Annotated in this window: 217 protein-coding genes and 2 tRNA genes (2 of these 219 only partly in view); 118 read left to right on the top strand and 101 right to left on the bottom strand. The window is 64.6% G+C overall.

Going from position 1 to position 226,217, the window contains the following annotated elements; genetic code table 11:
- The 5 genes from KVT37_RS10355 to KVT37_RS10335 form a co-directional block, all read right to left on the bottom strand.
- Positions 1-823: the 5' portion of a DUF3445 domain-containing protein gene (locus KVT37_RS10355; protein WP_217572362.1), read on the bottom strand. The gene continues 107 nt to the left of window position 1, outside the view; the window shows 823 of its 930 coding nt (coding positions 1-823); it begins with the start codon at positions 821-823; the stop codon falls past the left edge of the window.
- A gap of 39 nt (positions 824-862) precedes the next feature.
- Positions 863-1,525 carry an aminotransferase class IV family protein gene (locus KVT37_RS10350; protein WP_217572360.1) on the bottom strand — a complete coding sequence of 221 codons (663 nt, stop codon included), beginning with the start codon at positions 1,523-1,525 and terminating at the stop codon, positions 863-865.
- A complete protein-coding gene (locus tag KVT37_RS10345) occupies positions 1,474-2,619 on the bottom strand; it encodes an aminodeoxychorismate synthase component I (protein ID WP_217572358.1) in 1,146 nt (381 codons plus the stop codon). Before KVT37_RS10345 ends, KVT37_RS10350 begins: the two co-directional genes overlap by 52 nt.
- A gap of 392 nt (positions 2,620-3,011) precedes the next feature.
- A complete protein-coding gene (locus KVT37_RS10340; RefSeq protein WP_217572356.1) occupies positions 3,012-3,710 on the bottom strand; it encodes a proton-conducting membrane transporter in 699 nt (232 codons plus the stop codon).
- A gap of 355 nt (positions 3,711-4,065) precedes the next feature.
- Positions 4,066-5,898, bottom strand: coding sequence for a M3 family oligoendopeptidase (locus tag KVT37_RS10335; RefSeq protein ID WP_217572588.1), 1,833 nt, complete (start codon positions 5,896-5,898; stop codon positions 4,066-4,068).
- On the opposite strand from KVT37_RS10335, the gene KVT37_RS10330 reads away from it, so the two are divergent.
- From KVT37_RS10330 to KVT37_RS10315, 4 genes are all read left to right on the top strand, one after another.
- Positions 5,897-6,067 carry a hypothetical protein gene (locus KVT37_RS10330; RefSeq protein ID WP_217572354.1) on the top strand — a complete coding sequence of 57 codons (171 nt, stop codon included), beginning with the start codon at positions 5,897-5,899 and terminating at the stop codon, positions 6,065-6,067. The genes KVT37_RS10335 and KVT37_RS10330 overlap by 2 nt on opposite strands.
- Positions 6,064-7,611 (top strand): sigma-54 dependent transcriptional regulator, encoded by a 1,548-nt coding sequence (locus KVT37_RS10325; RefSeq protein ID WP_217572352.1) that lies wholly within the window; start codon positions 6,064-6,066, stop codon positions 7,609-7,611. The genes KVT37_RS10330 and KVT37_RS10325 overlap by 4 nt, the downstream gene beginning before the upstream one ends.
- Positions 7,612-7,990: 379 nt before the next feature.
- Positions 7,991-9,844 carry a DUF882 domain-containing protein gene (locus KVT37_RS10320; RefSeq protein ID WP_217572350.1) on the top strand — a complete coding sequence of 618 codons (1,854 nt, stop codon included), beginning with the start codon at positions 7,991-7,993 and terminating at the stop codon, positions 9,842-9,844.
- Between the two features lie 87 nt (positions 9,845-9,931).
- Positions 9,932-10,005: transfer RNA gene (locus KVT37_RS10315), tRNA-Gln, on the top strand.
- Between the two features lie 91 nt (positions 10,006-10,096).
- On the opposite strand, the gene KVT37_RS10310 is transcribed toward KVT37_RS10315, so the two are convergent.
- Positions 10,097-10,990, bottom strand: a complete 894-nt coding sequence (locus KVT37_RS10310) for an AraC family transcriptional regulator (RefSeq protein WP_217572348.1) — start codon at positions 10,988-10,990, stop codon at positions 10,097-10,099.
- A gap of 153 nt (positions 10,991-11,143) precedes the next feature.
- Between KVT37_RS10310 and KVT37_RS10305 the strand changes: the two genes are divergently transcribed.
- Positions 11,144-11,893 (top strand): SDR family NAD(P)-dependent oxidoreductase, encoded by a 750-nt coding sequence (locus tag KVT37_RS10305; protein ID WP_217572346.1) that lies wholly within the window; start codon positions 11,144-11,146, stop codon positions 11,891-11,893.
- Between the two features lie 7 nt (positions 11,894-11,900).
- Here the strand turns inward: KVT37_RS10305 and KVT37_RS10300 are convergent, their stop codons facing one another.
- Positions 11,901-12,539: a 2-dehydro-3-deoxy-phosphogluconate aldolase gene (locus KVT37_RS10300; protein ID WP_217572344.1), complete on the bottom strand. Its 639-nt coding sequence runs from the start codon at positions 12,537-12,539 to the stop codon at positions 11,901-11,903.
- Between the two features lie 146 nt (positions 12,540-12,685).
- Here KVT37_RS10300 and KVT37_RS10295 point away from each other — a divergent pair, with 146 nt between their 5' ends.
- Positions 12,686-13,615, top strand: coding sequence for a rhodanese-related sulfurtransferase (locus KVT37_RS10295; protein WP_217572586.1), 930 nt, complete (start codon positions 12,686-12,688; stop codon positions 13,613-13,615).
- A gap of 80 nt (positions 13,616-13,695) precedes the next feature.
- On the opposite strand, the gene KVT37_RS10290 is transcribed toward KVT37_RS10295, so the two are convergent.
- A complete protein-coding gene (locus KVT37_RS10290) occupies positions 13,696-14,058 on the bottom strand; it encodes a nuclear transport factor 2 family protein (RefSeq protein WP_217572342.1) in 363 nt (120 codons plus the stop codon).
- A 197-nt stretch (positions 14,059-14,255) separates the two neighbouring features.
- Between KVT37_RS10290 and KVT37_RS10285 the strand changes: the two genes are divergently transcribed.
- Both KVT37_RS10285 and KVT37_RS10280 read left to right on the top strand, forming a co-directional pair.
- Positions 14,256-14,987 (top strand): tellurite resistance TerB family protein, encoded by a 732-nt coding sequence (locus KVT37_RS10285; protein ID WP_217572340.1) that lies wholly within the window; start codon positions 14,256-14,258, stop codon positions 14,985-14,987.
- A gap of 241 nt (positions 14,988-15,228) precedes the next feature.
- Positions 15,229-15,990: an SDR family oxidoreductase gene (locus tag KVT37_RS10280; protein ID WP_217572338.1), complete on the top strand. Its 762-nt coding sequence runs from the start codon at positions 15,229-15,231 to the stop codon at positions 15,988-15,990.
- 3 nt (positions 15,991-15,993) lie between these two features.
- Here the strand turns inward: KVT37_RS10280 and KVT37_RS10275 are convergent, their stop codons facing one another.
- Entirely contained in the window at positions 15,994-17,178 is a 1,185-nt protein-coding gene (locus KVT37_RS10275; RefSeq protein WP_217572336.1) for a pyridoxal phosphate-dependent aminotransferase, read from the bottom strand.
- 101 nt (positions 17,179-17,279) lie between these two features.
- On the opposite strand from KVT37_RS10275, the gene KVT37_RS10270 reads away from it, so the two are divergent.
- The 4 genes from KVT37_RS10270 (at position 17,280) to denD (ending at position 20,261) form a co-directional block, all read left to right on the top strand.
- Positions 17,280-17,966 (top strand): GNAT family N-acetyltransferase, encoded by a 687-nt coding sequence (locus KVT37_RS10270; protein ID WP_217572584.1) that lies wholly within the window; start codon positions 17,280-17,282, stop codon positions 17,964-17,966.
- Positions 17,967-18,030: 64 nt separating this feature from the next.
- Positions 18,031-19,026: a cation diffusion facilitator family transporter gene (locus KVT37_RS10265; RefSeq protein ID WP_217572334.1), complete on the top strand. Its 996-nt coding sequence runs from the start codon at positions 18,031-18,033 to the stop codon at positions 19,024-19,026.
- Positions 19,027-19,077: 51 nt separating this feature from the next.
- Positions 19,078-19,284, top strand: coding sequence for a hypothetical protein (locus KVT37_RS10260; RefSeq protein ID WP_112096401.1), 207 nt, complete (start codon positions 19,078-19,080; stop codon positions 19,282-19,284).
- 2 nt (positions 19,285-19,286) lie between these two features.
- A complete protein-coding gene (gene denD, locus KVT37_RS10255; RefSeq protein ID WP_217572326.1) occupies positions 19,287-20,261 on the top strand; it encodes a D-erythronate dehydrogenase in 975 nt (324 codons plus the stop codon).
- 1 nt (position 20,262) lies between these two features.
- On the opposite strand, the gene KVT37_RS10250 is transcribed toward denD, so the two are convergent.
- From KVT37_RS10250 to KVT37_RS10235, 4 genes are all read right to left on the bottom strand, one after another.
- Positions 20,263-21,426: a nickel/cobalt transporter gene (locus KVT37_RS10250; RefSeq protein ID WP_217572324.1), complete on the bottom strand. Its 1,164-nt coding sequence runs from the start codon at positions 21,424-21,426 to the stop codon at positions 20,263-20,265.
- Between the two features lie 7 nt (positions 21,427-21,433).
- Positions 21,434-22,102, bottom strand: coding sequence for a DUF1007 family protein (locus KVT37_RS10245; RefSeq protein WP_217572322.1), 669 nt, complete (start codon positions 22,100-22,102; stop codon positions 21,434-21,436).
- Positions 22,103-22,239: 137 nt separating this feature from the next.
- Positions 22,240-23,139: a LysR family transcriptional regulator gene (locus KVT37_RS10240; protein ID WP_217572320.1), complete on the bottom strand. Its 900-nt coding sequence runs from the start codon at positions 23,137-23,139 to the stop codon at positions 22,240-22,242.
- Positions 23,140-23,141: 2 nt separating this feature from the next.
- Positions 23,142-24,338 carry an amidase gene (locus tag KVT37_RS10235; RefSeq protein WP_217572318.1) on the bottom strand — a complete coding sequence of 399 codons (1,197 nt, stop codon included), beginning with the start codon at positions 24,336-24,338 and terminating at the stop codon, positions 23,142-23,144.
- Between the two features lie 540 nt (positions 24,339-24,878).
- Between KVT37_RS10235 and odc2 the strand changes: the two genes are divergently transcribed.
- On the top strand, positions 24,879-26,012 hold the full coding sequence (gene odc2 / locus KVT37_RS10230; protein ID WP_217572316.1) for an ornithine/lysine decarboxylase: 1,134 nt from the start codon (positions 24,879-24,881) through the stop codon (positions 26,010-26,012).
- Between the two features lie 98 nt (positions 26,013-26,110).
- Positions 26,111-26,821, top strand: coding sequence for a GNAT family N-acetyltransferase (locus KVT37_RS10225; RefSeq protein ID WP_217572313.1), 711 nt, complete (start codon positions 26,111-26,113; stop codon positions 26,819-26,821).
- Positions 26,822-26,881: 60 nt separating this feature from the next.
- Here the strand turns inward: KVT37_RS10225 and KVT37_RS10220 are convergent, their stop codons facing one another.
- From KVT37_RS10220 to KVT37_RS10195, 6 genes are all read right to left on the bottom strand, one after another.
- Positions 26,882-27,166 (bottom strand): SCP2 sterol-binding domain-containing protein, encoded by a 285-nt coding sequence (locus KVT37_RS10220; protein ID WP_112096391.1) that lies wholly within the window; start codon positions 27,164-27,166, stop codon positions 26,882-26,884.
- A 196-nt stretch (positions 27,167-27,362) separates the two neighbouring features.
- Entirely contained in the window at positions 27,363-27,893 is a 531-nt protein-coding gene (locus KVT37_RS10215; RefSeq protein ID WP_217572311.1) for a hypothetical protein, read from the bottom strand.
- A gap of 31 nt (positions 27,894-27,924) precedes the next feature.
- Positions 27,925-28,344: a hypothetical protein gene (locus KVT37_RS10210; protein ID WP_217572309.1), complete on the bottom strand. Its 420-nt coding sequence runs from the start codon at positions 28,342-28,344 to the stop codon at positions 27,925-27,927.
- Between the two features lie 8 nt (positions 28,345-28,352).
- On the bottom strand, positions 28,353-28,922 hold the full coding sequence (locus KVT37_RS10205) for a rod-binding protein (protein WP_254633917.1): 570 nt from the start codon (positions 28,920-28,922) through the stop codon (positions 28,353-28,355).
- Between the two features lie 211 nt (positions 28,923-29,133).
- Entirely contained in the window at positions 29,134-30,006 is an 873-nt protein-coding gene (locus KVT37_RS10200; protein WP_217572305.1) for an NmrA family NAD(P)-binding protein, read from the bottom strand.
- A gap of 46 nt (positions 30,007-30,052) precedes the next feature.
- Entirely contained in the window at positions 30,053-30,475 is a 423-nt protein-coding gene (locus KVT37_RS10195) for a DoxX family protein (RefSeq protein WP_217572303.1), read from the bottom strand.
- A gap of 120 nt (positions 30,476-30,595) precedes the next feature.
- On the opposite strand from KVT37_RS10195, the gene KVT37_RS10190 reads away from it, so the two are divergent.
- Entirely contained in the window at positions 30,596-31,501 is a 906-nt protein-coding gene (locus KVT37_RS10190) for a LysR family transcriptional regulator (protein WP_217572301.1), read from the top strand.
- Positions 31,502-31,606: 105 nt separating this feature from the next.
- Here the strand turns inward: KVT37_RS10190 and KVT37_RS10185 are convergent, their stop codons facing one another.
- Genes KVT37_RS10185 through flhA form a run of 3 tightly spaced genes read right to left on the bottom strand, consistent with a single transcriptional unit; the run spans position 31,607 to position 34,833 of the window.
- Positions 31,607-31,990: a hypothetical protein gene (locus tag KVT37_RS10185; RefSeq protein WP_217572299.1), complete on the bottom strand. Its 384-nt coding sequence runs from the start codon at positions 31,988-31,990 to the stop codon at positions 31,607-31,609.
- 6 nt (positions 31,991-31,996) lie between these two features.
- On the bottom strand, positions 31,997-32,749 hold the full coding sequence (fliR, locus tag KVT37_RS10180) for a flagellar biosynthetic protein FliR (RefSeq protein ID WP_217572297.1): 753 nt from the start codon (positions 32,747-32,749) through the stop codon (positions 31,997-31,999).
- Positions 32,746-34,833, bottom strand: coding sequence for a flagellar biosynthesis protein FlhA (gene flhA / locus KVT37_RS10175; protein ID WP_217572295.1), 2,088 nt, complete (start codon positions 34,831-34,833; stop codon positions 32,746-32,748). Before flhA ends, fliR begins: the two co-directional genes overlap by 4 nt.
- 122 nt (positions 34,834-34,955) lie before the next feature.
- On the opposite strand from flhA, the gene KVT37_RS10170 reads away from it, so the two are divergent.
- A complete protein-coding gene (locus tag KVT37_RS10170; protein WP_217572293.1) occupies positions 34,956-35,255 on the top strand; it encodes a putative quinol monooxygenase in 300 nt (99 codons plus the stop codon).
- Between the two features lie 12 nt (positions 35,256-35,267).
- On the opposite strand, the gene KVT37_RS10165 is transcribed toward KVT37_RS10170, so the two are convergent.
- Positions 35,268-35,747 (bottom strand): MarR family winged helix-turn-helix transcriptional regulator, encoded by a 480-nt coding sequence (locus KVT37_RS10165; protein ID WP_217572291.1) that lies wholly within the window; start codon positions 35,745-35,747, stop codon positions 35,268-35,270.
- 62 nt (positions 35,748-35,809) lie between these two features.
- On the opposite strand from KVT37_RS10165, the gene KVT37_RS10160 reads away from it, so the two are divergent.
- The 10 genes from KVT37_RS10160 to KVT37_RS10115 all read left to right on the top strand — a co-directional run bounded on the left by KVT37_RS10160 (position 35,810) and on the right by KVT37_RS10115 (position 45,562).
- Positions 35,810-36,538, top strand: coding sequence for an NAD(P)-dependent oxidoreductase (locus KVT37_RS10160; RefSeq protein ID WP_217572289.1), 729 nt, complete (start codon positions 35,810-35,812; stop codon positions 36,536-36,538).
- 17 nt (positions 36,539-36,555) lie between these two features.
- Positions 36,556-37,062: a cupin domain-containing protein gene (locus KVT37_RS10155; protein ID WP_217572287.1), complete on the top strand. Its 507-nt coding sequence runs from the start codon at positions 36,556-36,558 to the stop codon at positions 37,060-37,062.
- A 158-nt stretch (positions 37,063-37,220) separates the two neighbouring features.
- Positions 37,221-39,002, top strand: coding sequence for a chloride channel protein (locus tag KVT37_RS10150; protein WP_217572285.1), 1,782 nt, complete (start codon positions 37,221-37,223; stop codon positions 39,000-39,002).
- Between the two features lie 144 nt (positions 39,003-39,146).
- On the top strand, positions 39,147-39,815 hold the full coding sequence (locus KVT37_RS10145; RefSeq protein ID WP_217572283.1) for a helix-turn-helix domain-containing protein: 669 nt from the start codon (positions 39,147-39,149) through the stop codon (positions 39,813-39,815).
- Positions 39,816-39,853: 38 nt separating this feature from the next.
- Entirely contained in the window at positions 39,854-40,927 is a 1,074-nt protein-coding gene (locus KVT37_RS10140; RefSeq protein ID WP_217572281.1) for an extracellular solute-binding protein, read from the top strand.
- Between the two features lie 22 nt (positions 40,928-40,949).
- Positions 40,950-41,819, top strand: a complete 870-nt coding sequence (locus tag KVT37_RS10135) for an ABC transporter permease (RefSeq protein ID WP_217572279.1) — start codon at positions 40,950-40,952, stop codon at positions 41,817-41,819.
- A complete protein-coding gene (locus KVT37_RS10130) occupies positions 41,819-42,616 on the top strand; it encodes an ABC transporter permease (protein ID WP_217572277.1) in 798 nt (265 codons plus the stop codon). The genes KVT37_RS10135 and KVT37_RS10130 overlap by 1 nt, the downstream gene beginning before the upstream one ends.
- Positions 42,613-43,725 (top strand): ABC transporter ATP-binding protein, encoded by a 1,113-nt coding sequence (locus tag KVT37_RS10125; RefSeq protein WP_217572275.1) that lies wholly within the window; start codon positions 42,613-42,615, stop codon positions 43,723-43,725. The genes KVT37_RS10130 and KVT37_RS10125 overlap by 4 nt, the downstream gene beginning before the upstream one ends.
- 80 nt (positions 43,726-43,805) lie before the next feature.
- Positions 43,806-45,191, top strand: coding sequence for an FAD-binding oxidoreductase (locus KVT37_RS10120; RefSeq protein WP_217572273.1), 1,386 nt, complete (start codon positions 43,806-43,808; stop codon positions 45,189-45,191).
- A gap of 14 nt (positions 45,192-45,205) precedes the next feature.
- A complete protein-coding gene (locus tag KVT37_RS10115; RefSeq protein WP_254633916.1) occupies positions 45,206-45,562 on the top strand; it encodes a cupin domain-containing protein in 357 nt (118 codons plus the stop codon).
- Positions 45,563-45,620: 58 nt separating this feature from the next.
- On the opposite strand, the gene KVT37_RS10110 is transcribed toward KVT37_RS10115, so the two are convergent.
- From KVT37_RS10110 to KVT37_RS09955, 32 genes are all read right to left on the bottom strand, one after another.
- Positions 45,621-47,264, bottom strand: coding sequence for an MFS transporter (locus KVT37_RS10110; RefSeq protein WP_217572269.1), 1,644 nt, complete (start codon positions 47,262-47,264; stop codon positions 45,621-45,623).
- Positions 47,265-47,514: 250 nt separating this feature from the next.
- On the bottom strand, positions 47,515-49,380 hold the full coding sequence (gene asnB / locus KVT37_RS10105; RefSeq protein ID WP_217572267.1) for an asparagine synthase (glutamine-hydrolyzing): 1,866 nt from the start codon (positions 49,378-49,380) through the stop codon (positions 47,515-47,517).
- A 161-nt stretch (positions 49,381-49,541) separates the two neighbouring features.
- The gene (fliQ, locus tag KVT37_RS10100; protein ID WP_040989996.1) at positions 49,542-49,808 is read right to left on the bottom strand and encodes a flagellar biosynthesis protein FliQ; all 267 of its coding nucleotides are present in this window, start codon (positions 49,806-49,808) and stop codon (positions 49,542-49,544) included.
- 17 nt (positions 49,809-49,825) lie between these two features.
- Complete coding sequence (flgD, locus tag KVT37_RS10095) at positions 49,826-50,233, bottom strand: flagellar hook assembly protein FlgD (RefSeq protein WP_217572265.1); 408 nt, start codon at positions 50,231-50,233, stop codon at positions 49,826-49,828.
- A 1-nt stretch (position 50,234) separates the two neighbouring features.
- The gene (gene flbT, locus KVT37_RS10090; RefSeq protein ID WP_217572263.1) at positions 50,235-50,672 is read right to left on the bottom strand and encodes a flagellar biosynthesis repressor FlbT; all 438 of its coding nucleotides are present in this window, start codon (positions 50,670-50,672) and stop codon (positions 50,235-50,237) included.
- Positions 50,669-51,016, bottom strand: a complete 348-nt coding sequence (flaF, locus tag KVT37_RS10085) for a flagellar biosynthesis regulator FlaF (RefSeq protein ID WP_217572261.1) — start codon at positions 51,014-51,016, stop codon at positions 50,669-50,671. The genes flbT and flaF overlap by 4 nt, the downstream gene beginning before the upstream one ends.
- A gap of 31 nt (positions 51,017-51,047) precedes the next feature.
- Entirely contained in the window at positions 51,048-52,097 is a 1,050-nt protein-coding gene (locus KVT37_RS10080) for a flagellar hook-associated family protein (RefSeq protein ID WP_217572259.1), read from the bottom strand.
- A gap of 3 nt (positions 52,098-52,100) precedes the next feature.
- Positions 52,101-53,552, bottom strand: a complete 1,452-nt coding sequence (gene flgK / locus KVT37_RS10075) for a flagellar hook-associated protein FlgK (RefSeq protein WP_217572257.1) — start codon at positions 53,550-53,552, stop codon at positions 52,101-52,103.
- Positions 53,553-53,581: 29 nt separating this feature from the next.
- Positions 53,582-54,835 (bottom strand): flagellar hook protein FlgE, encoded by a 1,254-nt coding sequence (locus KVT37_RS10070; RefSeq protein ID WP_217572255.1) that lies wholly within the window; start codon positions 54,833-54,835, stop codon positions 53,582-53,584.
- A 91-nt stretch (positions 54,836-54,926) separates the two neighbouring features.
- Positions 54,927-55,595 (bottom strand): response regulator transcription factor, encoded by a 669-nt coding sequence (locus tag KVT37_RS10065; RefSeq protein WP_217572253.1) that lies wholly within the window; start codon positions 55,593-55,595, stop codon positions 54,927-54,929.
- A gap of 221 nt (positions 55,596-55,816) precedes the next feature.
- On the bottom strand, positions 55,817-56,407 hold the full coding sequence (locus KVT37_RS10060; protein ID WP_254633915.1) for a lytic transglycosylase domain-containing protein: 591 nt from the start codon (positions 56,405-56,407) through the stop codon (positions 55,817-55,819).
- Entirely contained in the window at positions 56,337-57,707 is a 1,371-nt protein-coding gene (locus KVT37_RS10055) for a flagellar hook-length control protein FliK (protein WP_217572251.1), read from the bottom strand. The genes KVT37_RS10060 and KVT37_RS10055 overlap by 71 nt, the downstream gene beginning before the upstream one ends.
- Positions 57,704-59,167, bottom strand: a complete 1,464-nt coding sequence (locus KVT37_RS10050; protein ID WP_217572249.1) for a chemotaxis protein MotC — start codon at positions 59,165-59,167, stop codon at positions 57,704-57,706. Before KVT37_RS10050 ends, KVT37_RS10055 begins: the two co-directional genes overlap by 4 nt.
- Positions 59,164-60,582: a MotB family protein gene (locus tag KVT37_RS10045; RefSeq protein WP_217572247.1), complete on the bottom strand. Its 1,419-nt coding sequence runs from the start codon at positions 60,580-60,582 to the stop codon at positions 59,164-59,166. Before KVT37_RS10045 ends, KVT37_RS10050 begins: the two co-directional genes overlap by 4 nt.
- The gene (locus KVT37_RS10040) at positions 60,579-61,202 is read right to left on the bottom strand and encodes a hypothetical protein (RefSeq protein ID WP_217572246.1); all 624 of its coding nucleotides are present in this window, start codon (positions 61,200-61,202) and stop codon (positions 60,579-60,581) included. The genes KVT37_RS10045 and KVT37_RS10040 overlap by 4 nt, the downstream gene beginning before the upstream one ends.
- A gap of 3 nt (positions 61,203-61,205) precedes the next feature.
- Positions 61,206-62,864: a flagellar basal-body MS-ring/collar protein FliF gene (gene fliF, locus KVT37_RS10035; RefSeq protein ID WP_217572245.1), complete on the bottom strand. Its 1,659-nt coding sequence runs from the start codon at positions 62,862-62,864 to the stop codon at positions 61,206-61,208.
- A gap of 168 nt (positions 62,865-63,032) precedes the next feature.
- Positions 63,033-64,103, bottom strand: a complete 1,071-nt coding sequence (locus KVT37_RS10030; protein WP_217572244.1) for a flagellin — start codon at positions 64,101-64,103, stop codon at positions 63,033-63,035.
- 269 nt (positions 64,104-64,372) lie between these two features.
- Positions 64,373-65,359, bottom strand: coding sequence for a flagellin (locus KVT37_RS10025; RefSeq protein ID WP_217572243.1), 987 nt, complete (start codon positions 65,357-65,359; stop codon positions 64,373-64,375).
- 221 nt (positions 65,360-65,580) lie between these two features.
- Positions 65,581-66,312, bottom strand: a complete 732-nt coding sequence (fliP, locus tag KVT37_RS10020; RefSeq protein ID WP_217572242.1) for a flagellar type III secretion system pore protein FliP — start codon at positions 66,310-66,312, stop codon at positions 65,581-65,583.
- Positions 66,309-66,803, bottom strand: coding sequence for a flagellar basal body-associated protein FliL (gene fliL, locus KVT37_RS10015; RefSeq protein WP_217572241.1), 495 nt, complete (start codon positions 66,801-66,803; stop codon positions 66,309-66,311). The genes fliP and fliL overlap by 4 nt, the downstream gene beginning before the upstream one ends.
- 18 nt (positions 66,804-66,821) lie before the next feature.
- Positions 66,822-67,520: a flagellar basal body L-ring protein FlgH gene (flgH, locus tag KVT37_RS10010; RefSeq protein WP_217572239.1), complete on the bottom strand. Its 699-nt coding sequence runs from the start codon at positions 67,518-67,520 to the stop codon at positions 66,822-66,824.
- Complete coding sequence (locus tag KVT37_RS10005) at positions 67,517-68,125, bottom strand: MotE family protein (RefSeq protein ID WP_217572237.1); 609 nt, start codon at positions 68,123-68,125, stop codon at positions 67,517-67,519. The genes flgH and KVT37_RS10005 overlap by 4 nt, the downstream gene beginning before the upstream one ends.
- Before the next feature lie 8 nt (positions 68,126-68,133).
- Positions 68,134-69,222 (bottom strand): flagellar basal body P-ring protein FlgI, encoded by a 1,089-nt coding sequence (locus KVT37_RS10000; protein ID WP_254633936.1) that lies wholly within the window; start codon positions 69,220-69,222, stop codon positions 68,134-68,136.
- Between the two features lie 149 nt (positions 69,223-69,371).
- A complete protein-coding gene (flgA, locus tag KVT37_RS09995; RefSeq protein WP_217572233.1) occupies positions 69,372-69,893 on the bottom strand; it encodes a flagellar basal body P-ring formation chaperone FlgA in 522 nt (173 codons plus the stop codon).
- Between the two features lie 6 nt (positions 69,894-69,899).
- Complete coding sequence (gene flgG, locus KVT37_RS09990; protein WP_112126591.1) at positions 69,900-70,688, bottom strand: flagellar basal-body rod protein FlgG; 789 nt, start codon at positions 70,686-70,688, stop codon at positions 69,900-69,902.
- Between the two features lie 4 nt (positions 70,689-70,692).
- Positions 70,693-71,022: a flagellar hook-basal body complex protein FliE gene (locus KVT37_RS09985; RefSeq protein WP_217572231.1), complete on the bottom strand. Its 330-nt coding sequence runs from the start codon at positions 71,020-71,022 to the stop codon at positions 70,693-70,695.
- Positions 71,022-71,438: a flagellar basal body rod protein FlgC gene (gene flgC / locus KVT37_RS09980; protein ID WP_042640471.1), complete on the bottom strand. Its 417-nt coding sequence runs from the start codon at positions 71,436-71,438 to the stop codon at positions 71,022-71,024. Before flgC ends, KVT37_RS09985 begins: the two co-directional genes overlap by 1 nt.
- 2 nt (positions 71,439-71,440) lie before the next feature.
- Positions 71,441-71,821, bottom strand: coding sequence for a flagellar basal body rod protein FlgB (gene flgB / locus KVT37_RS09975; protein WP_217572229.1), 381 nt, complete (start codon positions 71,819-71,821; stop codon positions 71,441-71,443).
- An 86-nt stretch (positions 71,822-71,907) separates the two neighbouring features.
- Positions 71,908-72,705: a hypothetical protein gene (locus tag KVT37_RS09970; protein WP_217572226.1), complete on the bottom strand. Its 798-nt coding sequence runs from the start codon at positions 72,703-72,705 to the stop codon at positions 71,908-71,910.
- On the bottom strand, positions 72,686-74,092 hold the full coding sequence (gene fliI, locus KVT37_RS09965; RefSeq protein WP_217572224.1) for a flagellar protein export ATPase FliI: 1,407 nt from the start codon (positions 74,090-74,092) through the stop codon (positions 72,686-72,688). The genes KVT37_RS09970 and fliI overlap by 20 nt, the downstream gene beginning before the upstream one ends.
- Positions 74,093-74,096: 4 nt before the next feature.
- Positions 74,097-74,819 (bottom strand): flagellar basal-body rod protein FlgF, encoded by a 723-nt coding sequence (gene flgF / locus KVT37_RS09960; protein WP_217572221.1) that lies wholly within the window; start codon positions 74,817-74,819, stop codon positions 74,097-74,099.
- A gap of 7 nt (positions 74,820-74,826) precedes the next feature.
- The gene (locus tag KVT37_RS09955) at positions 74,827-76,644 is read right to left on the bottom strand and encodes a DUF1217 domain-containing protein (protein ID WP_308642598.1); all 1,818 of its coding nucleotides are present in this window, start codon (positions 76,642-76,644) and stop codon (positions 74,827-74,829) included.
- Between the two features lie 141 nt (positions 76,645-76,785).
- Here KVT37_RS09955 and motA point away from each other — a divergent pair, with 141 nt between their 5' ends.
- The 6 genes from motA (at position 76,786) to KVT37_RS09925 (ending at position 81,732) form a co-directional block, all read left to right on the top strand.
- Positions 76,786-77,661: a flagellar motor stator protein MotA gene (gene motA / locus KVT37_RS09950; protein WP_112096303.1), complete on the top strand. Its 876-nt coding sequence runs from the start codon at positions 76,786-76,788 to the stop codon at positions 77,659-77,661.
- Between the two features lie 70 nt (positions 77,662-77,731).
- Positions 77,732-78,634, top strand: a complete 903-nt coding sequence (locus KVT37_RS09945; protein WP_254633914.1) for a FliM/FliN family flagellar motor switch protein — start codon at positions 77,732-77,734, stop codon at positions 78,632-78,634.
- Between the two features lie 30 nt (positions 78,635-78,664).
- Positions 78,665-79,045 (top strand): flagellar motor switch protein FliN, encoded by a 381-nt coding sequence (fliN, locus tag KVT37_RS09940; RefSeq protein WP_217572206.1) that lies wholly within the window; start codon positions 78,665-78,667, stop codon positions 79,043-79,045.
- A gap of 43 nt (positions 79,046-79,088) precedes the next feature.
- Complete coding sequence (locus KVT37_RS09935) at positions 79,089-80,114, top strand: flagellar motor switch protein FliG (RefSeq protein WP_217572204.1); 1,026 nt, start codon at positions 79,089-79,091, stop codon at positions 80,112-80,114.
- An 80-nt stretch (positions 80,115-80,194) separates the two neighbouring features.
- Positions 80,195-81,277 carry a flagellar biosynthesis protein FlhB gene (gene flhB / locus KVT37_RS09930; protein ID WP_217572202.1) on the top strand — a complete coding sequence of 361 codons (1,083 nt, stop codon included), beginning with the start codon at positions 80,195-80,197 and terminating at the stop codon, positions 81,275-81,277.
- Positions 81,278-81,294: 17 nt separating this feature from the next.
- Complete coding sequence (locus KVT37_RS09925; RefSeq protein WP_217572201.1) at positions 81,295-81,732, top strand: hypothetical protein; 438 nt, start codon at positions 81,295-81,297, stop codon at positions 81,730-81,732.
- Positions 81,733-81,857: 125 nt separating this feature from the next.
- Here KVT37_RS09925 and KVT37_RS09920 read toward each other — a convergent pair whose 3' ends face one another.
- The 4 genes from KVT37_RS09920 to KVT37_RS09905 form a co-directional block, all read right to left on the bottom strand.
- Positions 81,858-82,628 (bottom strand): helix-turn-helix transcriptional regulator, encoded by a 771-nt coding sequence (locus tag KVT37_RS09920; RefSeq protein ID WP_217572199.1) that lies wholly within the window; start codon positions 82,626-82,628, stop codon positions 81,858-81,860.
- Positions 82,625-83,335: a helix-turn-helix transcriptional regulator gene (locus tag KVT37_RS09915; protein ID WP_217572197.1), complete on the bottom strand. Its 711-nt coding sequence runs from the start codon at positions 83,333-83,335 to the stop codon at positions 82,625-82,627. The genes KVT37_RS09920 and KVT37_RS09915 overlap by 4 nt, the downstream gene beginning before the upstream one ends.
- Before the next feature lie 431 nt (positions 83,336-83,766).
- Complete coding sequence (locus KVT37_RS09910) at positions 83,767-84,798, bottom strand: histone deacetylase family protein (protein ID WP_217572195.1); 1,032 nt, start codon at positions 84,796-84,798, stop codon at positions 83,767-83,769.
- A gap of 42 nt (positions 84,799-84,840) precedes the next feature.
- Positions 84,841-85,494 (bottom strand): TetR/AcrR family transcriptional regulator, encoded by a 654-nt coding sequence (locus tag KVT37_RS09905; protein ID WP_217572193.1) that lies wholly within the window; start codon positions 85,492-85,494, stop codon positions 84,841-84,843.
- A 253-nt stretch (positions 85,495-85,747) separates the two neighbouring features.
- Here KVT37_RS09905 and KVT37_RS09900 point away from each other — a divergent pair, with 253 nt between their 5' ends.
- The 10 genes from KVT37_RS09900 to KVT37_RS09855 all read left to right on the top strand — a co-directional run bounded on the left by KVT37_RS09900 (position 85,748) and on the right by KVT37_RS09855 (position 97,069).
- The gene (locus KVT37_RS09900) at positions 85,748-87,415 is read left to right on the top strand and encodes an amidohydrolase (protein WP_217572191.1); all 1,668 of its coding nucleotides are present in this window, start codon (positions 85,748-85,750) and stop codon (positions 87,413-87,415) included.
- Between the two features lie 140 nt (positions 87,416-87,555).
- Positions 87,556-88,659, top strand: a complete 1,104-nt coding sequence (locus tag KVT37_RS09895; protein ID WP_217572189.1) for an ABC transporter ATP-binding protein — start codon at positions 87,556-87,558, stop codon at positions 88,657-88,659.
- Positions 88,659-89,606, top strand: coding sequence for an ABC transporter permease (locus KVT37_RS09890; protein WP_254633913.1), 948 nt, complete (start codon positions 88,659-88,661; stop codon positions 89,604-89,606). Before KVT37_RS09895 ends, KVT37_RS09890 begins: the two co-directional genes overlap by 1 nt.
- Positions 89,599-90,411 (top strand): ABC transporter permease, encoded by an 813-nt coding sequence (locus KVT37_RS09885; protein WP_217572187.1) that lies wholly within the window; start codon positions 89,599-89,601, stop codon positions 90,409-90,411. Before KVT37_RS09890 ends, KVT37_RS09885 begins: the two co-directional genes overlap by 8 nt.
- A gap of 41 nt (positions 90,412-90,452) precedes the next feature.
- The gene (locus KVT37_RS09880; protein WP_217572185.1) at positions 90,453-91,481 is read left to right on the top strand and encodes an extracellular solute-binding protein; all 1,029 of its coding nucleotides are present in this window, start codon (positions 90,453-90,455) and stop codon (positions 91,479-91,481) included.
- Positions 91,482-91,603: 122 nt separating this feature from the next.
- The gene (locus KVT37_RS09875) at positions 91,604-92,800 is read left to right on the top strand and encodes a serine hydrolase (RefSeq protein ID WP_217572182.1); all 1,197 of its coding nucleotides are present in this window, start codon (positions 91,604-91,606) and stop codon (positions 92,798-92,800) included.
- Between the two features lie 26 nt (positions 92,801-92,826).
- Positions 92,827-94,005 (top strand): serine hydrolase, encoded by a 1,179-nt coding sequence (locus KVT37_RS09870; protein ID WP_217572181.1) that lies wholly within the window; start codon positions 92,827-92,829, stop codon positions 94,003-94,005.
- Between the two features lie 122 nt (positions 94,006-94,127).
- The gene (locus tag KVT37_RS09865; RefSeq protein ID WP_217572180.1) at positions 94,128-96,446 is read left to right on the top strand and encodes a Tex family protein; all 2,319 of its coding nucleotides are present in this window, start codon (positions 94,128-94,130) and stop codon (positions 96,444-96,446) included.
- A 59-nt stretch (positions 96,447-96,505) separates the two neighbouring features.
- Positions 96,506-96,784, top strand: a complete 279-nt coding sequence (locus tag KVT37_RS09860) for a type II toxin-antitoxin system ParD family antitoxin (RefSeq protein ID WP_217572179.1) — start codon at positions 96,506-96,508, stop codon at positions 96,782-96,784.
- Positions 96,785-97,069, top strand: a complete 285-nt coding sequence (locus KVT37_RS09855) for a type II toxin-antitoxin system RelE/ParE family toxin (protein ID WP_217572178.1) — start codon at positions 96,785-96,787, stop codon at positions 97,067-97,069.
- Between the two features lie 88 nt (positions 97,070-97,157).
- Here KVT37_RS09855 and KVT37_RS09850 read toward each other — a convergent pair whose 3' ends face one another.
- Positions 97,158-98,069, bottom strand: a complete 912-nt coding sequence (locus KVT37_RS09850) for a LysR family transcriptional regulator (RefSeq protein ID WP_217572176.1) — start codon at positions 98,067-98,069, stop codon at positions 97,158-97,160.
- Positions 98,070-98,173: 104 nt separating this feature from the next.
- Between KVT37_RS09850 and KVT37_RS09845 the strand changes: the two genes are divergently transcribed.
- From KVT37_RS09845 to KVT37_RS09800, 10 genes are all read left to right on the top strand, one after another.
- Positions 98,174-99,370 carry an acyl-CoA dehydrogenase gene (locus KVT37_RS09845; protein ID WP_217572175.1) on the top strand — a complete coding sequence of 399 codons (1,197 nt, stop codon included), beginning with the start codon at positions 98,174-98,176 and terminating at the stop codon, positions 99,368-99,370.
- Positions 99,371-99,476: 106 nt separating this feature from the next.
- A complete protein-coding gene (locus KVT37_RS09840; protein WP_217572173.1) occupies positions 99,477-102,836 on the top strand; it encodes a DUF2126 domain-containing protein in 3,360 nt (1,119 codons plus the stop codon).
- Between the two features lie 6 nt (positions 102,837-102,842).
- Complete coding sequence (locus KVT37_RS09835; protein WP_217572171.1) at positions 102,843-105,254, top strand: circularly permuted type 2 ATP-grasp protein; 2,412 nt, start codon at positions 102,843-102,845, stop codon at positions 105,252-105,254.
- Between the two features lies 1 nt (position 105,255).
- The gene (locus tag KVT37_RS09830) at positions 105,256-106,140 is read left to right on the top strand and encodes a transglutaminase family protein (protein WP_217572169.1); all 885 of its coding nucleotides are present in this window, start codon (positions 105,256-105,258) and stop codon (positions 106,138-106,140) included.
- A gap of 95 nt (positions 106,141-106,235) precedes the next feature.
- Positions 106,236-107,198: a glycosyltransferase family 2 protein gene (locus tag KVT37_RS09825; protein ID WP_254633912.1), complete on the top strand. Its 963-nt coding sequence runs from the start codon at positions 106,236-106,238 to the stop codon at positions 107,196-107,198.
- Entirely contained in the window at positions 107,198-108,070 is an 873-nt protein-coding gene (locus KVT37_RS09820; protein WP_217572167.1) for a glycosyltransferase family 2 protein, read from the top strand. The genes KVT37_RS09825 and KVT37_RS09820 overlap by 1 nt, the downstream gene beginning before the upstream one ends.
- Positions 108,067-108,810, top strand: coding sequence for a hypothetical protein (locus KVT37_RS09815; protein ID WP_217572165.1), 744 nt, complete (start codon positions 108,067-108,069; stop codon positions 108,808-108,810). The genes KVT37_RS09820 and KVT37_RS09815 overlap by 4 nt, the downstream gene beginning before the upstream one ends.
- 141 nt (positions 108,811-108,951) lie before the next feature.
- Complete coding sequence (locus KVT37_RS09810) at positions 108,952-109,326, top strand: YciI family protein (RefSeq protein WP_217572164.1); 375 nt, start codon at positions 108,952-108,954, stop codon at positions 109,324-109,326.
- Positions 109,323-110,597 carry an RNA polymerase sigma factor gene (locus tag KVT37_RS09805; RefSeq protein ID WP_217572163.1) on the top strand — a complete coding sequence of 425 codons (1,275 nt, stop codon included), beginning with the start codon at positions 109,323-109,325 and terminating at the stop codon, positions 110,595-110,597. The genes KVT37_RS09810 and KVT37_RS09805 overlap by 4 nt, the downstream gene beginning before the upstream one ends.
- Before the next feature lie 187 nt (positions 110,598-110,784).
- Entirely contained in the window at positions 110,785-112,299 is a 1,515-nt protein-coding gene (locus tag KVT37_RS09800) for an aldehyde dehydrogenase family protein (protein WP_217572162.1), read from the top strand.
- Between the two features lie 41 nt (positions 112,300-112,340).
- On the opposite strand, the gene KVT37_RS09795 is transcribed toward KVT37_RS09800, so the two are convergent.
- The 6 genes from KVT37_RS09795 to KVT37_RS09770 form a co-directional block, all read right to left on the bottom strand.
- A complete protein-coding gene (locus KVT37_RS09795; RefSeq protein ID WP_217572161.1) occupies positions 112,341-113,420 on the bottom strand; it encodes an ABC transporter ATP-binding protein in 1,080 nt (359 codons plus the stop codon).
- Positions 113,407-114,345 (bottom strand): PfkB family carbohydrate kinase, encoded by a 939-nt coding sequence (locus KVT37_RS09790; protein WP_217572575.1) that lies wholly within the window; start codon positions 114,343-114,345, stop codon positions 113,407-113,409. The genes KVT37_RS09795 and KVT37_RS09790 overlap by 14 nt, the downstream gene beginning before the upstream one ends.
- The gene (locus KVT37_RS09785; RefSeq protein WP_217572566.1) at positions 114,345-115,361 is read right to left on the bottom strand and encodes an SIS domain-containing protein; all 1,017 of its coding nucleotides are present in this window, start codon (positions 115,359-115,361) and stop codon (positions 114,345-114,347) included. Before KVT37_RS09785 ends, KVT37_RS09790 begins: the two co-directional genes overlap by 1 nt.
- 2 nt (positions 115,362-115,363) lie before the next feature.
- The gene (locus tag KVT37_RS09780) at positions 115,364-116,209 is read right to left on the bottom strand and encodes a carbohydrate ABC transporter permease (RefSeq protein ID WP_217572160.1); all 846 of its coding nucleotides are present in this window, start codon (positions 116,207-116,209) and stop codon (positions 115,364-115,366) included.
- Entirely contained in the window at positions 116,209-117,093 is an 885-nt protein-coding gene (locus KVT37_RS09775) for a carbohydrate ABC transporter permease (protein ID WP_217572158.1), read from the bottom strand. The genes KVT37_RS09780 and KVT37_RS09775 overlap by 1 nt, the downstream gene beginning before the upstream one ends.
- A 79-nt stretch (positions 117,094-117,172) precedes the next feature.
- Positions 117,173-118,411, bottom strand: coding sequence for an extracellular solute-binding protein (locus KVT37_RS09770; protein ID WP_217572155.1), 1,239 nt, complete (start codon positions 118,409-118,411; stop codon positions 117,173-117,175).
- A 179-nt stretch (positions 118,412-118,590) separates the two neighbouring features.
- On the opposite strand from KVT37_RS09770, the gene KVT37_RS09765 reads away from it, so the two are divergent.
- Positions 118,591-119,793, top strand: coding sequence for an ROK family transcriptional regulator (locus tag KVT37_RS09765; protein ID WP_217572153.1), 1,203 nt, complete (start codon positions 118,591-118,593; stop codon positions 119,791-119,793).
- Between the two features lie 15 nt (positions 119,794-119,808).
- Here KVT37_RS09765 and KVT37_RS09760 read toward each other — a convergent pair whose 3' ends face one another.
- On the bottom strand, positions 119,809-120,660 hold the full coding sequence (locus KVT37_RS09760; protein ID WP_254633910.1) for a hypothetical protein: 852 nt from the start codon (positions 120,658-120,660) through the stop codon (positions 119,809-119,811).
- Positions 120,661-120,781: 121 nt separating this feature from the next.
- Positions 120,782-121,648 carry a hypothetical protein gene (locus KVT37_RS09755; protein WP_217572149.1) on the bottom strand — a complete coding sequence of 289 codons (867 nt, stop codon included), beginning with the start codon at positions 121,646-121,648 and terminating at the stop codon, positions 120,782-120,784.
- 361 nt (positions 121,649-122,009) lie between these two features.
- Between KVT37_RS09755 and KVT37_RS09750 the strand changes: the two genes are divergently transcribed.
- The 5 genes from KVT37_RS09750 (at position 122,010) to KVT37_RS09730 (ending at position 133,049) form a co-directional block, all read left to right on the top strand.
- Complete coding sequence (locus KVT37_RS09750) at positions 122,010-123,812, top strand: ShlB/FhaC/HecB family hemolysin secretion/activation protein (RefSeq protein ID WP_254633932.1); 1,803 nt, start codon at positions 122,010-122,012, stop codon at positions 123,810-123,812.
- A gap of 8 nt (positions 123,813-123,820) precedes the next feature.
- Positions 123,821-130,456 (top strand): MBG domain-containing protein, encoded by a 6,636-nt coding sequence (locus tag KVT37_RS09745; RefSeq protein ID WP_217572145.1) that lies wholly within the window; start codon positions 123,821-123,823, stop codon positions 130,454-130,456.
- Positions 130,457-130,552: 96 nt separating this feature from the next.
- On the top strand, positions 130,553-131,386 hold the full coding sequence (locus tag KVT37_RS09740; RefSeq protein ID WP_217572143.1) for a GNAT family N-acetyltransferase: 834 nt from the start codon (positions 130,553-130,555) through the stop codon (positions 131,384-131,386).
- A gap of 114 nt (positions 131,387-131,500) precedes the next feature.
- Entirely contained in the window at positions 131,501-132,271 is a 771-nt protein-coding gene (locus tag KVT37_RS09735) for an SDR family NAD(P)-dependent oxidoreductase (RefSeq protein WP_217572141.1), read from the top strand.
- Between the two features lie 22 nt (positions 132,272-132,293).
- Positions 132,294-133,049 (top strand): SDR family NAD(P)-dependent oxidoreductase, encoded by a 756-nt coding sequence (locus tag KVT37_RS09730; protein WP_308642596.1) that lies wholly within the window; start codon positions 132,294-132,296, stop codon positions 133,047-133,049.
- A gap of 75 nt (positions 133,050-133,124) precedes the next feature.
- Here KVT37_RS09730 and KVT37_RS09725 read toward each other — a convergent pair whose 3' ends face one another.
- The 5 genes from KVT37_RS09725 to KVT37_RS09705 are packed head-to-tail and all read right to left on the bottom strand — an operon-like array spanning position 133,125 to position 135,401.
- Positions 133,125-133,832 carry a cytochrome c biogenesis CcdA family protein gene (locus KVT37_RS09725; protein WP_217572137.1) on the bottom strand — a complete coding sequence of 236 codons (708 nt, stop codon included), beginning with the start codon at positions 133,830-133,832 and terminating at the stop codon, positions 133,125-133,127.
- Position 133,833: 1 nt separating this feature from the next.
- Positions 133,834-134,223: a thioredoxin family protein gene (locus tag KVT37_RS09720; protein WP_217572135.1), complete on the bottom strand. Its 390-nt coding sequence runs from the start codon at positions 134,221-134,223 to the stop codon at positions 133,834-133,836.
- Position 134,224: 1 nt separating this feature from the next.
- Positions 134,225-134,611 (bottom strand): hypothetical protein, encoded by a 387-nt coding sequence (locus KVT37_RS09715; protein ID WP_254633909.1) that lies wholly within the window; start codon positions 134,609-134,611, stop codon positions 134,225-134,227.
- The gene (locus KVT37_RS09710) at positions 134,611-134,835 is read right to left on the bottom strand and encodes a hypothetical protein (protein ID WP_217572133.1); all 225 of its coding nucleotides are present in this window, start codon (positions 134,833-134,835) and stop codon (positions 134,611-134,613) included. The genes KVT37_RS09715 and KVT37_RS09710 overlap by 1 nt, the downstream gene beginning before the upstream one ends.
- Positions 134,832-135,401, bottom strand: coding sequence for a hypothetical protein (locus tag KVT37_RS09705; RefSeq protein WP_217572131.1), 570 nt, complete (start codon positions 135,399-135,401; stop codon positions 134,832-134,834). Before KVT37_RS09705 ends, KVT37_RS09710 begins: the two co-directional genes overlap by 4 nt.
- A 74-nt stretch (positions 135,402-135,475) precedes the next feature.
- On the opposite strand from KVT37_RS09705, the gene KVT37_RS09700 reads away from it, so the two are divergent.
- A complete protein-coding gene (locus KVT37_RS09700; protein WP_217572129.1) occupies positions 135,476-135,919 on the top strand; it encodes a helix-turn-helix domain-containing protein in 444 nt (147 codons plus the stop codon).
- A gap of 170 nt (positions 135,920-136,089) precedes the next feature.
- On the opposite strand, the gene KVT37_RS09695 is transcribed toward KVT37_RS09700, so the two are convergent.
- Positions 136,090-136,671, bottom strand: coding sequence for a cation transporter (locus KVT37_RS09695; protein ID WP_217572127.1), 582 nt, complete (start codon positions 136,669-136,671; stop codon positions 136,090-136,092).
- Between the two features lie 284 nt (positions 136,672-136,955).
- Between KVT37_RS09695 and KVT37_RS09690 the strand changes: the two genes are divergently transcribed.
- Positions 136,956-138,254 (top strand): RsmB/NOP family class I SAM-dependent RNA methyltransferase, encoded by a 1,299-nt coding sequence (locus KVT37_RS09690; protein ID WP_217572125.1) that lies wholly within the window; start codon positions 136,956-136,958, stop codon positions 138,252-138,254.
- A gap of 13 nt (positions 138,255-138,267) precedes the next feature.
- Here the strand turns inward: KVT37_RS09690 and KVT37_RS09685 are convergent, their stop codons facing one another.
- The 4 genes from KVT37_RS09685 to KVT37_RS09670 all read right to left on the bottom strand — a co-directional run bounded on the left by KVT37_RS09685 (position 138,268) and on the right by KVT37_RS09670 (position 143,906).
- A complete protein-coding gene (locus KVT37_RS09685) occupies positions 138,268-140,301 on the bottom strand; it encodes a YgiQ family radical SAM protein (RefSeq protein WP_217572123.1) in 2,034 nt (677 codons plus the stop codon).
- A 51-nt stretch (positions 140,302-140,352) separates the two neighbouring features.
- Positions 140,353-141,063, bottom strand: a complete 711-nt coding sequence (locus KVT37_RS09680) for an alpha/beta hydrolase (protein WP_306796759.1) — start codon at positions 141,061-141,063, stop codon at positions 140,353-140,355.
- Positions 141,064-141,173: 110 nt separating this feature from the next.
- Positions 141,174-142,661, bottom strand: coding sequence for an NAD-dependent succinate-semialdehyde dehydrogenase (locus tag KVT37_RS09675; protein WP_217572118.1), 1,488 nt, complete (start codon positions 142,659-142,661; stop codon positions 141,174-141,176).
- Between the two features lie 18 nt (positions 142,662-142,679).
- A complete protein-coding gene (locus tag KVT37_RS09670) occupies positions 142,680-143,906 on the bottom strand; it encodes an iron-containing alcohol dehydrogenase (RefSeq protein ID WP_217572116.1) in 1,227 nt (408 codons plus the stop codon).
- Between the two features lie 94 nt (positions 143,907-144,000).
- On the opposite strand from KVT37_RS09670, the gene KVT37_RS09665 reads away from it, so the two are divergent.
- Together KVT37_RS09665 and KVT37_RS09660 are read left to right on the top strand one after the other, a co-directional pair.
- A complete protein-coding gene (locus KVT37_RS09665; protein ID WP_217572114.1) occupies positions 144,001-144,699 on the top strand; it encodes a GntR family transcriptional regulator in 699 nt (232 codons plus the stop codon).
- A 163-nt stretch (positions 144,700-144,862) separates the two neighbouring features.
- Positions 144,863-145,456, top strand: coding sequence for a DJ-1/PfpI family protein (locus KVT37_RS09660; RefSeq protein ID WP_217572112.1), 594 nt, complete (start codon positions 144,863-144,865; stop codon positions 145,454-145,456).
- Positions 145,457-145,544: 88 nt separating this feature from the next.
- On the opposite strand, the gene KVT37_RS09655 is transcribed toward KVT37_RS09660, so the two are convergent.
- From KVT37_RS09655 to KVT37_RS09630, 6 genes are all read right to left on the bottom strand, one after another.
- Positions 145,545-146,279 carry a ribonuclease activity regulator RraA gene (locus KVT37_RS09655; protein ID WP_217572110.1) on the bottom strand — a complete coding sequence of 245 codons (735 nt, stop codon included), beginning with the start codon at positions 146,277-146,279 and terminating at the stop codon, positions 145,545-145,547.
- Between the two features lie 24 nt (positions 146,280-146,303).
- Complete coding sequence (locus KVT37_RS09650) at positions 146,304-147,467, bottom strand: mandelate racemase/muconate lactonizing enzyme family protein (protein ID WP_217572108.1); 1,164 nt, start codon at positions 147,465-147,467, stop codon at positions 146,304-146,306.
- A 27-nt stretch (positions 147,468-147,494) separates the two neighbouring features.
- On the bottom strand, positions 147,495-148,592 hold the full coding sequence (locus KVT37_RS09645) for an ABC transporter ATP-binding protein (protein WP_217572106.1): 1,098 nt from the start codon (positions 148,590-148,592) through the stop codon (positions 147,495-147,497).
- A 12-nt stretch (positions 148,593-148,604) separates the two neighbouring features.
- The gene (locus KVT37_RS09640; RefSeq protein ID WP_217572104.1) at positions 148,605-149,495 is read right to left on the bottom strand and encodes a carbohydrate ABC transporter permease; all 891 of its coding nucleotides are present in this window, start codon (positions 149,493-149,495) and stop codon (positions 148,605-148,607) included.
- Positions 149,492-150,451: a carbohydrate ABC transporter permease gene (locus tag KVT37_RS09635; protein ID WP_217572102.1), complete on the bottom strand. Its 960-nt coding sequence runs from the start codon at positions 150,449-150,451 to the stop codon at positions 149,492-149,494. The genes KVT37_RS09640 and KVT37_RS09635 overlap by 4 nt, the downstream gene beginning before the upstream one ends.
- A 79-nt stretch (positions 150,452-150,530) precedes the next feature.
- Positions 150,531-152,012, bottom strand: a complete 1,482-nt coding sequence (locus KVT37_RS09630; protein ID WP_217572100.1) for a sugar ABC transporter substrate-binding protein — start codon at positions 152,010-152,012, stop codon at positions 150,531-150,533.
- A gap of 211 nt (positions 152,013-152,223) precedes the next feature.
- On the opposite strand from KVT37_RS09630, the gene KVT37_RS09625 reads away from it, so the two are divergent.
- The 5 genes from KVT37_RS09625 (at position 152,224) to KVT37_RS09605 (ending at position 157,204) form a co-directional block, all read left to right on the top strand.
- Positions 152,224-152,934, top strand: a complete 711-nt coding sequence (locus KVT37_RS09625; RefSeq protein WP_217572098.1) for a GntR family transcriptional regulator — start codon at positions 152,224-152,226, stop codon at positions 152,932-152,934.
- Positions 152,935-152,982: 48 nt separating this feature from the next.
- Entirely contained in the window at positions 152,983-154,149 is a 1,167-nt protein-coding gene (locus KVT37_RS09620; protein WP_217572096.1) for a mandelate racemase/muconate lactonizing enzyme family protein, read from the top strand.
- A 57-nt stretch (positions 154,150-154,206) separates the two neighbouring features.
- Positions 154,207-155,565, top strand: coding sequence for a mandelate racemase/muconate lactonizing enzyme family protein (locus KVT37_RS09615; RefSeq protein WP_217572094.1), 1,359 nt, complete (start codon positions 154,207-154,209; stop codon positions 155,563-155,565).
- A 103-nt stretch (positions 155,566-155,668) separates the two neighbouring features.
- Entirely contained in the window at positions 155,669-155,995 is a 327-nt protein-coding gene (locus KVT37_RS09610) for an NIPSNAP family protein (RefSeq protein ID WP_217572092.1), read from the top strand.
- A 9-nt stretch (positions 155,996-156,004) separates the two neighbouring features.
- Entirely contained in the window at positions 156,005-157,204 is a 1,200-nt protein-coding gene (locus KVT37_RS09605) for a mandelate racemase/muconate lactonizing enzyme family protein (protein WP_217572090.1), read from the top strand.
- 45 nt (positions 157,205-157,249) lie between these two features.
- Here the strand turns inward: KVT37_RS09605 and KVT37_RS09600 are convergent, their stop codons facing one another.
- Complete coding sequence (locus KVT37_RS09600) at positions 157,250-158,857, bottom strand: GMC family oxidoreductase (RefSeq protein WP_217572088.1); 1,608 nt, start codon at positions 158,855-158,857, stop codon at positions 157,250-157,252.
- A 210-nt stretch (positions 158,858-159,067) separates the two neighbouring features.
- On the opposite strand from KVT37_RS09600, the gene KVT37_RS09595 reads away from it, so the two are divergent.
- The 4 genes from KVT37_RS09595 (at position 159,068) to KVT37_RS09580 (ending at position 163,781) form a co-directional block, all read left to right on the top strand.
- A complete protein-coding gene (locus KVT37_RS09595; RefSeq protein WP_217572086.1) occupies positions 159,068-160,150 on the top strand; it encodes a sugar ABC transporter substrate-binding protein in 1,083 nt (360 codons plus the stop codon).
- A 166-nt stretch (positions 160,151-160,316) separates the two neighbouring features.
- A complete protein-coding gene (locus tag KVT37_RS09590; RefSeq protein WP_217572084.1) occupies positions 160,317-161,300 on the top strand; it encodes an ABC transporter permease in 984 nt (327 codons plus the stop codon).
- 5 nt (positions 161,301-161,305) lie between these two features.
- Positions 161,306-162,808 carry a sugar ABC transporter ATP-binding protein gene (locus tag KVT37_RS09585; RefSeq protein WP_217572562.1) on the top strand — a complete coding sequence of 501 codons (1,503 nt, stop codon included), beginning with the start codon at positions 161,306-161,308 and terminating at the stop codon, positions 162,806-162,808.
- A 4-nt stretch (positions 162,809-162,812) separates the two neighbouring features.
- On the top strand, positions 162,813-163,781 hold the full coding sequence (locus KVT37_RS09580) for an ABC transporter permease (protein ID WP_217572082.1): 969 nt from the start codon (positions 162,813-162,815) through the stop codon (positions 163,779-163,781).
- An 83-nt stretch (positions 163,782-163,864) separates the two neighbouring features.
- Here KVT37_RS09580 and gloA read toward each other — a convergent pair whose 3' ends face one another.
- Positions 163,865-164,278 (bottom strand): lactoylglutathione lyase, encoded by a 414-nt coding sequence (gene gloA, locus KVT37_RS09575; protein WP_041004220.1) that lies wholly within the window; start codon positions 164,276-164,278, stop codon positions 163,865-163,867.
- 162 nt (positions 164,279-164,440) lie between these two features.
- On the opposite strand from gloA, the gene KVT37_RS09570 reads away from it, so the two are divergent.
- Together KVT37_RS09570 and KVT37_RS09565 are read left to right on the top strand one after the other, a co-directional pair.
- The gene (locus KVT37_RS09570; protein ID WP_217572080.1) at positions 164,441-165,883 is read left to right on the top strand and encodes an FAD-binding oxidoreductase; all 1,443 of its coding nucleotides are present in this window, start codon (positions 164,441-164,443) and stop codon (positions 165,881-165,883) included.
- A gap of 3 nt (positions 165,884-165,886) precedes the next feature.
- Positions 165,887-166,672: a FadR/GntR family transcriptional regulator gene (locus KVT37_RS09565; protein ID WP_217572078.1), complete on the top strand. Its 786-nt coding sequence runs from the start codon at positions 165,887-165,889 to the stop codon at positions 166,670-166,672.
- Between the two features lie 227 nt (positions 166,673-166,899).
- Here the strand turns inward: KVT37_RS09565 and KVT37_RS09560 are convergent, their stop codons facing one another.
- Entirely contained in the window at positions 166,900-167,826 is a 927-nt protein-coding gene (locus KVT37_RS09560) for an NAD(P)-dependent oxidoreductase (RefSeq protein ID WP_217572076.1), read from the bottom strand.
- 139 nt (positions 167,827-167,965) lie between these two features.
- Between KVT37_RS09560 and KVT37_RS09555 the strand changes: the two genes are divergently transcribed.
- The 14 genes from KVT37_RS09555 (at position 167,966) to KVT37_RS09490 (ending at position 183,272) form a co-directional block, all read left to right on the top strand.
- The gene (locus tag KVT37_RS09555; RefSeq protein WP_217572074.1) at positions 167,966-168,715 is read left to right on the top strand and encodes a FadR/GntR family transcriptional regulator; all 750 of its coding nucleotides are present in this window, start codon (positions 167,966-167,968) and stop codon (positions 168,713-168,715) included.
- 260 nt (positions 168,716-168,975) lie between these two features.
- Positions 168,976-169,962, top strand: coding sequence for an aldo/keto reductase (locus KVT37_RS09550; protein ID WP_217572072.1), 987 nt, complete (start codon positions 168,976-168,978; stop codon positions 169,960-169,962).
- 5 nt (positions 169,963-169,967) lie between these two features.
- The gene (locus KVT37_RS09545; protein ID WP_217572070.1) at positions 169,968-170,831 is read left to right on the top strand and encodes an amidohydrolase; all 864 of its coding nucleotides are present in this window, start codon (positions 169,968-169,970) and stop codon (positions 170,829-170,831) included.
- A 281-nt stretch (positions 170,832-171,112) separates the two neighbouring features.
- Complete coding sequence (locus tag KVT37_RS09540) at positions 171,113-172,345, top strand: ABC transporter substrate-binding protein (protein ID WP_217572068.1); 1,233 nt, start codon at positions 171,113-171,115, stop codon at positions 172,343-172,345.
- Positions 172,346-172,433: 88 nt separating this feature from the next.
- Complete coding sequence (locus tag KVT37_RS09535; RefSeq protein WP_217572066.1) at positions 172,434-173,303, top strand: branched-chain amino acid ABC transporter permease; 870 nt, start codon at positions 172,434-172,436, stop codon at positions 173,301-173,303.
- 13 nt (positions 173,304-173,316) lie between these two features.
- Positions 173,317-174,396: a branched-chain amino acid ABC transporter permease gene (locus tag KVT37_RS09530; protein ID WP_217572064.1), complete on the top strand. Its 1,080-nt coding sequence runs from the start codon at positions 173,317-173,319 to the stop codon at positions 174,394-174,396.
- Positions 174,383-175,111: an ABC transporter ATP-binding protein gene (locus KVT37_RS09525; RefSeq protein WP_217572062.1), complete on the top strand. Its 729-nt coding sequence runs from the start codon at positions 174,383-174,385 to the stop codon at positions 175,109-175,111. The genes KVT37_RS09530 and KVT37_RS09525 overlap by 14 nt, the downstream gene beginning before the upstream one ends.
- On the top strand, positions 175,108-175,860 hold the full coding sequence (locus KVT37_RS09520) for an ABC transporter ATP-binding protein (protein ID WP_217572060.1): 753 nt from the start codon (positions 175,108-175,110) through the stop codon (positions 175,858-175,860). Before KVT37_RS09525 ends, KVT37_RS09520 begins: the two co-directional genes overlap by 4 nt.
- Positions 175,861-176,218: 358 nt before the next feature.
- The gene (locus KVT37_RS09515) at positions 176,219-177,088 is read left to right on the top strand and encodes a LysR substrate-binding domain-containing protein (protein ID WP_217572058.1); all 870 of its coding nucleotides are present in this window, start codon (positions 176,219-176,221) and stop codon (positions 177,086-177,088) included.
- 326 nt (positions 177,089-177,414) lie between these two features.
- Entirely contained in the window at positions 177,415-178,401 is a 987-nt protein-coding gene (locus KVT37_RS09510; RefSeq protein ID WP_217572056.1) for a glycine betaine ABC transporter substrate-binding protein, read from the top strand.
- Positions 178,402-178,546: 145 nt separating this feature from the next.
- The gene (locus KVT37_RS09505) at positions 178,547-179,434 is read left to right on the top strand and encodes a proline/glycine betaine ABC transporter permease (protein WP_217572054.1); all 888 of its coding nucleotides are present in this window, start codon (positions 178,547-178,549) and stop codon (positions 179,432-179,434) included.
- Positions 179,427-180,497 (top strand): glycine betaine/L-proline ABC transporter ATP-binding protein, encoded by a 1,071-nt coding sequence (locus KVT37_RS09500; protein WP_217572052.1) that lies wholly within the window; start codon positions 179,427-179,429, stop codon positions 180,495-180,497. The genes KVT37_RS09505 and KVT37_RS09500 overlap by 8 nt, the downstream gene beginning before the upstream one ends.
- A 329-nt stretch (positions 180,498-180,826) precedes the next feature.
- Positions 180,827-182,863: an NADH:flavin oxidoreductase gene (locus KVT37_RS09495; RefSeq protein ID WP_217572050.1), complete on the top strand. Its 2,037-nt coding sequence runs from the start codon at positions 180,827-180,829 to the stop codon at positions 182,861-182,863.
- A gap of 70 nt (positions 182,864-182,933) precedes the next feature.
- Complete coding sequence (locus tag KVT37_RS09490) at positions 182,934-183,272, top strand: cupin domain-containing protein (RefSeq protein ID WP_217572048.1); 339 nt, start codon at positions 182,934-182,936, stop codon at positions 183,270-183,272.
- Between the two features lie 135 nt (positions 183,273-183,407).
- On the opposite strand, the gene KVT37_RS09485 is transcribed toward KVT37_RS09490, so the two are convergent.
- Entirely contained in the window at positions 183,408-183,989 is a 582-nt protein-coding gene (locus KVT37_RS09485; RefSeq protein WP_217572047.1) for an amino acid synthesis family protein, read from the bottom strand.
- A gap of 161 nt (positions 183,990-184,150) precedes the next feature.
- Between KVT37_RS09485 and KVT37_RS09480 the strand changes: the two genes are divergently transcribed.
- The 8 genes from KVT37_RS09480 to KVT37_RS09445 all read left to right on the top strand — a co-directional run bounded on the left by KVT37_RS09480 (position 184,151) and on the right by KVT37_RS09445 (position 193,383).
- Positions 184,151-185,950 carry a helix-turn-helix domain-containing protein gene (locus tag KVT37_RS09480; protein ID WP_217572045.1) on the top strand — a complete coding sequence of 600 codons (1,800 nt, stop codon included), beginning with the start codon at positions 184,151-184,153 and terminating at the stop codon, positions 185,948-185,950.
- Positions 185,951-186,126: 176 nt separating this feature from the next.
- Positions 186,127-187,104 carry a flavin reductase family protein gene (locus tag KVT37_RS09475; RefSeq protein WP_217572043.1) on the top strand — a complete coding sequence of 326 codons (978 nt, stop codon included), beginning with the start codon at positions 186,127-186,129 and terminating at the stop codon, positions 187,102-187,104.
- 22 nt (positions 187,105-187,126) lie between these two features.
- Positions 187,127-188,638, top strand: a complete 1,512-nt coding sequence (locus KVT37_RS09470) for an aldehyde dehydrogenase (protein ID WP_217572041.1) — start codon at positions 187,127-187,129, stop codon at positions 188,636-188,638.
- Positions 188,639-188,670: 32 nt separating this feature from the next.
- A complete protein-coding gene (locus tag KVT37_RS09465) occupies positions 188,671-189,747 on the top strand; it encodes an LLM class flavin-dependent oxidoreductase (RefSeq protein WP_217572039.1) in 1,077 nt (358 codons plus the stop codon).
- A gap of 2 nt (positions 189,748-189,749) precedes the next feature.
- The gene (locus KVT37_RS09460) at positions 189,750-190,577 is read left to right on the top strand and encodes an alpha/beta fold hydrolase (protein WP_217572560.1); all 828 of its coding nucleotides are present in this window, start codon (positions 189,750-189,752) and stop codon (positions 190,575-190,577) included.
- A gap of 203 nt (positions 190,578-190,780) precedes the next feature.
- Positions 190,781-191,614: a transporter substrate-binding domain-containing protein gene (locus KVT37_RS09455; RefSeq protein WP_217572037.1), complete on the top strand. Its 834-nt coding sequence runs from the start codon at positions 190,781-190,783 to the stop codon at positions 191,612-191,614.
- Between the two features lie 54 nt (positions 191,615-191,668).
- Positions 191,669-192,643, top strand: coding sequence for an amino acid ABC transporter permease (locus KVT37_RS09450; protein WP_217572035.1), 975 nt, complete (start codon positions 191,669-191,671; stop codon positions 192,641-192,643).
- A complete protein-coding gene (locus tag KVT37_RS09445; RefSeq protein WP_254633908.1) occupies positions 192,640-193,383 on the top strand; it encodes an amino acid ABC transporter ATP-binding protein in 744 nt (247 codons plus the stop codon). Before KVT37_RS09450 ends, KVT37_RS09445 begins: the two co-directional genes overlap by 4 nt.
- An 88-nt stretch (positions 193,384-193,471) precedes the next feature.
- Here the strand turns inward: KVT37_RS09445 and KVT37_RS09440 are convergent, their stop codons facing one another.
- Complete coding sequence (locus KVT37_RS09440) at positions 193,472-195,055, bottom strand: GMC family oxidoreductase (protein WP_217572033.1); 1,584 nt, start codon at positions 195,053-195,055, stop codon at positions 193,472-193,474.
- Between the two features lie 249 nt (positions 195,056-195,304).
- The gene (locus KVT37_RS09435) at positions 195,305-196,165 is read right to left on the bottom strand and encodes a GntR family transcriptional regulator (protein WP_254633907.1); all 861 of its coding nucleotides are present in this window, start codon (positions 196,163-196,165) and stop codon (positions 195,305-195,307) included.
- Between KVT37_RS09435 and KVT37_RS09430 the strand changes: the two genes are divergently transcribed.
- The 10 genes from KVT37_RS09430 (at position 196,158) to KVT37_RS09385 (ending at position 205,498) form a co-directional block, all read left to right on the top strand.
- The gene (locus tag KVT37_RS09430; protein ID WP_217572031.1) at positions 196,158-196,994 is read left to right on the top strand and encodes an alpha/beta fold hydrolase; all 837 of its coding nucleotides are present in this window, start codon (positions 196,158-196,160) and stop codon (positions 196,992-196,994) included. The two genes, KVT37_RS09435 and KVT37_RS09430, sit on opposite strands and share 8 nt — an antisense overlap.
- Positions 196,995-197,036: 42 nt before the next feature.
- Positions 197,037-198,176, top strand: coding sequence for an NAD(P)/FAD-dependent oxidoreductase (locus KVT37_RS09425; RefSeq protein ID WP_217572029.1), 1,140 nt, complete (start codon positions 197,037-197,039; stop codon positions 198,174-198,176).
- A gap of 66 nt (positions 198,177-198,242) precedes the next feature.
- A complete protein-coding gene (locus KVT37_RS09420) occupies positions 198,243-198,833 on the top strand; it encodes an amino acid synthesis family protein (RefSeq protein WP_217572027.1) in 591 nt (196 codons plus the stop codon).
- Positions 198,834-198,862: 29 nt separating this feature from the next.
- Positions 198,863-199,321, top strand: coding sequence for a YbhB/YbcL family Raf kinase inhibitor-like protein (locus KVT37_RS09415; protein WP_217572025.1), 459 nt, complete (start codon positions 198,863-198,865; stop codon positions 199,319-199,321).
- 71 nt (positions 199,322-199,392) lie between these two features.
- Positions 199,393-200,115: a class II aldolase/adducin family protein gene (locus KVT37_RS09410; protein WP_217572023.1), complete on the top strand. Its 723-nt coding sequence runs from the start codon at positions 199,393-199,395 to the stop codon at positions 200,113-200,115.
- A 113-nt stretch (positions 200,116-200,228) separates the two neighbouring features.
- Positions 200,229-201,866 carry a GMC family oxidoreductase gene (locus tag KVT37_RS09405; protein ID WP_217572554.1) on the top strand — a complete coding sequence of 546 codons (1,638 nt, stop codon included), beginning with the start codon at positions 200,229-200,231 and terminating at the stop codon, positions 201,864-201,866.
- On the top strand, positions 201,866-202,795 hold the full coding sequence (gene fhmpcd1, locus KVT37_RS09400) for a 5-formyl-3-hydroxy-2-methylpyridine 4-carboxylate 5-dehydrogenase (protein WP_217572021.1): 930 nt from the start codon (positions 201,866-201,868) through the stop codon (positions 202,793-202,795). The genes KVT37_RS09405 and fhmpcd1 overlap by 1 nt, the downstream gene beginning before the upstream one ends.
- A gap of 2 nt (positions 202,796-202,797) precedes the next feature.
- On the top strand, positions 202,798-203,631 hold the full coding sequence (locus tag KVT37_RS09395) for an ABC transporter ATP-binding protein (RefSeq protein WP_217572019.1): 834 nt from the start codon (positions 202,798-202,800) through the stop codon (positions 203,629-203,631).
- Complete coding sequence (locus KVT37_RS09390; RefSeq protein WP_217572017.1) at positions 203,628-204,455, top strand: ABC transporter permease; 828 nt, start codon at positions 203,628-203,630, stop codon at positions 204,453-204,455. Before KVT37_RS09395 ends, KVT37_RS09390 begins: the two co-directional genes overlap by 4 nt.
- Positions 204,456-204,487: 32 nt before the next feature.
- A complete protein-coding gene (locus tag KVT37_RS09385) occupies positions 204,488-205,498 on the top strand; it encodes an ABC transporter substrate-binding protein (protein WP_217572015.1) in 1,011 nt (336 codons plus the stop codon).
- A gap of 39 nt (positions 205,499-205,537) precedes the next feature.
- Here KVT37_RS09385 and KVT37_RS09380 read toward each other — a convergent pair whose 3' ends face one another.
- The gene (locus tag KVT37_RS09380) at positions 205,538-205,963 is read right to left on the bottom strand and encodes a hypothetical protein (protein WP_217572013.1); all 426 of its coding nucleotides are present in this window, start codon (positions 205,961-205,963) and stop codon (positions 205,538-205,540) included.
- A 101-nt stretch (positions 205,964-206,064) separates the two neighbouring features.
- On the opposite strand from KVT37_RS09380, the gene KVT37_RS09375 reads away from it, so the two are divergent.
- The 7 genes from KVT37_RS09375 (at position 206,065) to KVT37_RS09345 (ending at position 213,614) form a co-directional block, all read left to right on the top strand.
- Positions 206,065-207,093 (top strand): BMP family protein, encoded by a 1,029-nt coding sequence (locus tag KVT37_RS09375; protein ID WP_217572011.1) that lies wholly within the window; start codon positions 206,065-206,067, stop codon positions 207,091-207,093.
- Positions 207,094-207,170: 77 nt separating this feature from the next.
- Positions 207,171-208,739, top strand: coding sequence for an ABC transporter ATP-binding protein (locus tag KVT37_RS09370; RefSeq protein WP_217572009.1), 1,569 nt, complete (start codon positions 207,171-207,173; stop codon positions 208,737-208,739).
- Positions 208,736-209,833, top strand: coding sequence for an ABC transporter permease (locus tag KVT37_RS09365; protein WP_217572007.1), 1,098 nt, complete (start codon positions 208,736-208,738; stop codon positions 209,831-209,833). Before KVT37_RS09370 ends, KVT37_RS09365 begins: the two co-directional genes overlap by 4 nt.
- A gap of 3 nt (positions 209,834-209,836) precedes the next feature.
- Positions 209,837-210,772: an ABC transporter permease gene (locus tag KVT37_RS09360; RefSeq protein ID WP_217572005.1), complete on the top strand. Its 936-nt coding sequence runs from the start codon at positions 209,837-209,839 to the stop codon at positions 210,770-210,772.
- A gap of 46 nt (positions 210,773-210,818) precedes the next feature.
- A complete protein-coding gene (locus tag KVT37_RS09355) occupies positions 210,819-211,625 on the top strand; it encodes a 4-pyridoxolactonase (protein ID WP_217572003.1) in 807 nt (268 codons plus the stop codon).
- A gap of 25 nt (positions 211,626-211,650) precedes the next feature.
- Positions 211,651-212,829 (top strand): pyridoxamine--pyruvate transaminase, encoded by a 1,179-nt coding sequence (gene ppaT, locus KVT37_RS09350; RefSeq protein ID WP_217572551.1) that lies wholly within the window; start codon positions 211,651-211,653, stop codon positions 212,827-212,829.
- A gap of 38 nt (positions 212,830-212,867) precedes the next feature.
- Entirely contained in the window at positions 212,868-213,614 is a 747-nt protein-coding gene (locus tag KVT37_RS09345; RefSeq protein ID WP_217572001.1) for an SDR family NAD(P)-dependent oxidoreductase, read from the top strand.
- A gap of 487 nt (positions 213,615-214,101) precedes the next feature.
- Here the strand turns inward: KVT37_RS09345 and KVT37_RS09340 are convergent.
- Positions 214,102-214,178, bottom strand: a tRNA-Met gene (locus KVT37_RS09340).
- Between the two features lie 253 nt (positions 214,179-214,431).
- Here KVT37_RS09340 and KVT37_RS09335 point away from each other — a divergent pair.
- Positions 214,432-215,397: a Gfo/Idh/MocA family protein gene (locus tag KVT37_RS09335; protein ID WP_217571999.1), complete on the top strand. Its 966-nt coding sequence runs from the start codon at positions 214,432-214,434 to the stop codon at positions 215,395-215,397.
- Between the two features lie 33 nt (positions 215,398-215,430).
- Here the strand turns inward: KVT37_RS09335 and mnmA are convergent, their stop codons facing one another.
- Positions 215,431-216,621 carry a tRNA 2-thiouridine(34) synthase MnmA gene (mnmA, locus tag KVT37_RS09330; protein WP_217571997.1) on the bottom strand — a complete coding sequence of 397 codons (1,191 nt, stop codon included), beginning with the start codon at positions 216,619-216,621 and terminating at the stop codon, positions 215,431-215,433.
- Positions 216,622-216,875: 254 nt separating this feature from the next.
- On the opposite strand from mnmA, the gene KVT37_RS09325 reads away from it, so the two are divergent.
- On the top strand, positions 216,876-217,151 hold the full coding sequence (locus KVT37_RS09325) for a DUF1153 domain-containing protein (protein ID WP_006203587.1): 276 nt from the start codon (positions 216,876-216,878) through the stop codon (positions 217,149-217,151).
- Between the two features lie 61 nt (positions 217,152-217,212).
- On the opposite strand, the gene KVT37_RS09320 is transcribed toward KVT37_RS09325, so the two are convergent.
- Positions 217,213-218,139: an NADP-dependent oxidoreductase gene (locus KVT37_RS09320; protein ID WP_217571995.1), complete on the bottom strand. Its 927-nt coding sequence runs from the start codon at positions 218,137-218,139 to the stop codon at positions 217,213-217,215.
- An 88-nt stretch (positions 218,140-218,227) separates the two neighbouring features.
- Between KVT37_RS09320 and KVT37_RS09315 the strand changes: the two genes are divergently transcribed.
- Complete coding sequence (locus tag KVT37_RS09315) at positions 218,228-218,629, top strand: helix-turn-helix domain-containing protein (protein ID WP_217571993.1); 402 nt, start codon at positions 218,228-218,230, stop codon at positions 218,627-218,629.
- 85 nt (positions 218,630-218,714) lie between these two features.
- On the opposite strand, the gene KVT37_RS09310 is transcribed toward KVT37_RS09315, so the two are convergent.
- Positions 218,715-219,092, bottom strand: coding sequence for a flagellar export protein FliJ (locus KVT37_RS09310; protein WP_217571991.1), 378 nt, complete (start codon positions 219,090-219,092; stop codon positions 218,715-218,717).
- Positions 219,093-219,541: 449 nt separating this feature from the next.
- Here KVT37_RS09310 and ctrA point away from each other — a divergent pair, with 449 nt between their 5' ends.
- Positions 219,542-220,237: a response regulator transcription factor CtrA gene (gene ctrA, locus KVT37_RS09305; RefSeq protein WP_006203583.1), complete on the top strand. Its 696-nt coding sequence runs from the start codon at positions 219,542-219,544 to the stop codon at positions 220,235-220,237.
- Positions 220,238-220,306: 69 nt separating this feature from the next.
- Here the strand turns inward: ctrA and KVT37_RS09300 are convergent, their stop codons facing one another.
- Both KVT37_RS09300 and chpT read right to left on the bottom strand, forming a co-directional pair.
- Positions 220,307-220,675: a response regulator gene (locus KVT37_RS09300; RefSeq protein ID WP_217571989.1), complete on the bottom strand. Its 369-nt coding sequence runs from the start codon at positions 220,673-220,675 to the stop codon at positions 220,307-220,309.
- Positions 220,676-221,000: 325 nt separating this feature from the next.
- Positions 221,001-221,630, bottom strand: coding sequence for a histidine phosphotransferase ChpT (chpT, locus tag KVT37_RS09295; RefSeq protein WP_217571987.1), 630 nt, complete (start codon positions 221,628-221,630; stop codon positions 221,001-221,003).
- A 383-nt stretch (positions 221,631-222,013) separates the two neighbouring features.
- Between chpT and KVT37_RS09290 the strand changes: the two genes are divergently transcribed.
- Positions 222,014-222,550, top strand: coding sequence for a DUF1134 domain-containing protein (locus tag KVT37_RS09290; RefSeq protein WP_245442297.1), 537 nt, complete (start codon positions 222,014-222,016; stop codon positions 222,548-222,550).
- A 134-nt stretch (positions 222,551-222,684) separates the two neighbouring features.
- Positions 222,685-223,821: a hypothetical protein gene (locus tag KVT37_RS09285; protein WP_217571985.1), complete on the top strand. Its 1,137-nt coding sequence runs from the start codon at positions 222,685-222,687 to the stop codon at positions 223,819-223,821.
- Positions 223,822-223,845: 24 nt separating this feature from the next.
- On the opposite strand, the gene KVT37_RS09280 is transcribed toward KVT37_RS09285, so the two are convergent.
- From KVT37_RS09280 to KVT37_RS09265, 4 genes are all read right to left on the bottom strand, one after another.
- Positions 223,846-224,652, bottom strand: a complete 807-nt coding sequence (locus KVT37_RS09280; RefSeq protein ID WP_217571983.1) for an RNA methyltransferase — start codon at positions 224,650-224,652, stop codon at positions 223,846-223,848.
- Between the two features lie 53 nt (positions 224,653-224,705).
- Positions 224,706-225,044 (bottom strand): helix-turn-helix transcriptional regulator, encoded by a 339-nt coding sequence (locus tag KVT37_RS09275; RefSeq protein ID WP_217571981.1) that lies wholly within the window; start codon positions 225,042-225,044, stop codon positions 224,706-224,708.
- Positions 225,045-225,202: 158 nt separating this feature from the next.
- Positions 225,203-225,973 (bottom strand): HugZ family protein, encoded by a 771-nt coding sequence (locus tag KVT37_RS09270; RefSeq protein ID WP_217571979.1) that lies wholly within the window; start codon positions 225,971-225,973, stop codon positions 225,203-225,205.
- A 36-nt stretch (positions 225,974-226,009) separates the two neighbouring features.
- A protein-coding gene (locus KVT37_RS09265) for a CaiB/BaiF CoA-transferase family protein (RefSeq protein ID WP_217571977.1) crosses the window boundary here: on the bottom strand, positions 226,010-226,217 show its final stretch. 971 nt of this gene lie beyond the right edge of the window; 208 of the gene's 1,179 nt are visible here — the last part of the coding sequence; the start codon falls outside the window, past its right edge — the gene reads right to left on this strand; it ends in the stop codon at positions 226,010-226,012.

Below are 226,217 nucleotides of genomic sequence, written 5' to 3'. Positions count from 1 at the left end.
CAAAAGAAACCGCCAGCGTTGCCCGGTCCGGATGGCGCATGAGCACCTTGAGCGGGTCGAGATGGATGCGGATGGTGAAGAGGATGTCGCGCGATGCAGGCAGCTTGCGCAGCGTCTGGCGTTCGACGCGGATGAAGGCATGGGCGTTGATGTCGCCGTCGGGAAAGCGGCTTGGGCGGTTCGTGGCGCGGTCGATGCGCTCGACGTTGGAGAGCGGATGATAAAGCCTGTCATCCGCCTGGATCGACCAGTTGAAGCGCTCGACCGCCTGACCCTGCAGGCCGTCGAACATGCGGTTGATGAGCTCGGCCGGCCGCGTGCCGGGTCCGAAGCCGGGCACGGGTTGGTGGATCTGCTGCAGCGGCTTGCCGAATTTCTCCTGGAGCGACCAGGATGACGGAAAGCAGAGCGAGCCGGCGGCGAGACGCCAGCCGCGCTCGTCGCGGCGCATCAGGATCAGGTCTTCCTGGACGAGCAGCGAAGCCCTCGCGAGCGGCGCCTCGCGCAGGGCGGGGGGCAGCCCGTCGATTGCCCCCTCGAACCCGACCGGCTCGGCGCCGTCGCGGCGATGCGTGCCGGGATGCGCGGCTTCGAGATGCGCGACGATCAGGTCCAGCACCTCGCGTTGAGCGTCGCGGGTGCCGTCTTCCTCGACGAAGACCTTGTCAGGTATGTCCGCATAGAGCCGTTGCTTCTCCGCCAAATGCGGCAGCAGGAATTCATCGACCTCGATCCAGCGGCCGAATTCAAGCGGCTTCAGCCCGATGGTGAAGAGTTTCGAGGACCCGTCATAGGGTGTGTGGGTCGGCTGGCGAACGGTCATGCCTGTTTGGGTGTTATCCAGTTAATGTCTCCAGCCCGATCAGCCCAGCCTCGCCGGGATCAGCCCGCGCAGCGAGTTGCCGACGAAGATCGCCTTCGCCGCCTTCAGATCGTCGAAGCTGTAGATCGCTTCCACGGCGCGGCCTTCGTCCAGAAGTGCGCCGCGCAATATTCCAGGCAGCAGGCCGCAGTCGAGCCGGGGCGTGGCGAGCGGGCCGTCGCCGAAGTCGGCGAAGAGGTTGGTGATGGTGCCCTCGCAGAGCTCGCCGCGCTCGTTGGCCAAAAGCACTTCGTCGGCACGGGTCGCCAGATATTCCGCGCGGGCATGCTGATAGGTTTCGCGGCGGCTCGTCTTGTGGCGCAGCAGCATGTTGCCGGACTCGAGACGGATGCGCGCCAGCTGCAGCCGCCAGACCTTGTCCGCGGGCAATGGTTCATAGGCTTGAGTGGCGACCGTCGCTTCGCCGTTGCGCTGCAAGGCAAGGCGCACGCGCAAGGCAGTCCCGTGGCCGGCTACGGTGCCGGATAGCACTTCGCCGATCCGCCCGGGATCGCAGGCGAAGCTGAGTTCGGCGGCGGATGCGTAAAGCCTGGCAAGGTGGCGCTCGAAGCGCAGGAAGCCGGAGCTTGGCTCCCAGCGCATGGTTTCGATCAGCTCGAAGCCGGCACCGTCCGCGTGGCGAAGCGTGCTTTCAGCAGACACTCCTTATACTCCTCCTCGGCGGTCGAATCGAAGACGACGCCGCCGCCGACATTGTAGACGGCCTCGCCGTCGGCAAAGAGCGAGATGGTGCGGATCGCCACCGAAAAACGCATCCTGCCGCCGGGCGCGATCCAGCCGATGGCGCCGCAATAGACGTCACGCGGCGCGTCTTCCAGCTCGTGTAGGATCTCCATGGCGCGGATTTTCGGCGCGCCGGTGATCGAGCCGCAGGGGAAGAGCGCGGCGAAGACCTGGCGGATGCCGATATCGGGCAGGAGCTTCGCCCGCACACGGCTGACCATCTGGTGCACGGTCGGATAGGTTTCGATGCGGAACAGTTCCGGGACCTCCAGCGTGCCGACCTCGCTGATCAGCGAGATGTCGTTGCGCAACAGGTCGACGATCATCCGGTTCTCGGCCTGGTTCTTCTCGTCGTTGCGCAGGAAGGCCTTCAGCCGCGCGTCCTCGGCCCTGGTCGCGCCGCGCGGCGCGGTACCCTTCATCGGGTGCGTCTCGATCATGCCGCCGGCATCGATCTCGAAGAACAATTCGGGCGAGCGCGACAACACGATCGGATCGCCGAGCGAGACCAGCGCGCCATATTTCACCGGCTGGCGCTCGGTCAGCGCGTCAAAAGCCGCGAGCGGGTCGCCGGACCATTGCGCATGAACCGGGAAGGTGAGGTTGCCCTGGTAGCAATCGCCCTTGCGGATGTGGTCGTGAAGGCGCGCGAAACGGCCGGCATAGTCCTCGGCGGTCCATGTCGCCCTGGCGTCGAAGATCGGGCCGTTGCTTGCGGGTCCTGCATTTTGCGGCACCGCCTGGTCGACCGGCGCGTCGAAGACGCCGAGGCAGATCAGCGGCGCGCGGCGGCCTTCGGGCAGCAGCGGCACCAGCTTCGGCTCGAGCAGGTAACCGGCCTCGTAGGAGAAATAGCCGGCCAGCCATTTGCCGGAGTCCGAGGCAGCTTGGGCTCGTTCAAGCGCGAGCATGAATTCGTCCGCGTCATGCGCCACGATGATCTCGTGCGGCCGGTCGAAGACCAACTGCCTGGCGGTCGCGTCGTTGCGGAAAATGGCTGCGGGCAGGGACATGACCTCGGGATGCGGACAAAAAGCGCCGTCGACCGCTCTATATGGGGGCTGGGCGAGGCGCAATCGAGGGAGCGGCGTCGCGCGGCGCAAAGGCGTCCGGTTGGCGAGGAAGTTGTTCGCTTACTGATTTTGCGTGGATTGGCGCAAAAGCCCGAACTTCGTCATCCACGGGCGAAGCGGACGCGCAGACCCGAGGATCCATTCCGTGACCTCGCGCGAAGGGCAAAGACGGTGCAGAAGGAGGAGAGCTTTCTGCATCGCTGCAGCGCTGTAGGTAACGGAATGGATCCTATGGTCTGCGTTGCGTCGCTTCGCTCCTCGCAACGCCATAGGATGACGAAGTCACGGGTGTCTCAGGCCAACCTCCGTCGTTTGCGACGCCGGCGAGATGTTCAGGTGTTGCTCGCGGTTCCCGCGGTCGGGAATTGGCGGGCGAATTCCGCCTCGTCGCCGGCGGCCAGCAATTTCGCCTGCTCGATCCATTTCTCGCGCGCGATGCGGCCGTCGAAATTGAGCACCTCCTCGACACGCTTGATGTCGGCTTCGGTCCAGGCGGCGATCTGGGCGTAGGTGGTGACGCCCTGGCCCTTGAGCAGCCTTTCATTGACCGGACCGATGCCGATGAGGCGGCGCAGATTGTCGGCCTTGCCGGTCGCGGCCTTCGGCGCTGAAGCTTTCTTGGCCGCAGGCGCAGCCGCCTTCTTGAGCGCGGCGGCTTTGGCCGCCGGCTTCGCCGCCGTCGCGGTCTTTGCTGCCGCCGGCTTCTTCGCGGCGGCCGACTTCGTCGTGGCCGATGTCGCGGCTGCCGGGGTCGACATCAGTGCCGCGGGGGCAGGCGTGGCCGCCTTGTCGGCGCCGGCCTTGGCGGTCGGCGCGTTGCGCAGGCGGCTTTCGAGATCGGCGCGGGCGCGGCCGCAGGCATCGAGCTCGCCCTTCAACTGATCGGTATCGGCGCGCAGCCGGTCGCGCTCGCTTCGCGTGCGGTCGAGGTCGCCACGCAGACTGTCGAGCTCGCCGCGCAGGCGGCCCCAGATGAACCAGCCAACCAGGATACCCACAACGAACGCCAGGAGCATGTAGAAGAAAGTCATTTCTCTCTCCAGTCCGATCTGTCGGCCGAGGCCCGGAAAGGCGAACTCACGCCAAGGATCGTCAAAGGTTCCGTGGTCGGCGGAACCGCCGGCTTCAGTCGAGCCATCGGCGTTCGGCCTTGTCCGGACCGACGGCCATCATCGCATTCGCCGTAATGCTGCGACCGGCCATCTCTGACCCGCGCGATGCGTCCGGCTGAGCTTGAGGCCGGACGCTATCATATGGCTTGTCGAAAGCTAGTTGGAAAATGCGCCGGAGAGTTATTCAAGAACAGCTATTTAGGGCAAGAATAAATGCCTGCTAATATGCATTCCGGCTAAACTATTGAAGCCGATGCTCGCGCCGTTGTTGCCGTCACTTGTCGAGGGCCTCCAATTCGTCGATCAGCGAACCGATCACGCCGAGGCCGATCTGCCAGAAAGCGGGATCGGTGGCGTCGAGGCCGAAGGGCGCCAGAAGTTCGGAGTGGTGCTTCGTGCCGCCGGCGCGCAACATCTCGAAATACTTCTCCTGGAAGCCGCGCTCGGCATTCTGGTAGACGGCGTAGAGCGAGTTCACCAGGCAGTCGCCGAAGGCATAGGCATAGACGTAGAAGGGCGAGTGGATGAAGTGCGGGATATAGGTCCAGAAGACCTCGTAGCCCTCGCGCAGCTTGATCGCCGGGCCAAGGCTTTCGGCCTGCACCTCCAGCCAGAATTCGCCGAGCCTGTCCGAGGTCAGCTCGCCATTCCTGCGCTCGGCATGCACCTTGCGCTCGAATTCGTAGAAGGCGATCTGGCGCACGACCGTGTTGATCATGTCCTCGACCTTCTGGGCAAGCATGGCCTTGCGCTCGCGTTTGTCGCCGGTCTGCTCGAGCAGCGAGCGGAAGGTCAGCATCTCGCCGAAGACCGACGCTGTTTCGGCCAAGGTCAGCGGCGTCGAGGCCATCAGCGCGCCCTGGCCGGCGGCCAGCACCTGGTGCACGCCATGGCCGAGCTCATGCGCCAGCGTCATCACATCGCGCGGCTTGCCCATGTAGTTGAGCAAGACGTAAGGATGCGCCGACGGCACGGTCGGATGGGCGAAGGCGCCGGGCGATTTGCCCGGCCGCACCGGCGCATCGATCCATCTGCGATCGAAAAAGCCGCGCGCGATCTCGGCCATGTCCGGCGAGAAGCGCTGATAGGCGGAGAGCACCGTGTCCCTGGCGTCGTCCCAGCGGATCACCGCCTGCGGCGTCTCCGGCAACGGCGCGTTGCGGTCCCAGTGGTTCATCACCTCCATGCCCAGCCAGCGCGCCTTCATCGCGTAGTAGCGGTGCGACAGCCGTGGATAGGCCTCGCGCACGGCCGCCGCCAGCGCGTCGACCACGTCGCGCTCGACGCGGTTGGCCAGGTGGCGCGAGTCGGCGATATCCTGGAAGCCGCGCCAGCGGTCGGAGATCTCCTTGTCCTTGGCGAGCGTGTTGGTGATGAGCGTGAAGGTGCGCAGGTTCTTGCGGAAGGTCGAAGCCAGCGCCTCGGAGGCATGGCGGCGCACCTCGCCATTGGCGTCCTGCAGGCGGTTCAGCGCCGGCTCCAGCGTCAGTTCCTCGCCGTCGATATCAAAGCGCAGGTCAGTCATTGTCTCGTCGAACAGGCGGTTCCAGGCGCCGCGCCCGGTGACCGACTTTTCGTGGAACAATTGCTCGACGCGGTCCTCCAGCTGGTAGGGCTTGTCCTTCCTGAGGTCGAGCACCCAGGGCCGGTAGTGGCCGAAGGCCTTGTCGGCGGCTAAAGCGCTCTCGATCGCCGCGTCGTCGATCAGATTGAGCTCGAGCGCGAAGAACAAAAGATGGGCGCTGGCGTCCGTCATCTTTTCCTGGACGTCGCCATAGAGCTTGGCGCGCTGCGGATCGGCGGTGTTGCCGGCATAGACGAGGCCGGCGTAGGAGACGATGCGGCCGATCAGTTCCTCGAGCTCCTCATAGGCTTGCAGCGCTTCGCCCAGCCGGCCGGCGGCGCCGCGCCCGGCTTCCGCGGCAAGCGTGCCTTTCCAGCGGGTTTCGAAGGCGATGGCGTCGCTGGCGGCCTTGGCGATGTCGCGCTTCAGCTCCGGCGCTTCCATGCCGGAATAGAGGTCGGCGAGATTCCACTCCGGCAGGTCGCCAAGCTCCGCCGCGCCCTGTCCGGACGACGCCGCCGCAAGCCGCTGAGCAAACATCATGCGCATCAACGATACCTTCTTTGAACCAGGAGCCAGAATCAAAGGGAAAGGAGAAGCCGGTCAAATCCTAAGGAATTCGTTCACCGGGTTTTTTGAAACCTTATTTAGAACCCTGTGCCAAGATGATCCACGGGGATTTCTCGGGCAGGGCAACTTCGAACAGTCATGACAGGTTCCATACTCATAGTCGATGACGATCCGGTGCAGCGCCGGCTGGTCGAGGCCGCCTTGACCAAGTTCGGCCACACCGCGATCGTCACCGACAGCGGCAATGCAGGCCTCGACGTGCTCGACGGACCGAACGCCCGCGAGGTCTCCGTCGTCATTCTCGATCTTGTCATGCCCGGCCTCGACGGGATCGGCGTACTGAAGGCGATGCGCGAGCGCGCCATCAACATCCCGGTCATCGTGCAGACGGCTCAAGGCGGCATCGAAACCGTCGTCTCGGCGATGCGGCACGGCGCCTTCGACTTCGTCGTCAAGCCGGCGTCGCCCGACAGGCTGCAGACCGCGATCTCCAACGCGCTCAAGGTCGAGGCCGTCGAGGATGAGATGAAGCGCGCGTCGCGGCGGCGCGGCGGCGGCCATCTCACCTTCAAGGACATGATCACGCGCAGCCCGGCAATGGACCGGGTGATACGCCTCGGCCAGAAAGCGGCGGTCTCCAACATACCGATCCTGATCGAGGGCGAGTCCGGCGTCGGCAAGGAACTGGTGGCGCGCGCAATCCAGGGCAGCGGCGACCGCCGCTCAAAACCCTTCGTCACCGTCAATTGCGGCGCTATCCCGGACAATCTGGTCGAATCGATCCTGTTCGGCCACGAGAAAGGCTCCTTCACCGGCGCCACCGAGAAGCACACCGGCAAATTCGTCGAGGCGAATTCCGGCACGCTGTTCCTCGACGAGATCGGCGACCTGCCGCTCGACGTTCAGGTCAAGCTGCTGCGCGCCGTGCAGGAAGGCGAGGTCGACCCGGTCGGCGGCCGCTCGACCGTCAAGGTCGACATAAGGCTGATCTCGGCCACGCACCGCAACCTTTTGCAGCAGGTCAAGGACGGCAAGTTCCGCGAGGACCTGTTCTACCGGCTGAACGTCTATCCGATCTTCGTGCCGCCGCTGCGCGACCGGCGCGACGACATTCCCTACCTGGTCCGCCACTTCATGGAAAAGGTCGCGCCGGCCGATCCGCGCCGCCGTCTTGCAGGCATATCGGCGCCGGCGCTTGCCATGCTGCAGGCCTATGACTGGCCGGGCAATATCCGGCAGCTGGAAAATGCGGTGTTCAGGGCCTCGGTGCTGGCCGAGGGCGATGTGCTCACCGAAGAGGAATTCCCGCAGATCCGGGCGCAGGTGGAAGGAACGGTAAAGCTCGAAGTGGAACCGGCATCCGCCGCCGCCGAAACGATTGCGGACGTGTTTTCGCAAGCGGACGAGACCGTTGCCAATGCAACGGTGCCTGCCTCGTCCGACAATGAGGCGCCAGCCAGGCTGCAGCCGCGTTTCGGCACGCTTCGGGCACTCGACGAGCGCGGCAACGTGCGGGCGCTGGCCGACGTCGAGCTCGAGATGATCAAGCTCGCGATCGACCATTACAACGGCCAGATGAGCGAGGTCGCCCGCCGGTTGGGCATCGGCCGCTCTACGCTCTACCGCAAGTTGAAGGAATATGGCATTGATCCTGAAGCGGGCCGCGTCGACCGGCTCGCCTCCTGACCGGCAAGCCTCGAACCAGCTTGTGCGCCTAAAATCCGAGTCAAATTGTCGCTTTTGACGTGAAAATCCAAGGTTTTCAGCGGTTGGCGTTGTCGCGGATCACGCATTAACGCTAACGGTAACAGATCGTGTTCTGGCCGGGGCCGAATTCTTGATCTAAACCAGCGGTTTACCACGAAATGCTGTGCATTATTTTTGACGGGATATCGCCACGGTGTTACCGCATTTCGACTTCAATAAACGATGATTAACCATTAGGATCGATATTCGGATGTGAAAGCGACACATCCGTTTGGTCAAATCCGGGGACAAACGGCAGCCTGCAAGGCCATTTGGTTTGAACAAAGTCGAACGACACAAAGACGGGCGGCATTTTCACATGAGCGTCTGGCCGAGGTGGCTGACGTTCGTGATTTTGGCTGTCGGGTTCCTGTCCGCGGCGGCATCGGGCGCCAGGGCGGAAGTTCGTACGCTCAAGCTCTATCACCTGCACACGCATGAAAAGGCCGAGATCGTCTACAAGCGCAATGGTCGCTACGATCCGGAAGGCCTGCGCAAGATCAACATCATCCTGCGCGACTGGCGCCGCAACGAGCCGACGAAGATGGACCCGCGGCTGCTCGATCTGGTTTGGGAAGCCTATCGTGAAGCCGGCGCGACGGATTACATCCAGGTCGTCTGCGGCTATCGTTCGCCGTCGACCAACGCGATGCTGCGTTCGCGCAGCCGCGGCGTCGCCGAGAAAAGCCAGCATATGCTCGGCAAGGCGATGGACTTCTACATTCCCGGCGTGCCGCTGAAGAAGCTGCGCAACATCGGCCTCAAGATGCAGGGCGGTGGTGTCGGCTATTACCCGACCTCCGGCTCGCCCTTCGTGCATATGGATGTCGGCAATGTGCGCCACTGGCCGGGCATCAGCCGTCAGGAACTGGTCAGCCTGTTCCCCAATGGCAAGACGCTGCATGTGCCGAGCGACGGCCGCCCGCTGCCTGGCTATGAGCAGGCGATGGCCGCTTATCAGGCGCGCAAGGGCTCCGGCACGCCCAATATCGAACTGGCCAGCGCCGGCGGCTCGACCAAACGGTCCGGCGGCCTGTTCTCCTGGTTCGGCGGCGGCGCCGACGAGGCCGACGACGACGCCGACACCGGTGGCGGCTCTGCGCCTCAGGCGAAGCCTGTAAAGCAGGTCCAGGTGGCTAGCGCCGCCACGGCCCGCAGCAGCCAGCCGAGCATCGCGATCGTTTCGCCGAAGGACGCCAAGCGCGCAAACATCCCGCAGGTGGCGGATGACAGCGCCGACGATTCGGAGCCGCAGCAGGATACGCCGGAGACGATCATCGCCGCGCTGCCGCCCAAGGAGGTCCCGCTGCCCGATTTCGCGCCGCGGCCGAAGGTCGATGTCGGCCAGCAGACGCCGCAGAACGTGCCGTTCGCCATGGCCGATGCCTCGGCGACGACGGAGCAGGCGGTTTCGACCGGACAGGCGCCCGCGCCGGACAAGGTTCCGTTCGGCACGGCCAGCGCGGCGGATGCCGTGAACACCGATCCGGCGCAGGTGGCTGTCAACAACATTCCGCTGCCGACCTGGCGTCCTGACCGTACGACGCCGGCCGAACTGGCATCGAAGGACAAGAACGTGCTTCTGGCGCTGGCCGAGACCGCTTCGCAGGACAAGAGCGCCACCGACGCGTTCGCCGCGCTGCCGACGGCAAGACCGCAGCCCGATAAGCAGGACGAGGTCAAGGCCGTTCTCGAACAGGCCAATGCGACCGTCGAGGCCGGTGGCGCCGGTGCCGAATACCAGCTTGCGTCGTTGACGCAACCGGAGCCGCGCTCGGCTTTCAACGATCCGGCGGGCGTCGACGCGGCCTCGCCGCGGCAGGCCATCGCCGCGCTCCCGGCAGGCGCCGATCCGGCGCAGGCGATCGGCGGCAGCGTGAAGACGACGCCCAAGGAGTCCAGAGCGTCAGCTCACGATCTGAAGCCGGGACCGAAGGCCATGGTTGTGGCGGCGCCGCCGCAGGCCGCGCGCTGGGCGCTGGGCAGCGGCGTGAACATTGCCTCGGTTTCCGACCCGACGACGGCGCCGCGCTATGCCTACAACATCGTGCATACGCCGCCGAGCGAGGTGTACACGGCCGGCTTCCAGACGGATGGCGAGATGCAAGATGCCAGCCGCTTCAGCGGCAATGCGGTCAAGTTCCTGTCGGTCGCCCGTTTCCAGACGAAATAGTGATCGTGCCAGACACCAAAAGCCGCGTTGGACGACAACACGGCTTTTTGTTTTTCGTCCCCGAAGGCCTAATTGAACCGTCGTTCTTCCCGCTTCGTCTAATGGTAGGACAGCGCCCTTTGAAGGCGTGAATCGTGGTTCGAATCCATGAGCGGGAACCAGTCCTCGGTTGGCGTTGTTTGGCATTGCGCGAGCTGGATCGGCTCGAACTTCCCGTGAGGAGGTCGGCGCCAGCCGGCCGGCTTTTAATGTTCAGTCGACTTCCAGCGCAGCCGCTTCGCCCTTGGCGAGCAGCCGCGCAGCGTCCCGCGCCGGCGGCAATCCAAACTGGCGCGCATATTCCCGACTGAACTGGGAGGCGCTTTCGTAGCCGACGGTGAAGGCGACCTGCGCGGCGTTGCCCGGTTGCGCGATCAGCAGATGGCGCGCCTCCAGGAGACGAAGCTGCTTCTGATACTGGATCGGGCTCATCGCCGTCGCCGCCTTGAAGTGGCGATGAAAGGCGGCATTGCTCATATGCGACAGCGCGGCCAGTTCGCTCACATCGATCGGCTCGTTGTAATGCGCGCGGATCCAGGCCGTGGCGCGGCGGATCCGCGACAGGCGCCCGTCGGCGCGCGCCAGCTGGCGCAGCTTCCCGCCTTGTGGGCCTTGCAACAGGCGGAACGCGATCTCGCGTTCGAGCAGGGGCGCCAGAACCGGAATCTCGGCCGGCTTGTCGAGCAGCCGCAGCATCCGGCGCCAGGCGTCGAGCAACTCGTCATCGACCCGGCTGGTCACGAAGCTGTCGCCATCGAATGCCGGCTTGTGGTCGATGAGCAGGCCGGCGATCAGCTCGGTATCGAGCGAGAAGGCGATGGCCATGTAAGGTTGCGCGGCGCTCGCCTCGATGAGCTGGCTGGTGGCGGGTGTCTCGACCGCATAGACGAAATAGCTGCCGGCGCCGTAGGCAAGCGTGCGGTCGCCGATCAGCACCGTCTTGGTTCCCTGCAGGACGAACAGCGTGGTCGGCTGGCAAAGCTCGGGCAGCGGCGGCGTCGGAACCTCGCTGCGGCCGATCGTAACGCGCGCAATGGCCGTCTTCGTGCGCCGTCCGCGCGCATGGCGGCCGGCGATTGCGATCAATTCCCGCAGGGTTTCATTCATCGCTTCAGCATGGGCGATCGATGCAAGCCGCGCAACCAACAGACGCCGCTGCGCGGACCCATCTGCGAGGATTAGGCAAGAGCCTGAGAGCTTTCGGCGCGCCAAGCAGGCCGGCCCAAGCCATCTCTAGGTGACCAAACAGGAGACCTGCAAATGACGACGCAAAAGAATGCGCTGGTGACCGGCGCCAACAAGGGTATCGGGCTCGAGACCGCCCGGCGGCTGGCGGCATTGGGTTTCAAAGTCTGGCTCGGCGCCCGCGATGCCGAGCGCGGCGAGACCGCGGCGCAGGCCCTGCGCGGTGGAGGACTCGACGTTGAGTGGCTCGCGCTCGACGTCGCCAGCGACGACAGCGTGGTGGCCGCGGCCAAAACAGTCGCGGCGCGGGCGCCCGGCCTGGATGTGCTGGTCAACAATGCCGGCATCGCGCCCGGCTATGTCGAGGCGCTCGGCCCGGACGGCCGCTACGAGCGGCCGCCGAGCCGGGAGGACATCGCGGATATGAAAGCCACCTATGACGTCAACGTCTTCGGGCCGGTGCGGGTCACCCAGGCGTTCCTGCCGCTGCTCCTGGCCGCGCCCGCTGCCCGCATCGTCATGGTGAGCAGCTATCTCGGATCGCTGGCGCGCGCGTCCGGCAACAGCCAATCGCCCAACGTCATGGGCTATGGCAGCTCGAAGACGGCGCTCAATGCGATCACGGTGGCCTTCGCCCGGGAACTCGCGCCGCGCGGCATCATGGTCAACGCGGCCGCTCCCGGCTACACCGCGACGGACCTCAATGCCCACAGAGGCGGCCGCACGGTGCAGCAGGCGGCCGAAATCATCGTGCGGCTGGCAACGCTCAGCACCGGCGGGCCGACGGGCAGCTACTTCGACGAGAACGGTCCGCTGCCCTGGTGAGTGTTGATTACTTCTTGAGCTTGCTCGCTTCGCGCGCGAGCGCTTCGATCTCGTCCCACTTGCCAGCCTTGATGAGATCGTCGGGCGCCACCCAGGAGCCGCCGACGCAGATGACGTTGGGCAGGCTCAGATAGTCGGCGGCGTTCTTGGCGGTAATGCCGCCGGTCGGGCAAAACTTCACGTCGGCGAGCGGCGAGGCAAAAGCCTTCAGCGACGCAATGCCGCCGGACTGCTCGGCCGGGAAGAATTTCAGGAAGCGCAGGCCGGCCTCGCGCGCGGCCATGATCTCGCCGGGCGTGATGGCGCCGGGCAGAAGTGGCACCGGGCTGTCCTTGGCCGCGTCGAGAAGCTGGCTGGTGACGCCGGGGCTGACGATGAACCTCGAGCCGGCGCTTGCCGCTTCGTCGAACTGCCTGGCATCGAGGATGGTGCCGGCGCCGACGATCGCCTCCTCGACCTCGGCAGCCACGCGGCGGATCGCTTCCAGCGCATCGGCGGTGCGCAGCGTGATCTCGATGGCCCGCAAGCCGCCACGCGACAAAGCGCGGGCAAGCGGCACGGCATCCGAAACATTGGCGATCTTGAGCACCGGGATAACCGGCTGACCGTTGAGGAGCGACAGGAGCTTTTCGGTCTTGCTGGTCATGTTCTGGTCTCCATTCCGATCATTTTAAACCGATTAGCAGAAGGGGTATGCCAAGTCCACGAACGCAGGCGTGTCGTGATGCCGCGCAGCCTGCTATACGTCGGTTCGCCTTGAAACCGCTTTGACCACGGTCTAGTGGCATGGCCATGACAGCAACCAAGGAAATTCAGCCCATCCGGGTCGCCGCGCTCTACAAGTTCGCGCGGCTCCACGCATACGAGGCCCTGCGCGCGCCGCTCGCCGCCTTCTGTTGCGGGCGCGGCATCAAGGGCACGCTGCTTCTGGCGCATGAAGGCATCAACGGCACCGTTGCGGGCAGCGAGGAGGCGATCGCTGCCTTGATCGATCATCTCCAGGCCATCGAAGGCCTTGCCGGGCTGGAAGTCAAATACAGCGGCGCCGCCGAGATGCCGTTCCACCGCATGAAGGTGCGGTTGAAGCGCGAGATCGTCACGATGGGTGTCGAGGATATCGATCCGGCAACCAGCGCCGGCACCTATGTCGCGCCGACCGACTGGAACGCGCTGATCTCGGATGCAGACACCGTCGTCATCGACACGCGCAACGCATACGAAGTCTCGCTCGGCACTTTCAAGGGCGCGGTCGATCCCAGGACCTCCAGCTTCCGCGAGTTCCCAGCCTGGGTGGAAGAACACCGCGAGGAGCTCGAAGGCCGCAAGGTGGCGATGTTCTGCACCGGCGGCATTCGTTGCGAGAAGGCGACGGCCTATGTGAAGTCGCTCGGCCTCAACAACGTCTTCCATCTCAAGGGCGGCATCCTGAAATATCTGGAGGACGTGCCGGCCGAGGAGAGCCTGTGGCAAGGTGAATGTTTCGTGTTCGACGAGCGCGTGTCCGTCTCGCATGGGCTGGCGGAGGGCGAGGCGGAACTCTGCCGCGCCTGCCGGCACCCGCTGACCGTCGAGGACCGGCTGTCGCCGAAATTCACTGCCGGCGTCTCATGTCCGCACTGTTTCGAAACGCGCTCCGACGAGGATCGAGAGCGCTATGCCGAGCGTCATCGCCAGGTGGAACTGGCGCAAGCACGAGGCGGCAAGCGCCATATCGGCAGCTAGAGCAATTCCAGGAAAAGTGTGAAGCGGTAAGGCGCGGCGACTCGCCGTCGCCCTCCGTCCGGAATTGCGTCAAAACAACTCTAAGACGCGACTGAATAGCGGTCGATCGCCCAGAGCCATGTCCCGTCGCTCTGACGGCGGGCGACCTCGCTGGTTATGCCGCCGTCAGGCAGCCTCGTCGATGTCAGCGCCAGGTTGCCGTTGATCAGGGCAGGGCGCTGCTCGCCGCGCTGGAACTTTCGCCCGGCGGCGATGCCCTGCTCGAACAGCGCGCGGATCGCCTGCCGGCCGCGAACCGGCTCGTCGCCGCCGCTGTCGACGACGGCGTCGGGCTCGAACAGCGCCAGCATGCCTTCGATGTCGCCGGCCCATTGCCGGTCGATCAGCAGACGTTCGAGATCCTGCGGATCGCGCGCCGGCTCGCGGTTTTCTGCATTCGTCATTCAATCGCTCCTTTCTGAAATCGACACGATCCTACTCGAAGCATTCCAGCGTTTCGACACATGAGGAGCCCGACCGACAGCGAGACCGCGCGGGCGAATTGTCCACCGTCATTGTAATGTCAGGGCGCGGGGCCTACCTCTTGCCCGTCCGAAACCCTGCCCGGGCGCGTTCGGCCGGGCCAATTCTGGAGGCATTGATGCTCGACCCCAAGAAGTTGCTCGACGATCTTCTCGGCTCGCAAATCCCTGGGACCGGCTCGACTGTCCGCGACAAGGCGGGGCAGGCGGTGCAGATGGCGAAGGACAATCCGCTCGCCGCCGGCGCGCTGGCGGCCGTGCTGCTCGGAACCGGCACTGGACGGCAGGTCACGGGCGCGGCTGTCAAGCTCGGCGGTCTCGCGGCAATCGGCGGTCTCGCTTACAAGGCCTATCAGAACTACAAGGCCGGCAAGGAACCGGCGCAGGCGCCGGCTGCCAGCGAGCCGGAATTGCTGCCGCCGCCGGCGGACACCGCCTTCCATCCAGCGCAGGCGCCGCAGGGCGAGGCCGAATTCACCCTGACCCTGGTCAGGGCAATGATTTCCGCGGCGAAGGCCGACGGCCACGTCGACGATGACGAGCGCAAGAAGATCGCCGACAAGCTCAAGCTCGCCGGCATCGGTGCTGAAGCCGAGAAATTCCTCATGGCCGAACTCGAAAGCCCGCTCGATCTCGACACGCTGGTCGCCGGCGCCAAGACCGACGCGCAGAAGCTCGAGCTGTACACCGCCTCGCGGCTGACCATCGATCCCGACACGCGCGCCGAGCGCGGTTATCTCGACCTGCTTGCCGGCCGGCTCGGCCTGCCGGACGCGCTCGTCGACCATGTCGAGGCGACGGTTTCGGCAGCCAAGGTGCCGGCCGGGAGCGCGCCCAGTTCGCAGTGGTGAATCAGGGTTGGTAAACGCCGTTGGGCGACGCCTTGCCGGTCGTTAATCTCTCGTTAACTCAGCAAGCGCATCATTCTAATCAGTCGGACCGGCTTATCCTCCTCCCAAGCGCGGTTCAGATCGGGGCGGTCGCCAATGGCCGCCCTTTTTGTTGGCCCCGTCTTTCTCGCCAACAGTTGCTTGCCATGATCCCCGGCATTTGCGATGCCACGTCTTTCCATTCATGACCGGGAGGACGGCGATGACAGCCCTAGCAGAGAAGACCGCCATCGTTACCGGCGCCGGCACCGGCATCGGCAAGAGCGTCGCCACGGCCCTGCTCAAGGCCGGCTGGAACACGGTGTTCTGCGGCCGCCGCAAGACAGTGCTGGATGAGGCGATCGCCGAGGCGGGGAAGACGCAAGCCAAGGCGCTGGCCGTCGCCTGCGACATCAGCAAGGCCGCCGCGGTCGACGACATGTTCGAGACGGTGCTCGAGGCGTTCGGCCGCGTCGATCTGCTCTTCAACAATGCCGGCATGGGCTACAAGTCGACGCTGATCGACGAGATCCCGGTCGAAGTCTGGAACGATGTCGTCGGCGTCAATCTCACCGGCTCGTTCCTGTGCGCCCGCGCCGCCTTCGGCGCCATGCGCCGGCAAAAGCCGATGGGCGGGCGCATCATCAACAACGGCTCGGTGTCGGCCTATGCGCCGCGCCCCGGCTCTGTGCCCTACACGGCGACCAAGCACGCGATCACCGGGCTCACCAAGACGCTGGCGCTCGACGGCCGGCCCTTCGACATCGCCTGCGGCCAGATCGACATCGGCAACGCGCTGACCGAGATGGCGCAGCCGATGACGGTGGGCGTGCCGCAGGCCAATGGCTCGATCGCCGCCGAAGCGGTGATGGATGTGCAGCGCGTCGCCGACGCGGTGCTGCATATGGCCAGCCTGCCGCTCGACGCCAACGTGCTGTTCATGACGGTGATGGCGACGAAGATGCCATTCGTCGGCAGAGGCTAAAATTTACTTCTTCAAGAACGCCTCGATGCGCTCCAGCGCGCGCAGGATGTTTTCCTCGGAATTGGCGTAGGAGAGGCGGATATAGCCTTCGCCGAGCACGCCGAAATCCGGACCGCCGATCAGCGCGACGCCGGCATCCTCCAGCAGGGCCGAGGCAAGCTTCTTCGCCTTCCAGCCGGTCTTCGAGACATTGGGGAAGGCGTAGAAGGCGCCCTTCGGCGTGATGCAGGAAATGCCGGGCAGCGCGTTAAGCCCTTCGACCACGATCTTGCGGCGATTGTCGAAGGCGCGCATCATCTTGTCGACATCGTCCTGCGGGCCGTCGATCGCAGCGATGCCGGCGAACTGGCTCGGCGCGTTGACGCACGACCAGCAGTTGACGGCGAGCTTGCGCACCTTGTCGTAGAGATGGCCCCCCTTGTCGCCGTTCGGCCAGATCGACCAGCCCATGCGCCAGCCGGTCATCGCCCAGGTCTTCGACCAGCCATTGAGTACGATCAGCCGGTCTCGGATCTCTGGGAAGTTCAGCAGCGAATGGTGAGTCTCGCCGTCATAGGTCATGACGTCGTAGATCTCGTCGGACATGATGGCGACCTCAGGGTGCCTCTCCAGCCCCTTGACCAGCTTTTCGATCTCGGCGCGGGGCGTGACGCCACCGGTCGGATTGGCGGGCGAGTTCAGGATCAGCAGCCTGGTCTTCGGCGTGATCAGCGCCAGCGTCTCTTCTGCCGAGAAGGCAAAGCCGTTCTCCTCGCGGATCGGCACCGGCACCGGCGTCGCCCCGGTGAATTCGATCATCGAGCGATAGATCGGAAAGCCGGGATCCGGATAGAGGATCTCCGTGCCTGCCTCGCCGAACATTAGGATCGCGGCGAACATAGTCGGCTTGCCGCCGGGCAGGATCATCACATTTTCGGGCGAGACCTCGACGCCGGTGGTGGTCAGCGTGCGGCGCACCACCGCTTCGCGGGTGGCAAGCAAGCCGTTGGCGGGCGTATAGCCATGGTGGCCGTCGCGCAGTGCCTTGATCGCCGCCTCGACGATGTGCTGCGGCGTCTTGAAGTCGGGCTGGCCGATGCCGAGATTGACGATGTCGCGGCCCTGATGGGCAAGCGCGGTCGCCCTGGCGAGCACCGCGAACGCATTTTCCTCGCCGAGCCGGTCGAAGGCCGCGATCGTGTGGAGCATTTTTCCCGTCCCTGTGGTTCTTTCTGTGAGCGAGCGTTTTTGTGAGCGTCCGCCAGGAAATGTCAAACGGATTGGAGTTCCCCGTGTCGGAAAATGTAGGGGTGTCGGAAAATCTCAAGGAATGGAAGCCGCGCCCGCGTCCGGAGCGCAAGCTGTTCGAAGGCCGTTATGTGCGCCTCGAGCCGTTCAGCGCGGCAAAGCATGGCGATGGCCTCTATGAAACCTCGTCCGTCGCCGATATCGATGAGCGCTTCGCGTGGCTGCCGGACCATCCGCCGAAAAGCCGCGACGCTTTCCAGCCATGGCTCGACAAGGCCGAGGCGCTCGAGGATCCGCTGTTCTTCACCGTCATCGACAAGGCAAGCGGCAAGGTCGCCGGGCGACAGACGCTGATGCGCATCGATGCCAATAACGGCGTCATCGAGATCGGCAATATCTATTGGGGACCGTTGATCTCGCGCAAGCCGGGGGCGACCGAAGCGCAGTTCCTGTTCATGCAATATGTCTTCGACGAGCTCGGCTATCGCCGCTACGAATGGAAGTGCAACAACCGCAACGAGCCGTCGAAGCGCGCCGCCCAGCGGTTCGGTTTCAAGTTCGAGGGCATCTTCCGCCAGCATTTCGTGGTCAAGGGTGAAAACCGCGATACGGCGTGGTATTCGGTCATCGACAAGGAGTGGCCGGCGCTCCGGAAAGCCTATGAGGCCTGGCTCGATCCGGCGAATTTCGACGGCGAAGGCAGCCAGAAGCGGCGGCTTGAGGATTTCCGCGCCGAGTTCGGCGCGTAGACCATGATCCTGAATACCGGAAAACCGGCTTTCGGGACCATGGTCGGCAGACAGGAGTTTAGCGATGGCGCATGACCACGCTTCGCACGATCACGGGTCGGCCGGTCATAGCCATGGTCCCGGCCATGTGCACGGCTCGACCGACAAGAAGCGGGTGCTGATCGCGACCTGCCTTACCGCCGGCTTTATGGTCGCCGAGGCCCTGGGCGGCTGGCTGACCGGATCGCTGGCGCTGGTCGCGGATGCCGGGCACATGCTGGCCGACGCCATCGCGCTCGGCCTTGCCTGGTATGCATTCCATCTCGCCGGGCGCCCGGCCACCGGGCGGCTTACCTATGGCTTTGCCCGGGTGAAGACGCTTGTCGCCTACACCAACGGCATCGCCATCTTCGTCATCGCGCTGTGGATCGTCTACGAGGCCTGGGGGCGGCTGATGGCGCCCGCGCCCGTGCTCGGAGGCCCGATGCTGGTGGTGGCGGTGGCGGGCCTGCTGGTCAACATCGCTTCCTTCTTCGTGCTGCATGGCGGCGACCGCGAAAGCCTCAACATGCGCGGCGCCATCCTGCATGTGCTGGGCGACCTGCTGGGCTCCGCCGCGGCGATCGTCGCCGCCGTCATCATCATCGCCACGGGCTGGACGCCGATCGATCCGATCCTGTCGGTGCTGGTGTCGCTGCTCATCCTGTCGACGGCATGGTCGCTGATGCGCGAGGCCGCGCATGTCCTGCTCGAAGGCGTGCCGGCAAGCCTCGACCGCGACCTGATCGCCAAGGATCTGGAAGGCTCGGTCAAGGGCGTGCGCGAGGTGCATCATATGCATGTCTGGTCGCTCGACGGCACCTCCAACATGGCGACGCTGCATGCCTGCCTGAATGACGGGGTCGACGCCCATGCGGCTGTCAGCGCCATCAAGAAGCGGCTCGCCGCCAAGCACGGCATCGATCATGCCACGGTCGAGCCCGAATTCGGCCAATGCGCCGACAGCCATGACGAGCACGACCATCCTCATGATCACGACCATGCGCATGGCGCGCCCGCCGACCGCCGGCACTATCACTGACCGCGCCGTGATGACGAAGCCGAACAGCCTCGGAGCGAGGTACGCCCGCTGATGGATCGTGACACCCGCAACGCGGCGATCGCCGCGGCCGTGATACTGCTCGTGTTCGGTCTCGCCGCCTATTTCCTGCCGGCCATCATGCTGGCCGTTGGCAAGGTCTCGACGGTCCTGGCGGCCATCATCGCCGTGATCTTCGTGCTCGGGCTGTTCGTCGTCCTGTGGCTGCGCGGACGCAGCCAACGCAAGAAAGGCCTCTGAAAATGAGAATACTCATCACGGGCGCGGCCGGCATGGTCGGCCGCAAGCTCATCGCGCGGCTGGCCAGGGATGGCGCCCTGCGCGGGCGCAAGATAACGGCGCTCGACCTGCATGACATCGTGCCACCGCAGGCGCCGGCGCTCGCCGGTGTCGATGTCGCGATCCACACCGGCGATCTTTCCGAGCCCGGCGCGACGGCAAAGCTCGTCGCCTCGCGCCCGGATGTGATTTTCCACCTCGCCGGCATCGTGTCGGGCGAGGCGGAGGCCAATTTCGATCTCGGCTACCGCGTCAATCTGGATGGCACGCGCGCTTTGTTCGATGCGGTGCGGCTGGCGGCATTTTCGCCGCGTCTTGTCTTCACCTCGTCGATCGCGGTGTTCGGCGCGCCGTTTCCGGACGTCATCCCGGACGAGTTCCACCCGACGCCGCTGACCTCTTACGGCACGCAAAAGCAGATGAGCGAGGCGCTGCTTGCCGACTATACGCGGCGCGGCTTCTTCGACGGCATCGGCATCCGGCTGCCGACGATCTGCGTGCGCCCCGGCAAGCCGAACAAGGCGGCGTCGGGCTTCTTCTCCGGCATCATCCGCGAGCCGCTCAGCGGCCAGGAGGCGATCCTGCCGGTGCCGCGCTCGGTGCTGCACACGCATGCCAGCCCGCGCTCGGCGGTGGGCTTCCTGATCCATGCGGCCGAAATCGACGGCGATAAGGTCGGGCCACGCCGCAACCTGACAATGCCCGGCGTCGCCGTCACCGTCGGTGAGCAGATCGAGGCGCTGGAGCGCATAGCCGGCGCCGCGGTCGCGAAGCGGATCCGCGAACAGCCCGACGAGACCATCTGGGCGATCGTCAAGGGCTGGCCGACGCGCTTCGAGGCCAGGCGGGCCAGGGAGCTAGGCTTCAAAGCTGAGACTAGCTTCGACGAGATCATCCGCGCGCATATCGAGGATGAACTCGGCGGGAAGATCGCTTAGCTCAGACGCCGCCGGACAGGCTGGCCGACAGAAGCAGCAAGCCGACCAGGAAGATGAAGGCGGCGCCGCCGATCTCGACGATCGAATGGATACGGTTGCCGATACCGCCGTCGCCGGCAAAATAGACGGCCCAGTTCTTGGCGAGCACCGCGATCGTCGCCAGCGCCGAGACGGTGATGGCGGTGCCGATCGACATGGCAAGCACCGACAGCAGCCCGCCAAGCCACAGCCCGTTGAGCAACGCGAAGCTCAGCACGATCAGCGCGCCGGAGCAGGGGCGGATGCCGACCGCGGCGACCGCCGACCAGGCCGTGCGCCAGTCGAAGCGATCGCCCGACAGCATCGCCGGGTCCGGCGCGTGCGAATGGCCGCAGGTTTCGCAGACTTCGCCCGGGCCATGGTCGTGGTGAGCGTGACCATGGTCATGCGCATGCGAGTGGTCATGATGATCGTGGTCGTCATGCACGTGCAGGGCATGGGAATGCGCGGCGTGCGCATGCGCATGGGAATGGCCGGCATGCGAATGGGCGTGCGCATGGGCATGTGAATGCCCGCCATGCGAATGGCCGGCATGGGCGGCCGACAGGCTGTAGGCCGGCGCTTTGCCGAACAGGCGTAGCACCGATGGACCGAGCTTGCGCCAAAGTAGCCAGGCACCGAACAAGGTGACCAGGACAAAGCTGGATATTTCGAGGAACCAGGCCGCGTCGGTCATCGAGATCGCGGTGCCGCGCAGCACGAAATAGGCAAGCATCATGACGATGACCGCCGTCAGGCCCTGCAGCAGCGCCGAGACGAAGGAGAGCATGATGCCGCGCTTCAGCGCGACCTCGTTGGCGACCATGTAGGAGGAAATCACCGCCTTGCCGTGGCCGGGGCCGGCGGCATGGAAGATGCCATAGGCGAAGGACAGGCCGATCAACAGCCAGAGCTTGCTGCCGTCCTGGCGCATCGCCTTCATGGCGGCCGCCAGCGAATGGTAGAATTCCTGCTGCCTGAGATTGATCCAAATCAGGATATGGGCGAACGGACCCGTGGTGGTCGGCGCCATGCCATCATTGGTGCCGATGCCGAGCGAGCTTTGCGCATGCGCGGCGACGGGCAGATGCGTCATCACCAGGGTGGCGGCCACCAGGCCGAGTGCCAAACGCAACGACGGTTTCATCACCAAATCATCCTTCCGGCGAGCAGTTCAACTCGAGCTTGGTGGCGAAGATCTTGCTCATGTCGGTGCCTGTCGGATCATTGAAGAACGCGTCCGTCAGGGTCTTCTGGTTTTCCTTGATCGCCTCGTCCGGATCGGGACGGATGACCTTCTTGGTGCAGGTCGCGGGCAGGCCTTCGACGGTCAGGTTTGCGTCGTCGGTGAAGTCGATCGCGGTATAGAAGGTCGGATCGTAGACGCCGATGTCGATCTTGCCGCTCAGCTTCATCGGCGTCTTGGGCTGCGACTCGAACAGGATGATCAGCTGGTCGTTGTCGAAATTCGCCATCAGATGCGGCGGCGGGACCATGGGCACGTCCTTGCCGTCCTGGGTGACGAGCTGGAAATAGTTGAACTCGGCCAGCGAGGAATGGACGGTGTCGGCCACTTCCTTGAGCTCTTTGTCGTCCAGTTTCAGATCGGAGTTCTTGTCGAACTCCATCATCACTGTACTCGAAAACAGGTCGTCGAAGCGCCAAAGGTGGCGCAGCGCCGTCACACTTTGGTGATCCTGGCTGAGGATGACGTCGAGGCGGGCCTCGGCGAAGACATGCGGGTGCACTTCGGCCTGCTCGACCGAGGCCAACGTGGCCGCAAGGGCCGAAGCCAGCATGGTTGCTTGCCGTTTCAGATGCATTCCTGGCCGCGATTCCATCGACTTGGGGGGGTAAACCCGAGAGTTATCAGAAAGGGGGCGAAATTGGGACGCCTGCTAATGTTGGTTTCGATGCATGTCGTTGTCCCAGAACCGCGAACACTTCTGGGCGACATGCATCACGCGGTGTCGCGCGTCCTGAACCACTGCACCAGGAAGTCGACGAAGACGCGTACCTTGGCCGGCAGATAGCGTCGGTGCGGGTAGACGGCGAAGATGCCGGTGCCCGACAGGAGGCGATCGTCGAGCGCTGTGACCAGCTTGCCGGACGCGACGTCGGGGGCGGCGATGAAATCGGGCAGCATGGCGAATCCGAGGCCCGACAGCGCGGCGGCCCTTGCCACGATCGGGCTGTTGACTTCGATCGGACCTGACACGGCAACGCTCATGGAGTCCTCGCCCTCACCCTTGAAGCGCCAGTTGGCCAGCGAGCGGCCGTTGGTGTCGACGATGCAGGGCATGTTGGCGAGATCCTGCGGACGCGTCGGCGCGCCATGCTTGGCGATCAGCTCCGGCGATGCGCAGAGCCTGACCGAGAATGGCGCCAGGCGCCTGGCGATGAGCGAGGAGTTCTCCAGCCGCGAGATGCGCACGGCAAGGTCGAAACCTTCCTCGACCAGGTCGACGAAACGGTCGTCGAGATGGATGTCGAGCACGATATCGGGGTGCTGCCTGGTGAAGTCGATCAGCGACTGGCCGATCGGCGCGTCGGCGAAGGTGCGGGCGGCCGACAGCTTGATCCTGCCGCGAACGTCGCCGGAAGACTGGCGCACCGTCTCGGCGAGGCTGTCGACCTCGCGCACGATTTCCGACGCCCGCTGATAATAGGTGTGGCCGGCTTCGGTCAGCGAGAACTGGCGCGTTGTGCGGTTCAAAAGCAGCGCGCCGAGCTCGTCCTCCAGTTCGCGCACATATTTCGACAGCAGCGCCTTGGAGCGGCCGATCTTGCGCGCCGCGGCCGAAAAGCCTTCCGCCTCGACCACGTCGATGAAGGCGCGCATGCGGGTCAATGTGTCCATGGTCAGACCTTTCGTGCCGCGTCGAGAATCTTGCGGCCGAGCCGTATCAGGGCAACGTCGCTGCCGGAAGGCCCCAGCAGCGACAGACCGAAGGGGGCGCCATCGACGGAGCCGATCGGCAAGGTGATCTGCGGAAAGCCCGAAAGGCCGGAGAGACATAAGAGATGCAGCGCCCGTTCGCGATAGGCCTGGAACTGCTCGGGCGTGCCCGCAGCGAGTGGTGCCGCGCCGGGAACGGTGGGCAGGACCAGGAAGCCGTTGTTGCCGAGCAGCGACCCGAGCTCGTGCCGGAACGTCAGGCGGCGCGCCGCTTCGGTGGCGGCGGTTTTGGCATCGATGCTGCGGCCGAAGCCGAAGCGTTCCTCGACGCCTGGGCTGAGGCTGCCGCCGGCGGAGATCCAGGGGCCATGTTCGCGCCAGGCCTCGTAGGCCTGCAGCCGGCGAAAGCACCAGTAGAGCTCGTCGGGGAAGGAGGCGAAGGCGTATTCGGTCTCCACCGGCTGGCCTATGGCCGAAGCGGCCAGCGCCTTCATGCGCGCATATTGCTCGGCTTCCGCCGGACCCATGACGAAGGCGTCCAGCCAGCGGATCGACAGCGGCCGGGTGAGCGGGTGCTGGTGCGGATCGCGGCCGAGCAAAAGCTTGCCAACCGCCTCATAGGTCTCGATATCGTCGGCGAACCAGCCGAACGTGTCGAAGCTCGATGCCAGCGTCATGGCGCCTTCGAGCGGGATGCGGCCATGCGTGGTGCGCAGTCCGATCAGGCCGCAGAAGCTTGCCGGGGCGCGGATCGAGCCGCCGGTGTCGGAACCGGTGGCGATGTTGGCCAGCCCGCCGGCGACGGCAGCCGCCGAGCCGGAGGAGGAGCCGCCGGTGACGCGGTCGGGCGCGGCGGGATTGACCGGATACGGGTAGTGCGCGTTCTGGCCGAACAGCGAGAAGGCCAGCTCGTCGGTCTGGGTCTTGCCGACGAATCGCGCGCCGGCGTCGAGGATCGTCTGCACCGCTTCCGCCGTGCGCGAGGCGGCATGCGCCTCCTCGAACCTTTGCGGGTTGCCGCAGCCGGTGCGGTAGCCGGCGACGTCATAGATGTCCTTGACGGCCAGGCGCAGGCCGGCAAGCGGGCCTAATTCCGCATTCGCCACAGGCATTTGGCGCAGATCGAGGAAGGCGTTAAGCGGTCCTTGGGTTCCTGGCATCGTTCGATTTCCGGATACGGTTGGACAAACATTGTTCGATGCCGGAAATTTTACAACCGGCGCTTACGATTTTTATTGATTGTGAAACCCTTCGCTCCTATATCGCGCTTGCCCAAAGTCGCACGTGCCTGTGGGTGTCCGCCGATCCTCGAATGGTGAGGGCAATCGGTAAGGTAACTGGAGCCAACCCCTCCAGTCGGTCAGTGGCCAACCACAAGACCGAGGACACCTTGAAGCAACGACGGTGCGGGCCTTTCTGGTTCTCTTCCGGTTGTCCAAAGACCGGGGTTACTAAAGAGGCACACCTTCATTGCCGGCAGTGCGGACGGGTCTCCCATCCAAGCCAAGGCAGACAAAGCGAACCGAGGCCGGGCAAGGCCAAGGTTCACCGCCGCGAGACGGCATTTCATGGTTCCGGGGTCTCCACCGGCTGGTTCCATGGATTTTCCGTCCCGCCTTTGTCCACCGCGTGTTCGCGAGGCTGAGCGCCCGCGTCCCGCAGCCTTATTGCGCGCCGAAAGGCGTTATGGAGAGACCCCGATGGCCACCCAGCGCATCCTTGACTTCCTCGCCACCCGACGTCCGAACGGCCCCTGCCTCGTCGTCGACCTCGATGTCGTGCGCGACAATTTCCGCGCCTTCGAGAAGGCGTTGCCCGATTCCAAGATCTACTATGCGGTGAAAGCAAACCCGGCGCCGGAAATCCTGCGCCTGCTTGCTGCGATGGGCTCGTCCTTCGACACCGCATCGGTTGCCGAGGTCGAGATGGCGATGGATGCCGGCGCGCCGGCCGATCGCATTTCCTTCGGCAACACCATCAAGAAGGAGCGTGACATCGCACGCGCCTATCAGCTCGGCATTCGCCTGTTCGCAGTGGACTGCGTCGAAGAGGTCGAGAAGATCGCCCGCGTCGCCCCCGGCGCGCGCGTGTTCTGCCGCGTGCTCACCGACGGCGAAGGCGCCGAGTGGCCGCTGTCGCGCAAGTTCGGCTGCGTGCCGGCGATGGCCGTCGACGTGCTGCGCCATGCCCGGGGTCTTGGCCTCGACGCCTATGGCGTGTCGTTCCATGTCGGCTCGCAGCAGACCGATCTCACGGCCTGGGACCGCGCGCTGGGCGATGCCAAGAAGGTTTTCGCGACGCTCGCCGACGAAGGCATCGTCTTGAAGATGGTCAATATGGGCGGTGGTTTCCCGACCCGTTACCTGAAGGACGTGCCGGTGGCGCAGGCCTATGGCCAGGCGATCTTCTCGGCGCTGCGCAAGCATTTCGGCAACGCGCTGCCCGAGACGATCATCGAGCCGGGCCGCGGCATGGTCGGCAATGCCGGCGTCATCAAGTCGGAAGTCGTGCTGATCTCGAAGAAGGCCGACAACGACAATGTGCGCTGGGTGTTCCTCGACATCGGCAAGTTCGGCGGCCTCGCCGAGACCATGGACGAGGCGATCCGCTATCCGATCGTCACGCGCCATGATGGCTCGGAAACCGCGCCTTGCGTGCTCGCCGGCCCGACCTGCGATTCGGCCGACGTGATGTACGAGAAGACGCCTTATCCGCTGCCTTTGTCGCTGACCATCGGCGACGAGGTGCTGATCGAAGGCACCGGAGCCTACACGACCACCTACTCGGCGGTCGCGTTCAACGGCTTCGAGCCTCTCCGATCCTACGTGATCTGAGCAGTTCGCAAGAGACCGCTCAGATCAACCCGGGTGGGTGCTGTCATCCGCCCGGGCTCGCTTGTGGAACAGATCTCCGCTCGTGAAGGATCGCGGATATGGAATACCTGATCAAATCGGCCATTGCGGCCACCGAAATTGCCCCCTCGTCCGGACCGTCGGCTGAGCTTTTCTCCGCGGGGGAGAAGAGCCCGATCGCGGCGCTGGCGCCCTCCCTGGCCCACCGGGCACAGGCTGGCTCGCGCGGCGCGCCGGACGGGGGGGCCGCCCAGGCGCCGGCCTTCGTCATCGTTGGCGAAGGCGCGGGCGACGCCGTGGCGCGCGAAGCGCTGCTCGACCGGGCCATGGGACCGAACCGCAAGAAGAAGTCGTCCGAGAAGCTGCGGCGCGGCCGCCGGCCGTCGGAAGGCCTGGCCTTCGTTGCCCGCGACGCGTCGGGCGCGGTCGTCGGCACGGTGCGGCTTTGGGATGTGAGGCTGGGCGAGGGCGGTCCGGCGCTCCTGCTCGGCCCGCTCGCGGTCGAGCCGGGATTGAAGAGCGGCGGCATCGGCTCGGCGCTGATGCGGCACGCGGTCGCCGAAGCCGCGCGGCTCGGCCATGGCGCGGTCCTGCTCGTCGGCGACGCGCCCTATTACGGCCGGTTCGGCTTCTCGGCCGACCGCACCGGAACGCTTGCCATGCCTGGCCCCTATGAGCGGCACCGGCTTCTGGCTGTGGAGCTGAAGGACGGCGCGCTGGATCGAGCCAGGGGCACGATCAAGGCCGCCGGCCGTAAGATCAAGGGACAGGCCCTGGGCTTCGTCGCCTGAAGGCTTCGGGCTCGACAAAAAACGCAACGCCGCCCATCGGGCGGCGTTTTTTGTGAAAGATCAGCCGAGCAGCTGGCTGAGCGCCATGGCGACCGTCATGTCGCCTTCGACCTTGAGCTTGCCGGCCATGAAGGCCATGGTCGGGTTGAGGTCGCCGGCAATCAGCGAATCCAGATCGTCGAGCGAGAGCTTGATCGTGCAGTCGGCCGGCGCGTCGGTGGTCGAGACGGTCGCGCCGTCGATGACGATGACGCCGTCGCTGCCGGTGTCGAACTTGACCGAATGCTCGAAGCCGGCGCTTGCCACGCGCGACTTGATCTTGTCGGCAATCTCCTGAACGCCCATGGCGGTTCTCCTCATTGGTTGCGTTGACGCGCACCGGCTCGCGGCCGCTGGGCGACGCACCACGCCTGCGCGCGGTCGCGTGTCACCGGCGCATATAGCTTCGAGTTGACGTTAACGTCAACGCGGTCACCATGCGTCAAGTCGCATCACGGGTAAGCTGGCTCAGGCACATCCATGCCGAACCTTGGCCGGACAATCAATGCTCCGGCGCGGCCTTGAACGCCTTGGTCATCGCCGCCGCGGTTTCGCCGGCACCCCTGCGGCGACGGAGCGCGTTGTCGCGGATATCGTCCTTGGAGAGGAAGTTGACCTGGTCGATCAGCACCTCGTGCACCAGCTCGACGCCGATACGGGTGTTGATGGTATCGCGGATCGACTTGCGGAAGGCGTCGAGATCAATCGACTCCTTCTTGGTGAAATCGATCTGCGGATTGGAATAGAGATAGGAATAGACCTGGTCGGTCATCAGCGCCTGCGCCGGGATCGACAGCTTCTTAATCTCCGCCGGCTCAACCGTGTAGACGAGCTTGGTGAGGAAATAGCCATCGATCCTGCCGTCGCGCAGCAGCGGCACCGAGATCATGTCGGTCTTGACGTAGTCGAGGCCGCCCAGCATCGGCTTCGGCGGCTCGGCCGCGCCGCGCTGGCTGGCCGCCTGGAACGAATAGAAGACCGCGCCAAGCGTCACGGCGCAGATCCACAGCGCGGCGGCGATGAACTTTATCACCGGATCTGTCCTCGCGCCGTGATCATCTTCATCAGGCCCTGGCCATTCCGAACTCGCCAGCCGAATAGGTTCCGTCGGCATCGGCGCGCTGGATGGCGTTCCTCAGAAGCGTGGCGACCTCGTTGACCGCATTGAGATGGGCCAGGATCGCCGCCTCGTTCTTCGCCAGCTTCTGGCGCAACCTGAGCAGACCTTCGCGATGCTGCTCGAGGAATTCGATCTCGTTGGCGCCCTTGAGCGCCCGGTTCAACTCGTAGAGATAGCGGCTCTTGCGCGCGTTCGAGGACTTGAGGTCGTAGGCCGCCCCGCTGCGGATACCGGCGGTCTCCTCCTCCACGACTTCCTCGATGCGGCCGATGATGGCGGCGAGGTTGCCGGGTCGTGCGGCGGCGGGCGCTTCCACTGCGTTGGTCCGTGCGGGAAGGTTGGAAAGGTCCGTGTCGTCGGCCATGTAGGTCCCTAGATCTTGATGTCCGTTTTTATGGTTGTGTCGTCGCCGGTCATCGACTGTGCCGCCTTGCGCTCAAGCTCTTCGAGCATCGAGGTTGAGAGCCTGGTCTGCTGGTCGATCTCGGTCTTCTGAGGCCCGCCGGCAACGGGGCCGACCGGCACCTTGTGCTCGCCGTCGAGATAGTGGTCGGCAAGCATCGATCTGGCGATGCCGATGCCGCCATGCGCGGCCATGACATCGGCCACCTTTTCGGCAAGCTGCGATTTCCACATGTCGCCGGCCAGGCCCTTGCCGTAAACGCCCTCGGTGTCCTTGGGCATCATGTTCTGGATGAAGGTCGTCAGCACCATCGCCTCGAAGCGCTGGAACTTCTTCGCCGGATTGGCGGCTTCCGCCTTGTCGGCCGTGGCGCGCGAGAGCACGGAGCCGGCATCGACCGTGGCGGATGGATCGACCGAGAAGGTGCCAGGCGCACCACCCGCCCGCCTGAGGAGCGCCGCGCGGGCGGCCTCGACATCGGCCGGCTCCGCTGCGCGGGCAACGTCCATGACGATGTCGCTGGGTGGGGAAATGGCCAAGAAAGTCCGCCCTTTGCCGGTTTTGTTATCCGCACAATGACTGAACAAGCTTGTGGCAGGCTTGCGGGAAAAGGGAGGTGGAATGCGGATGTATGGATCGGTTGTCTGCTTCGCGCCACGGGGTTTTTCGCGAGTTGTTGTTGAGAGCTTGCCCGCACGCGTCCGACGCAGAAGCGGGCAGTCTCCGTGACATGCCTGATCCGTCCCGGACTTAGGCCATGGCGGCGTTCTGTGCAGCCTCAAATACATGGCGTGCGGACGTCGTACCCGCTACATGCTCCGTACCTGCGACGCCGAGGTCCATCCATCCCGCATTCACGGCCTCAAACATTTCTTCGGCAGGTCCGGTGTGGCCCTTCGGGATGCCGAACTGCTCGAACGCTTCCGCCCACCCTGCACGCGGAATTGCAAAGGCTTTCACGTCAAGATTCAGGACTTCACCCAGTTGCTCCGCGACTTCATCCGCGGTGACCATCGAACCAAGCTCGACGACGCGCTGCCCTGACCATGCTGGCCCGGTCAAAAGGGTTGCGACTTCCGCGCCGATGTCGTTCGTCGCGACCATGGCCGATTTCCGGTTTGTCGGATTGTAGTAGACCGGCAGCGTTCCGCCATGCGCGACCTGCAAGCCGTAAAGAAAATTTTCGAAGAACCCGCCTGCACGCACAAATGCAATTGGCGACATCAGGTCGCGAAAACCTTGCTCCAGAAGCGACAAGGCCGTGATCACCCCGTGCCCGCTCGTTCTGTTCGCACCCATCGACGAAAGCGCAACCACTCGCGGCGGCGCTGCCTTGGTGAGCGCCTCGACGTAGTTTGCGATCACGCCCTTTGCTTCTTTGTAATCGGGCGAGGGCGCCCAGACAGGAGGCAACATGACGAACGCGCCTTCGACGCCTTTGAGCGCTTGCTCGATGGCCGCTGAATCATTCCAATCACCGTCTACCAGTTCCACGCCCTGGTTCGCCCAGTTAGCCGCCTTCTCGCGATTGCGGACGAGCGCGCGTACCTCCTTGCCGTGCGCCAACAGATGTTTGGCCGTTGCGCCGCCAACTTTTCCCGTGATTCCCATTACTAAAAACATGTGTTTTCTCCTGATGTTGAGGGAACAGAGCACTGCCCCGGTTGGTTCAATGGATGAGCGGCAAAATGGCCCGGATTCGGGGATCACGCAGGTAGAGGCCGCCCCATGTCATCGCGCCCAGAAGCATGGAAACGATTTCCGGCGGCGACCCCAATTCACCAATGCGGACATGGGCGCAGATGGCACCTCCCAAAAAGCCCGTTACTAGGACGGCGCCGAGGACGGCGGTGGCCGGGATGGCGTAAAGGATGGCACAGGCGAGTATGACCGGACCCACGACACGGGTCAGGTCCATCGCGAATCCGGTTTCCTGCAACATGCTCGCGATCTGTGCCGGCGCGATAAGCTGAATAGTGCCGTCTGCCACCAGAGCGATAACGACAAACGCGGTCATTATCCGGCCGGCCCACAGGGCGCGATGCGGGGTCATGGTTTCAGGTATCTGATGCAGATTCATAGTTTCGGACACTTGTCATTCTCCGATGGGCGGATCCCCATATTCGAAGCTTACTGTGTCCCCTAGGTGTGATAAACACCGGGGAAGCGAACCAACTGTTCTCTTTTTGGGAAACAATACCGAGGCGCGAAAATGCAGAATCTCGAACCCATCCTCATTTTCATAACGGTAGCGGAAATGGGGAGCTTCACCCGCGCGGCGGATAGCCTGGGTATCCAAAAAGGGAGGGCCTCAACGGCGGTCCGGAAGTTGGAGGAGGATGTAGGTGTCAGGCTCCTGCACCGGACGACGCGCAGCGTGCGGTTGACGGAGGACGGACGCGCATTTCATGTCCGTGCCCGCGATCTGCTTGCTGAAGTCGATGACCTACACTCGATGTTCGCAGGCGATCGCGTGGCACTTCGCGGGCGTTTACGGGTCGATCTTCCGACCGAGGTGGCGCGCACATCGATCGTGCCGGCCTTGCCGGATTTCATGGCCGCTCACCCCGAGTTGGAGCTGGAGGTGTCGAGTACGGATCGGCAAGTCGATCTGGTTCAAGAGGGATTTGACTGCGTGTTGCGACTTGGTCCCATCGGGGACGAGACGCTGATTGCCCGCCCACTGGGCCTGTTGCGCATGGTCAACGCTGCCAGTCCCGCCTATCTGGCGCGCCATGGCGTGCCTCGATCGCTAGAAGATCTCCAGCGTCAGGAGCATCGGACAATTCATTTTTCGACAATGCTGGGCGCAAGACCCTACGGATGGGAATATCCGGACGGCGACAGCTACGCGACGCTTCAGTTGCCAGGTGCGCTACACGTCAACAGCGCACAGACCTACGAAGCCGCTGCCCTCGCCGGCCTTGGCCTGATTCAGGCGCCACTCTTGGGGATTGGCCGATACTTGGAGAGTGGGGCGCTTGTCGAGATCATACCTGATTTTCGTCGCCGGGCGCTCGCCGTGTCCCTCGTCGTAGCACATCGGAGCAATCTGTCGCGCCGAGTCCGCGCATTCATGAAGTGGATCGAAGATGTGCTGACGCCGTATCTGGAATAGCGAGACGAACATCTTCTGAACCCGACCGCGTGAAAGTCGGCTCTGAGGCGCAAAGCGGTCGTTCACGTGGTGTCGTCCGTGAGTCACCCTCGGATTATTGCTGAACTACTCGTCGGCCCGCTTCTGTGTGATCAGGTCGAGCCGCTCGCGGTCGGAGCGTTCGCGCTCGTCGCGGCGGCGCACGTCCTTGTAGGCACGCTCGACCATATTGGTGCGCGCTGTCGCGGTGGCGATCAGCGAGGCTTCCTGGCGGGCATTTTCGAGGTTCTGTTGCTGCCGGCCGAGCGCGTCGGTGATGCGCTTGTGGTAGAGCGCGGGAAAGAGGCCGGCGAGCGAATTGTCGGTGTCGAAACGCTCGATCAGGTCCTTGGCCTCGGCTTCCGCCTTGACGGCGGCGGCGAGGAAGCCGGCATGGCGGGTCTCGTGCAGCGCCTTCAGTTGCTCCTGCACCTTGACCAGTTTCTTCAGGCGGTCCTTTCGCGTGGTCATGGCGCCTTATCTCGCCAGCGTGAGGTCGACGAAGCCGTCGACGAAGAGCGACAGCAAGGTGCCGACGGCGAAATAGAAGATGATCATGCCGCCGGCGATGACGAAGGGCAGCGAGATGAAATAGACCGGGATCTGCGGTGTCAGCTTGTTGACGAAGCCGATCGTCAGATTGACCAGGATCGCGTAGGCCACGAACGGGCTGCCGAGGCGGATGACCAGGAAGAAGGCATCCGACACCGTGTCGGTGACGTCGACGAGGGCTGCCTGCGGGTTGAAGAACACGTTGACCGGGGCAACCTGGTAGGAGGCGACGAGCGCCTTGATGATCTCGTGGTCGAAGTCGAAGACGAAGAGCAGAAGCAACGCCGAGAACGAGATGATGGCGGCAAGTGCTGCCTGCGGTTCCGGCTCCTCGATCGCCGGTCCGCCGGAGCCGCCATAGCCGATCAGCATGGCGATGGCCGAGCCCATGAAGCGCAGCGCTTCCATGTAGAGCCTGGTCATGGCGCCGATCAGCCCGCCGACCAGGATCTCCGAGACGATCATCGGCGCCAGGATCTGCGGGCGCGGATCGACGAACGGGTAGATGCGGTCCCACAGGAAGGCGAGCAGGCCGCCGGTGGCGGCGATCGACACGAACAGCCTGATCTGCAGCGGCACCCGGGCGCTGGACAGGCCAGGCATCAGCATGAAGCAGGCGCCGATGCGGCAGAAGGCGAGGAAGGCGGCGATGACGACGCCTTGCGAGAGCGCGTTCACGAGATCGTTCCGAGCACCTTGATCTCGACGCCCTTGGCGATCTCGACATGGCTGAGCACCGGCAGGGTGGTGAACAGCCGCTCGATGATCATGCGCACATAGGGACGCGCGTCCGGCGCGGTGACGAGGACGAAGCGCTCGCCGGCCTCGAGATGCTTGCGGATCGCCTTGGTGGCGTCCTGGCCGAATTCCTCGAGCTGGCGCGGATCGATGTCGAATTCGCGCACCTCGCCCTTGGCGTCGCGCTTGAGGCTCTGATGGAAGGCGAGGTCCCAGCGGTTGCCGAGGCGCAGCACCTTGAGCATGCCGCCTTCGGAAAGGTCACCGCAGATCTGCTGCGCCATGCGGATGCGCACATGCTCGACGATCTGCTCGGTGCGGCGCACATGCGGCGCGATCTCGGCGATCGCCTCGATGATCAGATGCAGGTTGCGGATCGAGACGCGCTCGGCGAGCAGCAGCTTCAGCACGGCCTGCAAGCCCGGATAGGAGATGTGCGAGGTGCAGATCTCGTCGGCGAGCTTGCGGTATTCCGGGTCGAGCCGCTCCAAGAGCGCCTTCATGTCCTTGTAGGACAGAAGCTGCGGCAGGTTGTTGCGGATCACCTCGGAAAGATGCGTGAGCAGCACCGACATGTTGTCGGCGAAGGTGAAGTTCTCACGTTTCAGATCCTCGGCGAAGGTTTCGAGCACAGAATAGGCGCGCATGCCGAAGGCCGGCTCGCGGATCTCCTCGCCGGGGATTTCGGGCACGCCGCGCGTGCCGAGCAGCACCATGATCTCGCCGACGCGCATCTGGTATTCGGCGACCACCGTGCCGTGTACCTTGATCTGGTAGCTCTTCGGCGGAATGCCGAAGTCGTCGGCGACGCGCACTTCCGGCACCACGAAGCCGTATTGCTGGGCGAATTTCTTGCGCATCTTCGACATGCGGAACACCAGTTCCTGATGCGCCACCATCAGCCTGGTCGAAAGCTGCTTGCCGATCAGAAGCTCGATCTCGGCGGTGACCAGCGAAGCCTTGACCGAGTTCTTCTCCTCCTCGACCTTGTTCGCCTTCTCCTGCGTCTTCAGGGCTTCGGCGGCGGCAAGCGCGCGGTTCTGGCGCAGCGGGATGATGTAGCCGAGGCCGGCCATGCCGCCGGCGAGCGCGAAGAAGGGGAACAGCGGCAGCCCAGGCATCAGGCCGAGGATGACCAGCAGCGAAGCCGCGACATAGAGCGCGCGCGGGTGGGCGCCGAGCTGGCCGAACACCGCCTGGTTGGCCGAGCCGCGCGTGCCGCCCTTGGAGACGAGCATGCCGGCGGCGAGCGAAACGATGAGCGCCGGGATCTGGGTGACCAGGCCGTCGCCGACCGACAGCTTGATGAAGACGTCGGCCGCCTGGCCGAGGCCCATGCCGTGGCGCAGATAGCCGATGGCGATGCCGCCGACGATGTTGATGGCGGTGATGATCAGGCCGGCGATGGCGTCGCCGCGCACGAATTTCGAGGCGCCGTCCATCGAGCCGAAGAAGGAGGATTCTTCCTCCAACTCGCGGCGGCGCAACTGCGCCGTCTTGTCGTCGATCATGCCGGCGGAGAGGTCGGCGTCGATCGACATCTGCTTGCCGGGGATGGCGTCGAGGGTGAAGCGCGCTCCGACCTCGGCGATACGGGTGGCGCCCTTGGTGATGACGATGAAGTTCACCACGATCAGGATCATGAAGACGATGAGGCCGATGACGAAGTCGCTCGACATCACCAGCTTCGAGAAGCCGGAGATGACATAGCCGGCGGCATGCGTGCCCTCATTGCCGTGCGACAGGATCATGCGCGTCGTGGCGATGTTGAGCGACAGCCTGAGCATCGTGGCGATCAGCAGTACGGTCGGGAAGGACGAGAAATCGAGCGGTCGCTGGATCCACAGCGCCACCATCAGGATCAACACCGAAAGCGCGATCGAGAAGGCAAGGCCGATATCGATGAGGAAGGCCGGGATCGGCAGGAACAGCACCGCCAGGATGACGACGATGCCGAGCGCGAAGAACACGTCGCGGCCGTTTTTCGCCACCGGGCCGGACGGGAGTGTTTCGCTGATCGCCATGTCGTCCCCAAATCAAGACCCGCCACGCACAGGGCAGGGCCTCGACCGTAACCCTCCAAGCTTGCGCGAAGGTGGGAGAGCGGCTACGGGACCTCCTCCAAGCCCAATGCGAGGAAAACGGCATGCTCCTGATCATCGGCACGGTCCGGCTGCCCCCCGATAGGCTCGAACAGGCAAGGCTGGCGATGAAACGGATGATATCGGCGAGCCGCGCCGAGCCGGGTTGCCTTCACTATTCCTACGCGCAGGACGTGCTGGATGGCGGGCTGATCCATGTTTCGGAGGGCTGGAGCGACCGCGCCGCGCTCGAGGCGCATTTCAAGTCGGCGCATATCGCCGAATGGCGCGCGAGCTGGGCGGAGCTCGGCATCGGCGATCGCAAGCTCGCGCTTTACGAGACGGACGGCGGCGCGCCGACCTGAAAGCGCCTAACCTCAGGCCCGTGCCGCGTCGGCGGTCGCGACGGCGACCAGCCAGCGGCGCACCGCACGCTCCGCCTCGGCGGAGAGGCCGGCGGTGAGTGCGCCTTCAAGCCTGTAGACGCGTTCCCGGCACTTCTTCAGCAAGGCGCGGCCGCTGTCCGAGAGGTCAAGATGCTGGATGCGGCCGTGGACGGCGTGAGGCCGGCGCACGAGGGAGCCCGCCTTTTCCAGATTGCCGACGATCACGCTCACCGTCTGCGGCGTCAGCACCGCCAGCCGGGCAAGGTCGGCATTGGACAGGCCGGGATAGGCCGAAATCATGGTCAGCGCCGCGAACTGCGCCTGCGTCACGCCGAATTCGTCAAGCGCCCGCTCCACCTTCAGGCGATAGGCGCCGGCCGCCTGGCGCAGCAGATAGCCGAGATAGCCTTGCTCGCCGCGCTTGCCTTCGCCCGGGGCTGGAATGGCTGGTGGAGGATTCTGCTTGCGCATGATATCAGTGCTCTTATATGTTATTCGTACTCTGACATTATCGCAACGTGGAGCGAAAGACGATGGGCTGTCGTATCTTTCTCGCCGGTGGCTCGGGCGCCATCGGCCGCCGCCTGATCCCGCAGCTTCTGGCGGCCGGCCATCAGGTAACGGCCTCGACCAGGCAGGCGGCGAAGGCGGAAGAACTGCGCAGGCTCGGCGCCGATCCGGTGGTGGTCGACGTGTTCGATAGGGCAGGGCTACACGATGCGGTCGCGGCGGCGAGGCCGGAGATCGTCATCCATCAACTGACCGACCTGCCGGCCGGACTTGACCCATCGCGAATGGGCGAGGCGATCGCCCGGAACGCGCGCATCCGCGATGAGGGCACACGCAACCTGGTCGATGCCGCCAAGGCTGCAGGCGTCCGGCGCCTGATCGCGCAGAGCATCGCCTGGGCCTATGCGCCGGGAGCGGAGCCGCATGCCGAAGCGGATCCGCTCGATAGTGGCGCGGAAGGCGGCCGGGCTGTCAGTGTCGGCGGCGTCCTTGCGCTGGAACGGCATGTGCTCGGTGCCTCGCCGATGACCGGCATCGTGCTGCGCTACGGCCATCTCTACGGGCCAGGCACCGGCGCGGAGGCCGCCGCCGATCCGGCCGTGCATGTCGATGCCGCCGCCTATGCGGCGCTGCTTGCGGTCGAGCGCGGATCGCAAGGCGCCTTCAACGTCGCCGAGCCGAACGGCCACATCACGACCGACAAGGCCGTCAGCGAGCTCGGCTGGCGCGCCGGCTTCCGGCCGGCTGCGTAAGCAAAGGAGTTGCCGTCGTGACTGAAGACGGTTCTTCGCGAAGCCTTGCGTTGGTCGGCGTCGCCGCGATCTCGGCCGGGCTGCTTGGCATGGCCATGGTCCATAACAGGGTGATCACTCCCCCCGGTGGAATGGACGCGCATATTCACATGATGGGGGCAGATGCCGGGGAAGGGGCGGCGGCCCGCCCGACCACCACCGTCAAGCCGCTCGCCTGCGAAAAACTGCCGAACGTTCCCGGGCATTCGATCACCACGGCGCTGGTCGAATTCCCGCCCAATGCCTACACGCCGCGGCACCGTCATCCCGGCTCGGTCACCGCTTTCGTCATCAAGGGAGCGCTGCGCTCGCAGATGGAAGGCGGGCCGGCCGTTACCTACGCCCAGGGCCAGACCTGGTTCGAAGCGCCGGGCGCCATCCACGCCTTCGCCGAGAACGCCAGCGCCACCGAGTCCGCCGAGCTTTTGGCGATCTTCGTCGCCGAGGACGATTGCGGCCCGCTGACCATACCTGTACCCGACTAAGTCTATCTCCTTGATAAGCGGTGGAGCGCTGCGCGACGCTAATTCGAGCACCGCCAAAATGGCGCCACATGCGGTCGGCATTGCGATTGCCACGCAAAGCCGCCGCGCGTATCCAGGCACGGCAGTTGTTCTCTTTCGCATACCGGCGAGCCGCTCCGTTGCCTGCCAGAAACGACCCACAAGTCTATGCCCGCCGGCTTCGCGCGGTGCTGATCAGCTCGATCCCCGTGCTCGAGGCGCGCGGCATCGTGATCGTGCTGATGGCCGGGGCGGTCGGTGTCATCGCGGGCGCGCTGGTCACCGGCATGAGCGCGCTGGTGCAAGGCATGCACTATCTGCTGTTCGACGTGCAGCCGGGCGGCCGGCTTTCGGCAATGTTCTCGCTCGCCGATCCGGTGCAGGCGATGTACCCGGCCATCGGCGGCCTGCTGCTCGGGCTTTCCGTCATCTGGCTCAGAAAGCGCAAGTTCCGCACGCCGGTCGACCCGATCGAGGCCAACGCTCTATACGGCGGGCGCATGTCGCTCACCGACACTTTCATCATCGTGGCCCAGACGATGATTTCGAGCGGCTTCGGCGCCTCGGTCGGATTGGAAGCCGGCTATACGCAGATCGGCTCCGGCATCGCTTCCCGACTTGCCCGCGCGTTCCGGCTGCGCCGCAACGACGTCCGCATCCTGGTGGGCTGCGGCGCTGCCGGCGCCATCGCGGCAGCCTTCGACGCGCCGCTGACCGGCGCCTTCTACGGCTTCGAGCTGGTCATCGGCATCTACTCCGTCGCCAATGTGGCGCCGGTGATGGCGGCTGCGATCGCCGCCTCCCTGACCGCGGAAGTGTTCGGCGGCGTGCCGTTTCCGCTGGAACTCTCAGGGTTGCCGAATTTGACCGCCAGCGAATACGTGCCGTTCCTGCTGCTGGGATTGCTTGGCGGAGCGGCCTCGATCGCGATCATGCATCTGGTGAGCATCGTCGAGCGGCTTTTCGTGCGGCTGTCGATCGATGCGTCGGTCAGGCCCTTCATCGGCGGGATCTTCGTCGGTCTGCTCGGGCTGGTCACGCCGCAGGTGCTGTCCAGCGGGCACGGCGCGCTGCACCGCGAATTCGCCATGAACTATACGCTTCCGGTGGTGGCGAGCGTCTTCGTGATGAAGCTGGCGGCCTCCGCCATATCGCTCGGCTCCGGCTTCCGTGGCGGCCTGTTCTTTGCCTCGCTGTTCCTGGGCGCGCTGCTCGGCAAGGTGTTTGCCGGTGTCATGGCTATCACCGCGCCGTCGGCGGGCATCGACCCGGCGGTCGCCGCCGTCGTCGGCATGACGTCGCTGGCGGTCGGCGTCGTCGGCGGCCCGCTGACCATGACGTTCCTGGCGCTGGAGTCCACGCGTGACCTGACGCTCACCGGCGTGGTGCTGGCGGCTTCGATCATGTCGGCGATCCTGGTGCGCGAGACCTTCGGCTACTCCTTCTCGACCTGGCGCTTCCATCTGCGCGGCGAAACGATCCGCAGCGCCCATGACGTCGGCTGGATGCGCAGCCTCACCGTCGGCTCGATGATGCGCAAGGATGTCCGCACCATTCCCGCCTCGACGACGCTCGCAGAATTCCGCAAGGAGGTTCCGCTCGGATCCGGACAGCGCGTCATCGCCGTCGAGCAGGCCGACCAATATGTCGGCATGCTGCTGGTGCCGGAACTGCACAGCGATCTTTCCGACGGCGCCACGCCGGTCAGCGCGCTCGCCCAGTTCAAGGACGCGGTGCTGGTGCCGTCGATGAACGTCCAGACCGCAGCCGAGACTTTCCAGCGCACCGGGGCCGAAGAACTGGCGGTGGTCGAGGATTTCGACGAGCGCATCGTTCTGGGGCTGCTCACCGAGAGCCATCTGATGCGCCGCTACGCCGAAGAGCTCGACAAGGCGCGGCGCGACCTGTCCGGCGAGGGCTGACCCGAGCTTTTTATCCCCCGGACGACGAACCATTGCCTCATCGGTGCGGCTGGCTGGCCTACCCGAAGGTCTGAACTGGCCGGATTCGCCGCTTGCAGCTTGTACAGTGTCACTGTACAAAGTGTTCAGTGGAGAACAAACGAGATGCCCAAGGCTTCCGATAAGGGCCAGGCTTCAACCGGGAACAGGAACGGTTCGGTCGCGACAGCCGCCCAGGAAGTGCTGGGCATGCGGCTCAAGAGCCTTCGCCTTGCCCGCCGGCTTTCCTTGCGCGATCTCGCCGAGGCGACCGGAACGAGCGCAAGCTTCATCAGCCAGCTCGAGCGCGGCCTGACCGGCGCCAGCACGGCATCGCTCAATCAGATCGCTTCGGCGCTCGGGGTCAGCGTCGCGCTGCTCTTCGCGGAGAGCACGGCTCAAAACCATCACGGCGTGCTCAGGCGCAGCGAGCGGCCAAGCCTGCCGCCCAGCGACGGCTGCCGCAAGATGCTCTTGTCGCGGCCGCCGCTCAGCGACATGGAAGTCTATGTCGGCGAGTTCGAGATCGGCGGCTCGACCGGTCCCGACCAATACACGCATGGCGACGCGCATGAGATGCTGATCGTGCTGCGCGGCGTCGTCGAGGTTTTCCTCGGCGAGGCGCGCCATGTCCTCGAAGAGGGCGACAGCGTCGAATACAGGACGTCTACACCGCATCGCACCGAGAACATCGGCAGTGGCCGGGCCGAGGTGATGTGGGTCATCGCGCCGCCGACCTCGCCGCGCGCCGAGCTCGATCAATACACGACCTGGAAACCGCCCGCCGCCAGGTAATCGACCAAAACGCGGGCATGAATGGGAGAGTTATCGTTATGCTGAAATTGCGATATGGCATCGGCGCCGTCCTGGCGCTTGGCGTTCTGACCGGCGCGGCTTTCGCGCAGGACAAGCCAGTGGCGGGCGAGGTCAAGGAAGGCTCGCTCAAGGGCAAGACCCTCACTTTCGTTTCCTATGGCGGCATCTACCAGGACGGCCAGGCGGCGGCGCTGAAGGACTTCGTCGACAAGTCCGGCGTCAAGCTGCTCAATGACGGGCCGACCGAGATCGCCAAGCTGCAGGCGCAGGTCGAATCCGGCAATGTCACCTGGGACGTCGTCGATACCGACGACCTGCCGCCATATGTCTATTGCGGCAAGCTGTTCCAGAAGCTGGACCTGACCAAGCTCGATGTCTCGAAGATCCCGGAAGGCCAGGTCGGCGAATGCTCGGTGCCGGCGATGAATTACGGCGTCGTGCTGATGTACAACAAGGAGAAGTACAAGGATAATCCGCCCAAGAGCTGGGCCGACTTCTTCGACACGCAGAAATTCCCCGGCGTGCGCGGCATCGACGGCTCCGGCAGCCCGACCGGCGGCCTGCTCGAACAGGCCTTCAAGGTTGCCGGCGGCGACCCGAAGGCGATGACGGTGGCCGATATCGACAAGGCCATCGACGTGGTCCGCAAGCTCGGTCCCGACACCATCTTCTGGAAGACCGGCGCTGAATCGCAGCAGCTCGCCGAATCCGGCGAAGCCGACATGCTGATGATGTGGACCGGCCGCGCCATGACCGCGGTCAAGAACGGCGCCAAATATGCGCCGGCCTGGCAGGATTGGCTCGTCGTGATGGACCAGATGACGATCCCGGTCGGCGTCAAGGACACGGATGCCGCCTACGCGCTGCTCAATGCCTATCTCGGCAAGAACGCGCAGGAGGTGTTGGCGGAGAAGACCTCCTACACGCCGATCAACAGCGACGCGCAGCCCAAGGTCGACGATTCCGTTGCCGCCTTCCTGACCAACACACCCGATCGCCAGAAGCAGGGCTACAAGCAGAACTTCAAGTTCTGGGTGCCGAACTTCGCGGTGGCGCAGGAGAAGTGGTCGGCGCTAATGGCTGGTAACTGACCGGCTGACAGGGAGATAGCTCGTGAGCGCGCTCGAACCGACGACGCCTTCCGCCCCGCAACGGGCGGGCTGGGTATGGCGGCCGTTCGCGCTCACACTGCCCGCGCTCCTCCTGCTGGTGGCTGTGATCGGCTATCCGCTCCTCACCATCGTGCTGCGCAGCCTGTCGGAACCGCAATGGGGCATGCAGAACTACGCCTGGTTCTTCGGCGCGCCGGTCAATCTGACGGTGCTGCAGCGCACCTTCACCATTTCGGCCTGGGTGACATTGGTCTGCGTGGTCTGTGCTTACCCCTACGCCTATCTGATGACCGCCGTCGGGCCGCGCGTGCGGCTCGTCCTGGTGCTCTGTGTGCTGATCCCGTTCTGGGTGAGCGGCGTGGTGCGCACGCTCTCCTGGGTGATCCTGCTGCAGGATTCCGGCGTCATCAATTCGCTGCTCAGATCGGCCGGTTTCGACGGCATCCGGCTGATCCGCACCCAGACCGGCGTGGTGATCGGCATGGCTCAGGTGCTGCTGCCCTTCATGATCCTGCCGCTCTATTCGGTGATGAAGGGCATTGATCTGCGGCTGATGCGGGCGGCGCAAAGCCTGGGCGCGCGACCTTCGCGCGCGTTCTTCACCGTCTACCTGCCGCTGTCGCTGCCGGGCGTCTATGCCGGCGCGATCATCGTCTTCATCCTGGCGCTGGGCTTCTACATCACGCCGGCGCTGCTCGGCGGGCCGCGCTCGACCATGCTGTCGACACTGGTGCAGACGCAGGTGCTCAGCCTGCTGCAATGGGGACGCGGCGGCGCCATGGGCGTCGTGCTGCTCGTCACGACCTTCGTGCTGCTCGCCTTGGCAGCACCCGTGATGCGGTCCAGGCATCGGGACGTGGGGCGACGCTGATGGAGATGAAGCCGCTCACGCGCGTCATCCTCGGCCTCGTCTGCCTGCTGGTGGCGATATGGCTGGTGGCGCCGACACTGGTCGTCGTGCCGATGTCGTTCAACGAGAACAAGTCGCTCGCTTTCCCGCCGCAGGGCTTTTCCTGGCAGTGGTACCAGAACTTCGCCACCAACCCCGACTGGTCTTCCAGTTTCCTCAATTCGCTCAAGGTCGCCTCGCTGGTGGCGGTGCTGGCGACGGTGCTGGGCACGCTCGCCGCTTTCGGCCTCGACCGCATGAAGGCGCGGCCGGCCAATCTCTTGCGCATGCTGATGCTGACGCCGATGGTGGTGCCGGGTGTGGTTCTCGCAATCGGCATCTATGCTGTCTATCTCGATGCGCAGCTCGTCGGCACGCTGACCGGCTTCGTGCTGGCGCACACCATCCTGGCTTTGCCCTTCGTGCTGATCGCGGTCTCGGCCAATCTCGAAGTGTTCGACAGGCGGCTGGAGACGGCGGCGGCAAGCCTTGGCGCCGGCGCGCTGACCACGTTCCGTACGGTGACGCTGCCGCTGATCCTACCCGGTATCCTGTCCGGCCTGCTGTTCGCCTTCGCCACGTCCTTCGACGAGATCGTGGTGTCGCTGTTCATCACCAACCCCTATCTCAAGACATTGCCGGTGCAGATCTTTTCCTCGATCACCCGCGACGCCGACCCGACGGTCGCGGCCGTCGGCACCATCCTTTTGTTCGCCACCACGCTCCTGATCGGCGGCGGCATGCTTCTCCTTGGCCGCGAGCGGAAGGGACGCCTATGAATCCGAGAGCGCAAAATCGCGGCGCCGCGATCGACCTCGATACGGTCAGCAAGGCCTATGGGTCCTTCAAGGCGCTGGACGGTGTCTCGCTCAGGATCGAGCCCGGCGAGTTTATGACGCTGCTCGGGCCGAGCGGCTCGGGCAAGACGACGACGCTCAACGTGATCGCCGGCTTCACCGACGTGACCAGCGGCAAGCTTCTGGTCGGCGGCAACAGCGTCGTCGGCGTGCCGGCGCACAAGCGCAATATCGGCGTGGTGTTCCAGCACTACGCGCTGTTCCCGCATATGACGGTCGGCCGCAACGTCGCCTATCCGCTGACGCTGCGCGGCATCAAGCCGGACGAGCGCAAGGCGCGCGTCGCCAGGGCGCTCGACATGGTCAAGATGGGCGACTTCGCGCATCGCTATCCGAGCGAATTGTCGGGCGGCCAGCAGCAGCGCGTGGCACTCGCCCGCGCCATCGTCTTCGACCCGCCGCTGCTGCTGATGGACGAGCCGCTCGGCGCGCTCGACAAGAAGCTGCGCGAATGGCTGCAACTCGAGATCAAGCGCATCCACCGCGAGCTCGGCACCACCTTCGTCTATGTCACGCACGACCAGGAAGAGGCGCTGGTGCTGTCGGATCGCATCGCGGTGTTCAACCGCGGGCGCATCGAGCAGGTCGGTACCGGCCGCCAGCTCTATGACGAGCCGGCGACGCTGTTCGTCGGCCGCTTCATCGGCGATTCCACCGTGCTGCGCGGCAAGGCGAGAAGCGATGGCACCAGCACCGCGCTGACCGTCGCCGGCGAGACGGTAAGCGCGCCGCGCCGCCTCAATGGCGAGACCAGCCCGGTGATGCTGCTGCGGCCGGAGAAACTTGCCATCCGCCGGCCTGGACAGGATGCCACCGGCACGAACCGGCTGTCGGGAACGATCGCCGAGGCGATCTATCTCGGCTCGGGGTCGAAATACGAAGTGAAGCTCGCCGACGCCTCGACCGCGATCGTGCGCTGGCCGCTTGCCGGCGAGAGCTTTGGCCTCGGCGACAAGGTCGAGCTCTGCTTCGACGGCGCCGATGCAAAACTCCTGCCCGACGACAGCACGGCCGACACCACGCTCACCTGATCATTTCTTTGTTTCAACGCAATTCCGGACTGAAAACCGCTTCACACCTTTCCTGGAATTGCTCTACCGGAAGCCATCCCATGCAAGTCAAGCGCAACGGCGATATCTCGTTCTGGTATGCGGATTTGGGCGCTATGCCCGCGCCGCGTCCGCCTCTGCCCGGCGACATCGAGGCGGATGTCGCGATCGTCGGCGCCGGCTACACCGGACTGTGGACCGCCTATTACCTGAAGAAGGCGAAGCCCTCGCTGCGCATCGTGCTCATCGAACGCGAGTTCGCCGGCTTCGGCGCGTCGGGGCGCAATGGCGGCTGGCTGTCGGGGGGCTTCGGCTGGTCGCGCGAGAAGTATTTGAAGACGTCGACCCGCCAAGGTGTCACCGCGATGCAGAAGGCGATGGCCGGCTGCGTCGACGAGGTGATCCGGGTCGCGACCGACGAAGGCATCGATGCCGACATCCGCCGCGTCGACAATCTGACGGTCGCCACCAATCCGGCGCAGCTGGAACGCGTGCGTGAGGAATGCGAGACGATCCGCTCATGGGATGCCGACCCCGAGCGCATCGAGCTGCTCGACCAGGCAGCGACACGGGCCCGTATCAACATCCGGAATGTCATGGGCGGCTTCGTGATCCACGGCCAGGCGCGCGTGCAGCCGGCCAAGCTGGTGCAGGGGCTGGCTGCGGCGGTCGAGCGTCTCGGTGTTTCGATCTACGAGAAGACGACGGTGACGGCGATTGCCAAGGGCGCTGTGACCACCGATCGCGGTACGGTGCGGGCCGAAACCATCATCCGCGCGACGGAAGGTTTTACCGCCGGCATTCCGGGCGAGGAGCGGACCTGGCTGGCGCTGAACAGCGCGCAGATCGTCACCGAACCGCTGTCGGAGGAACTCTGGCGCAAGATCGGCTGGGAGGGCCATGAGCTGCTCGGCAATGCCGCGCATGCCTATTGCTATGCGCAGCGCACGCGCGAGGGGCGCATCACCATGGGCGGGCGCGGCGTGCCCTACCGCTACGGCTCGCGCACCGACGTCAACGGCCAGACGCAGCAGGCGACGATCGACCAGCTGCACTCGATCCTGACGACGCTTCTGCCACAGACAGCGGAGTGCCGCATCGATCATGCCTGGTGTGGCGTGCTCGGCGTGCCGCGCGACTGGTGCACGACGGTCGGCCTCGACCCTGCGACGCGCATCGGCTGGGCCGGCGGCTATGTCGGGCTCGGCGTGTCGAGCTCCAACCTGTCGGGACGCACGCTGGCGGATCTGGTGCTCGGCCAGAATACCGAACTGACGCGGCTGCCCTGGGTCAACCGCAAGGTGCGGCCGTGGGAGCCGGAGCCGTTCCGCTGGCTGGGCGTCCACTCGATGTACCAGCTCTACCGCATTGCCGATACCCGCGAGGCCGCGGGACTCGCGCACACCTCGAAGCTTGCCGCCCTGGCCGACAGCATCACCGGTCATTGATCTTGGAGCCTATCTTGATCGATCTCTCGACTTTCCACGACCTCGCCAAGGCCGATATCGGCGCCTTTTCACCTAAGCCGACCTCTTTCGAAGGGGACCAAGTGGAGGCCGCGCGGTCGTTCTTCCAATCGCCGGACGGCACCGTTGACATCGGGATCTGGGAATGCACGCCCGGCCGCTTCACCGCCGACCGCTCAGGCTCCTCGGAGATATGCCACATCATTTCCGGCCGCGCCGCAGTGAGCCGCGCCGATGGCGAGATGCGGGAACTCGGGCCAGGCGATCTTCTCGTCCTGCCGCAGGGGTGGAAGGGCGAGTGGCGCATCCACGAGACCACCCGCAAGCTCTACATGATCCAGAGCGCCGACTGATCGTTGATCGCCTGGCGTATGCCGTATGCCTGAAGCGTTCGCTCCTGGCGGCGCTTCGTCAATGATCGATCGGGCCTTTGGGTGAGACGAGCGTCGTGCCCGCGGTGGTCGGGCGCTCGATCATGCGGCGCACGCGCGGCGGATTCTCGCCGCTGTGCAGCGCGCGGATGCGTTCGCCGACCACGGCGTCGGCATGGGTGGCGCGGCGGTTGTGGCGGATATACTCGACCCAGGTCGGCGTGTGGTAGTGCTCGATCCAGATGCCGGGATTTTCGAGGTCGCGGGCTAAAGTCCAGTTGCGGGCGCCGTCACGGCGGCGGATGCGGCCGCGCTCGGCCATGGTGGCGAGGAACTCCGGCACGTCGTCCTCGCGGATGACGTACTCGATCATGATGGCGATCGGGCCACTGCGCGGCTTCAGATTGAGCGCCAGCATCGGCTCCTTGAAGCGGTTGAGCGGATCGAGGTTGAGCACCGTCTGCCGCGGCAGCGGCAGGACGAAGCCGATGGCGCCGCCGGCCAGCATCGCGATGGCCGCGGCGATCAGCGCGGTTTCCGCGCCATGCGCGTCGGCGACCACACCCCAGATCCAGCTGCCCAGCGCGATGCCGCCGAAGGTGGCGGTCTGGTAGATCGACAGCACGCGGCCGACCACCCAGCGCGGCGTCGACATCTGCACCGTGACGTTGAAATGCGAGAGCGCGATGACCCAGCAGGCGCCGCCGATCAACAGGCCCGCCGATGTCTGCCAGGCATTGTGGCTGACGGCGGCATTGAAGGCGCAGAGCGCGAAGCCGCAAAAGGCCATGCGCACCATCACCTCGCTGGACAGCAACTGCCGCAGACGCACGCTGATCAGCGCGCCGCCGACCGCGCCGATGCCGAAGGCGCCGAGCATGATGCCGTAGGTCAGCGCGTCGCCCTTGACGACGTCGCGCGCCACCAGCGGCAGCAGCGCCAGCACCGCACCCGCGCTGAAGCCGAAGGCCGAGCCGCGCACCAGCACTTTCGCGATGTTGGGCGACATGGCGACATAGCGCAGGCCGGCGCCCATCGCCGCGCCCAGCGACTCGCGCGGCAGGGTTTGCTCCGGCAGCGCCGGCTTCCAGCGGAACAGCACGACGATCAGGCCGATATAGCTGATGGCGTTGGCGGCGAAGGCCGCGGCAGCACCCGCGGCGGCGACGATGATGCCGCCGATCGCCGGGCCGACGCTGCGGGTGATGTTGAAGCCCAGCGAGTTGAGCGCCACCGCCGCCGGCACCTTGGCGCGCGGCACCATGTCGCCGACCGACGCCTGCCATGACGGGCTGTTCAGCGCCGTGCCGCTGTCGATCAGGAAGGTGAAGGCAAGCAGCGTCCACGGCGTCATCCAGCCGAACCAGGTGAACAAGGTCAGCAGCGCCGAGACCACCAGCATGAAGGTCTGCGCCACCAGCATCACCTTGCGGCGGTTGAAGCTGTCGGCGATGGCGCCGGCAACCAGCGCGAACAGCATGATCGGCAAGGTGGTCGAGGCCTGGACCAGCGCCACCTGGTAGGACGAGGTGGCGATCGTGGTCATCATCCAGGCGGCACCGACGCCCTGGATCAGGCCGCCGAAATTCGACACCAGGCTGGCCGCCCAGACGGCGCGGAAGATGCCGTGCCGGAACGGCGCCAGCGCGGAGACGCGTTCGCTTTCCGGCTCGTCGTCGATCATGGTAGCGCCTTCGTCCGCTACATACGCGCGCCGCGCCCTGATGGGCGGGCGACTCGCCAAAGAGTGCGACCCAACAATAGGAAGGCAAAGGCGAAAATGCGTCGGCGAAGCTTTAAACCAAGCATCTCGCCGCTCTGGACCAACTTTACGATGGAGCGCTTCGCCGTTTCGCGGAAACGGCGAAGCGCTCCATCTCTTTGCCTCGACGCAATTCCGAACGGAAAACCGCTCACACTTTTCCTGGAATTGCTTATTTCGCGCTTGTCACTTGTGCGTGCAGGGCCTCGGTCAGGCCGCCCGTCGTGTCGCCGCCCATGTAGAGCCTGAGCAGCATTTCCATGCCGACCAGACGCAGCCGCGTGGGTTCGTGGCTTCTTGCCATGTCGATAAGGTCGTCCAACTCGGAAGAAGACCATTTCATCGCCTCGCGCAGCAGGCCGCCGCGCAGCAGGCCCTGCGTGCCGGCCGAAAAAGCGTCCGACATCTCGAAGCCGATCTTTGTGGCACGGATGTTTTCATGCGGCAGATGGTGTTCGGCGACCCTTTTCAGCAGCCACTTGCCGGTGCCGTCGCGGTATTTCTGCCTGCGCGACAGATGAAGGGCGAAGTCGATGAGCCGGTTCTCGAGGAACGGCACCCTGAGCTCGACCGACGCCGCCATGCTCAAACGGTCGTGCCGGTGCAGCAGATCCTGCAGGTGCGAGTAGAGGTCGTAAAAGCAGTTCGCGAGGTAAGCGCGGTCGCCGGTCGGCACGACGCCTTCCAATCTGTCGAACAGCTTTGTCTGCAGGAAGTTCAGCTCGGGCGACAGGGCCCTCAGCGCGATGTTGCGGTCCGAGGGTGAGCCGCGACCGATCGAGTTGCGGAACGGCGTGCGGCGCAGTTCGGCGAATTTGCGGTCGCGCCTGGCCTTCGAACGGAACAGCCGCTGCAGCCAGGACTGGCGCCAGAGCCGCATCGTCGATGCCTGCCATTTGTAGCCGCCGAACAACTCGTCGGAACCCTCGCCGGTGAGCAGTACCTTGACGCCGTCGGCGCGGCATTGTTCGGCAAGCGCCAGCAGCGCGGCGTGGCTGGCATGCCAGCCGTCGGTTTCGAGATGCCAGACCGCGCGCGGCCAGAGCTCGAAGAACCGATCCCGGTCGAGGGACACCCGGCGCAGGCTGACGCCGACATGGCGGCCTGTACGCTCGGCGTCCGGCGCCTCGCTGCGGCCGAGCTTCGGGTCGACGACATAGCCGTGCAGCTCGGACCTGAAGCGTTTGGCAAGCGCGGTGATCAGACCGGAATCGACGCCGCCGCTGCAGGCGGTGGCAAGGCTGGTATCGGCGATGCAATGCAATTCGACGCTTTCCTCGAGCAGCGTCTGGAGTGTCGCCGCGTGTTCGGCGTCGGGCGTGTTGTCGCCGGCGATGCGCGCGCTCTCCACGACGTCGAGGACATGCCAGAAGCAGCGCTTCTCGATACCGTCGCCGGTGATCTTCCACAGGCCAGCCGGCGGCAGCCGTTCGATGCCGTCGAAGACGCTGTAGCTGGAATCGCGGCTCTGCCAGGCCAGCCGCAGCGTCAGCTCGCGGGTGTCGATCCGGCGCGCAAAATCATGGCAGGCGAGGATCGCCTTGTCCTCGGAGGCGAACAGCAAGCGCTCGCTGGTTTCGGCGACCGACATCGGCTTGATGCCCAGCCTGTCCCTGGCAAGCCATAGCGCGCCGTCGCGGGCATCGAAATAGGCGAAGGAGAACATGCCGTCGAACAGCGGCACCGCCTTTTGCGGCCCCCAGTGATGCAAGGCCTGCAGCACCACTTCGGTGTCGGACACCGTGCGGAAGGTCAGGCCTTCCGCCTCAAGCGTCCTGCGCAGCGCGCGAAAATTATAGACCTCGCCATTATAGCAGAGCACGCCGTCGCCGGACGCGGTCAGCATCGGCTCGCCAGCGGCGGGCGAAGGGTCGATGATGGTCAGCCGGCGGTGGCCGAGCGCCAGGCGGGCGTCGTTCCAGTTGCCGTGATCGTCGGGACCGCGATGCGCCAATGCCTGCATCATGCGCACGACATCGGAAAGATCGCTGCTGCCGATCGGACCGCGCTTTCGCCAGACGCCGGCTATTCCGCACATGGCCTGCCGGCCGTTTTTGCCTGATGCATTGCTTCCAGAAAACCGCCTGAGACAACGACGCCAGCCGATGCCGGCGCTTACAATCTAACCGCAGCAAACGTCGCCGCAAGCGGTCGTACGGCTTGCGGCAGGCCGCCCCGACGATTGCTCGAGGCTTCTCGTCAGAAACCGTGCTCGATGCGTTCGAAGATGACGTTGGTGAAGGCAGAGATCTGGCTGCCGATGAACGGGCCGGTCAGCGCCACCACGAGCATGATGGCGACGATCTTCGGCACGAAGGTCAGCGTGATTTCCTGGATCTGGGTCAGCGCCTGGATGAGCGCGATGCCGATGCCGACGACCATCGCCACCAGCACCACGGGCGCGGAAGCGGTAAGAACCGTCCACACGGCGTACTGGACGATATCGAGGGCGTCGGCCTCGTTCATGGACTGTCCCTGTGCCGCTAGGCGGCCGGCTTGATCGACACGCCCGAGCCGACCGGGACCTTGGTGCCGTCCTGCAGCACGGCGATCAACCCGTTGCTGGAGAGCGTCACCGACGCCACGGTGCCGGTGGTCTTGCCGTCGGCCGAGGTGATCGAGCGGCCGATCAGCGCGTCGGCCTGCGACAAGGCCGACGACTGCATGATCTGGTCGAGCTTGGTGTTGGTCTGCACCGACTGCTCGACCTGGGAGAAGGTGGCGAGCTGTGCGACGTACTGCGTCGAATCCATCGGTTTGGTCGGATCCTGGTTCTTCATCTCGGCGATCAGGAGTTTCAGGAACGACTGGTAATCCACCGCCGTCTTCGAGGTCTGCTGGCTGGCCTGGTTGGCGCCAACCGGAATCGTTGTCGTCATGTCGACGGCCATCTTATTCTCCTACAGCCAATGCGCGGGGCGCTTCAGGAATGTCGTCACTGCCCTCGAGCGCCTTGCGCTCGAGCGGATAGAGCGCGCGGATCGCCTTCAGCGCCTCGTAGATATCGTCCTCGCCGACCATGCGGTCGATCTGCTTCAGGCCCTTGCAGATGTCCTGGTTGTCGAAGCTTGCGATCAGCATCGGCAGCGAGCGGCGGAACATGTCGCGTGCTTCCGCTGCGCCCAACGGGTTGATCAGCATGATCTGGACGATGAAGTAAAGCTGCCTGAGCGGCGTCGAGGCCTGGTCGGCCTGGAGGACATGGCTTTCGAGCAGGAACTGCACGTCGTTCATCAGCTCGATGGTGACCTTGCGGTCGACGCGGATGACGGCGCCGTTGATGTAGATCTTCTCGTTGGGCTTCAGCGAGATCTTCAGCGTGTTGGTCATTGGAGGCCGTCTCGGATGATCTGGGATACCTCGATCAATCCTTCGAAATTGTTGGTGCGGCCCTGGCGGATGTCTTCAGTCTCGCGCAGCAGCCAAAGGCCGATGGAGATCAGGTTGGCGCGCAGCTCCTTGGGGAGCGCGTTGTCGGTGGAGCCGAGGTCCTCGACGAAGGTGGTCCAGATGCGGTTGGTGAAGTGCAGCGCCTCGACCGCTTCCATCGAGTCGGTGCCGACCGCGGCCGCCGCCGCCAGCATGTCGATCGAGCGGGTAAGCAACTGCCGCTCCCGGTCCTTGGCGTCGGCGACGGAGTCGGTCTGGATGTCGGCGTAGGAGAATTGATACATCGTCGGCGCTCTGGCGTTTCGGTGTGAGAGTTCAGGTCAGATAGTTCAGCAGGCTGAGCTGCTGCAGACGCGCAGTCAAGGCAAAGGACGTTTCGATATGCTGCGTCAGGTCGGCGACGCGGGTCGCCGCTTCCGTGGGATCGACGCCTTCGAGATCGACGATATGCTTCTCGAAGAGGTCGACCTGCGTCTTCATGCGGTCGCTGGCATCGGACACGCGCTGCTGCGCGATGCCCGTCTCGGCCCGCGCCTGGGTAATGCCGCCGATGGCTTCGCCGACCAGCGCCTGCGCCCGGCTGACGATCGCGTTTTGCGCCGCCTCGCTGACGGTGCCGTTGACCAGGCTGCTGACCATGGCGGCCGCCATTGCAAGTTTGCGGATGCCCTGCTCGTTGGCGCTGACCGAGGTCTGGGTGGTCTCGTTGAGCGAGATACGGCTGGTGATCTGCTCGTCGGTGGCGCTCGACCAGTTGGCCTGCCAGCCGGAACCCAGAAATTGCGGCTCGACTTGGGTGGTGATGAAATTGTCCATCTGCGCGGCGGTGATATTGGCTGCCGCCGGGTCGGTCTGCGTGAAGCCGAAATAGCTTGAAAAGGCGGCATCGAACGCCGCCTTGGCCGGCGAGCCGGCGGCGCTGAAATCGTCGATCGGCTTGACGTCGGTGTTGGTGCCGGCAAACAGATATTCGCCGTTGACACTGGTGTTGAGGATGCCGGTCATCTGCTGCAGCGCCGAGGCTCCGGCGGTCCGCAGGATGCTGGCCGAGGAGTCGCCCGATACGCCGCTGGTCAGCGCCGACAGGAAGCTCTGCGCGGTGTCGGCGACCTGGCCGAGGGAATCCTGGGTCGATTTCAGGCGCGCGGTGACGAGCGCGTTGGAATCGACGATGCCGTTCAGACGGTCGAGATCGCGCTGGAAGGTGACGGCCTGCGTCGTGCGGCTGCCAAGCGCCAGACCGACGTCGGCGACCGTGCCGGTCTGTGACTCCTTCGTCGCCTTGACGAGATCGGCCTGCATCTTTGCCTGCTGATACCGCAGCGCGTTGGAAATGGCAGCTGAGGAAACGCCTGTCGCTCTCATGAATTATCCCACCGCAGCCAACAGGGAGTCCAGCATGTCACCGACCGTTTTCATCATATGCGCCGAAGCCTGGTAGGTGTGCTCGAGGTCGAGGAGCAGGGACATCTCCTGGTCGACATTGACCCCGGTGTCGTTCGACAGCGCCTCGGCGGTGCGTGCCGCCAGCGCCTGCTTGTTGTCGGCATTGGTCGAGGCCTGCTGGCGCACGCCTTCGAACCAGCCGATGGCATTGGCCGCGTAGTCGGAGACGCCGGAGCTGACGGTGATGCCGGCCGAACTGTCGAAGGCCATCGGCTGATCAAGCTTGTTGCCGTAGCTGATCAAAAGGTCTGCATAGGATGCGCCGCCGGTGTTGACGACATAAGCCGCGCCATTGGCGCCGCCGTCGCGCAATAGCGCCGGGTTGCCGCCGGCGCTCGGATCGAAGGCGGCGTTGATGCTGATCGAACCGGCGAGGCCATCGACCAGGGTGCCGGCCGCCGGAATTGCCGGCGCGCCGGACCATGTGAACAGGCCGGTCGCATTGGGCTGCGACGGCGCGGTTTCGGCAAATGCCGTGACGAGGCCGCGCGCGATTTCGTCGAGCTGGCTCTGCATGGTCGAGGCAACGCCGTCGCGCAGCTTCAACAGGCCCGCCAACTTGCCGTCGGCGGTGGTGTTGTCGCTGGCGCCCGCCGAGACAGGCACGTTGTCGATGTAGATCGTATTGCCGGACGTGCCGGCCGAATAGCCGGAGGACGGCGTGAAGGTCACTGAACGCGGCACGGTCTCGAACAGCGTCGTGCCGTCCTTGGTGGTGATGACCATGTCGTTGTCGCCGCGCGTGAAGGTCGAGATCGGGACATATTCCGAAATCTTCTTCAAGAGCGCGTCGCGCTGATCGAGCGCGTCGGACACGTCGGTGCCGGAACGGGTGCCCGAGATGACGGCCTTGTTGGCGTCCTGGAACTGGCTGAGCAGCGAGTTCAGATCGTCGACGGCGGTGGCGATCTGGCTGTCCGCCTGGGTGCGGAAATCCTGGATCGCCTTGGTGCCGCTGTTCAGCGAATTCACCACCTGCTTGGCGGCGTCGACGACACTGGTGCCGAGGTTCTGGTTCGACGGCGTGGTGGCGTAGAGTTGCAGGGCCTTCTGCAGATTGGCGATGGCCGTCGAAGGGGACGACGCATTGTCGACGCCGTTGACCGAAAGATCGAGCTGATCCATGCCGTTGTAAAGCGTGCTCTGGCCGCTCGATGCCGACAGAGCCGAAAGGTTCTGGCGGAACAGAAGCTCATTCGCGGTACGTTGGATTTCCACCATTCTGGCGCCGGGCGCCGTGCTGGTGACCACGGCGATGCGGCGGGTATAGTCCGGGTTCGACGCATCGGCGACATTGCGCGATACGACGCTGGTTTGCTTGGACGTGGCCAGAAGCGCCGACTGGGCAATGCTTAGTGCGGAGGAAAGCGACATGCGGATCTTTCACGGGCGGCGCCCGTCGGTTATCTCTTCAGGTTGACGAGGACGTCCATCAGGTCCGAGCCGGTCTGGAAGACCTTGGAATTGGCGGTGTAGCTGCGCTGCGCCGCAATCATGTTGGTCAGTTCCTCGGCGATATCGACGTTGGAATTTTCGAGCGCTCCGGAGACGATGGAGCCGAGCTTGCCCTCATTGGCAAAGCCGATATGGACCGCGCCGGAATCGGTGCTCTGCACATAGACGTTGCCGGGCATGGCGGTGAGGTTGTCGGGGCTCTGAACGTCGGCCAGCGGGATCTTGTAGAGCGCCTTGGTCGAGCCGTCCGCGAACTGCGCGTAGATGACGCCGTCCTGGCCGATCTGGACCTTCTGGATGGAGCTCGGCGCGTTGCCGTTGACCTTGGCGTCGGCGACGGTGAAGCCGGTGCCGAGCTGTGTCAGCTTGGAGAGATCGAGGTTGAGGGTCTGGCCGCCCGGAACGGTGAAGGAGACGCCCGTGGTCGCGCCGGTGAGCTTGCCGGTGGTGGTGTCGAAGGTGAGGTTGGCCGATCCCAACGCGCCGCCCGTATAGGGGAAGGAGGTGCCCGGCGTGGCCTTCGACTGATCGAAGACCGCGACCTGCCAGGTGCCGGCGCCGGTGTTGGTGAAGTAGACGTCCAGCAGCTTCTTGTTGCCGAGATTGTCATAGGCGACTAGCGAGGTTTTCGACGTGTATTCGGCGGTCGCGCTGTTGGTGGACGGCAGCGGGCCGGCGGGCGGCGTGGCGCCGGCGGGCAGATTGCCGCTGAATATTCCGTCCGTGCTCGGCGTCGCCGTCATCTGCTGGTCGGAAATCTGCACCGGCACGAGGCCTTCGAAGCCGTTGGCGGTCGCCGCCGGGTCGCCGTTGGCGTAGTCGTAGGCCATGAGCTGGTAGCCGGCGGCATTGACCAGCCGGCCTTGTGCGTCGGGAACGAAGGAGCCGGCGCGGGTGAGATAGGGCGTGCCGCTGGCGTCCTGCACCACGAAGAAGCCGTCGCCGTTGACGGCGAGGTCGGACACCGAGGTGGTGTAGGTCATGACGCCCTGCGTGCTGACGGCGGAGCGGATCGTCGTGGTCACGCCACCGGAATTATAGGCGCCTCCGGTGCCGGGCATGATCAGCGACGAGAACTCGGCCGAAGAGCGCTTGTAGCCGGTGGTGTCCGAGTTGGCGATGTTGTCGGCCACCGCGGAGAGGCGGTTGGCCTGCGCGTTCATACCGGAAACGCCGGTCCGCATCATTCCGTAGAGGCTCATCGATTGATCTCCGCAGTGCCTGGGTAGGAGGCCATAAAACTATGCCTCGTGTCTTGCGCGAGGCTGGCGCGGGATGAGCCTTGGGCGGCCATCAAAACACCAGCCGGTAGCCGAGAAACCGCTTGGAATCGATCGGATCGCGGCCGAGCTTCTCGCGCAGCTTCTTGCGCAGCTTCGAGATGTGGCTCTCCACCACGTTCTCCTCGACCTCCTCGTCGAAGATGCCGTAGATGGCGTTGAATACCTGCGTCTTGGTCACGCGCCGGCCGCGGTTGCTGGCCAGGTATTCCAGGATGCGCCGCTCGCGCCGCGGCAGCGGCAGCGGCTCGCCGTCGATCTCGGGATCGCGGCCGTCCATGAAGATGCGCATCGAGCCGACCTCGGTGTAGGCGGCCTCTTCGGAACCGCGGCGGCGAATGGCGGTGATACGGGCGAGGATCTCGCGGATATGGACAGGCTTGCGTACGACGTCGTCGACGCCGCTTTCGAACAGCCGCAGCGTATGTTCGAGCGAATGCTGTTCGCTGAGCGCGATCACCGGCGCGCCGGTGCGGTCGCGGATCTGACGCGGCGATATCGCGCCCTCACGGCAGTCGCCGATGAGAAAGGCCCTGACGGATCTGAGGTCGGTATCGGCGGCGGAACTCACCCACTCGCCGAATTCACCTGGCGCGAAGCCGGCCGTGGCCACGCCCTCGCGATCGAAAAGTGAAGAGTAGCCCTCTGTTACGAGCTCTCGCTCATCAACGATCACGATCATCGACCCGCCCCCGAATCAGCTCATCTGCCCCGTGCGGAAAGGGGTAGCCGGCCCGGCGAATCCTGAAAAACCATCATTTCTTGTAGCTATTTTCTTGGGAGTTTTTTTGAGGGCCGTAATAAAAGCGGTTGTGCGGGTGTATTTGCCCCACTTTTGGCGGAGGAATATTGGCGCCGGCGCCCAGACCGGCGAAGGCCCGAGCGGCGCTCAGCATTAAGCAACTATTGGTTGCAGAACGTGCTGGCATTCGGCGTCCATTTGCCGAAGCCGGTGGCGACCATGTTGGCGATGACGCGGCAGACATAGACCTTCTGCGCCGGGTCGTTGTCGGGGCCGGCATGATAGCGGGCGACGGCCATCGACCAGGTCATATGCCGGGCGTGCAGGCTGGCCAGGAAGCGCGCCGCATAGTCGACGTTCTGGTGCGGGTCGAGCATGTCGTCGACGCTGCGGAAATGTTCGCCATGATAGTGATGGTTGATCTGCATGCAGCCGAGATCGATCAACGTCTTGCCCTCGCGCCGCGCGTTCTCGAACGTGGCGAGCGCTTCGCCGCGGCTGCGCGGGAATATGGCTTTTCCCCCTATATTCATGGCGTTAGGCTGGAGGCTGCCCTTCTTCCCGGTCTCCGTCAGGCCGACCGCGTAGAGGATGCCCGCCGGCACGCCATAGCGATCGGCGGCGCGCAGGATCTCCGGCTCGCAGGGATTGGCGGCGGCGCTGGCGGCGTCGGCGGCGAAGCTAGATAAACATATCGTCGCCAGCGCGCTCGCGAACAGGCGAAGCAGCGCGGCCGAATTCCTGTGCGCCATTGCCATCGTTCCTTCCCGGTTGCCGTCCGCCGCCCGCGCCGTTGCCGCCCGAGTTCCCGGGCTGGAACGAGGGCTGGTCGCGACCCGTCGACATCGGCATGGCGCTGTTTGCATCGGCGCGGCTGGCCGCATGCGCTGCTATCGAAGGTTGCAGGATGGTGACCTTGTCGACATCGAAGCCGAGGCTCCGCATGGACTTGACGATGGCATCGCTGTCGGTGGTGAGACGGCGATATGCCTCGTGCGTCTCGGGCTTCATCTCAATCGAAAGTTGCTCGCCCGAGAGCCGCAGGCTGGCGGTGACCGATCCGAGCTCGGAAGGGTGGAGCTCGATCTTGAGCACATGTGTCGGAACGGCAACAGAATTGGTCGTCTGGGAGCCTGCCGAGGCGCTTGCAAAGGCCTGCTGAACGCCATCGTCGGAGGCGAACGCCTCGACCAGCGCCGACGCCGTCTGGCTGATCGGGTTTTGCGCCGGCGCCGGGAAGCTCTGCTGGCTGACGACGTCCATGCGTGCGGCGGATGGAGAAGGCTTGGAGGCCGTCTGCGGCGTGGCGGACTGAGATTGCTGCGAGGTCTTGGAGGCCGAAGCCGGCCGCCAGCCTTGCGGCGGCACCGTGCCGTCGGCCTGCGGTTCATCCGCTTGCGTCGGCAAGGTCTTGGTATCGCGGCGACCCGCAATATCGAGGGTCACTTCCGCCTTGACCGGCTTCTGCCCAAAATCGGGTCCGGGCTCTTCCGTCGCCGCCGAACGGGCGGATCGCGATAGCGGCTCGGCGGAATTGTCGACCGTCGCGCGCTTGCCCAGGCGCAGCTGCAGTTCCAGCGCTGCGTGCTCGCCGGCGGCCTCTTCGCCGTCAGCGGAACCTGTGCCGCTCGTGCCCGAAGATTGCGCGAAATGCTTCATGTCGCTCAGCGCCATCAGCAGCGGCAAGCGGTCCTGCAGCGGTGCGGAATCGTTGGCTTGCGCCGTGGCATCCTTGTCGGCCGTCGTCTTCGCCTCATCGGTTCCGGCGGCGGTGGTCCTCGCGGACTTTCCCGCAGCTTTCTGCGGGCCGGTCTTGCCTTGCGGATCCTGGTCCGGCTCCTGCTTGCCGTCGTTGGCCGATGAACGTTTTGGCAGATGCGCGTCCGGCAATACCGGCCCGGTCGCGTGCTTGTCCTGCGGCCGATCGGGCTTTTCCGTCCCGTGCACCATCTCGCCGAAATTCTGATCCTTGTCCTTGCCGCCGGCGGCGCTCTGCCGGGGCTGGGACTGGGTCGAAGCAAAGCCCGGCAGGGTCTGGTTGACGCTGGTCATTTGGGGGCTGCTCCGAGTAGCTGGTCGATCTGGTCGAGCTGGCGGCGCGTGCTGGTCACCGCCGCATCGATGGGGTCTTGCGCATCGGCCGTGGCCGCCGGCGCGGATGCCTGCACCACTGGCGCGGCGTCAGCCGGTGCCGGCGCGGCCGCCGGTGTCTCGGCCGTTGTCTGCGCCGGCTGCGGGGCAGGGGCCGGCGAAGCCGAGGGTTGCGTGTCCTTCGCCGGATCGCTCGCCGCGACCCGTGGATCGCCTGCCGCGACCGCCGGATCGCCTGTGGCGACCGCTGGCTGATCGGGCATCGCTCCTTCCACTGGAGGCAGGTCCGCATTGGCCGGATCGGCCGAGGCCCCCGCGGATTTCGCGTCGTCACCTTTCGCGACCGTTGCCGGCGCGGCGTCGGCCCTGGCGGCCGCCTTCACCGGCGCTACCACTTCGCCCGCGACAGCCCGTGCGGCGTCGAGCAGGTCGCGGTCGCTTTGCGAAAGCTTGCCGCGATCGATCTTGCCGAGCTTGGCGCGCACCTCGTCGACGCTGGCCGACGTCATGCTGGAAAGGCTCGAATAGAGCTGGGTGCGCGGGTCGTCCTGGTTGCTGTTGCCGTTGCGGCCCAGCTCCGCCTTGGCCGAGGCGAAAGCCGAAAGCTCCGTCATCCCGTCGATCGCCGCACGGCGCGCGATGCGCAGGTAGATCACCTTCTCGCGCTCCGGATCCATCATCGAGGTGATGTCGGCGATCTTGTCCTGGCTGATCGCCATATGCAGCGTCATGACGCCGGAAACGAAGGCGTCGGCAAACTGGCTGGCGTAAGGCGAATAGAGATAGGACGCGACATACTGGGTCGAGGCCAACGCGAAACGGGCCGCGTCGCCCTGCGCGGCCGCGATGGCGACGGAGCGGCGAAGTGCTGCTTCCTCGACCAGCGTGCCGGGGCTGAGCAGGCGCGCCTCGTCCAGCAGCGTGAGCGCCTGGACCGGATCGTCGCTTGCAACCAGCGAGCCCTTGACCAGCGCCAGGAAGGCGCCGATGTCGGCGGGCACGCTCATCGGATCGATCGGCTTCAGCGTTTCGATGGCTTCGGCCGGCCGTCCGTTCAGATAGGCGACGACGCCCTTGGCGATGGCGAGGCTTTGCGGGTCGGTGATCGCGCGCGAGGCCGCCGCCGCGACCGTCACCGGATTGCCGCCGCTCATGCCGTAGACGAGCAAGGCGCGGAAATTCTTCGGCTCCTTGAAATCCTCGGCATTCGCATCGCGCATACGGGCGTCGATCATTTCGAGGAGTTTTGCCTGCATCGGCAGCGCGGCATGATCGCCGCCGGCAATGCGATCCTGGACCAGCTGCAGCGAACGCACCAGCTGATAGGGCTGCAGCGCATCCTGCGCGAAGGCCGACGATGTCGGGCCCGCGGCGAGCAGCACCAGCGCTATCGCGCCGCCGATGACGGTTCTGCCCTTCATCCGCCGGCCGTCATCAGGATTTCGATGCGGCGGTTCGCGGCCGCCATCGGATCGGAAGCGATCTTGGGCTGCCGGTCGGCGAAGCCCGCGACCTCGGTGATTCGGCTTTCGTCGACGCCGCCGCGCACCAGCATGTAATAGGCCGAGTGGGCGCGCGCGGTTGACAGCCGCCAGTTGTCATAGGTGTCGCTTCGGAACGGCCGGGCGTCGGTGTGGCCGCTGATGGTGATGGTGCCCTTCTTCTGGTTGATGATGTGGCCGATCTTTTCCATCGCCAGGACAAGCTCGCGGCGCGGCATGGCCGAGCCGATCTCGAACATGCCGAAATCGAGCTGGTCGGTGATCGAGATGACGACGCCCTTGTCGGTGGCCTCGACCGAGACGCCGTCGGCAAGCTTTTCGCCCGGCAGGAATGCCTTGGCGAGTTCCTTCTTGATCTCGGCTGCTTGCTGGAGGGCGGCTTTGCTCGGCGCCTTGTCGACCTTGTCGGCGGCTTGCTCTTGTTCGGTCTTTTCCGCCTTCGCCGCCTCGCGCTTGGCGTTGCCGGCCGTGGCCTCGCGCTTGTCGGTTTCGGCTTTCCCGCCTTGTGCCTTGTCGCTCTTGTTGCCTTCACCCGACGGCTTCTCGGCCTCGGCCTGGGCGGTCTTCTGCCCGCTCTTGGCGTCGGTCTTTTCCGGGGTTGCCAGCGGCTCGAGCGGCGCGGCCGTGAGCGGAGGAGCGGCCGGAACGGCCTTGACCTTCGGCACCGCGACCGTTGCGACCTTCTCGCCGGGCTTGGCCGGATCGCCCTCGATCTTGGCGCGTTCGGCGGTGGCCTCGGCGCCGGGCGCCGCCACCTGTTGCGACCAGAAATCCGGCGCGAACGGATCGCGGTAGGATTCGCCGCCGGAGGCGCCGGTCGCCGGACCGGACGTCTGTGCGCCGCCTTCACCCTTGGCGCTGACGTTCTGCAACACGCCGGTATCGGCGGCGATCTCGGCCAGCACCGCGTAAGGATCGGCAAACAGCTTTTCATCGGAGAGCTGGGCGTCCTGCGCTCCCTCCTTTGTCTGCCGACGTTCGGAGGACCCGGCGCCGCCCTTGCCGTCATCGCCCGCCTTGGTCGCGCCTTGCTGCGGATTGTCCGCGGTCAGCCCGACCTTGCTCGGACCGTCGCCGAGATCTTCCAGGCCCTTGCGGCTGGAATTGCGGTCGATCAGCTCGACCGGATTGAAGTAACTGGCGACGGCCGCCTTGGTCTGCTCGTTGGCGGCGTTGATCAGCCACATGACGAGGAAGAAGCACATCATCGCCGTCATGAAGTCGGCGAAGGCGATCTTCCACACGCCGCCATGGTGGCCGTCGTCATGACCGTCGTGACCGCGCTTGACGATGATGATCTCGTGCCGGGGTTCGGCATGGTCGACGGCGCTCATGACAGGACCTCCGACAAGGACGCCGACCACTCGGCGATACGCGTCTCGAACACCGTTTCGTCAATGGTGACGGTCAGGTCGAAGCCTGGCGCCTCGGTGAAGTCCAGATTGGCGGCGCGGGGTCCGAGCGCCGCTTGCAGCGGCTCGAACAGCGAGAGCGGTCCCCGAACGCGGATGCGCACGGCCTCGCCGTCGGCGACCGCGGCGCCGATGACGCGTGAAAGCGCCTGCAGCGAACGTTGCTGCAGGTCGTCGCTGAGCAGGCCGCCGACGATGCGGGCGACGGTTGCGCCGGCAAGTTCGGCGACGCGCTGTTCCATGGCATCGATCCGCTTGGTGACAGCCGTGCCGAGATCGCCGCCGAAGCTTTCAAGAAATGCTCTGGCCGCATCGTCGTTGGCCTGGCGCTCGGCGTCGAGCGCCGCCTGATGGGCGAGCGCAAGACGCGCCTCGAGCGCCGCCTCCGCGTCGGCCACCGCCTCGGCGATCAGCGCGCCGATATCGGCCTGCGGCGCCGGCGCGGCCGGCAGATGCTCGGTGTCGCGGGTGGTCGGCGCCTGGTTGGCACGCGGGGTCCGCGAACCAAAATCGGGCAGGAGATCGAAGAGTGCCGGGGCCATGGCCTAACCCACGGCTTCAGGGGCGGCCGCCCATTTGCGCAGGATCTGGGCGGTGCGCTCCTCATTGAGGTCGACCATGCGGGCAAGCCGCTCCTGCGGCGCCGGGCGGATTTTCTGACGCAGATCGTCGAGCGGGGTCGCGCCGGCGCGCGCGCCGGGCAGCGCACCGGCCGGGGTCTCGCCCGTAATCGCGGCGACCGGCGCATCGGGCGTCGGCAGCGAGCGCTGCACGTCGTCGAAGCTCGGGCCGGCGATGGCCGCGGGCTTTGCCGATGCCGTCAGCGCGGCCGCCATCGGCTTGAGGCCGAAGAAGGCCACCAGGAAGACGACGACGATGAAGGCGCCGGCATTGATCAGCGTTCCGGTATAGGTGCCGATCGAGGCGAGGATGCCAGGCTGATCGATCGGCTCGCCGTCGAGGCCGTTGATGAATTCGACCGCCGACACGTCGATGATGTCGCCGCGCTTGTCGTCGAAGCCGGTCGCCGAGGCCACCATCTTCTGGATATCGGCGACGCGCTTGGCGATCTGGTCTGGCGTGGCGTCCTTGCCGAGAATGGTCTTCAGCCGATCCTGATTGACGACGACCGCGATCGACATCCTGTTGACCGTGTAGCCGTTGGAGACGGTGGCGATCTTCTTGGAGTTGATCTCGTAGTTGGTGATCTCTTCCTTGCGGTCGTTCTGCGAGGTGGATTGCGGCCCCTCGGTGCTGGTCGCCTGCGTCTCGGGCAGGTTCTGCTCGACGCTTGTCGGGGTCGAGGCCTGCTTCTGGTTGCTGGCCTCGTTGGTCTTGACCGATTGCACCGAACGTTCGACGCGCGAGTTCGGATCGAAGATCGTCTCCTCGGTCTGGCGGCTGTCGGTGTTGACGTCGGCCTTGACGCTGGCGCGGAAATTGTCGGGGCCGAGATAAGGCGTCAGCGCGCGGCGGATGTTGTCGCCGATCTGCGCCTCGACCGTCTGCTCGACACCCAGCGTGCGCGCCGCGCTCGTATTGGACGGGTCGTCGCCGGCAGCCAAGAGGTTGCCGTTGGAATCGAGCACCGTGACCTTGTCGGCCGAGAGGCCCGGAACGGCCGCGGCGACGAGGTGGCGGATCGACATGGCGCTCTTTTCGGCATCGTTGCCGGCATAGCGGATGACCACCGACGCCGAAGGCTGCTGCTCGTCGCGGCGGAAATTGGCGCGCTCGGACATGACGATGTGGACACGCGCCGCCTTGACGCCGGAAATCGACTGGATGGTGCGCGCGATCTCGCCTTCCAGCGCGCGCACGCGGGTGATCTGCTGCATGAAGGAGGTGAGGCCGAGCGAGCCGACATTGTCGAACAGCTCGTAGCCGGCGTTGGCGCTGGTCGGCAGGCCCTTCTCGGCAAGCAGCATGCGCGCCTGCGCGGTGGTGCCGGCCGGCACCAGCACCGAGGTGCCGTCGGAGCCGACATCGAAGCCGATGCCGGCGTCGGCCAGCACCAGGCCGATCTGGTTCACATCGGAGCGCTCGAGGCCGACATAGAGCGTCTCGTAGGCCGGGCGGTTGAGATAGACCGAGGCAACGCCGATGACGGCCATGACCAGGGCCGCGATGCCGCCCATGAGCGCCAGACGCCTCACGCCGAAGCTTTTGAAATTCGCGATGATGCTCTGGATCTGTTCCGGCACGATTCAACCGCTCCCAGCATGACTGTCCGCCCGAAGACTAGACCGCGAAGCTTGTGCGAGGATGATAGCCGCTGAAGAACAGCGGAGCGTCGATCCGGTGTCTTGTCGAGCAACGAAAAAGGCCGCGCTTCAGGCGCGGCCTTTCGCTGGTCCGAATAATCCTGCGGCTTAGCCGTTCTTGAACAGCTGCAGGATCGACTGCGAGGAGCTGTTGGCGATCGACAGCGACTGGATGCCGAGCTGCTGCTGCACCTGGAGCGCCTGCAGGCGGGTCGATTCCTTGTTCATGTCGGCATCGACGAGCTGGCCGACGCCGCGGTCGATGGAGTCCATCAGGCTCTGCGTGAAGGTCTTCTGCAGGTCGATCGAGCTCTTGGCGGCGCCGAGCACGGTGGCGGCGTCAGTAAGCTGACTCATGACGTTGTCGATCTTGGTGACCATCTGGGTAATGATGTCGTCGGTCACGCCCGCCGCCGTGATGTCGAGATTGAAGGCTGAGACGTTGTCGATCTTGACCGGCGTGCCCGTCACCGCGGCCTGGCCGGCGGCGTTGGCGGAGATGTCGGTGTTGCCGGCGGCGATCGAGGCCGCGTAGGCGGTGTCGTACTTGGTCTGGTCCGCGGCCGTGGAATATATCGAAGTCTGGCGATCCAGGATGCCCTGGTTCTTGACGGCCGTGGCAAGACCGGAATCGAACAGCTTGGTGCTCTCGACGTCGATGTCGATGGTGCCGAGCGAGATGGCGCCGGACGAAGAACGGTTGAACGAGGAGACGATCTTGGCGTCCGGCTGGACGCCGTCATTGGCGGCCATGATCTGCTTGGACGTCACCGAAAGATAATTCGAGCCGGAGAAGGTGGCGGCGTCGGCGAAGGATTTCATCTGCGCCTGAAGGGTGGTGATTTCAGTTTGAGTCTTTGCCTTGTTGGCATCCGACTGGCCGACGCTCGACAGCAGCTTGGTCTTGATCTTGCCGATGGTATCCAGCACGTTGTTCATGCCGGTATAGGCGGTGTCGACCTTCGAGGCGCCGAGGCCGAGCGCGTCCTGCACCGTCGACAGCGCCGAGTTGTCGGAGCGCATGGTGGTGGCGATCGACCAGTAGGCGGCGTTGTCGGCGGCCTCGGAGACGCGGTAGCCGGTCGAGATCCGGGCCTGCGTCTGCTCGAGTGATTTGTTGGTGGCGTTGAGGCTTTGAAGTGCAGTCAACGCCGCAGCGTTCGTCATGATGCTCGCCAAGAAACTCGCTCCTTCTCAAAGCCGGCATGCCACACAGGCCGGGGTCTCGACCTGCACATCGGTTGCGATCGTGCCGGTCGGGCCGATTCGACAACCTAAGTCATTGGTTAACCATACCTAGCGCGATATGGTTAATGCCCTGTTAAAAGTAGGCTTTCGGAAGTTAAGGAACGAGGGTTGCGCGAGCCTTGAGCAACGGCAAAAGCAAACGCAAATCGGGCCGCGCTTTTGGCGCGGCCCGATTATTTAAGTAGCCGTTCTGAGCGTGATCAGCCGCGGAAGAGCGACAGGATCGACTGCGACGAGCCGTTGGCGATCGACAGCGCCTGGACGCCCAGCTGCTGCTGAACCTGCAGCGCCTGGAGGCGGGTCGATTCCTTGTTCATGTCGGCATCGACGAGCTGGCCGACGCCGCGATCGATGGAGTCCATCAGGCTCTGCGTGAAGGTCTTCTGCAGGTCGATCGAGCTCTTGGCGGCGCCGAGCTTGGTGGCGGCGGTCGTCATGTCCTTAAGCGCGGCGTCGACGACGGTCATCATCTGCGAGATCTGAGCGTCGCTGGCGGCCGTGGTGCCCGAGAAGATGGTCAGGCTGGCGACCGAATAGGTATCGCCAGCTGCCGGGGCGGCACCCAGGGTCGGGTTCTGCGCGGTGGCGGTCGTGGCGCCGGTGGTGCCGAGGCGAGCCGCATCGAGGATGCCCTTCGAGGTCGGGGCAGCGCCCGAGTCATAGAGCTTGATGCTTTCCACGTTGACATTGATCGTCGAGAGCGAAACCGCGCCAGTGGCGCTGCGGTTGAAGGCCGAAACGATCTGGACATCGGCGGCCGTACCCGTGGCGGTGGACACCGAAAGCATGTTGGTGCCGGAGAAGGTGGCGGCGTCGGCGTAACCCTTCAGCTGGTCCTGCAGCGCCTTGATTTCAACCTGGGTCTTTTCCTTGGAGGCATCCGTCTGACCGTAGGACGCGGTCAGCTTCTGCTGGATCGAGTTGATGGTGGTGATCGCGCTGTTCATGCCGGTGTAGGCGGTGTCGACCTTCGAGGCGCCGAGGCCGAGCGAGTCCGAGACGGTGGACATGGCCTGGTTGTCGGAGCGCATCGTGGTGGCGATCGACCAGTAAGCGGCGTTGTCGGAAGCCTGGGAAACGCGATAACCCGTCGAGATGCGGGCCTGGGTGGTGTCGAGGTTCTTCTGGGTGGCGTTCAAGCTCTGCAGAGCGGTCAACGCCGAGGCGTTGGTCATGATACTGGCCATGGTACTCGTACCCTATTTTTACACGGATTTTTTTGACATACCGGCATGTCCGGTATGACGGTGCGGCATCATGCCAATGATCTGTGGAAACCCGATCACCCGCCATCTGCCGGCAATATGGGGGCAACTCCCTACCAAAGACCTAAATCGGAGGGTTAACCGAAAATATATTGCGTAGAATTTGTGCGGTCAGGCGTTTGATCAACGCCACTGACGTAACGTCAAGTAAAGGACCGCACCAGGCTGCCGACCAGCAGGTTCCAGCCGTCGATCAGCACGAAGAACAGGATCTTGAACGGCAGCGACACCACTGTCGGCGGCAGCATCATCATGCCCATCGCCATGGTGATGGTGGCGACGATCAGATCGATGACGAGGAACGGCAGGACGATGAGGAAGCCGATCTCGAAGCCACGCCGGATTTCCGAGATCATGAAGGCCGGCACCAGGATGCGCAGGTCGACGCTCTCGCGCGAGACGGTCTGGCCGCGCTCGCGGGCAAGGTCGGCGAACAGGTCGAAATCCTTGTCGCGCACATTGTGCAGCATGAAGTCGCGGAACGGGCCGGAAATCTTCTCGAACGCCTCGGCCTGGGTGATCTGGTTGTCCATCAGCGGCTTGACGCCGGTGTTCCAGGCCTGGTCGAAGGTCGGCGCCATGACATAGAAGGTCATGAACAGCGACAGCGAGATCAGGATCAGGTTTGCCGGCGTCGACTGCAGGCCGATGCCGGCGCGCAGGATCGAGAAGGCGATGACGAAGCGGGTGAAGCTCGTCACCATGATGAGCAGGCCCGGCGCCACCGACAGCACGGTGAGCAGGCCGAACATCTGGATCAGATAGCCGACGGTCGTGCCATCGGCCTTGCCGATGCCGCCGAGATCGAGTTGCTGCGCCGCGGCGACGGAAGTGGTGACGACGATGAGCGCCGTGGCTATGAGGAACTTTCTCATTCGAGCAGCATCGTCCTGACGAGAATCTGTTTGACGTGGCCGCCGCCGCGCAGCGCCGCGCGCTCATCGAGATCGGCCTTGAGATGCTGGTAGCCGCTGGCGCCTTCGATCTGATGCAGCTTGATCGTGCGCACGAAAGCCAGCAGGTCCTGGTGGATCTGCTCGGTCACTTCCGGCGGCTGCGGGGCATCATACAGCACCGATGCCTCCAGCCGGATCCAGACGTCCGACGGCGAGGCGAGATTGGTGGTGATCGGCGCCAGCTGGACCAGCGTCGGCCCGGCGGCCGGCTTACCGGCTTCGGCGGGCTTCTCCGCCGCGCCGGCGTTTTCCGGCGCCGCTGGCACCGGTGCCGGCGTTTCGCCCTGCTTGAGATAACCGCCGGAGACCCAGCCCATGCCGATGGCCGCACCTGTCATGAGCAGAAGCATGGCGAGCTGGATCACCAGGGAAGGTCCCTTCTTGGGCTGGACCTGCTCGACATTGGCCACGGCAGCGCTCTCCCGGCTCTAGAAAGGAAGAACCTGGTCGAGCACCTGCTGGCCATAGGCCGGCTGCTGGACCTCGCTCACGCGGCCGCGGCCGCCATAGGAGATGCGCGCCTCGGCGATGCGCTCGTAGGGAATGGTGTTTTCCGCGCCGATGTCGGACGGACGCACCATGCCGGCGATGGTCAGGACCCGAAGCTCGTAGTTGACGCGGACCTCCTGCGAACCCCTGATCAGCAGGTTGCCGTTGGGCAGCACTTCGGTAACGACGGCGGCGACGTTGAGCTCGATGTCTTCCGAGCGCTTGATCTCGCCGTCGGCGTTGGTCTCCGTGCTGGAGCTCAGGCCGGCATCGCCCTTGCCGCTGGTGCTCTTGCCGTCCCATCCGAGCGTGACGTCATAGCCGAGCTTGCGCGCGGCGGTGCGGCTGCGATCGTTCTGGTTCTTGAAATTGGCCCTGTCGTTGAGCTTGATGTTCACGGTCAGGATGTCGCCGGCGCGCAGCGCGCGCGGATCGGTGAAGAGCCGGCTCTGGCGATCGTCCCACAGCGAAAATTTCCTCGGCCGCGGCGCCGGCGGCTCGGGATAGCTGTAAGGACCGGAGGCGCCGATGCCGGAGCCGACCGGCGACAAGGACGGCTCGCGGCCGATCTCCTTGAAATTGGTGCCGCAGCCGGACAGCGCCGCAATCGCGACGGGGACAAGGAACTTCAACTTCATGACGGATCAACCCTTCGCGCCGCGCTGGCCATGATGCCGGTGAGCGTCGCCGCCGCCTTCTGGTCCATTTCGTTCAAGATGACGCCGGCCTTGCGCGAATCGAGCTTCATCAGGATGGCCGCCGCGAGCTCGGCATTGACCATCGCCAGCCGTTCGGCGGCAGCGTCCGGCTTCATGCCGGCATAGATCTTGACGACGCCGTCCTCGGCGCGCGCCAGGAACACTTCGCGGCGCTTCAGCCACTCTTCATATTCGGTTTTCTTTGCCTCCAGCGCCTTCATGCGCTCGTCGATGCCGGCCTGCAGCTGCTTCAATTCCTCGGCCTGAAGCGCGTAGCGGCGATCGCGCGCGGCGTCGGCGATGTTGGAGCAGAAGCGCTGGACCTCGCTTTCGTCAGGCGCTTTCCCACCTGCTGCAAGCGCGGCCGGCGTGGCCGGCTCCTTCTCGCGCGTGAGCTCGGCCGGCTGGGCCGGCGCCTGTCCGCCAGGCAGGACTTGGCGGACTTCCTCCGCGCCGACTGAAGCGCTGCCAAGAAGCGCTGCCGCCGCCACGGCGGCGATCATCGTCAGAGGGCGGTGCATCTTCGAGGAGAGGAGCTCGATCATCGGCGTGCCTATTGGAGAACCAGGTCGGCCTGCAGGGCGCCGGCCGATTTGATGCCTTGCAGGATGGCGATGATGCCGTCGGGCTTCACGCCGAGGCGATTGAGGCCGGAGACAAGCGTTTCGAGATCGGGGCCGTCGAGCACGGCGACGCGCGCGTCGGGTCGGCTCGCCTCAATGGCGGTGAATGGCTCGACCGCGGTCTGGCCCCTGGAGAAGGGTTCCGGCTGGACCACTTTCGGCGCCTCGGTGATGCGCACGGTGAGCGTGCCGTGGCTGATCGCCACGCGCGAGATCCTGACATTGTTGCCGATCACGATGGTGCCGGTGCGCTCGTCGATGACGACGCGGGCAGGGGCATCCGACTCGACGACCAGATTTTCGATCTCGGCATAGAAGCGCGCGGCCGACACGTTCTTCGGCCGCCTGATCTGCACGGTGCGGGCATCGCGCTCGGCGGCGACCCGCATGCCGAAACGCTGCGAGGTGTAGTCGTTGATGGCGTCGGCAATGCGGATGGCGGTCGAGAAATCGGGATTGCGCAGCTGCAGCGTCAACACGCCCTGGTCGTCGAACTCGGCCGGCACCGAGCGCTCGACGATGGCGCCGTTGGGCACGCGGCCGGCAGTCGGCACGCCCTGCGTGAGTTCCTCGGCCTGACCCTTGGCAGTGAAGCCGCCGACGATCACGGAACCCTGGCCCACCGCGTAGATCTCGCCATCGGCCGCCTTCAACGGCGTCATCACCAGCGTGCCGCCGGCAAGCGAGGTGGCGTCGCCCATCGAGGAGACGTCGATGTCGATGCGGCTGCCCGACTGGACGAAGGGCGGCATGTTGGCGGTGACGATGACGGCCGCCACGTTCTTGGCGCGCGCGCTGCCGCCTTCGGTGGCGATGCCGAGATTCTCCAGCATGGCGCGGATCGACTGTTCCGTGAAAGGCGAGTTGCGCAGGCTGTCGCCGGTGCCGGCAAGGCCGATGACCAGGCCGTAGCCGACGAGCTGGTTGTCGCGTGCGCTCTGCAGCTGGGCGATGTCCTTGATGCGCGCGGCGACCTGGCCGGGCGGCAGCGTGCTTGGGCCGGTCGAGACCCGGAACATGCGCTGGGTGGTCGCCGGATCATATTGCGGATCGTCGTAGACGCCGCCATTTTGCTGCGCCAGCTCGCGCTTGGCCTTGGGGGTCAGCCCGTCGGCCAATGCCGGCTGAAGGCAGATGGCGGTGCTCAGCAGAAGGACAAAGGCGCGCATCACGAAGCGCCGACCTTGATGGTGCCGTCGGCCATCACCGTGCCGGAAATGATCTTGCCGCTGTCGATGTTGCGAATCTTGATCTGGTCGCCGGCGGCACCCGGCTCCAGCGTGACGCCGGCGGCCGAAATGGTCAGCGCGCCGGCGGTGAAATAGACCTGCACGGAAGCGCCCTGTGCGACCAGCCAGGCGTCGCGGATGGCGGCAACCGGGATGTAGCGCCCAGGCAGAAGCGTGCGCTTTGCGACCTTGCCCTGAAGCTCCTCGGAGCGCGTCGCCATGCCGTCCGGCTTGTGCTTGCCGGGGATGAGCGTCACCTGCTTGAGCGAGGCGGGCTCGATCGTCTCGCCCGGATAGATGACCCGGTTGGGGATCAAAACGGCCTCGCCGACAGCTTGATTGGCGGCGATCTGGTTTGCCGACTGGCCGGTCGTGTCCTGCGCGAAAGCCGGCATGCCGGCGGCCACCAGAAGGGTGGCCAGCGCGGCGCGACGCAGTGCGGAGGAGATCGGCGCGGCCATCGTCCGTTACCTGATGTTCTTGGAGACCACCGAGGCCATGTCGTCGGCGGCCTGGATGACCTTGGAGTTCATTTCATAGGCGCGCTGCGCCGAGATCAGCTCGGTGATTTCCTTGACCGGGTCGACATTGGAGGATTCGAGATAACCCTGCTGGATCGTGGCGAAGCCCGGGTCCCCGGGAACGCCGACATTGGCCGGGCCCGAGGCGGCCGTTTCCTGGAAGAGGTTGTCGCCGAGCGGCGCCAGGCCCGCCTCGTTGGCGAAGTTGGCGATCTGGAGCTGGCCAAGCAGTTGGAGGTTGGTCTGGCCCTGGAGACGGGCAAAGACCTGGCCGGTCTTGTTGACGATCACCTCGACAGCGTCGGTCGGCACGGTGATGGCCGGAATGACCTCTGCGCCGTCGACGGTCACCAGTTGCCCGGTGGCGTTGGTGTTGAAGGCGCCGGCGCGCGAGTAGAGCGTGCCGCCGTCGGCGCCCTGGATCTGGAACCAGCCCCTGCCGGTCAAGGCCAGGTCGAAGCTGTTGCCGGTGCTGGCCAGTTCGCCCTGCGTGTGGACGTTGCGGACCGCCGTCGTCTTGACGCCGAGACCGATCGAGACGCCTTCCGGCACCAGCGAAGTGTTGGAGCGGTTGGGCACGCCCTGCGTGCGGTCGACCTGGTAGAGCAGGTCGGAGAATTCGGCTCGCGCCCGCTTGTAGCCGGTGGTGTTGATGTTGGCGATGTTGTTGGCGATGACTTCCAGATTGGTCTGCTGGGCATTCATGCCGGTGGCGGCGATGGCGAGGGCTTTCATGACGCTAGATACTCATGCGGCTGATTTCGAGGTAGGCCGAGACGACCTTGTCGCGGATGGCGATGGTGGTCTGCAGCGCCTGCTGGGCGCTCAGCACCGCGTCGACAACCTGGCGCGTGTCGGCATCGCCCTTGAGCGCCTGTATCGACATCTGCTCGGCGCCCTGCAGCGTGTTGACGGTCTTCGTCGCGGCCTGGCTGAGGACTTCGGCGAAGCTGCTGCCGACGCCTTCGCTGGCCTGCGTTCCGACGCCGCCCTGCAGCAGGTTTGGTGAGGCCTGCTCCGCGCCGTCGACCGCCGTCTTGAATTGTATTGCCCCGATACCGCCGATCATTACTGGTTCCTCATCAGGTCGATGGTCATGGAAATCAGATCGCGAGCCTGCTTGATGACCTGCAGGTTGGCTTCATAGGAGCGGTTCGCCTCGCTCATGTCGGCCATTTCGACCAACGTGTTGACGTTGGGCATCTTGACGTACCCTTTGGCGTCGGCGGCTTCGTTGCCGGGCTGGAATTCGATCGGGAAGTCCGAAGGATCGCGGTTGATGCCGCTCACTTCCACCAGCGATCCGCCGGTTGCGCGGTCGACCTCGGACTGGAACGTGATCGTCTTGCGACGATAGGGATCGGCGCCGGGCGTGCTGCCCGTCGACTGGGCATTGGCGAGGTTTTCCGAAACCACGCGCAGGCGCTCCGACTGGGCGCCTAGGCCCGAGGCTGCGACTTTGAGGGCTGCGGTGAGGGCATCCATGGTCAGCTCTTCACCACCATCGTCATCATCGAATGGAAGGCCTTGACGATCGCCGTGTTGAGCTCGAAGGAGCGGCGGACCTCGCCGGCTTTCATCAGCTCCTGCTCGAGGACGACCGTGTTCTTCGACGGCATGATCGCGCCGTTGGGGTCCTCGGGCTTGACGTTGAAGCCGGCATTGGCCGTTTCGGCGCCAAGATGGCCCGACTGCGTGGCGGCGAGCGTCACCGCGGTCCGGTCGAGGACCTTCTCGAACGGCTCGACGTCATTGGCCGTGTAGCCCGGCGTGTTGGCATTGGCGATGTTGGAGGCGATCGCCGACTGGCGCACGGCCAGCCATTGCGACTGCCGCGTGGCGAGATCGAAAAGATTTACGGGTTCCATGGGAATCTCCCGGGCAAGTACGCACAAGACTAGGCGGCCAGTCTTGCGCGGACCTTGCGCGGGGAGGGGCTGTGTCCCCGATGGGGTTACTTCGAGAGCGGGACCACCTTGTCGGTGCTGGTGACGATCACCCACTTGCCGCCGCGCTGCTCGATCGAGACGACGCGGCTGGAATCCGGGAGCACCGAGCCGCGCTGGACGATCCACAGGCCGGTATCGTCCTCGATCATAGCGCGGCCGTTGGCGACGTGCACCATCTTGAATTCCGAAGCGGCGGGGAAAGGCTGCTGGTCGAGCCCCGGCGCCTTGTCGGGGTCTTCCTGCTCGTCCGGCAAGGTGCCGGTGGCGAACAGGTCGAGATCCGGAACGGTCTTCGGCGCGTCTGCCGAGCTTGAATTTACCAGTTGCGGGCCACCGGAAACGCGTCCGGCATTGCTGCCGCTGCCGCCGAACTTGATCGCCTGGACGCCGAACTGCTCCTGGTTGAAGAAGATATACCAGGGAAACAACGCGCAGATCAGGCCGAGCGTGATGCCGAGCGCGGCGATGACGAAATCGCTGCGGCGGTCGGCGCTTCTGTCGACCAGGCGCGGGAACTGGGCTTTCGGCGGCTGCGGCCACTCGGTGCGCGGAAAAAGCCCGTCAAGCAGCGAATCGCGGCTGGCCTGCGCCACATCGCCGGTCTTGGCGGTGGATGCCCTCGGCGGATGCGGCCTGTCGGCCTTGTTGAGAAGCGCCGTCGCTTTCTCCGTCTTGGCGCGCGCGGCACTATCCTTGGCAATCCTTGCCTTGTCGGCCTCGGCCCTCTCCGCCGCCTCGGCTTCGGCAAGCATGTCGCGCAACATGCGCTCGGTGTATTGGAGCTCAGTCTCCTTGATCGCCATTCAGCTTCCCCTTGAGATGGCGGGCGAGGTCGGCGAATGGATCGGCCGACGCGCGGTCCCTCGGCGATTGCGTCAGCGCCTCGTAGATCAGCGGCACCTGGCGCACCGCATTGTCGAGCTCGGCATCGGCGCCGCTTTGGTAAGCGCCGAGCAGACGGATGTCGCGCGTATCCTCGAAGCGCGCGATCATCGATTTCAGCTTTGTCACCAGCATGCGCTGTTCGGGGCTCCAGGCCTTGTCGGCAAGGCGCGAGATCGACGACAGCGGATTGACCGGCGGATAGCGGCCCTGCTCGGCAAGCGCGCGATCGAGCACGACATGGCCGTCGAGGATGCCGCGCACCGAATCGGCAACCGGATCGTTGTGGTCGTCGCCGTCGACCAGCACGGAGATGATGGCGGTGATCGAACCCTTGCCCTCAGCGCCGGGGCCGGCGCGTTCGAGCAGCTTCGGCAGGTCGGTGAAGACCGAGGCCGGATAGCCGCGCGCGACCGGCGGCTCGCCGGTTCCGGTCGCCACCTCGCGCAGCGCATGCGCGAAGCGGGTGATGGAGTCGAGCACCAGGAGTACGCGGTGGCCCTGGTCGCGGAAATGCTCGGCCACGCACATGGCCGTGTCGGGCGCGCGCCGGCGCATCATGGCGCTTTCGTCGCTGGTGGCGACGACGGCGACGGTCTTGGCCATGCTGTCGGCGCCGATCGTGTCCTCGAGGAATTCGCGCACCTCGCGGCCGCGCTCGCCGATCAGCGCCACGACGACCGTATCGAAGGCCTCGGCGCCGGCAAGCATGGCAAGCAGCGTCGACTTGCCGACGCCGGAACCGGCGAAGATGCCGAGCCGCTGGCCGAAGCAGAGCGGCGTGAAGATGTCTATCACCCTGACGCCGGTGAGGAAGCCGGTGCCGACGCGCTGGCGCGCCAGGGCGCCCGGCGTCGCGCCATGCGCGGCATCGGGTGCATTCGGCCTGATCAGCGGCGGACCGCCATCGATGGCGCGGGTCAAGGCATCGATGGCGCGTCCGCGCCAGGAGACATGCGGGGTGACCGCGAGCGGGCCACGGCGGAAGACGGCGTCGCCGATGCCGGCATCGGCGCTGCGTTCGAAGGGCGCGACCACCACTTCGTCGCTGCCGATCTTGACGATCTCGCCGCGTCGCGCGCCGGTCCTGCCGCGCTGCTCGACGATGTCGCCGAGCCTGGCAATTCCCGACAGGCCGCGGACCTTGTAATGCGTCGGCGATATCTCGGCGACGCGGCCGCCGCGCGCAAGCAGCGCCTGCGGATCGTCGAACCGCCGCCAGATGCGTTCGAGCGCGGCCAGCCTGTCCGTCTGTCCGGTATCCGCCGGCCCCTCGGAAGCGCGCAACAGGGACGAGCCGGTCGTCATGCCGTCACTTCGAGCCGAGCGTCTTGATCGCGTCGTCGGTGGAGGAATCGGTCTGCCGCATCAGCGCCGCCGTGTTCTCGAAAGCGCGCTGAACCTGGATCAGCCGGGTCATTTCCAGCACCGGATTGACGTTCGATTCTTCCAGAAATCCCTGCGCGATGCCGACGTCCGAGCGATCGGTGACAGGTTCGGGCGTGCGCGCCGGAACGATGCCCGAATTGCCGTAGCGGACGAAATTCTCGCCTGGATCGAAATCATAGAGGCCGATCGCTCCGACCAACTGGCCGTTCTGCCTCAGCGAGCCGTCGGCGCCCGCCTTGGGCGGGCCGTTGCGCGGATCGAGCTGGATCGGCGCGCCGCCGCCGTCCAGCACCGGATAGCCTTCGATCGACATCAGTTCGCCGTTCTCGTTCATGGAGAAACGGCCGTCGCGCGTCATCACCGTGCCGGCGGGCGTGTCGATGGCGAACCAGGCGTCGCCCTGCACGGCGAAGTCGAACGGGTTGCCGGTTTCGGTCAGCGCGCCATGCGCGCCGGACAGATAGGTGTTGCCGGAGGAGGCGAAGGAAACCGACTTCGGCCCGGTGCCGGAGACGACATCCTCGAACTTCACGCCGGTGGCGCGGAAGCCGATGGTCGAGGCGTTGGCGACATTGTCGGCGATGGTGTCGAGACGGCGCTCGAGCGCGATCTGCGAGGAAAGGGCGACGTAAAGGCTGTCCTGCATGATCTTCTCAGAACTTCAACTGCTGCATGGCCATCATCAGGTCGGTGGAGATGCCGACGGCGGTCGGCTGCGCAAAGAGCACGCTGACCGACGTCACGGCCGTCGAGGTCGGATGGGCGATCTCGTACATGCTGGTGAAGCGGGTCAGGAATTTGCTGAGCTTGTCAGGGTCGCTGAAGTCCTTGATGTCAAGCTTCTGCCCGAACAGCTGCGCCTGCTTGTCGATGTCGGCGGTGGCGAAGGAATCGGGCAGGCCGAGCGCGCTGCGAACCACGCTGGCCAAAGCGGTGTCGGCGAGCACGTCGTACCAACTGGTGATGTCGGGCGCCTTGCGCTGGAAATAAAGCGCCAGCCGGACGCCTTCATTCGTCTTGCCCGCATCTTCCTCCAGTGTCTGGCGCATGTACATGTCGACGGTCGGCTGCTGCGCCGGATTGGTGGTGGTCGCGTTTTCGCCGTACTGCTCGAAGTTGAAGGCGGTGGCCAGCCCGGCATAAGCCTTGTTGGTCTGCTTGTTGGCGACGCTGTCGGGGTCGCGAACGCCTCCGGCAAGGACGCTGCGGATGAGATCCTTGCTCTCCGTGGCCGGATCGAGCCCATAAGCCGAGAGCGCATAGTTGTACAATCGGCTGTTGGCCATCAGATCGTCGATGGATTTCACGTTCGTGACGTTGGCCAGGTAGTATGCGGTCTCTGACGCCACGTAGTCCGCATTCGGCGGGATCAGGCCAAGCGGAGACTCCGTCGTGTAGATCTTCGGCGTATCTTTCAGCACCGCATCGCGCGACGTCGTCTGATCGCCGTATTGGGCAAAGTCGAAAGCCGCGACGAAGTTGGCGTAGCGTTTGTCGGTCAGCTGGTTTGCGGGGCTGTCGGGATCGCTGACGCCGCCCTCGAGCATGGCGCGGATCTGCTGCGGCTTTTCTGTCGAGGCATCCAGCCCGTACGAGGCCATGGCGAAAGTGAGCAGGCGCTTGTCGGCCATGAGGTCGTCGATCGACTTCACCTTGGAGATGTTCGCCGCGTAATAATCGGCCTCGCCCTTGATGTATTGCGCGCTCGGCTTGACCAGTTTCATTCCGGTTCCAGCCACGTAGCCCGCCGGTACCGCCTGCTGGACCGCATCGCGGGCGGTCGTCTGATCGCCGTACTGGCCGAAGTCGAATGCCGCGACGAAATTGGCGTAGCTCTTGTCGGTCAGTTTGTTGGCGGGGCTGTTGGGATCGCTGACGCCGCCTTCGAGCATCGCCCTGACGGTCGCTGCGGGTTCGGTTTCGGCGTCCAGCCCGAACGCGGCCATCGCGTATGTCAGCAGACGGCTGTCGCCCATCAGATCGTCGATCGACTTCACCTTGGAGATGTTGGTGGCGTAGTAGGCGGTCTCGCTCTGGTAATAAGCGAGCCCCGCCTGCGAGGCGCCGATCTGGACTTGCAGCGCGTAGTTGCTGGTCACCAGTTGTTGCGCCTTGTTGTAGACCGTCGTATTGGCGCCCCTGGCGGCGAAATTGAAAGCGCTGACGAATTGTGCGTAGCGTTTGTCGGTCAGCTTGTTGGCGAAGCTGTCGGGGTCGGAAACGCCTTCCTTCAGCGCCTTGACCATGAAGGCCTTGGCGTAGTCCATGTCCTCCAGCCCGTAGGCCTTCATGGCATATTTGAACAGGCGGTCATTGTTGACGAAATCGTCGATCGATTTCACCTTGGTGATGTTGGCCAGATAATATTGGGTGTCGCGATCGACCGTCGGCTGCTGCTGGACCTGGGCGATCGATTTGTTGATGTCTTTGGCGATCAACTGGTAACTGATGTAGGTATTGAGCAAGGACACGCCTCCGGCCGAAGCTATCCCCGAACAATAACGCCACTTCCTTGCGCGAAGCTGAATCGCATCCGTGGCCTTCGATTCAAGCCTCACACAAGGCACGGGGACTATCCCTGATCCACGACGTGACATGCGGAAGGACCTGTCGTGGGCATTCTGATCGGACTTGTGGTGACGCTCGGCTGCGTTCTCGGCGGCTTCATGGCCATGGGCGGCCATCTGCATGTGCTGCTGCAGCCATGGGAAGCGGTGGTCATCTGCGGCGCCGCGCTCGGCACCTTCCTGGTCGCCAATCCGATGAAGACGGTCAAGGACACCGGCAAGGGCATTCTCGAAGCCTTCAAGCAGGCGGTGCCGAAGGAGCGCGACTATCTGGAGACGCTGGGCGTGCTGCACAGCCTGATGCGCGAGCTGCGCTCGAAGTCGCGCAGCGAGGTCGAGGCGCATATCGACAATCCGGAAGAGTCGGCCATCTTCCAGGCTTTCCCGACCGTCTTGAAGAACCACGACCTGACGAATTTCATCTGCGACTACTGCCGCATCATCATCATCGGCAACGCCCGCTCGCACGAGATCGAGGCGCTGATGGACGAAGAGATCCAGACGATCCGCACCGACAAGCTGAAGGCCTATCACGCCATGGTGGCGGTCGGCGACGGCCTGCCGGCGCTGGGCATCGTGGCGGCGGTGCTCGGCGTGGTGAAGGCAATGGGCGCGCTCGACCAGTCGCCGGAAATCCTCGGCGGCCTGATCGGTGCGGCGCTCGTCGGAACCTTCCTCGGCATCTTCCTGTCCTATGCCGTGGTCGGTCCTGTCGCCACCAAGATCAAGACGGTGCGCGAGAAGAAAAACCGCCTCTACATCATCGTCAAGCAGACGCTGCTGGCCTATATGAACGGCGCCCTGCCGCAGGTGGCGATCGAGTTCGGCCGCAAGACCATATCCTCCTACGAGCGTCCGACGATCGATGCCGTCGAGCAAAGCACCATGAACGCCGGCGCTGCCGAGAAGAAGGCGGCCTGAGCATGCTCGATCCCAGACAGGGCCGCTTGCCGTCATGACAAGTCCAGGCAGTCCGTCAGAAGCGCGGGCGTTGATCATCGAGCGTCTCGTCGGCGACAGCGGCGAAGCGGATAAGGTGATCGGCGTCGGCCGCGGCATGGCGGAAAGAGCGCTTCCGCTCTTGCAGAAGGCGCTTGCCGGCGAGCTCGGCGCGCCGGTGGCGGTCGACTTGCAAGCGGTGGAGGTCGGCCGTGTTCCCGAGGCGCGCGCGCGCGCCGGGGAGGCCTTCGCGCTGAGCGTCGTTTCGTCGCCTTCTTCGGCCGACGCCATGACGCTGGTGATGGATGCGCAAGCTGTCGCCGTCATGGTGAGCGCGCTGTTCGGCGGCGATCCCGATCAGCCGGTCGCGCCGATCGAGCGCGACCTGTCGCAGATCGAAGCCGATGTCGCGACCACCGTGTTCCAGGAGGTCGCGACGGCGCTTAACGGATCCGGCAAACGCTCGCTCGACCTGCGCCTGCCGGTGCCGAAGGCGATGGCCGGCAACGAGGCGAGGCGGCGCGTGCTGCGCGACGGTGCCGCCGTGCGCATCGTCTATGGTCTGTCGACACCGTCCGACAGCGGCACGCTCACGGTGATGATCCCGCAGCGCCTGCTGCTCACCTCGCGCGACGGCGAAGCCGCCGCGGGCAAGGATGGCGAGGCCACTCAGTTCGACTGGCGGGCCCGCTTCTCCGAAGAGGTGATGCGCTCGACCGTCCGGCTCGAGGCGACGATGCCGCTCGCCAGGCTGACGCTCGGCGACCTTGCCGCGTTCGCACCTGGCCAGGTGATCGAATTCGAGGAGAACGCGCAGCTCAACGCCAAGCTCAGCACCCGCGACAAGACCCTGTTTGTCTGCGAGTTCGGCAAGCTGGGGCAGAACTACACCGTCCGCGTCAGCCACACGCATGATGCCGGGCAAGATTTCATCGACGGACTGATGCCGGGCTGACGCCAGGCGCGGGATTTATGGAGACGACAGATGGCAAAAACCAAGGTGGAAGCCGAACCCGACCAGCCGGACGAACAGCTCGATCGCGCCATCGAGGAACTGCGCGGCGTGCTGCGGGAAGAGGAAGCGCGCCCGGATGCCGCCCTGCAGTCGGGCGCCAACTCCTCCATCATCATGACCATTCCGGTCGACGTGCAGATCATCCTCGGCAGCACGGAGATGCCGGTGTCTGAGTTGATGGCATTGCAGAAAGGCTCCACGGTCGCGCTCAACCGCCGCATCGGCGAGCCCGTCGACGTCGTGGTCAACGGCCGCAAGATCGCGCGCGGCGAGATCACGGTGCTGGAGAACGATCCAACGCGCTTCGGCATCAGGCTTACCGAGATCATCGCGGCGACGAAGAGCGCCTGAGAATGGTCGGTGGGCGGACCAATCGGCAGCGAGGGCAACAGGCATGACGACGGCATTGGCGCTGACACGTCCGCAAAAGGCGGCCGCCATACTGGTGGCCATGGGCAAGCCCGCGGCCAGCCGGCTGCTCAAGTTCTTCAAGCAGGATGAGCTGAAGGCGCTGATCGAGGGCGCGCGTCTCTTGCGCACCATTCCGCAGGCCGACCTGGAGCGCATCGTCGCGGAGTTCGAGGCCGAGTTCACCGAGGGCGCGGGCTTGCTCGATTCCGCCGATCGCATGGATACGATCCTCAACGAATCGCTGTCGCCCGAGGAGATGAGCGCCATCATGGGCGAGAAGAAGTTCGAGCCGGTCGCGGAAGGACCCGCGCCGATCTGGCCGGACCTCGAAAAGCTGGAGCCGGCCCGGCTCGGCACCTTCCTGGCCGGCGAACATCCGCAGACCTCGGCCATGGTGCTTTCGAAGCTTGCGCCGCAGACGGCCGCCAATGTGCTGCTCGCCATGGACAAGCCGATGCGCAGCCAGATCATCAAGCGCATGGTGACGATGGCCAACGTCCCGGATGCGGCATCCCGGATCGTCGAGAACCAGTTGCGCGTCAGCGTGCTGTCGCAGAAGGCGAGCCGCGACACCTCGGCCGGCCAGGAACGCGTCGCCAGCATGCTCAACGAAATGGCCAAGCCCGAACTGGACGACCTGATGCAGGACCTGGAGCAGGCCGGCACGCCCGATCTCGCCGGCGTCAAGTCGCGGCTGTTCGCCTTCGACGACCTGCCGCTGCTGCCGCAGAAAGCCCGGGTTCTGCTGTTCGACGGGCTGTCGACCGAGCTCGTCACGCTGGCGCTGCGCGGCGCCCCGCCGGAACTGGCCGAATCCGCGCTGTCGGCGATCGGCGCGCGCTCGCGCCGCATGATCGAATCCGAACTCGGACAGGGATCGGAGGGCGTTGCGCTCGCCGACATCATGGCGGCGCGCAAGAGCATATCGGTCGCCGCGATCCGGCTGTCACGCGAAGGCGCTTTCGAGCTGCCTTCGACGCAGACCGCCGCCCCCGCCGAAGCCGCCTGACTCCTTGTTGGAGCATGATCTTTTCCGAAAACCGGGTCCCACTTTTCGGGATCATGCTCTAGTCAAACGGTCACGGTCCAATGGCTGAAGCGGTCGACAAGGATTCCAAAACAGAGGAAGCCACAGAAAAGAAGATCCGCGACACGATCGAGCAGGGCAAGCTGCCCCATTCGCGTGAGACCGCGATCTTTGCGTCCTTCCTCGCCATACTGGTTTTCGCCGTCTTCTACGCCAAGGACGCGATCGTCGATCTCGGCATGTTCCTGTCGACATTCCTGGAAAAGCCGGAAGCCTGGCCGATGAACACGGAGACCGACGTCATTTCGCTCTACAAGCAGGTGATGACCGAGATCGGCCGCGCCGTCGTCAGCCTGCTGGTGCTGCTGACGGTTGCCGGCATCGGCGCTTCGGTGTTCCAGAACCTGCCGCAGATCGTCGGCGAGCGGATCAGGCCACAATTGTCGCGCATCTCCATCGCCAAGGGCTGGAGCCGGATGTTCGGCGTGCAGGGATGGGTCGAATTCCTGAAGTCGCTGGCCAAGCTCGGCTTCGCGATCGCGGTGCTGAGCTTCACGCTGTCGGAAGACCACCGCAAGCTGCTCGCCGGCATGATCACCAACCCGGTGTCCTTCGGCCTCGTCATCCGCGGCATCTTCGTCGACATCTTGGTGGCGATCGTGTTCGTCATGGGGCTGATCGCGGTGGTCGACATCGTCTGGTCGCGTTTCCACTGGCGGCGCGACCTGCGCATGACCAAGCAGGAAGTCAAGGACGAGTTGAAGCAGTCGGAAGGCGATCCGATCGTCAAGTCGCGGCTGCGCTCGCTGGCGCGCGACCGGGCGCGCAAACACATGATGACGGCGGTGCCGCGCGCGACACTGGTGATCGCCAATCCGACGCACTTTTCGATCGCGCTGAAATATGTGCGCGAGGAGGATTCCGCTCCGATCGTGCTGGCCAAAGGGCAGGACCTGGTGGCGCTCAAGATCCGCGAGATCGCCAGGGAGAACAACATCCCGATCTTCGAGGACGTGGCGCTCGCGCGCTCCATGTACAAGCAAGTTTCGGTTGATAGCGTGATCCCGTCGCAATTCTACCAGGCGGTCGCCGAGTTGGTGCGGATCGTCTACTCGAAGAAGGCCTCGCGCAAAGCAACCCAATGAACGGACGCCGCTAATCCATGGACCGGCAACCACACGCCAACTCCCGCGAGCTGATCGTCGCCAGCGCCATCGAACCTGTGGTGGGCGAATTGAGGCTCATCGACGTTGCCGATTACATCGCCTTCATCCGGCTCGAGCATTTCGCCTGCCTGTCGGACCTGGTGGACTCGGCCGCCGAGCTTTACTTCCGGCCGGGCACGCTGCGGCTCGGCCATGGCGGCGAGGCGCATGTCGACTGGAGCGGCAGCCCGCGCATCGTGCTCGATCTCGAATTGCGGCCGCGCGGCGTGACGGTCTATTTCCAGCTGACGCTGACCGAGCGCGGGCCTTCCGTGGTGGTCAATTACGTGTCGTTCGAGAAGCCCGGCGAGACGCCCGAGCACAACACTGCCCTGCTCGAGGACGCGATCGACGAGGCACGCATCCGCAAGACCGAGCCGCTGGCATTTCCCTGATGATCTGATTGCAGCCGCCTAAGCTCGCCGCGGCGCGTTCACAGCGCCGCGGGCTTAGAGCAATTACAGGAAAAGTCTGAGGGCGGTTCGCCGTTTCCGTGAAACGGTGAAGCGCTTCGGTGCGGCTATTCGATCAGGCCTAGCCGCAACGCCTTGGCGACCGCCTGGTTGCGGTTGACCGCGTTGAGCTTCTGCGTCGACTGGGTGAGATACTGATTGGCGGTATGCACCGAGAGCTTGAGCAGCTTGGCGATCTCTTCGCTGGTGTTGCCGTTGGCGGTCAGCTTCAGGCATTCGAGTTCGCGCTTGGACATCGAGCGCGCCCTGCCGGTGTCGCCGGGACGGATGCGGGCGACCGCCGCAAACAGCGCGAAGGAGCGGGCGTGGATCTCGCAGAGCATGTCGTCCGACAAGGCGATTTCCGAGCCCAGGAAAACGACCAGCCCGCATTGGCCGCGATCGGCATGCACCGGAAAGGCGATGCCGTTGGTGCCGGGCGCCAGCGGCGCGGTTTGCTCGGCCCAGGCGAGCGACTGAAAAACCTGCCGCGATCCGGCGATACCGTCGTCGGTCCACCAGCGCGGCGCCGTCGAGATGCGGCTGTGGCGCACCACGTCCTCGCCATTGGCGCCGGAGATGAATTTGGTCGCGACCGCCGTGCCGGGATAGTCGGAATCGAAACACGCCACCAGACGCGCGCGCTCGGGCGACGGGCTGACGAAATAAAGGCCGAAGGCCGAGGCATTGATATCGACCGCGATCCAGCGGCAGCGGCGCACCGCGTCCGGGATGGTCACGGCATGATGCGTCTCCGAGCCGAGCGAGAAGGCGCCGAACGGATTGCGCTGATCGTTGAAAAGGGCGGCGGCCGCCTCCTTGGCCTGTGCGTGCTTCAAATGATGCCGCTCCTGATCGCCGTCGCGATCGCCATCGCGCGGTTGCTGGCCGCGAACTTCTGGATGGCGTGCGTGATGTAGCTGTTGACGGTGTTCGATGAGACGCCGAGGATCACGGCCACCTCATCGGTGGTCTTGCCTTCCGAAACCCAGAACAGGCATTCGCGCTCGCGGTCCGACAGCGGATCCTGCATGGACGCGGCCGCGATCAGCTGCGGAATGCTGGAAAGCGCGTAGCAGCATTTGAGCTGCGCCTTCATCAGGGCGGTCAGGTCGATCTTTTCCGCCTCGGCGGCGGAGAACAGCACGAACAGCCGCTGCCGGCCGACATTGAGCCTCAGCGAGTAGATTTCAGCATGGCCGAGCACGTCGAGCAGGCGGGCCTCCTCGCCGGTCAGCAATGCGCCGGCGTCGGGCGCGTGCGCCGCCACCAATGGCTTGGGGCGCACCCCCGGCGCCACGGTCAACGGACCCAGCGCGAGGTTGGCGATCAGCCTCTTGCCGATCAGCTCTATGGCGTCGAAGATCCAGTTGGAGGAAACGATGCGCGCATCGTTGCGGTCCTGGTCATGCACGATGGCGACGAGCATGTAGCTGTCGGCGCCGATATCGGCGGCAAGCTGCATGAAGAAACTGGTGAGATCGCCGCGGGACGTCAGGTGCGGGCCTGAAGCATCGGGTTGGACAAGCGCGGCGGGACTGCTCATTTTAATTCTTGGATTCTTGCCGGAATCGATCCTTGTGCCCGGTGCTGGCGAAGCCAGCGGCCGGACCCGAAACGCGTGACGTTTACGAAGACACACCTACGGGCGCGAACGGCGCCCAACCGCGCCGAATCCTTCTAGGGAACGCGAAACCGTCCGCGTCTGGTGCCGGCCTGGCGCCGGAACTTGAGACTTTGGGTGGTCGCCGCGCCCCCCGTGGACCGGCTGATTCGGGTCTAATCTACCCGCAGATGAATCCGACATCAAACGCGATTTGACAAAATCGAATCCGATGGACTCGCTTTGCGACTCAGCGGCCGATCTCCGCGTTGCTTGGCGGTGATTCACAGTCGAACCGAGCGAATGATTTTCGGGCACGCCGCAAGAAGATACGCCCCCGGTTGCGGCCGAGGGCGCCTTCGATCCGGTACGGCTTAGCGGTCCTCGAAGCCGGTCAGCACGCCGACGGCGTTGATGCCGATCTCTTCGACGGCATAGCCGCCTTCCATGACGAACAGCGTCGGCAGGCCGAGCCTGGCGATGCGCCGGCCGATCTTGGGGTAGTCCTCGCTCTTCAGCTTGAACTGGCTGATCGGATCCTTCTCGAAAGTGTCGACGCCGAGCGAGACGATGACCACGTCAGGGGCGTAGGCCGCGAGCTTGGCGCAGGCGTCCTCCAGCGAGGCGCTCCAGCCTTCCCAACTCGTGCCGAAGGGCATCGGGTAGTTGACGTTGAAGCCTTCGCCCTCGCCCTCGCCGCGCTCGTCGGCATGGCCGAGGAAGAAGGGATACTCGACCATCGGATCGCCATGCAGGTTGAGCACCTGGACGTCGCTGCGGCGGTAGAAGATTTCCTGCGTGCCGTTGCCGTGATGGTAGTCGACATCGAGGATCGAGACGCGTTTGGCGCCCTGGTCGCGGAACCATTGCGCGACGACGGCGGCGTTGTTGATGAAGCAGTAGCCGCCCATGAAGGCAGCGCCCGCGTGGTGGCCGGGCGGACGGCAGAGCGCGAAGGCGGTGCGCTCGCCGCCCTTGACCAGGGCGGCGGCGGTCAGCGCGACGTCAAAGGACGACTTGATCGCCGCCCAGGTGCCTTCGACGAAGGTGGCGCCGGCATCGAAGGAATAGTAGCCGAGCAAGGCATCGACGCGCTTCGGCGGCACGTCGCCGCGCAGGCCGCGCGTCGGCCAGGTGAAGGCCATGGCCGAGCCCTTGAAACCGGCGGCCACCCATTCCGGCCAGACCGTCGGCAGGAAATCGATGTAGCGGGCGTCATGTACGCGTTTGGCAGCGGCGAGGTCATGCTCGACCGGGCCGATGATCGGCCCGAGCTTCTCGCTCTCCACCCGCGCCTTGATGAATTCGGCCCGCGACGGCTTCTCGAAGCCTGGCACGATGGCCGAAGTGACCAGTTCCATCTGGCCGGAATGGCCGGCATGAAGCGGCGAATAGACAGTTTTCATGGAAATTCCCCTGCAAGTGCGAAATCGGTTGGAGGTGCGAAATCAGTCGAGGTTGAGATAGGGGGTCACGAGAGCCAGCCACATGGCTTCCACATCGTCCTCGATGAGGTCGAATGTCTTGCGGTCCCGCTTCAGTCCGACAAGCCTGCAGGCGTGCCCGACCTCCATCATCACTAGGCCCAACCGCTTGGCGGTCTTTTCCTCGAGCGCCGGGTTCACATGCTGCAGCCAGGCTGCGTAGAGCGCGATGATCTCTTTGTCGTATTCGTCCTGGATCGGCCTCAGATCGGCGTTGCCGGAGATCGCCTCGATCACCGGCATCAAGGTCGCATTGTCGAGATAGATCCGGGACGTGTCGATAAAGAGCTTGCGTACTTCGCGGCGAAACTCTTCGCGGTTGGTGGGTGGGGCGACCTTGATACGCTTGGCGATCACCTCGGGAAAGGACGACAGCCAGCGTCTGCCGAGTTCGAGAAGGATGGCTTCCTTGTTGGGAAAGTACTGATAGACCGAACCGACCGACAGGCCCGCGCGCTGCGCGATGGCGAGCGTCGTCGGGGTCTTGGTTCCTTGCTCGCGGGTCAGGATCTGCGCCGCGTCGAGAATCCTGTCGACCACCTTGCTTGACCGTTGCTGTCGCGGCTGCTTGCGCGGTTCGAGCGCTATTTTGGTCTTGCGGTCGAGACTGCGCTTCACTGCTCGTTGCCCCCGTTCCCCGCCCGGCCTCACGATCGGCGCGCGGTGCAGTCCACTATACATTCGAAATTCCGGCTGTTGACAAACGCGAATAAACAGTCGCATTCTTTATCCACGCTGTCCTCAACGATAACAAGGGGAATTTCGAAGACGGCGCATCGGCATCGACTTTCGTCCCATGGCGTCGCCCCGGGTGGAGCGGCTGCTCGTCGGGCGTGGCGTTGCCGGTCCCTCAGCAAAATGTGGAGTCGCGATGTCGGTTGCGGATGGTGGTGCGGATCTGGTGGTCGTCAACGGCCGAGTGCTGACCATGGACGATGACAATCCCGCCGCCGAGGCCGTTGCCGTCAAGGACGGCGTCATCATCGCCATTGGCAACCGCGCTTCCATCGAAGAATTCAAAGGACCGGCGACGAAGGTTGTCGATGCCCGGGGCGGCTCGGTGCTGCCGGGCTTCATCGAGGCGCATATGCACCTCTTCGGCGGCGCGGCCGAACTCGACAACCTGCATCTGGCGGGCGTGCATGGCTTCGACGCGCTGCGTGACGCGATCCAGGATTTCGCCGCGAAACGCCCGGATGCCAGGCTGCTGATCGGCGCCGGCGTCGACTACGCCATCCTGCCGGAGCCGGTGACGCGCCACGATCTCGACCGCATCATTCCCGACCGGCCCTTCGCCATGTCGGCATCCGACCACCACACGATGTGGGCCAACACCAAGGCGCTGGAAGAGGCCGGGCTACTGCACGGCAGGCAGGTCGGGCAGGGCAACGAGATCGTCATGGGCGCCGACGGGCTTGCCGCCGGCGAGTTGCGCGAGGGCGAGGCGTTCGGGCCGGTCCTCGACCATTACGGAGCGAACCGGACGCGGCTTGGCCTCGAGGGCGCCGAGCCGGATCCCTATCCTTCGGCGAAGGAGCTGGCGGCCGATCGCGACCTGATGCATCGCGGCCTTGAATGGTGCGCCAAGCACGGCATCACCTCGATCCAGAACATGGACGGCAACCTCTATCAGCTCGAGCTGCTGGCCGGACTGGAGAAAGAGGGAAGGTTGCTTTGCCGTACCAAAATCCCGTTCCACTTCAAGAATTTCATGAAGCTGAACATGCTGGAAAAAGCCTCGCGCATGGCCGCGAGCTACAAGTCCGAGTGGCTGTCGTCCGGCATGGTCAAGGTCTTCTATGACGGCGTACTGGATTCCTGGACGGCGGTGATGGTCGACGACTATGCCGACCGTCCCGGCTGGCGCGGCGAGCCGCTGTTTTCGCCTGAGCATTTCGCCGAGGTGGCTGTCGAGGCCGACAGGCGCGGGTTGCAGATCGCCGTGCATTCGATCGGCGACGGGGCGGTGCGGGCGGTGCTCGACGGCTACCAGGCGGCGCGGAAGAAGAACGGCAAGCGCGACAGCCGGCATCGCGTCGAGCATATCGAAGTCACCACGGCCTCCGACGTGCCGCGCTTCGCCGAACTCGGCGTACTCGCCTCGATGCAGCCGGCGCATCCGCCGGGTGCGCTGAACTTCCCGATGGAGCCGACGATCTCGCGCATCGGCCGCGACAAGTGGCCGTTAAGCTATGCCTGGCGCACGCTCAAAAATGCCGGCGCACGTGTGGTGTTCGCGTCCGACTGGCCGGTCTCGCCGGTCGATCCGATCCTGTCCATCCAGGCGGCAGTCATGCGCAAGCCTTGGGCAGAAGGGATGCCAGACCAGAGCTTCTCCCTGCAGGAGGCGATAGCGGGTTACACGGTCGAGGGCGCCTATGCGGAGTTCATGGAAGATCGCAAGGGTCGCCTGAAAACCGGCTACCTCGGCGATATCGTCGTTTTGTCGGCTGATATCGAGGCGACGGCGCCGGAAGCGCTGCACACCGTGCATCCGGTGACCACCATTTGCGGGGGGAAGATCACCTACCAAGCCTAACGATGGCATAGGAATTGCTTAATTGAACTCGACATTCTGATCGAGTCACAGCTGCGCAGTTGCCAAGCCGCCCGGCTTATGGTGACAATCAACCAGGAACACACCTGCCGACAAGAGCAGGCTCTCTCAATGGGGTAATCGTGCCGGAACAACCGGGTAAGAACGCGATCGAAGTTCGCGGTGTTCGCAAGGTCTTTGGAACCGGCGAAAACCAGGTAGCCGCCCTCGACACGGTATCGGTGTCGATCCGCGAAAATGAGTTTTTCACACTGCTCGGCCCGTCTGGATGCGGAAAGACGACGCTGCTGAGATTGATTGCCGGCTTCGATTTTCCGACCGCCGGCGAAATCCTGCTGCACGGCCAGGACATCGCGCCGCTGCCGCCCTTCAAGCGCCCAGTCAACACCGTCTTCCAGAGCTACGCGCTGTTCCCGCACATGACCGTGGCGCAGAATATCGGCTTCGGCCTGGAGATGCTCGGCAAGCCGAAAGCGGAGATCGAGGGGCGCGTCGCGCAGATGCTGAAGCTGGTCAAGATGGAGGCGCTCAAGGCGCGCCGCACCAGCCAGATCTCCGGTGGCCAGCAGCAGCGCGTGGCGCTGGCCCGGGCGCTGGCGCCGCAGCCGAAGGTGCTCCTGCTCGACGAACCGCTGTCGGCGCTGGACTACAAGCTGCGCAAGGAAATGCAGATCGAATTGAAGCGGCTGCAGCACGAGACCGGCATCACCTTCATCTTCGTCACCCACGACCAGGAAGAAGCGCTGACCATGTCCGACCGCATCGCGGTGATGTCGGCCGGCAAGATCCTGCAGGTCGGCACGCCACGCGACATCTATGACCGGCCGGCCGAACGCTTCGTCGCCGACTTCATCGGCGAAACGAACTTCCTACCGGGCACGGTGGTGTCGAAGCGGGCCGGCGTGGCGACGGTGAAATTCGCCAGCAACGCGACGATCAGCGCCGGCTTTCCGGAAGGTTTCGATCCGACCGGCGAGGTGACGCTGGTGGTGCGTCCCGAGCATGCCGACCTGGTGCCAGATCCGGCCAAGGGAACGATCGCCGGCACGCTCGCCAATATCGTCTATTTCGGCACCGACACGCATTATCATGTGAAGCTCGACGGCGGCGGCGAAAACTTCATCGTGCGCCACCAGAACAGCCGCTCGTCGCCGGTGACCTACGCGACCGGCGTCAAGGTCGGCATCCAGTTCGAGGAGGACGCCGCCCGCGTCCTGAAAGACTGATGACGACAGCCGCGCTCTCCCCGACCACGATCTCCAAGGCCGCCTTGTTCGAAGCCCAGGCGGTGAAGACCAGCGCGCGACGCAACCGGCTCCTGTCGCTGCCGGCGCTGACCATCATCGGCATATTCGGCGTGCTGCCCCTGGTCATCATCTGCGTCTATTCGTTCCTCGCAGCCGCGCCCTATGGCGGCGTGCAATGGCATTTCTCGACCGACGCCTATCTGAACTTCCTGTTCCAGCGCGACATTTTCGACGACACGCTGCAGTTCACGCCGGACTTCCTGATCATCTACCTGCGCTCGTTCCTGTTCGCGGTGGTGACGACGGTGATCTGCCTGCTGCTCGGCTTTCCGACCGCCTATTTCATGGCGACGCGGCCACCGGCGCAGCGCAACTGGTGGGTGCTTCTGATCACCATTCCGTTCTGGTCCAACCTTCTGGTCCGCACGCTGGCGATCATGTTCATCATCCGCGACGAGGGCCTGATCAACAACGCGCTGATCGGCCTCGGCGTGATCGATAAGCCGATCACCATGCTCTACACCAACTTCGCCATCCAGCTCGGCCTGCTCTACGCCTTCCTGCCGTTCATGGTGCTGCCGCTCTATTCGAGCCTGGAGAAACTCGACTTCCGGCTGATCGAAGCTGCCTACGACCTCTACGCGACGCGCCGGCAGGTGCTGTGGCGGGTGATCATCCCGCTGTCGAAGCCCGGCATCATCGCCGGCTGCCTGCTGGTCTTCATCCCGGCGCTCGGCGCCTATGTGACGCCGCTGATCCTGGGCGGCGGCGTGCACCTGATGATCGGCGACCTCATCGCGCAGCAATTCGGATCGGGACGCAACTGGCCGCTCGGCTGCGCGCAGGCGCTGATCCTGATGGCGGCGGTGCTGGTGGCGCTGTTCTTCTATGTCCGCAACACGTCGGGGAAGGTGCAGCATGGCTGAGCCCCGCATCATGGACATCAAGGACCAGCCGGGCTTCCGCTCGATCGCCATCATCTGTCTGCTGGTGCTCTACGTGCCGGTGCTGATCCTGATGATCTTCTCGCTGAACAGCGGCTCGCTGGTCACGCATTGGGAAGGCGTCACGCTCAACTGGTACGGCAGCGCATTCCTCAACGAGGAATTCCATGCCGCGGCGAAGAACACGCTGATCATCTCGGTGACCGCGACGATCGTTTCGACCATCTGCGCGACGCTGGCCGCGATCGGCATGACCCGCGTGAAACCGTGGCGCGGGCTGGCCGCCGCCTTCATGGTCATCAACCTGCCGCTGATGGTGCCCGAGATCATCACGGCGGTGGCGACGCTCTCCTTCTTCGCCCTGATCGCCGGCGCGTTCGGGCTGAATTTCGGCATCGGCAATCTGATCCTCGCCCATACCGTGTTCTGCATCCCGTTCGCCTATATGCCGATCCGGGCACGGCTCGAGGACATGGACCTGACGCTGGAATATGCGGCGGCCGATCTTTACGCGACGCCGTGGAACGCCTTCAGGCGCATCACGCTGCCGCTCTTGGTTCCCGGCATCATGTCGGGCGGAGCGCTCGCCTTCATCGTCTCCTTCGACGATTTCACCATCACGCAGCTCGTCGCCGGTCCCGGCCAGACGACGCTGCCTCTCTATATCTGGAACCAGATCCGGCGGCCGATGACGCCGGAGATCAACGCCATCTCCACCATCCTGCTCATGGTGTCGATCCTGTTCGTCTCGGTCTCGTTCCTGATCGCGCGGCGACGCGCCAAATGAGCTCCAACACATAACAATGGGAAGGCAAGGAGAAACATAAAATGTCTGGAAAACTGATGGCGGCGGTTTCCGCGGCCGTGCTCTTATGGGCAGTGCCGGCGCTCGCCGACGGCGAACTGCACATCTACAACTGGGGTGACTACACCAATCCGAAGCTGATCGAGAAGTTCGAGAAGCAGTACAACATCAAGGTGACGCTGGACGACTACGATTCCAACGAAACCATGTTGTCCAAGGTGCGCGCCGGCAATTCCGGTTACGACATCGTCGTGCCGTCCGACTACACCGTGAAGATCATGGTCGAGGAAGGCCTGCTCGAAAAGACCGAGCCCAACGCGATGCCGAACGGCAAGAACATCGATCCGCGCTTCGTGAACGTCTATTGGGACGATGGCCGGCATTACACCGCGCCCTGGCAGTTCGGCACGACGGCCTTCGCCGTCAACACCGACAAGTTCAAGGGCGACATCGATACGCTGGCGATCCTGTTCAACCCGCCGGACGAGCTCAAGGGCCAGATCAACGTGCTCGACGACGTCAACAGCGTCCTGCATGCGGCGGAGCGCTATGCCGGCGTGCCGCGTTGCGGCGCCGACAAGGCCAATCTGAAGAAGATCAACGATATCCTGGTGGCCGCCAAGCCGTCGTGGAAGACCTTCAGCTACGACACCATCACCAAGATCACCTCGGGCGACGTGATCGTGACCGAGCAGTGGAATGGCGCGACCTACCGCTCGCGGCAGAAGATCCCGGCGATCAAATATGCCTATCCGAAGGAAGGCATCGAAGGCTGGATGGACAATGTCGCGGTGCTGAAGGGCGCCAAGAACCTCGACAACGCCAAGCTGTTCCAGGACTTCATCATGGCACCTGAGAACGCGGCGCTGATCTCGGATTTCGCGGGCTACGACAACGGCATTGCCGGCAGCCACAAATTCCTGACGCCGGACTTCGCCAACTCGCCGGAACTCAACCCGCCGGCAGGCGCGCCGACGCCGGAATTCGTGCCGCCATGCCCGCCGGACGTGGTGGAGATCTACAACAAGATCTGGACCAACCTGCGCAAGTAATTTCGCAGGCAGGCATGAAAGGAGGGGAGGCTCCGGCCTCCCTTTCTTGTGACTGGTTTTGTGCATGTCGTTTTGCCCAGGGTGCTGCGCGCTTTGGGCGACCCTGCACGAGGGAGGAAGTCTTGTCGTCCTATCGCAACTCCGATCCACGGCCGCCGATCATGCAAGGCTCGCCGCCGAAGCTGGTGCCTCCGAAGCTCGATTGGGACAGGCCACCCTGGAACCGCTGGGCCTTCCAGCACATCCGCGAATTCCTGCCGACGGTCGAGGTGTGGCGCGGCAGCGGCCATCGCCATCGGCTCGAGCGGGCGGAGGTCGATCTCGACGAATTGCCGGTGGTCGACAGCAACGGCGCGCCGACGACGCTCGCCGGATTGCTCGACGAGACCTATGCCGACGGCTTCCTGGTGCTGAAGGACGGCAAGGTCGCCTATGAGCGCTATTTCAACGGCATGGACGAGCGCACGCTGCATCTGTCTCAGTCGATGGCGAAGTCTGTCACCGGATCGGTGTGCGGCATACTGGTCGGGCGCGGCCTGATCGATCCGGCCAGGCCGGTGACGGATTATCTGCCGGAGCTCGGCGAGACCGGCTGGGCCGGAGCCACCGTGCAGCACGTGCTCGACATGACGACGGGCGTGCGCTTCTCCGAAGAATACACTGATCGCTATTCCGAGATCGGCCAGGTCGATGTCGCCACCGGCTGGAAGCCCATCCCGCCGGGCAGCGATCCCGACTTTGCGTGGCCGTCGCATCTGTTCGAGCTGATCCTGCGGCTGAAGGACCGGGTCCGGCCGCATGGCGCGGCTTTCGAGTATCGCTCGATCGAGACCGACGTGCTTGCCTTCATCATGGAGCGGGCAAGCGGCAAGCGCCTGGCGCAGCTTGTCTCCGAAGAACTCTGGCAAAAGCTCGGCGCCGACGAGAGCGCCTGCTTCACCGTCGACAGCGCCGGCTATGCGCTGGCCGATGGCGGCTTCAACGCGACGCTGCGCGACTATGGCCGCTTCGGGCAATTGATCCTCGACAATGGTGGCGGCGTGATCCCGGCCGACTGGATCGAAGCGACGCGCACCGGCAAGCACGGGCCGAATTTCAGCCCCAGCCTCCCGGACGGCAGCTACCGCAACCAGTTCTGGATCGAGGATTCGCGATCGCGCTCGCTGATGTGCCGCGGCGTGTTCGGCCAGATGATCCATATGAGCTGGGAACACAGGATGGTCGTGGTGAAGCTTTCGACCTATCCGGACTTCCTCAATTCGGCCTATTCGGTGGCGACGCAGAAGGCGGTGCATGCCATCGCCGCCGCGCTGGCCTGAAATCCAAAGATAAACCGGAGACTATCGTGACCGGCAAGACCGCGTTCGAAACCAGATATGGCTTTGCCCGCAAGGATGTGCGGCTCGAAACCTGGCGGCTTTCGCCGTTCAACCGATGGTCCTTCCAGAATGTCGGCGAACTGGTGCCGAGCGCGCATGTCGCGGCAGTGCCCGGCGGCGAGGAGCAGGCGAAACCGCTCGGCGCACTGCTCTCGGAGAAGATCACGCTTGCCGGCGGCAGTGAAACCATCGAGGGCTTTCTGAAGCGTTCCGATACGGACGGGCTGACGATCCTGAAGGCCGGCAAATTTGTCGGCGACTGGTCGGCGCCGCATATGCCGTTCGGCGCCCGCCATATCATCTTTTCGATCAGCAAGTCGGTGACGGCGGTCCTTGCCGGCATATTGGAAGGCGAGGGGCTGCTCGACCCCAACGCGCCGGTGACGCGATACATCCCCGAAGCCAAAGGCTCGGCCTATGGCGATGCAAGCGTGCGCAACGTGCTCGACATGACGGTCAGCCTCGATTTCGAGGAAGCCTATCTCGATCCGGAAAGCGCGTTTGCCCGCTACCGCCGCTCGACGCTGTGGAATCCCGGCGGCGGGTCGGAGAGCCTCGCGGCATTCCTGATGACGATCCAGCGGCTCGCCGAGCCGCACGGCCAGACCTATCGCTACCGCTCGCCCAACTCGGACGTGCTCGGCATGCTGGTCGAGCGGGCGTCGGGCATGCGCGTGACCGAGCTGCTCGCCGAAAAACTGTGGCTGCCGCTCGGCGCCGCAAGCGAAATGTCGGTGACCGTCGACATGGAAGGCACGGCGCGCACCGCCGGCGGCATGTCGATGACGCCGCGCGATCTTGCCCGCATCGGCGAGATGATGCGCCAGGGCGGCACCGCCAATGGCCGCCGCATCGTCCCGGAAGCCTGGGTGCGCGACACGGTCGCCACCGGCGGCAGCCATGAAGCTTGGCAGCGCGGCACGATGGTTTTCCTGTTCCCGAAGGGGCGCTACCGCAACAAATGGTACCAGACCGGCCATGACAGCGGCGCCTTCTGCGGCATCGGCATCCATGGCCAGTGGCTCTACGTCAATCCGAAGACAGAGGTGGTCATCGCCAAGATGTCGTCGCAGCCGGAACCGGTGGACGACAAGCTCGACGTGGATATCGTGGCGTTCCTCGAGGCGCTGAGCGGCATGGTTTGAGCCGACCCGAGGCTGGTTCCAAGGGCTGTTTTCTGTGGACCTTCGGCGCATGATGAAACCGTTGCGGTTGGCGTGGCGGTTCTCCCGGCCTATGGTCGCCGCTCTTTTCGACAGGGATCGGCATGGCATCGGACATCAAGCGCATCGCAGCAATCATCGCGGCCGAGATCGGCGCGCGGCCGGAACAGGCCGCGGCGGCAATCGGGCTGCTGGATGAAGGCGCCACCGTGCCGTTCGTGGCCCGCTACCGCAAGGAAGTCACCGGCGGGCTCGACGACACGCAGCTGCGCGATCTTTCCGAGCGGCTCGCCTATCTGCGCGAGCTCGACGCGCGGCGCGAGACGATCCTCGGCTCGATCCGCGAGCAGGGCAAGCTGACCGAGGAACTGGAAGCCAAGATTGCCGCGGCAAGCACCAAGGCGGAGCTGGAAGACATCTACCTGCCCTATAAGCCGAAGCGGCGCACCAAGGCCGAAATCGCCAGGGAGCGCGGGCTCGGACCGCTGGCCGAGGCGATCCTGGCCGATCGCTCGGCGGTGCCGGCGGAGCTGGCGCTCGCCTATGTCACCGAAGAAGTGGCCGACGCAAAGGCTGCGCTCGAAGGCGCGCGCGACATCCTGTCGGAGCAGTTCGCCGAGAATGCCGATCTGGTCGGCAAGCTGCGCGCCTATATGAAGGAGCGCGCCTTCCTGCGTGCGAAAGTTGTAGACGGCAAGCAGGAGGCAGGCGCGAAGTTCTCCGACTATTTCGACCATGTCGAGCGCTGGGCGGGCGTGCCCAGCCACCGTGCCTTGGCCATGCTGCGCGGCCGCAACGAAGAGGTGCTGTCGCTCGACATCGAGGTCGATGCCGACGATACCTCGCCGGTGAAGCCGGTCGAGCGCATGATCGCCAATGCCTACGCGATCGGCGGCAGCCTGCCCGGTGACAAATGGCTGATGGAAGTGGCCGGCTGGACCTGGCGGATAAAACTGTCGTTGCATCTGACGCTCGATCTGATGCGCGATTTGCGCGAGCGCGCCGAGGAAGAGGCGATCCACGTCTTTGCCCGCAACCTGAAGGACCTGTTGCTGGCGGCGCCCGCCGGCTCGCGGCCGACCATGGGGCTCGATCCCGGCATCCGCACCGGCGTCAAGGTGGCGGTGGTCGACGGCACCGGCAAGCTGGTGGCGACCACCACTGTCTATCCGTTCCCGCCGAGGAACGATGTGCGCGGCACGCAAGCCGAACTCGCCGCCCTCATCCGTCAGCACAAGGTGGAACTGATTTCGATCGGCAACGGCACCGGCAGCCGCGAGACCGAGAAGCTGGTCGCGGACATGCTGTCGGACCTGCCGGCTGGAAGCGGGCCGAAACCGCTCAAGGTGATCGTCAGCGAGGCGGGCGCCTCGGTCTATTCCGCCTCGGCCACGGCAGCGGCCGAATTCCCCGGCCTCGATGTCTCGCTGCGCGGCGCGGTGTCGATCGCGCGGCGCCTGCAGGATCCGCTGGCCGAACTGGTCAAGATCGAGCCGAAGTCGATCGGCGTCGGCCAGTATCAGCACGACGTTGACCAGTACCGGCTCGGCCGTTCGCTGGAGGCGGTGGTCGAGGATGCGGTCAACGCCGTCGGCGTCGACCTCAACACGGCATCGGCGCCGCTGCTGGCGCGGGTTTCCGGGCTGGGGCCATCGCTTGCCGAAGCGATCGTCGCGCATCGCGACGTGACCGGACCGTTTGCCAGCCGCAAGGAGTTGCTCAAGGTGGCGCGGCTCGGACCTCGCGCGTTCGAACAATCCGCCGGCTTCCTGCGCATTGCCAATGGTACCGAGCCGCTCGATGCTTCCTCGGTTCACCCTGAAGCTTATGGCGTGGCCAAAAAGATCGTCGCCGCCTGCGGCCGCGACGTGCGCGCGCTGATGGGCGACAGCGCCGCGCTCAAAGCGCTCGACCCGCGCGTCTTCGTCGACGAGCGCTTCGGCCTGCCGACGGTGCGCGACATCATCGCCGAGCTGGAAAAGCCCGGACGGGATCCGCGCCCCGGCTTCAAGACGGCGACCTTCGCCGACGGGGTCGATGACATCAAGGACCTGAAGCCCGGCATGCTGCTCGAAGGCACCGTCACCAATGTCGCGGCCTTCGGCGCCTTCGTCGATATCGGCGTGCACCAGGACGGGCTGGTGCATGTCTCGCAATTGGCCGACCGCTTCATCAAGGATGCGCATGAGGTGGTTAAAGCCGGCGATGTCGTGAAGGTGCGCGTCGTCGATGTCGACATCAAGCGCAAGCGCATCGGACTGTCGATGCGCAAGGACGGCGGCGAGGGCGGGGCACCGAGAGGCCCGCGCGACAATGGCGGCGGCAGGCCCGCACCGCGCTCGCCGGCGCCGCAGCGCCAGCCGGAACGGCCGTCGCAAGGCGCGTTCGGCGCGGCTTTGGCCGAGGCGATGAAGCGGAAGTAGGTGGACAGGAAGCGACTTCGTTTCTTGCAATCGGTAGTAAGGTTGCCTACCATGCGTGTATGGCGAACGTAGAGAAAGTGAGTGTTGCCCTCACTCCCGAAATGGCAAACATGATGCGGGAAGTGGTCGCTGCAGGCGAATACGCCTCGGCGAGCGAAGTCATGCGCGAAGCATTGCGCGACTGGAAAATTCGCCGGACGCAGCGTGACCAGGCCATCCACGAGTTGGGCCGCCTTTGGGATGAAGGCATGGCAAGCGGCGATGCGGTCGACGGTAACCAGGCTTTCGCCCGGATTAAAAATAAGCTCGATGCGAAAATCGCCGAACGCAAGTCGTAAATGACGCTGCGCTTAAGACCGGAAGCCGAGGCAGATATCGAGGCGATCGCACTCTACATCGCCGAAGATAGTCCGTCGGCGGCATTGCGCTGGTATAGCGAGATGCTCTCTTATTGTCAGCGCATCGCCGAAATGCCGGGTATGGGCATTGCCCGGCCGGAGGTGCGAGCGGACCTACGCACGTTTCCCGTAGGAAATTACCTTATCCTCTATCGCCAGATCGAGGGCGGAGCCGAAATCGTGCGCGTCATCCATGGCGCGCGGCGATGGCAGGAACTGCTGTAGCTGAAACGTCAAGGCATAGCGCCAGCCGGAAAGGCCGTCGCAAGGCGCGTTCGGCGCGGCGCTCGCCGAGGCGATGAAGCGCAAGTAGCTACCAAGCCAGGACAGCGGGCTCCTTGGCGATCTGGCCCAGTAGCCAGTCGCGAAAGCTGGCGACCGGCGGATGGCCGCGCTTGTCGTGCGGCACCACGAGATAATAGGCGCTGCGGCTCTGCATCGGCTGGCCGGGCGTGGGCACCAACTGGCCGCGCTGCAATTCGCCGGCAATCAGGATTTCCGGCAGCAGCGCCACGCCGAGCCCCGCCATGCAGGCCTGTGCGACCGTGCCGAACTGCTCGAACTGCATGCCGGGACCAGTGGGCGCCTCGAGCCCCTGATGCTCGAACCACTCACTCCAGGCGTCCGGGCGCGTCGCCATATGAAGCAGCGGCAGCCGGCTGATATCGGCCGGCGTGGAGATGTCGCGGGTGGCGACGAATTCGGGCGAAACAACCGGCATCACGGTTTCGCGCATCAAAAGCGTGCTCTCGGCATCCGGCCAGTCGGGCATGCCGTAATGGATGGCGGCGTCCAGCCGCTCGCGGGCAAAATCGAACCGTCCGATGCGGGTGGCGAAGTTGATGGTGACGTCGGGGTGGCGGGCGACGAAATCCGGGATCAGCGGCATCAGCCAGCGCGTGCCGAAGGTCGGCAGGATGGCGAGGTTCAGGGCGCCGCTATGCCGATTGCTCATCAATCCAAGCGCTGCGTCGCGTAACTGGCCGAGGGCTGATCGCACCGCTTCGGCGTAGGTCTCGCCGGCCGCCGAAAGCCGGACATTGCGGCTGTCGCGCTCAAACAGCCGGCGGCCGAATTGCTCCTCAAGCAGGTTGATCTGCCGACTTATGGCGCCTTGGGTCAGATCGAGCTCGCGCGCGGCGGCGGTGAAGGAGCCGAGGCGCGCCACCGCCTCGAAGGCGGCAAGGGCGGCCGTGTTCGGCAAGAGACGGCGTTGGACACTCATGATCCATTACTAACGCTCATTGATCCGCGATGCAATTTCGTTTGATTTTTTTCGTGCGCAGGCGGATAAGCCGGGCACGTCAAGAATACTGGGAGCCCGAGGCCATGGCCGCCGATAAGAACGCGTTCGTCTGGAATGATCCTTTCCTGATCGAGGACCAGCTATCCGAGGATGAGCGCATGGTGCGCGACGGCGCGGCGGCATTCGCGGCCGACAAGCTGGCGCCACGGATCGAGGAAGCTTACGCCGACGAAAAGACCGATCCTTCGATCTTCCGCGAGATGGGCGAGGCGGGACTGCTCGGCATCACCATTCCGGAAGAATATGGCGGGCTTGGCGCCGGATACGTGACCTACGGCCTGGTCGCGCGGGAAGTTGAACGCATCGACTCGGGCTATCGCTCGATGATGAGCGTGCAGTCGTCGCTTGTGATGTATCCGATCCATGCCTATGGCTCGGAAGCCCAGCGCAAGAAATACCTGCCGAAGCTGGCGTCTGGCGAATGGATCGGCTGCTTCGGCCTCACCGAACCGGATGCCGGCTCCGATCCGGGCGGCATGAAGACGCGCGCCGAGAAGACTGCGAACGGCTACCGGCTCTCCGGCTCCAAGATGTGGATCTCCAACGCGCCGATCGCCGACGTCTTCGTCGTCTGGGCGAAGCTGAAGGGCGAGAACGGCAAGGACGAAATCCGCGGCTTCGTGCTGGAAAAAGGCATGAAGGGGCTTTCGGCGCCGAAGATCGGGGGGAAACTCAGCCTCCGCGCGTCGATCACCGGCGAAGTGGTGATGGAGGGCGTCGAGGTCGGCGAAGAGGCGCTGCTGCCCAACGCCAGGGGCCTCGGCGGCCCGTTCGGCTGCCTCAACCGGGCGCGCTACGGCATTTCCTGGGGCGCCATGGGCGCGGCGGAAGACTGCTGGCACCGGGCGCGGCAATACGGCCTCGACCGCAAGCAGTTCGGCAAGCCGCTGGCCGGCACGCAGCTGTTCCAGAAGAAGCTCGCCGACATGCAGACCGAAATCGCGCTCGGACTGCAGGGCTCATTGCGGGTCGGGCGCCTGATGGACGCAGGCAAGATGGCGCCGGAGATGATCTCGATCGTCAAGCGCAACAATTGCGGCAAGGCGCTCGATATCGCGCGCCTGGCGCGCGACATGCATGGCGGCAACGGCATCCAGATCGGCTACCACGTCATGCGCCACGCGCAGAACCTGGAGACGGTGAACACCTATGAGGGCACGCATGACGTGCATGCGCTGATCCTGGGGCGGGCGCAAACCGGCATCCAGGCGTTTTTCTAAGCCGGCAACGCTGCTTAAATTAGTTGCAGCGCAACATCTCTGCTTGGAGAACGGCCAGCACTTATGTCAGGGTTCGGCGGATTGAAACGCCAAACTCCGGGGCACCATGGCGATACTGGCAGCCGTCCATCATCTGACCCATTACAAATATGACCGGCCGGTCGTTCTCGGCCCCCAGGTGATCAGGCTGCAGCCGGCGCCGCATTCGCGCACCAAGGTGCTCAGCCACTCGCTGAAGGTCGAGCCGGCAAACCACTTCGTCAACCTGCAGCAGGACCCCTACGGCAACTTCCTCGCCCGCTTCGTCTTCCCGGAGCCGGTGACGGAATTGAAGATCGAGGTCGACCTCGTCGCCGACATGACGGTCTACAATCCGTTCGATTTCTTCGTCGAGGAAAGCGCCGAGACCTTCCCCTTCGACTACCCAGAAGAGATCAGGGAAGACCTCGCCATCTATCGGACGCCGGAACCGGCCGGGCCACTGTTGTCGAAATTCCTGGAAAGGATCGACCGCAGCCCAACAAACACCGTCAATTTCCTCGTAGACCTCAATGCGCGGCTGCAGCGCGAGATCGCCTATATCGTGCGCATGGAGACCGGCGTCTTTTCGCCGGAGGAGACGCTAGCCGCGGCCAAGGGCTCGTGCCGGGATTCGAGCTGGCTGCTGGTGCAGATCCTCAGGAATCTCGGTATCGCCGCGCGTTTCGTCTCCGGCTACCTGATCCAGCTCAAGCCGGATCTGGTTTCGCTGGACGGGCCGCCTGGAACCGCCGTCGACTTCACCGACCTGCATGCGTGGTGCGAGGTCTATATTCCGGGCGCCGGCTGGATCGGCTTCGATCCGACCTCCGGCCTGCTCACCGGCGAAAGCCATGTGCCGCTCGCCGCGACGCCGCATTTCCGCAATGCGGCACCCATCTCCGGCATGGCGAGCTTCGCCAACGTCGATTTCGGCTTCGACATGCGGGTCGACCGCATCGCCGAGCATCCGCGCATCACCAAGCCGTTCTCGGACGAAAGCTGGGAGGCGCTCGACGCGTTGGGCGAGAAGGTTGACGCGGCGCTGAGAGATGGCGACGTGCGGCTCACCATGGGCGGCGAGCCGACCTTCGTGTCGATCGACGATTTCGAGTCGGCCGAATGGAACACCGCGGCCGTCGGCCCGACCAAGCGCGACAAGGCGGACCAGCTGATCCGCCGCCTGCGCGAGCGCTTCGCGCCGGGCGGTTTTCTGCATTACGGCCAGGGCAAATGGTATCCGGGCGAAAGCCTGCCGCGCTGGACCTTCTCGCTCTACTGGCGCACCGATGGCGAGCCGGTGTGGCGTGATCCGTCGCTGATCGCACGAGAGACGGGCAAGGCGGCCATCGGGCCGCAACAGGCGGAAAGCCTGCTCAAGGCCATCGCCGGCGAGCTCGGCATCGACAAGGAAATGGTCAGCGAAGCCTATGAAGACCCGGGCGAATGGCTGCTCAAGGAAGGCAAGCTGCCGGACAATGTCGACCCGTCCAATTCCAAGCTGGAAGACCCTGAGGAACGCAGCCGCATGGCACGCGTCTTCGAGCGCGGCCTGACCAAGCCGTCGGGCTATGTGCTGCCGGTGCAGCGCTGGAACAGCCAGGCCGCGGGACAGCGCTGGCGCTCGGAAAAATGGAAGACGCGGCGCGGAAGGCTGTTCCTGGTGCCAGGCGATTCCCCGGTCGGTTATCGCCTGCCGCTCGGCACTCTGCCCTATGTGCCGCCGGCGCAGTTTCCCTATATCGTGCCGGTCGATCCGTCCGTGCCGCGCGGGCCGTTGCCGGCGCGCGAGGCAATCCTGCCGGAAGCCGCTCCGGCAGCGCCTGAAGGCGCCGATGAAATGGCGCGCCGCCAGCAGGCGGTGTCCTTCACGGCCGCGACCGGCCAGCAGGACCGTGTCGAGCAGGAGATCACGGAGATTGGCGGCGCGGTGCGCACAGCGCTCAGCGTCGAGCCGCGCGACGGACGGCTGTGCGTGTTCATGCCGCCGGTCGAGGCGCTGGAGGATTATCTCGAACTGGTGGCGGCGGCGGAGAATGCCGCCAAGGCGATCGGCCTTCCGGTGCATATAGAGGGCTACGCTCCGCCGCACGATCCGCGCCTTAACGTCATCCGCGTCGCGCCGGACCCCGGCGTCATCGAGGTCAATATCCATCCGGCCGCCAATTGGCGGGAATGCGTTGCCACGACCACGGCCATTTACGACGAAGCGCGGCAGTCGCGGCTCGGCACCGACAAATTCATGATCGACGGCCGCCACACCGGCACCGGTGGCGGCAATCATGTCGTGGTCGGTGGTGCGACCCCCAATGACAGCCCGTTCCTGCGCAGGCCGGATCTGCTCAAGAGCCTGGTGCTGCAGTGGCAGCGGCATCCGTCGCTGTCCTACATGTTTTCCGGCCTGTTCATCGGCCCGACCAGCCAGGCGCCGCGCTTCGACGAGGCGCGGCACGACTCGCTTTACGAGCTCGAGATCGCGATGGCGCAGGTGCCGCACCCGGATAACGGTGCAGCACCCTTGCCGTGGCTGGTCGACCGGCTGTTCCGCAACCTGTTGACCGACGTCACCGGCAACACGCACCGCTCGGAAATCTGCATCGACAAATTGTTCTCGCCGGATGGCCCCACCGGCCGGCTTGGGCTGGTCGAGTTCCGCGGCTTCGAGATGCCACCCAATGCGCGGATGAGCCTGGCGCAGCAATTGCTGGTCCGCGCCATCATCGCCCGCGCCTGGAAAAGCCCGCTCGATGGCCGCTTCGTGCGCTGGGGCACCTCGCTGCATGACCGTTTCATGCTGCCGCATCATGTCTGGGCGGATTTCCTCGACGTGCTCGAGGATCTGAAGCTCAACGGCTTCGACTTCCGCCCCGAATGGTTCGCCGCCCAGCTCGAATTCCGCTTCCCCTTCTGCGGCGAGGTTCAGCATGCCGGCGTCAAGCTGGAGCTCAGGCAGGCGCTGGAGCCTTGGCATGTGATGGGCGAGCAGGGCGCCATCGGCGGCACTGTCCGGTTCGTGGACTCCTCGGTCGAGCGGCTGCAGGTGCGGACCGAGGGCCTCAATCCGGAACGTCACGCCGTCGTCTGCAACGGGCGCATCGTGCCGATGAAGGCCACAGACAATCGCGAGGTCGCGGTTGCCGGCGTGCGCTTCAAGGCGTGGCAGCCGGCGTCGGGCCTGCATCCGGCCCTGCCGGTCAACACGCCGCTGGTCTTCGACATCTATGACCGCTGGTCGGGCCGCTCGGTCGGCGGCTGCGTCTACCATGTCGCGCATCCTGGCGGCCGCAACTACGACACATTCCCGGTCAACGGCAACGAGGCCGAGGCGCGGCGCCTTGCCCGCTTCGAACCGCGCGGCCACACGCCGGGCGGCTATGTGCTGCGTGACGAAGAAGCCTCTGAAGAGTTCCCCATGACCCTTGACCTCAGGCGGCCGGCGAGACTCTGATCGACAATGGCCAAGGGGAATCACAAACGGGCGGGCGGAAGGCCGCGGGCGCAAAGCCTGCTGGAACGCTATCGGCCGATCGAAGGCATCGCCGACGAGATGGTCGATGCGTCGGGCAATGCGCGCCCGGCATGGCGCTCCTTTATCGGCGCGCTCGATGATTTGGGGGCCGAGCGGCTTGGGCAGCGTTTTGCCCGCGCCGACCAGTATCTGCGCGATGCCGGCGTCTATTACCGGGTCTACGAACAGGCCGGCGCCAATGAACGCGAATGGCCGCTGGCGCATGTCCCGCTGCTTATCGACGAAAAGGAATGGGCAGAGATCAGCGCCGGGCTCACCCAGCGCGCCGACCTGTTCGAGGCAATCCTTGCCGACATCTATGGGCCGAACCGGCTGATCGAGAAGGGCATCCTTCCGGCCGGGCTGATTGCGGCAAGCCCTGAATATCTGCGCCCCATGGCCGGCGTCCGTCCGGCCAATGGGCATTTCCTCCATATGATCGCCTTCGAGCTCGGCCGTGGCCCGGACGGCCGCTGGTGGGTGCTGGGCGACCGCACCCAGGCGCCGTCGGGCGCGGGCTTTGCGCTGGAGAACCGCGTCGCCACCACGCGCGCGCTGTCGGACATTTATGGCGAGATGCACGTGCATCGCCTTGCCGGCTTCTTCCGCCGTTTCCGCGACGCGCTGAACGGCATGGCGAAAGAGTCGGGCGGCCGTGTCGCCATCCTCACGCCCGGACCGCTCAACGAGACCTATTACGAGCACGCCTATATCGCCCGTTATCTCGGCATCATGCTGCTCGAGGGCGAGGACCTGACCGTCTCCGGCGGCAGGCTGATGGTGCGCACGGTTTCCGGCCTGATGCCGATCGGCGTGTTGTGGCGACGGCTCGATGCCGCTTTCGCCGATCCGCTGGAGCTGAGGCCGGAATCGCAGATCGGCACGCCGGGGCTGGTCGAGGCGATCCGGCGCGGCACGGTCTCGGCGGTCAATGCGCTTGGCTCAGGGCTGATGGAAACGCGGGCGCTGTTGTCCTTCCTGCCGAGGATCGCACGGGAGTTGCAAGGCGATGGTCTCAAGCTGCCCAACATCGCCACCTGGTGGTGCGGGCAGGAGGCCGAGCGCGCCCATGTGCTGGCCAATATCGACCGCATGGTCGTCGGCCCGGCGCTGTCGACCAGGCTCGCCTTCGAGGACGACGGCGCGACCCGGCTCGGGTCGTCGCTGTCGGCGGGCGAGCGGGCCGAGCTCGTCGCGCGCATCGAGGCGGACGGCGCCGGTTTCGTCGGCCAGGAAGCGGTGACGCTGTCGACCACGCCGGTGTTCGTCGAAGGTGTGCTGGAGCCGCGGCCCGCCAGCCTGCGCGTCTATCTGGCGCGCACGCCGGAAGGCTGGACGGTGATGCCCGGCGGCTTCGCCCGTGTCGGCTTCTCGCTCGACCCGACGGCGATCGCCATGCAGCGCGGCGGCCAGGCGGCGGACGTCTGGGTGGTGAGTGACAAGCCGGTCGAGCGCGAGACGCTGCTGCCGCAGGAGCATGAGGGCTTCACCCGCACCATGCCGGGCAGCCTGCCCAGCCGCGCGGCGGAGAACCTGACCTGGCTCGGGCGCTATATCGAGCGCTCGGAAGACACCGTGCGCGTGCTGCGCGCCTATCATGTGCGGCTTGCCGAGACGTCCGATCCGGATATGCCGCTGCTTGCCGATATCAGGGACTATCTCGAGCCGTTTGGCATCGAGGTCGAAACCGCGATACCGCTGGGATTGATCGGCACCTTGGACAGCGCGGTCTACAGCGCCGGGCAAATTCGCGACCGCTTCTCGCCCGACGGCTGGCTGGCGCTGAAGGATCTGTCGAAGACCATCCACAAATTCGCGGAAACGGTCGCGCCCGGGGACGACGCGACGCGGGCGATGACGGTGATGCTGCGCAAGCTCGCCGGCTTCTCCGGCCTGCTGCACGAGAACATGTACCGATTCACCGGCTGGCGCTTCCTGGAGATCGGCCGCAGGCTGGAACGCGGTATCCAGATCGCCCGTACGCTGGCGCGGTTGACAAGCAATGGGGCGCCGGAGGGCGCGCTCGACATGATGCTGGAGATCGGCGACAGCGTCATGACCCACCGCCGGCAATATCCGGTGCAGGCCGGGCGGCGCACGGTGATCGACCTGCTGGCGCTCGACCCGCTCAATCCGCGCTCGATCCTGTTCCAGCTCGAACGGCTGAAGGCCGAAATCGGCATGCTGCCGTCGATCGGCGGCGAGGGTCACATGTCGCCCGCCGCCAAGGAAATCCTGCAGCTCAACACGGCGATCGCCGTCATGGAGCCATCGGACATGACGGCGAATGTGCTTGACGATCTCGCGACTGAGATCGGCAATCTCTACAACAGCCTCGCCAAGGCCTATTTTGGTTAGCATGCTGTACGATATCAGGCTTCACCTCAGCTACGACTATGACGCGGCGGCCGGTGGCAGCCGGCATCAGGTGCGGGTGCTGCCGCCGACGATTGCGGGCGTGCAACGCGTCGTCGTCGCCTCGCTGTCTTTTGTGCCGACCCCATCTGAGCGCACGGATTTTTTCGATTTCTTCGGCAACAACGTCACCGCGATCGCCTTTCGCGATGTCCACGACGGCCTCGACATCAGGATGAGCGCGCGTGTCTCGGTGTCGCGTCCGGAGCCCGGGCTTGACGTTTCGCCGGATCTGCAGCGGCTCAAAGAGGAACTCGGCTCTGTCCGCTCGTTGTCGCCCGCCGCGCCGCATCATTTCCTCGCCGCCAGCGATCATGTCGGCATTGACCCGGCGATCACCGCCTATGCGCGGGAAAGCCTTGCCGGTTCCGCCGTGGCCACGGCGGTCGATCTGTGCAATCGCATCCATCGCGATTTCACCTATGACGGCAAGGCGACGACCGTTCAGACGCGCGCCAGCGGCGCCTTCGCGCTGAAGCGCGGGGTCTGCCAGGATTTTTCCCATATCATGATCGCCGGCCTGCGCGGGCTGGGCATTCCGGCCGGCTATGTCAGCGGCTTCCTGCGCACCATCCCGCCGAAGGGCAAGCCGAGGCTCGAAGGCGCGGATGCCATGCATGCCTGGGTCAAGGCCTGGTGCGGGCGCGATGCCGGCTGGCAGGAATTCGATCCGACCAACGGCATGCGGGCGAGCAACGATCACATCACCGTCGGCTACGGCCGCGACTATTCCGACGTGGCACCGATCGTCGGCGTGCTGAAGACCACCGGCGGCCAGGTCGGCGAGCAGGCGGTCGACGTCATTCCGGTCGCTCTCGAAAAGGTGTGACGACAACCCCGATTACCCGATAGGCGCTTCTCAAGCACGGATGCGGCCGGTATCGTGAGCTTTGGGATTGACGGGGGATCGACGGGCGCTGGCGCATGGGTAACGGCGCGGAGATGGATTTGGAAGCGGTCAGCGTCATCATTCCGGCACACGATGCGGCCCGCACGATTGCCCGGACGCTTGCCTCGCTGGCATCGGAAAGGGACGTTATCGGCGAGGTGCTTCTGGTCGACGATTCGTCGTCCGACGCCACGGCGGCCATCGCCACGGCAGCGGCGTTGCGGTTTGCCCTGCCGTTGCGCGTCATCCAATCGTCCTGTCGCGATGCCGGCGGCGCCAGGAATCTGGCGCTGGAGCAGGCCCGCTTTGCCTGGATCTACATGATCGATGCCGACGATGTTCATCTGGAAGGTGGCTTGCGCGCGCTGCTGGCCACGGCCACCACGGCGCAACCGCGAGCCGACATGGTGGTCGGCGCCTACCGCCGGCGGGTCGACGGCGAGGAGCGGTCGACCAAGATGCCGAGCGGCTACACGGCGAGCGGACCTGCCAATGCCTGCGCCTATCTCGAAGGGCGGATACGGTCGATCGCGGTCGGCAGCGCGCTGGTGTCGCGGCGGGCTATCGGCGAAACCAGGTTCCCGACCGGGCTTGCCTATGACGAGGACACGCTGTTCTGGGTGCGCGTGATGGCCAAGGCTTCGCTTGCGGTCGTGACACGACCCATCTTCATCTATTTCGTGTCGGCGGAGCGCTCCGACGACCGGTTCACGGTCAGGCCTGGCGCGCGCTTTCTCGAATGGCGCCGGGCGCTTCGCCGGCTCCGGTCCTGCGGCATCGCGGAGCGGTCGCTGAAGACGAGGGAGGGTCTCGTCGCCCTGAAGATCGCGCGGGTTCATTACGCGCGCGGCGATGTCGACATGGCGGCACGATTCCTGAGGGTGGCCGAGGCCGCGCCGCGGGCGGGGGCGGATGTCTGGCGCTGCCTGCGCTATCGGTTGAAGATCAGGCTGCGGCGCCGGTTCTCGGCGCCGGCCGCCCAACTGCAACGCGCCTGATGGCCGAGAGGCCGGATATCGCAGTCGTGGTGATTGGTTTCCGGGCTCCCGCCGAACTGGCGGCTGCGGTAAGATCGGTGCTCGACCAGAACATTCCGCTCGAGATCGTGGTGGTGAATTCCGGCGGCGGCAACGCCAAGGCGCTGCTTACCGATGGCGGCATCGACGTGAGGGTCATCGATGTCGAGGAGCGGCTGTTTGCCGGCGCCGCACGAAATCGCGGCATCGCGGCGACTAAGGCTCCGTTCATCGCCTTCCTGGCGGATGATTGCCTGGCCTGTCCGCAATGGGCCGAAATCCGCGTGCTGCGTCACCGGGACGGTGCCGCGGCGGTGGCGAGCGCCATTGTCAACAGCCATCCGCGCAAGCTGGTCGCCTGCGCGGCGTATTTGGTCACTTACATGCGACGCCTGCCGGGACTTCCGGCTGAAAAGGCGCAGCGCTATGGCGTTTCGTTCGACCGAAAACTGTTCGATCGATACGGATTGTTCGACGAGCGGATGATTTCGGGAGAGGACACCGAATTCATGGCCAGGCTGCCGGAGGCTTTGCGGCCGGTCTGGGAACCACGGGTCCTGACCGTTCATCGCAACGAGACGCGCCTGCTCGCGTTGCTTGCGGACCAGTATGGGCGCGGGCGCCGCTACGGCGCCTATCTGTCCTCCATCGAGGCCGGAAAACCCGTACGCCCATTCCGCAAAGTGTTCCGGGACCGGCGCAGCGTCGGCAAGCTGATCAAGGAGGGCCTGTCCGGCAAGGAAAGGACTTTCGCAAGGCTGTCGCTGCCGATCGTGTGGCTGGCACTGTTCGCCAAATCGCTGGGGGCGTCGGTCGGCGCCCGGCGCGGCAACAAGACGGATTGCAGTCGATGATCACCGTCGAGATGAAGCTGCCGCGCCGGCGGCGCGGTCGATGGCTTTGGTCGCGGCAGAAAATCGTCGCCGTCTTCAGCTACCGCTACGATCAGCATCTCGTGCCCGACCTCATCGCCAACCTCGATCCGGTCGTCGACGGCTGGATCGCCTATGACGACCGCGCCTCGGACGTTATTTTCAGCAGCGAGCCGGGAAGGCGGCGCGCGCTTATCGCCGCTGCCTACGAGGCGGGCGCCGATTGGGTTCTGGCCATGGATCCCGACGAAAGGCTGGAACATGCCGTGGCAGGCCGGATCGGCCGGCTGACCGCCGGGTCCAGGCATGTCGCCTGGGGGTTCCGCTGCCGGGAGATGTATTCGCCGGCCAGCTACAGGATCGATGGAGCCTGGGGCCGGAAGATGCAGCACAGGCTTTTCAGCGCCTACCACCCCGACCGCTACCGGTCGAAGGATCTGCATGGCGCCTGGTTTCCCGACGACATCGGCTTCAGCCTCAAGGACAGCGGCCTCAATCTTTATCATTTGAAGATGATCGAACCGAAACGGCGCGCGGCGCGACGTGACCTCTACAACCATCTCGATCCGGATCGCCGGTCGCAGCAGATCGGCTACGACTATCTGGCGGACGAGGCGGGAATGATCCTCGAGCCCGTGCCGGCGGGCCGCGAGTATTTTCCCGCCCATACCGACGATGGCCGGCTCTGGATGGCGGATCTATCTGCCAACCGGCAGGGCTGACGCTCTTTCGGTCGCCGGCGCGCGGCTACGGATGATTTCGTTGGCGCCGCCAAGTCCGTGATCGGCAACCCAATTTTTTTATCGACCTCGTGTCGGGAAGGGTCCTACTGTCGCGTCCTTTGATACGGAAAGGACCTGCCAATGCTCTACGCCATTCTTTGCTACGCCTCCGAAGACGTCGTCTGCTCCTGGAGCAAGGAACAGGACGACGAGGTCATGGCGAAGCTCATTGACGTGCAGGACAAATACGCCAAGGCCGGGCGGCTCGGGCCGGTGGCGCGCCTTCTGCCGACGACGGCCGCGACCACCCTGCGCAAGGTCAAGGGCGAAGCGGTCGTGCTCGACGGCCCGTTCGCCGAGACCAAGGAGCAATTCCTCGGCTTCTACACGCTCGAATGCCGCGACCTCGACGAGGCCGTCGAATTCGCCCGCGAACTCTCCGAGGTCAATCCGAGCGGCGGCTCCTACGAGATCCGGCCGGTCTCGCTCTTCAATCCGACAAAGGTCGCCGTATGACCGAGCTTGCCTGGATAAGCACCGCGATCAGCAATGCCCGTCCGCAGGCGATGGGCGCGCTGCTGCGCTACTTCCGCGACCTCGACGCCGCGGAAGAGGCTTTCCAGGACGCGTGCCTGAGGGCACTCAAGAACTGGCCGAAGAACGGGCCGCCGCGCGATCCGGCGGCCTGGCTGATCTTCGTCGGCCGCAACAGCGGCATCGACGCCGTGCGCAAGCGCGCCAAGCAGGCGCCGATGCCGGAAGAGGACCAGATCTCCGATCTGGAAGACGCCGAGAGCGACATGGCCGAGCGGCTCGACGGCGAGCATTATCGCGACGACATCCTGCGGCTCCTGTTCATCTGCTGCCATCCGGATCTGCCGGCGACGCAGCAGATCGCGGTGGCGCTGCGCATCGTCTCCGGCATCACCGTCAAGCAGATCGCGCGCGCTTTCCTGGTCGGCGAAAGCGCCATGGAGCAGCGCATCACCCGTGCCAAGGCGCGCATCGCTGATGCCGGCGTGCCGTTCGAGACGCCGGGCCCCGTCGAGCGTTCGGAGCGGCTCGCCGCCGTCGCCGCGATGGTCTACCTGATCTTCAACGAAGGCTACTCGACCAATGGCGGCGAGGCGCCGGCCCGCGCGCCGCTGTGCGAGGAGGCGATCCGCCTTGCCCGCCTGCTGCTCAGGCTGTTCCAGGCCGAGCCGGAGATCATGGGCCTCACCGCGTTGCTGCTGCTGCAGCATGCAAGGGCGCCGGCGCGTTTCGACGAGAATGGCGAAATCGTCCTGCTCGAGAACCAGGACCGCTCGCTGTGGAGCCGCAAGATGATCGACGAAGGCCTGGCGCTGGTCGACAAGGCGCTGCGCCACCGCAAGCCCGGCCCCTACCAGGTGCAGGCGGCGATCGCGGCGCTGCATGCGCGGGCGGCTGTCGCCGAGGATACCGACTGGGCCGAGATCGACCTGCTCTACGGTCTGTTGGAGCAGATGCAGCCGTCACCGGTGGTGACGCTGAACCGCGCGGTCGCGGTGAGCAAGGTGCGCGGCCCGGAAGCAGCCCTTGCCATGATCGAGCCGCTGGAAGAGCGGCTGTCGGGCTATTTCCACTTCTTCGGGCTGAGGGGCGGGCTCTTGATGCAGCTTGGCCGCAACGAGGAGGCGCGTGTCGCCTTCGACCGCGCCATCGCCTTGGCCAACACCGCGGCGGAAGCGGCGCATATCCGCATACATATCGACCGGCTGATCAAGGAAAGCGCCGAGAAGTCCTCCTTGCAGAAGGCGCGCTGATCGCAATTCCCCCGAGGTCTGGCCCAATTTCGCAATCCGGCCTTGGACCATGCCGGGGTGGCGGTTTTTCCCTGAAACGAGTAATGCCACGCCATCAAAGCGCCCAGTCGTGCCCGACGGCACGTCCAAGAGATGGCGCATGGCTCCATTCCCGCTCCATGAGAGGCGGGACCTGAAAGGGATAAAAATGACGTTAGCGAAGGAAACGGCCTCACTTCTGGAGAAACTCGGCGTCTCCAAGGAGGCGCTTGTCCGAGGCGACCTCATCGTGCGCAGCCCGGTGACGGGCGAGCAGATCGCGGCGCTGAAGCAGATTTCGGCCGCCGACGCGGGCAAGGCCATCGATGCCGCGCACAAGGCTTTCCAGGCCTGGCGGCTGGTGCCAGGCCCGAAGCGGGGCGAGTTGGTGCGCCTGCTCGGCGAGGAATTGCGCGCGCATAAGGACGAGCTCGGCCGGCTGGTGTCGATCGAGGTCGGCAAAATCCCGTCCGAGGGCCTTGGCGAAGTGCAGGAAATGATCGACATCTGCGATTTCGCGGTCGGCCTTTCCCGCCAGCTCTACGGCCTGACCATCGCCACCGAGCGTCCAGGGCATCGCATGATGGAAACCTGGCATCCGCTCGGCGTCGTCGGTGTCATCTCGGCCTTCAACTTCCCGGTCGCGGTGTGGTCGTGGAATTCGGCGCTCGCCTTCGTCTGCGGCGACGCGGTGGTGTGGAAACCGTCGGAAAAGACGCCGCTGACGGCGCTTGCCTGCGAGGCGATCTTCAAGCGCGCCGCCAAGCGCTTCGGCGCCGATGCGCCGGCAGGGCTGCTGCAGGTGCTGATCGGCGACCGTGTCGCCGGCGAGGTGCTGGTCGACCATCCGAAGGTGCCGTTGGTCTCGGCTACCGGCTCGACCCGCATGGGCCGCGAGGTTGGTCCGAGGCTCGCCAAGCGCTTCGCCCGCGCCGTGCTGGAGCTCGGCGGCAACAATGCCGGTATCGTCTGCCCGACCGCCGATCTCGACATGGCGCTGCGCGCCATCGCCTTCGGTGCCATGGGCACCGCCGGCCAGCGCTGCACGACGCTCAGGCGCCTGTTCGTGCATGACAGCGTCTACGACGCGCTGCTGCCGCGGCTGAAGAAAGCCTATCAGACCGTCTCGGTCGGCAATCCGCTGGAAGGCAAGGCGCTGGTCGGTCCGCTGATCGACAAGGCCGCCTTCGACAACATGCAGAAGGCGCTGAAGGAAGCGCAAGCGCATGGCGGCAAGGTGACCGGCGGCGCGCGCGTCGAGAACGGCCATCCGGACGCCTATTACGTGCATCCGGCGCTGGTCGAGATGCCGAAGCAGGTCTCGCCGGTGACCGAAGAGACCTTCGCGCCGATCCTCTATGTGATGAAATATTCCGATTTCGATGAGGCGCTCGACCTGCACAATGCGGTCGGTGCCGGCCTGTCGTCGTCGATCTTCACCCGCGACCTGCAGGAATCGGAACGCTTCCTCGGCGTCGACGGCTCGGATTGCGGCATCGCCAACGTCAATATCGGCACTTCGGGCGCCGAGATCGGCGGCGCGTTCGGTGGCGAGAAGGAGACGGGAGGCGGCCGCGAGAGCGGCTCGGATGCCTGGAAAGCCTATATGCGCCGCGCCACCAACACGGTGAACTTCTCCAAGGCGCTGCCGCTCGCCCAGGGCGTGTCGTTCGACATCGATTGATGACAGGAACAGGCGCCGCGAACCGCGGCGCCTGATTCCGTTCAACAAAAAGCCTTGCCGGTCGCCGGATCGAACAGGCGAAGCGCGTCCGCGTCGAAGACAAAGGCGCAAGGCTGGCCCTTGGCGACGCGGGCTTGCGGCGGCAGGGTCGCCGTCAGCCTCTGCGCGCCGATCCGGGCGGTGGTGACCTGTTCGGGGCCCGTCAACTCGACGACGTCGATCTCGACCGGCAGCGACAAGTCGGCGCCGCTGCCCGGCCCGAGGCGGAGCGCTTCAGGCCTGATGCCGACCACAACCGAAGCACCGTTGCGCACCGCGCTGGCGTAGCGTTCCGGCAGCGCCAGCCGCGCATCCGTGCTTCCGATGGCGAGCTTGCCGTCCTCGACGGTGGCTTCCAGCATGTTCATCGACGGCGCGCCGACGAAGCCCGCCACATAGAGCGTCGCCGGGTGATTGTAGATTTCCTGCGGCGTGCCGAGCTGCTCGATGCGGCCGTCGCGCATGACGGCGATGCGGGTCGCCAGCGTCATCGCCTCGATCTGGTCGTGGGTGACGTAGACGACCGTGGTGCGCAGCATCTCGTGCAGGCGCTTCAATTCGGTGCGCATTTCCAGGCGCAGCTTGGCGTCGAGATTGGAGAGCGGTTCGTCGAACAGAAACACCTGCGGCTTGCGCACCAGCGCCCGACCGATGGCGACGCGCTGGCGCTGGCCGCCGGAGAGCTGGCCTGGCTTGCGGTCGAGCAGGGTCTCGATCTGCAGCAGCTTCGCCGCCTCGCGCACCGCCTTGTCGCGCTCGGCGGCGGTAACCTTGCGCATCTCCAGCCCGAAGCCGATGTTGCGGCCGACGGTGAGGTTCGGATAGAGCGCGTAGGACTGGAAAACCATCGCGATGTCGCGGTTCTTCGGATGCACGCCAAGCACCGACCGGCCGCCGATAAGCACGTCGCCGCTCGTCGCCTCGGCGAGGCCCGCGATGATGTTGAGCAAGGTCGACTTGCCGCAGCCGGACGAGCCGAGCAGCACCAGGAACTCGCCGTTCTCGAGCGCGATGTCGATGCCTTTCAGCGTCTCGACGCTGCCGTAATTCTTGCGGACATCGCGGATTTCAAGCGCGCTCATGGTCGGCATCCTCGAATTGGATCGGCCCGCCATAGTCGCGGGGCAAGGTTGAGATGGCGCGCGACGCCACCCGGACGGCGGCGGACAGGCAGTTCTGCAGCAGCCGGCCCTGTGCCAGCGCGGCCAGGAAGGCGGCGTTGAAAACGTCGCCGGCGCCGATCGTGTCGACGACCGCGACGCGGGGCGCCGGCACTTCGATGAGCTCGCCGTCGGCGCCGATGGCCAGCGCGCCGTCCGGCCCGCGCTTGACGACGACTGTCGCGCCGTCCCGCATGCCGTCGCGGATCTTGCGCGCCGCTTCGGCCGGGCTTGCCAGGCCGGCCAGTGTCGTCGTCTCGACCTCGTTGAACAGGGCCAGCTCGCAGCGCGACAGCCAGCCGCGCGCCGCCGCGCAGTTCGCCTCCGTCCAGCCTTCGATCGGCCAGCCGGTGTCGAGCGCGACGGATATCCGATGCGCCTCGGCCCAGTCGAAAAACGCGCCGTAGTCGCGAGTAAGGTCGTCGGTCAGAAAGGAGCCGCTGAGCAGCGCATAGCCGCCTGAAAGCCGGCTGCCGTCGAGCATCGAAAGCACGTCGCCCAGGCTGAAGCGGGGCAGGTGGCCGCGCGTGGTGAAGAAGGTGCGCTCGCCATCGGGATGGGTCATGCCGACGGACAATGTCGTGCCTTCGGGACGAACCGGCCATTTTTGCGCGCGGTGTGCGAACGCCTCGCGCAGCCAGCGACCGAACTGGTCGTCGCCGAGATTGGCTGCAATCTCGAAGTCGATGCCCAGCGCCTGCCAGGCAAGCGCCGTGTTGCCGGCCTGGCCGCCGACGCGCAGGTCGTCATGGTCGACGACGGTTTCGGTACCCGCCTTCGGCCAGGGCGCGACCGGACCGACGATCAGGTCGACATTGACGTTGCCGATCACCGCGAGCGGCCGCATCATTCGCTCCGCGTGATCTTGGTGGTGCGCACCGGGGTGCCGGCATTGTCGACGCGGGCATCGGCGAAGGCGATCATCAGCCGCTGCGCCACCGGCAGCATGGCGAAGACCGCCGCCAGCCCGGAGGCAGGCTTGAACGACAGCGTTACAGCGCCTTCCACAGGCGGCCTGCCGGAGGCGTCGAACAGGACGAGCGGAGCGCCGGTCTCGACCACTGAAACGGCCATGGCGGTGACCAGTTCGGCGGTCGGGTCGTCGCCACGGAACAACACGACGCCGATCTTGGGCCCGAGCATCTCCATCGGGCCATGGCGCAGCTGGCCACCTTCAAGCGAAAAACACGGCAGGCGCGACAGTTCGGTCAGGCCGAGCCCCAGCGCTTCGGCAAGGCCCTGTAGTCTGCGGCCGGAGGTGACCACGGTCGCGGCCTTGCCCAACGCTGCCAAGGCGGCATCGATCTCAACCGTCTCGGGCGCCTTGAGCGCTGCGAGCGCGGCGGTGGAGTCTTCGCCGAGCGCGGCCAGGATGGCAAGATGCAGGGCGAAGGTCACGGTCAGGCTGCGGGTCGCGGCAAAGGCGAGCTCGGTGCCGCCGGCGCCGACCAGGCAAGGCACCGTACGGCCGAGGAACGACCCGGCCTCCAGGGTCAGGCCGAAGGTTTCGGCACGGTCGCCGGTTTCGGCGAACCAGCGCAAGACCTCCGCGCTTTCCCCCGACTGCGAGGTGACGATGACCGTCTTGCCGGCAAGCGGCAACGGCTGTCCGAGCTGTTCCGACAGCGGCAGCGCGATGGCGTCGATGCCATGCGCGCGATAGAGCGGCTCGACGGCGCGGGCGACGGCATGCGAGGCGCCCATGCCGAGCAGGACGAGCCTGCCGTTCTTCCTGATCGAGGCCGCGACCCTGGCGGCTGTCTCCTGATTGCTGGCGAACGAGGCAAGCGCATCCTCATGCTGGCGCGCCATTTCGCGGTCGATCGCGACGAGCCCTGCCGGGCGTTTCTTCTCTTCAGTCATCATTATCCTTTCACGCCGCCGCTGGTGAGGCCCGAGATCAGCGCGCGTTGCATGACGAGGCCGATCAGCACCGGCGGCAAGGCCGCGAGCACGCCGGCGGTGGCGATCAGTCCATAGTCGGAGACGCGGCCGCCGGCGAGATCGGCGATGGCGACCGTCAGCGTCTTTGCCCGCTGGTCCGAGGTGAACAGCAGGGCATAGAAGAATTCGTCCCAGGCCAGCAGCACCGCAAACAGCGCCGATGTCGCCACCACGGGTGCGGCCAGCGGCAAGGTGATGATGCGCCAGGTCTGCAACAGCCCGGCGCCGTCGATCATCGCCGCGGCCTCGATCTCGCGCGGGATGGAATCGAATCCCGATTTCATCAGCCAGGTGGTGAAGGGCGCGAGAATGGTCAGATAGATCATCGCCAGGCCGAAGACGTTGTTGAGCAGGCCGAGACGGGAGAGACCCATATAGAGCGGCACGGACAGCGCCACCGGCGGCAGCATGTAGGTGGCGATCACCATCGACAGCGACCAGCCGACCGACGGCGTGCGCGAAACCGCCCAGCCCGCAGGCACGGCAAGCAGGATTGCCGCAAGTGTCGCCATGCCGGCGACCTCCAGGCTGTTGCGCAGCGATGCGGTAAAGGCCGCGCCGGCGCTGTTCTCGGTCCTCGACAGAAGCTGCGCGTAACGGGAGAAGTCGGCCGCTTGCGGCCACCAGCGCAGCGGCTTGGCGGCAAGATCGGCCGCCGGCGATATGCTCATGACGAAGAGCCAGGCGAGCGGCGCCAGGATCACGGCGGCGAGCAGGATGGCGCAGACATAGACGAAGGCGGTGAAGACCGGGTTCTTGCGTTCCATCAGGCGGCGCTCCCCGCGGTCTTCTTCACCAGCGCCGCATAGGCGACGGCGAGCACGGTGACGAGCAAAGTGACGATCAGCGCCAGCGAGGCGCCGGATCCGGCGCGCTGGAAGGAAAAGGCCTCCTGATAGACGAGGATCGACAGCGAGCGCGTGCTGTTGGCCGGGCCGCCGCGGGTCATCACCCAGATGATGTCGAAGACCTTGAAGGCTTCGATGGTGCGCAGCACCAGCGCCACCATCAGCGGGCCGGCGAGATAGGGCAAGATGACGAAGCGGAAGCGGTTGAAGGGGCCGGCGCCGTCGACAAGCGCGGCGGCGGTGATGTCGCGCGGCACCGCCTGCAGGGCAGCGAGCGCGATCAGCGCGACAAGCGGAAAATTCTTCCAGCAGTCGGCGACGATCAGCGCGGCGAGAGCCGTTCCCGGCTCGCCCAGCCAGGAGCGGTAGTCGTCGATGATATGCAACTGCGTCAGCGCCGCGTTCAGCGCGCCATATTCGGGATTGTAGATCAGTCGCCAGAGCGTGGCATTGACCACGGTGGGGAGCGCCCAAGGCAGGATCATCAGTCCGCGAAGTATCGCACGGCCGCGGAATTCCTGGTTGAGCAGCAGTGCCGCCAGCACGCCGATCACCATCTCGGCGGCGACCGAGACGACCGCGAACCAGGTGGTGATGGTAAGCGTGCGGCTGAAATTCGAGCTGGTCAGCATGTTGGTGTAGTTGTCGAAGCCGACGTAATTGCCCGCCGTGCCGACCAGCTGCGCGTCGGTGAAGGAAAGCCTGACGGTGTCGACCAATGGCCAGCCGATAACGGCGACCATGATCACCAGGAGCGGCAGCATCAAAAGCCACGCGCGAGTCGTCATCCAGGTGCCTGACATCCCGAGGCGCCTCTCTTTCTTCGTCCGGTCAGAAACAATACGGGCGGCGCGAGGCCGCCCGCAAATGGTGCGTGATGGATCAGAGGCCGCTGTTTTGCGCGGCCGTCTTCAGCGCGTCTTCCGGCGTCGTCTGGCCGAGCAGCGATTCCTGGATGGCCTGCTGCAGAGCGGTCGACAGCTGCTGGTACTTCGGCGTGGTCGGGCGCGGATACATGGCAGCCAGACCCAGCTTGGCGGTGGCGATCAGCTCTTCCTGGCCCTTGGTGACGGCCGGATCATCATAGGACGAAGCCCAGATCGGCAGCGAGAGCTTGGCGTACTGGTTCTGCGTTGCCTGCGAGGTCATGAACTCGATGTATTTCCAGGCCTCGTCCTGATGCTTCGATACCGCGGTGACGCCAAGGCCCATCGAGCCGTTGACGGCCGAGACCTCGCTGGTGCCGGCAACGCCCGGCGCCGGCACGACGCCGACCTTGCCCGCGACCTTCGAGTCCTTTGGATCGTTGGCCATGTTGTACATGTAGGTCCAGTTCAGCGCGAAGGCGGCATCGCCGTTCTCGAACACCTTGCGGACGTCCTCTTCGAGGAATTCCTTGGAGTTCGGATTGGTGAGGCCGGACTTGTAGCTGTCGACCATGTATTTCAGCGCCGATGCGCCGCCGCCGTTCTGGAAGTCCGGCTTGCCGTCCTTGAGGAAGTCGCCGCCATAGGCGCTGACCAATGTGGTGTAGTCGCAGATCACGGCTTCGGCCTGTGCCCAGCTCCAGGCGATCGGCGTCTTCAGCAAGCCCTTGTCCTGGATGATCTTGGCCTGCTCGCCAAGCTCTTCCCAGGTCTTCGGCGGCGCCTTGATGCCGGCCTTTTCGAGGATTTCCTTGTTGTAGAACAGGTACTTCGTATCGAGGATCCAGGGCATGCCGTAGTATTTGCCGTCATACTGGACGGTGGTCCAGGCACCGGGCAGCACGCCCTTCTTCATGTCGTCGGTGATTTTCGACGAGACGTCGACCAGCACCTTGTTGGTCGCATATTCGGCCGGCCATATGACGTCGAACAGCACCACATCGTAGCCGCCGCCGGACCCTTGCGCGAGCACGGTCTTGTCGTGCAGGCCTTCATAGGGAACGAATTCGAGGTTCACCTTGATGTCCGGATTGGCCTTGGTGAAGGCCTCGGTCATGGCGCGCACGTCAGCCTCGCTATAGGCGGCCTGGGCCATGAAGAGCGCGTTCAATGTGGTTTCGGCGAAGGCGTGCGGGACGAACAGTCCGCCGACGAACACCGCGCCCAGAAGTGTCTTACCGATCGATTTCAGCATTTGTCTTTCTCCCATTTTTCGACGGCCGCGGATGGCTGCGCCGCTTCCTCGAATTCGCATCGCGTGTGACCGGATCCGCCGGGGCTTCTTTTCAAATCGCCCGGTCTTCACCATTAAGTCAATTCGCTTGACTTAATTAGTCGATCAATCCTTTAATGGAGTCAAGAGGGGAAACGACGGTGCACGACATCAACCCGATCCGGGCCAAGAGCGGTACCAACCAGGAAGGCACCAGCGCGCACAACCGCCGCGTCATGATCGAGGCGCTGCGGCTCAACGGCGCGCTGTCGCGCGCCGACCTGGCGCGGGCGACGCAGCTGACCAAGCAGGCGGTTTCCAACATCATCGAGGATCTCGAGCAGGACGGCCTGGTCGTTGCGCTGGAGGCTGTGCGCAAGGGCAGGGGCCAGCCCTTCACGCCCTACCGGCTGGTGCCCGAAGGCGCCTTTGCCATCGGGCTGCAGATCGACCGGCATCTGGCGCGGGTGGTGGTGGTCGACCTGGTCGGCAGCGTCATGGCACGCGCCGAAGCCAACCTGCCGCTCGACGAACCGTCTCCCGGCGTCCAGACCATCCTCGGCCTGGTCGCGGATGTCAGGCGCGAGCTGGCCGGCATTTCGGCGCAGTCCGAACGGCGCCTGGTCGGCCTCGGCATCGCCATGCCGGGGCCGTTCGGCCTGAAGGAAGCCGACGACAAATGGATGATGCCAGCCTGGCAGCAGTTCCCGCTGCTCGAGACGCTTGCCGCTGGCACCGGACTGAATGTCGGGCTGCAGAACGACGCGGCGGCCTGCGCCACGGCGGAGCGCATCGTCGGCGCCGCGCATGGCGTCGATCACGCGGTCTGCCTTTATGTCGGCTACGGCATCGCCGCCGGGCTCATCCTGAACGGCGAGCTCTACAATGGCGGCAACGGCAATGCCGGCGAGATCGGCAGGGCGCTGCTATCGCCGGCCGGCGCAGGCTCGACGCCGCTCGAGCACCGTGCCTCGCTCGCCTCGCTCTACCAGCATCTCGGCCTCGACCCCGCCGAGAGGGGGCTTTACGAGAAGCTCGGCGCGCTGGCGCTCGCGCGGGACCCGAGGGTCCTGGAATGGGTCGAACGAGCCGCGCCCGATCTGCGATGGAGCGTGCATCTGATCGAGACGATCTTCGATCCGCAGACCGTCATCCTCACCAGCAGCGCGCCCGAGGCGCTGGCCAGGCTTTTGCTTCAGGCGATGCACCCGTTGCTGCCGTCGATCGCGGATCGGCCTGCACGCCGCCTGCCGCGGCTGCAGCTCGGCACCACCGATCCCTGGGCGATCGCGGTGGGTGCCGCGGCCGAGCCGATCAGCCGGGCCTTCGATCCGCGCTTTTCCGCCATTCTGAAGGCCGGATAGAAAAGCAAAAGACGCTCAGCTGGCCGTCATGCTGGCGGCGAAGGCAGCGTCGATGATGGCGAGCTTGACCGCCTGCGCGGTGACGTATTCGCCGTAGAATTCCTTCGAGATCCACATCACGGAATGGCCGCGTTGCCCGAGCCAGCCGACGCTGCCGAGCGTCTCGGCGTCGCGCAGTTTGCGCGCAAGGTGGGTGCGCGACAGCTTCAGCCATCTGGCGAAATCGCCGATCGACAGCACGCCGGTGGGGATGCGCTCCTGGCCGGCATTTTGAGGGTCGACGCCGGAGATAAGCCAGTCCATGACGACGCCGCCATTGTTGAGCCAGGTGAACAGCGAAAAAGTCTGTTGCGGTTCGCGCACCGGCACCGAGGAAATCAGGCCGTCCGCGATCAGCGGCTGCAACCTGGCCAGCATCTGCGGCCTTGCCTGAAATGTTTCCAGCCGGTTCGCGCCGTCAAGCGCATCCAGCGTGCTCAGATGTATGTGAATCCAGCCGATCAACGGCTCCAAGGTCATGGCGGGCAGGTGCAGGGGACGAATGCGGCCGTCATCGCTCGCCGGCCCGACCTCGATGAAATTATAGTGCTGCATTTCCTTGATGAAGGCGTGGGCGGTGTTTCGGCTTGCCACCGCGTGCTGAACGGTGACGTCGACAAAACGCGCTGCCGTCATTTCTTTCCGGTAGTCGCTGGGGTCTCTGCGGAAATGCAGGGCAAGACCGATATGAGCCATCAGCCAGCGTTGCTGGGTGGCAAAGACCGAGGATGCCCGCGGGTTTTTCTCATAAGCCTGCTGCATCGCGAGAGCTTGCGCGCGCACGCAAACGGGCAATGCCGGGTGACCGGCAATGTCTTCGTAGGTCAACGCACCCTCCCAGCTTCCACCCAAAGATGCTGTAGTCTCGCAAGTCGCGGGATAGCAGTTTTGGCCGGCGCCCGCCAGCGTGAGGGCCGGTTTCGCGCGAGGTTGCGCCGAGTTCTTGTGGTCAGCGCCCGTGCGGAGCCGAGATGCAGGCTTCGAAAGCCGCGTCGACGACGGCCAGCTTGGCGGCCTGGACGGCTATGTACTCGTCGAAGAAGGACCTTGAAACCCACATCACGGAATGGCCGCGCTGGCCGACCCAGCCGATGCTGCCGAGCGCCTCGGCATCATGGAGCTTCCGCGCCAGATGGGTGCGCGACAGCTTCAGCCAGTGCGCGAACTCACTGACCGATATGACGCCGGTCGGTATTCTGTCGAGATGGACGTCGTCGGGATCGATGCCGGACATCAGCCAATCCATGACGATGCCGCCGTTGTTTAGCCAGATAAACAACGAGAAAGTCTCTCCGGGCTCCCGCACGCCCTCGCTGGCCAGCAATCCGTCGGCAATCAGCGGCTGCAGGATGGGCAGCATCTCGGGTCGCCCGAGGAAGGTTTCCAGCCGGTTTGCGCCATCTATGTGGTCGAGCGTTCTCAGATGCGCATAGATCCAGCCGGTGAAGGTCTGGATGGTGCCCTCCGTGACCCGCATGGGATGGGCGCGGCCGTCGCCGCTGGCCGATATGTATTCGGCGATGTTGTAGTGCAGCATCTCCTTGACGAAGGCTTCGGCGGTGTTGCGGCTGGCCACGGAATTGCGGCGCACGACCTCGATGAAACGCGCCATCGTCATTTCGGTGCGGCGGTCGTTGGGATCGCGCCGGAAATGCAGAGCCAGGCCGACATGAGCGAGAAGCCAGCGCTGCTGAGTGGCGAAGACGGCGGCCAGCCGCGGGGTCGTTTCGTAGACATGGATGAGCGCGCGCGACTGTTCCTGCACACTGCGAAGCGCTGCTGGATGACGGGTGATCTCTGCGGCACTCAGCGGCATTTCCTGCGGTACTCCATGCGATTCCAAGCAACGACAAATGAAGATTCCCAGTCTTCGCCGGTTGTGTCCAGTTGCCCTTTGGAACAACGCCCGATCGGGCGCGATCGGGCGTCCATTCGTTGCTAACTCTTTGCATCGGTTCGCAAAACCCGTCCCAATAATAGTCCGGTCCGCAGCCCTGCGTCGAATTGACGAGTCCCGCCGGGCGGGCATAGGGTTCGCGCCATCGGGGCTGCGGGGAGCGCCTTCCCGGGAAAAGAAGAAACAAGGACAGGGTCTGGCGCCCGATGCGCGGCATCGGCGGTGGCAACGCTTTGCGCCCGGATCTCCGTCCCGGATCAAGAGTGACTGCGTGAGCCATATGGGCGGAACCGGCTTCGACGCCGATGAAAACCGCGACATCCGACAGGGCGCCCGGCCCCGGCCTGGCGCCGCCGGATGGCATGGCCGCGTCAAGATGGCGCTTGCTGCGGCTTCGGCCTGCCTTTGGCTTTCAGCCGGCGCCTTTGCCCAGACCGCGAGCCAGATCACTCCGCCTACCTTTCGGCCACCACCCGGGCCGGACACGGCAGGTGTCTCCATTCCCGAGAGCAAGGGGCTGGAGGCACCCGCCGGCGCCGAGAAGCTCAAAGTCAAGCTCACCGGGGTGCATATTGGGGGCGGCCTTGCCGATATGACGGATGCGACGCGCAAGGTCACCGCCGGCCTTTCCCGCCGCACCGTCACGGCGGCCGAGATCTTCGCCGCGGCGCGCCAGCTGGAAGCCGAATACGCGCACGCCGGCTACGTGCTGGTGCGGGTCGTTTTGCCGCCGCAGAAACTGACCGACGGCGCGACGTTGCGGCTGGTCGTCGTCGACGGCTTCCTCGAAAAGATCGACACCGGCAATCTGCCGGAACGGATAAGGGACAGGGTAGAGGCGACGCTGGCGCCCCTGGTCGGGCAAAAAGGCATCAAGCTCTCCGCAATCGAACGCAAGCTGCTGCTGGCCGGCGACACGCCGGGCGCCAGGCTGCGCTCGACACTCAAGGCGGGCTCGGCCAGGGGCGCCAGCGTGCTTGTCATCGACGGCAAATACCGGCCGATCGGCGGGCAGGTCGGCGTCGACAATTCGCTGTCGCCTTCGCTGCAGCGCTGGTCGACCGGCGTCGGCATCGATTTCAATTCGCTACTCGGCCTCGGTGAACTCGTCTATTTGCGCGCCGGCGGATATCCCAATGGCGGCGACCAGGGCCTGTTCAGCGAGGATCCGCGCAACCGCAACTATGCCGCCGGCATCGTTCTGCCGATCGGCTATGACGGGCTGACGCTCAATCTGGAAGCCAGCCGCACCCGCGCCAATCCGAATGCCGAGCCGGGTTCATTGGGTTTCGGCAGCGAATTCGAACGCTATTCGGCAAGCCTGCGCTATCCCTGGATCCGCAGCCGCGCGCTGACGGTCAGCAGCGAGCTCTCCTTCGACGCGCAGAGCGACCGCCTCAACGCCGTCACGCCGATTTCGCTGCCGATCGCCGAGGACCGGCTGCGCATCATCCGCTTCGGCACCGACGCCACCTGGTTCACGCCGCTCGGCGGCGTCTTCGTCGGCAATGTCACCGCATCCTTCGGCATCGACGGCCTCGGCGCGCGCGCGGCCACCGATGCCACGCCGCTCCTGCCGCTGTCGCGCCAGGGCGCGGATGCCGAATTCCAGAAGCTGGAGGTTTCGGCAAGCTACAGCCAGCCGCTGGCGGACCATCTCGGCGTTGATCTCTACGCTCGTGCGCAGACCTCGTTCGGCAAGCCGCTCTTGCAGTCCGAGCAGATCGGCCTGACCGGCGCGACCGGCCTGTCGAGTTTCGATGCAGGCGCCCTGCAGGGCGATGCCGGCTACGTGGTTCGCGGTGAATTGTCCTCGCCCTGGTATCTCCCCTTCACCGGCGGCGTGATCCAGCTTTCGCCTTATGTCTTCGGTGCTGTCGGCGAGGTCCGCCTCGAAATGCCGACGGCGCTGGAGAGCGCCAGCATCGTTGGCGCTTCCTACGGGCTTGGCATCAAGCTCTGTACTGCGTTCGCGAGCGACCCCACCAACACCAGCCTGACGCTCGAATGGGGTCGCCAGCACCCTGACGATCAACGATCCGACAGCGACCGTTTCTCGCTGAGCGGCGCCATCCAATTCTAGGTCCGGCCATGCGCAACGCCTTCCCAATCCTTCCGACCGTGAACCTGCCGCTGACGGCACTGCTGCTGGCCTCGACGGCGCTTGTCGGCTTCACCTCGGCCAGGGCGCAGGAACTGCCGACCGGCGGCAGTGTGGCGTCCGGCGGCGTGACCATCTCCAAGCCGTCGGCCTCGCAGCTTGCGATCAAGCAGTCGACCAACTCGGCCATCGTCAACTGGCAGAGTTTCTCGATCGGCGCCGGCGCGACCGTCAACATCGACCAGCCGAATTCCTCGTCGGTGATGCTGAACCGGGTGACCGGCAACACCAGGTCGACCATCGCCGGCCAGCTCAACGCCAACGGCCAGGTGTTCCTGGTCAACCCGAACGGCATCGCCATCTCCAAGACCGGCAAGGTGAGCGCGGCCGGCTTTGTCGGCTCCTCGCTCGACATCGACGATGAGGATTTCAAGGCCGGCAAGCTGAAGTTCAAGGGCAAGGGCGCCTCCGCCGCCGTCTCGAACGAAGGCTCCGTCTCGATCGGCAGCGGCGGCTATGCGGCTTTGATCGGCGGCAGCGTCGACAATTCGGGCACGATCAGCGTGCCGCTCGGCAAGGTCGGGCTGGGCTCGGGCGAGGAGGCGGCGCTCGATCTTTCCGGCGACGGCTTCCTGCAGGTTGCCGTGCCGACCAAGGCCGACGGTTCCGGCGCGCTGGTTGGCAATTCCGGCGTGATCAGCGCCGATGGCGGCCGCGTCGAGATCAAGGCCGCCGCGGCCAAGGAGGCCGCGCGGCAGGCCGTCAACATGTCCGGGCTTGTCGAGGCCCGCACCGTCTCCGGCCAGTCCGGCGAGATCGTGCTCGGCGGCGATCAGGGCGAGGTCGAGATCTCGGGCAAGCTCGATGCTTCGGCAAGGGTCGGCGGCAGGGGCGGCAAAGTCGCGGTCACCGGCCGCAAGCTGAAGCTCAAGGGGGCGACCGTCGATGCCTCGGGCAAGGAGGGCGGCGGCGCGGTCAGGATCGGCGGCGACAAGCAGGGCTCGGGTACGCTGCAGCGGGCCCAGACCACGGAGATCGACAAGGACACGACGATCAATGCCGACGCAACCGGCGCCGGCGCCGGCGGCACCGTCATCGTCTGGTCGGACGCGCAAACAAATTTTGCCGGCAAGATTTCTGCCCGCGGTGGCGACGAGGGCGGCAATGGCGGCTTCGTCGAGGTGTCGGGCAAACAGCAGCTCGGCTTCACCGGCTCGGCCGATCTGCGCGCCCGTTTCGGCGATACCGGCGAGCTTCTGCTCGATCCCTACAACGTCACCATCTCGAATGACGTCGATACCGGCGGCTTCTCCGCCGGCTCCAATGACAGCGTCATCAATGTCACCACGCTGCAAAACCAGCTGGCGCTTGCCAATGTAACGATTTCGACCGGCAGCGGCGGCTCGCAGGCTGGCGACATCACGATCGCGGCGCCGATCGCCTGGAGCGCCAACACGCTGACGCTCGACGCCTATCACTCGATCGTCTTCAACGCCGGCGCCACGATCGGCGGTGTCGGCGGACTGACGCTTGTCACCAATCATGGCGGCACCGGCGGCGTCATGTCCTATGCGCTTGGCGCCTCGGTGACCTTTACCGGCACGCAAGGGGCGCAGGCGCTGTCGATCAACGGGCAGAGCTACACGCTGATCTACGACGTCAACGGCTTGCAGGCGATCAACAATGGCCTCGGCGGCCGCTATGCGCTCGCCAACACCATCGACGCCAGCGCCACCTACAACTGGAACGGCGTCAAGGGCTTCATACCGCTCGGCACCGACGGCAACACCAACATCCTCAACGGTGGCAACGGCTTCAACGGCACGTTCGACGGTCTCGGCAACACCATCGACAATCTGCGGTCGACACCAGGCGGCGCCAACTACGCCGGCCTGTTCGGCTATATCGGCGGTGGGGGCGCGGTGCGCAATGTCGGGCTTGTCGATGCCTCCGTCATGGCTTCCTACGAAACGGGCGCCATCGCCGGCTGGAACAAGGGATCCATCTCCGGCGTGTGGGCAAGCGGGCAGATCCATGGCGCCGGCTCCACAGGCGGACTGGTTGGCCAGAACGACGGCTCGATCACCCGATCGTTCTCGACGGTGGGGGTAAATGCGCGTGACGATAACTCCGTTGGCGGGCTCGTCGGCTCCAACACGTCGAGTGGGACGATCAGCCAGTCTTACGCGTATGGCTGGGTTCTTGGTTCACGCTTCGTCGGCGGGCTTGTGGGATTGAACCTGGGATCGATCAGCGACGCGTATTCGACCGGGCCAGCCAGCGGGGTCCTGGGAGCTCTGGAGGTGGGCGGATTGGTGGGGCTGAACTACGGCACCGTCACCAATGGCGCCTTCGACATGACGACGTCGGGCTTGAGCAACGCCTTTGGCAGCGGCAGCAACGCGGGCAGCGTAATCGGTCTTACCACCGCCGACTTCCAGAATGGCACCGCCAACGGTTTGAGCGCTGCCTTCGGCGGGGGCTCGGGCGGCCTCTATCCCTATCTGAAGAGTTTCTATCCGAACGGCGTGCAGGCGATCTCCGGCATCGCCTACAAGGATAGCGGCACCACGCCGCTCTCGTCAGATACCCGCCAGCCCTACTATGTGAAGAATCCCGGACTTGTTACGGCCGTCGCCAACGGCGTCGACCTCGGCACGGTATCCACCGGCGTCAACGGCTACTACTATATCGCGACGCCGACCGGCGCGATCGGCAGCAGCGTGCTGGTCTATACGGTGCAGGATGGCGGCCCCGATGCTTCCGGCGCGCAGAACGCGGTGACGCTGCGCACAGGCCTGTCAGGCGGCAATGTCTCCAATCTCAATGTCTACGGCAACTGGCGTCTCGATGAGGTCGACGCCTCGATCACGTCGCTTTCGGCGCTGCAGGACGTTGCCGCGACGACCGTCGGGTCGACCTATGTCGGCAGCCTGTCCTTCGCCAATTGGCAGATCGAGACGGCGGCGACCACCTTCGCGCTCGACCAGGCGATATCGATCGGCGGCGGCACGCTGGCTTTGTCGTCGAACGGCACCGTCACGCAGACAAGCGGCAGCCTAAGCGCGGGCTCGCTATGGCTTGGCGGCACAGGCGATTTCAACCTGACCAATGCCGGCAACCAGGTCGGCACGGTCGCCGTCAATGCCGGATCGGTCAACCTGGCGGATCTCGGCGGGCTCGTCATCGGCAGCGCCGGCAGCGCACGCGGCGTGACGACGACCGGGGCCAACACGATGGGGCAAGTCCAGCTGCAGACGACCGGCGACCTGACGATCGCCGCGAGCGCCACGGTCAGCGGAACCGATCCGGTGCTGGCGGCAGGCGGCAAGTTCATCAACAATCGCGGCAGCGATGCCGTCACCGCCACCAGCGGGCGCTGGCTGGTCTATGCGGCAGCACCGACCGGCAACACATTCGGCAATCTCAACAGCGGCAACACCGCGATCTGGAACACCGCGGCCGGCGGCGCCGTGAGCGCCACGGGCAATCGCTATGTCTTTGCCTACCAGCCGACGCTGACCTTCACCTCGCAAAATGCTTCGAAGACCTATGGCGACGCCGCCATGCCGGCGTTGACCTACACGGTGTCGGGCTATCAGGCGGGGGTGGCCAACGCCTATCTCGGCGACAGCGCCGGCAACACTTTCACCGGCGCGCCGTCGCTCTCCACGCCAAATACGCTTGCCACCCAGCAACTCGGCGCCGGGACTTACACGATTACCGTCGGCGCCGGCGATATCACTGTCCTGAACGGCTATGGGCTCGCCTTCGACAGCGCCGGGCGGTTCACCGTGGCCAGGCGCGCGGTGACGGTCACGGCCGATGCCGATCAGCACAAGACCTATGGCGACGCGGATCCCGCATTCACCTATTCGGTCTCGGACCTCGGCAGCGGCGTCGCGCTGGTCGGTTCGCTCGACCGCGCCGCCGGCGAGGACGCCGGCACCTACGCCATCGGCCAGGGCACGATGACCAATGCCAACAATTCGAACTACGACATCACCTATGCCGGCGCCGATTTCACCATCGGCAAGCGCGCGATCACCGTCACCGTCGATCCGGGCCAGGGCAAGGTCTATGGCGACAGCGATCCGGCGGCCTACACCTATACCGCTTCCAATCTCGGCGGCTTGACGCTGACCGGCAGCCTCGACCGGGAGGCCGGCGAGGACGCCGGCACCTATGCCATCGGACTGGGCACGCTGGACGTGCCCAGTTCCAACTACGACGTCACGTTCGTCGGTGCCGATTTCACCATCGGCAAGCGTGCCGTGACCGTCACGGTCGATGCCGGCCAGCACAAAAGCTACGGCGATGCCGATCCGTCGTCCTACGATTACTCCCACAGCGACCTGGGCAATGGCGCTGCGCTGGTCGGCGACCTCGACCGCGTCGCCGGTGAGAATGCCGGTCACTATGCCGTCGGACGAGGCACGCTGACGGACGCGGCGAATTCGAACTACGACATCACTTTTGTCGGCTCGGACTTCGACATCGACAGGCGGGCGGTGACGGTCACCGTCGATGCCGGTCAGCACAAGACCTACGGCGATGCCGATCCGTCATCTTACGGCTACACCTACACCGATCTCGGCAGTGGCGTCGCGCTGGTCGGCGCGCTCGATCGCGAGGCTGGCGAGAACGCCGGCAGCTACGCCATCGGCAGGGGCACGCTGAGCGATGCCAACAATTCCAACTACGACATCACCTTCGTCGGTTCGGATTTCGACATCGGCAAGCGGGCGGTGACAATCACCGCGAACACCGGCCAGCACAAGACCTATGGCGATGCCGACCCGACGCTCGGCTACAGTTTCTCCGATCTCGGCAGTGGCGTGGCGCTTGTCGGCGCGCTCGATCGCGAGGCTGGCGAGAATGTCGGCAGCTATGCCATCGGGCAAGGCACACTGACCGATGCCAACAATTCCAACTACGAGATCAGCTTCGTCGGATCGGATTTCGATATCGGCAAACGCGCCGTCACCGTCACCGCCACCGCGAACCAGCACAAAAGCTATGGCGATACCGATCCCACACTCGGCTTTAGCTTCTCCGATCTCGGCAGCGGCGTCGCTTTGGTAGGTTCGCTCGATCGCGAGGCAGGCGAGAATGTCGGCAGCTATGCCATCGGGCAGGGCACTCTGACCAACGCCAACAATTCCAACTACGATATCACTTTCGCAGGTTCGGATTTCGACATCGGCAAGCGGGCGGTGACGGTCACGGCCACGTCCGGCCAGGGCAAGACCTATGGCAATGCCGACCCGTCGTCCTACGGCTTCACCTACAGCTCTCTCGGCAATGGCATGGCGCTGGTCGGCGCGCTCGATCGGGTCGCCGGCGAGAGCGCCGGCAGTTACGCCATCGGCCAAGGCAGCCTGACCGATGCCAACAATTCCAACTACGACATCACTTTCGTCGGTTCGGATTTCGACATCGGCAAGCGGGCGGTGACGGTCACGGCCACGTTGGGCCAGGGCAAGACCTATGGCGATGCCAATCCGTCATCCTACGGCTATACCTATAGCGATCTCGGCAGCGGCGTCGCCCTGGTCGGCGCGCTCGATCGCGCGGCCGGCGAGAACGCCGGCAGCTACGCCATCGGCCGGGGTTCGCTGACCGATGCCAACAATTCCAACTACGACATCACTTTCGTGAGTTCGGATTTCGACATCGGCAAGCGGGCGGTGACGGTCACGGCCACGTCCGGCCAGGCCAAGACCTATGGCAATGCCGATCCGTCATCCTACGGCTACAGCTATGGCGATCTCGGCAGCGGCGCGGCCCTCGTCGGTGCTCTCGATCGCGGCGCGGGCGAGAATGTCGGCAGTTACGCCATCGGCCAGGGCACGCTGACCAACGCCAACAATTCCAACTACGACATCACCTTCGTGGGTGCCGCCTTCGACATCGGCAAACGCGCGGTGACCGTCACCGCCAATGCCAACCAGGGCAAGATCTACGGCAACGCCGATCCTTTGTCCTACAGCTACACCCACAGCGATCTTGGCAGCGGCGTTGCGCTGGTCGGCGCGCTCGACCGCGTGGCGGGTGAAAATGCCGGCAGCTACGCGATCGGCCAGGGCACCCTTACGGATGCCAACAATTCGAACTATGACATCACTTTCGCCGGCGCCGACTTCAGCATCGCCAGGCGGGCGATCACCGTCACGGCCGACGCCAAGAGCCGGGCGCAGGGCGAGGTCAATCCGCCGCTGACCTATTCGATCGGCGGGCTCGGCCTGGCTGGCGGCGACACTCTCGCCGGCGCGCTTTCGACCGGCGCGACCACGTCGAGCGCGCCCGGCACCTACGCCATCGAGCAAGGCAGCCTCAGCGCCTCGGCGAATTACGACCTGACCTATGTCGGCGCCAATCTGGTGGTGCAGCCGAGCGCCGTCACAGCCACGACCGATACGGCCAGCGTCGTCGCTTATAATTCCGTGGCGCATGGCGGCGGTGCCCCGCTGCCGATCCTGTTCCCAGGGGCCGTCCCCGGCGCCGATCCGCAAACGATCGTCGAGGATCCACGCTTCGACGAAGCCGCGTTCTGCCGGGCCATGGGGGCGATTTCCGCCGTGTGCGTGGTGGCGTCGGCCGAACAGGCCGGCGCCGGTCAATAGGAAGCTCTCTCCCAGGGCTTTGCAGTCTGCTGGCGGCGGCCTATCCTGACGGCTCGAGGTTCCTTGCCAAGTGCTGCCATCAGCCCGAATGAGACGATGCCAAGAACGATCCGGACACTGACGGCCAGCGAGGTCGAAACGCTTGTCGACTGGGCGGCGTCGGAGGGGTGGAATCCCGGGCTCGGTGACGCCGCCGCTTTGCGGATTGCCGATCCGGAAGGGTTCATCGGCGCCTTTGTCGGCGGCGAGATGGTGGCCGGCATTTCGGCGGTCGCCTACGGCCCGGATTTCGGCTTCATCGGCCTCTATATCTGCCGGCCCGGCCGGCGCGGCGAAGGCCACGGCAAGGCGGTCTGGGACGCCGGCATGGCGCGCCTCGGCAACCGCATCATCGGTCTCGACGGTGTGGCCGAGCAGCGGGCCAACTACCAGCGCATGGGCTTCGTGCCTGCCTATGAAACCGTCCGCTACAGTGGCCGGCCCGTCGGACTGCCTGGCGGCGGCGACATACGGCCCGTGACGGCCGCCGACACGGCCCCGATATTTGCGTATGACCGCCAGTGCTTCCCGGCGCCGCGGGAAACCTTCCTTCGGGAGTGGCTGCGACAGCCAAGGATCGCGCTGCCCCTGGCTGGATCGACCGGCATTGCCGGCTACGGCGTGGCGCGCCGCTGCCGCGAAGGCTTCAAGGTCGGGCCGCTGTTCGCCGACGGGACGGAGCCGGCCCTGGCGTTGTTGGCGAGCCTCTCTGACAGGACCGGTGGCGAGGAACTGCATATCGACGTGCCGGCCGGCCAGGGCGCATTCACGGCCACGCTTCAGGCCGCCGGCATGGCTCCGGGTTTTGCGACGACACGCATGTACAAGGGCGGCAAGCCCGACAATGCGCTGTCGATGGTCTTCGGCATCACGACGCTCGAGCTGGGATGATGGCGAGCGGCCCAGGCGAAGCTGCTGAGATCATTGTTTTGTCGGGCTGATCCATGCGACATGGCCCAATGACGTGGTTGCCTTTGCCGAGCTGCGTTTCATGGAGGTTATCGCATGGCTGGCAGGACGGTTCTGATCGCTGGCGGCGCCGGGGGCATGGGCCTGGCGACCGGGCTGCGCTTCGCGGCTGACGGTGAGCGGATCGCGCTTGCCGATCTTCCAGGCCCCCGGCTCGACGCCGCCGTGGCGAAGATTGCCGCGACCGGCGCAGATGCGATCGGTCTGCCGCTCGATATCCGCTCCGTTGCCGCCTGCCGCGAGGTGGTGGGCAAGGCCAGGGACTGGGGCGGCGGCATGAACGTACTCGTCAACGCCGCCGGAGTCTGGCTCGAGGGACCGGCGAACGAGGTCGCGGAAGAGCAGTGGGATCTGGTGCTGGATGTCAATCTCAAGGGCGCCTTCTTCCTGATCTCGGCGGCCATTCCGCATCTGGCGGCGGCGCAAGGCGTGATCGTCAACATCGCCTCCGATGCCGGCATCGTCGGCAACAATGGGGCTTCCGTCTATTGCGCCTCGAAGGGCGGGCTGGTGCTTTTGACCAAGGCGCTCGCGCTGGAACTCGCCCCGCAAGGCATCAGGGTCAATGCCGTGTGCCCCGGCGACACGGCGACGCCGATGATCGAATACCAGGCCAGCACCTATGGCGGCGACGATCCCGACGGCTACAAGCGCCGGCTTCTGGGGCACTATCCGCAAGGCGACAGAGCAAGGTTCATCCAGGTGGAGGAGATCGCATCCTTCATCCACTATCTTTGCCAGCCGGGCGCGGCGCCGATCACCGGGGCCGCGCTTTCGATCGATTTCGGCGTCAGCGCCGGCTACTGAACCTCGTGGAGCGGAGATGATCGTGTTTGGCAAATCGCGCAGGGCGCTGGTGACCGGCGCGGGCGCCGCCGACGGCATCGGCATTGCGACGGCGCGGGCGCTGGGCGAGGCCGGTCTTTCGGTCGTCATCACCGCCTCGTCCGCGCGCGTCGAGCAACGTGCGGTGGAATTGCGGGCGGAGGGGCTCGATGTCCGCGCCTCGGTGACCGACCTGACGCTTTCAGGCGATGTCGAGCGGCTGCGCTCCGATGCCGGCGAGATCGACATTCTCGTCAACAATGCCGGGATGGGGACTGTCGCGCAGCCGGCGCTGCAGCGGCGGTTCGTCGATCTCAGCGAAAGCGACTGGGACCGCGGCATCGATGTCAGCCTGAAGACCGCGTTCTTGAGCACGCGCGGATTTCTGGCCGGCATGGTGCGGCGCGGCCATGGGCGCGTCGTCAACATGGCCTCGGTGACCGGGCCTTACGTGTCCAACGAAGGCGAGGCCGCTTATTCCGCGGCCAAGGCCGGCATGATCGGGCTGACGCACGCGCTTGCGCTTGAGGTCGGCCGCAGCGGCGTTACCGTCAACGCGGTCGCGCCGGGCTGGATCGCGACCGGCGCCTCGACGCCGGAGGAACTCGCCGCCGCCCGCAACACGCCGCTCGGCCGCGCCGGCAGCCCCGCGGAAGTCGCGGCCGCGGTGCTGTTCCTGGCATCGGACGCCGCGAGCTATGTCAACGGCGCCGTCCTCGTCGTGGATGGCGGCAACATCCTGCAGGAGCGCAAGGGCTGACCCCGCGATCTCGGCGAGTCCGGTCGCTGCAGGGTAAGGACGAGAGGAAGATGATAGCCGTGCTGTGCGAACCGGTCACAGGCTCGTGGTGACGGCCACCAGCCAATCCGGCAATGCATGTTCAAGACTGATTTGTATTGTCCGGTCGAATCCGGAAAGCGTCATCACGCCGGCCGCGACAAGCAGCGCGCCGAGGGCCATTTTGATGCCGTTGGATGCACTGAGCATTCGACCGCGCCAACGCAGCAATGCTTCGCGGGACATCAGGGCCAGAACCAGCAGCGGCAATGACGTGCCAATGCCGAAAGCGAGCATCGTGAGAATCACGGAACCGAGGTTCTCGCCGCGCGCGGCCATGATGGAGGCCGCGCCGAGGGTCGGCCCGACACAGGGCGTCCAGACCGCGCCGAGCAGCAGCCCGACGCCGAACTGACCTGGTATGCCTGAGGTGGAGAACCCGCCAAAACGGCTTTGCGTCCAGTTGCTCACCGGGCCAGCCGCCGTCGCGAACTGCGTCTGGAAACGCGGTACGAGAAGGATAGCGCCGAACAAGACCAGCAGCACTGCGGCAGCCACGCGAAAGACCGTCATATCGAGGCCGATTGAGAACCCGACTGTTGCGACGAAGACGCCTATCGACGTGAAGGAGACCGCGACGCCGGCCGCCAGGGCCAACGGTGCCAGCCGATGTTCAGCCACCGCGCCGGTCAGAACGACTGGGAGCAAAGGCAGCACGCAGGGCGAGAGGATCGACAGAACGCCGGCAAGCAAGGCGAGCAGCATGTCAAAGCGCCTCGCGCAGCAGCGCTTCGATCACCGCCGGGTCGGTTTGCCCGGTTTGCCTGTCGACCTCCTTTCCGCCCTTGTAGACGATCATCGTGCTTTGCATCTGCACACGGTAGCGAGCCAGGATTTCCTTTTGCGTGTCGAAGTCGACATCGAACTTCTTCATGGTCTTGAAGTCCGGCGACGCCAGCAGCGCCGCCACTATCGGCTTTTGCGCCTGGCACACCTCGCACCATGGCGCCGTCACGTGGATCATCGCGGGGCCACCGGCCTTCAGCGCCTTGTCGAAGCCGGGAATGATTTCGTCGCCATTGTGGCCCATCGCCGGGCGGACAGCGGCGGTTATACAAGCAGCCGCCGAGATGATCAGAAAGTGACGACGTTGCATGTTATGCGATCTCCTTGACGTTTGAAGCGGCGAGTTCGGGGGCGAAGTGGTCGAACAAGAGGTCGGCTGCTTCGCCGGCTTCCGAGGGCGCGGTGATGGTGAGGATCACTTCGCGAGAGTTGGTCTTCAGATCAAAGGTGAGGAACGCGCAGCAGGCTTGTTCCTTGCGCATCAAATCCGTGACCTCTTCCAGCGCCTCGGACCCATAGGTGAGTTCGAGTGACAGCGGCGTGCGATCGGCGCGATGCAGCGACCGACTGGCCAACGCGCGAATACCGGCAACACGCTCCTTGAGATCTGAGGCGCCAAGAGTGCAGGCGATCGACAGGGCATCGTTCTCGGCCGCAGAGGCGCAAGATGGTCCGCAGCCGCACTCGCCTTGTGCCATCAGTGACTGAAACGTGGCGTCGGGCGCGGCCTTGCGGCGCGAGAGAAGATAAAGCCCGCCGGCGGCGACACTACTAAAGTCAGGCCAAGCTGGCCGACCAATGCCAAGCCGACGCCGCCAGCCGCGATGGCGGCGACAATCGGCGGCGCAATCAGGGGGGCGCAGCACACCGCGCAGGCCACCAGAAAGAGGCTGGCGCCTGTGGTCGCCTTGTCAATGTTCATTGGGTATCTCTCCCTGTTGCCGGATCGGCGTGGTTGGAAGCAGCCAGCCAAGCCAACACGGCCAGGACGACAACCGCAGCGTGAGCGAAGGCTGTCAGCGCTGCCAGGCTCGCCACGCTTGCGTTAGCCCGAGCGAGTTGCAGGAAGACCTCGCGGCCGTCGAGAATTGCCGCGGCACCGGCCAGCAGAATGGCCAGCGCGAGGGCCGCTCTGCCAAGCCTCAGAACGGCGGCGGCGAGCATGATCGAAACACCCACGAACCCCCATACCAGCCAGGGAGTTTCAAGATTGATGCCAAGGATCGTTTGTTCGGCGTGACTGCCCGTTTCGCCGACCTTGGCGCTGTCACCACCTTGTTTCGCAGCCGAACTCTCAGCCGCTTCATCATGGCCGCTCGTTTCTTGGGTCTCGGCGGCTTCGTCGTGCGCGGCCATGCCGGCGCTGGCGGGCTCCCGATGCCCGCTCCCTTCCATCAAGACGGCGGCGGCGAAGAGAAGCGCCGAGATCGCCAGCATCGCCGACGTCCAACGGACGAGGGCGACGCGATTTGCGAAAAAACCCATCAACAAAATCGTCCTTCCCACCAGAACGAAGATAGCGTACTCCTTCAAGTAACTTGAGGTTCAAGGAGTATTTTGCGATGAACCTTCACGTCCGCGTGTTCACCATCGGGGCGCTCGCCAAGGCTGCGGGTGTCAGCACACCCACAATCCGCTACTACGAGGAAATCGGCTTGTTGCCTCCCGCTCCTCGCACGGCCGGAGGTCAGCGCACCTATGACGACGACGATCTGGGCCGGCTGACGTTCATCAAGCAGTGCCGGGACTTCGGCTTCGGCATAGATCAGGTGCGCGTATTGCTGGAGCTATCGATCAGCACCGACCGCGACTGCGTGGAAACGCGCGACATTGCTCAGAGGCATCTTGACGAGGTGCGCCAGAAGCTAGCTGAACTGCGCTCGCTCGAACGCCGGTTGGAGGGCTTTGTCACGCGCTGCAATGCCGCCTGTGCCGGCGGTCCCGGCCAGGATTGCGTCATCTTCAAAGACATGGCCGTACCGGCCAAGGGAGGCTGCTGCGGATAAGAACCAACTGTCCCGCGAAGCCTGCTAGCTGTGGTTCCATACCGTCAGGGCCAGGATCGCAGCAAGCAACTGCCCTTAGCAGCGGCGCGACGACGCCGATGATGAAGTCAGCGGCGTCGCCTGCATCGGCTGCGGTATTCGGCCGGACATATCGGTCGAGGTCTGACGAACTAAGCCTCGGCTCGGTGTTCTTCCCGCGCCGCTATCCACACCTCGCGTGCCGCATCAGCGTTCATCGCGGCGATGCCCAGCCCCACGATCAAATCTGGCCATGCCGATTGCCACAAGAAGGCCGTCACCGCCCCGGCGACGACAATGGCGATGTTGGCAATGGCATCGTTGCGGGCGGAGAGGAAGGCAGCCTTTGTGAGGCTGCCGCTGTGATGACGGTAGGCAGCAAGCATGTAGGCGCAGGACAGATTGACGGCGAGAGCGCCAAGCCCCGCCAAACTCAAGGCGATCGGCTGCGGCGGTATGGGCTGGTTGAACTTCTCCCACGCCGTCCACAGCGTAGCCAGGCCCGGTACGAGAAGGATGAGCGCCAATGCCATTCCAACCCGGGCGCGGGAGCGCACGGACCAGCCAAGTGCGAACAGGATAAGAAGATTCACAGAAGCATCTTCCAGAAAATCGATGCTGTCGGCGAACAGCGACACTGAGCCGATGGCGAGCGCCACAGCAAACTCGATCCCGAAATAGGCGAGGTTGAGCAGCGCGACGATGAGGACGATGCGACGAAGTGCGAGGTTCACCTACTGAAAGTAGCCGACACCAGCGCGTTGTGTCACCTGCTCCGCGATTTTCTTTTGACCACCAACCGGCGCAGCCTAATGTCTGATCCCAGCGCTGAAGCTGTGCCAGCTATATCAACGGCGCCGTCCTAGTGGTGGATGGCGGCAACATCCTGCAGGAACGGAAGGGGTAACGGCGCGCGAACAATGGTCAGGAGCGGTTCTGTCGACTATAGAGGCGTTTTTTCGAGCCTGATCGCCGTTCCGTGACCCCTGCCGCCCGCCTGCAAGCCACAATCGAACTTATGCATGAAGTCGACAGCGTCGCGCGTCCCGCGGATGCTGTCGTCTCGGCCTGGTTTCGCGCCCGTCGTTACGTCGGCGACAGGGACCGTGGCCAGATCCTGGAATTGCTCTATGCGCTTCTGCGGCACCATGCGCGGCTTGGCTGGTGGCTGACCAGGCATGGGCGCGAGGACAGGCCCCGCAACCGGCTGCTCGCATGGCTTACGCTGAAGGAAGGCAAGACGCCCGACCAGATCGAGCGCCTGTTCAACGGCGCGAAATTCGCGCCTGCGGTCCTGACGGATCATGAGCACGCGCTGCTGGTCAAATTGCAGGGATGCACGCTCGACCATCCCGGCATGCCGGACGAGGTGAGGCTTGAATGCCCGTCCTGGGCGGCCGATGCGCTGCGCCGCCGTTTCAAGGAAGCGTTCGGCAACGAGATGGCCGCGCTTTTGACGCCGGCGCCGCTCGACCTGCGCGTCAATCCGATCAAGTCGACGCGCGAGGCCATGCTTGGCGCGCTGAAGGATCTTGGCTTGCGGGCGCAGCCGTCGGCCATGGCGCCTTACGGCATTCGTGTGCATGAACGCCCTTCGCTGGCCAGCCTGCCGATGCTGAAGAATGGCGAGGTCGAGATCCAGGACGAGGGCTCGCAGCTTGTCGCCATGCTGGTCGATGCCCGGCCGGGCGAGCGCGTGGTGGATTTCTGCGCCGGCGCCGGCGGCAAGACGCTGGCCATCGCGGCGCAGATGAACAACAGGGGCCACGTCGTCGCCTGCGACGTCATGGAAGGCCGCTTGAAGCGCGGCGCCGAGCGCTTCCGGCAGGCTGGTCTGCACAATATCGAAACGCGGCTCCTGGCCAGCGAAACGGATCGGTGGATCAAGCGCCACAAGGGTGGTTTCGATCGCGTGCTGGTCGATGCGCCATGCAGCGGCACCGGCACATGGCGCCGCAATCCCGATGCGCGGTGGCGCGCGCAGGAGGAACAGGGTCTGGACAATCTCGTGTCGTTGCAGGCCCGGATACTTGCGAGCGCCGCGCGTCTGGTGAAGCCCGGCGGACGGCTGGTCTACGCGACATGCTCCCTAATGCCCGAGGAGAATGAAGACCAGGTGGCCGCGTTCCTTGCGGCGCATCCCGCCTTTCGCGCCGTGCCGCTGCGCGAGGCCGCGCCGCAGCTGACGAACTCAGCCCATGCCGACTATCTGTCGCTGACGCCCGCACGCCACGACACCGACGGTTTTTTCGCGGCCGTGATGCAGCGAGAGGCTTCGCCTCCACCAAGTGGGCTGACAAAAGACAGAGCGGAGTAAGCCGTCCGGCGACTCACTTCTTTGGAAAGGGCACGCCCTTGGTGGTGAATCTCTGCCCTCTGCCGATGGGGCGCATTGGGCGCTTGGTCGCGGCGGCCTTGCCGGTGCCGGGCGGTTGGTGGGCAGGCACGAGCTGGTCGGGGCGAGGACCGATAAGGTCGGCGCGGCCCATCTCCTTCAAGGCGTCGCGCAGCAGCGGCCAATTGTCGGGATCGTGGTAGCGCAGGAAGGCCTTGTGCAGCCGGCGCTGCCGTCCACCGCGAACGGTCTCAACCTTGTCGGTCGCGCCGCGCCGCACGCCCTTCAGCGTGTTGACGCCGGTATGGTACATGGCCGTCGCCGTCGCCATGGGCGAAGGCAGGAAGGTCTGCACCTGGTCGGCGCGGTAGCGGTTCTTCTTCAGCCAGAGCGCCAAATGCAGCATGTCCTCGTCGGTCGTGCCGGGATGGGCGGCGATAAAATACGGAATGAGATAGTATTTCTTGCCGGCTTCCTTGGCGGCTGCGTCGAACATCTCCTTGAAGCGGTCATAGGTGCCGATGCCGGGCTTCATCATCTTGTCGAGCGGCCCGCGCTCGGTGTGCTCGGGCGCGATCTTGAGGTAGCCGCCGACGTGGTGGGTCACCAGTTCCTTGACATATTCGGGGCTCTTGACGGCGAGGTCGTAACGCACGCCGGAGGCGACCATCACCTTCTTGACGCCCTTGACCTCGCGCACCTTGCGGTAGAGCCGGATCAGATCGTCATGCGAGGTGTTGAGGTTGGGGCAGATGTCGGGGAACACGCAGGACGGCAGCCGGCAGGCCGCCTCGATCTTGGGATCCTTGCAGGCCATCCGGTACATGTTGGCGGTCGGACCGCCGATATCGGAGATCACGCCGGTGAAGCCCGGCGTCTTGTCGCGGATCTTCTCGATCTCGCGCAGGATCGAGCCTTCGGAGCGGTTCTGGATGATGCGGCCCTCGTGCTCGGTGATCGAGCAGAAGGTGCAGCCGCCGAAGCAGCCGCGCATCACCGTCACCGAGAACTTGATCATGTCCCAGGCCGGGATCTTGGCATCGCCATAGGACGGGTGCGGGGCGCGCGCGTAGGGCAGGTCGTAGACGGCGTCCATCTCGTCGGAGGTGAGCGGGATCGGCGGCGGGTTGAGCCACAGGTCGCGGTCGCCATGGCGCTGCACCAGCGGGCGGGCATTGCCGGGATTGGCCTCGCGGTGCAGCACGCGCGAGGCGCGGGCATAGGCGTCGCGATCGCCTTCGACCTGCTCGAAGGACGGCAGCCGGATCACCGTGTCGCCGGGCTTGCGGCTGGCGCCCTCGTCGGCGGAATCGAGATCGTCGGCATGGAGTTCGGTAAAATGCTCGGGCACGCGGCGGAACAGGGCGACGCCCCTGATGGTATCGAGCTCGCGCGGCGTGTCGCCGGCGGCGAGCCGGTTCGCCACCTCGATGACAGCGCGCTCGGCATTGCCGTAGATCAACAGGTCGGCCTTGGCGTCGGCCAGGATCGAGCGGCGCACCTTGTCGGACCAGTAGTCGTAGTGGGCAATGCGGCGCAGCGAGGCTTCGATGCCGCCCAGCACCACCGGCACGTCCTTGTAGGCCTCGCGGCAGCGCTGCGTGTAGACGATCGTGCAGCGGTCCGGCCGCTTGCCGCCTTCGCCGCCCGCCGTATAGGCGTCGTCATGGCGCAGCTTGCGGTCCGAGGTGTAGCGGTTGACCATGGAATCGAGGTTACCGCCGGTGATGCCGAAGAACAGTCTCGGCCTGCCCAGCGCCTTGAACGGCTCCGCCGACTGCCAGTCGGGCTGCGAGATGATGCCGACCCGAAAACCCTGGGATTCGAGCAGGCGGCCGATGATCGCCATGCCGAAGCTCGGATGATCGACATAGGCGTCGCCCGTGACCAGCACGATGTCGCATTCGTCCCAACCGAGCGCCGTCATCTCGGCGCGGCTCATCGGCAGGAATGGCGCCGCACGTCCGGCATGAGGCCCGCGGACGGACAGCGGCGTTATGTTTTTCTGGGCGATGGCTAGGGTTTCCATTGGCGACGTATAGGACGCCGCCAGCGCGAATTCAATGAACCTCGACTTTGGCTAGCCCAGCAGGCTGGCCATCAACAGCCCGGCCTGGGTGCCGGCCAAGCCAAGGTCGCGAACACTGCTCATGTGGTTGGCCGCCGCAAGATTGGTGCGGGAGACGACCAGCCCCTGCGTTTGCAGCCTCTCGGCGAAGGCCGCGGCCTGCCGATGGAAAGGCGGCGTTTCGTTGGCCCCGACAGCAAGCTCGACGCGCACGGACGGATCGAAATCATGGTTGATCGGAGAGAACCGCTCAACCTCCTCATCGGTGATGGCGATCTCAGGAGCGAGAAACGAACCTTGCAACGGCCTTAAATCGTAGATGCCGCCGAGCAGGAGCGCGCCTTTGATACCCGATGGCCGGCTGTCGTCGTCGAAGAGCATCGTCGCGAGGTGCGCGCCGGCCGAATGGCCGCTGACGGTCAACTTGCCGGGGTCGCCGCCGTGCGTTGCGATATGTTCACCCACCCACCGCCTGGCGCGACGTATCTGGTCGACGATCGTGGCCATCCTCACCGCCGGCATCAGCGCGTAGCCGAGGACGACCGCGATCGCTCCCGCCTTGGTCACAGTCTCGGCGACATAGGAATAATCCGCCTTGGAGAACATGCGCCAGTAGCCGCCATGGATGAAGATATGCACCGGCAGCCGATCGCGCCTGCCTTCCGGGAAAAAGAGGTCCAGGGTTTCAGCATGGCCGGCTCCATAAGCCACGTCGGCGACCATGGGGATTTTCGCCCGGGCCTCGCCGCTTCTGCGGCGGATCTCGGCTACGATGTCGTCGAATTCGGGGACGTGATCGCGCGTGCGGAATGGATCTTTCGCCATCTGTCTCATCAGATCGTCACGGCGATGTATTTCGCCTCCATGAACTCGGCTATGCCGTGCTTCTGGCCGCCCTCGCGCCCAAGCCCGCTCTGCTTGACCCCGCCGAAGGGCGCGGCAGGGTCGGACATCAAGCCGCGGTTGAGCGCGATCATGCCGGACTCGATCTTGGATGCCATGCGCATGCCTTTGGCAAGATCGCGCGTGTAGATATAGGCGGCAAGGCCATACTCGGTGTCGTTGGCCTTTGCGATGACCTCCGCCTCATCCTCGAAGCGGCTGATCGGCGCCACGGGACCGAATATCTCCTCGTGAGCCATGGCGGCATCGGCCGGCACGCCGGTCAGCACCGTGGGCGGATAAAAAAATCCTCGTCCCTCAGCGATCGCGCCGCCGCACAGAACCTTCGCGCCGCGCGCTACCGCGTCCCGTACGAGCCGGTCGATCTTGTCCACCGCCTTCCTGGTGATCATAGGCCCGCATTCGGTCTCGGAGTCCGTGCCCGGGCCGATGGCAAGCGCCGCCATGCGTTTGCGCAGGCCTTCCGCGAAGGCATCGTGGATGCCTGCCTGCACATAAAGCCTGTTGGCGGCCGTGCAGGCTTCGCCGGCATTGCGCATCTTGGCGATCATCGCGCCGTCGAGCGCCGCCTCGAGATCGGCGTCGTCGAGCACGATGAACGGCGCATTGCCGCCAAGTTCCATCGAGCAGGACATGACGTGTTTCGCCGCCTCGGCAAGAAGCACGCGGCCGATGCCGGTCGAGCCGGTGAAGGACAGCTTGCGCACCCGCGCGTCGGCCAGCATGGCCGCCGTCACCGGCCCCGGATTCGAGGTGGTGATGACGTTGACGACGCCAGGCGGCACGCCGGCTTCCTCATAGAGGGCGGCAAGCGCATAGGCGGTCAGCGGCGTCTCGCTGGCCGGCTTCAGGATGACGGTGCAGCCGGCGGCAAGCGCCGGCGCGATCTTGCGCGTGGCCATCGCCGCCGGGAAATTCCACGGCGTTATCAGCACGCAAATGCCGATGGGCTGGTAGTCGACCACGATCCGGTTCGCGCCCGACGGGGCAAGGCCGAACTCGCCGCTGATGCGAACCGCTTCCTCGGCGTTCCAACGGAAGAACTCGGCCGCGTAGGCGACTTCGCCGCGCGCGTCGCGCAGGGCCTTGCCGTTCTCCAGGGAGATCAATGCGGCCAAGGTCTCGGCGCGTTCGGTCATCAGCTCGAAGCAGCGCCTCAGGATCTCCGACCGCTTGCGCGGCGGGGTCTCGCGCCAGCGGGCAGCGGCCTCCGCCGCCGCCTCGACCGCCGCCGCGGCGTCGGCAAGCGTTGCGTCCGGAACCGCGGCGATCACCGCCTCGGTCGACGGGTCGACCACTTCGATGACGCGGCCGTCGGATGCGGGGCGCCATTTGCCGCCGATATAGAGTCCGTGCGAAAACGCGGCATATTCAGACATGTCGGCGTCCTGGTCGAATAGGTCTATCGAAATGTTCATTGGAATCGGCTCCTTCCCTCACATCGCCGCGGCCGACATGTCGCCGCTATAAGCAGCGCTGACCAGGCGCTGCATCGCGGGGAGATCGAAGCGACGGGGATTGTTCTTGATCAGCCGGTCGATGCCGAGCGCCTGCTCCGCGGTCCAGTCGATCCTGTCCTCGGGGAGACCGAGGTCCGCCAGCGTCCGGGTGATGCCGATGGCGTTGAACAGCCGCGCGACTTCCGTGATCGTGGCATCGGCCAGCTGATCGGCATCGCGGTCCTGGCGTGACAGGCTAAGCGCAATGCCGATCTCCGCGATCTCCGGGGTTGCCGCCGGCAGGTTGTAGCGCATCACGTAGGGGAGCATCGTCGCGACACCCAGCCCATGCGGCGTGTGGGTGAGCGCGCCGACCGGATACTGCACGGCATGCGCGGCCGCCGTTCCCGCCGTGCCGAAGGCGCAGCCGGCGGCCAACGCCCCCATCATGACATCGGCGCGCGCGCTCTCGTTCGACCCGTCGCGATAGGCGGCTTCGAGGCTGCGGCCCAGGAGCCTGATCGCCAAGAGGGCGAAATGATCGGTCAGCGCGCTCTTGCCGACGAAGACGTGGCGTTGCGGCAGATCGGCATCGGCACCGCGTCTTGCGGCGGTGAACGCCTCGATCGCATGCGTCAGCGCGTCGGCGCCGGCGATGGCGGTGAGGGATGGTGGGCAGCTCATCGTCAGGTCCGGATCGCACAGCGCGACCGCGGCAATGAGATGCGGGCTGGAGATGCCGACCTTGAGCGTCCGCTCCGGGTCGGAGATGACCGCGACTGGAGTGACTTCTGAGCCGGTCCCGGCCGTCGTCGGCACGGCAATGAGGGGAAGGGTGGGGCCCGGCACCTTGAACTCACCATAATAGTCCTGGAGCTGGCCGCCATGGCTGATGAGCAGCCCGGCGCATTTCGCCATGTCGAGGCAGCTGCCGCCGCCGACCCCGATCACCAAGTCCGGCCTGAACCCCTTCGCCTGTGCGATACAGGCGCCGACGCTGTCGCGCGGCACATCCGGCAAGGTGCGGTCGTAGACGAGCGTGTCGATCCGGGCAGCCTTCAAACCATCAAGCATCTCGATGAACTCGGACGTGCCGGCGAGCCGTTCGTCGGTGCAGATGAATGCACGCCGGCCATGTCGGCCGGCAATGGCAGGCAGCGCATGGCGCTGACCTTTGCCGAAGAGAATTTCGCGCGGCAGGCGCGCGGCTGCAAACAGGGTCATGGACTGAGACTATCCTCTATAAAATCGTATAGGATATAGTATTGAATTGGCCGGAGCATCGTGTTAGGGCTTGCTCCTGTCAAGAGGCAATGCAATGCAAAACGTGGATCTGACGGCTGACAAAGAAGGCCCCGCGAGCGGCCGCATCCAGCGGGCCAACAGCCTGGCGGGCGATGTTTACGAAGCAATCTTCGCGCAGCTGATGTCGCTGAAGATCCCGCCAGGATCGCGCATCACCGTCGACAATCTGGTCAGAGAATTCGACGTTTCACATACGCCGATCCGCGAAGCGCTCGGGCGGTTGGAAGGCGAGGGCCTGGTCGTAAAGACCCATTTGATCGGTTATCGCGCGGCTCCGCAAATCACGCGGCGCCGGTTCGATGAACTTTATGAACTTCGCCTTCTGTTGGAGCCCGCCGCCGCCGCCAAGGCTACGGCGGCACTGGATGAAGAGCGCCTCGCGGTCTTGCAGGAAGCGGCAGGCGTCATGGCCCGGCGGGTGGGGAAGGACGAACGCCTGCGCTATTCCAATTTCGCGCGGCAGGACGCGATCTTCCACGATAAGATCATGGAGTTCGCGCAGAACGAACTCATCCGCGAGACGCTGAACCACCAGCATACGCACTTCCACATCTTCCGCCTGATGTACCACTCGCGCGTCACCGAAGAGGCGCTCGATGAGCACGAAGCGATTCTCGCTGCCTTCGCGGCCGGCGACGCGCATGCCGCCAGGAAGGCGATGAAAGTGCACATCGAGAATTCGCGGGACCGGCTCCTGCCCGCCTTCGAGTAGTCGCTCCCATGTCCATTGCCGCCCGTATTGACGCAGACAGCGCCGTTGCGCCCGCAGCCGGCATTCCGGTTGGTCCTGCGGCGCTGCGCGCCAATCGGCAAACCGAGTTCCGACAGCAGGGCGCGGCAGCGCCCTGGCACCTCCAAAATCGAAAGGACAAGTCATGCCAGCCAAGAAGATACTGATGCTGACCGGTGAGTTCACCGAGGAATACGAAATCTTTGTCTATCAGCAGGCGATGGAGGCCGTCGGTCACACCGTGCACGTCGTTTGCCCCGACAAGAATGCCGGTGACGTGATCAAGACCTCGCTGCACGATTTCGAGGGCGACCAGACCTATACCGAGAAGCTCGGTCACTATGCCCTGATCAACAAGACGTTCGCCGACGCTGAAAAGCAGATCGACCAGTACGACGCGGTCTATTGCGCCGGCGGCCGCGGGCCGGAATACATCCGCACCGACAAGCGCATTCAGGCCATGGTGCGCCATTTCCACGAAACCAAGAAGCCGATCTTCACCATCTGCCACGGCGTGCAGATCCTGATTGCGGTCGATGGCGTCGTACGCGGCAAGAAGGTTGGAGCGCTGGCGGCTTGCGAGCCGGAGGTGACGCTGGCCGGCGGCACCTATATCGACCTGTCTCCGACCGAAGCCTATGTCGACGGCACGATGGTTTCGGCCAAGGGCTGGACGGCCCTCGCGGCCTTCATCCGGGAGTGCCTGAAGGTGCTAGGCACGGAAATCCGCCACGCCTAATTTTTTCGGTAAGCAAAAGGTACTTGGAGCGGATGAGCGATCGCGCCGCTCCGAGTACACAAATCAGATCGCGACTTTCGTTCGGGCGCTAACGCCTGGTCTTGCGCCACTCCTCGTATTCGCCGCGAGCATCGTCGTGCAGCGGATAGTAGCGCTGCAGCGGCGCGCCCTGCATGAGCTTCTCTCTCGAGAACTCTTCCCAGTCGTGATGCTTCCGCGCCTCTTCGATCACCTTGGCCGCCATCGAGACGGGAACCACCACGGCCCCGTCATCGTCGGCGACGATGATGTCGCCGGGGATCACCGTGACGCCGCCGCAGGCGATCGGAACGTTGACGGCGTTGGGATAGATGCTGGTCTGGACATGATAGTTGGGCGTCCAGCCGCGCAGCCATAGCGGCAGATCGAGCTTCTCGACATTGGGCCGGTCGCGCATGCATCCGTCGATCACGATGCCAGCGCCGCCTCGGCCCTTGAAATAGGTCGACATCATATCGCCGAAGACGCCCGACCTCATGTCACCGCGCGCGTCGACCACGACCACGTCGCCCTCCTGCGCGTGGTAGAGCACGTGCCGGTGCAGTTGCGTTTCCGGATCGGCATATTCGCCTTCGTTGAAGAGGTCCGGCCGCTGCGGCAGGAACTGCAGCGTCAGCGCCGGCCCGACGATCGACTTGCCGTGGTTCTGCGCCACCGGACCGACCATATGCGGGCTGCGAAAACCCATATGGCCGAGCGTGCCGGCAACCGTCGCGGCGCCGATCTCCTTCAGCGCGTCGATCAGGTCCTTGGGCGGCCGCGTGATGTCGGTTGTATGTGTCATTGTCGGACTCCGGATGAGATGGAACTACCAGTTGGTGACGGAACCGTCGCGGCGCTGGAGATGCGGCGCTTCCCAGAAGCGAAAACTCTGCGCCTGGATCGCCGCCTCGTTGACCTCGACGCCGAGCCCCGGCAGATCGCCGACCGGGTAATCGGTGCCGTCCAGCCTTGGCTGCACGGGGAAGAAATCGGAATTGTCGAAGCCCAGCTTCCTTTCGGGCGCCCTGGTTTCGAGCCAGGCGAAGTTGGGCACCGCCGCGCCAAGATGGATGGTCGCGGCCGTGCAGACCGGGCCAAGCGGATTGTGCGGCATCAGGTCGACATAATGCGCCTCGCTCCAGCCGGCGACCTTCATCGCCTCGGTGAGGCCGCCGACATTGCAGACGTCGAGCCGGTTGAACTGGTGGATGCCGCGTTCGATGTAAGGCAGGAACTGCCACTTGCTGGCAAACTCCTCGCCGATGGCAAAGGGGATATCGGTCAGCGTACGTAGGCTCTCATAGGCCTCCGGCGTCTCGTCGCGGATCGGCTCCTCGAGGAAATCGAGCACGCCGCGGCCGAGCTTGTTGCAGAAGCTCGCCGCTTCGGCCACCGACAGCCGGTGATGATAGTCGATGCCGAGCACGACCTCGTCGCCCAGCGCCTCGCGCGCTTTGTTTAGCATGGTCGCCGTAACGCCGATCGACTCGCGCGGCTCAAAAATGTCCCTGCTGCTTTGCCCGGCTGGGAAGAAGCGGATCGCCTGCCATCCTTGTGCGCGCAACTCGCGCGCCCGTTCGATGGCGGCATCGCCCTCGGCCTCGTCTCCGGTCGAGGCGAAGGTCGGGATGCGGTCGCGCTGCTTGCCGCCGAGCAGCTCGTAGACCGGCACGCCCAGCGCCTTGCCCTTGATGTCATAGAGGGCGATGTCGATGGCGGAGATCGCCGCCTGCAGAACCCGCCCGCCTTCGAAATACTGGCTGCGATAGAGCTCCTGCCAGATCCGGCCGATCTGCATGGCGTCGCGGCCGATGAGAAATTCGCGATAGTGCTCAACCGCGCCGGCCACGGCCCTCTCGCGACCGCTCAAGCCGCTCTCGCCCCAGCCGGAGATGCCCTGGTCGGTCTCGACCTTGACGAGCATCTGGTTACGGGTCCCGACCCACACCGGATAGGGCTTGATCGCAGTGATCCTCATCTTCGTGGTCATTGCCCGGTGCCCCATGCGTTCGCTATCTCAGTTGGCTTCGAGGGCCATTTCGGTTTCGCTATCGAACAAGTGCATCCGCTCCTGGTCGAACTCGAGCCAGATCTGCTCGTCGGGTGTGACGGCGATGTTGGGCGATACGCTGATGTTGACGATGGCGCCGGAGAGCAACGCCTGCACGAAGGTGACGTCTCCGGTTGGCTCCACCGTGTAGGCCTTGGCCGGAATGGCGCCGGGAACCGCGCTCTTGTGCAGCTTGATCGTCGAATGCCGGGCGCCGAGCACGACCTTCTTGGTCGTTGCTCGCGCGACCTTCTGGGCGTTGCGCGGCGACAGCTCAAGGCTCCAGCCTTCGGCGCTCGTGAGAACAGCGCCGCCATTTCCCATCGATGCCTCCAGCGGAATGAGGCTCATCGCCGGGCTGCCGACGAAGCTTGCGACGAACATGTTGGCGGGATGGGCGAAAACCTGTGCCGGTGAATCATATTGCTGCAGATAGCCGCCATTCATCACCGCCATCCTGTCCGCCATGGTCACGGCCTCGAGCTGGTCGTGCGTCACATAGATGATCGTCGCCTTGAGGTCCTGGTGGAACCGCTTGATCTCGGACCGCATCTGCACGCGCAGCTTTGCGTCGAGATTGGAGAGCGGCTCGTCCATCAAAAACACCGCCGGATCGCGAACGAGGGCGCGGCCGAGCGCCACGCGTTGCTGTTGCCCGCCGGAGAGCTCGCGCGGCTTGCGCTCGAGCAACTGCGTCATGTCGAGCACGCGTGCTGCTTCCCTGACCTTCCTGTCGATCTCGCCCTTGGGCAACTTGCGCATCTGCAGCGGGAAGGCGAGGTTCATGTAGACCGACTTCTGCGGATAGAGCGCGTAGTTCTGGAACACCATGGCGATGTCCCGGTCCTTGGGGTCGAGGTCGTTGACCACCCGGTCGCCGATGAAGATGTCGCCCGACGTGGCAGAGGTCAGGCCCGCGACCAGATTGAGCGTGGTCGTCTTGCCGCAGCCGGAGGGGCCGACGAGCGCAACGAACTCGCCGTCATTGATCGTCAGCGAAACCTCGTTGACCGCTTTGAAGCTGCCATAGGTCTTGACGAGATCTTTGAGGACCACATGGGCCATGCAGGCAGCTCCCTAGTGTTTGACCGCGCCTTCTGTGAGCGCGCGTACGAAGTATCGTTGCAGCAGGAGGAACAGCACCACGACGGGCACGCTCATCATGAAGCTGGCCGCCATCAGGCCAGGAAAGTCCGTCGTGTTCTCCGAGAAAAAGCGCTGGATGCCGACCGGCAGCGTCAGTTGCTCGTTCTTGGATAGGAAAGTGTAGGCGTAGATGTATTCGTTCCAGGCGCCGATGAAGGAATAGATCGCCGTGGCGATGATTCCCGGCGCCGAGAGCGGCATCACGATCAGGATGAAGGCCTGGAATCGCGTTGCGCCGTCGATGCGCGCCGCCTGCTCGAGCTGCACCGGGATGTTGTCGTAGAAGCCCTTGAGCAGCCAGATCGCCAGCGGCAGGCCGAAGGTCAGGTAGGTCAGCACCAGCGAGCCGTGCGTGTTCACCAGCCCGATCGCGCGCATCAGGATGAAGAGCGGCACGAGAAAGATCACAGCCGGGAACATGTTGCGCAGCAGGACGGCGAAGAACAGGAAGTTGCGGCCCGGAAAGGTGAAGCGCGAAAACGCGTAGGCGGCGGGCACCGCCACGATCACCGAAAGGATGGTCGTGGCGGTCGAGACGATGAGACTGTTCCAGAAGAAGCGCAGGAAATCCTGGCCGACACTGTTCTGCGGATCGAGCAGTTTCTGGTAACTCGCAAGGGTAGGCTGATCAGGCCACCATTGCGGCGGAAACTGCATCGCCGCGAAGCCTGACTTGATCGAGGTGAGCAGCATCCAGATCATCGGCAGCGCGGTGTAAAGCAGCATGAACACCAGGAAGGCGCGCCCGCCCCATCGCCATCCGTCGATGCGCAGGCGGCGGGCGGGCTGGCCCCGCGAGATTGTCTCGGAAACCGTGCTCATGCGCTGCCGTCCTTCCGCTCGTTGCCGCTCAGCGCGCGGACATAGAAGTAGCCAAGCGTCATCAGGATGATGAACAGAAGCACCGAATAGGCCGATGCCACGCCCCAGCGCTGACGGCCGAAGGCGAGCTCATAAATGTGGGTGATCCAGATATGCGACGCGTTGGACGGGCCGCCGCCGGTCATGATCCAGGGGATGATGAAGGAGTTGAAGTTGGCGACCGCGAGCAGCAGGATCGTCACCGTCGACACATTGCGCAAATGCGGGAAGGTGACGTGCCAGAAGCGTTGCCACGCGTTGGCGCCATCGACTTTGGCGGCGCGCAGCAACTGCTCCGGGACGGTCTGCAGGCCGGCCGTCATCATGATCATGGCGAAAGGGAACTCGCGCCAAATGTTGACGACGATCAGCGAGGGCAGGACCGTTGAGACGCTGTCGATGAAATTCGGCGGCCGGGTGGCCCATCCGAGCTCGACCAGGACCGCGCCGATGATGCCGAAATCCGAATGGTAGATCCACTTCCAGATATAGGACGCGGCGACCGCGCTGATGACCCAGGGAATGATCAGGATGGCGCGCAGGATGCCGCGGCCGATGAAGTCGCGGTGGAGCGCGAGCGCGGCGGCAAACCCCAGCACGAAGGAGATGAAAGTGGATGCGGCTGTCCAGATCAGGGTGTTGAAGGTGACCTGCCAGAACACCCCGCTGGTCAGGATGGCGGTGTAGTTGTTGAACCCGACGAAGATCTTGTCGCGGAGCTGCAGGCCGGGTGGCGTGTTGAAGAACGACAACTCGATCGTGTAGTAGATCGGATAAGCGATGACGATGAGCATCACGGCAATCGCCGGAAGCACATAGGCATAGTCGGCGCGATGCTCCCACATCTTGCGGAGCACATCGGACGTGGCGGGTTGCAATCTTCGGCGAGCCTCGGCCTTGCCGCTCACGATCGTCACTTTGGCGTGCCCTTGTTCTTTAGAAAGGGACCGGCGGCGCTCTCGGCGCAGCCGGTCGGATCGCAAGTCATGCCCCAGGCTAGAGGCCGCCGCCCATCAGGTCTTTCACCTTCTTGGCTGCGTCGTCCGCCGCCTGGTCGACGGTCATCGCTCCGGTCAGGGCATTCTGCAGCATGTCCGGAACGATGATGTTCATGATCTCGGGCGACTGCGGCAGGGCCGGGAAGGGGATGCCGTATGGCAGCATCGACGTCGTGACATCGAGGAACTTGATGCTGTCCAGACGCTCCTTCATCCATTTGGTCTTGAAGCCGTTGAGGTTGCCGGGATTGGAGCCGGCATAGGCCATTTTCAGCGACCATTCGGGGCTCGTCCACATGCAGATGATGGCCTTTGCCGCCGGCTCGTCCACCTTGCCGCCCTCTACATATTCAGGCTTCAGGATGTGAATGTTCGAACCGCCGAAGACGACCGCGCGTTTGCCGTCGGGGCCGGTCGGGATCAGGCCGTAGCGCATGTTGTCGATGACGGTCTGCGCCTTGTCCTTGTCGGTGCCCGTCGCCTTCTTCTGCAAGTCGAGCATGACGTTGTAGTCGGACGGGTGCGAGATCATCATGCCGAGCTGGCCGGCCAGGAACAGGGGCTGGTTGTCGGCCTGCTGGTTGGTGAGCGCCGAAACCGGAACCGATTTGTCGCGAACATACATATCGTAGGAGGCCTGCAGCGCCGCCTTGCTCTGCGCGCTGTTGAGCTCGATGTCCTTATAGGTCGGATTCGCCGTTGTTTCGTCGAAGACGCCGCCGCCATAGGCCCACAGCTGCGGCATGAAGCGGTAGGGCGTGTTGCCGGCATTCTTGCGCGCGACGAGGCCGTAACCCGCAATGCCGAGCTTGTCGTGGATCTGCTTGGAATATTTGACGACGTCGTCCCAGGTTGCCGGGGGCTTGTTCGGATCGAGGCCCGCCCGCTTGAAAATGTCGGCGTTCCAGATGAAGGCCATCGTCTCGTTGTTGGTCGGAATGCCGTAGGTCACGCCGTCCCAGGTCACGGCCTTCATGGCGCCCGGCCAAAAATCCTCGGTCGAATAGCCGACATCCTCGGGCTTGAGCGGCTGCAGATAGCCCTTTGAGGCGAACTCGGTTCCGCCCAGGATCTGCAGGCGGACCGCCATCGGCGCGGCGTTGCCGAGAAGCGCGGTGCGGAACTTGTCGAGCAGGTCGTTATAGGTGAGGGCCTGTTCCTCGAGCTGGATGTTCGGGTAGGTCTTGCGGAAGGTCTCGAAGAAATCCTTGTAGTATTGGCGCAGGAGATCCGGGTCGCCCTCGAACACGCCCTGATACCAGAAAGTCAGTCGCCCCTTGTAGTCGAGCGGGGTGACTTTGCCGCAATCGCCCGCCGTGTCGAAATCCTGCGTGCCGGCAATCGAGCGCACATATTCCGGCGACCACTTGCTCAGGTCGACCGGCGGCGCTGCCAGCGCCGGCGCCGACATCAACGATGCCATTAAAGCAGTGGAGACAGTGCCGCGCAGGACGGCACCGCCGAGCGTACTCCTCGTCATAGGTCTCCTCCTTGTTTCTCTCCCGTGCCGCGCTGCGACCAGGCAGGGCGGTCTTTGCTCGTTCGATCCGTGGACATCCTTCTGTGTATCCATTCGAGCATTTTATACGCTTTCAGATCGCAGATTGTATGTCAACGCACGAAATCGTACATTGTTTTGCCGAAGCCAAGCGTGATATAGGGCAGTGTGTGTATTGACTTGGGGGACTGCCTTGACCGAAACGAACGATTTCAAAGCGGAGCCACCCGAGGGGATCGACGCCCTCGGTGCCTCGAGCGAGGGCGCCTCGCTTTATGAACTGATCAGGGAAGACATCATCGAGGGACGGCTGGCGGCCAATGAAAGGCTGGTGGTCGCCGATCTCGCCCGCCGTCACGGCACCTCGACCAATCCGGTACGCGAGGCGCTGCAGCTGCTACGCGGAGAAGGCTTCGTCACCTTTCTTCCCAATCGCGGGGCGCGCGTGCGGCCCATAGATCAGGATTTTGTCCGCGATATCTACGAGATCGGCGTCCTGATCGAGCCTGCCCTGACGCGCTGGTTTGTAGGCATGGCGACCGACGAGGACATCGCCGAACTCGAACGTCTCCAGGGGCTGATCGAGGAGAACAACTTTGCCGACACGTTCAGGCACAGCGAGCTGGATACCGCTTTCCATACGGTGATGTATCAGCGGCACTACAACCGCCACGCCGCCGAGCTGTGGTGGAAGCATCGCGAGGTGCTGCGCGCCGTGAGCCGCCGCTTCAATTTCACGCTCGCCCGCCGCGCCGCGATCATCCGCGAGCACCGCGAGCTCATCGCGCTGGTAAAATCGGGAGAGGCCGACAAGGCCGCCGAACTCATCGCTCGCCATGTCGAAGGCTCCGGCCGGCATGTCCTCGAACACATGCGCGCGCGCAGCGCCGCCCGGGCGGGTTAGCCGATCGGCAACATCGTCAGCCTGGCCATTTCAGAAAGGATAGTTGAGATGAAAATCACGAGCATCCGGCCGTGGCTGATCAAGTCCGACGCTTCCTACTGGGGAGAATACCTGTTCGTCGAAGTGACGACCGACGAAGGGGTCAGCGGCTGGGGCGAGATCACCACCACGACGAAGCTCGCCAACCGCGCGCTGTGCACGATCCTGCGGCAGATCGGGATTGCCGTGGCAGGCGAGGATCCGGCGCGCATCGAGCATCTGTGGCACAAGGTCTTCCGCAGCTTCACCTATATGGGCAGCCGCGGCGCCGCGGTCGAATGCGTGAGCGCCATCGACATAGCGCTCTGGGACATCCGCGGCAAAGTCCTGGGCAAGCCGATCTACGAGCTGCTTGGCGGTCCGGTGCGCGATGAGATCGCGCTTTACACCCATCCCAACCAGGCCAAATTCACCAGCAAGGAGGGAGTAGTCCGCGAAATTCGCGACATCGTGGAATCCGGCCACACCGGGCTCAAGTTCGATCCGTTTCCCCACCAGGGTCCCAGCGTCGACGGTGTGGCCCGCGAAAGGCGGGACGGTTATCTCGATGGTGCCATGACCCGCAAGGACGAGCGTGAAGCCGCCGAACTGACGGCGCTGATCCGCGAGACGGCGGGGCCCGATGTCGACATCCTCATCGATGCGCATGGCCGCTTCGATGTTCCCACGGCCATCCGCCTCTGCCGGAGCCTCGAGGAGGCCGGCCAGATCGACTGGTTCGAAGAGCCATGCCCGCCCGAAAGCCTCAACGCGCTCAAGCAGGTGCGCGACAAGGTCAGCGCCGCCATCTCCTGGGGCGAGCGCGGCCACACGAAATGGGATTTCGTGCCGGTGTTGGAGAACAAGCTCGCCGACTACATCATGCCGGACGTCACCTGGACCGGCGGCATCACCGAGCTCAAGAAGATCTCCGCCCTCTGCGAAGCCTATTACGTCCCGGTCTCGCCGCATGACGCCGCCGGCCCGATCAACGTGGTCGCGGGAGCGCAGGTGATGATGACGGTTCCCAACTTCTACAAGCTCGAAACCTCGGAATGGGACCTCTCCAAATACGATCACCTCATCGACAAGCCGCTCGACGTTTCGAACGGCAACCTCAAGCTGACGTCGAAGCCGGGTCTCGGTGTCGAGATGAACCGCGACTACCTGCAGGCCCACGAGATCGAGATGGCCTAGCAACCTCCATGCCGGCCCACGGGGCAACAAGCCCCATCAAAACAACGAGGACAGGCCATGCCGAAAACGGATGGAGCCGACGAGGCTCTCAATCGGGTCAACACCAATTCCAAGCCGTCCGACCTGCGCATCACCGACATGCGGGTGGCCGAGATCGTTGGCGCGCCGTTCACCTCGGCGCTGCTCAAGATCTACACCAACCAGGGCATCGTCGGGCTTGGCGAAGTGCGCGACGGCGCCAGCGCCACCTTTGCGCTGATGCTGAAGAGCCGGCTGCTCGGGGAGAACCCTTGCGATATCGACCGCCTGTTCCGCCGCATCAAGCAGTTCGGCGGGCACGGCCGGCAGGGCGGCGGCGTCTCGGCGGTCGAGATCGCGCTCTGGGATCTTGCCGGCAAGGCCTATGGCGTGCCGATCTACCAGATGCTCGGCGGCAGGTTTCGTGATCGGGTGCGCGTCTATTGCGATACCGACGCGGAGAAGCCGAGCGGCACCGAGACCGGCAAGCGCCTCAAGGCGCGCATGGAGCGCGGCTTCACCTTCCTCAAGATGGATCTGGGCCTGATGCAGATCGCCCACATTCCGGGCGCCGTGACAGCGCCCGCCGGCGCGCTTGAAGGGTTTCACGCCAATCCGCGCGGCCGTGGCGGCACGCTCGAGGAACGCAAGGCCCGCAATCTCGCCTACGATGCGCAGAACGTGCAGCATCCGTTCACGGGCCTGCATTTCACCGAGAAGGGGATCGACCTGCTCGAGCAATATATCCACGAGGTCCGCGAGGTGATCGGCTACGAAATCCCCTTGGCCATCGACCATGTCGGCCACATCTCGCTGCAGGACGGCATCCGCCTGTCGCGCCGCATCGAGAAATACGTCCCTGCCTGGCTAGAGGACGTGATCCCCTGGCAGTACACCGAGCAGTACCGGCAATTGCAGCAGGCGACCTCTGTGCCGATCTGCACCGGCGAGGACATCTACCTCAAGGAGGGCTTCGAGCCGCTGCTGAGGAGCGGCGGCCTCTCTGTCATCCACCCGGACCTGCTCACCAGTGGGGGCATCCTAGAGACCAAGAAGATCGGCGATATGGCGCAGGACCACGGCGTCGCCATGGCGATCCATATGGCCGAAAGCCCGATCGCTGCGATGGCCGCGGCGCATGTCGCGATCGCGACCGAGAACTTCATGGCGCTCGAATACCACTCCGCCGATGTCGACTGGTGGGACGACATCGTCACCGGACTTCCCAAGCCGCTCGTCAAGGACGGCTTCATCACCGTGCCCGACAGACCGGGGCTGGGCATAGACGATGTGGTCGACGAGGTGATCGGCCAGCATCTGCAGCCCGGTGTCACGGGGATATGGCAATCCACCGAGCATTGGGACAATGAATATAGCTGGGACAGGACCTGGAGTTAGCCCAGGCCCTCTGCTCTCATTCCCCCAGGCTCCCAAGGCCGATGACCGACCATTCGTGTCGACCTCTCCCAAGGGAGAGGCGAAGAAAGAAACGGACGAAACCATGATCTACGAATTGCGTATCTATGACTGTCTGCCGGGAAGGCTGCCGGCTTTGCTCAAGCGCTTTTCCGAGCAAACGCTGACCATCTGGGAGAGGCATGGCATCCGCCAAGCCGGGTTTTTCACCACGGTGATCGGCGAAAACAGCAATCGCCTCACCTATCTGCTCGCCTGGGAATCGCTTGCCGAGCGTGAGGTGAAATGGGCGGCTTTCGTCACCGATCCGGCATGGCACAGGGCCGTCGACGAGTCTCAGCGCGACGGGCAGATCATTGCCAATATCAGCAGCCAGCTGCTCACGCCGACAGCTTTCTCGTCTGTGAAATAGGACTGCGCCATGAAGATCACCGACCTGCGCTGCGCCGTCATCGGCAAGCACCCGATCGTCCGCGTCGTCACCGATGAGGGGCTCCACGGCCTCGGCGAGGTCGAATACACAAAGACCTACCTGAAACCCTTTGTGCTGCATTTCCGCGAGGCGCTGATCGGCGAGGACCCGACCGACGTCGAGCGGGTGATGCTGAAGATCCGCCAGCGCGGCTCGTTCAAGCCCTATGGCGCGGCGGTGAGCGCCATCGAACATGCGCTGTGGGACATTGCCGGCAAGGCCGCGGGCGTGCCGGTCTACAAGCTGCTTGGCGGCAAAGTCCGCGACAAGGTGCGCGTCTATAACGGCTCAATCCGCCGCAAGCGTACGGGCGACCGGCCGGAGGATTATGCGGCGGACGTCAAATGGATGATGGAGCAGCCGCAGAACTTCTTCATGGTCAAGCAGGGCATCTCGTTTCACTCCAACATGAAGGACTCTGTCGAGGGCTTCCATTACGGCGTGACGCAGAAGAAGGCCGGCTATCACGGCGCCATGGACCAGGGCGTGATCAGCGAGCGTGGTTTCAATCACATGCTCGACTGCGTGAGCGCGATGAAGGAGGTGCTGGGCGACAAGGTCAGCCTGGCGCTCGACTGCGGCCCGGGCTGGATGCTGCCTGACGCGATCAAGTTCGCCCGCGCGGTGGAGAAGTACAATCTGATGTGGCTGGAGGACATGCTGACCGGCGACTATGTGCCCTGGGTCAATCCGCAGGCCTATCGGGAACTGACCACCTCCACCTCGACGCCGATCCATACCGGCGAGCAGATCTACCTGCGCCACAATTTCAAGGAGCTGATCGAGACCCAGGCGGTGCGCGTCATCGGCCCGGATCCAGCCGATATCGGCGGCATCGCCGAGCTCAAATGGGTCGCGGAGCACGCCTATATGCACTCGATCCTGATGGCGCCGCACGGCACCGCCAACGGCCTGCTCGGCCTCGGCGCGCTGATCAATGTCTGCGCCACCTTGCCCGCCAACTACGTCGCTTTCGAGTATCCGAGCGCCTCCGGCCCGTGGTGGGAGGATCTTGTGGTCGGTCTGCCGAAACAGATTGTGAAGGACAGTATGGTGGATCTTCTGGAAGCGCCGGGGCTCGGCCTCGACATCGACGCCGAGGCGGCACGGAAATATCTCAGCGAAGAGGATGCGGGCTTTTTCGACTGATTTTGCTTGCTGCCGACTTTTGAGCGACGGCCATTAAGCCGCGCGTTAAGACATCCATCCGGTGCGGGAGGCGAAAGACCGCGCGATCATATCCGCTGCTTTCTCGGCGATCATGATCACCGCTGCGTTGGTGTTGGACGAGATGATGCGCGGCATCACCGAACTGTCGCAGACGCGCAAGCCCTCCAGCCCGCGCAGGCGCAGCTCGGGATCGACGACGCTGTCGGCATCGCCGCCCATGCGGCAGGTGCCGACCGGATGGTAGGCGCTGCGGCCATGCTGGCGGGCAAAGGCTTCGAGCGCCGCGCGGCCTTGGCATCCCGCGCCCGGCAGATGCTCGCGGCTGATGAAGTTCGAGAAAGCCGGCTGAGAGAGAATCTCGCGGCTGATCTCGATGCCGTCGATGGCGCGTTCGAGGTCGTAGCGCTCGGCGAAGGGATTGGGGTCGATAACAGGCGCATCGCGCAGATCCGCCGATTTGAGCGCCACACTGCCGCGCGAGCGCGGCCGCACATGGTAGGAGTTCAGCGTGCAGCCATTGCCGCCCGGAACCGAGCCGATGCCTTCCTCGACGCCGGCGCCGGGCAGGAAATGGAACTGGATGTCGGGCGTCTTTTCCGCGCGGTCGCCCCACCAGAAGCCGCCGGCCTCGACGATGTTGGAGGCCACCGGTCCCTTGCCGAACAGCGCGTATTCGAGCCCGGCGACCGCCTGCCAGCGCTTCTTTTTGTAGCGGTCGATGCCATGCGGCCCGTTGAGCTCGGCGACGACATCGACATCCATGTGGTCGTGCAGGTTCTGGCCAACGCCGGCGAGATCGTGCACCACCTTGATGCCATGCTGCCCAAGATGCGCGGCCGGGCCGATGCCGGACAGCATCAGGAGCTTCGGCGAGCCGATGGCGCCGGACGTGACGATCACCTCGCGCTCGGTGCGCAGCAGCTCGGTGCGGCCGTTGACGATGATCTCGACGCCGACGGCGCGGCCGTTCTCGACGACGACGCGGCTGACGGTGGCGTCGGTGCGCAAGCTCAGGTTCGGGCGCGCCAGGGCGGGCTTGAGATAGGCGACCGCTGTGCTCGAGCGCCTGCCGTTGCGCGTCGTCGTCTGGTAGAAGCCGGCGCCTTCCTGCTCGCCGGCGTTGAAGTCGGCGCGAAAGGGGAGGCCGGCCTGCTGCGCCGCCTTGACGAAGACCCGGGTCAGCGGGTGCGGCGCGCCGCTGGAAACGCCGAGCGGACCGTCGATGCCGTGCTCACGACCCGCGAAGGTGTCGTTGCCTTCGGAGCGGACGAAATAGGGTAGCACATCGGTGTAGCTCCATCCGGCGCAGCCGAACTCGGCCGCCCAGTCGTCATAGTCCTGCGGGCAGCCGCGCGTGAACACCTGGGCGTTGATCGAGGAGCCGCCGCCGAGCACCCGCGCCTGCGGGTAGACCATGACGCGGCCGTCGATCTCCTTGCCGGGTGCGGCGTCGTAACCCCAGATCAGCGGTCCCGACGTCATCTTGAAGAAGCCCACCGGCATGTGGATGTAGCGATCGGTGTCGGGCGGGCCGGCCTCGAGCAGGACGACCGACAGGCCCGGATCCTCGCTCAGCCTGGCGGCGAGCACGCAGCCGGCCGAGCCGCCGCCGACGATGATATAGTCTGCCATTCTCGCTCCCTTGCAGACGAGGGAAGCCCCCGCTCTTCACGCGCGACGATCTCAAGTCGCTTGTGCCGCGTCAAGAGAAAGAGTATGGTTGCCGTGTTGAAGGGTTGTCATACAAGTAGAGGAGCTTGACGACCCCGTCACGGGAGGATCCGGCCGCGCTCCCCGCGCAAAGCGCCGGGCGGGAACAGGTTTCAATCGGGAGGTTCAAAAATGAAGGATAGCAAGACTGTTACGTTTTCCGGTTCGGTCAGCCGCCGGACGCTGATGGTGGGCGCCGCCGCCGGCGCGGCGACGCTGGCCATGCCGAAAGTGCTGCGCGCGGCCGACAAGCCGACGCTGGTGACGTCGATCCGCTCGTTGTCCAACCCTTACCACGCGGTTTGGAAGACCGGCGCCGAGGCCTATGCCAAATGGGCCGGGCTGGAGCACGTCACGCTGGTCTCGGAAGGCAACTCAGAGAAGGGCATCGCCGACATCAAGGCGATGCTGGCCAAGACCAACGGCAACATGGTGCTCAATTCCGATCCCAACGACACGCCCGACGCGCGCCCGATCGTCGAGGCCTGCGCCAAGGCCGGCGCCTATGTGGTGACGCAGTGGAACAAGCCGGCCGACCTGCATCCAAAGGATTTCAACCCGAACTATGTCTCGCATATCGAGTTCGACGGCATCTCCAGCGGCAAGACCATCGCCGAGATCCTGTTCAAGACGATCGGCGGCAAGGGCGGCATCGTCGCGCTCGGCGGCCTGATCTCGACCACGGCTGCGATCGAACGCAAGAAGGGCCTCGATGCGGCGCTCGCCGCCAATCCCGACATCAAGCTGCTCGACTTCCAGGTCGCCAACTGGAAATCGACCGAAGCCTTCGACCTGATGGGCAATCTGCTCACCCGCTTCGGCGACGACATCAAGGGCATCTGGGCCGCCAATGACGATATGGGCTCCGGCGCCTTGGAAGCGCTGCGCGCCGAAAACCTCGCCGGCAAGGTGCCGATCGTCGGCGTCGACGGCATCAAGACGGCGGTCGACGCGGTGCGCACCGGCGAGTTCGCCTGCACCGTCACCTCCGATCCGTTCTGGCAGGGCGGCATGGGGCTCGCCATCGGCTACAACGCCAAGACCGGCAAGTTCGACCCGACCAAGGAGCCGCCGGAACATCGCGAATTCTACGGCAAGGCGGTGCTGATCTCGCACGACAATGTCGAGGAATATTACAAGACCAATGTCGAGTCGAAGCCCGAGATAGACTGGAACGATCTCTGGGGCCGGGTGACCGGAGCGATCCGCGCCTGACCCGTTTGGGGCGGGCCGGCTTCTCCCTGGCGGCGGCCCGCTCCCTTTTTACCGGCGTCTTGCGCCCGCGGCCACGACGCCTGTCATCCTGCAGACGGGAAGCGGTTTCTTGACAATCGATACAGAACCCCTGAAGTCCGTTTCGGACATCGAGCGGACGACGCTTATGACATTGCTCCCCGGCCGCATCGCCACCATGCTCGGCGGCAGGCGCTGGCGCAGCCTGGCGCCGCTGGCGGTGCTGATTGTGCTCTGCGTCCTGATCGCCGTCGCCAATCCCAATTTCATCGAGGTCCGCAACCTGGTGCGGCTCGCCAACTCCGCCGCGGTGCCGCTGACGCTGGCGATGGGGCTCACCTTCATCATCCTGATGGGCAGCATCGACCTCTCGGTCGAAGGCACACTGTCGGTGGCGGCGATGGTGGTGGTGCTGCTGGCTGCCAATGACAGCAACGGCAACGACTTTGGCTGGTGGGCGGTGCTGGCGGCGGTCGCCGCGGGCACGGTCATGGGCCTGATCAGCGGGCTGGTGCAGACGATGCTGCGCATCCCATCCTTCATGGCGACGCTCGGCATGTGGTTCATCGGGCTCGGCCTGTCGGTCTATATGCTGGGCGGCTCGGCCATACGACTGAACGACGCCTCGATCCGCGATTTGGCCTTGCACCGCTTCCTCGGCCTGCCGCTGGCGGTCTGGGTCGCGCTCGGCGCTTTCGCGCTTGCCGCCGTCATCCAGTATCACACCAGACTCGGCCGCCACATATTGGCGATCGGCGGCCACGAGGACGTGACCAAGCTCTCCGGTGTCAACGTCACGCGCGTGCGCATCGCGGCGTTCGCGCTGGCCGGCTTCTTCTTCGGCATTGCCGGCGTGCTCGCCGCCGCCCAGCTCGGCCAGTCGCACGCCGTCATCGGCGACGGCAGGCTGTTCGCGGCCGTCACCGCCGTGGTCGTCGGCGGCACGGCGCTGACCGGCGGCGAAGGCGGCGTCGTCAACACGGCCGTAGGCGTGCTGATCGTCACCGTTCTCGCCAACGGCATGATCCTGCTCGGCATCTCGCCCTATATCCAGCAGACGGTGCAGGGCCTGATGATCATCGCGGCGGTGGCGCTGTCGCTCGACCGCGTGCGCCTGAAGATCGTGAAGTGAGCGCCATGCTGCAGGCTTCAGGCATCGTCAAGAATTTCCCCGGCGTCCATGCGCTACGCGACGTCTCCATTGAGGTGCGGCCGAACGAAGTGGTCGGGCTGATCGGCGAGAACGGCGCCGGCAAGTCGACGCTGATGCGGGTGCTGGCCGGCGGCTACCGGCTGGACGGCGGCTCGCTCACGCTGGACGGCGAGCCGCTTCGCATGCGCAACGCCCGCGACGCGGCCCGGCACGGCATCGGCATGGTGTTCCAGGAACAGTCGCTGGTGCTGAACCTGACCGTCGCCGAAAACATCTATCTCGGCGAGGAAGACCGCTTCACCCGCTTCGGCTTGGTCAACTGGCGCGCCATGAACGCGGCGGCGCGCCGCCAGCTCGCCAAGATCGGCGTCGATATCGATGTCACCGCGCGCACCTCCGAGCTCAGCTTCGCGGCGCGCCAGATGGTCGAGCTCGCCAAGGCGCTGACGCTGGAGGAGATGGTCGAGCGTCCATTGCTCATCCTGCTCGACGAGCCGACCTCGGTGCTCAACGCCGCCGATATCGAAGTGCTCTTTGCGCGGGTGCGCTCTCTGAAATCCCGCGCCAGCTTCGTCTTCGTGTCGCATCGCCTCGACGAGGTGCTGGCGATCTCGGACCGCGTCTACACGATGAAGGATGGCGCGGTCGTGGCCGAACACCGCGCGGCGCAAGTCACCGCGCCGGAGCTGCACGAGATCATGGTCGGGCGCGGGCTGCAGGCCGAATATTACCGCGAGGCGCGTCAGCAGCCGCCCGGCGAAAAGATCATGGTCGAGGCCAAGGGGCTTGGCGCCAATGGCTTTTATCGCGGCGTCGACCTGTCGATCCGGGCCGGCGAGATCGTCGGCATTGCCGGCGTCGTCGGCTCCGGCCGCGAGGAGGTGACCCGAACGATCGGCGGCTTCCTGCCGCATGACGCCGGCGAGATGAAGATCGCCGGCGACACGGTGCGCTTCGCCTCGCCGGAACCGGCGGTGCGCCGGGGTATCGGCTATGTGCCGCGCGAGCGCAGGCTCGAAGGCCTGGTGATGTTCCTGTCGATCGCCGAAAACATCTCGCTCGCCGACCTGTCGAGCGTCATGCGCAACGGCGCCATCGACTACGGCAAGGAGCGCAGGCTAGCCGCCGACTGGATCAAGCGGCTCAGCATCAAGGCGCCCGGCCCTGATGCCGCCTGCCGCAAGCTCAGCGGCGGCAACCAGCAGAAGGTGGTGCTGGCGCGCTGGATGACGGCCGGCTCGCGCATCCTGGTGCTCGACCACCCGACGCGCGGCCTCGATGTCGGCGCCAAGGAGGAGGTCTACGAGCTGGTCCGCGATCTCTCCGAGCAGGGCGTGGCGATCCTTCTGATCTCCGACACGCTGGAGGAGACGATCGGCCTGTCGCACCAGGTGCTGGTGATGCGCGACGGCGAGATCACCGCGCGCTTCGACGCCAGTCCGGGCAACAAGCCGGATCAGGTCGAATTGCTACGAGCGATGGTGTGAGCCGATGAACGAGGGTTTTTCCATCAGGCAGGTCTTCGAAGGCAAGTGGACGCAAGGCGCCATCCCGCTGGTGCTGCTCGTCGCCCTGCTTTTGATCATCGAGATCACCGCGCCCGGCTTCCTGACCGGCGAGACGCTTGCGCTGCTCTTCGCCAACACCGCGGTGCTGTTCATCCTGGCGACGGGTGTGACCTTCGCCATCCTGCTCGGCGGCATCGACCTGTCGATCCAGGCGGTGGCGTCGCTGGCGAGCGTGATGCTGGCGCAGCTGCTGCCCTCGCTCGGCTTCGCCGCCTTTCCGGTGGCAATCCTGTCCGGCCTCGCCTTCGGACTGCTGAGCGGCATCGTGCATGTCAAGCTGCGGGTGCCGTCCTTCGTCGCGACGTTGGCCACCGGCGGCGTCGTCACCGGCCTGGCGCTCTGGGTCTCCGACGGCCGCGCCATCACCATCGAAGAAGCCGGCCGCGAGAAGACCGCCTGGATCAACGCCACGCTCGCCGGCCTGCCGGTGGTGGTGCTGATCTCGGCCCTGATCGGCATCGTCAGCTTCCTCGCGCTGCGCTACACGCGCTTCGGCCGCCAGGCGATCGCGGTCGGCGCCGGCGAGCCGGCGGCGTGGGCCGCGGGCATCAATGTCGACCGCACCAAGATCATCGCTTTTGCCGCGTCGGGCATGCTGGCGGCCACCGCCGGCGTGGTGTTGGCGGCGAGGCTGTCGAGCGGCTCGCCGGTTTTGGCGAACCAGTTACTGTTGCCCGCCATCGCTGCCGTCATCGTCGGCGGCACCGCCATCACCGGCGGGCTGGGCGGCGTGGCGCGCACCGCGGTCGGCGCGCTGATCATCTCGATCGTGCGCATCGGCATGACCTTCGTCGGCGTCAACATTTTTCTGGAAAACATGGTGTTCGGCGCGGTGCTGATTGCCGCCGTCGCCATCACCATCGACCGCAGCAAGATCGCGGTCATCAAGTGACGAACCCATCCGCACCGCCTCCCAAGCAAGCGCGGACCGGGAGGGACCGCATCGGCGGCGAGCCGGTGCGGTGCAGAATGAAACTACTGCATGGTGTCGAGGCCGATCAGCTCGATCTTGTAGCCGTCCGGATCCTCGACGAAGGCGATGTGGGTGGTGCCGTGCTGCATCGGCCCCGGCTTGCGCGGGATCTTGGCGCCGCGCTTCTCGAGCTCGGCACAGACGGCGTAGATGTCGTTAACGCCAAGCGCCAGGTGGCCGAAGCCGGTGCCGATCTCATACGGCTCCTCGCGGCCCCAGTTCAGCGTCAGCTCGACGACGGCTTCCTTGTCCTCCGGCCCGTAGCCGACAAAGGCGTTGGTGAACTTGCCGCCGGGATAGTCGTCGCGGCGCAGCAGGGTCATGCCGAGCACCTCGGTGTAGAAGGCGATCGACTTGTCGAGGTCGAGCACCCTGATCATGGTGTGCATATAGCGAAAGCCTGGGGCGTCGCTCATTGGGAAAGTCCTCCGTATCGGGTGATTTGCCGTTCTGATCGTCCACACCAAACGGCTGGCGGGTACCATGACGTCGCTTGATGTTCTCAATCAGGGTTGTATGATAACACGACAAGATTGGTGGTTGTCCAGTCGTTTTAAGGAAGGGTCCAGGTTCAGTTCATGAATGCCGTGCCGCCCAATTCCGCATCGCTGATCGCCGCCCTGGCCGGCGTGCTGTCCGACCGCGGGCTGCTGACCGAGCCGCAAGACCTTGTGCACTACAGCCGCGACTGGTCCGGCGACCATTTCGGCCGTCCGCTGGCGGTGGCGCGGCCCAATTCGGTGGAAGAGATGTCGGCGCTGATGCGGCACTGCCACGCCGAGCGCATCCCCGTCGTGCCGCAGGGCGGGCTGACCGGCCTTGTCGGCGCGGCGGTGGCTGCCGACGGCAACGAGGTCGTCGTCTCGCTGGAGCGCATGAACCGGATCCGCTCGATCAGCCCGATCGACTTCGCCATGATCGTCGAGGCCGGCTGCATCCTCGAGGACGCCAAGCGCGCCGCGGAGGCGAGCGACTGCATCCTGCCGATCACTTTCGGCGCTCAAGGCAGCTGCCGCATCGGCGGCAATGTCGCCACCAATGCCGGCGGCTTCAACGTGCTGCGCTACGGCATGACCCGCGACCTGGTGCTCGGCCTCGAAGTGGTGCTTGCCGACGGCCGCATCTGGAACGGGTTGAAGGTGCTGCGCAAGGACAATCGCGGCTATGATCTGAAGCAGGTCTTCATTGGCTCGGAAGGGACGCTCGGCATCGTCACCGCCGCGGCGCTGAAGCTGTTCCCCAGGCCGACGCAGATCGAAACCGCACTGGTCGGCCTGCGCTCGGTCGAGGATGCGATGGCGCTCTATGCCCGCGCCCGGCGCGATTGCAGCGACCTGCTCACCGCCTTCGAACTGATCCTGCGCAGCGGCATCGAGATCACCATGCGCGAGGGCAAGGATTTTCCCGAGCCGCTGGGAAAACCTTACCCGGCCTATGTGCTGATCGAGGTTTCCGGCGGCGGGCTGATCGATCTCAAGGATATGCTTTTGAGTTTTCTCGCCGGCGTCGAGGATCTCGTCGAGGACGGCGTCGTGGCCTCGACCCGGGCGCAGGGCGAGCGCCTGTGGCTCTACCGCGAGATCATGGTCGAGCGGCAGGGTAGGGGCGGCCGCTATCTGCGCACCGATGTCTCGGTGCCGATCTCGAAGCTCGCCGATTTCGTCACCGACGCGCTCTTCGAACTGGAGCGCGCGCGGCCCGACGCGCTGCCGGTCACCTACGGCCATGTCGGCGACGGCAACATCCACCTCAACGTGGTGCCGCCGGAAGGCATGACTGCTGAAGCGACCGAGCATCTGTTCGAGGAGGCGGAAGCCGAGATATTCGCCGTCGTCGACCGCTATGGCGGCTCGATCAGCGCCGAGCACGGCATCGGCCGGGTCAAGCAGCGGGCCTTCCTCGACCGCATCGATCCGGTGACGCTCGATCTGGCGGCGGGCATCAAGCACGCCTTCGACCCGCGCCACATATTGAGCAACGGCCGCATTCTGGCGTCCGCATCCGCGCTCGACTATAGGTGAGCGATGACGCTGAAACTCGACAAGGTCAATCGCGGTCCACACCTCTCCACTCTGGTGGCGAGTTCCATCTCGCGCGAGATCGCCCAGGGGCGCCTGAAGCCCGGCGACCAGCTGCCGACCGAACAGGCGCTGGCGACCACCTTCGGGGTGAGCCGCAACGTGGTGCGGGAGGCGATCGCGCGGCTGCGCTCCGAAGGTCGCATCTGGTCGCAGCAGGGCAGGGGCGCCTTCGTCGCCGACGCGGCCAATGCCACGGTGCTGACGATCGACTACGAGACCTTGCAGCGGGCGGATTCCTTCCGCAACCTGTTCGAATTGCGCGGCATGCTGGAGGTGCAGATCGCTGCGCTCGCCGCCGCCCGCCGCTCCGATGCCGACATCGCGGCGATGGAAGAGGCGCTCGACGGGATGCGCACGGCGCCCTATGGCAGCGTCGCCTGGCTGAAAAACGACCTCGGCTTCCACCGCGCGGTCGCCGAGGCGACCCAGAACCCTTATATGGGCCAGTTCCTCGTCTTCGTCTCGGAGCGGGTGCGCGAGAGCATCCTGGCCGCCGGCAACCAGCAGAAATCGGACGATATGGCGCGCACGACACTGGGCGAGCACGAGCGCATCCTGGCGGCGATCAAGGCCGGAGACGCGAAGGGCGCGAGCGCGGCAATGACGCGGCATCTCGCGGGCGCGGCCTCGCGCGTTGGATTGCCTGGGGGCGAGGCCTCGGCGAAGCCAGCATCGCCGGCAAGGCACTCGAGGCTGCGGAAGGCTGTTCGCGGGCAGGCGGCGGGGTAGCGGTATAGCCCTGCTTTCGTAGCAAGGTTCTCGCAGGCTAATCGCATATGTCGGCGCCAGCCCCCTCTCCGTCTCGGCTTCGCCGAGCCACCTCTCCCCCACTTTGTGGGGGCGAGGAACCCAAGCTTTCAAAGGCCGCGACCTCGACAATTAGCTTTCCTCGCCCCCTTGAAATGGGGGAGAGGTGGCCGCGCAGCGGACGGAGAGGGGGAGCGCCCTACGCGATTTCACTCCGCCGCCGGTTCCACCAGCGACACCCCATTCAACCCAGCGACAATATCCGACAGCGCCGGCACGAACTTCTCGCCATGACCCGTAGCCACCGCCATGGCGAAACCGTTGCGGACCACGCTGCCGACCGGGTTGGCGATGCCGGCGGCCTGGGCGAAGGAGGCGAGGTAGGTCATGTCCTTCAGCGCGTTGGCGATGGCGAAGCGCTGGGCGTTTTCGTTGCGGTTGAGCACGAAGTCGAAGAAGGCCTGGTAGAAGCCGCAATCCATGCGGCTGCCGGAAATGACGCTGTTGAAGACCTGCGGCGTCAGCCCGGCCTTGGCGCCCAGCGTCAGCGCTTCGGAATAGATGGCGGAATAGCCCATCGAGATGAAATTGTTGAGGAGCTTCATGGTGTGGCCGCTGCCGGTCGGGCCGGTGTGGACGACACGCGCCGCGAAGGCTTCGAGCACCGGCCGCGCGCGGGCGACCGCGTCCGCCGCGCCGCCGACCATGACGTCGAGCTTGCCTTCGGCGGCTTCCTTTGGCGTGCGGGCCAGCGGCGCGTCGATCAGCGTCACGCCCTTGGCGGCAAGCTCGGCGGCGAGCGTGATCGTCGAGGACGGGTTGGAGGTCGAGCAGTCGACGATCAGCAGCGGTTTTCCAGCGGCGGCATGTCCGTCCGCGGCGGCGGCAAGCCCCTCCGGTCCCTTCACCACCGCTTCCACTTGCGGCGAGCCGGTCACGCAGAGGAGAACGATGTCGCAGCCTTCCGCCAGCGCGCGCGGCGTCGGCGCCTGGCGGGCGCCGGCTTCGACCAGCTTAAGCGCGGCCTCCTGGTTGCGGTGCGCCCAGACAGTCAACGGCCAGCCCTTGGTCAGGATGTTGGCCGCCATGCCCGAGCCCATCGCGCCCAGGCCGATAAAGCCGATCTGCTGCTTCATGCTGGTCTTCCCTTGCTTTTTAAGTGCATGTCGTTGACCCGGAAGCGCTGCGACACGCATCGGAAACGAAAGATTGCCGTTGCAACCAAGCGGTGCGATCCTTGGCGCGCAAGAATCGATTTAAAGGGCCGGTTTTCCGATGACGGATCGTGGCGGAGCAATGTTCGGCGCCATTCGCCAGTCCCCCAATCTCAGGGGCGAACTGGTGGACAAGTTTGCCGCCCAGATCGAGGCCGGCGATCTTGCGCCGGGACAGCGGCTGCCCACCGAGCAGGAGATCGTCAACGCGACGGGCGTGAGCCGGACCGTGGTGCGCGAGGCGCTGGCCTCGCTGCGCGCGCGGGGGCTGATCACGACAAGGCAAGGCCTCGGCGCCTTCGTGGCGCAAGAGCCGCCGCCGAAAACCTTTTCGATCGTGCCGACGGATGTCGAATCGATCGACGAGATCCTGGCGGTGCTCGAACTGCGCATGGGCGTCGAGTTGGAAGCGGCGGCGCTGGCCGCCACGCGACGGACCGCCAAGGACCTTGCCTTCATGGTCAAGCAGCTCGACGCCATCGACCGGGCGATTGCCGAAACCGGCCTTGCCGCGACCGAGGATGCGGGCTTCCATCGCGCGATTTCCTTGGCCACCCACAACGCGTATTTCAGCCGACTGTTCGACACGTTCGGCGCCGCGATGATCCCGCGCCAGTGGACGCAATTCGACCGGCTGGAGCCTGACGAACGCGAACGGCATTTCGAGCGGACGCGGCGCGAGCACCGGGCCATCTATGACGCCATCGAAGCACGCGACGCCAAGGCGGCGCAGCGGGCGATGCGGCTGCATCTGACCCGTTCCTACAAGCGCTTCGAGCAGCTTCGCGACGGCGCCGGACATCTGAAATAGATCGGGCGAGGGCCCCCGAGCGGCGCATGGCCTGCCAGGACAGGCGGCGGATACGGGCCGGTGTTCAAAGGCCGGCTGACCGTGATCGGCATCATGCGCGAATGCCAGAAGCATTCCGTCGTCCTCCAGCTTTCCGTTAGATCCAAAGCCGCCGCTATCCGCCTTTTGCATGCTTACAGGGTTGTCATACAACTATCCGATCTGATATTCCTGCCGGCACGACCCGTCAAGACGACGCGGGCTTTGAGGAGTGAGTTTCCATGCATCAAAGGCGATTTGGCCGCACCGGCTGGCAAGTGTCGGAAATCGGCTTCGGCAGTTGGGCGATCGGCGCCGACTGGGGCGATGTCGAGGAGAAGGACGCGATCGCGGCGCTCAATGCCGCGCTCGATTCAGGTGTCACGATGATCGACACGGCCGACGTCTATGGCGACGGCCGGGCGGAAAAGCTGATCGCAAAGACGCTGAAGGGGCGGGGAGGTGCCAGGCCGATGGTCGCCACCAAGGCAGGCAAGCGGCTGAACCCGCATGTCGCCTCCGGTTACAATCGCCAGAATCTGACCAGCTTCGTCGAGCGCAGCCTGCGCTATCTCGAGGTCGACGTGCTCGACCTGGTGCAGCTCCACTGTCCGATGACAGAGGTCTTCTACCAGCCCGAAACATTCGAGGCGCTGGAGAAGCTGGTCGAGGAAGGCAAGATCCGCCACTACGGCGTCAGCGTCGAGAAGGTCGAGGAAGGCATCAAGGCGCTGCAATATCCGGGCGTCGCCAGCGTCCAGATCATCTACAACATCTTCCGGCAGCGCCCGGCGGAGCTGTTCTTCGACATGGCGCGCCAGAAGGATGTCGCCATCATCGTCAGGGTGCCGCTGGCCAGCGGCCTGTTGTCCGGCAAGTTCCGCAGCGATTCCGCCTTCAGCGCCAAGGACCACCGCAACTACAACCGGCAAGGCGAGGCCTTCGACGTCGGCGAGACGTTCGCCGGCGTGAATTACGAGGAAGGCCTGCAGGCGGTCGAGGAATTGCGGCCGCTGCTGCCGCCAGGCGCCACCATGGCGCAATGGGCGCTACGCTGGATCCTGATGAACCCGGCGGTGACGGTGACCATCCCTGGCGCCAAGTCCGTCCGGCAGGCGCAGGAAAACGCGGCCGCGTCCGACCTGCCCGCGCTGTCGCCGCAAGTGATGGAACGCATCGCCGATATCTATGAGCGGCGCATCAAGGCTGCCGTGCACCAGCGCTGGTGAGCGCCATGGGCACCGATAGGCCTCTGGTCATCGACGGGCATCAGCATTTCTGGGACCCGGCGGACGGGTCCTGCGGCTGGATGACGGAGGATTACGCCGCCATCCGAAGGGTGTTCTCGCCCGAGGATCTCAGGCCAGCGCTGGCCGCGGCCGGCGTTGATAAAACCATCCTTGTCCAGACTTGGCATTCGCTCGACGAGACGGTGGCGTTCCTGGAGACGGCCAACCGGACCGATTTCGTCGCCGGTGTGGTCGGATGGGTCGACCTCACCGATCCCGAGGTGGCGGCCACACTGTCCATGCTGAAGGCGCGGCCGGATGGTCGCTATCTGGTCGGCGTCCGTCATCTTGTCCACAACGAGGCGGACCCGGACTGGCTGCTGCGCGCGGATGTCCAGCGCGGGCTGGCGGCGGTCGCCGAGGCGGGCCTCGCCTGCGACCTGCTGTTGAAGGAGCCGCAGATCCCCGCGGCCCTGGAGACGGTGGAGCGGCATCCGAACCTGCGTTTCGTCGTCGACCACATCGCCAAACCGCGCATTGCGAAGCACGCGATGGAGCCGTGGGCCGGATTGATGCAGGGCTTCGGGGCGCATCGCGACCATGTCTGGTGCAAGCTCTCCGGGATGGTCACGGAAGCCGACTGGTGGCACTGGAGAAGCCAGGACCTGCAGCCCTATGTCGACGCGGTGCTTTCGATCTTCGGGCCATCGCGATGCCTGTTCGGTTCGGACTGGCCGGTCTGCCTGGTCGCGGCCGACTATCAGTCGGTCAAACGCGCGCTCGGCGAGTGTCTCTGCGGGCTGACGGAAGAGGAGCGTTCGCAGATTTTTGGCGCTTCCGCCGTCGAGGCGTATCGCTTGGCGCTATAACAGTGACGAGACCCTGAACCTCTCCTGCCTTGGCGACGGCCAGGCCACATTCATCATCGCTATGATCGCGGCGCATGTCTCTGCGTCGGACATCCTTGTCCGGTGCCTCGCACCGACTGCGATGAACTTTTCTCATCCAAGCTGAGATCAGAAAAGGACGAACGAAAAGGGGGTGACACGACGCCACCCGATCGTTCGCTCCAGGCGGAGTCATGTTGACAGCCTTGTTACATGGTAATAGGGTTGTATGACAAGTTGGCCATGTAACGGGAGGAACATGCATGAGACAGCTAGGACTTGGATTGACCATGGCGGCCGCGGGGCTCGCCATGGCTTTGCAGACGGCCCGCGCCGACGAGGAACTGCCCATCGGCGTTATCGCCGCGCAGTCGGGCTCATTCGTTTCGGCGGGCAACACCATTGTCGGCGCGGCCAATCTGGCGGCGCAGCAGATCAACGACGCCGGCGGCATCAAGGTCGGCGACAAGACCTACAAGATCAAACTCTACATCCGCGACAACCGGACCGATGTGAATGTCTCCATCGCGGCCGCGCGCGAACTGGTCAACGACATCGGCGTCAAGGCGATCTGGGGCACCGAGACGCATGACTTCTCGGTGTCGATGGCCAAGATCACCGGCCCGGCCAAGGTGCTGCAGTTCTCCGGCAACAGCTCGCTCGGCGCCGTGCTCGACGACAAGGCGGTCGCCGACGATGGCTGGCTGCATTACACGTTCCAGAGCGAACCGCAGGAATGGCAGCGCAGCGGCAGCACCGCCAAGGGCGTGCTGTCGTTGCTGACGTCGCAGCTGAAGTCGCCGCCGAAGCATTCGGTGGTGTTCGTCGGCAACGACGCGACCGGGCAGTATCTGTCCTCGCACTACGTCAAGGCGCTCGAAGCGGAGGGCCAGAAAGTCGACCTGGTGCAATATCCGCCGGATACGACCGACTTCTCGCCGCTGCTTACCCGCATCAAGGGCATGAAGCCCGATATCGTGCATTTCTGGTACAATGGCGATTCAACGCTCACCGCCTTCCCGCAAGCCCTCAAGCTCGGCGTGGCGCCGTCCTATTTCCTGTTCGGCGTCGATCCGGGCATCTATCAGGAGCGCAGCCTGAAGGCGGATGTGCCGGTGACGCTGAGCTGCGTACCTGTCTGCTGGGGTTCCTCGCCGTTCCCCGAGGTGAAGCAGTATTTCGAAAAGTATTTCGGCCTCGGCGCCGCCAAGGGTCCGCAGTCCTCGGTCTCGCTGCTCTACTATGATTACTTCTTCTGGTACGCCAAGGCGCTGGAGAAGGTCGGCAAGATCGACGATCCGGACGCGGTGGTCGCAGAGCTCCTGAAGTCGGACTACAAGGGCGTCGTGTCGCCGGTGCCGCTTGTCTTCAACAAGCACCACCAGGTCACCTTCGCGACCGAGGTCTGCATGGTCGAGCCCAACACGTCCGACCAATTCAAATGCGCGGTCGAGCAGCCGCCTGCCGCTCCGCCGCCCGGCGACAATGGCGGCTGAGGCAGCCCGCTGAAATATCCGACATCGGGATGGGCGGCGAAGGTTCCGCCCATCCTTCCCCTGCAGGTTTCGCCAACCGGATTCGACGATGGACATTTTTGTGCAGCAACTGGTGAACAGCCTCTCGGTTGCCAGCGTCACCATTTTGATCGGCATCGGCATCACGCTGATCTTCGGCCTGGCCGGCATCGTCAATTTCGCGCATGGCGAGTTCCTGATGGTGGGCGGCATGGCGACCTGGTTCATGGTCGGCGCCGGCATGAACTTCTTCGTGGCGCTGGTGTTCGCCGGACTGCTGGTCGGCGCGCTCGGCTTTGCCGCCGAGAGATGCCTGTTCCGCTTCACGCTCAACCGGCCGATGAACGGCTTCATCATGTCGATCGGCCTCAGCGTGATCCTGCAGCACGCGATCATCCGCGTCTTCAACGAATTCCAGAAGAGCATCACCGACCCGGTCGGCCTGGTCTGGACGATCGGCGGCGTCGACATCATCGCCATGCGCGCGATCGTCGTCGCGATAACGGCCGTCATCGTGGCGATCACCTATTTCGGCATCTCGCGCAGCCGCTACGGCATGGCCCTGCGGGCGAGCGTTTCGGACCGCGACACCGCCGAGCTGATGGGCATTCCGGTGCGTCGCTACGTCACCGGCGTCTTCATTTATGGCAGCCTGCTTGCCGGCATCGGCGGCGCCCTGATGATTTCGCTATTTCCGATCACGCCCTTCACCGGCAGCGTCATCATCATCCGCGGCTTCGCGGTCTCGCTGATCGGCGGTCTGGGCAATGTCGGCGGCGCTGTCGTCGGCGGGCTGGTGCTCGGCCTCGTGGACGGCCTCAGCGCCGGATACGGCTATCCGGAATGGACCGATGCCTATTCGCTGGTCGTGATGATCCTGATCCTGGTGCTGCGGCCGCAGGGCCTGCTCGGCGGCACGCTCGGCCCCAAGGCATCGTGAGATGTCGATGCCCATGACCGACAACAGTGCCGCCAAGACGGGCGCAGCTACAGAAGGCGCCAGAGCCCGGGATCGCCTCGCGCTTCTGACGGCGGACAATGCCTCCGTTCCCCTGCCGGCCGGCGTCCAGGCGGTCACGGCAATCCTGCTGGCGGCGCTGCTCATCGCATTGCCCTGGCTCGGCCTCGGCTACCGCTTCCTGTCGATCGCCATCACCACGCTCTATACGGCGATCGGGCTCTACGGCCTCGGCCTGCAGTTCGGCCAGGCCGGCATCATGTCGGTCGGCCATGCGGCGCTGATGGGGGTCGGCGCCTATGCCTCGGCCATCCTCTCCGTGCAGCTCGGTCTGGGCTTCTGGACGTCGCTGCCCTTCGCCATGGCCTTGTCGGCGATCGTCGGCGGCGTCATCGGCCTGCCGACGCTGAGGGTCGGCGGCCAGCATTACATCATCATCACCTTCTGCTTCTGCGCCCTGTTCGTCATCGTTCTCACCAATGGCGGCACCTTCACCGGATCCGCGACCGGCCTCGACGTCGGGTCGGTAACGCCCTTGCCCGGCATCAATTTCGACAAGCTCTCCAACAATTACTACCTGGTCCTGGCGGCGCTGTTTCTGGCGCTTGCCGCGACCTATCTCATCGGCATTTCGCGCTACGGCCGGACGTTGCGGGCGATCCGCGAGAACGAGCAGCTGGCGCGTTCGGTCGGCATCAATGTCGACCTGCATAAGCTTGGCGTGCTGATGGTTTCAGGCCTGTTCGCCGGCCTCGCCGGCGTGCTGCAGCTCTATTACCTGCGCCACATCTCGCCGACCCTGTTCGGCGCCTTTCCCAGCCTCTATCTGGCGCTGATGGTCATGCTGGGCGGCGCCCGCTACCTCTACGGGCCGCTGATCGGCGCCGTCATCGTCAATTTCCTGCCCGAGGTGCTGAACCTCGATCCCGTCGATTCGCGCATCGCCTACGGCGTCTGCCTGCTCCTGGTGATCCTTCTGCTGCCGGGCGGGGTCGCCGCCGGCATCAAGAACATCTACTGCGCGCTCGCCGGCGGGTTCGACAGGCAAGGCGGAGGCTTGAATGGCCGCGCTTGAGGTGAGGGGCCTGCGCAAGCAGTTCGGCGGCGTCGTCGCGCTCAACGGCATCGATCTCGACATCGACACCGACCGGGTCGTCGGCATCGTCGGTCCCAACGGCTCCGGCAAGACCACCTTGTTCAACGTCGTCACCGGCGTCCATCCGGCGACCGGCGGCACGGTATCCTGGCAGGGGCAGGACATAACCAATATCGGCGCCCATCGCATCGCGCGGAAGCGGCTGGTGCGGACGTTTCAGCAGGCGATGTCGTTTCCGGGCCTGACCGTCGACGAGAATGTTCGGATCGCCTGGGAGCAAGGGAGGAGGGGCGGCAGCCGCTGGGCCTCGCCCGGCATGATCCTCGACTTCGTCGGATTGGCGCCGCTCGGCAAGGCGATCGCGGGATCGCTGCCCTTCGGCAGCCTTAGGCGCCTTGGGCTGGCCGTCGCGCTCGGCGTCTCGCCTGAGCTCCTGCTGCTCGACGAGCCCGGCGCCGGGCTGAACGACAGTGAAGCCCAGGCGTTCGCGGCGGTCATCGCGCAACTGCCGCCGCAAGGCATCGGCGTCTGCCTCATCGACCATGACATGGACATGATGTCTGAGCTCTGCGACCGCCTTATCGTGCTCGACTTCGGCACCAAGATCGCCGAGGGGCCGCCGGCCGAGGTGCTCGCCGATCCCAAGGTGCGCGAGGTCTATCTCGGCCCGGACAAGAAGGCGGCCCTGTCATGAGCCTGCTTGCCGTCGAGCATGTCGATACCGGCTATGGGCCCGTCGCCGTCAATCGCGACGTCTCGCTCGCGGTCGGCAAAAATGGGATCGTCACCATCCTCGGGCCCAACGGCGCCGGCAAGACGACGCTGCTACGCTCCATCGCCGGTCTGGTGAAGCCGCGGCGCGGCACGGTGACCTTCGACGGCCGCGACGTCACCACGCTTCACGCCGACGAAAAGGCCACGCTCGGCGTCGTGATGGTGCCGGAGGGCCGCCATGTGTTCGCCGACATGAGCGTGCGCGAGAACCTTCTGCTCGGCGCCTATTGCCGCAAGGACAGGGATGCGATCGAGGCCGACATCGTTTTGATGGAGAGCTATTTCACCATCCTTGCCAAGAAGCGCGGCGCCAAGGCCGGTACGCTCAGCGGCGGCCAGCAGCAGATGCTGGCGATCGCGCGCGGCCTGATGGCGAGACCACGCATCCTTTTGCTTGACGAGCCTTCGCTCGGACTGTCGCCGCTGCTGGTGTCGGAGCTCCAGGGAATCATCATCGATGTCCGCGAGAAATTCCGCGCGGCGGTGCTTCTGGTCGAGCAGAATGCCGGGCTGGCGCTGTCGGTGGCCGAGCAAGGCTATCTGATGAATTCCGGGCGCATCGTGGCGTCAGGCAGCATCGAAGAGTTGAAGCAGTCGTCGGTCATGCAGGAGCTCTATCTCGGCAAGCGGGCGCAGCAGAACCACGGCGGCTCGCCGGCATCGCCGTGACGGGCAACTCCTGAAGCACGTCGCGCTGAAACTGATTCGAGCAACGCGCCTAAGTCGTTGTTTTGATGTATGCCGGCGGCAACCGACCGCTCTCCTGCGCTCAGTTCCAGCGCGCGTCCCTGTCGCGCGACCAAAGATGGCCAACGCGGCGAGAGCAGGTCGTAATCCGACTGCTGCCTCGTCTGGAGAAGCGCGTTGCTCGCCACTCTTTGGCTGCATCCTTGAATGGGGGGTTGAAGGATGATCCAATGAGCTTGGCATTCCCTCGCAGCCCGGTGGGGCGAAGAAGCATTAGATTCGCGGACATATGAGTCACGACCGAAGAACCTTCCGGCAATCGGTACCCTCGCTGCACGGTTTGATCCTGTTCGAGGCCGCCGCGCGTCACCTGAATTTTTCGACCGCCGCGAGCGAACTCTCGATAACCCAGCCGGCGGTGAGCCACGGCATCAAGCAGCTTGAGGCCGCGCTGGGGCATCCCTTGTTCGTGCGCGAACATCGAACGCTCAGCCTGACCACCCAAGGCGTGCGGCTCTATTCGGCGGTGGCCAGCGGTTTCGGAACCATATCCGAGACTCTGGCCGAGATTTCCGGTTCGGTGCACCGGGACAAGATCGTGGCCGGCGTTTCCACGGTGCTTGCTGTCGAGTGGCTGGCGCCGAGGCTGGGGAAGCTGCGGCAGGACCTCCCCAATCTGCAGATCGAGATCCGCTGTCTCGACCGCGATCCCGATCTACCCTCCTCGAACATCGACGTGCATATCCGCCTTGGCGACGGCCACTGGCCCGGCTGCACCAGCACGCGGCTCTGGGCGGAGCACATCGTGGTGCTCTGCAGTCCGGAGTTTCTCGAGCATAACGGTCCGTTCAACTCGATCCCGGAGATGCTGTCCCACCCGCTCATCCACTATACCGACCCGTACCGGCTAAGGCCTGGCTGGGGCGAATGGTTGCGCGCGCTCAATGTGCCGGTGCCGCCGAATTTGCCTGTCGCGCTGGAGGTCAACGATCAGCTGCTTGCCCAGAAGGCGGCCGAGAAGGGCGAGGGGCTCGTTCTGGCGCAACGACCAATCGTAAATCAGGCGATTGACACCGGACGATTGACAATCGCCTTCGACCATACCCTTGAAACAGGCCGTCACCACTATGCGGTGACCCCTTCGGGACAAGGTACCCGCAGGGCCGTCGTGCAGTTCCGGGACTGGCTTGTGGCAAACGCGTGCAACTAGAGCATTCTGCTTTGCGCAATTCCGGACGGAAAACCGCTTCACGCTTTTCCTGGAATTGCTCTCTATCCGACATCGATAGAAGCGCGCGATCACTGGCTCGCAGCCGGAACCCATCCTTGCGCGCCAGGTAGCTTGGTGCCCTGAAACGCGTCACGCGGCGCAAGGATCGTGCCGTTCTTCTCGCTCATACATCCATGAATCGAATTGCCCTTTACCGTCCGGGGCCTCGACGGAATGCTCATTGACGCAAATGGCATCTTCACCGGCCCACTGCCCTCGCGGGCTTGGCGCCGGAACGACAAAGCGCCAACCAATGGGGAAATCAAATGAGAAACTTGTTGCTTGCAGCCTTTTCTGTCGGGGCTGTGATGAGTACTGGAGTCGCGCACGCGGCTTGCGACGACATCACATTGGCGGTCTTCAGCTGGCAGTCGGCCGAGGCCATGTCGAATGTCGACCAGTTCATCCTGAAGAACGGCTATGGCTGTAACGCCACGACCGTTGCGGGCGATACCGTGCCGACGATCACCGCGATGATCGAAAAGGGCCAGCCTGATATTTCTTCGGAATCGACGCCCAGCCTTCTGGGCGACGTCTATACCAACGGCGCCGCCGAGGGACGGATCAGCCAGATCGGCACGGCGATCAGCGACGGGCAGGTTTCCGGCTGGTACATCCCCAAATATGTCGCGGACGCCCATCCCGACATCAAGACCGTCGACGACGCCATGAAGCATCCGGACCTGTTCCCGGCGCCGGAAGATCCCTCGAAAGGCGGCGTTATCCAGGGGCCTCAGGGTTGGGGCGACACCGTCGTGACGGCGCAGCTCTTCAAGGCCTTGAACAACCCCAACTTCGTTCTGGTGCCGACGGGTTCGGCCGCCGCCCTCGATGGCGTCATCTCCAAGGCCTATGAACAGAAGCAGGGATTTCTCGCCCAGTACTGGGCGCCCACATCGCTGCTGGTGAAATATCCGATGGTTCGCCTCGAGATGGCCCATGACGACGCCGAGTGGGCGCGTTGCACCTCGAAGCAGGATTGCCCCGACCCGAAGCCGAACTACTGGAAACAGGCCGAGATGGTGACGCTGGCCAGCAGCAAGTTCTCGAAGCGTGACGATATCGGCCCGGTCAAGGACTATTTCGCCAAGCGCAGCTGGACGCAGGCTGAAGTCGGCAAGGTCATGCTGTGGATGACCGACAACCAGGCCAATGGCGAAGACGGCGCCAAGTGGTTCATCAAGAACATGCCGGACGTCTGGACCAAATGGGTCCCGGCCGACGTCGCCGATAAGGTCAAGGCCGCGCTCTAAAACCTTGCAACCGGGCAAGTGGGGCTCTGAGGATCTCAGGGCCTCCATTATGCGCTCCGGTTTGCCGGCGCAGCCTATATTCCCTGCTCGCGGCTATGGCCGGCATTGTGTGGCCAATGGCGCACTCACGATGGGGCATCGCGATATGGATTGGCTTTTCAAATTCCCTCAGCTCGACCCCGAATTGCTGCTTGCGGTCAAGCGGGCCATCGACAGCGCGCTCAAGGCGCTGACACGCAGCTACGGTCAGTCGATCGAGGATTTCTTCTATCCGCTGCTTCGCGTCCTCATCTTCTTCGAAAACACCATCTCCAACGCACCCTGGCCCCTGGTCGTGCTCGCTTTGGCCGCCATCGCCTGGTTTGCGGCGCGGCGCTGGACAGTGGTCGCCGCTGTCGTCGGCACACTCATCGCCATCGGCCTTCTCGGCCTGTGGCAGGATGCGATGAAGACCATCTCGCTCGTCTTCACCTCGACGATCTTCGCCATTGCCATCGGCATCCCGCTCGGCATCCTGATGAACCGCTACAAGCGGGTCGGCGCGGTGATGCAGACGGTGCTCGACGTCATGCAGACGATGCCGCCCTTCGTCTATCTCATCCCGGTCGTCATGCTGCTCGGCATCGGCCGGGTGCCGGGGTTCATCGCGGTGGTGATCTACGCCATCCCGCCGATCATCCGGCTCACCGATCTCGGCATCCGGCTGGTCGACAAGGAGGTGCTGGAAGCCGCCGACGCCTATGGCTGCTCGCGCTCGCAAAAGCTGTGGAAGGTGCAGATCCCGCTCGCCATGCCGACGATCATGGCCGGCATCAACCAGACGATCATGATGGCGCTCGGCATGGTGGTCATAGCCTCGATGATCGGCGTGCAGGGGCTGGGCCTCAACGTGCTGCAGGCCATCGCCAACCAGTATTTCACCCAAGGCATCTTCAACGGCTTTGCCATCGTCGGCATCGCGATCATCTTCGACCGCATCAGCCAGGCCTACGGGCGCCGGCTGCAGAAGCATCGGGGCGCTACGCATGGGTAGAAGCGAAACGTCAATCGAGATACGCGATCTCTACAAGATATTCGGCAGCGCCTCGCGGCAGCATGTCGAGGCTGTTCGCAGCGGTATGACCAAGGCGGAATTGGCGAAGACCCATGGACACATTCTGGGCCTGAACAACATCAACATCTCCATGCCGGCCGGCAAGATACAGGTCGTCATGGGGCTGTCCGGCTCCGGCAAGTCGACGCTGATCCGCCACATCAACCGCCTTATCGAGCCGACATCCGGATCCATCACCATCGACGGGCGCAACGTTCTCGAGATGTCCGAACTGGAACTGCGGGAGTTCCGCCGCAATCGGACGGCAATGGTGTTCCAGCGCTTCGGGCTTCTGCCGCACCGGAGCGTCATCGACAACGTGACGTTCGGGCTGGAGGTGCGCGGGGTCGACAAGGCGAAGAGCCGCGATACGGCCATGCGCTGGATCGAACGCGTCGGTCTTGCCGGCTTCGAGACGCGCTATCCTGAGGAATTGTCAGGCGGCATGCAGCAGCGTGTCGGTCTTGCGCGCGCGCTGAGCAACGACGCCTCGATCCTCTTGATGGACGAGGCTTACTCGGCGCTCGATCCGCTGATCCGGACCGACATGCAGACCATGCTGCTCGAATTGCAGACGGAATTGAAAAAGACCATCGTCTTCATCACCCATGATCTCGACGAGGCGCTGCGGCTCGGCGACCGGATCGTCATCTTGCGCGACGGCTCGATCATCCAGCAGGGCGACAGCCAGGACATCCTGTTGCGACCCGCCGACGACTACATCGAGAGATTTGTGAAGGACGTCAATCGCGGGCGGTTCATCAAGGTCGACGCCGTCATGGATCTTGCACCGTGCTCCGACAAGGCATCGCTGCCGAAACTGAAGTCCGGCACCACGCTCGAGGCCGGCGCGAAAGAGCTGACGAACTCAACCCAGGACGAAGCCGTCGTCGTCGATGCCCACGGCAAACCGCTTGGATCGGTTTCGCTTCGGCAGATCACGGCCGCATTGTCTTCGGCTGTCGAAGCTGGGCCGCCGGCGCAGAGCCGCGCCTTGGCGTAGCCATCCAACGTCGTCGCCGGTGAAGCTCCGGATCGGGCTTGCGTGCCTTTGCGATCCACGACGCTTCGTGGATAAGCAACTGCCTTTAAAGCTTTCGATCTGGTATGATATATCTTCGGTAATGGTACAATATACCGAGAGATATCCGCAAAATCCCTGGTATTGTTGCACCGCAAAAACGCTAAAACTGAATTCTTTTCTAATGGTACCATGAAAAAAATTGCAGTTTACCGAATCCTTTGGTGAGAAGACATTTGCAATCTCCTCATCCTCATCGATGCGCCAAAAGGGGCGGTCGTTTGATGGCCTTGTCCCAAGCGAGTTCTAAGATGTCAAACGATCCGCTGCTGCAGCCCTTCCAGCTCAAGCATCTAACCCTTCGAAACAGAATCATGTCGACATCGCACGAGCCTGCCTACACCGAGGACGGCCTGCCCAAGGAACGCTACCGGCTCTACCACGCCGAGAAGGCCAAGGGAGGGATGGCGCTGACGATGATCGGCGGGTCGGCGGTCGTCGACATCGACAGCCCGCAGGCCTTCGGAAATATCCAGCTTCACAAGGATGACGTCGTGAAATGGCTGCGCGAACTCGCCGACGACGTGCACGCGCACGGCGCGGCGGTGATGATCCAGATGACCCACATGGGCAGCCGCACCAGCTGGAACAAGGACGACTGGCTGCCGATGATCGACGCCTCCCACATCCAGGAGCCTGCGCACCGGGCGTTCCCCAAGGCCATGGAGGACTGGGACTACGAGCGGGTGATCGCGGCGTTCGCCGATAGCGCCGAGCGCGTGAAGGAATCAGGGCTCGACGGGTTCGAGCTCGAATGTGCCTCACATCTCATCGCGCATTCCTGGTCTCCGGCCACCAACAAGCGCGACGATGGCTATGGCGGGTCGCTGCAAAACAGGATGCGGCTGGTCACGGAAATCCTCGCCGCGATCCGCAAGCGGATCGGACAGGACTACATCGTCGGCGTGCGCATGGTTTGCGACGAAGCCATGCCCAGAGGGCTGCCGGCCAACGAAGGCATGGAGATCGCAAAGCGCCTGGCCGCGAGCGGAATGATCGACTTCGTCAACGTCATTCGCGGCCATGCTTCGCGAGATGAAGGCCTCAGCCACGTCATTCCCGGCATGGGCAAACCGTCGGCGCCGCATCTCGATTTCGCCGGCGAGGTTCGCCAAGCGGTGGGCATTCCGACTTTCCACGCCGCCAAAATTCAGGACGTCGCCACCGCTCGCCACGCGATCGCCAGCGGAAAGCTCGACATGGTCGCGCTGACACGCGCCCATATGGCGGATCCCCACATCACCCGAAAGATCATCGAGGGCCGCGAGGATCAGATCCGGCCCTGCGTCGGCATGGGCTACTGCATCGACTCGATCTATCCGGGCCAGGCGTCCTGCGTGCACAATGCGGCGACGGGCCGAGAGGGCACTCTGTCGCACATCATCGCAAAGAGCGAAGGCCCGATCCGCAAGGTCGTCGTCGTCGGAGCAGGCCCTGCCGGCCTTGAAGCCGCGCGCGTCGCCGCGGAGCGCGGTCACCGGGTCAAGGTCTTCGAGGCCGGCCCCAAGGCCGGCGGCCAGATCCTGATCACATCGGCCTTGAAGCGGCGGCGCGAGATCCTCGGCATCGTCGACTGGCGTCTCGCCGAATGCGACCGCCTTGGTGTCGATATCGAATATAATCGCTACGCCGAAGAGCGCGATGTCGTGGAGGAAAAGCCCCACGTCGTCGTGGTGGCTACGGGCGGACTGCCCAACCTGGATTGCGTCTACGATGGCCAGGACCTGGCGACCACCACCTGGGATATATTGAGCGGCGGCGTGCCGGTCGCCAAATCCGTGCTGATCTACGATGACGGCGGCTCTCAAGCCGCGATGACCGCAGCCGAATTCATCGTGGACGCCGGCGCGGAGCTGGAGCTTGTGACGCCGACGAGAATGTTGGCCCCCGATATCGGCGCAACGACCTACCCCGCCTATTTCAAGGCGCTGGCAAAGGCGAAGGCAACGGTCACGATGAATTTGCGCATCGAACGGCTGGAGCGCCGCGGCAACAAGATCGCCGCGATCTTCCTCGACGACTACACGAAGGAATTTTCGGAGAAGATTGTCGACCAGGTCGTCATAGAAAACGGTACGAAGCCCATGGAGGACCTCTACTTCGCGCTACGGCCGCTTTCGAAGAACCTGGGCGAAGTCGACTACAAGGCGCTTGTCGCAATCCAGCCGCAACAAAAGATCAAGAACCCTGACGCCGATTTCCAGCTGTTCAGGATTGGCGACGCCGTGGCCAGCCGAAACATCCACGCCGCGATTTATGACGGCCACCGCTTCATGGCGGCGGTCTAGGTCGCGCCTATGGGTCCAAAGCTCGACGTTTTCGAGACGCCTGCGCAACCGAATGTGGAAAGGATAGACGGTGACAACTCAGGAGCTGACAAATCGCGTGGAGCGTGGCTCTCGCTTCATCGACCTCAATTCGGCGGTGTGGATTGAGGCCGAGCCGGGCGTCCAAATGAAAACAATCTACAAGGATGAAGCGAGCGGCGAATCCACGATCCTGATGAAGCTGGATCCCGGCAGCCGCTCCGCCATGCACGCGCACGACCAGCTCGAGGAAGTGCTGGTGCTGGAGGGCTCGTTTTCGGACCAGGACCACACCTACACCGCCGGTCAGTATTGCATCCGGGCTATCGGTGCGGAGCACGAAACCTTTTCCGAGACCGGCGGTATCGTGCTGTTGATCTACAGGAGATAAGCGAGCTCGCAGACATGGCTTCCGATATCCCCGATCGCATCAAGAGGGCGCAGCGGAACCACGGTGCCTCGCAGGCATCACCGTGAGGACAAATCTGGCAATCCGCGCTCCGCCTTCCGGCGACGGCGCGCGAAATTAGATTGCCGCCTCCTGCTCCATTTCCTTCATGTCCTGAAAGCGGTCCGCGATCCGCGGGTGGAGCCGGCCGCCATCCGCCGCGCCGATGGCCACGACGATCTCGTCGGCGGCCGGGCCGTCGGCGATCTGGAAGTTGGCGGTGATGAAATGGGAGCGGCGGCCGTTCTCGCTCTTGTGCATCATCGGCAGCGACAGCAGAGCGCCGGGCGCGTTGCGGGTGTTGCAGAATTCGAGATAGGTCGTGCCGCCGACGGCGTCGCGGAACACATTGCCGAAGCGCAGCGTGTGGATCATGGCCGAGGCGTGCTCGATCTCGCCGGCGACGCCGACGGCCGCGGCCTTGCCGTAGCTCTCGATGCGTTCCGCGGGCATGAGCTCGAGCAGGCGGCGCGTCAGCTCATGGCCTAGCCGGGGCGCGATGGCCACGATCTCGGGCCGCAGGTTCTCGACGAAGCCGCGCCCGGCCCAAGGATTGCGCAAGACGGCGGCGACGACGATCGAGGTTACCGGCCTGGCGCCCGCCTTGCCGCCTTCGATATGCACTTCCTCGATGAAGGTGCTGATTTTGCGCAATTCCATGATTTCGAACCCTGTTGGTGGAAGCCCAGCCTAGTCAGGCCCGCCAGCCAGGTATTCCTCCGGTTCGTAGGAAGAATCGGCGTGCACCCCGCTTGGAAGCGGTGTAGCGTTGGTATATCCGCGATGGCTTAAGTAGGCCTTCGCGAGGCGGAAGACCGGGCGTGGACCACGAGTCGCAAATTCTCTCTTTGCGGGACGCCGCCAGCCTCATCAATTCGGGTGGCGATCTCCAGTCGGTGCTGCGCGACCTCGTGCTGGCAGCCTGCCGCCATGCCAAATGGACGCTGGGCTCGATCATGAGCATCGATGCGCCGCATGGCCACGCCTATGTCATCGTGCGCCACGACCCGACGCTCATCCAGCGCACCTTGCCGGACCGTTGGGAACTGGCGACCAGTCCTTCGATCGTGGCGCTCAATCGCAACGAGCCGGTCTATATCAGGGACGCGCGGGTGTCCGAGGAGTTTCCCGGCTATCGCCGCGAGGCGTTCGAGCGCGACTACCGCAGCGTGCTCGTCATGCCGATGAACTGCGTCGATGAAGACGGCCGGCCGATGGTGCTGACCGTCGTCTCGCGCGAAATCACCGAAGTGAGCGCCGAGGATATCGCCTTCATCGGCATGATCGTGCATCTGGGCGAGATCGCGGTTGAGAAGCAGCACCGCCTGCGCCAGGAGAAGCAGGCCGGCGAGCGCCTGCAGCGCGCCCTGGCCGCGCACACCTCGCTGCTGCAGCAGGCGCTGTCGGAAGGATCGGTGGCCGCGCTCGCCGACAAGGTCGGCGAGCTGCTGCCCAATCCGGTCGTGGTCATCGATTTCCATGCCAATCTGGTCGTGGCCGGCCGCTCGCCGAGCGAAGCGCATTTCGATGCCGCGGCCTGGCAACAGGCCGTCGGCGGCGCACTCAACCGGCAGATATTCAAGGTCGCGCGCGGCGCCTCGGAAGCGCGCCAGAACGAGACTTTGTTCGTCGACGACGGCAAGCACCGGCTAAAGCTTTCAGTGCGCATCGAGCCGCTGACCATCGACGACGAAGTGGTTGGCGCGCTGATGATTTTTCCGACGCCGCAGCAGTCCGGCCAGCTCGACCAGATGCTGCTGGACAGCGCCAAATTCGCGCTCAGCGTGCAGATGATGCGCAGCTTCGTCCGCTTCCGCTTCGAGACCAGATCGCTGACCGAGCTCTTCCTGGAAGTCGTCGAGCGCCGCTGGCGCGATGAGGCCGATATCGTCAATCGAGCCCGTCGGTTGGGGGTCAACCTGACCGCGCCCCAAAGACTGATCGTCGTCGACTACGCCGATGAGGCCAAGGACGGCAGCGGCGGTCTTGCCGATCCCCATCATGCCCTCGTCCGACTGCTGGAACAGGTGGGCGTAGCGGGCACCGTTATCGCCGTGGAAGGCGGCCTTGTCTGTCTCGTCGCGGACGATGCCGGGCAGGACAGCGTCCGTCTCGCGAAATTGCCGAGCAAGATCGCGGCGGAGCTGGGCCGCTATTTCGAGCGTGAGCCGGCGGTGCTGGTTTCCGAGACGTGCGCGGTGCTGGCCGATTACCCGACCGCGTGGGAACGCTGCCGCCGCATGATCCGCATCGGTCGCTCCTTCGGACGCACCGGCGTTTTCGCCGGGCAGGATTTTGGCCCGCTGCCGATGCTGGTCGCCGCCGCCGACGTGCCCGACGTGCGCAACTTCGTCGACAGAAGCGTCGGCGCGCTGATCGCGCATGATCGCGAGCACGGCACGCCCTATCTGGACACGCTGTTTGCCTATCTGCGCGAAGGCTGCCGCAGCCAGGCCTGCGCCGACGCCATCGGGCTGCACGTCACTACCTTGCGCTACCGTCTGTCGCGCATGGAGGAGTTGTTCGGCATCAAGCTCGACACGCCCGAACAGCGCTTCGCCGTCGAACTGGCGATCCGCCTCAGCGGCATCATCGACAGCCGCGTGCCGGCCGTCCGCTAGAACCACTCCATCCCAACGCTACTGCCGTCATATCGCATCCCGTGCCAGGCACGGGCGCGTCGCGCTTCCGCTTGCTCGGGTTGGCAGCAGCGCCTCGCGAACTCTTTCCTACAGATCGGAGGAAGAACCGGTGCCGGCTCCTGCCTAGCCTTCATCCAACGATGTGGAGGAAGACGATGGCGGAAGCGGTGGCACAAAGGACGATCGACCCGATCGCCTTGCGTCGTGCCTTCGGCACCTTCGTCACCGGGGTCACCGTCATCACCACGCGCGACGCCGACGGCAATCCGCGCGGCATGACCGCCAATTCCTTCACCTCCGTCTCGCTCGACCCGCCGCTGCTGCTGGTCTGCGTCGGCAAGTCGGCGGCGAGCTTTCCGGCTTTCAACGAGACGCAGTCTTTCGCGGTCAACTTCCTGCATGAGGGGCAGGCCGATGTCTCGTCGGTGTTCGCCTCGAAGGCGGCGGACAAGTTCCAGTCGGTGAACCATGACCGCGCCCACACCGGCGCGCCGGTTCTCACCGACAGCCTGACCTGGTTCGACTGCACCGTTCACAACCGCGTCGAGGCCGGCGACCACATCATCCTGATCGGCCAGGTGCAGGCCTTCGGCACCAGCCCGTCGGCGCCGCTCGGGTTCTGCCGCGGCCGCTACGCCAGCGTGAAGGATCCGCTGCCGGCCGGCTGGCTGGCCGCCCAGGACATGATCATCGGCTATCTGGTCGAAGCGGGGGACCGCATCCTCCTCCGCGACGATGGCAAGGGCGGCTGGGTGCTACCGACGGCGCGGCGGCGCAAGGCGGACAGCAAGTTGGTGCTGGATGGCGGCGAGGCGCTGAGCCTCATTCCTGAAAACACCTTCCTCTATTCGGTGTTCGACGTCGCCGACAGCGACCCCGGCTATCTGATCTACCGCGCCGAGCTCAGCCGCGAGGGCACGCAAGCCGCGCTGCCGGACGGCCATGCCTTCTTTGCCGTCGACGCGCTGCCTTACGACAAGGTCGCCACCCACGAGTTGCGCGCCATGCTGCGCCGTTATGCGCGCGAGCGTCAGGACAAGCGCTTCGGCATCTACATGGACACCGGCGATGGCGGCCGCGTCGCCATGATCGACGGCCAATCGCAATCGTGGACGCAGGCCGCCTCCGAATGATGTTTTACGCAGGACAGACAGCATGAAAACGACGGTCGCATCGCTCGAAGGCTCGCGCCAGGACCTGTTCATCAACGGCGCGTTCGTGGCGCCGAGGAGCGGGCAGTATATCGACAGTTTCGACCCGACCACCGGCAGGCCCTGGCACCAGTTCGCCGAGGCCGGCGCCGAGGATGTCGGCGCGGCCGTCGAGGCTGCGCGTAGCGCCTTCGCCAACCCGGCGTGGCGGCGCATGACCCAGACCGATCGCGGCAAGCTCGTGCGCCGGCTGGCGGAGCTGGCGCTCGAAAACGCCGACGAGCTGGCGCTGATTGAGACGCGCGACAACGGCAAGCTGCTCAAGGAAATGCGGGCGCAGATGCGCGCCATGCCCGACAGCTACACCTATTTCGCCGGCATGGCCGACAAGCTGCTCGGCGACACCATTCCCGTCAACAAGCTCGACATGCTGAACTTCAACCTGCGCGAGCCGATCGGCGTCGTCGGCATGATCACGCCATGGAACTCGCCGCTGATGCTGCTCACCGGCACGCTGGCGCCATGCCTGGCGCTTGGCAATACTGTGGTGGTCAAGCCGTCGGAGCATGCTTCGGCCTCGACGCTCGCCCTGGCCGAGCTGATCACGGAGGCAGGCTTTCCCGCCGGCGTCGTCAATGTCGTGACCGGCACGGGCGCTGTCGCGGGAGACGCGCTGACCCGGCATCCGGGCATCGCGAAATTCGTCTTCACCGGCTCGACCGGAACCGGGCGGCGGATCGCCGCAAATGCGGCTGAGAACCTCATCCCGTGCTCGATGGAGCTTGGCGGCAAGTCACCGCATGTCGTGTTCGGCGACGTCGACATCGAGCACGCCGTGAACGGCGTGGTGTCCGGTGTCTTCGCGGCCGCGGGCCAGACCTGCGTCGCCGGCTCGCGCTGCTTCGTCGAGGCCAGCGCCTATGACCGCTTCGTCGAGGCGCTGGTCGAGCGCACCAAGCGGGTGCGGGTCGGCCTGCCGATGCTGGAGGACACCGATATCGGCCCGCTGGCGCTGTCGGCGCAGCTTGCCAAGGTGGAAACCTATGTCGCTTCCGGTGTGCGCCAGGGCGCCCGCATCGCGGCCGGCGGCAAGCGGCCGCAGGCGGATGAGCTTGCCGGCGGCTGGTATTTCGAACCGACGGTGATGACCGATGCCGACAACGGCATGGAGTTCATGCAGGAGGAGCTGTTCGGTCCCGTCGTCGGCGTCATCCCGTTCTCGTCGGAAGACGAGATGATCCGGCTTGCCAATGACACGCGCTACGGGCTCGCCTCCGGCATCTGGACACGCGACATCAACCGCGCGCTGCGCTTCGCCAGAAATGTCGAGGCCGGCACGGTCTGGATCAACACCTATCGCGCCTCCTCCTTCATGTCCGCCAATGGCGGCTTCAAGGAGAGCGGCTACGGGCGGCGCGGCGGCTTCGACGCCATGGAGGAGTTCTCACGCCTGAAGAACGTCGTCATCGACTATTCGGGCGCCATGCAGGACCCGTTCGTCATCCGCCTTCGCTGACCAGAACCCGACGCAACGACCGGGAGACCGACATGAAATTCGCCGTATCGCTGACCATGGAGCGCTTCTCGCCCGACATCCCGATGGCGCGCGTGAAGAGCAATCTGCTGGAACTCGCGCGCATGGCCGACGAGGGCGGCTTCGAGACGCTGTGGACGGCGGAGCACCACACGATCGAATGCACCATCTCGCCCAACCCGCTGATGACGCTGACCTGGCTTGCCCAGCACACCGAGCAAATAAGGCTCGGCACCTCGACGCTGGTCGCGCCCTATTGGAACCCGATCCGGCTGGCGGGGGAGGCGGCGCTTTGCGACCACCTGACCGGCGGGCGGCTGGAATTCGGCATCGCGCGCGGCTCCTACCAGTATGAATTCGACCGCATGGCCGGCGGCATGCCGCAGCAGGAAGGCGTTGCCTATCTGAAGGAGCTGGTGCCGGCGGTGAAGAAACTGTGGGCGGAAGACTACGCCCATGATGGCCACTACTGGAAATTCCCTTTCGCCGCCGGCGTGCCGAAGCCGCTGCAGAAGCCGCATCCGCCGATCTGGGTGGCGGCGCGAGATCCGGGTACATTCGACTGGGCGGTCGGCATCGGCGCCTCGATCCTGTCGACGCCCTTGTCGGCGCCGCCGGCCGAAGTGGCCGTCCTTGGCGAGAAATTCCGCAAGGCCGTCGCCGATCATCCGGAGGTGCCGCGGCCGCGCCTGATGATGCAGCGCCGCACCTGCGTCTACGAACGGCAGCAGGACTGGGAGATCGCGGTCGGCCATGCCATCGACTATGGCCGCGCCTTCGAGAACCTGTTCCAGAACATCGGCACCGTGCGAAACGGCTTTCCCGAAGCGGTGCCCTACGAGAGCGTCAAGGGCAAGGACAATTACAATCCCGAAAACATCCGCCGCAACCTCATGTTCGGCACGCCGGACGAGGTGATCGAGAAGCTGCTCGATTATGAAGCGGCCGGCGTCGACCAGTACTGCCTCGGCCTGACCTTCAACCTGCCGTTCGAGCTGCAGAAGAAGACGATCAAGCTTTGGGTGGACGAAGTGATGCCGGTCTTTGCCGCGCGCGAGCGCGACAGAGCGCGCCAGGCGGCGAGGGCGTGAGGATGGCGCGCTCCGGCCAGCTCGATGTCAAAGGCGTGCTGCTCAACTGGCGCCTCGAGGGCGAAGGCGGCGTGCCGCTGGTCTGCATCCATGGCGTCGGCTCCTATCTCGAAGCCTGGAACGGCGTGGCCGATCGGATGAAGGATCGCTTCGCGGTCCTCACCTTCGACCTGCGCGGCCATGGCCGCTCCAGCCGGGTCAAGGGCCGCTACGAGATCGACGATTTCGTCGGCGAGACGCTGGCGCTGGCCGATCATCTCGGGTTTGCCACCTTCCATCTGGCCGGGTTTTCCCTGGGCGGTCTGATCGCGCAGCGTCTGGCGCTGACGCATGTCGAGCGGCTGCGGAAACTGGTGCTGCTGTCAACGGTCGCCGGCCGGACGCCCGAGGAGCGAAACGCCGTGCGCGGCCGGCTGGCGGCGCTGATGGCGAGCGATGCCTCGGCGCATCACGCGGCCTCGCTGTCACGCTGGCTGACCGAGGATTTTCAGGACAGGAACCCCGGGATCATCGCGGAACTGCGGCGGCGCGACGCCGAGAACGACCGCGACTGCTACGCCGCCGCCTACCGGGTTCTCGCCGAAACCGACTTCGGCGGCATCCTCGACCGTATCGCATGCCCGACGCTGATCGTGACCGGCGAGGACGACCAGGGGTCCAGCCCGCGCATGGCGCGGCTCATGCACGAGCAGGTGCAGGGCTCCGAGCTCGCCATCCTGCCGGGGCTTCGCCACTCGATCCTGATCGAGGCGCCGGCGCTTGTCGCCGCCGTGATGGGGGACTTTCTATTAGGCGCCGGCCGGACGAAGGGAGTTGCCTCTCATGGCTAACCGCTCTGGCTTTCCCCGTGAGCGAGGGAATGACGACGGCAAACATCCTCCGCGGCAGCGGAAGATCGGACCGGCCATGGCGTCGCTAAATCCGCGAGCCGTCCGGAGGACGCCGACCTCGTCGGCAAGGGATTGCGAGATCATGACCGGCTGAACGGCCATGAGCGCATGGGACTGAACAAACAACAAGGGAACACACGAGAATGACATTCTGGAACAGACGACAGCTGACGATGGCAGCACTCGCGCTGGCGCTTGGCGCCTATCCCGCACATGCCGGCGCGGTGCTCGACCGCGTGACTGCCGCGGGCACGCTCAAGGTTGCGACGGACGCCAACTGGGCGCCGCAGTCCTTCGTGAATGCCAACAACGAGCTCGACGGTTTCGACGTCGACGTTGCCAAGGCGATCGGCAAGCATCTCGGCGTCAAGGTCGAGTTCGTCACGCCGGGCTGGGACATCATCACCGCCGGCAACTGGGCGGGCCGCTGGGACATGCATGTCGGCTCGATGACGCCGACCAAGAAGCGCGCCGAGATCTTCGATTTCCCCGCCGTCTACTACTACACGCCGGCGGCGGTCGCCGTGCACAAGGACAGCAAGGCGAAGACTTTGGCCGATCTCGACGGCAAGGTGGTCGGCGCCACCAGCACCTCCACCTTCGAGGCCTATGCCAAGAAGGATCTGACGCTCGATGCCGCCGGCGCGCCGGCCTTCGAGTACAAGCTCAATCCGAAGGAAGTCCACTCCTACGAGAATTCGACCACCGCCTTCGACGACCTTCGCCTCGGCGACGGCGTGCGCCTGGACGCCGTGGTGTCGTCGTTGCCGTCGATCCTCGATGCGGTGAAGGCCGGCTATCCGATCAAGCAGGTGGGCGATCCGGTGTTCTACGAGCCGCTGGCGATCGCCATCGAGCATGGCGATCCGGAGCTGTCGGCCAAGATCGCCGACGCCGTGAAGGCGATGAAGGCGGACGGCACGCTGAGCAAGCTCTCGGAAAAATGGTACGGGCAGGATTATTCGAAGACGAACTGATCTTTCCAAAGGCGGCCTGCCACGGGTAGGCCGCCGAACCGCCGGTGCTCAAAGATGCTCTACCCGGATACCGTCGAGGCTGAAGTCCTCGTTCACAAGCCCTGGTTCGTGGCGACGATGTTCGGCGTCGTCCTGCTGGTCTTCATGGCGTTCAACCTGTCGGGCACCGGCTTCGCCGAACTGATGCGTCCGGTGATCGGCGAGCCGTCGACGAGCGGCCTCTACGGGCGCTTTGCCATCGGCTTCGCCATTGCGGTGATCTTCACGCTCAACGTCGTGCTGATCGGTTTCGCGCCGCTCAAGCTGCAGATCGGCATCGTCTGGCTGGAGCTGCTGCTGCTCTTCATCGCCTTCTTCGAGACGTTCCACCTCAGCCTGCCATTCATCCGCGAGAAGCTGCCGTTCCTGATCAGCCAGGGCGTCGTCACCACGCTCTACGTCTCGGCGATTTCCATCGTCATCGCCTCGGTCGTCGCGGTGGCTGGCGCGGTCGCCAAGCTCTCCAGCAATGGCTTCGCCTATGCCATCGCCAGCTTCTACACCTCCTTCTTCCGCGGCCTGCCGCTCTTGATGCAGGTCTACCTGATTTATCTCGGGCTGCCGCAGCTCGGCTTCGTCATCAATGCGGTGCCCGCCGGCATCCTGGCGCTGTCGCTTTGCTACGGCGCCTACATGACCGAGATCTTCCGCTCCGGCATCCAGAGCATTGATCGCGGCCAGTGGGAGGCCTCGCGCTCCATGGGCTTCGGCTTCGCGCTGACGATGCGCCGCATCATCCTGCCGCAGGCATTGCCGGTCATCATTCCGCCGACCGGCAACCAGTTCATCTCGATGCTGAAGGATTCCTCGCTGGTGTCGGTCATCGGCGTGTGGGAACTGATGTTTCTGGCGCGAACGCTCGGCCAGAAGACCTTCCAGCACATGGAGATGCTGATCTCCGCCGCCATGATCTACTGGATGCTGTCGATCTGCCTCGAGCTGATCCAGTCCCGCATCGAGAGGCACTATGCCAGGAGCAAGGTGCGATGAGCGCTCAGGCCATCATTGAAGCCAGGGCCGTTTCCAAGTGGTACGGCCAGTTCCATGCGCTGAAGGACATCAACCTGACCGTGCACAAGGGCGAGCGCATCGTCATCTGCGGGCCGTCCGGCTCGGGCAAGTCGACGCTGATCCGCTGTTTCAACCGCCTCGAAGCGCATCAGGAGGGCGAGATCGTCGTCAACGGCGTTGCCCTGCACGGCAGGATGAGCAACGTCGCTGCCGTACGTTCAAACGTCGGCATGGTGTTCCAACACTTCAACCTGTTCCCGCATATGACGGTGCTGATGAACTGCATGGCCGGGCCGATGTGGGTCAAAGGCGTTTCCGCCACGGAGGCGCGCAGGACCGCTCTCCAGTTCCTGGAGCGGGTGCGCATTCCCGAGCAGGCGAACAAGTTCCCCGTCCAGCTTTCCGGCGGCCAGCAGCAGCGCGTGGCGATCGCCCGCAGCCTGTGCATGAAACCCGATGTCATGCTGTTCGACGAGCCGACCTCCGCCCTCGACCCGGAAATGGTGTCGGAGGTGCTGGAGACGATGACCGGGCTGGCCCGCGACGGCATGACCATGGTGTGCGTCACCCACGAGATGGGCTTTGCCCGGGCGGTGGCCGACCGCGTCCTCTTCATGGACGCCGGACAGATCGTCGAGGAGGGCACGCCCGACGCGTTCTTCGGCAACCCGCGCCATGATCGGACGAAATTGTTCCTCAGCCAGATCCTGAAGCATTAGCCGACCTGGCGGAGGAGGCTTTTGGCCAAGACAGGTTTGAGATCATGGCGATGCCGCTGTTCCTAAAGCGCGTCGCGCTGAAAGGGATTCAGGCGACGCGTTTCGAGGCGTTGTTTTTTATCCCATCCCGGTGCCGCCGAGCGAAGGTCTCGGCGATTGCGAGGACCGCGGCGTGAATCGGTCCTGCGGTGAGGTTGGGCATGATCGACGCGTCCACGACAAAAAGATTGTCGAGCGCCTTGAGCCGTAGGTCCGCGTCGACGACGGCGTCCGGGTCCTTGCCCATCCTGCACGTACCGCAGGGATGATGGTGTGTGATGACCGACCGTGCGATGAAGTCGTCAATCTCGGCCGCGCCGTTGAGGGCGCCTGGCAGGAGTTCGTGCTCTCGCCAGCCGGCGAGTTCGTCTCGATGCCCGATTGTCCGTGCCGCCTCGAGAGCCTGGCGAAACAGCTCGCGGTCCCGACTGGTTTGCAGGTATGCCGGGTCGATGATCAACCGGTCGTCGAGTTCCGGCCCGCTTATGCGCAGGCTGCCGCGGCTCGTCGGGTGCGTGATGCCGAACAGCAGCGAGTAGGCTGTGCCGGCGGCGGGCGCCTGGAAGCGTTCGGACACGATCGGTGCGATGCCGCAGCCGACGACGATTTCAGGCTGCCCGGTGGCGGTGAAGTCGCCGGCTCGCATATAGGCCATCGATTCCGAATGTTGCAGGCGCGACGGCGGCACCGGCTTGCGGGCCGCATAGAGGTTGCCGGCGCCAAGCAAGTGGTCCTGAAGGTTTCGACCGATTTCAGGCATATCGATCAGGCAGCCGACGCCCGCGGCATCGAGCACATCGTGCGGACCGATGCCCGAACGCATCAGCAAGGCCGGACTTTCCAGCGCCCCGGCGCAAAGCACGATTTGATCGGCAAAGACTTCGACCAGGCCGTGCCGCCCCGCGACCTCGAGGCTGCGGACCTGATTGCCCTCCAGCTTGAGCCGCCGCACCCGGGATCCCGTGAGGATGGACAGGTTCTTGCGGTCCCGGACAGCTTTTGTGAGCCAGGCGTCCGCCACTGTCACCCGCCGCCCGTCGCGAATGTTCAAGGAGTTCGGAGTGACGCCGATCATCTCTCCGCTGTTGTGGCCCTGTAGGCGAGGCAGGCCCAACGATGCACCTGCCTCGATGAAGGCACGCGCAAGCGGGCTTACTTCGTCGGCCGGCAAATGGATCGGCAACGGCCCGCTTTTGCCATAAATGCCGTCGCCGCCAAGCGGGTGGTCTTCGATCGCCTGGAAAACCGGCAGCAGTTCATCCCAGCTCCATCGGCGGTCGCCAGTCGCATCGACCCAGGCCTGGAAGTCGCAGGGATGACCGCGCATGTAGCCCATCGCATGCAGGCAACTCGAGCCGCCGATCAAACGCCCCCGCGCCCAATGATGCACCCGGCCCGCTGTGCCGGCTTGCGGCTCGGTGCGGTAGTCCCAATCGTAGCTGCGGCCCTGAAGCGCCGGCCAGGCAGCAGGGTTCCAGATGTCGGGATCCGTCCCCTCCTCGCCTGCCTCGATCAGCAGAACGCGGCTGTCCGGATCTTCACTCAGGCGCGCGGCAAGCAACGTCCCGGCGGACCCGCCGCCGACGATGACGATATCGCAATTCGGTTCGCGCTCGACATTGGCCCTGGTCATCGTCACTCCATCTGCCACCGTCGGCTTCGACAGCCGGGTGTCTCCGACGCCGACATGGCGAAGACCCGCGCACGATCTGCGTTCGGCCGATCCGAAACGTCATGAAGGACTTAGAGCGTTTCACCGTTTCGCGGAAACGGCGAACCGCTCTATCTTCTTGTTTTGACGCAATTCCTGACAGAAAACCGCTCACACTTTTCCTGGAATTGCTCCAGCGTCTTCAGACGGAACACCGGTCCATCGAAGAATTCAAATCCCGTTGTCCATGGATATCTTCGCTGCCGCTTTTGCCTTCAGGACGTGCTGTTTGGAGGCTTTGCGGGCTGCCTTCTCGTCGCCGGCGGCGATGGATTCGAAGATCTCCCTCATCTCCGCCAGGCTGCTTTGTGCCCGGCCCTCCAAGGACATCGACCGTCCTCGAAAGAAGCTGATCCTGGCCACCAGACCGCGATGGACTTCCTCCAGGATCGGGTTGCCGCAATTGGCCAGGATGATCGAATAGAAGTCCGCGGCGGTCATGACCTGCGCCAGGCTGTCATTGCTGGATGCCGCCTCTTCGAATGCGGAAAGAGATTTCTCAAGCTTAAGCAACTGTTCAGGCGAAATCCTCAGCGCGCATCGTCCCGCGGCCTCGACTTCCAACAGTTCCCGAACCTCGTAGATGGCGGTTGCCACCTCCCACGAAAGCGCCGGTATCGACGGCCCGCGGTTGGGGACGATCTCGATCAGGCGCTCGGCCTCAAGACTGCGCAAAGCCTCCCGTAACGAGGGGCGGCTGATGCCGAGTTGTGAGCACAGTTGACTTTCGACGAGGCGGCTTCCCGGCTGGAACAGTCCGGAGAAGATCGCGAGCCGTAACTTGTCGACGGTCTCCCGTTGCACGGTCCGTGGCGAAATTCGCAAATTCAAATCTGGGGGCATCGATAACGTCTCATGGGCTTTTGAGTCGCAAACTGAAGCAGCATACGCCACGCCGTGGAAATTTGACAGCAGGATAGCCTGATTGTCAAATCTGAAGATTGCAAGAATGTCAGACAATCTGCTTGACGCGATCCCGGCTGTATGATCCCTTTGCAGGAGACGGGCAGCGGAGACGAGGATCATGGACATGGCGGCAGACATACCTTCCGACCACTTCGTCTCGCGACGCATCGACATTGGCCGCATCACCTTGAACGTGCGCGAGACGGGCAGCGGCCCATTGATGCTGTTCTTCCACGGCATCACCTCCAACTCCGCCGTCTTCGCGCCGCTGATGGCCCGGCTCTCGGATCGGTTCACGACCATAGCGGTCGACCAGAGGGGGCATGGCCTGAGCGACAAGCCGGAAAGCGGCTATGAGGCGAATGACTATGCGGACGACATTGCCGGCCTGATACGCAGCCTCGATCGAGGCCGTGCCATCCTCGTCGGACATTCGCTTGGTGCCAGGAATTCCGTCACGGCGGCGGCGAGATATCCGGATCTGGTGCGTTCGGTCGTCGCGATCGACTTCACGCCGTACGTCGAGACCGAAGCGCTGGACGCGTTGGAAGCGCGAGTGAACGCAGGCAGCAAGCTTTTCGAAAATGTGGAGGCTGTCGAAGCCTATCTCGCCGGCCGCTATCCGAACATACCCGCCGACGCCATCAAGATCAGGGCCGAAAGCGGCTATCAGCCGGTCGACGGCGGATTGCGTCCACTGGCCTCGCCCGCGGCAATGGCGCAGACCGCCAGGGGCCTGCGAGCGGACCTCGTGCCGGCCTACCGCGACGTGACGAAGCCGGTCCTCATCGTGCGGGGCGAGGCGAGCAAACTGGTTTCGGCGGCGGCGTTGGCGAAGACAAGCCAACTGCGGCCCGATCTGCCTGTCGTCGTCGTCCCGGGCGCCGACCATTACGTCAACGAGGTCTCCCCCGAGATCACGCTGAAAGCCATCACCAATTTCATAGACGCCTGACGGCCAAGCACCGTCTTCTTCTACGCAGCATCAGGATAGAAAATGGCCAATGTAAACAAAACTCCGGGCAAGACGCGTCGCGCCGAGGTTGCCGGCGGCGGCTTTGCCGGGCTGACGGCCGCCATCGCTCTCAAGCAGAACGGTTGGGACGTCAGGCTCCACGAGAAGAGTTCGGAGCTGCGGGCATTCGGCGCGGGCATCTACCTCTGGCACAACGGCCTTCGCGTGCTCGAAGGACTGGGCGCCCTGGACGATGTGCTCCAGGGCTCGCACACGCCTCCGACCTACGAGACCTGGATGCATAACAAGTCGGTCTCCAAGGAGACGTTCAACGGCCTGCCCTGGCGCATCATGACCCGCAGCCACCTGCACGATGCCCTGGTCAACCGGGCCCGCGCGCTTGGTGTCGACATAAGTGTCAATTCCGAGGCGGTCGCCGCCGATCCGGAAGGCCGCCTGACGCTTCAGACCGGAGAGGTTCTCGAAGCCGATCTGATCGTCGGCGCCGATGGCGTCGGCTCCAAGGTCAGGGATTCCATCGGCTTCAAACAGGATCGCTGGGTTTCGAAAGACGGTCTCATCCGGCTGATCGTCCCGCGCATGAAGAAAGAGCTCGGCCATGGCGAGTGGGACAATACCATCGACATGTGGAACTTCTGGCCGCGCGTCCAGCGCATTCTCTACTCGCCCTGCAATGAGAATGAGCTCTATCTCGGCTTGATGGCTCCGGCCGCCGATCCCCGCGGATCAAGCGTGCCGATCGATCTCGAAGTCTGGGTCGAGATGTTCCCTTTCCTGGAGCCGTGCCTGATCGAGGCGGCCAAGCTGAAAACCGCCAGGTACGACAAGTACGAAACGACCAAGCTGGACCGCTGGACAAGAGGCAAGGTCGCCCTTGTGGGAGATGCCGCGCATGCGATGTGCCCGGCTCTTGCCCAGGGCGCCGGCTGCGCGATGGTCAACGCCTTCAGCCTGTCGCAGGACCTGGAGGACGGCGCTTCGGTCGAAGACGCGCTCGTCGCGTGGGAAACGCGCATTCGCCCGATCACGGACCGCTGCCAGGCCCTGTCCGGCGACTATGCGGCAAACCGCTCGCTCTCGAAGGGAAACATGTTCACGCCGGCGGCACTGGAAGCCGCCCGCTACGACCCGCTGCGCCGTGTCTACTCATGGCCGCAGTAGCGTCGGGCAAGCCGGCCAACGAGTTAATCGGTGCATGCGCAAGCGCGCGCCCTTCAGGAGATAAAGATGAACTATTCCAATGAAGTCGAAAGAGACTACGAGGTAAGGGGTTGGTACGCCTGCGTCCAGGAAAGCCGGCATGACGGCGGCACACCTGGCGAAATCCTCGTCAAAGTCGCGACTGGCGTTGTCATACGCAATCCTTTCGCCGGAAAGTTCGTCGCCGAACTGTCCGATCTGACCAGCCCGAGCGCCGCGATCGGTCATGCGCTCGGCGAGCGGGCCGTAGCGCTGCTCGGCAACAGGCCGGTCGAAAGCTATGGCAAGGGCGGTATCGCGGGTACATCAGGCGAACAGGAACATGTCGTGGCCTGCATCACCACGGTGTTCGGAGATCCGCTGCGGCAGCAGGTGGGCGGTGGCAAGGCCTGGATCTCGTCGGTCAGCAAGGTCGCTGTCGCCGGCACCACCATCGATATCCCGCTTGCCCACAAGGACGAGCTCTACATCCGTTCCCACTACGACGCCGTCACCTTTTCCGTGCCGGATGCGCCGCGCCCGGACGAACTTCTGATCTGCGTCGCCGTCGCATCCGGTCCGCGCGTGCATCAGCGCGTCGGCGGCAAGTCCGTCGCCGACCTCAAGGCCGGCGTCTAGCTCGATCGAAATTTCTGAAGGACGAATTCATGCCCCTGAACATCAAGGACCTCAAGATTACGTCGGCGGATTTCCAGCCACTCGGGAAGCTGCGCGACGAACATGCCGGCGACAAGGGCAACGTGTTGCCCAGGCTTACCGTCAGTGGCGTCCCGGCAAGCGCGAAGGAACTCGCGGTCATCTGCCACGATCCGGATGCGCCCCTGGCCAACGGTTTCACGCATTGGGTCGTCTATGGCATCGATCCATCGACCACCGATCTTTCGGATGCGCAGGAAAAGTTTCGCGTCGGCCCCAACGGCGCCGGCGGCAAGCAATATTACGGGCCTCAGCCGCCCGCCGGTCATGGTGAGCATCACTACTATTTCTGGGTCTATGCGCTCGACACCAAGGTCGAAGGCACGCCCACCCGGGAGGAGTTCCTGCAGACATATGCCGGCAACATCATCGAGCAGAACCGGATCGTCGGCATCTACGAAAACAAGTGAAATCCGCGGCTCCAGCGACCGACAACAAGAACAAAAATGGTCGCCATCGCCGCGCAATGGGAGAATTGGACATGAAAGACGACAGCCCAGCGCGCCAGAAGGTCTTCGAAGAGCTGGTGACGGCGACGAAGATCCTTCTCAACGAAGGCATCATGGATACGTTCGGGCACATCAGCGCCCGTGATCCGGAGGATCCGCAAAACTTCTTCCTGGCCCAGAAGCTCGCTCCGAGCCTGATAACCGCCGGCGACATCCAGCGTTTCAATCTTGAAGGCGAAACGCCGGACAACCGGCCCTCCTATCTGGAACGCTACATCCACAGCGAGATCTACAAGGCGCGGCCGGACGTCCAGTGCGTGCTCCACACCCATTCCCCTGCCGTGCTGCCCTACTGCTTCGTCGACACGCCGCTTCGGCCGGTCACCCATATGGGAGCTTTCATGGGCGAGCGGGTTCCAGTCTATGAGATCCGTGACAAGCACGGCGACGAGACGGATCTCTTCGGCGGCAGCCATGATGTCTGCGCGGATATCGCCGAAAGCCTGGGCGACAGCACCGTGGTCCTCATGGCGCGTCATGGCGTCGTCAATGTCGGCAACTCCGTGCGCGAGGTCGTCTTCCGGGCCTTCTATCTCGAGCAGGAAGCGAAGGCGCTCACGGCCGGCCTGCAGATCGGCAAGATCAACTATCTGTCGCCAGGCGAGGTCAAGACGGCGGGAAAGCTCGTCGGCGCTCAGATCGACCGAGGGTGGAACCACTGGTCGCAGCGTCTGAGAGAGGCTGGCCTGGCCTAGTGCCGGTCGCCTTGTGGAATGGCCAGGCGGTCCCGGCCCGTGCCGGGATTTCCAGGCTCGGTTTCAACAGTTCCCTGGCGCCCGGGCGCCGGACGAAGGCAATGAAACGCATCATGCCGCACGCGCAAAGCTACGACTACATAATCGTTGGGGCCGGATCGGCCGGCTGCGTGCTCGCCAATCGGCTGAGCGCCGACCCCGGATGTTCGGTGCTGTTGCTTGAGGCCGGCGGCTGGGACCGCGACCCCATGATCCACATACCGCTTGGATGGGGCAAGATCCTGACCGAGCGCCGCCATGACTGGATGTATTTCTGCGAGCCGGAAGACAATGTCGGCGGGCGCCGGGTCGAGTGCGCGCGCGGCAAGGTCATCGGCGGATCGTCGTCGACCAACGCCATGGCCTATGTGCGCGGAAATCGCGGGGATTACGACCGCTGGGCCGCCAGCGGGTTACGCGACTGGTCGTATGACAAGGTCCTGCCCTATTTCCGCAAGCAGGAAAGCTGGGAAGGCGGTGGGAGCCAGTATCGCGGCGGCAACGGTCCGGTGAATACCCAGTTCTGCCGCTACAAGGACGCGCTGATCGAGGCGTTCGCACAGGCCAGCGTGCAGGCAGGCTACCCGCAGACGGACGACTACAATGGCGAGCGGCAGGAAGCCTTCGGGCGCCTCCAGATGACAATCTCCAAGGGTCGGCGCAGTTCGACCGCGTCGGCCTATCTGCGGCCGGTCCTGCGCCGGCCCAATCTGACCGTTCTCACCGAAGCGACGGCGACGAAGATCATCCTGGAAGGCACACGCGCCACCGGAGTGGCGATAAGCCATCGCGGCAGCGAACGGACGGTCATCGCACGTAGGGAAGTGCTGCTCTCCGGCGGGGTGATCAATACGCCGCAACTCATGATGCTGTCCGGCATCGGAGCGCCGGATGAGCTTGCGGCGCATGGCATCCAGACGCGGGTCAACCTGCCTGCGGTCGGCAAGAACCTGCAGGACCACGTCTCGGTCATTCTCATGTACCGACGCCGCGCTCCGGGCGGCCCGTTCCTGCACAACATGCGCGCCGATCGCATCGGGCTGGACTTCGCCAAGACCTATCTCACGGGGAGCGGTTTTTCGGGCGATGTGCCCGGCGGAGTCGTCGCCTTCCTGAAAAGCGGTCCGGAGCGGCCGTTGCCGGACGTGCAACTGCTCTTCACGGCGGCTCCGCTCGCCGCATGGCCCTATTTCAAGCCATTCAAGGAACCGTTTCCCGACGGTTTCGCAACGCGCGTGGTGGCCACGCAGCCCGAGAGCCGCGGTGCGGTGAAACTGGCTTCGGCCGATCCTTCCGCGGCGCCGCTGATCCACCAGAATTTCCTGGCCTCGCCGAAGGATTGGGAATCGCTGCGGGCCGGCTTCCGGGTTGCCAGAAATCTCGCCGCGCAGCCCTCCATGCAGCCCTTCATCGAGGCTGAGTTCTTTCCGGGGCCGAAGTGCCAGAGCGACGACGAGATCGACGAGCATATCCGCAGGACCTCCATCACCGTGCATCATCCGGCCGGCACCTGCCGGATGGGTGCGGACGCGGCCTCGGTCGTTGACCCGGAACTGCGAATTCGCGGCGTCGACGGGCTACGCGTGGTGGACGCTTCCGTCATGCCCGACCTGGTCTGCGGAAACATCAATGCGGCAGTGATCATGATTGCCGAGAAGGCCGCCGACCTTATCGCGGCAACAAAGGTAGCAACGGAAAGCAGGGCAGCGTGATGATCCAACGTATCGCCATCATCGGTCTGGGTACGATGGGTCCGGGCATGGCCGCCCGCCTCGCCAGAGGCGGCCTGCAGGTCGTCGCCTACGATGTCGCCCCGGCAGCGATCGAGCGCGCGCGATCCATGCTCAGTGTGGCCGAGACCGTTCTCGATTCCCTGGGCATCGCGCCGCCTTCGGCCGGCGCCGGAACGGTTCGTTTCACGGATGATATTGTCGACGCTGTGTCGGGTGCCGACCTCGTCATCGAGAACGTTCCTGAAAACATTTCGGTCAAGGCCGATGTCTATCGCACGATCGACGGCCTGATTGCCTCTGACACGATCGTCGCATCCGACACGTCGGGCATCCCGATCACCAAGCTGCAGGCGCATATCTCGCACCCCGAGCGCATGGTCGGCATGCACTGGTCGAACCCGCCGCACATCATCCCGATGATCGAGGTGATCGCCGGCGAGAAGACCGCGCCGCAAACCGTGGCTGTTATCCGCGACCTGATCCGCTCGATCGGCCTGCTGCCGGTGGTGGTGAAGAAGGACGTTCCGGGCTTCGTCGAAAACCGCGTGCTCTATGCGCTGCTGCGCGAGGCGGTCGACCTTGTCGAGCGCGGCGTCATCGATCCGGAGGATCTCGACACCTGCGTGTCCTGGGGCATCGGCTACAAGATCGCCGTGATCGGGCCGATGGCGCTGCTCGATATGGCGGGCCTGGATATCTACAAGTCCGTCTCGTCCTTCCTCAACGCCGATCTCTCCAATCGCGACGATGTCGCGCCGATGGTGCTGGAAAAGACCAGCGCGTCGAAGTTCGGCATCAAGTCGGGCGAGGGCATGTTCTCCTACACGCCCGAGCAGACCAAGGCGCTGCAAGCCGAACGGGCGCGCAAGCTCGTCGCGGTGCGGCGCATCCTGGAGGGCCGGGAGTAGCCATGCGCATGGAACCCATTCGACCAGCAGGCGGCCGGCCAGCCCATATCCGCCACGATGACGACCTGATCTCCGCCAAAGGCGTTTCGGTGGTCATGGCCAGGCAACTGGTTCTGCAAAACATCGATCTTTCGGTGCCGAAAGGGTCGTTTGTCTCCCTTATCGGTCCTTCCGGTTGCGGCAAGAGCACTTTGCTCAAGGTTCTGGCCGGACTTGCAAATCCGACGAGCGGCAGCGTTTCGATCGCCGGGCTTTCGCCAGGCGAGGCGGCGCGCAAGCGCATGATCGGCCTCGTCTTCCAGGACGCCAACCTGCTTCCATGGAAGAATGCCGTCGACAATGCGTCCATGCTGCTCGGCATCGCCGACAAGTCGCTCTCACGGGCGCAATTGAAGGCGCGCGGCCAGGAGATGCTGGAGCTGGTGGGGTTGGGCGACAGCGCCCACAAGCGGCCCCATGAATTGTCCGGCGGCATGCGCCAGCGCGTCGCCATCGCGCGGGCCCTGGCGCTCGATCCGGCGGTGCTGCTGATGGACGAGCCGTTCGGCGCTCTCGATGCCATTACCCGCGACCAGATGGGCCAGTCGCTGCTGGAGATCTGGCAGCGCACCGGCAAGACCATCGTGCTCGTCACCCATTCGATAGACGAGGCCATTCATCTGTCGCGCCATGTCCACGTTCTGGGGATCAAGCCCGGGCGGATCACCGAGAGCCTCGACATCGGCCTGCCCTATCCGCGCGATCTGTCGGTGACGGAAGATCCGGAGTTCGTCCGGCTGGTGGTTCAACTGCGGATGATGCTGCGAGCCAGCCATCAACCGGGAGGCGCGTCGTGAGCGATCAACCCTTCACCAATCTCTCCGAGTCACGGCCCGAGTCCCGACTTGCCTCGAGCTGGAGTGCCGCGACAGGCAGCTGGCTTCCGGCGGTCATCCTCCTGCTGGCGACCATCATGGCGTGGGAAGCCGTGGTGCGGATTTTCGCCATTTCCGCCTTCATCATTCCGGCCCCGTCCGAGATCGCGCAATCGCTGGTCGCGCAATGGGCAACGCTGATGCAGGCGACGCTGGTGACGGCAGGCGAGATCCTGTTCGGCTTCCTCGTCTCTGTCGTGGTCGGCATTGCCATCGCGCTCGTCATCGTGCGCTTCGACTGGCTGGGGCGCGCGCTTTATCCGCTGGTGGTGCTGTTCCAGAACGTGCCCAAGGTGGCGCTGGCGCCGATCTTCATCCTCTGGTTCGGCTACGGGCTCGCGCCCAAGATCGGCCTGATCCTGGTCATCGCCTTCTTCCCGGTGACCTTGTCGATGCTGGCAGGCATGCAGTCGGTCGATCGCTCGCTGCTGTCGCTGATGAATTCGGTCGGCGCCAGCCGCACGCAGATCCTGTTCAGGATACGCGTTCCGCACTCGCTGCCGAACCTGATGGCGGGAACCAAGATCGCCGCGACGCTCAGCGTCATCGGCGCCATCGTCGGCGAGTTCGCCGGCGCCTCGGACGGGCTCGGCTACGTCATCCAGTTCGCCTCGACCCAGCTCGACACCGCGCTGGTCTTCGCGGCGCTGCTGCTCGTTTCGGTGCTGGGCATCGCCTTCTACTACGCGGCTGAGATTCTCGAACGCATCGTGGTGCCGTGGGCACCGAAATTCAGCCAGTCCTAGGCCGCTCTCAACCAATGAAAAAGGGAACAAAAATGCTCAGACGCTCACTCATCAAGGCAGCCGCGCTTGCGGCGTGTGTCGGAACACTCGGCTTCTCGAGCGCGGCCCTGGCGGCGGACAAGGTCAACGTCCAGCTCGACTGGGTGGTGCGCGGCAACCACGCCATGTTCTTCGTTGGCAAGGAAAAGGGCTTCTTCGCCAAGAACGACATCGACGTCGCCGAGATCCGCAAGGGCTCCGGCTCGCCCGACGCCATGCGGCTGGTGGGCAACGGGAACGCGGATTTCGGTTTCGGCGATCTTCCAACGCTCACCGTCGCGCGGTCGCAGAATGTCCCGGTCGTGGCGCTGGCCGCGGTCAACCAGCACTCGCCGCTGGCGATCATCTCGCTGGCCAAGACGGTGAAGCTCGCCAAGCCGGCCGATCTCAAGGGTCTCACCATCGGCATTCATCCCGCCGGTTCGACCTACATCTTCTTCAAGGGCTTCCTGGCGGCCAACGGCCTGACGGAGAAGGACATGACGCTGAACAGCGTCTCGCCGCCCTATGAAAGCTACCTGCTTCTGGGTCGCGTCCAAACGGTGGTCGGCTATGTCGACGCCGAGGTTCCCGAACTGGAGGCCAAGGCCGGCGGTCCCGGCTCGCTCAGCATCATGATGGGCTCGGACCATGGCTGGAAGGCCTATGGCTCTGGCCTGTTCACCTCGCAGACGATGATCAAGGACAAGCCGGATGTCGTCGCCCGCTTCGTCAAGGCTTACAGGGAAGCCTTCGACTATGTCGTGGCCCACCCCGAAGAGGCCGCCGAGATCACCGCCAAGGCCGCACCCGGTTACGCCGACAAGAAGGATGTGCTGCTGGCGCAGATCAACGCCGATATCGCGTCGACCTTCACCAGCCCCGACACCAAGGAACACGGCCTCGGCTGGATGACGAAGACGCAGTGGGAGGAGACGCTGAAGACGCTCACCGATCAGGGCGTGCTCAAGGCGGCCCTGTCGGCGGACGACGTCTTCACCGACACGTTCCTGGCGACGAAGTAGGAGGCCCGCGGTGTTGGGGCAGGTAGGGTCGATGGACGATTACCGGCAGACCAGACCGTCCTGCCCCATCATGCAGGATACGGTGCGCCCGCCCTTCGCAGCGTCGGTGCGGTCGAGCGTGATCTGCGCGCGGGTGGCATATGCGCGGCCCGACAGGCCGCACCACAGCCGCTCGACGGGCAGGTTCTCGCGCTTGTCGTTGAGGATCGTGAACGTGCCCGTCTTGGGGTCGAACCAGAGTTCGAGGCGGGCGCTCTTGCCCGGCTCGACCGTCGCGATCCCGGCCGAATACCAGTGGGCGAAGTCGGCATTGCAGGACAGCCTTTCCTTGCCGGCATTCGAAATCGTCAACGGCACCATGTCGAGCCCGTCGGTGCCCTTGCGGACGATGACATGGTGCAACTCAACCGCGTTGGCGAAGGATGTGAACGCCAGCATCACGGGGAGGACATAACGGATATTCACTTTGCCTGATCTCCTAGGGGTCAATTTTATCAGGCAGTCTATCTCGCTTCAGCGCAATAACAATAAAAATATTGATTGGTAAATCAAACGAAGAGGGTAACATGTTTAAGCTTCTGAAGAGCAGTGTAAGTGCAATTATACTCAGTGGTGTCTTGTTGGGAAGCGCGCTTGCTGGCGAAGTCAAGTCAATCGCCATCCTGACGCCCGAAGAAGGCACCGATTATGGCTGGAACCAGCAAGGCATCGATGCCGCGAAGGCGGCGGGCAAGGCCGCCGGCGTCGAAGTGGTCGTGGCCCAGGGCCTCGGCTATGGCGATGTACGTCCGACACTGCGGGAACTCGCCTCGGACGGCGCCAGCCTGCTGATCGCCCACGCCAGCGGCTACAACACCTCGGCGCCTGAAATCGCCAAGGAATTGAAGGTTCCGGTGGCGATCGTCGATACGCCGAACGGCCTGGAGAAGGGTCTCGTTGCCGACTACACGCTGAGCGGTCACCAGGGCGCCTATCTCGCCGGCCGTCTTGCCGCCAAGATGTCGCGCTCGAAGTCGGTCGGCATCGTCGTGTCGGGCGAGCCTCCGTCATGGAACTCGCAGTCGGCCGCGTTCGCGCAAGGCGTGAAGGCCGAGAACCCGGACGTCAAGATCACCTACGCGGTGATCGGACCCGCCGCCTACAGCGATGCGGCCGGCGGCAAGCGCGTCACCGAAAGCGTGATCGCGTCGGGCGCCGACATCATCTTCGGACAGGGCAACGGTTCGAGCTTCGGCATGCTGCAGGCGGTCGAGACGACCAAGGCGGCCGACGGCGGCAAGGTCTATTTCATCGACGTCATCGGCGACAAGTCGCCGATCGACAAGGGCTTCCTGCTGTCGTCGGTGGTGTGGAACATCGAGCCGGTCTACGCGGCGATGATCGCCGATCTGAAGGCCGACACATTCGGCACCAAGCACTATACGATCGGCCTCAAGGACGACTCGGTGAAGCTGCTGAAAACCGCCGCCGTTCCCGACAATGTCTGGTCCGAAATCCAGGCGCTGCGCGAAGACGTCATTTCCGGCAAGATCAAGGTCGATCCGGTCTATGACGCGGCCGCCGTCAGGGCACTGATGACCAGCGTCGCCCAGTAAGGCGATCACGGTCAACTGCCGGAGGGGTGATCCGTTCACCTCTCCGGCCGATTACCATTTTTTGGTGTTGGGCTTTCATGAGCGGTTCTTCTTCATCGTCCGTTGCCGGACGCGACATCGTCGCGCTTGAGGGCGTGACCAAACGGTTTCCCGGCATCGTCGCCAATGACAGCGTCGATCTGTCGATCCGCCCCGGCGAGGTGCATGTGCTGCTCGGCGAGAATGGCGCGGGAAAATCCACCTTGATCGGCATGCTGTCGGGGCTGCAGCAACCGGATGAGGGACGCATACTGGTCGACGGCAAACCGACGCCGATCACTTCGCCGCGCCATGCGCTGGCGTTGGGCATCGGCACCGTGTTCCAGCACATGATGCTGGTGCCGACGCTGACGGTGGCGGAAAACCTGCTGCTCGGCGGACCCTGGTGGCAGCGCCCCAGGAGCGAGGAGCTCGAGACGCGTGTCGCCGAGATCACCAGCAGTCTCGGCATCACCGTCAAGCTGCATGCCAAGGTGTCGGAGCTTTCGCTCGGCGAGCAGCAGCAGGTCGAGATCCTGCGCGCCATGGTGCGCAACAGCCGGTTGTTGATCCTCGATGAATCCACCTCGATGCTGACGCCGAAAGGCATCGAGGAACTCGGCGCGCTGATGCGCCGCCTTGTCGAACAAGGCCTGGCGATCGTCTTCATCACTCACAAACTCAAGGAGGCGGCGGCCTTCGGCGATCGCATCTCGGTGCTGAAGCTCGGCCGCAAGGTCGGTGAGATTCCGCCCGAACGTTTTCGCGCGCTCGGCGAGCAGGAGATCATTTCCGAAATCGTGGAACTGATGTTCGGCAAGCAGAAAGACGATCCCGAAGCTGCCCAGCGCCCCACCCGAACTATTCGCGCCGACGCCGTGCCGCTGCTCCAGGTCGCCGATCTTTCGGTCGCGCCGACCGAAAACGCGCCGGGCCTGTCGTCGATTTCCTTCGACATCCGCCCGGGCGAGATCCTTGGCATCGCCGGCATCGACGGCAACGGCCAGAAGCAGCTGGCCGAGGCCTTGGCCGGCCAGCGCGCCGCGACCCGCGGTTCGGTACGGCTGGAGGGCACCGCCATCGATGCGCTGAGTGTCGGCGAACGCCGCAAGCGCGGCCTTCGCTACCTGACCGACGACCGTTTGGGCGAGGGCACGGTCGGCACCTTCCCGGTCTCCATCAATTTCTTCCTCAAGCAGGTCGGCGCGGCGCCGTTCTGGCGCAGCGGCGTCGAGCAGCGCGCTGAGATCGACAGGCACGCCGCCGAGCTCGTGCGCGAATATGACGTGCGCACGCCGAGCCTGAAGACGCCGGTCGCGCGGCTCTCCGGCGGCAACATCCAGAAGGTGCTTCTGGCACGCGAACTCGCCGAAGGCGCGAAGGTGGTGATTTTCAACAAGCCGACCTATGGGCTCGATCTCGCCAACACATTGGCGTCGCGCCAGCGCATCCGCGATACGGCGGCCCGCGGCCTTGCCGTGCTCTTGATCTCCACCGACCTCGAGGAATTGCTTGTTATGTGCGACCGCGTCGCCGTCATCGCCAACGGAGCGGTCGTCGGCACCGTCGAGAACACCGACGACGCCCGCACCAGGATCGGCCGCCTGATGATCGGACTTGCCGCATGAGCATCGACAGCGCACCAACAGCCAGCGCCACCGCGCTCGATGCCACGAGCGGCGCCGCGACCCGCCGCGACATCCTGCACCGGTTGCTGATGACGCTCGGGCCCATCCTTGCCGCACTCGTCATCGCCGGCTTCATCCTGCTTGCCGTCGGCGTCGATCCGCTCGCCTATTACGGCTATGTGCTGGAAAAGGGCCTGTTCTCGCCGCTCGGCATCCAGCAGACGCTGACACGCATGGCGCCGCTGCTGTTCCTCGCCGCCGGCCTGATCGTGGCCTTTCGCGCCGGCATGTGGAACCTCGGCGGCGACGGCCAGTTCCTGCTCGGCGCCGTCACGGCCGCCGCCAGCGCTCCGATGTTGGTGGAGATCCTGCCGGCGTGGCCGGCGCTCATCTGCTCGTTCCTGATCGCCATGGTGGTGGCAATGATCTGGTCGCTAGTGCCGGCGCTGCTGCGCGCCTATCAGGGCGTCAACGAGATCATCACCACGCTGATGATGACGTTCCTCGGCACCTCGCTCGCCAATGTTCTGGTCAAGCTCGTGTTTCGCGATCCGGCCACGACCGTGCCGCAGACCCGTACCCTGCCGGTGGAAGACCGGCTGCCGCGCCTGTTCGATACGACCGTCACCAGCGGCCTGCTGCTCGGCCTGGCGGCGATCGTCATCGTGCATCTCGTCATGACGCGAACGGCGTTTGGGCTGAAGCTGCGCATCGTCGGCGCCAATCCGCGCGCGGCGGTCCATGCTGGGCTCGGCGTTCCTGGCCTGACCATCGCCGTCTTTGCCATTTCGGCCGGGCTTGCGGGCCTTGCCGGCGCCGTCGACATCATCGGCGTCCAGGGCAATGTCCGTGCCGACTGGAACCCCGCCTATGGGCTGGCGGTCATTCCAGCGGTGTTTCTCGCCCGCATGAACGGCTTCGCGGCCATCGGTTTCGTGTTCCTGCTCTCGGTGCTGTCGATCGGCGGCGAGAGCGCGGCGCGGCGGCTTGGCGTGCCCAATCATTTCACGCTGGTGCTGGTCTCCATCGTGCTGATCGTGCTCGCGCTCGCCGAATATATCGACCATCGCTACAACCAGTCGAGAAAGGCCTGAGGCATGACCGGGCTGTTCAGCGAAGTCTTTCTCAGCGCGCTGCTGTTCGGCGCCGTCACCGCGGCCATCCCGCTGCTGCTTGCCGGCCTCGGCGAGCAAATGTCGGAAAAGGCCGGCGTGCTCAACATCGGCATCGAAGGCATGATGCTGGCCGGCGCCTATCTGGGCTTTGTCGGCGCCTTCTATTCCGGGTCGCTCTGGCTGGGTTTCCTCACCGGTGCGGCCGGGGGCGTCGCCGTGGCGCTGATCATGGCGCTGCTTTGCGTGCGCATCGGGCTGAACCAGATCATCATCGGCATCGCGCTGACGCTCGGTCTCGAAGGCCTGACGGCGCTGCTTCATCATTTCCAGTTCTCGCGCAGCTATCCCCGCCTGCCGGCGGCGGACGCGACCGTCATTCCGCTGCTGTCGGATATTCCCGTCATCGGGGCAGCCTTCTTTAAGCATCATCTGATCGTTTATCTGGCGGTCGCGCTGGTGTTCGGCATGAGCTACCTCTACCGGCGCACGCAGCTCGGCCTCAATCTGCAGGCCGCCGGCGACAAGCCAGCCGCGCTCGACGTCGCCGGTATCGACGTCATCAAGACCCGGACCATCGCGGTGCTGACGACCGGCGCGCTGGCCGGGCTCGGCGGCGCCTACCTCGCCAATGTCGGGGCGGGCCTGTTCATTCCGTTCATCACCAATGGCGCCGGCTTCCTCGGCATCGTTCTGGCCATGCTGGCGCGCGGCCGCCCTATCTGGGTGCTGTTCGGTGCCTTGCTGTTTGGCGTCTGCCTGTCGCTGACGACGGCCATGCAGGTGGCCGGCATCAACATCCCGACCGACGTCATCCAGATGCTGCCGTTCCTGGCGGTGATGATAATGCTGGTGCTGTTCGGCCGGCGCGCCAGCCTGCCGGCGGCACTCGGCATTCCATACGAGCGCGGCGCGCGCTGACCACAATTCACGCGCGGAAGGGACCCGCGCCAAACAGGAGGCAACAATGTCGGATACCAAGGTCTACCTGCTCGACGGCGGTTCGCTCGTTCTCGACGGCTATCACGTGTTCTGGAACCGCGGCCCCGGCGGCGAAGTGCGCTTTCCGGTCTATTCGATCCTGATCGAGCATGCCGAGGGCCGGTTCCTCATCGACACCGGCTACGACTACGATCACGTGATGAAGGTGCTGCCCTTCGAAAAACCGATCCAGGAAAAGCACCAGACCATCCCCGGCGCGCTTGGCCTTCTCGGGCTCGAGCCCAAGGACATCGACGTCGTCGTCAACTCGCATTTCCATTTCGACCATTGCGGCGGCAACAAGTATTTTCCGCATGCCAAGAAGATCTGCCACCGCACGGAAGTGCCGCAGGCCTGCAATCCGCAGCCTTTCGAGCATCTCGGCTATTCCGACCTGAGCTTTTCGGCGGAGGCGGCCGAGGCGCGTGGCGCGACCGCGCAGCTGCTGCAAGGCACGACGCGCGCCAACTCGACCTTCGAGGGCATCGAGGGCGACGTCGATCTCGCCAAGGGTGTCAAGCTGATCTCGACCCCCGGTCATTCGATCGGCCACTACAGCCTGCTGGTCGAGTTCCCCAAGCGCAAGCCGATCATGTTCACGATCGACGCAGCGTATACCCAGAAGAGCCTTGAAACGCTGTGCCAGGCGGCCTTCCACATCGACCCGGTGGCGGGCGTCAATTCGATGCGCAAGGTGAAGAAGCTGGCCGAGGACCACGGCGCCGAGCTGATGTACTCGCACGACATGGACAACTTCAAGACCTACAGGACCGGCACTCAGTTCTACGGCTGAACGCCGCCAATCCGGAGACAAGATGATGCGCTACCCCGAACACGCCGATCCGGTCATTACCCTGACCGCCGGGCCGGTCAACGCCTATGCCGAAGTACTGCGTGGCCTCGGCCGCACCGTGCTTTACGACTACGACCCGGCGTTCCAGCTCTTCTACGAGAAGGTGGCCGACAAGGCGCAGAAGGCGATGCGGCTGTCGAACAAACCGGTCATCCTGCATGGCGAGCCGGTGCTGGGCCTCGAGGCCGCGGCGGCGTCGCTGATCGCGCCCCACGACGTCGTGCTCAACCTTGCCTCGGGTGTCTATGGCAAGGGGTTCGGCTATTGGGCGAAACGCTATTCGCCGCATCTGCTGGAGATCGAAGTGTCCTACAATGAGGCGATCGACCCGCAGGCGGTCGCCGATATGCTCAAGGCGCATCCGGAGATCACCATCGTGTCCGTCTGTCATCACGACACGCCGTCGGGCACCATCAATCCGATCGACGCCATCGGCGCGCTGGTTTCGGCGCATGGCGCCTATCTCATCGTCGACGCCGTCTCGTCCTTTGGCGGCATGAAGACGCACCCAGACGATTGCAAGGCCGATATCTATGTCACCGGCCCCAACAAATGCCTGGGCGCTCCTCCCGGCCTCACCATGATGGGTATCAGCGACCGTGCCTGGGCCAAGATGAAGGCCAATCCGCTGGCGCCACGGGCGTCGATGCTGAGCATCGTCGACTGGGAAGATGCCTGGTCGAGGGAGAGGCCGTTTCCGTTCACGCCGTCGGTGTCGGAGATCAACGGGCTCGACGTCGCGCTCGACCTTTATCTCAATGAGGGGCCGGAGGCGGTGTGGGCGCGCCATGCGCTGACCGCCAGGGCCATGCGCGCGGGCGTCACCGCGATGGGCCTGTCGATCTGGGCCGCCAGCGACGGGATCGCGTCGCCAACCACGACCGCCGTTCGCACCCCCGAAGGTGTTGACGAGAAGGCGCTTCGCCAGGCCGCGCGCGCCCGCTACGGCGTGGTGTTTTCGTCGGGCCGCGGCGAAACGCTGGGCAAGCTGACGCGCATCGGCCATATGGGACCGACCGCCCAGCCGATCTACGCGATCGCGGCGCTGACGGCGCTTGGCGGCGCCATGAACGCGGCCGGCCAAAAACTGGCAATCGGCAAAGGCATCGATGCGGCGCTGGCCGTCATCGACGCCGACGCCTGAACGGACATCAACGGATCACGGATCGAGGGAGACATGTCATGACTGGACGGCTTGCGGGAAAGACGGCCCTGGTGACGGGCGCGGCACAGGGTATCGGCAAGGCGATCGCGGCGCGGCTGGCGGCCGACGGCGCGACCGTCATCGTCAGCGACGTCAACGCCGAGGGCGCCAAGGCGGCCGCCGCAACGATCGGCGGGAAAGCGAAGGCTGTCACCGCCGATATCTCCGATCCGGTATCGGTCAAGGCGCTCTTCGCCGAAATCCAGGCGCTGACCGGGGGCGTCGATATCCTGGTCAACAATGCGAGCATCGTTCCGTTCATCGCCTGGGACGATGTCGATCTCGACCATTGGCGCAAGATCATCGACGTCAACCTGACGGGCACCTTCATCGTCACTCGCGCGGCCACTGACCAGATGCGAGCGGCGAACAAGGCAGGACGGGTGATCAGCATCGCCTCCAACACCTTCTTCGCCGGCACACCCAACATGGCGGCCTATGTCGCGGCCAAGGGCGGCGTCATCGGCTTCACCAGGGCGCTCGCCACCGAGCTCGGCAAATACAACATCACCGCCAACGCGGTCACGCCCGGCCTGATCGAGAGCGACGGCGTCAAGGCGAGCCCGCACAACGAGGCGTTCGGCTTCGTCGAGATGCTGCAGGCGATGAAAGGCAAGGGCCAGCCCGAACACATCGCCGACGTCGTATCGTTCCTGGCGAGCGAGGACGCCCGCTGGATCACCGGCCAGACGCTGAATGTCGACGCCGGGATGATCAGGCATTAGGGCGTTTCACCGTTTCTCGGAAACGGCGAACCACCCTATCTCTTTGATTTAACGCAATTCCGGACGGAAAACCGATCACACTTTTCCTGGAATTGCTCTAGGGCCAATCGTCAGATCGGCAGTCACGGCCGGTGGAGGAAGTCACGTACTCATCCGGCCATCCGGCAAGCAAGGGCCAATTACCGAGCCCGGCGTTGAACTGCCAGGCAAGCCGCGTCGATCTAACGGGCTTAGGCGCATGGCAAGCGCGGCATGTTCAATGGTCTTGCCGCGCGGACGGAAAACCGTGTCACACTTTTTCCTGGAATTGCTCCAGCGGCAAACGACGCCACCGGCTTCGTTCGACGAAGCCAAGGCAGCCGTCCGCAACATGGCGACCAAGGTCACCGCCCAAGCTTGGCGAGCGGCCTGACATCTCAATCGAAGGATATCTGTCGAACCTCGTCGACGAAGACCTTGCCCAACGCATCTCCCTTCGGGGGAACGATGGTAGCGGGAGAGGGACTTGAACCCCCGACCCCAGGATTATGATTCCCGTGCTCTAACCAACTGAGCTACCCCGCCAGGGCGGCAAATGGCCCGAAAAACCATCCTCAATCGATGGATATTTCGAGGCGTTCGCCAAGGTCGCGCGGATATAAGGTTGGCGGGGTGAGCCTGTCAAGCTTGGAAGCGGCCGACATGTCGGGATAATCCGGCAAGCTTGGTTCTCATCCCAGAAAAGCTTTGCCGGGCAGACACTCAGCCTATCTCACGGGGTTGAGTTCGGCGGGGCACGTCGCTATGTCTCGGCCATGAAATTCTAGAGTTTGAGCGAATGAAGCCGCGCATCGCCGTCCTTGGTTGCGGATACTGGGGCAGCAACCACATCCGCACCCTCAAGGCGCTTGGCGCGCTGCATGCCGTCTCCGACGTCAACCGCGCCCGCGCCGAAGGTTTCGCCAGCGAGCAGGACTGCCTGGCGATCGAGCCCGACAGGCTGTTCGAACGCAACGACATCGACGCCATCGTCATGGCGCTGCCGCCGCAGTTCCATGCCGACACCGCGGTGCGGGCCGTCGAAAGCGGCAAGGACGTGCTGGTGGAAAAGCCGATCGCGCTGACGGTCGCCGACGCCGAGCGCGCGGTTAAGGCGGCTAAGGACAAGGCCCGTGTCTTCATGGTCGGCCATGTGCTGCGTTTCCACCCGGCTTTCGAGACGCTGAAGGCGCTGATCGACAATGGCGAACTGGGCGAAGTGCGCTACATCCACTCGCACCGGCTCGGCCTCGGCAAGTTCCATACCGAAAACGATGCGCTCTGGGACCTGGCGCCGCACGATCTGTCGATGATCCTGGCCATCACCGGCACCGAGCCGATCGAGGTGAGAGGCGAGGGCGCGGCACTCCTCGACAATCTCAGCGACTTCGCGCATCTGCATATGCGTTTTCCGAACGGCCTGCGCAGCCATCTCTTCGCCTCGCGCCTCAATCCCTATCGCGAGCGGCGGCTGACGGTGGTCGGCACCAAGGCGATGGCGGTGTTCGACGACGTCGAGCCCTGGGAGCGCAAGCTTGCCGTCTACCGCCACGCGGTCTGGCAGGACAGCGGCCAGTGGGCGTTCACCGCCAACGAGCCCGCTTACGTGCCGGTCGGCGAAGGCATGCCGCTGACCCGCGAGCTCACCCATTTCATGCATTGCATCGAGACGCGCGCCGAGCCGCGCACCGACGGCGAGGAAGCGATCCGGGTGCTGCGCATCCTGACCGCCGGCACGGTGATCCACACCGGCTCGTCGGTCTGAGCCGTCCTGAACCGCGGTAATAGGGCTGAGAAATTACTCGGCGGGAATCTGCGCCGGTCTGGCCGCGAGCCTGGACAGCATGGCCTCGGCCTCGGCGCCGCGCTCGGAACGCTCGATGAAACCGCCGCCGAACACCCGCGCCTCGTTGCCGTCATCGGAATAGAGCACGCAGGCCTGTCCGGGCGCGATGCCGGACTCGCCATCCGCCAGCTCGACCGACGTCACGCCGTTGCGGTAATGCAGTACGGCCGGGCGCGGCGGCCTGGTCGAGCGGACCTTGGCGAAGAGCTCGATCCCGCCGGCCGGAACGTCAGACAGCGGGCCGTCGCCCAGCCAGTTCGTGTTGCGCAGGTAGATCTTGTGCGTCTCCAGCGCCTCGCGCGGGCCGACGATGACGCGCGCGCGGTCGGCGTCGAGATGGACGACATAGAGCGGCTCGCCCGAGGCGATGCCGATGCCGCGGCGCTGGCCGATCGTGTAGCGCAGGATGCCTTCATGGCGGCCGAGCACGCGGCCGTCGATATGGACGATGTCGCCGGGATTGGCGGCCGCCGGCTTCAGCTTGGCGATGATGTCGGAATATTTGCCCTGCGGCACGAAGCAGATGTCCTGGCTGTCCTGCTTGGCGGCGACGGTCAGCCCCATCTCCTCGGCGATGGCGCGAACCTGTGGCTTCGACAAGCCGCCGAGCGGGAAGCGCAGATAGTCGATCTGCGCCTGCGTGGTGGCGAACAGGAAATAGCTCTGGTCGCGGTCGGCATCGACGGGACGGTAGAGCGCGCGATGCGCGCCGTTGGCGCGCGAACGGATATAGTGGCCGGTGGCCAGCGCATCGGCGCCGAGGTCCTGGGCGGTCGCCAAAAGGTCGGCGAACTTCACCGTCTGGTTGCAGGAAACGCAGGGAATCGGCGTCTCGCCGGCGACATAGCTCTCGGCAAAGGGATCGATGACCGCCTTGCGGAAGCGCTCCTCGTAGTCGAGCACGTAATGCGGGATGCCGAGCGTTTCCGAAACGCGGCGGGCATCGTCGATGTCCTGCCCGGCGCAGCACGAGCCGGCGCGATGGGTGGCCGCGCCGTGGTCGTAAAGCTGCAGCGTCACGCCGACGACGTCATAGCCTTCGCGCTTCAGGATACCGGCGACCACGGACGAATCGACACCGCCCGACATCGCGACGACGACGCGGGTTTCTTCTGGACGGCGAGGGAGATCGAGGCTGTTCATGATGCTTTCACTGTGCGGCGCTCAATGCCAATGGCCGGAATATAGGTCAAGCGCCATCTGTGCGCCAGCTTGCGGCCCAGGACGAGTCCGCCGGCAAAATCAGCACCTGGACGCGGTTGTTTCAAATCCTAAACGATATCCTAACCGGGCGTTCACGATCCTTACCTAGTGATTAGGGTTCGCTTAGGCAATTTTTAAAGCTGTGGCGGTACTGTGGCGGGGATTGGGTCTTTGAGTTTTTAGTAGAGAGTACGATGACCGATCTGGTTAGACCTAGAGTCAAGTATGTTATTGGGCCCGACGGCAGCCCTCTTACGATCGCCGATCTGCCGCCGACGAACACGCGGCGCTGGGTTATCCGGCGCAAGGCGGAAGTGGTCGCGGCCGTGCGCGGCGGCCTGCTTAGCCTTGAGGAAGCCTGCCAGCGCTACAAGCTCACCACCGAAGAATTTCTCTCCTGGCAGGCATCCATCGACGAATACGGCCTTGCCGGGCTGCGCACCACGCGGATCCAGCAATACCGGCATTAGGCTGGTAGCCATAAAACGAAAAGGGCGTGGAGCACCGCGCCCTTTTCGCTTTTGCAAAACCTCAGACCGTCAGCACGACCTTGCCGATCGGCCGCGCGGCAAGGAAAGCATGGGCGACCCCCGCCTGGTCGAGCGGGAAAGCCTTGGCCACGTGCGGGACGAGCTTACCGGCATCGACCAGCATGGCGAGCTCGACAAGGCCCTCGTGTTCCGGCACCACGGAGATGCGCTCGACGCGCACGCCGCGCGCGCCGGCCTTCGCCCTGGTGGCGTCGTGAACGTTGAGCAGCGACACCAGGACGCCGCCGTCACGCACCACTTTCAGCGACCGGTCGGCATGGTCGCCGCCCATTGCGTCGAGCACCAGATCGACATTGCGGGCCTGTTCGGTGAAATCGCCTTTGGTGTAGTCGATGACCTCATCGGCGCCGATCGAGCGGACGAAAACCGTTTTGTCCGGGCTCGCGGTGGCGATGATATAGGCGCCGAGCGCCTTGGCGATCTGCACCGCCAGATGGCCGACGCCGCCGGCGGCGGCATGGATCAGCGCGCGCTGCCCCGCTTGCAGGCGGCCATGGCGCACGAGGCCCTGCCAGGCTGTCAGACCAGCCAGTGGCAGCGCCGCGGCATGGGCGTGGTCGATGGCGGCAGGCTTGGCGGCAATCTCGTTCACAGGCGCCGTCGCAAGCTCGGCATAGGCTCCAGCCTGCTTGGGAAAGTGGGGCATGCCGAATACCTCGTCGCCGATCTTGAAGGCGGTTACGCCGGCGCCGAGCGCCGCGACGGTCCCTGAAATATCCCAGCCGAGTATGAAGGGCGGCTCGCCAAGCAGCGGATAGAAGCCGCCGCGCACGGCGCCATCGACCGGATTGATGCCGGCCGCCTTGACGCGGACGAGCACTTCGCCGGGCTTGGGCAAAGGGTCGGACTGCTCGGCGACGAAAAGGACGTCGGGTCCGCCGACGGCATTCTGGATAACGGCACGCATATGGAAGCCTCCTGTTTGGTGTGCTGCTATCATTTGGATAGTAATATTCTGTTGTCTAGTATGTACCTTTTCTATATATAGGCACCTTATGGATAGTGACGATACTTCCCCACTCGGCTACGACGCGTTCCGGCGCACCTGCCCGTCGCACACCGTGCTCGAGATGCTGGCCAGCAAGTGGGTTTATCTCACCGTCTGCGCGCTGCGGCGCGGCCGGCTGCGCAACGGCGAGCTGGCGCGCAAAATGGAAGGCATCACGCCCAAAATGCTGACGCAGACGCTGCGCGTGCTGGAGCGCGACGGGCTTGTCCGGCGCGAAGTGTTTCCGGTCATTCCGCCGCGCGTGGAATATGAGCTGACTGAGCTTGGCCAGAACCTGGCGGGGCTGCTCAGCCAGATCCGATCGTGGGCGGAAGAGCACGCGCCGGAAATCAAGGATGCCCGGGCGCGAGCATCGGCGGATCACGGCGAGATGGCCGTTGCGTCCTGAAGCCTGCGGCGAGGCTGATTCGGCCGGGCGCCTGTCCTGAAGATGGCCGGCATGTCTCCGGCGATCACCACAAATAGGCCGGCGATCAGCCGATCATGACGCTGCGGCCGCCCGTGTCGGCGTCGCGGATCTTGGTGTCGCGCGATTCCAGCATCTCGGCCTTGGAAAGCTCCGCTTCAGCTTCGCCGAGTAATGATTCGGCGGTGCTTCGCTGCTGGGCGAGGTCGCTTTGTGAATTCCTGAGGTTGTCGCGGCGCAAACGAGCCGCCTTGGCGAAGGTCGGATAGGCGAAATGGTTGATGTCGGTGATGCCGGCTTTTTTCTCTTCGGCGACGATCTGCGCTTCCAGCTCGACGGCCATGCGCTCGAACTCGGCGATCATCATGTCCAGCTGCAAGAGCTGGCGCCGCTTCTCATTCACCTGAAACTGCTTCAGCCGAACGAGGTTTTCACGTGACTTCATGACTCGATACTCCGCAAACGCACACCTGCAATACCGTCCACTCCGCCCGGAACGACCCAGGCGCCGCCCGTTTCCCCCGGCATTCCCTGGGCTATGGGAAACAAAGCCCTAAAGATTTTTGCCGGCGGTAACCATTCGTTTACGGGCATTGTTAATCATACGGGCGAGGACTTAAGGCCGGGTAAAAATTCCGGCAGCGGCGGGAAGCCCGGGCCTGCGAGTCTCTGGAGTCACTTAGGCTGACTTATTAATGTGGTGCATTAGCGGTTTGGGTCTGTGATTCATTATTAGATTCAAGTGGGTGTAGAAAGGGGTTAAAAAATCTGGTATCGTGGACGACACGAAATTAGGATTTGTTAACCAGTCGGTGGCACCTTCTGTTCAGGCAATCACTGCTCCGGGTCCCGGACGGGTCGTGACACGGCCCGGCAGCAGAAAAGGGGAATGAAATGCGTGTTCTGCTGATTGAAGATGACAGTGCAACCGCACAGAGCATCGAACTGATGCTGAAATCGGAGAGCTTCAACGTCTATACGACCGATCTCGGCGAAGAAGGTGTCGATCTCGGCAAGCTCTACGATTACGACATCATCCTTCTGGACCTCAATCTCCCCGATATGTCGGGCTATGAAGTCCTGCGCACGCTGCGCCTCTCCAAGGTCAAGACGCCGATCCTGATCCTCTCCGGCATGGCCGGCATCGAGGACAAGGTGCGCGGCCTGGGCTTCGGCGCCGACGATTATATGACCAAGCCCTTCCACAAGGACGAGCTGGTGGCGCGCATCCACGCCATCGTGCGCCGTTCCAAGGGCCATGCCCAGTCGGTCATCACCACCGGCGACCTGGTGGTCAATCTCGACGCCAAGACCGTCGAGGTCGGCGGCCAGCGCGTGCACCTGACCGGCAAGGAATACCAGATGCTGGAACTGCTCTCGCTGCGCAAGGGCACGACGCTCACCAAGGAAATGTTCCTCAACCACCTTTATGGCGGCATGGACGAGCCCGAATTGAAGATCATCGACGTCTTCATCTGCAAGCTGCGCAAGAAGCTCGACGCGGCGTCCGGCGGCCAGAACTACATCGAGACGGTGTGGGGCCGCGGTTACGTGCTGCGCGAACCGGAAGATATCCGCGTCAGCGCGTAAGCGACCCAACGATTCCAAACGAAAAACCCGGCTCAGGCCGGGTTTTTTGTTGAGAACGCCTCCAGCGAATCAGGCGGCGATCTTGAGGACGCGGAAGCTTTCGAGCAATTGCGCGCGGTTGAAGGGCTTCAGCAGATAGCCTTGAGCGCCGGCGCGCTTGGCGCGCATGATCGCCCCGACATCGACCTCGACCAGCGAGACCAGGATCTGCGGCTTGATGGGGCTTTCCATGGCGCGGATACGGCGGATGAGGTCCACCGCCTGGACATCGGCCAGGCCGCCGTCGATGACGATGACGTCCGGCATGTCGCCGGCGCACATCTCGGTGGCTTCAAGCCCGCTCGAGGCCTCCATGACAATCATGTCGGAGCCGCCGAGAATGCGTTTTGCGACCTTCCTGATGACGCTCGAATCGTCGACGAAAAGGCAGCGCTTCATGTCCGGATCCTCTTTGCCATCTGCCGAACCGGCAGCCTCCAGGTAACCGGTGAACACCATAGTCCAATCTGGTAAAGAAGCTGAAAAGCCGTTAGGTAAAATTTTTCCAAACAGGCATATCGCGCGGTTTTTGTCCGCGACGCTGTTACATGGATTGCGGCCGGCATTGCTCGATCTGCACTGCAGGCGCAAATATTAGCAATAAAAGATACTTTTAGTTTTCTTAGAGCAGTTCAGCGCTCTCGGAAACCGCCGAACTGCTCTAAACCTTTGTTTCTGCGCAATTCCGGACGGAAAACCGCTACGCACTTTTCCTGGAATTGCTCTAGGCAGCCGTCAGCACGATCTCTTCGGGTGTCGCGTGGATCGAGATCGTCATGTTGGCCTCACGCGCCAGGAGCAGCGTGTAGTAAGGCTGGACCGAATGGGCGTCGATCGGCTCCTCCGGCTTGTGGCCCGAATGCAGCTCGAGGAATTTCGGCGGCACGCGCAGCATGGGGCCGGCGGCCGACAGCGAGAAGCGCGGCTCGGTTTCGAGATTTTCCAGCGTGATCACCAGCTTGCCGCCGCGCGGTATGGCGGCATGGGCGACGAGAATGAGGTTGAGCAGCAGCTTGACCTTGTTCTTGGGCAGAAGCGCGCGCGAGCCGTTCCAAACCAGTTCCGGCTTTTCGTTCTTCAGGAAGGCGATCGCCACGGCCTCGGCATCGCCGGTGTCGATCATCATGCCGGCGGAACCCGCGGCGCCGAAGGCGATGCGGGCGAACTGCAGCCGCGCCGAGGCGTTCTTGGCGCTCTGGCGGATGAGCTTCATGGCGTCTTCGTCGGCGCCGCCTTCGTCGAGCAGTTCCAGGCCGTTGTTGATCGCGCCGACCGGCGAAATGATGTCGTGGCAGACACGGCTGCAAAGCAGCGCCGCGAGATCGGGCGCGGAAAGGGTGAAAAGCTCGGCCATCGGCGAAATCCCTGCTTAAGTCACTTGTTCATGGCCGAGCGACCGTTTTCGCGCATGCCCACACGAATCACACTCTTTTCCAAGGCCTTCTGAATACACAGCGCCCGCGCGCGCATCAACAAATCCACAATTGTCGATGGCGAAAATGCTGTGTTAGCGGGTGGAAACCTGGCGTGGCGGGGGAAACGCAGCCTTCGAACTGCCATCTTCGTGTGCGAGCTTAATGGTTGAAAAAGGATTACGGCATAGTTTGCCCGTGATAGCCACCCTGAACGGCCGGCAAGAGCCGCAGGGGTGCGAGGCGTCGGCGAAAGTGCTCCCTGACGGAGATTGGAAGCATGTTTTCCCGATACTACGACCGGACATTCGTCCGTGTCCTCACCATGACCATAGCACTCCTGGGGGCTTTGATCCTTTCGACCTCGGCGTCGCGGGCCCAACAGTACACCGCACAGGAAATCATCGATTCCGGTCATAAGTTCTTCGGCGAAACGTCGGGCGGCCTGGCCACCGTCGTCGAGAAGATCTTTGCCTCCTACGGCCTGCCCAACGGCTACCTGCTGGGCGAGGAAGGATCCGGCGCCCTGATCGGCGGCCTGACCTATGGCGAGGGCACGCTCTACACCAAGAACGCCGGCGACCATAAGGTGTTCTGGCAAGGCCCGTCGCTCGGCTGGGATTTCGGCGGCGAGGGATCGCGGGTGATGATGCTGGTCTATAATCTCGACGACATCAGCAGCCTCTATAACCGCTTCGGCGGCGTTGCCGGCTCCGCCTATGTCATCGCCGGCGTCGGCTTCAACGTGCTGCAGAGCAACCGGGTGCTGCTGGTGCCGATCCGCACCGGCGTCGGCGCCCGTCTCGGCGTCAATCTCGGCTATCTGAAGCTCACCGAAAGGCCGACCTGGAACCCGTTCTGATCGGGTTCTATCCGCAACAATCGCTCGGACAGTGCTGATCATGCCGCGGCAAGCCCTTGCCGCGGCATTGAATTTCCGCCATGCCAAGGCGGCACAACCCAGCGAATGCCGCTCCGTAACGTGGATAGCACGCCTTGGTTCAGTCGGTTCTGTTCTTCGTACTCGGTTTCCTCTGCGCCGTTTTCCTGGTGTCGCTTGTCGCGCCCGCGGTGTGGCGGCGGGCCGTCGTCCTGACCCGCAGGCGCCTGGAGGCCTCGCTGCCGCTGACGCAAGCCGAAATCCAGGCCGACAAGGACCGGGTTCGGGCGGAATACGCCATGACGACGCGCCGGCTGGAGATAACCGTCAAGAACCTGCAGGAGAAGGCTGCCGAGCAGCTCGTCGAGATCGGCCGCGGGCGCGAGGCCCTGAAGGGGCTCGCGGTCGAAAAGAAGGACAAGAACCAGGCGCTTTCCGATCTGCAGGCCAAAAATGCCGAGCTCAGGCAGCGCGAGGAGGACCTGCACCGCCTGTCGGAAAAGCATGCGCAGACGGAGCGGGCGTTGGAGAAGCGCGCCCTGGAGCTGCAAAAGCTCGAACAGATGTATGACGATGCCAGCTTCTCGTCCTCGAACCGCCAGATCGAGCTGGTTGCCCGCGAATCGGAACTGGAAAAACTCGCCAGCGACATCGCAATGCTCAAAGGTCAGCGCAAGGAAGCCGACCGACGCAATCAGGAAATAGCCTCGGAGATCAAGGTCGCGCGCGAAGCGCTGAAGGCGGAGAAGAAGAAAACCGCCGAGCTCGACAAGAAGGTCGAGCGCTTGCTCGCGACACTTGCCGACCGCGAGGAAAAGCTCGACCGGCGCGAGAAGGATCTAGCTCGCATGCGCGAACGGTCAAAGGAGATTACGGCTGCCAACGGCATCACGCGGCTGGCCACAGGCACCGACGTGCAAAGCGACGATGTCGACAAGGCAATCGCCAAGCTCGAGGGCGACCGCGAACGGCTGGAGGCGAGGCTGACGGCGCTGGCGCGCGAGAACAAGCGGCTGAAAACCGATCTTGCCGCCTCGGCAACGGCAATGCCTCAAGCGGCGGGCGATGCGCGCTCGAGCTCGGGTCTTCGCGAGCAAATGAACGAACTGGCGGCCGAGGTCGTCAACCTGACGATGAAGCTCGACGGGCCGGATTCCCCCATCGCCAACGCGCTGGCGAGCGATGGGCAGCAAGGCGGGCGCGGCATCAGCCTGGCCGACCGGGTGAGGGCCCTGCAGAAGGCCGGCAGCTGAACAAGGCTGTCGTTGCCTTCCAGCTTACGGGCCGCCCGCCTCGGAAAAGTGATGCAGGGCGATCGCCGAAGCGGCCGCGACATTCAGGCTGTCGAAACCTTCGGCCATGTTGATCCGTAACGTGTGCAGCCGGGCGAGCAGATCCCGTGGCAGGCCTTCGCCCTCCGTTCCGAGATAGAGCGCAAGGCGCGGTGAACGCTGCGCCTCGCGGATATCATGGGCTCCGCTTGGCGAAAGAGCGAACTGGCTGAAGCCAAGCTGGTCGAGCGTCGCGGTAAAGGTCGCGGCATCGGCGAAGGACGCGAAGGGAACCTTCAGCGCCGCGCCGACCGAAACGCGGATTGCCTTGCGGTACAGCGGATCGCAGCAGGTCCGGTCGAGCAGCACCGCGTCCGCGCCGAAGGCGGCTGCGTTGCGGAAGATCGCGCCCATATTGTCGTGGTTGGAGATGCCGACCAGGACGACGGCCAACGCGCGCCGGGGCAAGGACTCCAGCAGAATTTCGGCGGGCGCCTGATCGCCACGGAGGCCGATCGCCAGGATGCCGCGATGCATGTGGAAGCCGGCGATCCTGTCCATGACTTCGCCGCCGGCGACATAGACCGGAAGATCGGCAGGTGCCTTGCGCAGGATCGGCTGCAGGCCAGCCAGCCGGTTTTCGAGGACAAGGGCCGACTCGGCGACGAAGCGCCCGGTCGACAGCAGAAGGTCCAGCACCACCTTGCCTTCGGCGACGAAGCGGCCCTGCCGCCCGACGAGATCGCGCTCGCGGATGTCGAGATAGGCAGCGACGCGCGGGTCCTGGGGATCGTCGATAGGGATAAGGTTCATGCACGCCTCGCCGAAGGTCCATCAGCGAGGTAATGAACGCGAGGAGCCGCCGGTCAAGCCCCGGCGCGGCGCAACCGATAGGCCATCTGCGAAAGATCACCGTCGCCGAAAATGCCTTCCAGCATGCGCAGCAATTCGCGCACCGCTTCGGACCGGCAGGAATAGTAGATCATCTGGCGGTCGCGCCGGGTCTCGACGAGATCGAGCGCCCTCAACTTGGCGAGATGCTGCGACAGCGCGGACTGGCTGAGCTGCACTTTTTCGGCGATGGCGCCGACCGACATTTCGTCGTCCATGAGATGGGCGACGATCAGCAGGCGCTTTTCATTCCCCATGAGGGTGAGAAACGCGGCGGCGGTTTCCGCATTGGCGATTAGTTTATTTGAGATCATAGATCCCCCAAGGGTCCTGGCTCATCCTGGCGCCAGGGGGCAATGGCGCCTGATTCCACAATGTTCAGATGTCGATTGGCGCTGCTGAATCAGCGTCACTACAAAGGTAATTCATTTCCTCTAAATCTCAAGCGTTGCTTTCGCCGGCGCGCGATCAACTATCGCTCTTGCTCCGCCGCGCGTGCCGTTTTGGCCATCTCGACCAGCACCGAGCGTAATTCGCGCGCGGCTTGCAAAGGCTGCGGAAAGAAGATCCTGCAGGTCGCGTCCGATGCGGCGAGATCCATGCCATCGGCATCGAAGCCGGTGGCAGTCCAGCCGTCGCCCTCGGCGCGGCCGAAATGGCGGGCATAAAGGGCAAGCGCGTCGCTGTGGTCGGTATTCATATGCTCGAGCGCCGCCTGCTCGCTGCCAGCCAGTTCCTCGACGATGCCACCGCCGGTGATGAAATCGTCGCGGTCGAGAAGATAGGCCTTGCCGAAGCCGCCATTCAGGCTGGCGCGCCCGGGCTCGAGCCGGAAGAACGAGAAGTCGCCGAGCCCGGCGTAGAGCTTCGCCTTCGGATTGCGGTTGAGGTAGCGGCGTTCGGCGCGGATCTGGTCGGCTGTCCCCCGTTCCAGCCGCAGGGCCCGGCATGACAGGCTGATGCGCGGATGCGCCAGCGGATCGCCCTGGCCGGGCTCGCCAAGCAGCAGCGAGCAGCGCGGATCGGCAAGCAATGCGCCGGTGTGCGCGGACAACATCGAGATCAGAATCAGCGGCGTGCCGTCGATATCCGTGGCGACGCCGACCCTGCTTGCCAGCGGTGCGCCGGTGGCAGGCTCGATCACCGCGAGCGCGCCGAAACGCGCAGCGCGGATCAGGGTTTTCGCCAGCCTGACAGCCTCGGCATCGGTCTCGCGAATGACGTCTTTCTTCGGTTCGGTCACAAGCTTACCCGTAATAAGTTGATTTCTGCTCTCCGCTTATCGGCCGAGCATACCCGCCTTTGCAAGGGCTGCGATTTCCTCTTCGCTCAAGCCGAAGCGGTTCAACACGCTGGCGGGGTCGCGATTTGCAGTGGCTGGCGTTGCGGCAAGCGTTTGAGGACTTTGCGAGAAACGCGGCGCTGGCGCCGGGCGTTCGAGCCGGCCGGACTGCACAAAGCTTTGCCTGGCGCGATTGTGCGGGTGG

Origin of the sequence: Mesorhizobium sp. GbtcB19 (assembly GCF_019091085.1) — a bacterium.
Taxonomy (GTDB): domain Bacteria; phylum Pseudomonadota; class Alphaproteobacteria; order Rhizobiales; family Rhizobiaceae; genus Mesorhizobium.
This window is presented reverse-complemented; position numbering and strand designations above follow the sequence as displayed.

Excerpts from the sequence above, each read along its gene's own strand:
- KVT37_RS09445 (WP_254633908.1), top strand. The coding sequence starts at position 192,640 with ATGAGCGCTCAGGCCATCATTGAAGCCAGGGCCGTTTCCAAGTGGTAC.
- KVT37_RS09915 (WP_217572197.1), bottom strand. The coding sequence starts at position 83,335 with ATGAGCAGTCCCGCCGCGCTTGTCCAACCCGATGCTTCAGGCCCGCAC.
- KVT37_RS09435 (WP_254633907.1), bottom strand. The coding sequence starts at position 196,165 with ATGTCCATGATCCTCGTCTCCGCTGCCCGTCTCCTGCAAAGGGATCAT.
- fliP (WP_217572242.1), bottom strand. The coding sequence starts at position 66,312 with ATGAGAAAGTTCCTCATAGCCACGGCGCTCATCGTCGTCACCACTTCC.
- KVT37_RS09320 (WP_217571995.1), bottom strand. The coding sequence starts at position 218,139 with ATGCGTGCCGTTATCCAGAATGCCGTCGGCGGACCCGACGTCCTTTTC.
- KVT37_RS10340 (WP_217572356.1), bottom strand. The coding sequence starts at position 3,710 with ATGACTTTCTTCTACATGCTCCTGGCGTTCGTTGTGGGTATCCTGGTT.
- gloA (WP_041004220.1), bottom strand. The coding sequence starts at position 164,278 with ATGAGCGACGCCCCAGGCTTTCGCTATATGCACACCATGATCAGGGTG.
- KVT37_RS09405 (WP_217572554.1), top strand. The coding sequence starts at position 200,229 with ATGCCGCACGCGCAAAGCTACGACTACATAATCGTTGGGGCCGGATCG.
- KVT37_RS09600 (WP_217572088.1), bottom strand. The coding sequence starts at position 158,857 with ATGGCAGACTATATCATCGTCGGCGGCGGCTCGGCCGGCTGCGTGCTC.
- odc2 (WP_217572316.1), top strand. The coding sequence starts at position 24,879 with ATGGCCACCCAGCGCATCCTTGACTTCCTCGCCACCCGACGTCCGAAC.
- KVT37_RS09890 (WP_254633913.1), top strand. The coding sequence starts at position 88,659 with ATGACGACAGCCGCGCTCTCCCCGACCACGATCTCCAAGGCCGCCTTG.
- KVT37_RS10290 (WP_217572342.1), bottom strand. The coding sequence starts at position 14,058 with ATGACGAATGCAGAAAACCGCGAGCCGGCGCGCGATCCGCAGGATCTC.
- KVT37_RS09420 (WP_217572027.1), top strand. The coding sequence starts at position 198,243 with ATGAACTATTCCAATGAAGTCGAAAGAGACTACGAGGTAAGGGGTTGG.
- fliN (WP_217572206.1), top strand. The coding sequence starts at position 78,665 with ATGGCAAAAACCAAGGTGGAAGCCGAACCCGACCAGCCGGACGAACAG.
- KVT37_RS09790 (WP_217572575.1), bottom strand. The coding sequence starts at position 114,345 with ATGCGGCCGCTCGCGGTGATCGGCAACGTCAATGTCGACCTGATCGTC.
- KVT37_RS09700 (WP_217572129.1), top strand. The coding sequence starts at position 135,476 with ATGAACCTTCACGTCCGCGTGTTCACCATCGGGGCGCTCGCCAAGGCT.
- KVT37_RS10005 (WP_217572237.1), bottom strand. The coding sequence starts at position 68,125 with ATGATCGAGCTCCTCTCCTCGAAGATGCACCGCCCTCTGACGATGATC.
- KVT37_RS09530 (WP_217572064.1), top strand. The coding sequence starts at position 173,317 with ATGACCGACAACAGTGCCGCCAAGACGGGCGCAGCTACAGAAGGCGCC.
- KVT37_RS09290 (WP_245442297.1), top strand. The coding sequence starts at position 222,014 with ATGACCATAGCACTCCTGGGGGCTTTGATCCTTTCGACCTCGGCGTCG.
- flaF (WP_217572261.1), bottom strand. The coding sequence starts at position 51,016 with ATGTATCAATTCTCCTACGCCGACATCCAGACCGACTCCGTCGCCGAC.
- KVT37_RS09745 (WP_217572145.1), top strand. The coding sequence starts at position 123,821 with ATGCGCAACGCCTTCCCAATCCTTCCGACCGTGAACCTGCCGCTGACG.
- KVT37_RS10330 (WP_217572354.1), top strand. The coding sequence starts at position 5,897 with ATGCGCATCAACGATACCTTCTTTGAACCAGGAGCCAGAATCAAAGGG.
- KVT37_RS10000 (WP_254633936.1), bottom strand. The coding sequence starts at position 69,222 with ATGTTCCGGGTCTCGACCGGCCCAAGCACGCTGCCGCCCGGCCAGGTC.
- KVT37_RS10190 (WP_217572301.1), top strand. The coding sequence starts at position 30,596 with ATGCAGAATCTCGAACCCATCCTCATTTTCATAACGGTAGCGGAAATG.
- KVT37_RS09690 (WP_217572125.1), top strand. The coding sequence starts at position 136,956 with ATGCATGAAGTCGACAGCGTCGCGCGTCCCGCGGATGCTGTCGTCTCG.
- KVT37_RS09880 (WP_217572185.1), top strand. The coding sequence starts at position 90,453 with ATGTCTGGAAAACTGATGGCGGCGGTTTCCGCGGCCGTGCTCTTATGG.
- KVT37_RS10295 (WP_217572586.1), top strand. The coding sequence starts at position 12,686 with ATGACAGCAACCAAGGAAATTCAGCCCATCCGGGTCGCCGCGCTCTAC.
- KVT37_RS09815 (WP_217572165.1), top strand. The coding sequence starts at position 108,067 with ATGATCACCGTCGAGATGAAGCTGCCGCGCCGGCGGCGCGGTCGATGG.
- KVT37_RS10245 (WP_217572322.1), bottom strand. The coding sequence starts at position 22,102 with ATGCATCTGAAACGGCAAGCAACCATGCTGGCTTCGGCCCTTGCGGCC.
- KVT37_RS10050 (WP_217572249.1), bottom strand. The coding sequence starts at position 59,167 with ATGAAGGGCAGAACCGTCATCGGCGGCGCGATAGCGCTGGTGCTGCTC.
- KVT37_RS09605 (WP_217572090.1), top strand. The coding sequence starts at position 156,005 with ATGAAGATCACCGACCTGCGCTGCGCCGTCATCGGCAAGCACCCGATC.
- KVT37_RS09750 (WP_254633932.1), top strand. The coding sequence starts at position 122,010 with ATGGGCGGAACCGGCTTCGACGCCGATGAAAACCGCGACATCCGACAG.
- KVT37_RS09665 (WP_217572114.1), top strand. The coding sequence starts at position 144,001 with ATGCAAAACGTGGATCTGACGGCTGACAAAGAAGGCCCCGCGAGCGGC.
- KVT37_RS10060 (WP_254633915.1), bottom strand. The coding sequence starts at position 56,407 with ATGGCGCACAGGAATTCGGCCGCGCTGCTTCGCCTGTTCGCGAGCGCG.
- KVT37_RS09630 (WP_217572100.1), bottom strand. The coding sequence starts at position 152,012 with ATGACGAGGAGTACGCTCGGCGGTGCCGTCCTGCGCGGCACTGTCTCC.
- KVT37_RS09855 (WP_217572178.1), top strand. The coding sequence starts at position 96,785 with ATGACGCTGCGCTTAAGACCGGAAGCCGAGGCAGATATCGAGGCGATC.
- KVT37_RS09355 (WP_217572003.1), top strand. The coding sequence starts at position 210,819 with ATGTCGGATACCAAGGTCTACCTGCTCGACGGCGGTTCGCTCGTTCTC.
- KVT37_RS09710 (WP_217572133.1), bottom strand. The coding sequence starts at position 134,835 with ATGAACATTGACAAGGCGACCACAGGCGCCAGCCTCTTTCTGGTGGCC.
- KVT37_RS10145 (WP_217572283.1), top strand. The coding sequence starts at position 39,147 with ATGCCCAAGGCTTCCGATAAGGGCCAGGCTTCAACCGGGAACAGGAAC.
- KVT37_RS10250 (WP_217572324.1), bottom strand. The coding sequence starts at position 21,426 with ATGAAACCGTCGTTGCGTTTGGCACTCGGCCTGGTGGCCGCCACCCTG.
- KVT37_RS10285 (WP_217572340.1), top strand. The coding sequence starts at position 14,256 with ATGCTCGACCCCAAGAAGTTGCTCGACGATCTTCTCGGCTCGCAAATC.
- KVT37_RS10040 (WP_217572246.1), bottom strand. The coding sequence starts at position 61,202 with ATGGCCCCGGCACTCTTCGATCTCCTGCCCGATTTTGGTTCGCGGACC.
- KVT37_RS10260 (WP_112096401.1), top strand. The coding sequence starts at position 19,078 with ATGGATCGTGACACCCGCAACGCGGCGATCGCCGCGGCCGTGATACTG.
- KVT37_RS10220 (WP_112096391.1), bottom strand. The coding sequence starts at position 27,166 with ATGGGCGTTCAGGAGATTGCCGACAAGATCAAGTCGCGCGTGGCAAGC.
- KVT37_RS09615 (WP_217572094.1), top strand. The coding sequence starts at position 154,207 with ATGCCGAAAACGGATGGAGCCGACGAGGCTCTCAATCGGGTCAACACC.
- KVT37_RS10110 (WP_217572269.1), bottom strand. The coding sequence starts at position 47,264 with ATGATCGACGACGAGCCGGAAAGCGAACGCGTCTCCGCGCTGGCGCCG.
- KVT37_RS10170 (WP_217572293.1), top strand. The coding sequence starts at position 34,956 with ATGCTCCTGATCATCGGCACGGTCCGGCTGCCCCCCGATAGGCTCGAA.
- KVT37_RS09935 (WP_217572204.1), top strand. The coding sequence starts at position 79,089 with ATGACGACGGCATTGGCGCTGACACGTCCGCAAAAGGCGGCCGCCATA.
- KVT37_RS09395 (WP_217572019.1), top strand. The coding sequence starts at position 202,798 with ATGCGCATGGAACCCATTCGACCAGCAGGCGGCCGGCCAGCCCATATC.
- flbT (WP_217572263.1), bottom strand. The coding sequence starts at position 50,672 with ATGACCAACACGCTGAAGATCTCGCTGAAGCCCAACGAGAAGATCTAC.
- KVT37_RS09685 (WP_217572123.1), bottom strand. The coding sequence starts at position 140,301 with ATGGAAACCCTAGCCATCGCCCAGAAAAACATAACGCCGCTGTCCGTC.
- KVT37_RS10200 (WP_217572305.1), bottom strand. The coding sequence starts at position 30,006 with ATGTTTTTAGTAATGGGAATCACGGGAAAAGTTGGCGGCGCAACGGCC.
- KVT37_RS09785 (WP_217572566.1), bottom strand. The coding sequence starts at position 115,361 with ATGACTGAAGAGAAGAAACGCCCGGCAGGGCTCGTCGCGATCGACCGC.
- KVT37_RS10300 (WP_217572344.1), bottom strand. The coding sequence starts at position 12,539 with ATGACCAGCAAGACCGAAAAGCTCCTGTCGCTCCTCAACGGTCAGCCG.
- KVT37_RS09970 (WP_217572226.1), bottom strand. The coding sequence starts at position 72,705 with ATGGCGATCAAGGAGACTGAGCTCCAATACACCGAGCGCATGTTGCGC.
- KVT37_RS09360 (WP_217572005.1), top strand. The coding sequence starts at position 209,837 with ATGACCGGGCTGTTCAGCGAAGTCTTTCTCAGCGCGCTGCTGTTCGGC.
- KVT37_RS09660 (WP_217572112.1), top strand. The coding sequence starts at position 144,863 with ATGCCAGCCAAGAAGATACTGATGCTGACCGGTGAGTTCACCGAGGAA.
- fhmpcd1 (WP_217572021.1), top strand. The coding sequence starts at position 201,866 with ATGATCCAACGTATCGCCATCATCGGTCTGGGTACGATGGGTCCGGGC.
- KVT37_RS09720 (WP_217572135.1), bottom strand. The coding sequence starts at position 134,223 with ATGCAACGTCGTCACTTTCTGATCATCTCGGCGGCTGCTTGTATAACC.
- KVT37_RS09755 (WP_217572149.1), bottom strand. The coding sequence starts at position 121,648 with ATGCCGCTGAGTGCCGCAGAGATCACCCGTCATCCAGCAGCGCTTCGC.
- flgB (WP_217572229.1), bottom strand. The coding sequence starts at position 71,821 with ATGGAACCCGTAAATCTTTTCGATCTCGCCACGCGGCAGTCGCAATGG.
- KVT37_RS09610 (WP_217572092.1), top strand. The coding sequence starts at position 155,669 with ATGATCTACGAATTGCGTATCTATGACTGTCTGCCGGGAAGGCTGCCG.
- KVT37_RS09495 (WP_217572050.1), top strand. The coding sequence starts at position 180,827 with ATGTCAAACGATCCGCTGCTGCAGCCCTTCCAGCTCAAGCATCTAACC.
- KVT37_RS10280 (WP_217572338.1), top strand. The coding sequence starts at position 15,229 with ATGACAGCCCTAGCAGAGAAGACCGCCATCGTTACCGGCGCCGGCACC.
- KVT37_RS09860 (WP_217572179.1), top strand. The coding sequence starts at position 96,506 with ATGGCGAACGTAGAGAAAGTGAGTGTTGCCCTCACTCCCGAAATGGCA.
- KVT37_RS09900 (WP_217572191.1), top strand. The coding sequence starts at position 85,748 with ATGTCGGTTGCGGATGGTGGTGCGGATCTGGTGGTCGTCAACGGCCGA.
- KVT37_RS09655 (WP_217572110.1), bottom strand. The coding sequence starts at position 146,279 with ATGACACATACAACCGACATCACGCGGCCGCCCAAGGACCTGATCGAC.
- KVT37_RS09315 (WP_217571993.1), top strand. The coding sequence starts at position 218,228 with ATGGATAGTGACGATACTTCCCCACTCGGCTACGACGCGTTCCGGCGC.
- KVT37_RS09280 (WP_217571983.1), bottom strand. The coding sequence starts at position 224,652 with ATGAACCTTATCCCTATCGACGATCCCCAGGACCCGCGCGTCGCTGCC.
- KVT37_RS09770 (WP_217572155.1), bottom strand. The coding sequence starts at position 118,411 with ATGCTGAAATCGATCGGTAAGACACTTCTGGGCGCGGTGTTCGTCGGC.
- KVT37_RS09455 (WP_217572037.1), top strand. The coding sequence starts at position 190,781 with ATGACATTCTGGAACAGACGACAGCTGACGATGGCAGCACTCGCGCTG.
- KVT37_RS09440 (WP_217572033.1), bottom strand. The coding sequence starts at position 195,055 with ATGACCAGGGCCAATGTCGAGCGCGAACCGAATTGCGATATCGTCATC.
- KVT37_RS09335 (WP_217571999.1), top strand. The coding sequence starts at position 214,432 with ATGAAGCCGCGCATCGCCGTCCTTGGTTGCGGATACTGGGGCAGCAAC.
- KVT37_RS10025 (WP_217572243.1), bottom strand. The coding sequence starts at position 65,359 with ATGGCCAGTATCATGACCAACGCCTCGGCGTTGACCGCTCTGCAGAGC.
- KVT37_RS09680 (WP_306796759.1), bottom strand. The coding sequence starts at position 141,063 with ATGGTCGCCGACGTGGCTTATGGAGCCGGCCATGCTGAAACCCTGGAC.
- KVT37_RS09275 (WP_217571981.1), bottom strand. The coding sequence starts at position 225,044 with ATGATCTCAAATAAACTAATCGCCAATGCGGAAACCGCCGCCGCGTTT.
- KVT37_RS10160 (WP_217572289.1), top strand. The coding sequence starts at position 35,810 with ATGGGCTGTCGTATCTTTCTCGCCGGTGGCTCGGGCGCCATCGGCCGC.
- KVT37_RS10320 (WP_217572350.1), top strand. The coding sequence starts at position 7,991 with ATGAGCGTCTGGCCGAGGTGGCTGACGTTCGTGATTTTGGCTGTCGGG.
- KVT37_RS09715 (WP_254633909.1), bottom strand. The coding sequence starts at position 134,611 with ATGGCACAAGGCGAGTGCGGCTGCGGACCATCTTGCGCCTCTGCGGCC.
- KVT37_RS09425 (WP_217572029.1), top strand. The coding sequence starts at position 197,037 with ATGGCCAATGTAAACAAAACTCCGGGCAAGACGCGTCGCGCCGAGGTT.
- flgC (WP_042640471.1), bottom strand. The coding sequence starts at position 71,438 with ATGGATGCCCTCACCGCAGCCCTCAAAGTCGCAGCCTCGGGCCTAGGC.
- KVT37_RS09535 (WP_217572066.1), top strand. The coding sequence starts at position 172,434 with ATGGACATTTTTGTGCAGCAACTGGTGAACAGCCTCTCGGTTGCCAGC.
- KVT37_RS09540 (WP_217572068.1), top strand. The coding sequence starts at position 171,113 with ATGAGACAGCTAGGACTTGGATTGACCATGGCGGCCGCGGGGCTCGCC.
- KVT37_RS10130 (WP_217572277.1), top strand. The coding sequence starts at position 41,819 with ATGGAGATGAAGCCGCTCACGCGCGTCATCCTCGGCCTCGTCTGCCTG.
- KVT37_RS10210 (WP_217572309.1), bottom strand. The coding sequence starts at position 28,344 with ATGGCCGACGACACGGACCTTTCCAACCTTCCCGCACGGACCAACGCA.
- KVT37_RS09365 (WP_217572007.1), top strand. The coding sequence starts at position 208,736 with ATGAGCATCGACAGCGCACCAACAGCCAGCGCCACCGCGCTCGATGCC.
- KVT37_RS09820 (WP_217572167.1), top strand. The coding sequence starts at position 107,198 with ATGGCCGAGAGGCCGGATATCGCAGTCGTGGTGATTGGTTTCCGGGCT.
- chpT (WP_217571987.1), bottom strand. The coding sequence starts at position 221,630 with ATGGCCGAGCTTTTCACCCTTTCCGCGCCCGATCTCGCGGCGCTGCTT.
- KVT37_RS09460 (WP_217572560.1), top strand. The coding sequence starts at position 189,750 with ATGGCGCGCTCCGGCCAGCTCGATGTCAAAGGCGTGCTGCTCAACTGG.
- KVT37_RS09835 (WP_217572171.1), top strand. The coding sequence starts at position 102,843 with ATGGCCAAGGGGAATCACAAACGGGCGGGCGGAAGGCCGCGGGCGCAA.
- KVT37_RS09830 (WP_217572169.1), top strand. The coding sequence starts at position 105,256 with ATGCTGTACGATATCAGGCTTCACCTCAGCTACGACTATGACGCGGCG.
- KVT37_RS09845 (WP_217572175.1), top strand. The coding sequence starts at position 98,174 with ATGGCCGCCGATAAGAACGCGTTCGTCTGGAATGATCCTTTCCTGATC.
- KVT37_RS09775 (WP_217572158.1), bottom strand. The coding sequence starts at position 117,093 with ATGTCAGGCACCTGGATGACGACTCGCGCGTGGCTTTTGATGCTGCCG.
- KVT37_RS10125 (WP_217572275.1), top strand. The coding sequence starts at position 42,613 with ATGAATCCGAGAGCGCAAAATCGCGGCGCCGCGATCGACCTCGATACG.
- KVT37_RS09370 (WP_217572009.1), top strand. The coding sequence starts at position 207,171 with ATGAGCGGTTCTTCTTCATCGTCCGTTGCCGGACGCGACATCGTCGCG.
- KVT37_RS09825 (WP_254633912.1), top strand. The coding sequence starts at position 106,236 with ATGGGTAACGGCGCGGAGATGGATTTGGAAGCGGTCAGCGTCATCATT.
- KVT37_RS09885 (WP_217572187.1), top strand. The coding sequence starts at position 89,599 with ATGGCTGAGCCCCGCATCATGGACATCAAGGACCAGCCGGGCTTCCGC.
- KVT37_RS09485 (WP_217572047.1), bottom strand. The coding sequence starts at position 183,989 with ATGGAATTGCGCAAAATCAGCACCTTCATCGAGGAAGTGCATATCGAA.
- KVT37_RS10325 (WP_217572352.1), top strand. The coding sequence starts at position 6,064 with ATGACAGGTTCCATACTCATAGTCGATGACGATCCGGTGCAGCGCCGG.
- KVT37_RS09675 (WP_217572118.1), bottom strand. The coding sequence starts at position 142,661 with ATGAACATTTCGATAGACCTATTCGACCAGGACGCCGACATGTCTGAA.
- KVT37_RS10345 (WP_217572358.1), bottom strand. The coding sequence starts at position 2,619 with ATGTCCCTGCCCGCAGCCATTTTCCGCAACGACGCGACCGCCAGGCAG.
- KVT37_RS09475 (WP_217572043.1), top strand. The coding sequence starts at position 186,127 with ATGGCGGAAGCGGTGGCACAAAGGACGATCGACCCGATCGCCTTGCGT.
- fliQ (WP_040989996.1), bottom strand. The coding sequence starts at position 49,808 with ATGAACGAGGCCGACGCCCTCGATATCGTCCAGTACGCCGTGTGGACG.
- KVT37_RS09500 (WP_217572052.1), top strand. The coding sequence starts at position 179,427 with ATGGGTAGAAGCGAAACGTCAATCGAGATACGCGATCTCTACAAGATA.
- KVT37_RS09595 (WP_217572086.1), top strand. The coding sequence starts at position 159,068 with ATGAAGGATAGCAAGACTGTTACGTTTTCCGGTTCGGTCAGCCGCCGG.
- KVT37_RS09345 (WP_217572001.1), top strand. The coding sequence starts at position 212,868 with ATGACTGGACGGCTTGCGGGAAAGACGGCCCTGGTGACGGGCGCGGCA.
- KVT37_RS09795 (WP_217572161.1), bottom strand. The coding sequence starts at position 113,420 with ATGAGCGCGCTTGAAATCCGCGATGTCCGCAAGAATTACGGCAGCGTC.
- KVT37_RS09840 (WP_217572173.1), top strand. The coding sequence starts at position 99,477 with ATGGCGATACTGGCAGCCGTCCATCATCTGACCCATTACAAATATGAC.
- flhB (WP_217572202.1), top strand. The coding sequence starts at position 80,195 with ATGGCTGAAGCGGTCGACAAGGATTCCAAAACAGAGGAAGCCACAGAA.
- KVT37_RS09545 (WP_217572070.1), top strand. The coding sequence starts at position 169,968 with ATGGGCACCGATAGGCCTCTGGTCATCGACGGGCATCAGCATTTCTGG.
- KVT37_RS09560 (WP_217572076.1), bottom strand. The coding sequence starts at position 167,826 with ATGAAGCAGCAGATCGGCTTTATCGGCCTGGGCGCGATGGGCTCGGGC.
- flgF (WP_217572221.1), bottom strand. The coding sequence starts at position 74,819 with ATGCAGGACAGCCTTTACGTCGCCCTTTCCTCGCAGATCGCGCTCGAG.
- KVT37_RS09810 (WP_217572164.1), top strand. The coding sequence starts at position 108,952 with ATGCTCTACGCCATTCTTTGCTACGCCTCCGAAGACGTCGTCTGCTCC.
- KVT37_RS09450 (WP_217572035.1), top strand. The coding sequence starts at position 191,669 with ATGCTCTACCCGGATACCGTCGAGGCTGAAGTCCTCGTTCACAAGCCC.
- asnB (WP_217572267.1), bottom strand. The coding sequence starts at position 49,380 with ATGTGCGGAATAGCCGGCGTCTGGCGAAAGCGCGGTCCGATCGGCAGC.
- KVT37_RS09780 (WP_217572160.1), bottom strand. The coding sequence starts at position 116,209 with ATGGAACGCAAGAACCCGGTCTTCACCGCCTTCGTCTATGTCTGCGCC.
- ppaT (WP_217572551.1), top strand. The coding sequence starts at position 211,651 with ATGCGCTACCCCGAACACGCCGATCCGGTCATTACCCTGACCGCCGGG.
- KVT37_RS10235 (WP_217572318.1), bottom strand. The coding sequence starts at position 24,338 with ATGCCAGGAACCCAAGGACCGCTTAACGCCTTCCTCGATCTGCGCCAA.
- KVT37_RS09910 (WP_217572195.1), bottom strand. The coding sequence starts at position 84,798 with ATGAAAACTGTCTATTCGCCGCTTCATGCCGGCCATTCCGGCCAGATG.
- KVT37_RS09650 (WP_217572108.1), bottom strand. The coding sequence starts at position 147,467 with ATGACCACGAAGATGAGGATCACTGCGATCAAGCCCTATCCGGTGTGG.
- KVT37_RS09590 (WP_217572084.1), top strand. The coding sequence starts at position 160,317 with ATGACATTGCTCCCCGGCCGCATCGCCACCATGCTCGGCGGCAGGCGC.
- KVT37_RS09510 (WP_217572056.1), top strand. The coding sequence starts at position 177,415 with ATGAGAAACTTGTTGCTTGCAGCCTTTTCTGTCGGGGCTGTGATGAGT.
- KVT37_RS09725 (WP_217572137.1), bottom strand. The coding sequence starts at position 133,832 with ATGCTGCTCGCCTTGCTTGCCGGCGTTCTGTCGATCCTCTCGCCCTGC.
- KVT37_RS09430 (WP_217572031.1), top strand. The coding sequence starts at position 196,158 with ATGGACATGGCGGCAGACATACCTTCCGACCACTTCGTCTCGCGACGC.
- KVT37_RS09800 (WP_217572162.1), top strand. The coding sequence starts at position 110,785 with ATGACGTTAGCGAAGGAAACGGCCTCACTTCTGGAGAAACTCGGCGTC.
- KVT37_RS10275 (WP_217572336.1), bottom strand. The coding sequence starts at position 17,178 with ATGCTCCACACGATCGCGGCCTTCGACCGGCTCGGCGAGGAAAATGCG.
- KVT37_RS10140 (WP_217572281.1), top strand. The coding sequence starts at position 39,854 with ATGCTGAAATTGCGATATGGCATCGGCGCCGTCCTGGCGCTTGGCGTT.
- KVT37_RS09580 (WP_217572082.1), top strand. The coding sequence starts at position 162,813 with ATGAACGAGGGTTTTTCCATCAGGCAGGTCTTCGAAGGCAAGTGGACG.
- KVT37_RS10165 (WP_217572291.1), bottom strand. The coding sequence starts at position 35,747 with ATGCGCAAGCAGAATCCTCCACCAGCCATTCCAGCCCCGGGCGAAGGC.
- KVT37_RS09310 (WP_217571991.1), bottom strand. The coding sequence starts at position 219,092 with ATGAAGTCACGTGAAAACCTCGTTCGGCTGAAGCAGTTTCAGGTGAAT.
- KVT37_RS09850 (WP_217572176.1), bottom strand. The coding sequence starts at position 98,069 with ATGAGTGTCCAACGCCGTCTCTTGCCGAACACGGCCGCCCTTGCCGCC.
- KVT37_RS09525 (WP_217572062.1), top strand. The coding sequence starts at position 174,383 with ATGGCCGCGCTTGAGGTGAGGGGCCTGCGCAAGCAGTTCGGCGGCGTC.
- KVT37_RS10055 (WP_217572251.1), bottom strand. The coding sequence starts at position 57,707 with ATGACCAGCGTCAACCAGACCCTGCCGGGCTTTGCTTCGACCCAGTCC.
- KVT37_RS09325 (WP_006203587.1), top strand. The coding sequence starts at position 216,876 with ATGACCGATCTGGTTAGACCTAGAGTCAAGTATGTTATTGGGCCCGAC.
- KVT37_RS09550 (WP_217572072.1), top strand. The coding sequence starts at position 168,976 with ATGCATCAAAGGCGATTTGGCCGCACCGGCTGGCAAGTGTCGGAAATC.
- KVT37_RS09470 (WP_217572041.1), top strand. The coding sequence starts at position 187,127 with ATGAAAACGACGGTCGCATCGCTCGAAGGCTCGCGCCAGGACCTGTTC.
- KVT37_RS09985 (WP_217572231.1), bottom strand. The coding sequence starts at position 71,022 with ATGATCGGCGGTATCGGGGCAATACAATTCAAGACGGCGGTCGACGGC.
- KVT37_RS10045 (WP_217572247.1), bottom strand. The coding sequence starts at position 60,582 with ATGAGCGCCGTCGACCATGCCGAACCCCGGCACGAGATCATCATCGTC.
- KVT37_RS10310 (WP_217572348.1), bottom strand. The coding sequence starts at position 10,990 with ATGAATGAAACCCTGCGGGAATTGATCGCAATCGCCGGCCGCCATGCG.
- denD (WP_217572326.1), top strand. The coding sequence starts at position 19,287 with ATGAGAATACTCATCACGGGCGCGGCCGGCATGGTCGGCCGCAAGCTC.
- KVT37_RS10335 (WP_217572588.1), bottom strand. The coding sequence starts at position 5,898 with ATGATGTTTGCTCAGCGGCTTGCGGCGGCGTCGTCCGGACAGGGCGCG.
- KVT37_RS10240 (WP_217572320.1), bottom strand. The coding sequence starts at position 23,139 with ATGGACACATTGACCCGCATGCGCGCCTTCATCGACGTGGTCGAGGCG.
- flgK (WP_217572257.1), bottom strand. The coding sequence starts at position 53,552 with ATGTCGCTTTCCTCCGCACTAAGCATTGCCCAGTCGGCGCTTCTGGCC.
- KVT37_RS09620 (WP_217572096.1), top strand. The coding sequence starts at position 152,983 with ATGAAAATCACGAGCATCCGGCCGTGGCTGATCAAGTCCGACGCTTCC.
- KVT37_RS09645 (WP_217572106.1), bottom strand. The coding sequence starts at position 148,592 with ATGGCCCATGTGGTCCTCAAAGATCTCGTCAAGACCTATGGCAGCTTC.
- KVT37_RS09640 (WP_217572104.1), bottom strand. The coding sequence starts at position 149,495 with ATGAGCACGGTTTCCGAGACAATCTCGCGGGGCCAGCCCGCCCGCCGC.
- KVT37_RS09865 (WP_217572180.1), top strand. The coding sequence starts at position 94,128 with ATGGCATCGGACATCAAGCGCATCGCAGCAATCATCGCGGCCGAGATC.
- KVT37_RS09670 (WP_217572116.1), bottom strand. The coding sequence starts at position 143,906 with ATGACCCTGTTTGCAGCCGCGCGCCTGCCGCGCGAAATTCTCTTCGGC.
- KVT37_RS10080 (WP_217572259.1), bottom strand. The coding sequence starts at position 52,097 with ATGAGAGCGACAGGCGTTTCCTCAGCTGCCATTTCCAACGCGCTGCGG.
- KVT37_RS09385 (WP_217572015.1), top strand. The coding sequence starts at position 204,488 with ATGCTCAGACGCTCACTCATCAAGGCAGCCGCGCTTGCGGCGTGTGTC.
- KVT37_RS09925 (WP_217572201.1), top strand. The coding sequence starts at position 81,295 with ATGGACCGGCAACCACACGCCAACTCCCGCGAGCTGATCGTCGCCAGC.
- ctrA (WP_006203583.1), top strand. The coding sequence starts at position 219,542 with ATGCGTGTTCTGCTGATTGAAGATGACAGTGCAACCGCACAGAGCATC.
- mnmA (WP_217571997.1), bottom strand. The coding sequence starts at position 216,621 with ATGAACAGCCTCGATCTCCCTCGCCGTCCAGAAGAAACCCGCGTCGTC.
- flgA (WP_217572233.1), bottom strand. The coding sequence starts at position 69,893 with ATGGCCGCGCCGATCTCCTCCGCACTGCGTCGCGCCGCGCTGGCCACC.
- KVT37_RS10265 (WP_217572334.1), top strand. The coding sequence starts at position 18,031 with ATGGCGCATGACCACGCTTCGCACGATCACGGGTCGGCCGGTCATAGC.
- KVT37_RS09570 (WP_217572080.1), top strand. The coding sequence starts at position 164,441 with ATGAATGCCGTGCCGCCCAATTCCGCATCGCTGATCGCCGCCCTGGCC.
- KVT37_RS09410 (WP_217572023.1), top strand. The coding sequence starts at position 199,393 with ATGAAAGACGACAGCCCAGCGCGCCAGAAGGTCTTCGAAGAGCTGGTG.
- KVT37_RS10225 (WP_217572313.1), top strand. The coding sequence starts at position 26,111 with ATGGAATACCTGATCAAATCGGCCATTGCGGCCACCGAAATTGCCCCC.
- KVT37_RS10185 (WP_217572299.1), bottom strand. The coding sequence starts at position 31,990 with ATGACCACGCGAAAGGACCGCCTGAAGAAACTGGTCAAGGTGCAGGAG.
- KVT37_RS10305 (WP_217572346.1), top strand. The coding sequence starts at position 11,144 with ATGACGACGCAAAAGAATGCGCTGGTGACCGGCGCCAACAAGGGTATC.
- fliI (WP_217572224.1), bottom strand. The coding sequence starts at position 74,092 with ATGACGACCGGCTCGTCCCTGTTGCGCGCTTCCGAGGGGCCGGCGGAT.
- KVT37_RS09300 (WP_217571989.1), bottom strand. The coding sequence starts at position 220,675 with ATGAAGCGCTGCCTTTTCGTCGACGATTCGAGCGTCATCAGGAAGGTC.
- KVT37_RS10120 (WP_217572273.1), top strand. The coding sequence starts at position 43,806 with ATGCAAGTCAAGCGCAACGGCGATATCTCGTTCTGGTATGCGGATTTG.
- KVT37_RS09565 (WP_217572078.1), top strand. The coding sequence starts at position 165,887 with ATGACGCTGAAACTCGACAAGGTCAATCGCGGTCCACACCTCTCCACT.
- flgD (WP_217572265.1), bottom strand. The coding sequence starts at position 50,233 with ATGGCCGTCGACATGACGACAACGATTCCGGTTGGCGCCAACCAGGCC.
- flhA (WP_217572295.1), bottom strand. The coding sequence starts at position 34,833 with ATGGCGATCAGCGAAACACTCCCGTCCGGCCCGGTGGCGAAAAACGGC.
- KVT37_RS09555 (WP_217572074.1), top strand. The coding sequence starts at position 167,966 with ATGACGGATCGTGGCGGAGCAATGTTCGGCGCCATTCGCCAGTCCCCC.
- flgH (WP_217572239.1), bottom strand. The coding sequence starts at position 67,520 with ATGAAGTTGAAGTTCCTTGTCCCCGTCGCGATTGCGGCGCTGTCCGGC.
- KVT37_RS10065 (WP_217572253.1), bottom strand. The coding sequence starts at position 55,595 with ATGATCGTGATCGTTGATGAGCGAGAGCTCGTAACAGAGGGCTACTCT.
- KVT37_RS09505 (WP_217572054.1), top strand. The coding sequence starts at position 178,547 with ATGGATTGGCTTTTCAAATTCCCTCAGCTCGACCCCGAATTGCTGCTT.
- KVT37_RS09735 (WP_217572141.1), top strand. The coding sequence starts at position 131,501 with ATGGCTGGCAGGACGGTTCTGATCGCTGGCGGCGCCGGGGGCATGGGC.
- flgG (WP_112126591.1), bottom strand. The coding sequence starts at position 70,688 with ATGAAAGCCCTCGCCATCGCCGCCACCGGCATGAATGCCCAGCAGACC.
- KVT37_RS10070 (WP_217572255.1), bottom strand. The coding sequence starts at position 54,835 with ATGAGCCTCTACGGAATGATGCGGACCGGCGTTTCCGGTATGAACGCG.
- KVT37_RS09375 (WP_217572011.1), top strand. The coding sequence starts at position 206,065 with ATGTTTAAGCTTCTGAAGAGCAGTGTAAGTGCAATTATACTCAGTGGT.
- KVT37_RS09585 (WP_217572562.1), top strand. The coding sequence starts at position 161,306 with ATGCTGCAGGCTTCAGGCATCGTCAAGAATTTCCCCGGCGTCCATGCG.
- KVT37_RS09740 (WP_217572143.1), top strand. The coding sequence starts at position 130,553 with ATGCCAAGAACGATCCGGACACTGACGGCCAGCGAGGTCGAAACGCTT.
- KVT37_RS09465 (WP_217572039.1), top strand. The coding sequence starts at position 188,671 with ATGAAATTCGCCGTATCGCTGACCATGGAGCGCTTCTCGCCCGACATC.
- KVT37_RS09805 (WP_217572163.1), top strand. The coding sequence starts at position 109,323 with ATGACCGAGCTTGCCTGGATAAGCACCGCGATCAGCAATGCCCGTCCG.
- KVT37_RS09520 (WP_217572060.1), top strand. The coding sequence starts at position 175,108 with ATGAGCCTGCTTGCCGTCGAGCATGTCGATACCGGCTATGGGCCCGTC.
- KVT37_RS09415 (WP_217572025.1), top strand. The coding sequence starts at position 198,863 with ATGCCCCTGAACATCAAGGACCTCAAGATTACGTCGGCGGATTTCCAG.